This window comes from Rhizobium sp. AN73, from assembly GCF_030757975.1.
GTDB classification, from domain to species: Bacteria; Pseudomonadota; Alphaproteobacteria; order Rhizobiales; family Rhizobiaceae; genus Agrobacterium; species Agrobacterium arsenijevicii.
In genome coordinates this window covers 2,270,801-2,496,656 of sequence record NZ_JARWME010000002.1, presented here as the reverse complement: position 1 = coordinate 2,496,656, position 225,856 = coordinate 2,270,801, and the positions used below count along the sequence as shown (strand labels likewise).

The window sequence follows — 225,856 nt, the reverse complement described above, 5'->3', positions numbered from 1 at the left end:
ATTGGATGAGGTGACGGTCAGCTTGCCACGACGGCGCTCTTCTTCGGTCTTCAGGCGGGCTGCGGGCTTGGCCGGAACCGGAGCCACGACCTTGCCGCGAGCCGGAAGGCTGCTGCCACGACGGACTGCTCCGCGATCTTCCTCGTCGTCGCCACCGGTGCGGCGTCCGCGCGGAGCGGCAGCATCGGGGGTGGCGGGAGCGGACCGGGGAGCGGCAGTGGCAGACTGGGGACGTGCGTCAGCGCGAGGCGCCGGTGCAGCGGCCGCAGCCGGCTTTTCACCGGACAGATCGTACTTCGCTTCCACGGCAGGCTGGCTCGCAGCGACCTTGGCCGCCGCGGCTTCTTCGGCTGCGCGGTTTGCGGCTTCTACCTTTTCAGCGGCGATGCGGTGTTCTTCTTCGATCTTGCGGCGCGCTTCGTCTTCGGCGCGCTGCTTGGCCTCGACAACATCGCGAGCCTGCGCTTCCATCAACGCACGGCGACGGGCTTCCATCTCGCCTGCGGACAGGTCGTGCAGAACGTTGCCGCGCGGACGATCAGGCTGGCGCTGCTGCGGTGCGGACGAGCCGGGACGCTGCTGCGAATGGGAAGAACCCGGACGCTGCTGCTGGCCACTCGGCTGTTGAATGCGCTGCTGGGGAGCCTGCGGACGCGGTGCCACCGGAGCAGGGGCTGCCGGCTTCGGCGCAGGTGCTGCTGCCACGACAGGCTGAACCGGCTTCTCGTCTTCGGGACGCAGGGGGCGGCGCTTGCGTGTTTCCACGACAACCGCGTTGGTGCGACCTCGACCCATGTCCTGCCGCACGGTGCCCTGATTCATCCCGCCCGGTTTCAGGGTAAGAGTCTTCTTGGCCGGCGCATTGAGTGTCTTGTCGTCGTTGTTGTCGGTCATTCCGTTCCCGTTCCTACGGACGAGAACCGGATGACGTCCATCAGGTCTCGTCGTTCAATTGCTGCATCGGAACGCGGCGGCCGTTCATGTTTGGCAACCGCGTCATTGTACTGTCCGGGCAGCGTCGCGTTCCGCCTCAGGCTGACCGCCAAGGCGGTACTGCTTAAGCATCGTTGCGCGCTTCACTACACCCTCACCCGCCTGCCCCGCAAGCGCGCAAGCATGGATAAAAGCATTCTGGCCCATCAACTCGTCCATTTCGGCTTCACTAAAAAGCCGGAAGGACGGAATTTCATTACCGGCATCGCTGCCGAGCGCCCAGGCCTTGCGGGCCTGGTCCAGTTTTCGCACGCCGTCGGCTGCGGCATCGGTTGCGTGGAACACGGCAATCGCATTCCCCGAACGGACGGCGGCATCGACCTTCGTCGCGCCGCTGATGAACTGGCCCGCCTTGCGCGCCATGTTCATCATTCCGGTAAGCTGCTGCGACATCAGCCGGTCGAGAAGAGCGAGAAGCTCGGGTCCGGCCTTGACGTCGCGTTTGAGTGCCCGTGCGAAGATCTTCTTCGCGATGGCTTTCTCGATCAGGGCGCGCTCGGGTTTCACCCAGCAGCCGCGCCCTGGCAATTGGCGTTTCAGATCCGGAACGACACTGCCGTCCGGTCCTGCGACAAAGCGGATCAGATCGTCCGGCGATCCGCTTTCCCGTGTCACAATGCACATACGTCCATTGACGTTGCCTTCTTGCCGCCCGTCCTCATCGGTTTCGGGCAGCTCGTCCGGCTCATGCGCCTGCGATGTCATTCCTGTTCGGCGGTATCCGCCTCCTCGGTAGCTTCCGCTTCGACTTCCTCTTCGGAAGCCAGATCCTCGGCGGTGATCCAGCCTGCCAGAAGGCGGGCCTGCACAACCATGTTCTCAGCCTCGACGCGCGATACGTCGAGCTTGGAGAAGATGCCTTCGAACTTCTTCGTCTCGCCGTCCTTGCGTTCGCTCCAGCCGACCAGATCGTCCGCGGCGCAACCGGCAAAGTCCTCGATGGTCTTGATGCCGTCTTCACCAAGGGCGACCATCATCTGCGAGGTCAGGCCTTCGATCTGGCGCAACTCGTCGGTGACGCCGAGTTCCTTGCGCTTGGCGTCCATTTCGGCTTCCAGGCGTTCCAGATATTCGCGGGCGCGGGTCTGGATTTCATCGGCGGTGTCGTCGTCGAAGCCGTCGATCGAGGAAATTTCGCCGAGGTCGACATAAGCGAGTTCTTCAACCTGCGCGAAGCCTTCGGAGGCCAGAACCTGACCGACCATCTCGTCAACGTCGAGGGCGTCCATGAAGAGTGCCGTGCGCTCGTTGAATTCCTTCTGGCGACGCTCGGATTCTTCCTGCTCGGTCATGATGTCGATATCCCAGCCGGTCAGCTGCGATGCCAGACGTACGTTCTGACCACGACGACCGATGGCGAGCGAAAGCTGCTCGTCGGGAACCACCACTTCGATGCGCTCGGATTCTTCATCCAGAACGACCTTGGCCACTTCAGCGGGCTGCAGGGCGTTGACGATGAAGGATGCCGGCTCCTGGCTCCACGGAATGATGTCGATCTTTTCGCCCTGTAATTCGCCGACGACGGCCTGAACGCGCGAACCGCGCATACCGACGCAGGCGCCGACCGGATCGATCGAGCTGTCGTTCGAGATAACAGCGATCTTGGCGCGCGAACCGGGATCACGGGCAACCGACTTGATCTGGATGATGCCGTCGTAGATTTCAGGAACTTCCATGGTGAAGAGCTTCACCATGAACTGCGGATGGGTACGCGACAGGAAAATCTGCGGGCCACGCTGTTCGCGGCGAACGTCGTAGACGTAAGCGCGCACGCGGTCGCCGTAGCGCATGTTTTCACGCGGAATCATCTCGTCGCGACGGATGATGCCTTCGCCACGGCCGAGATCGACAATGACGTTGCCATATTCGACGCGCTTGACGGTGCCGTTGACGATTTCGCCGATGCGATCCTTGAATTCGTCATACTGGCGGTCGCGCTCTGCTTCACGCACCTTCTGAACGATCACCTGCTTGGCGGACTGCGCGGCAATACGACCGAAATCCATCGGCGGCAACGGATCGGCGATGAAATCGCCAAGCTTGGCGTCCGGGTTACGGTCGCGGGCAAGTTCGAGCGGGATCTGGGTCGAATAGTCCTCGGCCGTCTCGACTACTTCCAGAAGACGCTGCAGGCGAATTTCGCCGGTCTTGGAGTTGATGTCGGCGCGAATGTTGGTTTCCGAACCATAGCGCGAGCGGGCGGCTTTCTGGATAGCGTCGGCCATTGCGGCAAGCACGATTTCGCGGTCGATGACCTTTTCGCGCGCCACAGCATCGGCGATCTGCAGAAGCTCAAGCCGGTTAGCACTCACTGCCATTTTTTTGTCTCCGTAAGTCGCATAATTGCGGGGATCGCCCGTTTTCCGGGCTTTTACGTTGGAATTAGTCTTCGTCTGCTTCGTTTTCGTCGTTCTGGTTTGCGGCGGCGGCCTTTGCCGCCTTGTCTGCCCGCAGCGCATCACGAATAAGGTCATCCGTCAGAATGAGCTTCGCATCGGAAAGCGCGCTGAACGGAATGGTAACTGTCGGTTCCTCGCCATAGGCGATCTGATCGCGTTCGAGCTTGAAGCCGTCCGCATCGACCTCAACGATCTTGCCGCGAAACCGCTTGCGGTTTTCGACCAGAATGGAGGTTTCGACCTTCACCAGATGACCCTGCCAGCGGGTGAAATCGGATTTGCGAACCATCGGCCGGTCGATGCCGGGCGAGGAAACTTCGAGATGATACGCCTTATCGACCGGATCTTCCACATCAAGAACCGGTGAAATCGCCATGGAGATGACTTCACAGTCCTGGACGGTCATGGTGCCGTCTTCCCGCTCCGCCATGACCTGCAGGGTCATGCCGTTCTGGTTGGAGAGCCGCACGCGCACCAGAAGATATCCGAGACCCGCCAAGACAGGCTCGATGATTTCGGCGATACGCTGGTCGACGCCCGTTTCGGTTATCAGTCGCGGTTCATGTACGGTGTCTGCCATCTGGCCTTCCGGTCTTTAGATTTCTACCGGGCACTCAGCCCGTGGTTTCCGGTTCGCCTAACGAAAAAGAGCGGAGCCTTGCGGCCCCACTCTTCATCAAGCGATCAAGAATTTCAGAGGTCATATAGACCCATCAGGGCAGGATTGCAAGGTTTTCGCGGGCGGGGCGCTTCAGTCACGGCCTCGGCCACATTTTCACCCTTACCATGTCGGAAAGGGTGGCATGATTTCCGGCACTGTCTATAGTTGCCGTTTGACAAATCGCAGCTGCATCAAGTGGACTGATCGTGCCTGACCGTAAATCGCCACTCGCGCCTTTAAGGCATTTGACTTACAGACGAATCTGGATCGCGAGCCTTGCCTCGAATTTCGGCGGGCTGATCCAGGCGGTTGGTGCCGCATGGATGATGACCTCGCTGTCGAGTTCCGAAAACATGATCGCGCTGGTGCAGGCCTCCACCTCGCTGCCGATCATGATGTTTTCGCTGATTTCAGGCGCGCTGGCCGATAGTTTCGACCGTCGCCGCATCATGATTTCCGCCCAGCTGCTGATGTTGACGGCCTCCGTGCTGCTGACGGTTTTTGCCTGGTCGGGCTGGCTTACGCCCTGGCTGCTGCTCTTCTTCACCTTCATGATCGGCTGCGGCACCGCGCTCAACAATCCGTCCTGGCAAGCGTCCGTCGGTGAAATGGTGCCGCGCGAGGATTTGCCCGCCGCCGTGACGCTGAACAGTGTCGGTTTCAACATCACCCGCAGCGTCGGCCCCGCCATCGGCGGCATCATCGTTGCCGCTGCCGGTGCCGCGGCTGCGTTTTTTGTCAACGCGCTCAGCTATTTCGCCCTGATCTACGCCCTGGTGCGCTGGCAACCACCCAAATATGCCTCGACATTACCGCGTGAGCAGCTTCTCGCCGCCATATCGGCCGGGATGCGTTATGTGGCCATGTCGCCCAATATCGGCAAGGTCCTGGTGCGCGGCTTCCTCTTCGGCCTTTCCGCCAGCGCCATTCTTGCGCTGATGCCGATCGTGGCGCGTGATCTGGTCGAGGGCGGCCCGTTGACCTACGGTGTGATGCTGGGTGCCTTCGGTGTCGGCGCCATCGGCGGTGCACTCGTCAGTGCGAGACTGCGCGAGGTCTTGTCCAGCGAATGGATCGTGCGCGTCGCCTTTTTAGGCTTTGCCTTCAGCTCCGGCGTGACGGCGATCAGCACGAACGCGATCCTCACCTCGCTTGTCCTGACCATTGCCGGCGCCTGCTGGGTTCTGGCGCTTTCCCTGTTCAACACCATTGTCCAGCTTTCCGCCCCGCGCTGGGTGGTGGGCCGGGCGCTGTCGCTTTACCAGACATTGACCTTCGGCGGCATCGCCGTTGGCAGCTGGTTGTGGGGCGAGTTGGCGGAAGATTACGGCATTTCCTATTCGCTTCTCTGTTCTTGTGTGCTGATGCTGCTCGGCGTTGTCGTCGGCCTCAAGCTCACCATGCCGGCCTTCGCCTCGCTCAATCTCGATCCGCTCAACCGTTTTGTGGAGCCGCCGCTGAGACTCGATATCAAGCCGCGCAGCGGGCCGATCGCCATTCTCATCGATTATGAAATCCATGACGAGGATCTTGGTGAATTCCTGCCGTTGATGGCCGAACGTCGCCGCATCCGCCTGCGTGACGGTGCGCGCAACTGGAACCTGATGCGCGATCTGGAAAATCCGGATATCTGGACGGAAAGCTACCATGTGCTGACATGGGTGGAATATGTCCGCCACAACCACCGCCGCACCCAGGCGGATGCGGAAGCCTGGGACCGGCTGCTGGCGCTTCATCGCGGCAAGACGCGGCCCCGCGTGCACCGGATGATCGAGCGGCAGACCATTCCGCCGACCGACGATATCTTCCACAAGCCCCATACTGACCAGCACTAAGAGGAGTTCGATATCAGCCTACTGGCTATTCCTGTCATCCCGCCGTTGTAGGATGTGTATATTGCCTCGAACGATAGGGGGACGATATGGAAGACCAGAAGGTTACTTCAAGGCGTGCGACATCTACGGATGCCGACGATGTTGCCGCAATTTTCCGTACGTCACGCAGGCATTTTCTTCCCTATTTACCAGACTTGCACAGTTTCGAGGAAGACAAGGACTATTTCAGTAATATCGTCTTCAGGGAAAATGAGGTCTGGGTTGCGGAGGAAGACGGCGTTCTCGTCGGCTTTTGCGCTTTTCGGAAAGAATGGCTGGATCATCTTTATTGTCTGCCCGCCCGCGTAGGCAAAAGTCTGGGCGCGACCCTGCTGGACAGGGCGAAGCAAGAGCAACAACTCCTTCAATTGTGGGTGTTCCAGCAAAATACACGCGCCACTAGCTTTTACGAGCGTCACGGGTTCCGCAAGGTGCAGGAAACGGATGGGTCCGCCTGCGAGGAAAAGTTGCCGGACGCGCTCTACGAATGGCGCAGGCAAACCGCCTGACTGGGGCAGGGAAGTCAGCGCAGGCGGCTCTTCAGCGTCGCGTCGGGAAAGCAGGTTGGGGAAAGCCCGTTTTTCGCCTGCCAGTCGCCAAGCGAGCGGCGCGTCTTGAAGCCGGCCAGCCCGTCTGCCTTGCCGACATCATAGCCCTTGGCAACCAGCGCCTTCTGCATGGCGAGAACGTCGGAGCGCAACATCGATCCGACATTGCCCCATTCCGCCTTGAACGGTCCCGCGCCGCTGGCGATGCGATCGGCGAGATTGCCGATGAACAGCGCGTAGAGATCGGAGTTATTGTATTCCTTGATGACGTAGAAATTAGGCGTCACCACGAATTCCGGCCCGTGCCGCCCGGCCGGAACCAGCATCATGCCGTCGGCGGTCAGGTCATTGGTCGGAAAGGCCTTTCCGGAAATGCGGGTGATGCCCATTTTCGCCCAGTCGGCCACTGGCCGGGCAAGGTCTGGGCCTTCCTGTGCGCAGGAGACGTTGGCCGGTATAGACACCTCGAAGCCCCAGTCACGGTTTCTCTGCCAGCCGCGCTGGGAAAGATAGTTCGCTATGGATGCGAGCGCGTCCGGCACGGAGTTCCAGATATCCCGATGGCCATCGCCATCGAAATCCACGGCATATTTCAGATAGCTCGACGGCATGAATTGCGGCTGGCCAAGTGCGCCGGCCCAGGACCCCATCATGCGCGACGCTGAGATATCGCCGCTTTCGACGATCTTCAGCGCATCGATCAGCTCAGTGCGGAACATCTCCTTGCGGGTCGACATATAGGCTTTGGTGGCCAGCACATCGACCACCGAATGTGGCAGTTTTGCTCGGCCGAAACCGGATTCGCGACCCCAAATCGCCAGGATGACACTGCCGGGCACGCCATATTTGGCTTCGATACGGCGAAGGGTAGCGGCGTGCGTTGCCGCCAGAGACCGGCCGGTGGCGGCAAGCCCCTGCAACCGCTTTTCGGAGAAATAAGCACCCGGCGAGGAGAATTCCGCCTGGCTCTGGCTCTGTTCTTTTGGCGGCTTTTGGCCGGGAATGACGAGGTCAGGCAGGCTCCAGTTGATTGAAAGACCACTGAGCGCTGTCTCAAGCGTTTTTTGCGAAATGCCCGTCTTGCGCGCTTCCGGCCAGATTTCCTTTTTCAGCCATGTATTGAAATCGGCGTCGTAGCGGGCGGCGACCGCCCCCGTCGGTGCGGATTGCGCCAAGGCCGCCGTTGCTGAAAAAACGGAAAGAAAGGCGGCCAGTGCCATTGGGGCAAATCGGTTTTGCATTCGGTCTCCTATTCGAGTGACGGACAGGGGAGGGGAGGCGTCAGATTGACGTGCGTGCGCGGAGCGCCGCCGTCAATGTGCCCTCGTCGAGATAATCCAGCTCGCCGCCCACCGGCACGCCATGCGCGAGCCGGGTGATCTTGATGCCGAGATCGGCCAGCCGGTCGGTGATGTAATGGGCGGTTGCCTGCCCCTCCACCGTCGCATTGACGGCGATGATAAGTTCGCGGATGCCGCCGGCGCTGACGCGGTCGATCAATCCCTTGATGTTCAGATCTTCCGGCCCGACGCCGTCCAGCGGTGACAATGTGCCGCCCAGCACATGATAGGCGGTGTTCATGGTGGTTGCCCGCTCCAGCGCCCACAGATCAGAAACGTCTTCCACCACGATGATGATCGACTGGTCACGCCTGTCATCGGCGCAGACCGTACAGGGGTCGATGGTATCGACATTGCCGCAGCACGAGCAAATCTTCACCTTGTCATAGGCTTCACCCATGGCATGGCCGAGTGGCCCAAGAAGCTGTTCCTTCTTCTTGATGAGATGCAGCGCTGCCCGCCGTGCAGAGCGAGGCCCAAGCCCCGGCACTTTTGCAAGCAGCTGGATCAGTTTTTCGATTTCGGGACCGGTGACTCGTTTTGCCATGAGCGCTTTCTACTGCATAAATCGGGAAACGGGAATCATGAAGCGTGAAGGGCAGTCCATGAAAATACGGGCAGTGTGCCGGGGCGAGGCGAAGACCCTGCCGGGGAAGACGGCAAAGACAGGTATTTTCAAACATGCCGTGCAAGGCGCGGTGATGGTGGATGCGCAAGGCATCGTCAGCGATGCCGTGTGCAATCGCAAACATCACGGTGGGCCGGATCAGGCGATCTACGCCATGGGTTCCGTCGACCTCGAATTCTGGTCCCGGACCCTGGGTATTGTGGTTGAGCCCGGATTTTTCGGGGAAAATCTGGTTCTGGAAGGCGTCGACAGCGCAAAACTGCATGTGGGCGACAGGTTCTCCGCCGCCGAAGTCGTGCTGGAAGTGACCGCAGCCCGCATTCCCTGCGCGACCCTCTCAGCCCGGCTCGGCGATCCCGGCTTCGCGCCGCGTTTTCGGCAGGCGGGACAGCCGGGGTTTTATTGCCGGGTCCTGAAAGGTGGAATGCTTGCTGCTGGTGAGGATGTTGTGTTCGAACCCTATCAGGGAACGAAACTGCCGATACCGGTTATCTTGCAGCGATTCCGCCCCATGCAGCTAACCGAGGAAGAACGCGCTACCTATCTCGGAACACCGCTTGCGAGCCGGTTCCGCGCCATGCTGGAAGTCTGAATTCGAGAGAATATCAGAAGGGCAGCTTCATGCCGGGTGGGATCGGCAGGCCGGCGGTGATTTCCTTGGTCTTTTCGGCGGTTATGGCCTCGGCGCGTTCCTTGGCATCATTGTGGGCGGCGACGATCAGGTCTTCGAGAATTTCGACGTCGTCTTCCTTGAACAGCGACGGATCGATCTTCAGGCCCAGCATGCTGCCCTTGCCGTTCAGCTTTATGGTGACGAGACCGCCGCCGGACTTGCCTTCGACTTCAAGCGCGGCGATATCCGCCTGCATCTTTTCCATCTTGGCCTGCATTTCCTTGACCTTGCCCATCATGCCCATGATGTCGCGCATGTGCCAAACTCCTGTTTTTGTTATGTATTAAAATTCGATGTCGTCGCCGGGAAGGATGTCGCCTTCGCTCGATTCGGCAACCGAAGGGGATGGAGCGATCTCGTCCGCCTCGTCCTGCTCAACAACGCGAATGCGCACGTCGGTGATTTTCGCACCTGGAAACTGTTGAAGAATGGCCGCCACATCCGGGTCCTGCCTCGCATCGACCAGACGGGCGTTACGGGCGTTGGTTTCCGCCTCGGCAAGAGTAGGCTGGCCCTCCTCCCGGCTGAGGCTGACGATCCAGTGAATGCCCGTCCATTCCTTCAGCTTGACGCCAATCTCGCCCGGCAGGGTGCCGGGAGCGCCTTCCGTCATCCGAATATCCAGCCTACCCGGTTCCAGCCGCACCAGCCGCACGAAACCGCGTATCCGCGCCTTGAGAATAGGGTCGCGCTGTTTCGCGCAAAGATCGACGATATCCTGCAGGGAGTTGATTGGAACTTTAGGCTCGGGCCGCTCCTCGGTTTTCGGTGCGGCGACCTGCATCTCCTGCGGGCGGCTGTCGGGAACGGCGCGCAGCATCGTGGTCGGTTGCGGCGTTGCCTGCCGTTGTGCGGGAACATCGACGGGTCTTGCCGCGGCAACGGTCTGCGCGGACGAATAGGCCCGCGCGCCGCCGCCATTGCCGCCACCCGAAGGCGCACCATTCGAATAGCCGCCATCGCTGGTGGAAAGTTCAAGCAGGCGCCGCGCCGCGTCTTCCGGTGCCGGAAGATTGGCGGCATGCGAAAGGCGGATCAGCACCATTTCGGCCGCACCCGCCGGGCGTGAGGCATTTTCCGTTTCCGGAATGCCCTTGAGCAACATCTGCCAGATGCGCGACAACGCCGTAACCGCAATCGTCTCGGCGAATTCCGCACCGCGCACGCGCTCGATCTCGGAAAGCGAGGGGTCTTCCGCCGCGTCAGGCACATATTTCATGCGGGTGACAAGGTGAGTGAAATCGGCAAGGTCGTTGAGCACCACGACGGGGTTCGCACCCGCTTCATATTGCCCGTTGAATTCCGAAAGCGCTGAAGCGACATCGCCTTTGATGACGTGCTGGAAAAGATCGACGATGCGTGCCCGGTCGGCAAGGCCCAGCATGCCGCGCACGGCTTCTGCTTCCACGCGGCCGCCGCCGTGGGCGATAGCCTGATCGAGCAGGGAGAGGCCGTCACGGGCGGAACCCTCAGCGGCGCGGGCGATCATCGAAAGCGCCTGAGGTTCGGCCTCGAAACCTTCCTTGCCGGCAATGGCGGTGAACAGGCCAACGAGGTCGGCGGCGCTGATGCGGCGCAGGTCGAAGCGCTGGCAACGCGACAGTACGGTAATCGGAACCTTGCGGATTTCAGTGGTCGCGAAGATGAATTTCACATGCTCCGGCGGCTCTTCCAACGTCTTCAGAAGACCGTTGAAGGCCTGCGTCGAAAGCATGTGCACTTCGTCGATGATATAGACTTTATAGCGCGCCGAAACCGGGCGGTAACGCACCTGCTCGATGATCTCGCGAATGTCGTCGATACCGGTATGGGAGGCGGCGTCCATCTCGATCACGTCGACATGACGGCCTTCCATGATCGCCTGGCAATGTTCGCCGGGGATACGCAGGTCGATGGTCGGTTTGTCGATGGTGTCGGTCTTGTAATTTAGCGCACGCGCGAGAATGCGCGCCGTGGTCGTTTTGCCCACGCCACGAACGCCGGTCAGCATATAGGCTTGCGCGATGCGGCCGGTCTCGAACGCGTTGGTCAGCGTGCGGACCATCGGCTCCTGGCCGACCATCAGATCGGAAAAATCCTTCGGACGATATTTGCGTGCCAGTACCCGGTAGCCGGTCCCGCCCTGGGAATCGCTTGATGTGGTGGGTAAGGTGTCGCTCATCGCCTCGCCAGTTTATTTTGCCAGTTTGTCCTAGAGCACCGTGCGTCCCATTGGACGCATCAGGCAGGCTCTATTCCTCTAAAATCTGCACATCATGCCGATACGCAGGGGCCGCTTTCAGGCTGAACCGGCCCGGCGAAAGCTGAGCGGAATTTAAAAAGGGTGGGAGGCTGGCACGGCGACCCGTGCCTGGCTCGTTAGGGCTGCTTCCTTCCGGACCTGACCCGGTTGGCGAGTGGCTCGTCCACCACCAACCTCCCGGGGCCACATATCGGCAATATCGACAGCAAATGCAAGCCAAGCCTTCAAAAAACTGCTATCACGATGAAAACAAACATGGAGGACGCCTTGGAGACATTCCGGCTGGACGACAGGCTGGCGCGCGACAGCGCGCTTGTAATGCGTTTGGGACTATGTGAGCTGCGTTTGCAGAACGACAGCCGCTGGCCCTGGCTGGTGCTGGTGCCACAGAGAGGCGGCGCCAGTGAATTGTTTGATCTTACCCCGCTCGATCAGGCCGTGTTGACGTTCGAGACCAATCTCGTCGCCTCCGCGCTGAAAGAAGTTACCGGGGCCACCAAGATCAACGTTGGCGCGCTCGGCAATATCGTCCGGCAACTTCACGTCCATATTATCGCCCGCAACGAAGGCGACACCTGCTGGCCCGGTCCTATCTGGGGTCACGGAACGCCGGTGCCCTATGGTGCGGGCGAAAAGGAAACCCTGATGAAAAAAATCTCCGGCGCGCTCTGATGATATCAATGACTATTTTTGAAACCACCGCTCCCCATCCCGAAGCAAGCCTGCTGACAGCCTTTTCCAAAAATGCCCTCGACCGTTTCGCCGAAAAGCGGACGGAAGATTGCGTTGCCGATGCGCTGAAAGTCGACGGCACTCATATTTTTGCCTTCTCCGGCAACAGGCTTGTCCTGAAACACGACGAACAGGTTATCGATCCGCTGTTTTCCGCCTATGAACTGGCCGAATTGCAGCCGGATTTCGACAATGCCGTTCTGCTTGGATACCGCGAAACCGGCGAACCAAGAATTGCGGTGCCGGTGGCCGTCACGGAAGACACGCTGGCGAGCCACTACAAGCTGGCCGACGCCCGCACTCTTTATCGCGACCATCTTCTCGATGAGGAATTGCTGAGCGAGGTTGCCCAGGCTGTCAGTCTCACGCACTGGAACGCCGATAATCGTTTCTGTGGACGGTGCGGCGGCACAATGGAATTGCGCATCGGCGGCTACAAGCGCATCTGCGCCGCCTGCAATCACACCATTTTTCCCCGTACCGATCCCGTCGTCATCATGATGACGATCGATATCGAGCGCGATCTTTGCCTGCTTGGCCGTGGTGCACATTTTGCACCGGGCATGTATTCCTGCCTTGCCGGTTTTGTTGAGCCGGGTGAAACGATCGAGCAGGCGGTCCGTCGCGAGACGCACGAGGAATCCGGCGTCGAAGTTGGTCGCGTGCGCTATCACGCCTCTCAGCCCTGGCCGATGCCGCACACGCTGATGATCGGCTGCTACGCCGAGGCGCAATCCTTCGATATTTCCCGCGACGAGATCGAGCTGGAGGATTGCCGCTGGTTCACGCGGGCAGAAGTGGCGACGATGCTGGAGACGGCGGCGGGTGAGGGCTTTTCCGCCCCTCCGGGCGGCGCCATCGCGCATCGGCTGATGCGCGACTGGGTGGAATGGACGAAATGATGCCCTGGAGCATTTCCAGTAAAAGTGCGTAGCGGTTTTACGTCCGGAAAATGCGCACAAACAGAGATATAGGGCATCGGACCGAAAAGTGTAGCGCGGTTTTCGGACGATCCGATGCTTAAACAAAAAACTGGAGCGGCGGTCCCGCCGCTTCAGGCTCAGCTCTGGTTGAGTTTGCCGCGCATCGCATGGCCCTTGTAGACGCCGAGAATATGGACCTTTTCGGAAAAGAAGCGCAGCTCGTCCAGCGCGTGCCGAACCGGCTCGTCATCCGGATGGCCTTCGATATCGGCATAGAACTGCGTCGCCACGAATTTTCCGCCGAGCTGATAGCTTTCCAGCTTCGTCATGTTGATGCCATTCGTCGCAAAGCCTCCCATGGCCTTGTAAAGCGCAGCCGGAATGTTGCGGACGTTGAACACGAAAGTCGTGACGATGATTTCGTCAGGCGATTCGTCGCGGGACGAGCGCTTGGCCCAGTTCTCATCGCGCGACAGGATCACGAAACGGGTGACGTTGTTTTCCGAATCCTCGACATTTTCAGCCAGAATATCGAGGCCGTAGAGGCTTGCGGCAAGACGCGGCGCAAGAGCCGCCATGCTGCGGTCGCCCTTTTCGGAAACCAGCTTCGCAGCACCAGCCGTATCGCCGGCCACGATGGGCTTCCAGCCGTTAGAGCGGATGATCTTCCGGCACTGGCCAAGCGCGTGGATATGGCTGTGGACCGTGCGGATCTCGTCTTTCTTCACGCCCGGCATCACCATCAGCTGAAAGCGGATCGGCATGAAATATTCGCCGATGATGTGAAGACGCGATTCAGGCAGCAGATGGTGGATATCGGCCACGCGACCGGCCAGCGTGTTCTCGATCGGGATCATGCCGAGATCGGCTTCGCCATTTTCGACGGCGTTGAAAGCATCCTCGAATGTCGGGCACGGCAAAGGTTCCATATCCGGGAACATGTCGCGGCATGCCATGTCGGAATTCGCGCCAAATTCGCCCTGAAAGGCAATGCGATTTGTATTCAAGGTCATGGAATTGTCCATCAGAGGGTTCTGCTTGCGAGGATATTGCGGGCTTTTTCGAGATCGTGCGGCGTATCGACACCGAGCGGCACGGAGCGGACGATTTCGGCGTCGATGCGCATGCCGGCTTCCAGCGCGCGCAATTGTTCCAGCCGTTCGCGCTTCTCCAGCGGCGAAGGCTGAAGGCCGACGAATGTTTCAAGCGCTGCCCGGCGATAGGTGTAAAGCCCGATGTGATGATAGAGCGGTCCGTCGCCGTAGGGCGCGGTTGCGCGGGTAAAATAAAGCGCGCGCAATCGTGTTTCCGAAAGCGGGCTGCCAACCACTTTCACCACGTTCGGATTGGTTTTTTCTTCCTCGTCGGTGATCTCGACCGTCAGCGTGGCGATGTCGACGGCGGCATTTTCCAGAGGACGCAACGAGGCGCGGATCGTTTCTGCTTCGATGGTCGGAAGATCGCCCTGAACATTGATGACATATTCGGCGTTGCCATAGGGATCGGCTTTCTGCAGGGCCTCGAAAATGCGGTCCGAACCGGACTGGTGGTCGTCCCGCGTCATCATCACGTCGAAACCGGCATTTTTCACGGCCGAAAAGACCTGTTCGTCATCAACCGCAACAACGATACGCTCGGCACCGGCCTCGCGTGCTCTCAGCGCAACCTGCACGATCATCGGTTTGCCGCAAATATCTGCGAGAGGCTTGCCCGGAAGCCGTGTGGATGCCATCCGCGCCGGTATAAGGACGACAGCTTTCTCGAAATCCCGATTCTTCATCCGACACCCTTCAAATCCCGTCCGAAAAGTGTCAAAACGTCACGGAGTGGGGAACATTATTCAAGTTGCGCAGGCTGTGCAAAAGCCATAGCTTTCGAACAATTTCAAGATGCCCGGTTATATGGAGCGGATGCGAGGGAGCGCATATAGATGAATTCTTATGTAAATATGGGCGTTGGGGCGTTGCTGGGCACGGTTTTCGTCCTGATGTCGGTGTCGATTGCGTCTGAGGGCATTTTCCATGCGCCTGCGCCCGAAAAGGAAGGTTACGCCATTGCTGCGGCAGAGAGCGGCGGCGAAGCAAGTGGCGGAGAAGCCGCTGCCGCGGCGACGCCGATCGCGCAATTGCTTGCGAGCGCCGATGCCGCCAAGGGCGAGACGGTCTTCAAGAAGTGTACGAGCTGTCATACCGGAGAGAGTGGTGGTGCAAACAAGGTCGGCCCCAATCTCTTCGATGTAGTCAACCGGCCGATCGCCAGCCACGAAGGTTTCAGCTACTCCGCAGGGATGAAGGATTTCTCCAAGGGCGGCTCCGTGCATTGGGATTACGATCATCTCAGCTACTTCCTCGAAGCTCCCAAGAAACACGTTCCCGGCACGGCCATGGGCTTTGCGGGTGTGAAGAAGGAGACGGAACGCGCCGATCTCATCGCTTATCTGCGCACGCTGTCGGCAAACCCGGCACCGCTGCCGGATCCGGCTGCGGCTCCCGCACCGACGAACTGACGAACATGGTAGTTTCATAAGAAAAGCCCGGCATCGCTGCCGGGCTTTTTTGATTCTGCATGTCTGGAAAGATCAGAAGCCCTTGCCGCCACGCAATTCGGAGATGACCGTTCCGATCATGATCTTGATATCCAGCCAGACCGAAAAATTGTCGACGTAATAAAGATCGGAAACGATACGGGCGCGCGCTTTGTCGCTGCGGTCCGTCGGGCCGCGCAAACCCCGCATCTGGGCAAGGCCGGTAATGCCCGGTCGTACCCGGTGCCGCAGGTGGTAATGGGGAACAAGTTCCTCATAAAGACGGCCGGCTGCCAGCATGCCCACGGCATGGCAGCGCGGCCCAACCAGCGACATGTCGCCTTTCAAGACGTTGATGAGCTGTGGCAACTCGTCGATATTTGTACGGCGAAGAACGGCGCCGATCCGGGTTATCCTCGGATCGTTTTTCACCGTTTGCGCGACGCCGGTGGCATCGCCCAGTTCGGTCCGCATCGAGCGGAACTTATAGACGCGGATTTTTCGTCCATTCATGCCCCAGCGGACCTGCGAGAACAGGACCGGCCCCTTGCTGTCGAATTTGACCAGCGCTGCAACGGTCAGCAAGACGGGGGCGAGTGCGACAAGGGCGATGGACGCCCCTGCAATGTCGATCGTTCTTTTGAGCGCAAACTGGCTGCGCAGGAACGCCGACGTGTTTTTTTCCGAAACGGAAGGTTGCGTTTCCGGCGCGTCAAAACTGACAGCCGCGGGATAAGGGGCGCCGTAAAAAACGGCATGCGATGAGCTTTTAGTACCCAGCATAATATGGAGCCCTGAAAAGTTATTTTGAAACAAGAAAATTAATTTATATGATCGATTAATAATTCATTCACCGTAAAAAGTCATGCGAAATGTAAGCAACTTTGCGCAAATAGCAATCTACGGTTAACGTGGGTGCACGTATATGTTGCAAACGCGAGCGCCGTCGCCGCTCGTGGCTGCGATGGCTGCCAATGCGGTGTAACCAAGTCTCTGGGAAATGGGGGATTTGGGGGGAAGACGACAAAGGCGCCGTCGCCTTGCTGCCCGCCGACAGTCGGCCGGCCGGTTACTCAAAAGGGTGTCAATTTCCCATCAGAATATCAAGCAGCGTTGTCTGCTTCGGCCCGGATGTTGCTGGTGTGCGACCACCGATATCGGCTGGCGGTACAGGTCCGTTGGCAGACGAATAGCCGGGATCGACATTGCGGGAAGGAATATTCCCCGGTGGCATGAGCACACCCGGCTGACCGGGGTTCGGGGAAGCGGGTGCCTCGGGATAAGCGCGGGTATTTGTCGTTCCGCCGCCGCCAAGCGCATTTGAAATGATGTCGCCGATGGAGGAGGGTGCGTTCTCGGGCGCCGGCTGCTGCTGCACATCGCTGAGCGGCGGTACGCCGCCTGCGCCAAGACCAAAGAGCGGCGAGGGCGAGAGCCCGGAATGGGCGGCGGTCATGAAGTCTTTCCAGGCCTTCGCCGGCAGCCCGCCGCCGGTGACCTTTTTCATCGACGTGCCGTCGTCATTGCCGAACCAGACGCCCGTGGTCAGGTTGCTTGTGTAGCCGACGAAAAGCGCGTCGCGGAAAGACTGCGTCGTGCCGGATTTTCCGGCTGCCTGCCAGCCTTGCAGGCGCGCGGCCTTGCCCGTTCCTTCGGTGATGACGCGCGACAGCATGCCGTTCATCGTCGCGGCGATCTCCTCGCTCAGCACACGCGGCGGGTTATCGTATTTGTTTTCGTAAAGCACCTTGCCGTCGGCATCGGAAATGCGTTTGACGATATGCGGCGTTGCCTTGTAGCCGCCATTCATGAAGGGGGCGTAGGAAGCGGTCAGCTCCATCAGCGACACTTCCGAGGTGCCGAGCGCGATCGAGGCGTTGTTCTGCAGCTCCGATTCGATGCCCATGCGATGCGCCACCTGCGTCACCCGCTCAGGACCGACTTCCATCACCAGCTGCGCGGCGATCGTATTGAGCGAATTGGCGAGCGCGGTGGCAAGCGTCACTTCGCCGCGATATTTCTTCTCGTAATTTTCCGGCGTCCAGTCTCCGATGCGGACCGGCCCGTCATTACGAATGGTGTTGGGGGTAAGACCCGATTCGAGCGCGGCGACGTAAACGAAGGGTTTGAATGCCGAGCCGGGTTGCCGTTTCGCCTTGACGGCGCGGTTGAACTGGCTTTCGGCATAATCCGCCCCGCCGACCACAGCCCGGATCGCGCCCGTGCCATCGATGGAAACGAGGGCTGCCTGCGAGGCGCCCTGCTTTTTGCCATCGCCCTGCAGAACATGGGTCAGTGCTTTTTCGGCATCGCGTTCAAGACTGGGGTCGATGGTCGCGTCGACGACGATGTCCTGCTTGACGTCGCCAATCAGGCCACGGACTTCCTCCATCACCATATCGGCGGCGTAATGTTCGGCGCCCGACCAGAAACGTTTCGCCTTGGTCGGTGGCTGCGACATCGCGGTCTTGATCTCGTCATCGGTGATGAAACCGACATCGCGCATGGATTTCAGCACCACCTGCGCCCGCTCTTCCGCCGCCTGCGGGTCGCGCGCCGGTGAGAGGCGCGAGGGGGCCTTGAGAAGTCCGGCAAGCGTCGCCGCTTCGCCAAGATTGACGTCACGCGCGGATTTGTTGAAGTAGCGCCGGGATGCGGCTTCGACGCCGAAGGCGTTGGACCCGAAATAAACGCGATTGAGATACATCGCGAGGATCTGGTCCTTGGTATATTTATGCTCCAGCCAGAAGGACAGGAGCACTTCCTGCACCTTGCGCTCCAGCGTCCGGTCCTGCGAGAGGAACAGGTTTTTTGCCAGCTGCTGCGTCAGCGTCGAGCCGCCCTGCACGGTTCGGCCCGTCATCACATTGGTCACGATGGCACGCGCCAGGCCGAGGGGGTCTACCCCGAAATGCGAATAAAACCGCCGGTCCTCGATCGCCATCACCGCTTGCGGAAGGTAAGGCGACATATCTTCAAGCGCGAGAGCCTCGCCGCCCGTGGTGCCGCGATTGGCAAGCACGCTGCCGTTCACCGAAACGATCTTCACATTCGGCGGGCGTTCGGGAATGGTCCAGCTGCTGGCGCTCGGCATGCGCGCGCCGTAATAAAGGACAAGGCCGGCAACGCCGATACCGCCCCAGATGCCGAGCACGATACACCAGTAAAGAAGAGACCGGATAAAGCCCGTCGCGCCACCGCCGGAACTGCGGGTGCGCTTTTCCTTTTTTTGCGGTTTGGCGCGGCCGGATGTGGACTTCGGTTTTCTGGCGGGCTGTTTTGTCGTTCCGCCAATACGCTCGTTGGCATCAAGGCGCAGATCATCGCCGGACTCGTGGAAATCCCCGAAGGAAGGTTCTACCCGATCGCGTGATTTACCCTTGCCTGCCATCCAGCCGAAGTCGCTCCTTATATTCGCGAAACCATGCGCACCCGTGTGGGCTTCAGGCTTCTATGCCTGCGCGATCCTTAATCCAGGATGAAGAGTTTAAATGCGGCAATTTAAGGCGGGGTTAAATCCTCGCCGGATCAAATCGGCGTCATTGGCAGACGTCGACCCATTCCGCGCCCGTCAGCTGCGCCATCATATCAGGCGAAATCCTCACAGCCGCATTTGTCGCGCCCGCGGCCGGAACCACCTCGGGATAGTTTTTCAGGGAAATGTCGCAAAACACCGGAAGCGGTGAGGGCAACCCGAAAGGGCACACGCCGCCGACGGGGTGGCTGGTCACCGCAACAACCTCTTCCGGCCCCAGCATGCGCGGCTTAGCCCCGAAGTGATCGCGGAATTTACGGTTGTCGAGCCGTTTCGTACCGGCGGCGACAACGAGGAGGATGGTTTCGCCCGCCTTCAGGCAAATCGTTTTGGCGATCTGGTCGGGGTCGACGCCGTGCGCTTCGGCAGCCAGCGCGACCGTCGCCGAACTCGTTTCCGTTTCGATAACGGTCACTTCGGGCGAATTCTCGGTAAAAAAGGCTCTGACAGATTCGATCGACATGCGTATTTATTAGGCGGTATGCGGAGAGGCCGCAAGGTGTCGAGAAATAGCTATGCATTTTGCGCAATGCTGCGCTGCGATGAAGCGTCTGTTTTTTGAGCTGATATCCTGTATGTTCAAACCATCGAAGCGACGCACTCCTCCTCCCAGCGTCGCCCGATTGGACTGACAATACTCCTCCTCCCAATTGTCAGTCAGTTTCAAGAACCCGGCGCACCTCCTCCCGCGCCGGGTTTTTGCTATTTAAGGCCTTGTTTCCCGCGACTTTTATTTGCCGACCGTTCACAAAATCGCCGGGCTTTTTCAAAGAAACTTGACTTTCGGCCCCTTCCAACCTAGGTGTTCGCGCATCGATATTTGTTTGACGACCAGAGCTTCGGCGCCTTTTTTTAGGTGCACACGACGATCTTTCCTTCAAATTCGACCCAAGACCGCACTGCGCGCAGTGCAAATACAATTTGCCAACGGAAGGAAATCGTTATGGCGACTGGTACAGTAAAGTGGTTCAACGCAACCAAGGGCTACGGCTTCATTCAGCCTGACGACGGTTCGCAGGACGTATTCGTTCACATCTCTGCTGTTGAGCGCGCTGGCATGACCTCCCTCAACGACGGTCAGAAGCTCTCCTACGAGCTGACGCAGGACCGCCGCTCGGGCAAGATGTCCGCAGGCGACCTCGTCGCTTCCTGATAAGCGGCCTGGCCTGAACGGGTCACTCGCATGAATATGAAAGGCCGGATTTTTCCGGCCTTTTTCTTTTGGAAGATACTCCAGAACCGGCCGGTCTTGAAAAAGCGGCGGTGCATACCAATATAGGGTTCAATAGTGCTCCGCACGGGAATTGTCAGGCTGGTACTTTTGAAAGTGCCGCTGTTGTTGTGTTAACCAAAGATTAACCAAAGCAGCCGATCCTGATCGTGAAAGCAGCGTCGATGATGTTGGCGCGCTCTGGAGCATCAGACCGTTTGAACGCTTTGACCACGGATGTACTGGCACTGACGGAAAACGGATGGAAAGGTCGGGCTTGCCCGGCCTTTTTGTTTTTGGCGGTTAAAACAGAAAAGAAGAGGAGGCGCCTGGTGACTGGCGCCTCCTCTTTTTTGATTACTTCGTCGCCAGTGCGTCGAGAATGCGCACCCAGGAGCGGATGCCCTTGTGGAAGGATTGCAGGTCATATTTTTCATTCGGCGAATGAATGCGGTCGTCGGTAAGACCGAAGCCGACGAGCAGCGAATCCATGCCCAGCATCTTCTGGAAATCACCGACGATCGGGATCGAACCTCCCATGCCGATCACGACGGCGGGCTTCGGCCACTCATCCGAAAGAGCGTTTTTGGCCTTTGTCAGCACCGGTGAATCATAGGAAAGCTGGATGGCCGGCGATCCGCCATGCTCGTGAAATTCCACGGAGCAATCGGCGGGGATTTTCGAGCGGACATAGTTCCGGAAGCTCTCACGAACGGCTTTGGGATCCTGCTCTCCAACGAGGCGGAAGGACACTTTGGCAGACGCCTTGGCGGCGATCACGGTCTTGAAACCGTCGCCGGTATAACCGCCGATGATGCCGTTGACTTCTGCCGTCGGCCGCGCCCAGGTCTGCTCCAGCACGGAGCGGCCCTTTTCGCCTGAGGGAACCGAGAGGCCGACTTCACCGAGGAAGGCTTCGGCGGTGCGGCCAAGCGTCTCCCAGGAGGCCTTGATGTTGGCCGGGGTTTCCTCGACGCCGTCGTAAAAGCCGGCAAGCGTCACGCGGCCGGTCTCGTCATGCAGACCGGCGAGAATATCGGTCAGGATGTGAATGGGGTTGGCGGCCGCACCGCCGAACAGCCCCGAATGCAGATCGCGATCGGCAGCGGTGATGACGATCTCCTCGCCGACCAGGCCGCGAAGGGCGGCGGCGATAGCGGGCGTATCCTGATCCCACATGCCGGTGTCGCATACCAGCGCATAATCGGCCTTCAGCTCATCGGCATTGGCTTCCAGGAACGGCTTCAGCGAGGGCGAACCGGATTCCTCCTCGCCTTCGAAAAGAATGGTAATGCGCACCGGCAGGCTGCCATTGACCGCCTTGTAGGCCCGGCAGGCTTCCACGAAGGTCATCAGCTGACCCTTATCGTCCGCCGTTCCGCGCCCGGTGATTACCTGCCGGCCGCCGCCGATATCTTTCACGGCCGGTTCGAACGGATCGTTTTCCCAAAGATTGAGCGGATCGACCGGCTGCACATCGTAGTGGCCGTAGAAAAGCACGTGCGGAGCGTCTTTTGTAGCCGCATCGTGATGCGCCACCACCATCGGATGGCCGGCCGTATCGCGAACAGAGGCCTCAAAGCCCAGAGAGGTAAGCGTTCTGACCAGCCATTCCGCCGCCTTGCGGCACTCCGCTTTGTAGGCAGGGTCCGTGGAAATCGATGGGATGCGCACAAGTTCGAACAGTCGCTCGAGGCTGGAGGTAAGGTTGTCGTCGGCCGTGGAAAGAATGGGGGAAACGTCTGTCATCGCTGATCCTGTCATGTCTGTCGTAACCCGGCGATGGACGAAAGATCCGGGCATCGGGCATCGCGTGGGAACAAGGGGCTGACGTGTCGTTGAATCGGCAAACGCGCAGCCGCCGGAACGATAAAGCAGTTCAGGAAAAGTGCGAAGTGGTTTTACGTTCGAAACTGCGTGGAAACAAAACCTTGGAACCTTTTGGCGATGAAAGGTTCAAGAGCAAGGAAAGAGCAGTTTCCGAGTTGTAAAAGCTATTTCGCTTTTTTGGCGCGGTCGATCGCCCGGCGCATATATTCCAGCAGAAGCTGCTTTTCGAAACGCCGGAAATCCGCCAGCAGCGCGTCTTCCGTGGCTTCTGAGGCGGCAATGGCGTTCGCTTCCAGATCCCTGCCGCGCTGGGTGAGTTCGATGATCTGCGCGCGACGGTCGCTTGGATGGGATTTGCGAACGATCAGCCCGTCGCGCTCCATGCGGGAAAGTGTGTTGGCAAGCGTCGCCTGTTCGACGTCGATTCTATCCAGCAGTTGCCGTTGTGTCAGCCCCTCCTCATGCCACAGTTCGATGAGGATGGGGAACTGTCCGGGGGAAAACCCCAGCGCCGCGGCTCTCTTCTGGAGCGCCATGGTGAATTCCCTCGCCATTTTTGCGGCGAGATAGATTGCCGATTCGTCGCGGGAAAAACCCATTCGTCCATCCGTCAGGCATCGTGGCCAGCGCAATCCGCGCAATTTCGATAGTGGGATATATATCGCATGATATGTTTATGCCAGTCAGAAACCCGGCGCAAAATAAAACCGCCATGGCCGGGAGGGGACGGCCATGGCGGTCATATAGGAGGACAAAGGCCCGGAGAGGGGGGAAAGGCCTTTGTCCGGTCTGATGCGGCGGGGGACGAGCCTACAATCAGACTACGGCGTGATCAGGCGCCGTCCTCTAAGAAATGTGTCTGCAAATGCGGCTTTTCAAGGGAAAATCTATTACAAATTCGTAAGGTTGGGGTGAATTTTTCAGGCCCCTCCAGCCGCTTAGCCTCATGCGCTTTGCAGTGCGTAGTTTGAACTTTCTGTGGACGTCAAAACGGCCTCGCGCTATCCATATCGCCATGAAAAAAGGCGATCATCTCTTCCTCGTTGACGGTTCCGGTTTCATCTTCCGGGCGTTCCATGCCATTCCGCCGCTGAACCGCAAGTCGGACGGGCTGCCGGTCAACGCCGTTTCCGGCTTCTGCAACATGTTGTGGAAGCTCTTGAAGGATGCGCGCAATACCGATGTCGGTGTCACGCCCACGCATTTTGCCGTGATTTTCGACTATTCGTCGAAAACCTTCCGCAACGAGCTTTACGATCTCTACAAGGCCAACCGCACCGCGCCGCCGGAAGATCTGGTACCGCAATTCGGCCTGATCCGCGAGGCGACCCGGGCCTTCAACCTTCCCTGCATCGAAACGGAAGGCTTTGAGGCGGACGATATCATCGCCACCTACGCCCGTCAGGCGGAGGCGATCGGCGCCGACGTCACCATCATCTCTTCCGACAAGGATCTGATGCAGCTCGTCACGGCCAATGTGCATATGTACGACGCCATGAAGGACAAGCAGATCGGCGTTCCTGACGTTGTCGAAAAATGGGGCGTGGCCCCGGAAAAGATGATCGACCTTCAGGCAATGACCGGCGATTCCACCGACAATGTTCCTGGTATTCCCGGCATCGGGCCGAAGACGGCTGCACAATTGCTCGAAGAATACGGCGATCTCGATACGTTGCTGGCGCGGGCGGGTGAAATCAAGCAGCAAAAGCGCCGCGAAAACATCATCGCCAATGCGGAGCTTGCCCGTCTTTCCAGACAGCTCGTGGCGCTCAGAACCGATGTGCCGCTGCAGCAGTCCTTGGAAGAGCTGGTGCTCGAACCGCAGAACGGCCCGAAACTCATTGCCTTCCTGAAGGCCATGGAATTCACGACGCTGACGCGCCGGGTTGCCGAAGCCACGGATAGCGACGCCTCGGCGATCGAGCCTGCCAATGTACCGGTGCAATGGGGTGCTGACGCCCATGGTCCCGACCTTGATGCATCGCCTGTGGCCGTCACGGCTGACGAAACGGTCGGCGCATCGGCTTCGCCTGCCGCTCCGGCAAAGAAGGCGGCGGCGGAAGGCAGCACGCCTGCCGATCTGACCACGGCGCGGCAGACGGTATTCGCCGCCGCCAAGATCGACACGACTGCCTATACGACGATCAGGGACCTGGCGGAACTGGACCGCTGGGTTGCAGCAGCTCGCGAAACGGGCGTCGTCGCCTTCGACACGGAAACGACCTCGCTCGACCCGATGCAGGCCGAACTCGTCGGCTTTTCGCTGGCCATCGCCGATAATGGCAAGGATGCATCGGGCACCGATATCCGGGCCGCCTATGTTCCCTTGACGCACAAGACCGGCTCCGGCGGCGATCTTTTCAGTGATGGCATCAAGCTGGCCGAAGGACAGATATCTTTTGCCGAAGCGATGGAGCGTTTGAGGAGCCTCCTGGAGGATGCGTCCGTTCTGAAAATCGCGCAGAACCTTAAATATGATTATCTGCTGATGAAGCGCCACGGCGTCGTCATGCAGAGTTTCGACGACACGATGCTGATTTCCTACGTTCTGGAGGCCGGCAAGACCACGCATGGCATGGATACGTTGTCCGAACGCTGGCTGGGCCACACACCGATCGCCTACAAGGATGTGGCGGGATCGGGCAAGTCGAGCATCACCTTCGATTTCGTCGATATCGACAAGGCGACCGCTTACGCTGCGGAAGACGCTGACGTCACCCTGCGGCTGTGGATGGTGCTGAAGCCGCGGCTTGCGGCCGAGCGGCTGACCAAGGTGTATGAGCGGCTGGAGCGGCCTCTGGTGCCGGTTCTGGCGCATATGGAAGAGCGCGGCATCACCGTGGACCGGCAAATCCTGTCGCGTCTTTCCGGTGAGCTCGCCCAGAAGGCAGCCGCCTTCGAAGAGGAAGTCTACCAGCTGGCGGGCGAGCGTTTCAATATCGGGTCGCCAAAGCAGTTGGGCGACATTCTGTTCGGCCGGATGGGTTTGCCGGGCGGCTCGAAAACCAAGACGGGCCAATGGTCGACATCGGCGCAGGTTCTCGAAGATCTGGCGGCGGAAGGTGCCGAATTGCCGCGCAAGATCGTCGACTGGCGGCAGCTGACCAAGCTGAAATCGACCTATACGGATGCACTGCCCGGCTACGTTCATCCGGAAACGAAGCGGGTGCATACGTCCTACGCGCTGGCCTCCACCACCACGGGGCGTCTGTCGTCTTCGGAGCCGAACCTTCAGAACATTCCGGTGCGTACAGCGGAAGGCCGCAAGATCCGCACGGCTTTCATTTCCACACCCGGCCACAAGCTTCTTTCCGCCGATTACAGCCAGATTGAGCTGCGCGTGCTTGCCCATGTTGCGGATATTCCGCAGCTTCGCAGCGCATTCGAAAACGGCATCGACATTCATGCGATGACAGCATCGGAAATGTTCGGGGTGCCGGTGGAGGGCATGCCGTCGGAAGTGCGTCGCCGCGCCAAGGCCATCAACTTTGGCATTATCTACGGTATTTCCGCTTTCGGCCTCGCCAACCAGCTCAGCATCGCCCGCTCCGAAGCGGGTGAATATATCAAGAAATATTTCGAGCGTTTTCCCGGCATTCGCGACTATATGGAAGCGACCAAGGCTTTCGCCCGCGAGAACGGTTATGTCGAAACCATTTTCGGCCGTCGCGCCCATTATCCGGAAATCCGCTCCTCCAATCCCTCGATGAAAGCCTTCAACGAGCGTGCGGCCATCAATGCGCCGATCCAGGGGTCTGCGGCCGATATCATCCGCCGCGCGATGGTCCGTATCGAGCCGGCGTTGGAGGCGGAGAAGCTTTCGGCTCGCATGCTGCTGCAGGTGCACGACGAACTCATCTTTGAAGTCGAGGAAGCGGAAATCGAAAAGACCCTGCCCATCGTCGTCTCGGTGATGGAAAATGCGGCCATGCCGGCGATTTCCATGAGGGTGCCGCTCAAGGTGGATGCGCGTGCGGCCGACAATTGGGACGAGGCGCATTGACCGGCCGGCCAGCCTGCTAATTGATCGGCCGATGTCATTGGTTTGTTGCGTGCGCAGATTAGGGGAAACGTCTCAAAAGGAGTTTCCCCATGCACGCCCCGCTCGTTTCAAAAGATCTGGAATCTTTTTCCGCCGCCAGCCACGATCAGCCGCCGCGCCATCTCGGTAGCCGCTATAACACGGATGGTGAATTCCTGCCCGAGCCGGGCAATACCGTGGTCTGCCATCTCGTTGAAGGGTCGAAAACCGAAAGCGCGATCATTAATACCCGCCAACGCTTTCTGGATATGCCCGAGGCATCGCAACTCGCCTTCACGCCGGTCTCCAGCCTGCATATGACGGTATTTCAGGGCATTATCGAGTTCCGGCGCATGGCTCCCTACTGGCCGGAAGACATGCCGCTCGATACGTCGATCGATACGATGACGCAGTATTATTGTGATCGTCTGGCGGCCTTTCCAGCTCTTCCGGCTTTCAATATGCAGGTGACTGGCCTCAGGCCGACGGGTTTGGTGCTGAAGGGTGCCACTGCCGAAGATGACCGGATTATTGCTCTGTGGCGGGATACATTTGCCGAAGCTTTCGGTTATCAGCATCCCGATCATGACAGCTATCAGTTTCATATTACGCTGGCTTATGTCACGCGCTGGTTCGATCCGGAGAGCCTGCCGCGCTGGCAGGCGATGCTGGATGAGGAGCTGGAAAAACTGCGCGCGGCAGCACCGATAATCGAGATGCGGGCGCCAGCTTTCTGTGAATTTCGCGACATGAACCACTTTAGGGAACTCGTCGTTTTTGATAGGAAGTGAGGCATGATTTGCAAAGGCTTGCCGATGGCTATGCGTTCCGATTCCGCTGAATCGGAAAAAATGCGCGTCAGGGCTGGTCAAAGCCCGTTTGGGCATGTATAAGCGCGCCAAATTTCCGATATCGAGACACCCGACATTCGGCCTTTGGTTCTGGCCGGTTACGTTGTTTCGCCGCTAAAGTGGAGTAACAAAAATGGCTGTACCAAAAAGAAAAACAAGCCCGTCCAAGCGTGGCATGCGCCGCTCGGCTGACGGTCTCAAGGCTTCGACCTACGTTGAAGACAAGAACTCCGGCGAACTGCGCCGTCCGCACCATATCGATCTGAAGACCGGTATGTATCGCGGCCGTCAGGTTCTGACGCCGAAGGAAAGCGCATAAGCTTTCTGAAATAATCTTTACGGAAAACCGGTCCTCGTGGCCGGTTTTTTGTTTTTTGGACCGTTTGGCCGCTTGTTTCGGTCACTTGGAAAATCCGATCACTCCTCCTACACTCTGTCCGGGAGAGCAGGTCCGGTGCCTGCAACGGGGAGGGGAGCTTCGGTGAAATATCGCTGGATTTTGTTGACGCTGCTCAGCCTCGGCCTCGGTTACGGCGCCGTGACCAGGGGCAGTGGCATCATTGCGGAAAGCTATTTCGGCGAAGTCTCCGATCAGGGCCGTACCACCCTCAGGCTGGCCGTTTCGGCTCTCGGCGGGCTTTTGAGCCGTTTTGAACCGCTGCCCGCGCTGATCGCCGATCACGATGATATCGAGGAGCTTGTCGCGCATCCGCAGGATGAGGCGATGCGCCAGCGCGCCAATATCTATCTCAAATCCATCAACACTCTGCTGGAATCCTCCGATATCTACATCATCACGCTGGACGGAGTGACCATCGCTGCCAGCAACTATGATGGACCCACGAGCTTCGTTGGTGAGAATTTCAGCTACCGCCCCTATTTTCAGGATGCCGCCAAGGGCTTCCCATCGCGTTTCTTCGCGCTTGGCACCACTTCCCACAAGCGTGGCTATTATTTTTCCGCCCCTATCCTCTTCAACGAGGAGATCAAGGGCGTCATCGTCTTCAAGGTCGATATTGAAGGCATAGAGGCGTCGTTCGGCGATGGCGAGAACCGTATTCTCGTATCGGACCCCGAAGGCATCATCTTCATGACCGGAACGCCGCAATGGCTTTATTCCGGCCTGATGCCGCTGACGCCCGAAAGGCTTGCGCGCACGGCGGCGTCCCGGCGTTATGCCAATGCCGATCTGAAGGAACTGCCGCTGAAAAACGGCAATTTCGGCTCTCATCAGCTGATGACGATCACCCAGAACGACGGTGACAGGGAATATCTCGTGCTGTCGCAGCCGATGCCTGACGCGGGCTGGACAGTCAGCGTGCTGATGGATACCGGTTCGCTCAGAACCCAGGTCAAGACGGCAATGATCGCGATCATCCTCTGCCTGTGTCTGGCTGCGGCCGTGGTCGCCGCCATGCTGCAAAGACGGCGGCGTGTGCGTGAACGTCTCACCCATCAGGCGGAGGCGCAGGCCGAGCTGGAGCGCCGCGTGGAGGAGCGCACAGCCGATCTGGCGCGCGTGAACCGGGAGATCGAACACGAAGTCGCCGAGCGTCGCCAGACCGAAAAACAACTGCGCAAGATGCAGAACGATCTTGTACAGGCGGGCAAGCTTGCGGCACTCGGGCAGATGTCGGCGGCACTGTCGCACGAGTTCAACCAGCCGCTTGCCGCCGCCAAGAACTACGCGGAAAATGCCTCGCTTCTGGTGGAGCGGGGGCGTCTGGAGGAGGTGACGGAAAACCTCAGGCGCATCTCGGGCCTCATCGATCGCATGGCGTCGATCAGCAGGCATCTGAGAAATTTTGCCCGAAAACCCAATGAGAAAATGGCTGCGGTCGCGCTGGATGCTGTCCTTCGCGATACGCTCGAAATTGTTGGTGCACGGCTGAAGGCCGCCAATGCGGTGCTGGATGTCGATCTTGGTCCGGTGCCGCTTGCGGTGAAGGCCGGGCCGGTGCGGCTGCAGCAGGTTCTGGTCAATATCATCTCCAACGCCGCCGATGCGGTGGAAGGGCGCGAGGATCGTCGCATCGCTTTAAAGGCTGTGCTGCACGGTCAGACGGTGTCGATTTTCATTCGTGACCGTGGTCCCGGCGTTCCTCCGGCGATTTCGGAGCGCATCTTTGATCCCTTCTTTACCACCAAGGGCGTGGGGCGTGGCCTCGGTCTCGGCCTTTCCATCACCTACAACATCATCAAGGATTTTGGCGGCCAGCTGCGTGTCAGAAACCATGAGGACGGCGGGGCGGAATTCGAGATCGAATTGCCGGCAGCAGCCTATCGTATGGAGGCGGCGGCCGAATGACCATGTCGCGGGTTCTGTTGATCGATGACGAGGAGGAACTGCGCTTTTCCACCGCGCAGGCGCTGGAGCTTTCCGGTTTTGCGGTCACCATGCTGGCGAGTGCCGAACATGCGCTCGAACTCATCGGTTACAGCTTCGATGGCGTTGTCGTCAGCGATATCAGGATGCCCGGCATGGATGGCATGACGCTGCTGCAGAAGGTGAGGGAGCTTGACCCGGAAATACCGGTTATCCTGATGACGGGCCATGGCGATGTGCAGCTTGCGGTCAACGCCATGCGCAACGGCGCCTACGACTTCATCGAAAAACCGTTCACCCCGCAATATCTCGCCGGCATCATCAAAAGGGCCAGTGACCGGCGGGCACTGGTGCTGGAGAACCGCCGTCTGAAGGCGGTGGCGGGCAAACATGACGATCTCGAAACGCGCCTGCCCGGCAGAACCCAGGTGATGGTCGATCTGCGTTACCGCATCCGCGCCATCGGTGCGACGGATGCCGATACGCTCATCGTCGGCGATACCGGTGCGGGCAAGGAAGTGGTGGCGCGGGCGCTTCACGATATCAGCGCCAGAGCCAACCGGCCCTTTGTTGCGATCAATTGCGCCGCTCTGCCGCAAACGCTGATCGAAAGCGAATTGTTCGGCCACGAGGCTGGCGCTTTTCCCGGCGCGCTGCGCCCGCGCTACGGCAAGTTTGAGCATGCCCGTGGCGGCACCATTCTGCTGGACGAGATCGGCTCCATGCCTTTCGAATTGCAGGGCCGGTTCCTGCGCGTGTTGCAGGAGAGGGTGATCACCCGTCTCGGCTCCAATGAAACGGTCGAACTCGATGTCCGTTTCATAGCCACCAGCAAGGTGGATCTGGAACAGGAAGTCGCGGCAGGCCGGTTCCGTGCCGACTTGCTCTATCGGCTAAACGTGGCGACACTTCTCGTGCCGTCGCTGTCGCAGCGCAGCGCCGACATTCCGCTGCTTTTCCTGCATCTGGTGCGGGAGGCTGCTGCTCGTTATGGGCGGGAAGATATGGAGGTGCCACAGCATCTGCTTTCAGCCATTTCCCTGCGCGAGTGGCCAGGCAACGTGCGGGAATTGCGCAATGCGGCGGACCGATTCATTCTCGGCCTGCAAAGCGATGTTTCCGAAACGTCGCTGCCGTTTGAGGACGACGGCAAGGCGGCGCTGGCGGCAAAGGTCGCGGCCTATGAAAAAAGCCTGATCGCGCGTGCGATCGCTGTCCACGGCGGGAATCTGAAATCCGTCTATGAGGCGCTCGGCATCTCACGCAAAACGCTTTACGAAAAAATGCAGAAATACGAGCTGCACCGGCATATGACCGAGGTATAATGGGTGGATTTCCACCCACGGATGAGCCCTTGTGGGTAGAAATCCACCCATTGCCGCGCATGACAGCCATAAAAGCGCAGCTCGCAGCAAAACCGCCGTTGCTGAACGGCAATCCCGGATCGGAAATGGCTCACCCCGGTCGCCATGGAGGAGCATGCGCGGCTGAAGTGGCGAACATTTTCATCCGGGAGGAATCGATGAAAATACTGAAGACAGTTACCGGCCTTGCTGCCGCCGCTGCCGTTTCCCTTTTTGCGCTTTCCGCATCCGCTCAGAACTATCCCGAGCGCAACATCACCATGGTCGTACCCTTTGCCGCCGGTGGCCCGACGGATACGGTCGCGCGTCTTGTCGCTGAATCCATGTCGAAGGATCTCGGCCAGCAGATCATCGTTGAAAATGTCGGTGGCGCTGGCGGTACGCTGGGTGCTGGCCGCGTGGCGGCGTCGGACCCGGACGGTTACACCGTCCTCCTGCACCATATCGGCATGGCAACGAGCGCCACGCTCTATCGCAAGCTCGCTTATGATACCCTGAACGCGTTCGAATATGTCGGTCTGGTCACGGAAGTGCCGATGACCATTCTGTCGCGCAAGACGCTCGAGACCAAGGATCTCAAGGATCTGATCGACTACGCTAAGGCGAACAAGGACAAGGTCACCGTTGCCAACGCCGGCATCGGTGCTGCCTCGCATCTGTGCGGCATGTTGTTCATGAGCGCGATCGAGACGCCGCTCGTCACCGTTCCCTATAAGGGCACGGGTCCGGCCATGACCGATCTACTCGGCGGACAGGTCGATATCATGTGTGACCAGACCACCAACACCACCAAGCAGATCCAGGGCGGAACCGTCAAAGCCTATGCCGTGACCTCTGCAAAGCGGCTCGATGTGCTGCCGGACGTACCGACAGTCGCTGAAGCGGGCCTGCCGAAGCTTGAGGTGGGTATCTGGCACGGTATCTACACGCCGAAGGGTACACCGGCCGAGATCAACGAAAAGCTCTCCAAGTCGCTGCAGGTCGCGCTGAAGGACAAGAATGTCGCGGCCCGTTTTGCGGAACTCGGCACGACGCCTTCCCCGGAAGGCGATGCAACGCCCGCAGCGCTCAAGGCCAAGCTTGAAAGCGAAATCGCCCGCTGGAAGCCTGTAATCGAGGGCGCCGGCCAATATGCCGACTGATGGTTGAAGCAATTGCCGGCGGCACCCTGTCGCCGGTTTCTTGCCATCAATTTAACGCGCGGAACGGTGTGTGGCCGGCCGCAGTGGAGGGGCATCTTTCATGAAGTCGTTTTTCATTGACCCTGCCGAGGCAGCCTGCGGGGCAATTTTCATCGGTTTTGGCGCCTTTTTTGCCTTGCAGTCTTTCGGGCTGGATATCGGAACCGCCTTCCGCATGGGACCGGGCTACTTTCCGCTTGTTCTGGCAATCGTGCTGATCCTGCTTGGCGGGGTAATATTCCTTCGCGCCACCCGTGTGCAGGGCGACGCCCTTGGCGCCATCGCCTGGCGGGGGATTTTTTTCATCCTGCCCGCGCCGATCTTTTTCGGTTTCACGGTCCGGGGGCTTGGTTTCGTACCGGCGCTTTTTTTCAGCGCCCTTATCGCGGCTTTCGCCTCGCACAAGATGAGCCCGCTCATGGCCGTCATCATTTCCGCCGCCATCACGGTCTTTTCCGTTGCCGTGTTCAATTATGGTCTCGGCCTGCCATTCCAGCGCTTCGGCCCCTGGCTTAAATTTTGAGGTGCTGCAATGGAATTGCTTGATAATCTCGCTCTTGGTTTCGTCACGGCCACGTCGCTGGCAAACCTATTTTTCTGCCTGATAGGCGTGCTGCTCGGCACCCTGATCGGCGTTTTGCCGGGCATCGGCGCAACCGCGACCATTGCCATGCTGTTGCCGATCACCTTTCAGCTTGAGCCGGTCTCGTCGCTCATCATGCTCGCAGGTATTTATTACGGCGCGCAATATGGCGGCTCCACCACGGCGATCCTCATCAACATGCCGGGGGAATCCTCCTCTGCCGTTACCGCCATTGACGGCTACCAGATGGCGCGCAAGGGCAAGGCGGGTGCCGCACTCGCCATTGCCGCCATCGGCTCATTTTTCGCCGGCACGGTGTCCACCTTTCTCGTAGCGGTCTTCGCGCCACCCTTGACGGCGATTGCGCTGGAATTCGGCGCAGCGGAATATTTCTCGTTGATGGTGGTAGGCCTCGTCTCGTCGATCGCACTTGCCCATGGCTCCATCGTCAAGGCTTTGGCCATGGTCGTGCTCGGCCTGCTGCTCGGCCTGGTCGGTACGGATATCTACAGCGGCGCGCCGCGTTTCACCCTCGGCATCCGCGAATATGCGGATGGCCTGAATTTCGTGGCTGTGGCCGTGGGTGTATTCGGTATCGCGGAAATCCTGCGCAATCTCGAAAACGAGCGCACCCGTTCGGTGCTGATTGCCAAGGTCAGCAGCCTGATGCCGTCGAAGGAGGATTTCAAGGCAATGATCGGTCCGGTGCTGCGCGGCACGGCCATCGGGTCGGCACTGGGCATCCTGCCCGGAGGCGGTGCGATTCTCGCTGCCTTCGCATCCTATACGGTGGAAAAACGCGTCTCCAAGCATCCTGAGGAGTTTGGGCACGGTGCGGTTGCCGGTGTTGCCGGTCCGGAATCGGCTAACAATGCCGGTGCCCAGACCTCCTTCATCCCGCTTCTGACGCTCGGTATTCCGGCCAACCCGGTGATGGCGCTGATGATCGGGGCGATGATCATTCAGGGCATCGTGCCCGGTCCGAACGTTGCGACCGAGCAGCCGGCGCTGTTCTGGGGCATCATCGCGTCCATGTGGATCGGCAATCTGATGCTCGTCATCCTCAACCTGCCTCTGATCGGGCTGTGGGTGAAGCTGCTGACGGTGCCCTATTACGTGCTTTTCCCCATCATCATGGCCTTCTGCGCCATCGGGGTCTACAGCGTCAATTCCAACGTCTTCGATCTCTATGCCGTCGCCTTCTTCGGTTTCATCGGTTACGTGCTGGTGAAGCTGCGCTGCGAGCCGGCGCCGCTGTTGCTGGGCTTCGTGCTTGGCCCGTTGCTGGAGGAAAACCTGCGGCGCGCCATGATCCTGTCCCGCGGCGATCCGAGCACCTTTGTCACCCGGCCGATCAGCGCCACCCTGCTTTTCATCGCTCTGGCCGTGCTGATCGTCGTCTTCCTGCCAAGCGTGAAGGCGAAACGCGAGCAGGTCTTCGTAGAAGAAGACTGAGCGAAGTCGAAAAATTTCAAACGCCGGTGATGGAAACGTCGCCGGCGTTTCTGCGTTGACAGGATCGTTCAGACGAATCCGGTTCACGAAAGCCGGCTATGGTTGACTCGAAGCCTTTTAGGGCCAAGGAAGGGCGGGAAAGAGAGGTCGATATGACGTCGGAAACCGAAAAACGGATCATTGCGCTTGAGGAAACGATCGCGCATCAGGCTAAGACCATAGAAGAACTGTCCGACCAGCTGACGGAACAGTGGAAGGTGGTGGAACAGACCCGCGCCAAACTCGACCGGTTGACGGAGAGGTTCCTGAGCCTCGAGGAGCAATCGCTGGACGCGCCTGCAATCACCCGGCCGCCGCATTATTGACGAGGAAGACCCGATGAAAACCGACACAGCCGCGCTTGCCGCCGAAATCGTGGATTTCTGGAAGAAGGCGGGACCGGACAAGTGGTTCGACAAGGACGCCACTTTCGACAACCACTTTCACGACCGTTTTCGCGACGCCCATTTCGCCGCTGCAAGGCGCGAACTGGATGACTGGCTGGACAGCGTAGAAAGCAGCCTCGCGCTCATGCTTCTGCTGGATCAGTTTCCGCGCAACTGCTTTCGTGGCACTGCTCACATGTATACGACCGATCCACTGGCGCGCCTGTTCGCCGACGAGGCTATTCGCCGTGGCCACAATCAGGCGGTGGGCGAGGATTTGCGCGTCTTCTTTTATCTGCCCTTCTCCCATGCGGAGGACATCGAGGATCAGGAGCGTGCCTGCACTCTCAACCGGCCGTTAGGTGGGCTTTATCTCCACCATGCCGAAGAGCATCGCGATATCGTCGCGCGTTTCGGCCGGTTTCCACATCGCAACAACATATTGCTGCGGGAAACGACGCCGGAAGAACGGCAATATCTGGATGAGGGCGGCTTTACCGGCTGATCTGAACGAAAAACGCCGCCAGTCCGAAGGACGGCGGCGTTTTCATGATGTGTAATGCTCGCAGATCAGCCGTCGAAGAATTCCTTCATCCGGGCGAAGAAGCCAGTCGATTCCGGATTATTCTCCTGGGAAGACAGCTGCTCGAATTCCTGCAACAGCTCGCGCTGCCGCTTGCTGAGCTTCTGCGGCGTCTCGATCTGAATCTGAATGTAGAGATCACCCGTCTGCGCCGAACGCAGTACCGGCATGCCCTTGCTCTTCAGACGGAACTGCTTGCCCGGCTGGGTGCCTTCCGGAACCGTGACGCGCGACTTCGTGCCGTCGAGCGTCGTGACATCGAAGGTGCCGCCAAGTGCAGCCGTCGTCATGGAGATCGGTACGGTGCAATAGAGATCGGCACCATCGCGCTGGAAGAACTCATGCGGACGCACGGACAGGAAGATGTATAGATCGCCTGCCGGGCCGCCACGCATGCCGGCTTCACCTTCGCCCTGCAGGCGAATGCGGGTGCCGTCTTCGATACCCGAGGGAATGTTGACCGAAAGCGAACGCTCTTCCGTCACGCGGCCCTGGCCGTGGCACTTGCCGCAGGGATCGGAAATCGTCTGTCCGCGCCCGTGGCAGGTGGGGCAGGTGCGCTCCACCGAGAAGAAGCCCTGTGCTGCCCGCACGCGGCCGGAACCCTGACAGGTGCCGCAGGTCTTGGGTTGCGTGCCGGGTTTCGCGCCCGAACCGGAACAGACGTCGCAGGTGATCGAGGTCGGAACCCTGATCTGCGCCGTCTTGCCGGCAAAGGCTTCTTCCAGCGTGATTTCCATGTTGTAGCGAAGGTCGGCCCCGCGCTCACGCCCGCCGGAGGAGCGGCGTGCACGTCCGCCGCCCATCATCTCGCCGAAGATGTCTTCGAAGATGTCGGAGAAGCCGCCATTGGCGAAACCGCCGCCGCCCATGCCACCGCCGCCCATGCCGCCATTTTCAAACGCGGCGTGGCCGAAACGGTCATAGGCCGCGCGTTTTTGCGGGTCCTTCAGCGTTTCGTAGGCTTCGTTGATTTCTTTGAACTTCCGTTCGGAATCGGCATCATCAGGATTTTTGTCCGGATGGAATTTCATCGCGAGTTTGCGGAAGGCGCCCTTCAGCTCTTTTTCGTCCGCGGTCTTGCTGACGCCAAGTGTTTCGTAAAAGTCTGCTTTCGCCATTAAGATAACAAGCCTCGCAAATGGATTTCCGGCTGCACTCTGGCAGCCGGATGTCTTGCATGTATCGACAGGAGACGGGAAGTCACGCGATTATGCGGACTTCTTGTCGTCCTTGATTTCCTCATAGTCGGCGTCGACGACGTCGTCCTTGCCGCCTTCTCCGTGAGCGCCGGCTTCGGCCTGCTGCGCTTCGTAGATGGCCTGACCGAGCTTCATGGAAACTTCCATGAGGGTCTGGGTCTTGGCCTGAATGTCGTCGGCATCCGGTTCGGAAGCTTCAACGGCGGTCTTCAGGCTGGCAATGGCGTCTTCGATGGCCTTACGATCAGTTTCGGAAACCTTGTCGCCATATTCCTTCACCGATTTCTCGGTGGAGTGAACGAGGCTTTCGGCCTGGTTCTTGGCTTCAACGCCCGCACGACGCTTCTTGTCGGCTTCGGCATTGGCTTCGGCGTCCTTGACCATCTTTTCGATGTCGGCGTCGGAAAGACCGCCGGAAGCCTGGATACGGATCTGCTGTTCCTTGCCCGTACCCTTGTCCTTGGCCGAAACCTGCACGATGCCGTTGGCGTCGATATCGAAGGTCACTTCGATCTGCGGAACGCCGCGCGGTGCCGGCGGCAGGCCAACGAGGTCGAACTGGCCAAGCAGCTTGTTGTCCTGTGCCATTTCGCGCTCGCCCTGCGAGACACGGATCGTCACAGCCGACTGGCTGTCTTCGGCGGTCGAGAAGGTCTGGCTCTTCTTCGTCGGGATCGTCGTGTTACGATCGATCAGACGGGTAAAGACGCCACCCAGCGTTTCGATGCCGAGCGACAGCGGGGTCACGTCGAGCAGCAGAACGTCCTTGACGTCACCCTGCAGAACGCCGGCCTGAATGGCGGCGCCCATGGCAACCACTTCATCAGGGTTCACGCCCTTGTGCGGCTCTTTGCCGAACAGCTGCTTGACGACTTCCTGTACCTTCGGCATGCGGCTCATGCCACCGACGAGAACGACTTCATCGATCTCGGCAGCAGTAACGCCGGCATCCTTGAGGGCTGCCTTGCACGGTGCGACGGTGCGCTGCACCAGATCGTCCACCAGGCTTTCGAACTTTGCACGGGTCAGCTTCAGCGTCAGGTGCTTCGGACCGGAAGCGTCAGCCGTGATGAACGGCAGGTTGATTTCGGTCTGCTGCGAGGACGAAAGTTCGATCTTTGCCTTTTCGGCAGCTTCCTTGAGGCGCTGCAGGGCAAGCTTGTCGTTCTTCAGGTCGATGCCCTGATCCTTCTTGAACTCACCGGCCAGATATTCGACCAGACGCATGTCGAAGTCTTCACCACCGAGGAAGGTATCGCCATTGGTGGACTTCACTTCGAAAACGCCGTCGCCGATTTCCAGAACGGAAATATCGAAGGTGCCACCGCCAAGGTCGTAAACGGCAATGGTCTTGCCTTCCTTCTTGTCGAGGCCGTAGGCGAGTGCAGCAGCCGTCGGCTCGTTGATGATGCGCAGGACATCCAGACCGGCGATGCGGCCGGCATCCTTGGTTGCCTGACGCTGCGCGTCGTTGAAGTAGGCCGGAACGGTGATGACGGCCTTCTCGACCTTTTCGCCGAGATAGGATTCAGCCGTTTCCTTCATCTTCTGAAGGATCATCGCGGAAATCTGCGAAGGGGAATAGTTCTTGTCCTGTGCCTTCACCCATGCATCGCCATTGTCGCCGTTGACGATTTCAAACGGAACGAGGGCCTTGTCCTTTTCGACGGTCGGGTCTTCGTAACGACGGCCGATGAGGCGCTTCACCGCAAACAGGGTGTTGGTCGGGTTGGTGACCGCCTGGCGCTTTGCCGGCTGGCCGACAAGGCGTTCGCCATCGTCGGAAAATGCCACCATGGATGGCGTCGTGCGCGCGCCTTCCGCGTTTTCAATAACTTTCGTGTCCTTGCCGTCCATCACTGCGACGCAGGAATTGGTCGTGCCAAGGTCGATACCGATTACTTTTGCCATGCTCTTCTCTCCTTGAAGCGAGTTGTCGGAACCCCGTGAGGCATTCCATTGACAACTCCTTGACTTGGATTTGCAGTATTCGCTGCAGTTCTGCGGCGTATATAAGGAGCGATTTTTCCTGCTGCAAGGCGCAAGAGAGGGTGAAGCGCTGCAAAAAAGCGGATGAAACCCTTGTCTGTGCAGAAGCATAGCCATCAACGCTTGCGAAAGCCGAAAAACGCGACTTTGACGGTACGTTGTCGGACAGGACCGGTGATGGCAAAGCCCGGCTCCAACGATATGGGAGATGAGGTGAAACGGCGGGCCGAGAGCGACGAAACAGAGAGCGACATTTACGCTTTGGCCCCTCTTGATGATCGGTCGCGAAGCCATTTTTGCATTCTCGGCGCTGTTTCAATAGGCTCCCGCTGCTTTATCGGGAGAGGCGGATACAGCATAAATACGAACCCAGCCCGTCGTCATCGGCAAAGGAAATCGTTTTGCCCGGACACCTCAGCATTCTCGAATTCGTAGGCGATACGCCATTGGTCGAACTTCGGAAGGTTGTTCCTTCTGGTTCTGCCCGTGTCCTGGTCAAACTGGAAGGTGCAAATCCGACCGGCAACATGAAGGACCGAATGGCAAAAGCCGCCATCGAAGCGGCGGAGGCCGACGGCAGGCTCAAGACTGGAGGCACTGTCGTTGAATACACCGGAGGTTCGACCGGAGCTTCGCTGGCGTTTGTGTGCGCCACGAAGGGCTATCACATCAAGATCGTCACGTCAGACGCGTTCAGTGAAGAAAAAAGGCTGACGACGCAAGCATTTGGCGCTGAAATCATCTCGATCAAAAGCGAGAACCGCAAGATCACCTCTACCCTGATCAGGAGCATGATCGACACGGCTCGTCAGCTCAGCCAAAGGGCCGGTCACTGGTGGTTCGATCAGCTTAACAACCCGGACGCAGCCGCCGGTTATCACCCGATGGCAGAGGAAATCTGGATGCAATCCGGCGGCAAGGTCGACGCCTTTGTCCAGGCGGTTGGCTCCGCCCACTCGCTCAATGGCGTAAGTGAGGTATTGCGCAAATATAATCCCGATCTCCATGTCGCCGCCGCCGAACCGGCGGAATCGGCCGTCCTCTCCGGTGGAGCCATGGGATCCCATCAGATCGAGGGTATCGGGATTGGCTTCGTGCCACCACAATGGCGACCGGGCGAGGTCAATGAGATATTGTCGGCGACAACCGCCGAGGCTGCGCAAATGTGCCGTCGACTTGCCCGTGAGGAAGGTATCTTTGCCGGTACCTCGTCAGGTCTCAACGTGATAGCGGCGCTCAGGATCGCACAACGCCTCGGGCCTGACGCAACGGTTGTCACGATCATCATCGATTCCGGCCTGCGTTATCTCAGCACTGATTTGTATAGGGAGGCGCCACCGCATTCAATTTGAACGGCCTTGACGTTCATAGGCTGTCGGTTGCGTCTGACTTTATGGAACTATGGAAGTGGCCACCGGCATCTATATCGCACCAGAAAGGGCGTTTTGCGGTGAAATGGCGGACAGGGTGGGATTCGAACCCACGGTACGCTTTCACGCACACACGCGTTCCAGGCGTGCGCCTTAAACCACTCGGCCACCTGTCCTTTTTTCAAATCTGCATGTTTTGAGAAATGCAAATCACTGGAACGGCGCGATATATACCGATGAATTCGCTGGGATCAACACGAATCTGACAGTTTTTTGAATTGTCGGCAATTTCCTGCGTTCCGATGCGATTGCAAACCGGTTTTCCCGCCTTTATCGATGCAATATATGTTTCAAAATGTGGCTGTCGACATGACGGGCCGTAACCGAGGTGTCCTGATGAAAGCTTTTTTCCGTTTTTTGAGCTTTCTTCTCCTCATTGCGGCGGTTTTCCTCGGTGTGCTCGATCTCGATCCGCTCGGTTTCCACATCCTCGGTCAACATCACCGGCATCCTGTCCGTCTGGAACTATCTTCTTCCTGCCTCGCGCACCATGGTGGAAGCCGCCTTGGCGCACTATATTCACCCTGAAGCGTGGCGCTTCATTGAAAATGCCCTGTCGGGACTGCCCGCATTTGCTTTTTTCCTCGCGCTATCCCTGCTTTGCTGGATGGCCGGTTACAGGAAGCGCAAAGTGATGAGGCGCTCATCGGTCTTATCAGACTGACAGGGGCAGGGGCGCCGCGCAGATGTGAACCCTGACAAGCGGCGGAGCTGGCCGCACGGAGGACCGAATGTTCCTGTTCGATACGCTTTCAAAAAAGACGACGATGCCGACCGAAGAGACGGCTTTGCCCGGCCGTGAAGAGGCGCTTGCCGTGCCGGAAACCCATTTCGTCAACGGCCGGCCTTTGAAGGGGCCTTATCCGGATGGTTTTGAAGTCATTTATCTGGGCATGGGCTGCTTCTGGGGTGCGGAGCGGCTGTTCTGGAAAACGCCGGGCGTGTGGGTGACGGCGGTGGGTTATGCCGGCGGCTTTACCCCCAACCCCACCTACCAGGAGACGACGACCGGCCAGACGGGCCACGCCGAAGTGGTCAAGGTCGTCTACGATCCGGCGGTAATCTCGCTGTCTGGCCTGCTCAAGATATTCTTCGAGGAGCATGATCCCACGCAAGGGATGCGGCAGGGCAACGACGTCGGCACGACCTATCGTTCCGCCATCTATGCCAATACGGAAGGCCAGCTGCAGCAGGCGCAGAAGGCGCATGACGCATTTCAGCAGGCTTTGGACAAGGCGGGTCATGGCCGCGCCATCACCACCGAAATCGGACCGCTTGAAACGTTTTATTACGCGGAAGACTATCACCAGCAATATCTTGCCAAGAACCCGGGTGGCTACTGCGGCCTGCGGGGAACGGGCGTAAGTTGCAATATCGACTAGATTTTTTGCAGATTGCCCGGGTGGAAAGACCAAAAAAACGCCAGAATAAAGTTTTTCCACCGGGTCAAAAAAACCGGATGAATTTTTCATTGAGCCATGCAAGGATATGAGCCAAGCACAGCCGGGAAAACGGCTGGCGGTTCCGCAGACATTCCCGGTAAACGGGTTTGCGGGAGGACCCTAAAATATCAATTGCAACAACAGGGCTGCACAATGAAAAAATCCCTTCTGACGCTTTTTGCGCTCGCCGCCATGTCGGCTTCCGCGCTTGCTGCCGATATCAAGCCGGCGCTGGTCTATGGTACGGGCGGCAAGTTCGACAAGTCGTTCAACGAAGCCGCTGCGGCTGGCGCTGAAAAGTTCAAGGCAGAAACGGGCATCGAGTTCCGCGATTTCGAACCGACGAGCGACACGCAGGGCGAACAGGCCATCCGCAACTTCGCCAGCAAGGGCTTCAACCCGGTTGTTGCCGTGTCCTTCGCCTGGACGTCGGCCATGGAAAAGGTCGCAGCTGAGTTCCCGGACACCAAGTTCGTCATCGTCGATTCCGTTGTTGAACTGCCGAACGTTCGCTCGGTCGTCTACAAGGAGCATGAAGGTTCCTACCTCGTCGGTCTTCTGGCAGGCATGGCCTCCAAGACCGGTAAGGTCGGCTTCATCGGCGGCATGGATATCCCGCTGATCCGTAAATTCGCCTGCGGTTATGCGCAGGGCGCCAAGGCCGCCAACGACAAGATCGAAGTCTTCCAGAACATGACCGGCACCACGGGTGCTGCCTGGAACGATCCGGTGCGCGGTGGTGAACTCACCAAGAACCAGATCGACCAGGGCGCTGACGTGATCTACGCGGCAGCCGGTGCGACCGGTATTGGCGTGTTGCAGACCGCCGCCGACAACAAGAAGTACTCGATCGGCGTCGATTCCAACCAGAACCATCTGCATCCCGGCTCTGTTCTGACCTCGATGGTCAAGCGCGTCGATCTGGCTGTCTACAACGCTTATAAGGATGCCAAGGACGACAAGTTCACCCCCGGCATCGTTGCGCTGGGCGTCAAGGAAGACGGCGTTGCCTATGCGCTTGACGACAACAACAAGGCGCTGATCACGCCTGAGATGATTGCCGCAGTGGACAAGGCCAAGGCCGACATCATTGCCGGCACCGTCAAGGTTCATGACTATATGGCGGATAACTCCTGCCCGAAATGATATGATATGTGTCGGGGGCGCATGGTGATTTTTCACCTTGCGCCCTTTTCATATCCAGCCTTCGGAGAGGTTTCGGTTTGAGTATGGACCCTGCAATCGAACTCGTGGGCATCGACAAGAAATTCGGTGCCGTTCACGCCAATAAAAATATCAATCTGACCGTTGCCAAGGGTACGATCCACGGCATCATCGGGGAAAATGGTGCCGGAAAATCGACCTTGATGTCGATCCTCTACGGCTTTTACCAGGCCGATGCCGGTGAAATCCGGGTGAATGGCACCTCAGTCTCGATCCGCGACAGCCAGGCTGCGATCAGTTCAGGCATCGGCATGGTGCATCAGCATTTCATGCTGGTGGAAAATTTCACCGTGCTGGAAAACGTCATGCTGGGCGCGGAAGGCGGCGCATCGCTTGCCAAGGGCCGGACAGCGGCGCGCAAGGAACTGAAGCGCCTTGAGGACGATTACGGGCTAGAAGTTGATCCCGATGCGGTGATCGAGGAATTGCCGGTCGGGCTGCAACAGCGCGTCGAAATCCTCAAAGCCATGTATCGTGGCGCCGAAATCCTGATCCTCGACGAGCCGACCGGCGTTCTGACGCCAGCGGAGGCCGATCACCTTTTCAAGATCCTCGGTGTCCTGCGCGATCAGGGCAAGACCGTCATCCTCATCACCCACAAGCTGCGCGAGATCATGGCGATCACGGATTCCGTCTCGGTCATGCGCCGCGGCGAAATGGTGGCGACCCGCAAAACCTCCGAAACCAGCGTCGAGGAACTGGCCGAACTGATGGTCGGCCGTCGTGTGCTGCTCAGGGTGGAAAAGGGCGAGATGACGCCGGGTGAGGTGCTCCTCTCCATCCGCAATCTGACGGTCAAGGACAGCCGCGGCGTCACGATGGTGGACGATGTCTCGCTGGATGTCCGCGCCGGTGAAATCGTCGGCATCGCCGGTGTGGCGGGTAATGGCCAGTCCGAACTGCTCGAAGCGATCGCGGGTATCCGCAAGCCACATTCGGGCGAGATATGGGTGGCCGGACAGAAGGTTGACCGACCCGATCCGGCGATCTTGCGCAAGCTCGGCCTAGCGCACATCCCGGAAGACCGTCACCATATGGGGCTGGTGCTGAAATTTGAGGAATATGAAAATTCTATCCTCGGCTATCACCATGACGAGCGTTACGGCAAAGGGCCTTTTCTCAACCCCGAGGCCATCCGCAAGGATGCGGTCGAAAAGATCGAGAAATACGATATCCGCCCGCCGAACCCGCAGCTGAAGACCGCCAATTTTTCCGGCGGCAACCAGCAGAAGATCGTCGTTGCCCGCGAAATCGAGCGTGATCCCAAGATGCTGATCATCGGCCAGCCCACCCGCGGCGTGGATATCGGCGCCATCGAATTCATCCATCGCCGCATCATCGAAATGCGCGATGCCGGAAAGGCTATTTTGCTGGTTTCCGTCGAGCTCGATGAAATCCGTTCCCTTTCGGACCGGATCATGGTCATGTTCGCCGGGCGTGTCGTTGGAGAAAAAACGGCGGAAGCCGAAGAACAGACGCTGGGCCTGATGATGGCCGGCATCGCCGCATGAGGCATGAATGAGTACCGCTTCCGTACCCCTACCAAACTGGATCAGCTACGGCCTCTTGCCGCTGCTGAACGTCGTCACCGCATTTCTGATTTCCGGCCTCGTTGTCTGGTCGATCGGTGAAAACCCGCTGGCGGCTCTTCGCCTGCTGATCGAAGGTGCGCTTGGCCGTGGCGACGCCATCGGCTTTACGCTGTTTTACACGACGAGCTTCATCTTCACGGGTCTCTCCGTCGCCGTGGCTTTCCATGCCGGCCTGTTCAACATCGGCTCAGAAGGCCAGGCCTATGTTGGCGGTCTGGGTGCGGCGCTGGTGGCGCTCGCGCTCGACCGTTACGTGCCCTGGTATGTGACGATGCCCTTTGCCGTTATCGGTGCTGCGGTTTTTGGCGCAGCCTGGGCGTTTATTCCGGCATGGCTGCAGGCAAAACGCGGCAGCCACGTTGTCATCACCACCATCATGTTCAACTTCATCGCCGCGGCGCTGATGGTCTATCTGCTGGTGAACGTGCTGATTGTGCCGGGCAAAATGGCGCCGGAAACGCGCACATTTTTGCCGGGTGGCCAATTGCCGAAGCTCGACTGGCTGATGGCTATGTTCGGCCTGAAGCTCGGGCCGGCGCCGTTTAACGTGTCCTTCCTCATCGCGCTGGTCATGTGTTTCCTCGTCTGGGTGCTGATCTGGCGCACCAAGCTCGGTTATGAGATGCGCACGCTTGGCATCAGCCCTTCCGCCGCCGTTTATGCGGGCATTCCCTATGCCCGCACCGTCATCATCGCCATGCTCATTTCCGGTGGTCTGGCGGGCATGATGGCGCTGAACCCGGTCATGGGCGCTTCCGCCCGCCTGCAGGTGGAATTCGTCGGTGGTGCGGGTTTCGTCGGCATCGCCGTATCGCTGATGGGGCGAAGTCACCCGCTCGGCATCATCTTCTCGGCATTGCTGTTCGGCATCCTCTATCAGGGCGGTGCGGACCTCTCTTTCGAAATGCCCAATATTACCCGGGAGATGATCGTGGTGATCCAGGGTCTGGTGATCCTGTTCGCCGGCGCGCTCGAATATATGTACCGGCCGGCGATCGTGAATATCTACCAGCGTTTGGCAAAGGGGTGAGCTGATATGGATTTTTTCGATATGATGGTCAGCATTCTTGGCTCGACCGTCCGCCTCACCATCCCGCTTCTGTTCACGGCACTTGCCGGGCTGTTTTCCGAACGCGCTGGTGTGTTCGATATCGGTCTTGAGGGCAAGATGCTGGCGGCAGCGTTTGCTTCCGCCTGTGTCGCCTATTTAACCGCAAACCCCTGGGCCGGTCTGCTGGCCGGCATTGCCGTATCCATCCTGTTCTCGCTGATCCATGGTTTTGCCGTCATTACCAATCGCGGCAACCAGATCGTCTCTGGTGTGGCGCTCAACTTCATCGCCGCCGGTCTGACGGTGGTTCTGGGGCAGGCCTGGTTCGGGCAGGGTGGCCGCACGCCGCAATTGCCGGGCGAGGGCCGTTTTGCACCGATCATCCTGCCGGGCGCAGATGCGATGCGCGAAGTGCCTTTCATCGGCCCGCTCTACGCCAATGTTATCTCGGGCAACAATATCCTCACCTATCTCGCCTTTCTGGCGGTGCCGCTGTCCTGGTGGGTGCTTTACCGTACCCGGTTTGGCCTGCGCCTGCGCGCCGTCGGTGAAAATCCGGGCGCGGTCGATACGGCGGGCATTTCGGTGACATGGATGCGCTTCCGCGCCGTCATCGTCGCCGGTTTCCTCTGCGGTTTCTCCGGCGCCTATCTCGCCGTTGCGCAATCGGCGGCCTTCATCGCCAACATGTCGGCGGGCAAGGGCTATATCGCGCTGGCGGCGCTGATCTTCGCGAAATGGAAGCCAGTGCCGGTCATGTTCGCCTGCCTGCTGTTCGGTTTTCTGGACGCTTTTGCCAACTTCATGCAGGGCAAATCCGTGCCTGGAATCGGCGAAGTGCCGGTGCAGATTTTCCAGGCCATGCCCTATATTCTGACCTGCATCCTGCTTGCCGGTTTCATCGGCGTCGCCAAGCCCCCCAAGGCCGGTGGCGTTGCCTATGCGAAGGAGCGTTAAATCCATGTCTCGTGACCCCCAGTCCCCCAACCCGATGTCCCATCAGTTGTTCGAGGCAGCGGTGGAGGCCATGGCATTTGCCCATGCGCCCTATTCGAAATTTCCGGTAGGTGCGGCGATCCGCGCTGAAGACGGAAAGATCTACAAAGGCGCCAATATCGAGAACCTCTCCTTCCCTCAAGGCTGGTGTGCCGAACCTTCCGCAATCAGCGCCATGATCATGGGTGGGGCAAAAAAGATAAGCGAAATCGCCGTCATCGCGGAAAAGCTGGCTCTCTGCCCGCCCTGTGGCGGCTGCCGACAGAAGATCGCCGAATTCGCGACGCCGGATACGAAAGTCTATCTCTGCGACGAAACCGGCGTTCAGAAGGTCATGACCATGGATGAGCTTTTGCCCTTCAGCTTCAAGACAGAGCTACCCTGATGCCGGATCCGGATACGTTGATCGATATTCTGGTGGAACGCCTGAACGGCCTGATGCCGCGCATCGCCATCGTTCTGGGCTCAGGCCTAGGGTCGCTGGTGGAAGAGGTTAGCGATGCGATCCGCGTGCCCTATGCCGAACTTCCCGGTTTTCCCGCAAGCGGGGTTTCCGGCCATGCGGGCGAGTTGGTGGCGGGTTATCTCGGTGGCGAGCCTGTCATGATGCTTTCCGGCCGGGTGCATTATTACGAAAAGGGCGATCCGGCTGCCATGCGCGCGGTCATCAAGGCGCTTGCCGGTCTCGGCGTGCAATCGCTCATCCTCACCAATTCGGCAGGCTCGGTCAGGCAGGACATACCGCCCGGCTCGGTCATGCAGATCACCGATCACATCAACTATTCCGGCATGAACCCGCTGATCGGCGAGGAGAGCGACAGCCGCTTCGTCGGCATGACCACGGCTTACGATCCGGACCTCATGCTTGCGATGCGCAATGCCGCCATCCGCGCGACTGTGCCTTTGTTCGGTGGCGTCTACATGTGGTTTTCCGGCCCGAGCTTCGAAACGCCGGCGGAAATCCGCATGGCGCGGGTCCTCGGCGCGGACGCCGTTGGCATGTCCACCGTGCCGGAAGTCATCCTCGCCCGCTTTTTCGGGATGCGTGTTGCCGCCGCATCGGTTATTACCAACTACGGCGCCGGCATGACCGGCGCGGAGCTGAGTCATGAAGAAACCAAGGACATGGCTCCGGTGGGTGGCAAGAGGCTTGCCGCCATCTTGAAAGAAATGATTGCAGGAGGAGCGTGACCATGGAACTCCAGCGTCCGCGCGAAGCGGCTGCCCTGACACTGTCCTTGCTTGACCTGACCAATCTCAACGAAGACTGCACACCTGAGCAGATTGCTGCCCTCTGCCAGCGAGCGCATACCGAATACGGGAATACGGCCGCAATCTGCATCTGGCCGCGTTTCGTGGCGCAGGCGCGGGCAGCTTTCGGAAAAGACCATGCGATCCGTATCGCCACGGTCGTGAACTTTCCGTCGGGCGATCTGGACATTGCGACCGTCGTTGCGGAAACCGAAGCGGCGATCCGCGACGGTGCCGACGAAATCGATCTGGTCATTCCCTATCGCAAATTCATAGCTGGTGATGAAAAGTCGGTTTCCGACATGGTAGCCGCCGTGCGCAAGGTCGGCATCGCGCCCGTGCTTCTCAAGGTCATTCTTGAAACCGGTGAACTGAAGGACAAGGCGCTTATTCGTCGCGCCTCCGAACTCGCCATTGCCGAAGGGGCCGATTTCATCAAGACCTCGACCGGCAAGGTCGCCGTCAACTCAACGCTGGAGGCCGCCGACATCATGCTGCAGGCGATCCGCGACAGCAGGCAAAAGGTCGGCTTCAAGCCCGCCGGCGGTATCGGCACGGTGGAAGATGCTACGCTTTATCTGCGGCTGGCGGAAACCATCATGGCGCCCAACTGGGCCATGCCGTCCACCTTCCGTTTCGGCGCTTCGGGTGTTCTCGATGATGTACTGAACGTGCTGGCTGGCGGTGAGCCAGCCAAAACCGCCAGCGGGTATTGAGCTTGATCCCGCAGGAAATCATCCGCCGCAAACGCGATGGCCTGTCTCTCACGCCGCAGGAGATTGCCGCTTTCATAGAGGCACTTTCGAAAGACGGCATATCGGAAGGGCAAGCCGCCGCTTTTGCCATGGCGGTGTTTTTCCGCGGCATGAACCGGGACGAGATGGTGGCGCTGACGCTTGCCATGCGTGACAGCGGCGATGTTCTGTCCTGGAGCGATATCGGCAGGCCGGTGGCCGACAAGCACTCGACCGGCGGTGTCGGCGATAATGTCTCCCTGATGCTCGCCCCGATCGTTGCCGCCTGCGGTCTCGCCGTGCCGATGATTTCCGGCAGGGGCCTTGGCCACACAGGGGGTACACTCGACAAGCTGGAAGCGATCCCCGGTTATAATGTGATGCCGGACGAAACCCTGTTTCGCCGGACGGTGAAGACGGTCGGCTGCGCCATCATCGGCCAGACGGGCGATCTCGCCCCCGCCGACAAACGCCTCTATGCTATTCGTGATGTGACCGCGACGGTGGATTCCATACCGCTGATCACCGCCTCCATCCTGTCGAAGAAGCTTGCAGCCGGGCTGCAGACGCTGGTTCTGGATGTGAAGGTCGGCAACGGCGCTTTCATGCAGAGCGTGGAGGATGCCCGCAATCTGGCCCGCGCGCTGGTCGATGTGGCGAATGGTGCGGGCCTGCCGACGACGGCCCTGATAACCGACATGAACCAGCCGCTTGGCGATGCCGCGGGCAATGCGGTCGAAATCGTCAATTGCCTGGATTTTCTGGCCGGTCGCAAGGCGGGAACCCGTCTCGAACGGGTCGTACTCGCCTTCGCTGCGGAAATGCTGGTGCAGGCCGGAAGCGCGACTACGCTGGATGAAGGCGAGGCGCAGGCGATGGCCGCTCTTTCCTCCGGCCGGGCCATGGAAGTCTTTGCGCGGATGGCTTCAGCACTCGGCGGGCCTTCGGATTTCGTTGAGCGCCCGTCCCATTACCTGCCGTCCGCTCCGGTCATTCTCCCTGTTCCGGCTCCGCACAGCGGCTGGCTCTCATCCTGCGCGACGCGCGATCTCGGTATGGTGGTTGTGGAGCTTGGCGGCGGCAGAAGAAAGCCGTCGGATACCGTTGACCCCGCGGTCGGTATCTCCGACATCCTGCCGCTCGGCACAAAAGTGGAAAAGGGCGAACCTGTTGCCATCGTTCATGCGGCTTCGAAGGAAGAAGCGGAGCGTGCCGTCAAACGGATTGCGGCCTGCTACGGGATTACTGACTCCGTTCCAGAGATCAGTGCGCCCATTCTTGAGCGGATCACCTGACCAGCCGCATTTCGCCGCTCGATACCTTGAATGACGACAGTTGTTTCAGGAAGCTCATGCCGATCAGCATGTTGCTCAACGCATTGTCTTTGAGCACCATGGCGTCGACATTCTGAACGCGGATCGTGCCGATTTCCACGCGGTCGAGCTTCACATAGGCCGCCATGGCCTGGCCGTTGGCGGTCGAGATCGGATATTTGAAATCGAGACTGTTGACGCCGAAACCGAGCCGTCGGGCGATCGTCTCGTTGATGGCGACCATGGAGGCGCCGGTATCGACAAGCCCGTCGAAAGATTTGCCGTTGACGCGGAAGGCGGCGTTGAAGTGGCCGCGTGCGTCTGCTTTCAAATTGACGCTGCCCAGCGAAACGGGTTCCGGTCTGGTGGCTTCAGGTTTGGCTCCGGATTTTTCGACCGTGCCTTCCGGGCGCGGCTGAAACTTTTCCACCAACGCCGGAATTTGCGTGGCGCTGACCGAAAGGCCGATTAGCAGAAAAATCATGCGCGTCAGCAAGTCATCGCTCCCGAAAATGCAGAGTTATCCGCGCAGGATAGACGCAAAACATGCTGAAATCTTAAAAGAAAAAGCCATTCGCCGCGTTGGGTGCGGCGAATGGCTCAAACGGTTAAGCAATGATGAACGGTCTTATTTGGTACCGTACATACGGTCGCCCGCATCGCCGAGGCCGGGAACGATGTAACCCTTTTCGTTCAGCTGCTTGTCGATTGCTGCGGTGTAGATCGGCACATCGGGATGCGCTTCACGGAAATTCTTGATGCCCTCGGGTGCGGCCAGCAGACAAAGGAAGCGGATGTTCTTCGCACCACGTTCCTTCAGCTTTTCCACGGCGGCAATCGAGGAATTGCCGGTCGCCAGCATTGGATCGACAACGATGATAAGGCGCGCATCGAGACTTTCAGGAGCCTTGAAGTAATATTCGACGGCCTCCAGCGTATCGTGATCGCGATACACACCGATATGGGCAACACGCGCCGAAGGCACGAGTTCCAGCATGCCTTCCAGCAAGCCGTTGCCGGCGCGCAGGATGGAGGCGAAAACCAGCTTCTTGCCCTCAAGCACCGGAGCCTCGATGGTTTCGAGCGGCGTATCGATGGTTTCCATCGTCATTTCAAGGTCGCGCGTCACTTCATAGCAGAGCAGCGTCGAGATTTCCCTGAGCAGGCGGCGGAAGCCGGCCGTCGAGGTTTCCTTCTTGCGCATGATGGTAAGTTTGTGCCGCACCAGCGGATGTTCGATGACTGTGACGCCGTCCATGAAACTGGCCTTCCTTTTTATCTTGTGCCCCTGTAATTCACCGAAAGTACGCTTTTCGCAAGCCTTCTTCGCGGTTTTACCCCGCGAACCGCGACGTCACGCACAATCGAGTTTTGCAAGCAGCCGGTTGCGCGTTTCCTCGTCCACGAAGGCGCATTCCAGCGCGGTTCGGGTCATGCGGTTGATCTCGGTATCGCTGAAGCCGAACTCGTCCGCGGCCAGCGCATATTCCCGTGCAAGCGAGGTGAAGAAGAATGGCGGATCGTCGGAACTGATGCAGACGCGCACCCCGGCGTCGCGCAACGCCTTGAGCGGATGGCTGGCGAAATCGGGATAAACGTCGAGTGCGATATTCGATCCGGGGCAGACCTCCAGAACCGTTCCCGCCTCGACCAGCCGGGCGATGAGATCGGCATCTTCGATGGCCCGCACGCCATGCCCGATACGGGCCGGTTTGACGAGATCGAGCGCATCGGCAACGCTTTCAGGGCCGCAAACCTCGCCCGCATGGATGGTCAGCCCAAGACCCGTATCGCGGGCGATATCGAAGGCGCGCGCATAATCGGCGACGCGGCCCATACGCTCCTCGCCTGCCATATTGAAGCCGGTCACCAGCGGGTGCCGCGCACGCGCCGCATATTCCGCCGCTGCGATTACCCGTTCAGGACCGAAATGCCGCTCACCGGTGACGATGATGCGGGTTTCGATGCCGGTCTTTTCTTTGGCGATCCGGATGCCCTCGGCGATACCGGCGAGATAGGCGTCAGCACCAAGCCCGATGCGGTCGCCGTGGTCGGGCGAGATGATCAGTTCGCTGTAGATCGTATTGGCCTGCGCAAGTTCGGCCAGATAGGTTTCCGTCAGAACCGCATAGTCCTCGTCCGTCTTGAACACCTGCGCCACCGCATCGTAGCACTGGATGAATTGCGCAAAATCCGACCAGACATATTGGCCGTCGCGCAGAAAGCCGCTGGTGTCTATGCCGTATTTCTCCGCCTGTCTTGCGACAAGCGCGGGCGGTGCCGCCCCTTCAAGGTGGCAGTGAATTTCCGCTTTCAGCAAATGGGATGTCAAATGAAGCTCCTGCCGTGTGAACCGGCCTCGATGCCTAGATGGTGGGCGATGCTTTCGCCGATATCGGCGTAGCTTGAACGAATGCCGACATCGCGGGAACGGATGCCCGGCCCGAATGCCATGATCGGAACCCTTTCCCGCGTATGGTCCGTGCCCCGCCATGTGGGGTCGCAACCGTGATCGGCGGTAAGAATGGCGATGTCGCCCGGCGCCATCTTGCGATGGATTTCGGGGATGCGGGCATCGAAGGCCTCAAGGGCCGCCGCATAACCGGCAACGTCGCGACGGTGGCCAAAAAGCATGTCGAAATCAACGAAATTGGTGAAGACGAGATCGCCGTTTTCGGCCTCATCGATGGCTTGCAGCGTTGCATCCATCAAGGCGCTGTTGCCGTTTGCCTTGATGACGCGAGAAACACCCTGATGGGCATAGATATCGCCGATCTTGCCGATCGCATGCACTTTCCGGCCAGCTTCGACAAGGCGGTCGAGCAACGTCGGTTCGGGCGGCGGCACGGAAAAGTCGCGACGATTGCCGGTGCGCTCAAAACTAGCGACCGTCTCGCCGATGAAGGGGCGGGCGATGACGCGTCCGATATTGAGCGGATCGAGCAGCGTGCGCACCGTCTCGCAGAGCGCAATGAGCCGCGCGAGGCCGAAATGTTGTTCATGCGCGGCGATCTGGAACACGGAATCAGAAGAGGTGTAACAGATCGGCTTGCCGCTCCTGATATGCTCTTCGCCGAACTGCGTGATGATTTCGGTGCCGGAAGCATGGCTATTACCGAGGATACCCGGAATACTGGCTTCCTTGCAGATGGCCTCCACCAGTTCCGGCGAAAAGGCGTCGCCCTCCGTCGGGAAATATCCCCAGTCGAAGGTCACCGGCGTGCCGGCGATCTCCCAATGACCGGAGGGCGTGTCCTTGCCCTTGGAGATTTCGCTGGCGGAGCCGTGCAGGCCAAAAATACGTTCGGGCCGTTCCATGCCAGCGGGAATGTCGCCGCTTGATTGTCGTGCGATTTCCAGGAGACCGAGCGAAGACATGTTCGGTAGCTTTAGTGGACCCGCCCGGAGGCCCGGCCTGTCGGCAGCACCAGCTGCGCAGAATTCGGCGATATGGCCGAGCGTATTCGCACCAAGGTCGCCATAATGCTCCGCGTCAGGTGCACCACCGACGCCGAAAGAATCCAGAACGAGAAGAAATGCTCTTGCCATAACTCACCGAAACAAAATGCGCCGACGGGCAATGTCAGGCCGAACTGTCGTTATAGATCAGCAAAACGTGAAGAAGGAAGTGATTTTATGAACCATCCGGTAAAACCGCTGTTCACTCCGCGTCCCGTTTCGATTTCGGGGCGTTGAGATTGCGCAGGACATACCAGCCTGCCGCAACCACCATGGCCGCCAGAATATACCATGTAATGGCATAGGACAGGTGGTTGTTGGGGAAGGTGAGCATGGTCTTGCCGCCGACCGGCAGCCCGCCCGGATTGGGCGTCGCATCGGTATCGACGTAAAACGGCGCCACGTTGGAAAGGCCGGATGCCTGCGATATCTGGGGGATGTTGCGGGAATACCAGCGGCCATTTGCCGGATCGTTGGTTCGAAGGAACAGTCCGCCAGTTTCCGGCGCGCGCATCAACCCGACGATCTCGACGGGTCCCGCCAGATCGCCTTCCTGGCGCGACGATGGATCGCGCTTGTCGGAAGGCACGAAGCCGCGATTGACGATGATGCTTGAACCGTCGTCGCGTCTCAGTGGGGTCATCACCCAATAGCCGGGGCCGAGATCGCTGACCGTATAGACCTGGACCTCCTTATCGTTGAGGAAGGTGCCGGACAGTTTCACGCGGCGATATTCATAGTCTGCGGAATCGGTAAGAGCCGGCCATTCACTGGCAGCCGGTGCATCGACAGGTGCGGCATGGGCGCGGGCCTCCACGCGCTCGATTAGATCGAGCTTCCAGGAAAGACGTTGGACCTGCCACGTTCCGAGCGCCAGCAGGAAGCCCGTCAGGACAATGGTCAGAAGCAGGACGACGATTGCGGCGGGGTGAATACGCCGGTTATGCGGGGCGGTTTTCGGCAGATCGGTCATGGTTCACAGTCCTTGCAAGGCCATGCGGCATACTGCGGCAGCGCTATCTGCCGTCGGTCTCCGGGTCTTCCAGCAAATAACCCCATAAATCGCGCCACGATTCATGGGGTTATGTGTTGGCGCAGAGGGCGGCCCGCCGGAGACCCGGCAGGCCGTTGATCATTGCTGCTCAGGGCAGGTTTTTCACATCCTCGATGTGCAGCGGCATCATGTTCTTGTTCATGTTGTACATGACCCACAGCGAACCGGAGAGCGTGATCAGGAGCACCACGACGGTGAAGATCAGCGCCATGAAGGTCCAGCCGCCTTCCGACTTGGTGTCCATATGCAGGAAGTAGATCATGTGCACGAAGATCTGGATGACGCCGAGACCCATGATCGCGATGACCAGCAAAGTCTTGTTTTCAAGAACGTCGCCCATGACCAGCCAGAAGGGGATCGCCGTCAGGATAACCGACAGGACGAAGCCGATCATGTAGCTTTTGAACGTGCCGTGGCTGGCGCCATCATGGTGATGATGGTCGTCGCCATGCGCGTCATGGTGTGCGTGTGCTTCGGAACTCATCAAAGAACTCCCATGAGATAGACGAAGGAGAAGACGCCGATCCAGATGACGTCAAGGAAGTGCCAGAACATCGACAGGCACATCAGGCGACGCTTGTTCGCGGCAATCAGGCCATGTTTTCCGACCTGGAACATCAGCGTGACGAGCCAGATGGTGCCGAAGGTGACGTGCAGACCGTGCGTGCCGACCAGCGCGAAGAAAGCCGAAAGGAACGCCGAGCGCTGCGGGCCGGCGCCTTCTTCGATCAGGTGATGGAACTCGTAAAGTTCCACGGCAAGGAAGGCGAGGCCGAAGAGGCCGGTAATTCCGAGCCACACCAGCGTGGACTTCACCTTCTGCTTTTCCATTTCCAGCATGGCGAAGCCATAGGTGATGGAGGAGAAAAGCAGGAAGGCGGTGTTGATCGCCACGAGCTTGAGATCGAAAAGGTCTGCGCCCGAAGGGCCGGCCGCATAGTTGCGGCCGACAACGGCATAGGTGGCAAACAGCGTCGCGAAGATGAGGCAGTCGCTCATCAGATAGAGCCAGAAGCCCAGCGAGGTGCCGTTCTCCGGGTGGTGATCTTCCTTCAGGTAGAAGACCGGTGTTTCCGCGCCGGCGGCGCTTTGTGCAGGTGTATGAGCCATATTCTTTACGCCTGTTCCGCAAGCAGCTTCGTACGTTCCGTCTCCACTGTCGAAACATCGGAGGCCGGAATGTAGTAATCGCGGTTGTAGTTGAAGGTATGGGCGATTGAGACCGCGATGACGGCGAGCATGGACAGGGCCGCAAGCCACCAGATGTGCCACACCAACGCAAAGCCGAGAACCACGCTGATGGCGCTGATGATGACGCCGGCGCCGGTGTTCTTCGGCATATGGATCGGGATGAAGCCTTCTTCGGGACGGCTGTAACCGCGCTTCTTCATATCCGCCCAGGCATCGACGTCATGCACAACCGGCGTGAAGGCGAAGTTGTAGGCCGGCGGCGGGGAAGAGGTCGACCATTCCAGCGTACGACCGTGATAGGGGTCGCCCGTCGTGTCACGAAGCTGATCGCGCTTCAAGAAGCTGACGATGAGCTGGATGACGAAGGAAGCGATGCCGAGCGCGATCAAGAAGGCGCCGAAGGCTGCGATCAGGAACCAGATTTGCAGCGAGTTGTCCTCGAACTGGCTGATACGGCGGGTCACGCCCATCAGGCCGAGAATGTAGAGCGGCATGAAGGCGAAGTAGAAGCCGATGAACCAGAACCAGAAGGACAGCTTGCCCCAGAACGGATCGAGACGGTAACCGAAGGCCTTCGGGAACCAGTAGACGATGCCTGCAAGCACACCGAACACCACGCCACCGATGATGGTGTTGTGGAAGTGGGCGATCAGGAACAGCGAATTGTGGAGCACGAAGTCCGCAGGCGGAACGGCGAGAAGAACGCCGGTCATGCCACCGATGACGAAGGTGATCATGAAGCCGATCGTCCACAGCATCGGAACGTCGAACTTGATGCGGCCCTTATACATGGTGAAGAGCCAGTTGAAGATCTTCGCACCCGTCGGGATCGAGATGATCATCGTGGTGATGCCGAAGAAAGCGTTGACGCTTGCGCCGGAACCCATGGTGAAGAAGTGGTGCAGCCACACGATATAGGCGAGGATGGTGATGACGCCCGTTGCGTAGACCATCGAGGCATAACCGAAAAGGCGCTTGTTGGAGAAGGTCGAGACGATTTCCGAGAAGACGCCGAACGCCGGCAGCACCAGAATGTAAACTTCGGGATGGCCCCAGATCCAGATGAGGTTGACATACATCATCGGATTGCCGCCGAGATCGTTGGTGAAGAAATTGGTGCCAACGTAACGGTCAAGGGTCAGAAGGGCGAGCGTGCCGGTCAGGATCGGGAAGGATGCCACGATCAGGATGTTCGAACACAGCGATGTCCAGACGAAGATCGGCAGGCGCATCATGGTCATGCCAGGCGCGCGCATCTTGATGATGGTCACGATCAGGTTGATGCCCGAGAGCGTCGTTCCCACACCGGCGATCTGAAGACCCCAGATGTAATAATCCACACCCACGCCCGGACTGCCGTCAATGCCCGAAAGCGGCGGGTAGGCCAGCCAGCCGGTCTGCGCATATTCACCGATGAACAGCGAGATCATGGTGATGATGGCGCCGGCCGTGGTCATCCAGAACGAGAAGTTGTTGAGGAAGGGGAACGAAACGTCGCGGGCGCCGATCTGCAGCGGCACGACGAAGTTCATGAGACCGGTGATCATCGGCATGGCCATGAAGAAGATCATGATGACGCCGTGGGCCGTGAAAATCTGGTCGTAATGGTGCGGCGGAAGATAACCTTCCGATCCGCCGGAGGCGATCGCCTGCTGGACGCGCATCATGACGGCGTCGGCGAAACCGCGCAGCAGCATGATGAGTGCCAGAATGATGTACATGATACCGATCTTCTTGTGATCGATGCTCGTGAACCATTCCTTCCAGAGATAGCCCCACAGCCGGAAATAGGTGAGGGCGCCGACGACGGCGATGCCGCCCAGAGCCACAGCCGCAAAGGTCGCGACAAGAATGGGCTCGTGAAGCGGGATGGACTCCCATGTCAGCTTCCCGAACAGGAACGACGTTTGATCGGAATTGACGATCATTTTAGCCTCTTGCGATTCAAGAACGTAAGGTCGGCGCAGCCAGGCCGCGCCGCAGAATGCCGGGACGTATCGTCAGCCAGCGACTTGTTTCGTTTCCGGCAGCGCCGCAGGTTCGAAAGTCTGCCCTTCGATCGCAGCCGGAGTAGATTGGGGTCCGCTGGCGACACCATAAGGTGAAAGCGGCGTACAGACGACGGAGTTCAGCGCCTTGGCGATGTCGATGCCTTCCTTGCCGCCGCCGCCCTTGGCGTCGATATGCATCATATCGCGCATGCAGAGCTTGTTGGGCTCGACACAACGGTTGAGGATAGCGTCGTAAAGCTGCGGATCGACGGAGGCGAAATACTGAACCGGCTCACGCTCCGAAGGTTTGGCGAAGTCGAGATATTCCTGGCGGCCGAAGCCCTTGCCGCCATCCTTAATCTTCGCAACCCACTGATCGAAGCCCTGTTGGCTAAGGCCGTGGAACTTGAAGCGCATATGCGAGAAGCCGGGGCCGGAGAAGTTGGCCGAGAAGCCGTCATAAACGCCTTCCTTGTTGATGACGGCGTGCAGCTTGGTCTGCATGCCGCCCATGGCATAAATCTGGCCGGCGAGCGCGGGAACGAAGAAGGAGTTCATCGCGGTCGTGCCGGTGATCTTGAAGTTGATCGGAACATCAACAGGAGCGGCGAATTCATTGACGCTGCCGATGCCGAGTTCGGGATAGAAGAACAGCCACTTCCAGTCCATCGCCACCACTTCGACCGTGAGCGGCTTGGTCTCGGCGGTAACCTGACGGTTCTCGTCGATACGCTCCAGCGGGCGATAGGGGTCGAGACGGTGGGTGGAAATCCAGGTCACCGTGCCGAGCATCAGGATGATGGCGACCGGGGCGGACCAGATCACCATTTCAAGGCGCGTCGAGTGATGCCATTCGGGATCGTAATCCTCGGCTTTCCCAGATCTGCGATACTTCCATGCGAAGAACAGCGTCAGGGCGATGACCGGGACGATGATGAGCAGCATCAGAACCGTGGACGTGATGATGAGGTCGCGCTGCTGGATGGCAACGTCACCCGAGGGATTCATGACAACGAGGTCGCAACCACTGAGCAGCAGCAGCGACGAGATTGCCAGAAGGGCGGATGGGATTTTTTTGATCGTGCGCACGTTCTTTGAACTCGTACAGTTTGGATTATGCCGCGATTAATTGCCGAACATCATTTTTGAAATGAGGTATATTGTCGCGGTGCAGCGAAACCTTCGCGATGCACCATGGCTGGCAGAGATGCGTTTTAAGGCGAAGCGGCTGCATTATCGCATAGCGAGCTTCCGGGGCAAGCCTTTCTTATCAAACTTCAATTGACGTTACGTAGGGTGCGTGTGACAATCCGTCGCATCGTAACGCAAAGGAAGAGGAGCCGGCGCGTTACAGGGAATGGTTCGTCCATGACGCAGGAGGGATATTATGAGTTATACTGATGCTGCTCCATCTTTTGGGCAGGCGCCGGAAGCGAACGGACATGGAACAGATCCGGTCAAGGTCGATCCGGATCGCATTACGATTGCAGTCATTCTTGCGAGAATGACGGAGTTTTTCGACTTTTTCATCTACGCCATCGCCTCCGCGCTCGTTTTTCCGCATGTCTTCTTCTCCTTCGCCGACCCGCTGACGGCCACGCTTTACTCCTTTGCGGTATTTTCGCTGGCCTTCATCGCAAGGCCTATCGGTTCGCTGATCTTCCTCCAGATCGACCGAAAGTTCGGCCGCGTCGTCAAGCTGATGGCAGCCCTGTTCACGCTCTGCGGTTCCACGATGGCGATCAGCTTTCTTCCGTCCTATGCGGAAGTGGGCATGCTCGCTCCCTGTCTTCTGGCGGTGTTCCGCATCGGTCAGGGTCTCGGCCTTGGCGGCGCATGGGATGGCCTCGTTTCGCTGCTCGCCATGAATGCACCGCCGAAACAGCGCGGCTGGTACGCCATGATGCCGCAAATCGGTGCGGCCATGGGCTTCGGTCTCGCCAGCGCCTTCTTCATCGTTTTCGTGACGCAGCTTTCCAGTGCGGAATTCCTGGCCTGGGGCTGGCGTTTCCCCTTCTTCGTTGCGCTTGCGCTTAACGTTCTCGCGCTGTTTGCCCGCCTGCGCATGATTGTCACGCCGGAATTCCAGTCCATGCTGGCACAGCATGAGCTGGAGCCGCGCCCCATGTTCAAGATGCTGCGTTCGCAGTTTCCGGTCGTGGTAACGGGCGCTTTCGTGCCGCTGGCAAGCTTTGCGCTCTTCCATCTCGTCACGGTTTTCCCGCTAAGCTGGGTCTCCCTCAATACCACCCAGCGGGTTTCGGACTTTCTGTTCGTCCAATTCGTCAGCGCCATCATCGCCGGCGGCATGATCGTGGTATCAGGCATTCTTGCCGACAGGATTGGCCGGCGGAAGCTTCTGGCCATCGCGGCGGTTCTCATCGGTCTTTTCAGCCTCGCGGCACCGGCTCTTCTGAGTTCGGGTGATATCGGCCGCTATTTCTTCGTGTTGATCGGGTTTGCGCTGCTTGGCCTGTCCTTCGGTCAGGCTGGCGGCGCGCTCGCTTCCCGCTTCAGCCGCGAATACCGCTATACCGGCGCGTCGCTGACCTCGGATATTTCGTGGCTGATCGGCGCCGGTTTCGCGCCGCTCGTAGCGCTCGGATTTTCGTCCAAATTCGGACTGTTTGCGGTTGGAATTTACCTGATGTCCGGTGCAGTCTGTACGCTGGTCGCCCTCTGGTTCAGCCGCACACTGGATATGCCGTCGGAGTGATCTGGGCAATTTAACAATCCTCGCAGCCATTGCGCCGCGGAATCCTGTCGGATTTCGCGGCGTTTTTGTTTTTTTATTGCGTGAGGCCGATTTTAATCTTGACTCGGTCGATCATGAAATATTATGTAAGCAATACTGACGTAATTCAGTGTGTCTCACTGCCGGGAATGCCGGCCATCAGGGAACGCGATGCGAACGACGACGATCATTATTTGCGAGAAAGCGGCCATTGCCGCCACGCCGTTTGACGGCCGCAAAACGACCGTTCGCGCCATTAAACGCCGATAAGCAGAAAAAAGAGGAGCAGCCAGGTCGCCTGCGGCTCCGCCCGCAGAGTGCCGGCTGACGCGCCGGGTTTCGGGAAAGAGGGCGATGCCGCGCGGAATGCGCAACGAGAGGAGAGTGCCTTGAGCGTGACGGAGCAAAAATTCGGCCTTTACGATGCGGCTTTTGAAAAAAGCAGCTGTGGCGTCGGTTTTATCACCCGCAAGGACGGGGTGCAGACCCATGATGTGCTCAAGCGCGGTCACGAGGCACTCTGTGCCGTGCCGCATCGCGGCGGCATGTCGGCCGAAGGTGTGGGCGACGGTGCCGGCGTATCACTCGACCTGTCGCTCTCCTTTTTAAGGCGCTGACAGGACACGATGCCTTGCAGGCCGGCCGGTTCGGCGTTGGCAATTTTTTCCTGCCGCAGAACCCGGCTTTCCATGATCAGGCGGTTGGCATCATCGGCGGCGCTCTGGAAGAGCAGGGTTTTTCGGTCTTGCTGATCCGCGATATTCCGGTGAATGACGAGGCGATCCGCCCCGCTGCCATTTCCTATCAATTGCCGATCCGGCAATGGGTCTTTTCGGCTCCAGTGGAATGCGCAACTCTTGCTGAGTTCGACTGGCGTATTCACAAGGCGCTGCTCGCCATTGAGGCGCTCGCTTATACCGCGCCGGAACTTGCCGGTTTTTATCCACTGTCGCTCAGCGCACGCACGCAGGTACTGAAAGGGCGTCTGAACTCCCATGAGGTCATGCCCTATTTCTGCGACCTGACCGACCCGCGTCATGAAGTGCATACGATGTATTTCCACACGCGGTTTTCCACCAATACCGATCCGCATCCGTCTATGGCGCAGCCCTTCCGGCTGATGGCGCATAATGGCGAACTTAACACTGACAAGAAGAACCGCCTGTCCGAAGCGGCGGTGGCGCTGGCGAAGAATGCCAGCATCGTCAGGCCGAAGGGCCAGTCGGATAGCTGCCGTCTGGACCAGACATTGCAGGCGCGGGTGATGGAAGACGGCCTCGACCTCGTTACCGCCGTGGTCTCGATGATGCCGCCGGCTTGGGAAAACGACGATACCCTGTCGCCCGGCGTCAAGGCGATGCTGGAATATTTCTCGCTCTACGAAGAAAAGAATGACGGCCCGGCTGCGCTGATTTTCGGCGACGGCACCATCATCGGAGCCCGGCTCGATCGCCTCGGCCTGCGCCCGTTGCGCACCGTCGAGACGGAGGATTATCTCTGCGTCATGTCCGAGGCGGGGCAGATCGCATTTCCGGCCGAAAGCGTCATCTGCCGCGGCCGCATCGAGGCGGGCGGCATGCTTTATTACGACCACGCCGAACGGCGCGCCTTTTCCACCGTCGAATCACTGGAGCTTCTGGCCTCGCGCCGGGACTACCCATCGCTATTGTCTGAAGCACGCGTGATGCTTGCGGATTTGCCGGAAGTGCCCGCGGAAAAGCAGGGCTCGCCGCTGCGTTACAATGGCGATCTGGAACGGCATCAGCGTTATGTCGCCTATTCGCACAATCAGGAAAGCTTCAAGTTCCTGATGGACCCGATGCTGGCATCCGGCGCGGAAAAAATCTCGGCCATGGGTTATGGCAATGCCATCAACGCGCTCTCCGATCAGGAAGGCGGGGTGGCGAAATATTTCTCGCAACGCTTCGCGCAGGTTACCAATCCGCCGCTCGACAGCATTCGCGAGGCCGATGGCATGACGCTGCGTGTGGCGTTGGGCGCAAAGCCGAACAGCGGCGCGAAGAAGGCTCGCCAGATTGTCGTGCGCTCGCCGATCCTAACCCACCTCGATATGCTGCGTATTCGTGAACAACCCGAGACGCCCGTTCGCCGTTTCGAAATGCTCTATACGCCGGTCCTCGATGTCGCAGATGCCAACGAAGCGGCCTTGCGGCAGGCGATCGACGGTCTCTGCGACGAGGTCGTGGCTTTCGCGGCTGAGGAAGGCGGCATTGCCGTCATCACCGACCGGCACGTTTCGGCAAGCCGCGCGGCCTTGCCGATGATCATGGTCGTCTCCGCCATCAACCAGCGGCTGATCGAAGAAGGTCTGCGGCTGCGCGTGTCCCTGATCGTTGAAAGCGGGCAATTTTCCTCCTCGCATCACATCGCGGCTGGCCTCGGCTTCGGGGCTTCGGCGGTCTATCCGCTCGGCGTGCAGTTCCGCGCCGAGGAGAAATTCGCCGCCGATGCCGACAAGGCGTTCAAGCGTTTCGCCAAGGCGGCTGAAAAGTCGCTGATGAAGACCATGGGCAAGGTCGGGCTGTGCACGGCGGAAAGCTATATCGGCGGCGAGTTCTTCGAGCCGAACTTCCTCGATACCAAAGATCCGGTACTGAAGCGCTATTTCCCGAATGTGAAGACCCCGGTCGGCGGCGTCACTTTCGCCGTTATCGCGCAGGCAGTAGTGGACTGGCATCGCAAGGCGCTGTCGGTGAAGGGTGAGAACGACATTCCGCTGCTCGGTCTCTTCAAGGAGCGCGCCGAAGGTGCCGGCCACTCCTATGGCACGACGGCGGTTCGCGGTTTCGTGGATATGACGGAGGAAAAGATCGGTTTCGACAAGGGAACCGAAAACGAGGAGATGCTGCGTCTTTTGCCGCTCAACCGGTTGGAGGATGCTTTTGGTCTCAACGATGCGGCCTATTATCACAACAGCTTCGACCGGCTGACGCCTGAGGCGATCGACGCATTCGAGGTAACGCCCGGTTACCGCGCTTTCGCACGCATGATGGCGGAAGAAAGGTCGCGCCGCCCTGCCGCCCTGCGCGACGTTGTGGAATTGCCGGCCGATGTGACCTTTGCCGGTTCGGCCGAAGAATTTTGCCGGGAAATGGGTCGTTTTTCCAGGCAGGGCAATAACAGCTTCATGGTGCGTGGATTGCTTTGCGAGAGTGTGGGCGACGGCGCATTCCGGCTGCAATTGACCGGATCGCAGGGGCATGAGCTTGCCCGCCTTGCCGCACTCGGCCAGTCGCTGCTCGACCGTTTCGGTGAGGATATCGCCGGACATTGGCTGGAAGGCGGCGCGTTGCTGGTTCAGGCAAAGGGCGAGGCATTCACCTATCTGTCGCTCATCCGCACGGCACCGGAAAGCATCCCGCTCGATGCCGTGCAAAAGGCGAGCGAGATCACCAAGACCCTGGCATCGGGCGCGATGAGCCACGGTGCGCTGGTTGCCGCCGCCCATGAGGCGGTTGCCCATGGCACCAACATGGTCGGCGGCATGTCGAATTCGGGAGAGGGTGGTGAGCATATTTCCCGTTACGGCACCATCCGTGCCTCGCGCATCAAGCAGTTTGCCTCCGGTCGTTTCGGCGTCTGGGCCGGTTATCTGGCCGACCCGATGCTGGAGGAAATCGAGATCAAGATCGGCCAGGGCGCGAAGCCCGGCGAGGGCGGGCAGTTGCCGTCTCCGAAGGTGACGGTGGAAATCGCCGCTGCACGCGGCGGCACGCCGGGCGTTGAACTAGTTTCGCCGCCGCCGCATCATGATACCTATTCGATCGAGGATCTGGCCCAGCTCATCCACGATGCCAAGGCGGCGCGCGTGCGCGTCATCGTCAAGCTGGTCTCGTCGGAAGGCATCGGCACGATTGCAGTCGGCGTCGCCAAGGCGGGTGCCGATGTCATCAACGTCGCCGGTAATACCGGCGGCACGGGGGCGGCGGCCGTCACCAGCCTCAAATATACCGGCCGCGCGGCGGAAATCGGCATCGCCGAGGTGCATCAGGCACTCTGCGCCACGGGCCTTCGCGCCAAGGTGCTGCTGCGTTGCTCCGGCGCGCACCAGACGGCGAGCGATGTGGTGAAATCAGCACTTCTCGGCGGTGACAGTTTCGAGTTCGGCACCACGGCGCTGATGATGCTGAAATGCGTCATGGCCAAGAACTGCAACATCAAGTGCCCGGCCGGTCTCACCACCAATCAGGAAGCCTTCAACGGTGATCCCCGTGCGCTGGCGCAGTACCTCATGAACATCGCCCATGAGACCCGCGAGATCCTGGCCGCACTCGGGCTGCGTTCGCTGCGGGAAGCACGCGGCCGTTCCGATCTTCTTCACCTCCTCGATCATCCGGCGAGTGTCGGCCAGCTTGACCTCCGGGCAATGCTTGCCGTGGTCGAAGAGGTGAAGATCGACAACCCCGTTTATATGGAAAAGGACTTCGCGCTGGATGATGCCTTCATCGAACTCGTGCGCTCGGCTCTGGTCGACAGCAGGCGGGAGAACATCGAGCTTGGCGGCAATCGTTTCCTCAACAATTGCAACAAGAGCGTTGGCGGCCAGCTCGCCGTCGATATCGAACGCATGCTGAACCATGAACTCTCCGACGAGCAGCTGGATGCCCTCCCTGCCGTTAAGCGGGATGGTCGTGGCCGCCGTTTTCTGGAGGCGGGTTCGGTGCGCATCGACACTTCCGGTTCCGCCGGACAGTCCTTTGGAGCTTTCTGCAATGACGGCATGGTCATGGTCCATACCGGCACCTGCAATGACGGCGTCGGCAAAAGCGCCTGCGGCGGCACCATCGTCGTTCGTTCCCCGGGCGGCGGTTCGGAGGAGGCGGGCGGCAATGTGCTGGTCGGTAATTTCGCGCTGTTCGGCGCCACCGGCGGCCGTACTTTCGTGGAGGGGCAGGCGGGCGACCGGTTCGCGGTGCGTAACTCCGGTGCGACCGCCGTGGTCGAAGGTGTCGGCGATTTTGCCTGTGAATATATGACCAACGGTGCCGTTCTCAACCTCGGCAGTTTCGGCAAGGGTTTCGGCAACGGCATGAGCGGCGGTTTCGTCTATCAGTATGATCCCTATGGCGATCTGCCGAAGAAGGTCAGCCACGATTCCATCCTGCTCGGCTCGATCACCGGTGAGGACGAACAGGCCGCAATCCACAGTCAGGCCGTTCACCAGCTTTTGACCTGGCACGTTGCGGAAACCGGCTCGGCCAAGGCAGAATGGCTGCTGGAGAACTGGGAGAGCGAACAGCACAATTTCATCTATGGCATGCCGCGCGCCCTGCTGCTTTATCAGGACAGCGACGAGATTCTGAAGGCCAAGCCCCGCAAGGAGCTGCTGGAGGAAGTGGCATCTGCGCTTGCCGCCCATCAGGTGCGCAAGTTCAAGCTCGCTTATCGCGACCGCAAGGCCGTTTTGAACGGAACGGTGCCGGGTTATGGCGAGACGGACACGGAAGAAATGTATGCGCTCATCAACAACTACACGGTGTTGAGCATGGCGCAGGCCATCGCCCTGCAACGACTACCGCTGGCATCCGGCCCCTCCGATCCCGCCGTCGAAAAAGCCGTCCGCAATCTCATCCTCACGGAAGATTATGCGCTGATGCAGCGACTGCTGAAATATGCGCGCGAGGCGCTTTCCGACCATAACGACGAACAGCTTGCGGTGATGATCGCCGCCAAGCGCCTCGACGATTACAAGCAGGCGCTGGCGCGCCGCAACATCTGGTCGGTGGACAGCCCCGGCACCTATGGCTGGATCATTCAGCAGAACCGGAAAAACATCGAGAAGATCGGCCGTCTGCCGGGCTTCGAAGAGCTTTTCGCGGCACGCGCCATTCCCGACCTTGCCACCGCATCCAGCCACAACAGGGCAGCATGATGAAGATACCTTATATTCCGCAGGACGCGCCGTTTAACGGCGACCAGCGCGCCTGGCTTTCCGGTTTTCTGGCCGGTCTCCACTCCCGCACCGCCATTGGCTTGGAGGCATCGGTTGCTGCGGCTTCTCCCAAGGTGGCAGCCAGTGTGCTGAACATCCTCGTTGGCACCCAGACCGGCAATGCCGAGGCGTTGGCGATGGATATCGCCGACGCCGCCCGTACGCAGGGTATGCAGCCCGTGGTGACGGCGCTGGATGACGTCTCCATGGATAATCTCGGTTCCATGAAGCGCGTCATCGTCGTCACCTCCACCTATGGCGAAGGCGAAATGCCTGATAATGCCCAGCTTTTCTGGGAAGCACTCGCTGCTGAAAGCGCGCCGCGTCTGGACGAGATGAATTTCGCCGTGCTTGCCCTGGGCGATACCGGCTATGACGGTTTCTGCCAGGCCGGCAAGCTCATCGATACGCGGTTCGAGCAACTTGGCGGCAAACGCATGAAGACGCGTATCGATTGCGATATCGATTTCGAGGATGCGGCCGCCGCGTGGATCGGTGAGACCTTGCCACTCGCGCTCGCCATCGATGGTGGCAATGCAGCCACGGCCACGCCGGCAATTGCTGAGCCGCCCGCGCGGGCAAAACAGGGCTGGAACCGCAAGAACCCCTATGCGGCGAGCGTGAGTGTCAATCGTCTTCTTTCCGGCTCTGCCTCGTCCAAGGAAATTCGCCACTACGAATTCGATCTCGGCGAAAGCGGACTTGAATATGAGGCGGGTGACGCTCTCGGCGTCGTTCCCCTTAACGACCCGAAGCTGGTCGGCGCGCTGCTTGAACGCTTCGGAGTGGGCGCTGATGACGACGTCATTGGGATTGACCGTCCAGTCGGCGATGCGCTTCTGAACATGTTCGAGATATCGATGCCCTCGCGTGAGTTGGTCGCCGAAATCGGCAAGCGCTCGGGGCACGACGAACTCAGCCACATCCTTACAAACGGAGACAGGGAACAACTGGCTGCCTTTCTCTGGAGCAAGGATATTCTCGACCTGCTCAATCTCGGCGGAAAGCCCCTGTTCGATCTTGCCGAATTCGTGACATTCCTGAAGCCATTGCAGCATCGCGCTTATTCCATCTCCTCCAGCCCTCTGGTTGCTGAAAACAGCGTGCATCTGACAATCGCCAGCGTGCGTTATCGCGCCGAGGGCCGTGAGCGTGGTGGTGTGTGCTCCACCTATCTCGCGGACCGGGTGGAGGCGGGGCAGAATGCCGGGATTTTCGTCTCGCCGAACAAGGCGTTTCGTGTGCCGCAGGACAATGACGCGCCAATGATCATGGTGGGACCGGGCACGGGCATCGCGCCATTCCGGGCATTTTTGCAGGAACGGCAGGCAAGGGGCGCAAAGGGCAAAAACTGGCTGTTTTTCGGCGATCAGCACCGGCAGTCGGATTTCATCTACGAAAACGAGCTCGGTGAGATGAGCCGCGATGGTGTGTTGACCCGTCTCGATCTCGCCTTTTCGCGGGACCAGGTGGAAAAGATCTATGTCCAGACCCGCATGCGGCAGAACGGCAAGGCGCTCTATCAATGGCTTGAAGAGGGCGGCTATTTCTACGTTTGCGGCGATGCGACCCGCATGGCGAAGGATGTGGATGATGCCCTGCATGGCATCGTGAGCGACGAGGCTGGCATCTCTGCAGAAGCGGCGAGCGACTATGTGAACCGGCTGAAGCGCGAAAAGCGTTATCTGCGCGATGTTTATTAGAGCAACGCTGAAGGTGGATCAGCAGTTGGAGCAGGTAATCTCCGCGTCGCGCTGCTTGAAGAAATAATCGCGCCCGATCGTGATCGACTTTACGCCCGACGAGGCGATATCGGGCATGAACATCAGCAATTCATGCGGGACGGAAAGCTCGACATGGATGAGGAAGGTGTCCGCTACAAGCAAACGGCTCGGAACCGTAACCGCCGATCCCACCGCATAGGGCCTCGCGTTTTTCTCGTCCCAGGACCAGGCGATTGTCGCCTGCTTCTGCTTGTCGATCTTTATGCCGCTGATCTTCAGCTTCAGACCCTTGGTGCTGTAAGGCGCAAAGACGGCAGCCGTGACGTCCTGCATACTTGTCAGATAAGCCTTGTCGACGGAATTTGTTTTGGAGATCAGGTCGTTGATCGTCGCGGAGGCGCCGCTTGCCCGCTTGTAGGTATTGTAGCCGATCGTGAGTTCGAAGGACGTCAGATAAAGCGCGAGCAATATCGGGAAGACGATCGCGAATTCCACCGCGCCCACGCCTTGGAGATCCTTTGCGAAGCGTGCAACGAGCGCGATGAAACGAAGTCGGCCGTTCGTGACGGCGGACACCAACCCTGCCATCATGAGCCCCCGCTTGTGGTGTATTTCTCGGTCATGTAGGCATCAGTCGCGACGATGAGGAAATGCGAGGGCATCGACCCGTCGGCCGGACGTATTTTTGTGAGATACGGCCGGATGATATCGGCGACCACGCGCCAGCGATAATAGACGCGCAGCATGTTGATCGTGTCCGGTCCGCCCGGCTTGAAGCCGAATTGCGCCGTGTCGAGATCGTAATATTCGCCGTAAGCCTTCAGGGGTATCGTGGTTGGAATATCCTTGAAGGCGGAGAAGGAGCGAAGGTCGATATAAAGCTTTTGTGCGGTTTTGCTCTCGTCAGAGCAAGTGATCATCACCGAGACTTCGTTGCAGAAACTCTTGCGAAAATCCTCTTTCGAAATCGAGCTGCTGATCTGTCCGGTGCGCAGACGTCGCGCCATGGTGTCGGTGGCATTGACGACCACCTGTTCCGCCATCAAGGCGATGAAGGTTTCGATAATCGCAAAGACGACGAGAAAATAGGGAAGCGCGAGGATCGCGAATTCGATCGCCGCTGTCCCGTCACGGGAGAGCCCAAATTTTTCCAGCAATGGCTTCAGTTTGGCCAGTCGCATATGTCGGTGTCGATCTCTAGAATATGCGGCAAGCGCAACTGTTGAATTTGTTGCGGACCATAACCAGCCGGTGTTTAAATTCAGTTACTCCGACGGCTTGTACTTTAGCAGTTCTCAAGAATGACACAGACTATAAATGCAAAAAGCCCGGCATATCGCCGGGCTTTTTTATTCTACGGAAAACAGTAGCTTATTCCGCATCCGCTTTTGAGAGAACCTCAAGGGTGGGCGTGGAGGTGATGTTGAAGCCGCAATCCACGTAGTGGCATTCGCCGGTGACGCCGCGCGACATGTTGGACAGCAGGTAAAGTGCTGATCCGCCGATATCGTCGATATCCGCCGTCCGCCGCAGCGGTGCGTTTTTCTGGTTCCACGCATAAATTGCACGCGCATCGGAAATGCCGGCGCCCGCCAATGTGCGGACCGGGCCGGCCGAGATGGCGTTGACGCGAATATCCCGCGGGCCGTAATCGGCGGCGAGATATCGCACCGACGCTTCGAGAGCGGCCTTGGCAACGCCCATGACGTTGTAGTTCGGGATGACCCGCTGCGAGCCGTTATAGGTCAGCGTCAGCATGGAGCCGCCATTCGTCATCAATTCAGCGGCGCGCTTGGCAATTTCCGTGAACGAGAAACAGGAGATGACCATGGTGCGGCTGAAGTTCTCACGGGTCGTATCCGCGTAAAAACCCTTCAGCTCGTTCTTGTCGGAAAAGCCGATGGCGTGCACGACGAAATCCAGCGAGCCCCATTTTTCGCGGATGGCCGCAAAAAGCGCGTCGACCGAAGCGATATCCTCGACATCGCAAGGCACGATGAAGTCGGACCCGAGTTCGGCGGCGAGCGGTTTCACACGCTTGCCGAGCGCATCACCCTGATAGGTGAAGGCGAGTTCCGCGCCCTGCGCTGCAAGCGCCTTGGAGATACCCCAGGCGATAGAGTGATTGTTTGCGACGCCCATGATGAGGCCGCGTTTACCCTGCATGATGCCGTTCATGGGCAATTATCCGTTATGACGCTGGAAGACCAGCGTGGCGTTGGTGCCGCCGAAGCCGAAGGAATTGGAAAGGATGGTGTCGATCTTGGCATTGTCGATGCGGCTGCGAACGATCGGGACGCCCGCAAATTCCGGATCGAGTTCGGAAATATGCGCGCTTTCGCCGATGAAGCGTTCCTGCATCATCAACAGGCCGTAGATCGATTCCTGAACGCCCGCAGCGCCCAGCGAGTGACCGGTGAGGGACTTGGTCGACTGGATATGCGGGATCCTGTCACCGAAGACTTCGCGGATCGCGCCGATTTCCTTGCTGTCGCCAACCGGCGTCGAGGTGCCGTGGGTGTTGATGTAGTCGATGTCGCCCTTCACGGTGGAAAGGGCCTGACGCATGCAGCGGATCGCGCCTTCGCCGGACGGAGCCACCATGTCGTAACCGTCTGAGGTTGCGCCATAACCGACGATCTCGGCGTAGATCTTGGCGCCGCGCGCCTTTGCGTGTTCCAGCTCTTCGAGAACCAGCACGCCAGCACCGCCTGCGATCACGAAACCATCGCGGTTGACGTCATAGGCGCGGGAGGCGAGGTTTGGCGTGTCGTTATATTTGGACGACATGGCGCCCATGGCGTCGAAGAGGTTGGACATCGACCAGTCGAGGTCTTCATGGCCGCCCGCGAACATCACGTCCTGCTTGCCCCACTGGATCATCTCGGCGGCGTTGCCGATGCAATGCGCCGATGTGGAGCAGGCCGACGAGATGGAATAGTTGACGCCGTGGATCTTGAACCAGGTCGCGAGCGTGGCCGAAGCGGTCGAGGACATGGCCTTCGGCACGGCAAAGGGGCCGATGCGCTTCGGGCTGTTGTTCTTCAGCGTGATGTCGGCGGCTTCAACGATCGTGCGGGTGGAAGGGCCGCCCGAACCCATGATGATACCGGTGCGCTCGTTGCCGCTGATGTCGCTTTCCTCGAGGCCGGAATCGGCGATCGCCTGCTTCATCGCAACGTGGTTCCACGCGCCGCCCTGCGACAGGAAGCGCATGGCGCGGCGGTCGACCAGTTCCGTCGGGTCGAGAGACGGCTTGCCCCAGACCTGGCATTTGAAACCGTGTTCGGCAAAATCCGGCGAAAATGAAATGCCGGATTTGGCGTCGCGCAGAGATGCGGTGACTTCGGCGGCATCACCACCGATGGAAGAAACAATGCCGAGGCCGGTGACAACAACTCGTCTCATGAAATGGACCTTTTCTTAAGATTTCGGCTGGACGACTGAAGCCGCCCGGCGTTTGCCAGGACTATTCCGTCTGCTTCAGGCGGTCTTTTCCTTCGACAGCCCTACACGAAGGTCCGTCGCTTGATAAATGGTTTCTCCGTCCGCCTTCAGCCATCCGTCGGCGGTTCCCAGAACGAGACGTCCGCGCATGACGCGCTTGAAGTCTATGCCGTACTGGAGGAGCTTCGTATTCGGGCGAACCATGCCCTTGAATTTGACTTCGCCGGTGGAGAGCGCCATGCCGCGGCCTTCTTCGCCCAGCCAGCCAAGGAAGAAGCCGGTCAGCTGCCACATGCCGTCAAGGCCGAGGCAGCCCGGCATGATCGGGTTGCCCTGGAAATGGCAGGGGAAATACCAGTCATCGGGGCTCACATCATATTCAGCGCGGATGAAACCCTTGTCGAACGCGCCGCCGGTTTCGGAAATTTCGGTGATGCGGTGAACCATGAGCATGGGGGGCAATGGGAGCTGCGCATTTCCCGGGCCGAACAATTCGCCGCGACCGCAGGAAAGGATCTCCTCGTAATTGTAACTTGATTGCCTCGTTGCCATACCGCTTTCACTTCCCCAGTCACTGGTGTTGATCGACTTCACTAGAGCAAGTTAGGTTCAAAATGAAGCGCTGCAAGGGCAGAGGCCGCTCTGCCCCCATTCTTTGTCTTCGAACCTTCTTTACAGAAGTCATTACCTCAATATGCCGTCCGCATACAGGAACCATCCGGCAGGAACCAGAGGAAATTTGCAAGAATGGCCGGTTTGCAGCCATTTGCGACACTCGGCGGCGCTGAAACTATTGAAAGCATTCGCGGCAAAAGATATATGCTAGTGCAATTGATGGGTTTTTCCCCTGTGCTTGGAATGGGATTGCATGGCATTTGACGCCACATTGGATATTGGAACGAGGCTGCGGCGCTCGGGGCTGCGCCCCACGCGCCAGCGTGTGGCTTTGGGCGATCTTCTCTTCGCAAAGGGCGACCGTCACCTGACGGTGGAGGAACTGCATGACGAGGCGGTTACCGCCGGCGTGCCCGTTTCTCTCGCCACGGTCTACAATACCCTGCATCAATTCACCGAAGCGGGTCTGATCCGCGTTCTGGCTGTCGAGGGTGCCCGCACCTATTTCGACACCAACGTGTCCGATCATCATCACTTCTTCGTGGAGGGAGAGAACGAGGTTCTCGACATTCCCATCAACAATCTCCAGATCGACAATTTGCCGGAAGCGCCCGAAGGCATGGAAATCGCCCATGTGGACGTGGTCATCCGCCTGCGCCGCAAGCGTAGCTGAAGCTTTGGCCAGGTAACGTAAACAGAAATGGCGCCTGCGGGCGCCATTTCTGTTTCGGGCCGTCTTTGCTGCCTTACTTCAATATATCTTCCGGCCGTCTGCCGGGCTTGGCCTTGTAGGGCGGGAACGTCCATCCGAAGATCAGCGCTCCGGACCGGACGCCGAAAGCCGTCAGGGCGCCAACGCCCGACGCGACATATAGCGGCGCACCGAGGAAATAGGTGCCAACAAAGATGGATGAGCCCAGAAGCGCGCAGGTGATGTAGATTTCCGGGCGCAGGAGCACGGAGGGTTCCCCGGCGAGAACATCGCGCAGCACGCCGCCAAACGTCGCCGTCAGAACGCCGGTGACGATGGCCACGGTTGCGGAGCCGCTGGCGGCCAGACCCTTGGCCGCGCCCATGACGCAATAGGCGGAGAGGCCGACGGCATCGAGCCAGATCAGCACCCGATACCGGGATTCGAAAAGATGCGCGGTGAAGAAGAGCAGAACCGCAACCGATACACAGACGAGAATATAGGTCGGGTTCACCACCCAGAACACCGGCGCCCTGCCCAGCACGAGATCGCGCACCGTGCCGCCGCCTATCCCGGTCGCGGCTGCAAAAAACAGGAAGCCGATCAGGTCGAGCTGCTTGCGCGAGGCGGCCAATGCACCGGTTGCGGCAAACACGGCAACGCCGGCATAATCGAGAAAACCCAGAAGTGTCATGAAAAAGGTCCCCCCGGAAATTTGGATGAGCGCGCGTCAGTGTCGCGCAAGCGCGGAACTCTAGGCTGGCCGCCCGGATGATCGCAACATCCATAAACGAAACGGATGCAAAGGAAAATGCCGTGCGAATCGCTATCGTTGCCGCTCTTCAGGCGCTGGTCCTCTTGATGTTTCCGGTCGCTCTGGCGGCGCAGCAGCAGCTGGTGAGCGATCCCGAGATTTATGAAAAGGACCATTTCCGCAAGGAGTGCAAAACGGCTGCCTTCGGCGACGATTTTATTACCAGGCTTGATATCAACAATGATGGCTTGATGGATGCCGTCGTCAATCACGGCGTTCTGGACTGCGATGGCGAAAAAGGCCGCAGCTGCGATGAGGAAGGCTGCCCTTACAATTTTTACGTCCAGGTAAAAGAGGGTGGATATCTGATGATCGCGACGGCCCGGATTTACGGTTACGATTTCATCAAGCGTTTCGGCAACATGGTCTTCGTGCTGAAGATGCACCCGCGTTATTGCGAACGCACCGACAAGGAAACCTGCCTGATGACGGTGCGGGTTCGCGGCACGAAATTCGTCACCATATCGCGCAAGTAACGGTGAGGTTTGTGACGGCGCGCTCCGTCAGGGCGCGATGCGCCTGATCCTGACCCTTTGATTATAGCGGTGGCGAAGCGAACGCGGAATGACGAGCGTGGCGATGGCGACGGCAAAAACCGTTGCCGCAACCACCCATAGGGCATCGGATTGCAGCGTGGCGCCCAACACGGCACCGCAGATTGCACCGCTGATCATGCCGAGCCAGGGCACGATCTGGATACCCCAGTCGAGGCTCCGGTCTCCCAGAAGGAAGCGGCCGATGCCGCGGCCGAAACGGGAAAGCGCGCCAGTCACGTAGGTGAGGCCGATCGGCAGGCCCTCAATATGCTCGACCGCGGCGTTGACCATACCCATCGCGAAAACAACGAGATAAAACTGCGCAAGAGCAGAGGCTCCGTCGCGCAGCACCGCGGCAATCGCCACCAGCGATCCCACGGCCACAAGAACGGCAAAGATGCTCCGGTCGAATTTATGTGCGACCACGATCCCCCCGGCATTGCCCAGCACAAAGGCAACGATTGCGAAAAGCAGTTTTACGGCATGGGAGTAGATGCCCGCCTGCATCGAGACGGCGGCGCGCGTGGTGTTGCCGGTCATGAAGGAGACGAAATCTCCGGAAACATAAAGACCCACCGCATCGGTCATGCCGGCGATGAATGAAATGGCGGCGACGAGCGCAATTCCCGTGCCGGTGCGCCTTGCCCTGATGATGTTGCGACGTCTTTGTCTGGTCATGGAAAAGCTCGATATGGAAAACAGCGGGCTGATACGCCGGGCCGTGCTATTCTATGTCTAGAATGCCGGGCGGCCCGTTTGCAATCTTTCGGGAAGCGTTTGAGCGCCTCTATTTTGTCTAGACAAATATAAAATCCCTGCCTAGCATGCCTCAAATAAAGCGAAAAAAATATCGCACAAAAATAAATCAAAAGGGGTTCCGATCATGAAAAAAACGTGGGTTATCGCGGCAATCGCGACGCTTGTTTCATCCGCTCCCGCTTATGCCGAAACGTCGGTGACCATCGGCATGTCCGGCTGGACCGGCTTTGCGCCACTGACGCTTGCCAAGCAGGCGGGTATTTTCGAAAAGAATGGCCTGAAGGTCGATATCAAGAAAATACCACAGGCCAGTCGTCATCTGGCGCTCGCCTCCGGTGACATCCAGTGTGCTGCCACCACGGTCGAGACATGGATCGCGTGGAATGCCAACGGCGTGAAATCCACCCAGATTTTCCAGATGGACAAGTCGCATGGTGCCGATGGCATTGCGGTGCGTAGTGACGTTGCAAAGATCGCGGACCTCAAGGGCAAGACGGTTGCCGCTTCCACACCGGGCACATCTCCCTACTTCTTTCTGGCGTGGATACTCAAGGAAAACGGCCTGACCCTGAAGGACGTGAAGGTCGTCAACCTTGAACCGGGACCGGCAGCACAGGCATTCGTCGCTGGCCAGAATGATGCGGCCATGACCTATGAACCCTATCTGTCCACCGTGCGGGCCGCACCTGATAAGGGCAAAATCCTCGCCACGACGCTGGATTATCCCGCCGTCATGGATACGTTTGGCTGCACACCGGATTTCCTGAAAAATAATCCGCAAGCGGCGAAAGCCTTGGCGGACAGCTATTTCGAGGCCCTTGACCTCATCAAGGCCGAACCCGAAAAGTCCTATGCGACGATGGGAGCGGATGTGAAGCAGGCCGGTGAGGCCTTCGCAGCCTCGGCAAAATTCCTGGAATGGCAGGACAAGGCCGCCAACCAGAAATTCTTCGAGGGTGAATTCAAGACATTCTCCGAAAAATCGGCAGATCTTCTTCTGGAAATCGGCGTGATAAAGTCGAAACCCGATCTTTCGACACTCGCGGACACCTCCTTCATCAAGTGACAGAAGCAAGCGGCTGCCTTCTCTACAGGGAATATTGCAGCCAGTGAGAAGCCTTACAGCGGCTGTGCGTCATGGAAGACGCACGGCGCTTTGATGGTGCGGCAATAGAGTGCCGCGCCCGTTTTCCGGACAGGCGACAGAATGCAACCTCTTCAACCCATAAAGAACAGCACGAGGATTTTTCTCGGCATCCTGTTCTTCGTGCTTTTTTTCTCCGCCTGGGGTTTTGCCACGCTGGGCGGCTTCGTATCGCCGACCTTTCTGGCCGACCCAATCACCATGCTGAAGGACGGCATCTATCTGCTGACCGATCAGGGATTTGCCGGCGATATCGGCATGACGATCTGGCGCGTGGTAGGCGGTTTTGTGCTGGCATCGCTCGTCGCCGTCCCTGTTGGTATCGCCATGGGGGCTTATAAGCCGGTCGAAGCGCTGCTTGAGCCCTTCGTCTCCTTTGCGCGTTACCTTCCGGCTTCCGCCTTTGTGCCGTTGCTCATTCTCTGGGCCGGCATTGGCGAGATGCAGAAGTTGCTGGTGATCTTCATCGGTGCCGTCTTCCAGATCATCCTCATGGTGGCGGTGGCGGTTGCCGGCACAAGACGCGATCTGGTGGAGGCCGCCTATACGTTGGGTGCGAAAGACCGGGGCGTGGTTCGCCGTGTTCTCATCCCTGCCAATGCGCCCGATATTGCGGAAATCCTCCGTCTCGTTCTCGGCTGGGCCTGGACCTATGTCATCGTTGCGGAACTGATCGGCGCCTCCTCGGGCATCGGCTATATGATTATTAACAGCCAGGCCCTGATGGCGACTGGGCAGATCATCTTCGGCATCATCGTCATCGGTGTCATCGGACTTATTTCGGACTTTGCGTTCAAATCGCTGAACCGGAAGCTTTTCGCCTGGAGGCTTGCCTGATGAGCGAACTCGTTATCAAGGGCGTCAGCCGTACTTTTCCGGGTGTGCAAGGTGGGCAGCCGACGCTCGCCTTGCAGCCGACTAATCTGGAAATCCCCCGCAACGATTTCGTCACCATTCTCGGTCCGTCGGGATGCGGAAAATCGACCTTGCTGCGCATCATCGCCGGCCTCGACCGCCCGACGACGGGCGAGGTTCTGCTGTCCGGCCGGGCGGTGAAAGGAGCGGGCGCGGATCGCGGCATGGTGTTTCAGTCCTACACGCTGTTTCCCTGGCTGACGATCCGGGAAAACGTCGCCTTCGGCCTGCGCGAACGCGGTGTGGCCGAGAAGGAAAAATGGGAGATCGTTGATAGCTATATCGACAAGGTCGGCCTGCGCGGCTTCGAGAACCATTGGCCGAAACAGCTTTCCGGCGGCATGCAGCAGAGAACGGCCATTGCCCGTGCTTTGGCGAACGGCCCGAAAATTCTGCTGCTTGACGAGCCTTTCGGCGCTCTCGACAACCAGACGCGCGGGCTGATGCAGGAATTGCTGCTCGGCATATGGGAGCGCGAGCAGAAGACCGTCATTTTTGTCACGCATGACATCGAGGAGGCCGTGTTCATGGCGTCGCGTGTCGTGACGATGTCCGCTAGGCCCGGCCGTATCAAGTCGATCACACCGGTCGATCTGCCGCATCCGCGTCACTACACCGTCAAGGCAAGCCCGGAGTTCTCCGAGTTACGCGCCAGACTGACGGAGGAGATTCGCAGCGAGGCGATTGCCGCTGCTGCCCATGGATAGTTGATCCATAAAACCGGGAGGATGAAAGCATCGGTATGAGGAGCACAGGCGCCGATCTTCAGGAAAAATCATTGCACGAGCGCATCCGCAACGATGTCGAGCGCCACATCATGTCGGGTGAGTGGCCGCCGGGGCATCGTATCCCCTTCGAACACGAGATGACCAGGCAATATGCCTGTTCGCGTATGACGGTGAACAAGGCTCTCAGCGAATTGGTGCAGCGTGGCCTGATTGAAAGACGCCGGCGTCTCGGCACCTTCGTTCGCCAGCCGCATGCGCAATCGGCAGTGCTGGAAATCCACGATATCGAGCGGGAGGTGCAGGCGCTCGGTCTCGTTTACGGCTACCGTCTCGACAAGCGACGCCTGCGCCCTGCGGGTGAAAAAGACGGTGCCGCCATGGCGCTTGCCGCCAGCGCCCCGGTTCTGGAACTTACCTGCACGCATTTTGCCGGCGGCGTTGCCTTTTGCCTTGAAGAACGCATCATCAATGTCACCGCCGTTCCGGAGGCGGAATTGGCGGATTTTTCACAGGTCGGGCCGGGCACATGGCTGCTGAAAATGGTTCCCTGGAGTGCCGCCGAGCATCGCATCAGCGCCGTTGCCGCCGACCGCAAAAACGCAGCGGCGCTGGGCATAACCTCCGGTGCGGCATGTCTGGTCATCCATCGCCGCACATGGCACGGGGCGGATTATATCACCAGTGTCCGGGTTACCTATCCCGGCGACCGGCACGCCCTCGTGGCGCAGTTTTCGCCTTCGCAAAACGGCTGAAGACAATAGATCGATCAATTTTTTGTAAAGAAGAGTTTACGAGTCGTCTTTTGACAATATAATAGTTGTCAAAAGAACTCATGTTTATTATCGGAACGTCAAGCTTTCACGACGGCGTCCGTTCATGACCCCGGTTTTCAGGGACCGGCCAATCTGCGGATGAGTTCATCGACGGAAATCCGGGATAAAAATTATGTCAGCTGAGACCTCAACTTCTTCCGCATTCTTCAACAGGGCAAACAAGACACGGCATATCTCACTTGCCATGACGGTCACTTTGCTGACCGGCTTGAGTGCCGGTGCGGTTTTTGCTCAGTCGGCACCCGAACCCCAGATCCAATCCGCGCCCGCAACGGAAACGGTTCAGCCCGCACAGCCGCTGGCGGAGACGCCCGTGACGCCGACCACTCCCGCTGCCGCACCGCAACAGCCGGTCGCGCCCGTGCAGCCAGCAGCGGCCCAGCCTGCGCCCGAAGGTGTATCACCGCAGTCGGCGCAGACGGAGCCGCAGCCCGTACAGATGAATGAGACAGCAGCGCCGAATGAGGTCTCCACACCGGTCGAGCCCGCAAGCGCCGGACATCGTGCCGACATACCGCACAACCTGTCCCCATGGGGCATGTTCATGGCGGCGGACTGGGTCGTGAAGGGTGTGATGATCGGTCTCGCCTTCGCATCGCTCATCACATGGACAGTATGGGTGGCAAAAACATTCGAGCTCGCCGGCGCACGCGTGCGGGCTGGCGCGACGCTCAAGGTCATTCGCAAGGCAAAGACCCTGACCGAGGCGACCGAGGCCGTCGAAAAGAAGGGCGGACCGGCAGCTCTCATGTTGCGCATGGCAACCCATGAAATGCAGCTTTCCGATGCGGTGGTCGAACACACCGACGGCGGCGGCATCAAGGAGCGAGTATCCTCGGCACTGTCGCGCATTGAAACTCACGCTGGTCGCCGCATGTCGCGCGGAACGGGTGCTCTGGCGACCATCGGTTCCACCGCTCCCTTCGTCGGCCTGTTCGGCACTGTCTGGGGGATCATGAACTCCTTCATCAGCATTTCGGAATCGCAGACCACCAATCTCGCCGTCGTCGCGCCAGGCATTGCCGAGGCGCTGCTTGCCACGGCCATCGGCCTCGTCGCCGCTATTCCAGCGGTGGTGATCTATAACGTCTTCGCCCGCTCGATCACGGGATACCGGCATTTGCTTGCGGATGCGGCGGCCGGCGTAGAACGCCTTGTCAGCCGTGACCTCGATTTCCGGCGCATTCCGCCGGGCAGCAGCAAGCCCGCAGTATCGCTGGTTGGACGGTGATCGGTCATGGCTGGCGGCATTCGCGAAAATAGCGGAGACGAACTCTCCGAAAACCACGAGATCAACGTCACGCCCTTCATCGACGTGATGCTGGTTCTGCTCATCATTTTCATGGTCGCCGCACCGCTGGCGACCGTGGATGTGAATGTCGATCTGCCCGCATCCACCGCCAAGCCGGCGGAGCGTCCGGAAGAGCCGCTTTATCTGACGGTCAAGGACGATCTGTCGCTCAATCTCGGCAATGATGCGGTCGCTCGCGAAGCATTGGCGGCGGCGATCGATCGGCAGACCGGTGGCAAGAAGGATACGCGTATTTTCCTGCGCGCCGACAAGGCCGTGGACTATGGCCACTTCATGGAAATCATGAACCTGCTCCGGGATGCCGGATATCTGAAGATCGCCCTGGTGGGGCTGGAAAATGCGGCTGCGACAACGCAGCCTGCTGGCTCCAGTAATCCCCCCGGCCAACCTACAGTTCCGGCGGCGCAGGGAACGGCGCCATGAGCGAAAACGGCTACCCGCAGGCCCGACATTCCCGCCTTGGGGAAGTGGCGTTGTGGTCCACCGCAGCGCTGCTCATGCTGGGCGTTCATGCCGGTTTTGCCTATTATCTGATGCAGGAGCCGGAAGAACTGGATGCCGGGGGGCCGCCGCCCGCCGCGATCATGATCGAGATGGCCGCGATACCGGAAGCCGTCAACACCGAGGAAACGACGCAGGCACAGGACGTCGAAGACGCCGAAGAGGTAAAAAGCGACAACAGCCAGCCGGTGGAAGAAGCCGCTCCGGAGGAGCCGCCGCCACCTGAGCCGGTTGCAGAAGCGCCGCCGCCGGAACCTGTGCAGCCGCCGGAGCCTCAGGTTGAAGAGGTCGTCGAACCGCAGGAAGTTCCCGAACCGGTCGAGCAGATCGACCCCGTGCAGGAGCAGATGATGGCGGAACTCGAAAATGTCGAAGTTCCCTTGCCTGTCATGCGGCCACCTCCGCCACCGGTCGAAAAGAAGGTGGAAAAGAAAGAACCTGAAGACAAAAAGAAGGTCGAACGCCAGCGCCCCAAACCGGAACAGGCTTCGCAACTGCGCGAAACGGCAAAGGCCGAAGCCCAGCAGTCGGACCGGACGGCGGCGTCGCGCAGCAATGCCGGTTTCTTCTCTTCGTCTTCCGTGTCGAAAGCGGATTGGGGTGCGAAAGTGCGTTCCGCCATGCAGCGGCGATTGGCCCGCTCGGCCGGAAAATCTGGAATGACCATTACGGTTTCGTTCAAGATAGATAGTGGCGGATCCGTGGGTGGAGCGAGAATCCTTTCATCCACCGGTGACGCTGCAATGGACCAGAAGCTTCTGGCGGTTATACAAAAGGCGTCCGTTTCGCCGCCACCACCGGGCGCAGACACGAGTTTCACCTTGCCTGTTCTGTTCAAGTAGAGGTGGATTTGCGGCCTTGCAGAGTGCAGGGCCCGCTCAACTCGAAACAGGGAATTGGGGGCCTCCCCATTTTTCGTGTTGATTTGCAACTGTCGGATACCGCAGACTAGGATTGTCCGCCCTACCGCTTGCAAGCCAACAGGAATCAAGAAAAATCATGAAATTCTCAATCGCAGAGGCGGAGGATCTCGTATCCTCTATCTTTGAGCGCAATGGCGTTCTGCCGCAAAACGCCCGTTCGGTGGCGAAGGCGCTCGTCGCATCCGAAGCCGCAGGCCAGGGCGGTCACGGTTTTCGCCGTATCCCCGTTTATGTCCGCCAGGCGCGGGTTGGAAAGGTTGATGGCAAGGCCCGGCCGGTGGCGAGTCGCATCAAGCCGGGCGTGCTTTCGATCGATGCCAGTCACGGTTACGCCTATCCGGCGATCGACTGCGCCGTGGAGGAGTTGCCGGATATGGTCCGGCAGCAGGGCATCGCGCTTGCGGCGATCCATCGTTCCCACCATGCGGGTGTCATGGCACTCACTGTAGAACGTTTTGCGGAAATGGGCCTCGTCGCGCTCATGTTCGCCAATGCACCGGCATCCATGGCGCCCTGGGGCGGCACCAAACCGCTTTATGGTACCAATCCGATTGCATTCGCCACACCTGTTGGCAAGGCCGATCCGCTGGTGATCGATCTGGCACTGTCCAAGGTCGCACGCGGAAAGATCATGGCGGCGCGCCAGAAGGGCGAAACCATTCCCGGTGACTGGGCGCTGGACAGAAATGGCCGGCCCACCACCGATCCCGAAGAAGCCATAGCCGGGACGATGGTGCCCGCGGGTGAAGCCAAGGGTGCCGCTCTGGCGCTGATGGTGGAGATTATGGCCGCTGCGCTGACCGGCGGAAACTTCGGGTTCGAAGCTTCTTCCCTTCTGGACGACAAGGGTGCACCACCCTCTCTCGGCCACACGATCATCGCGATAGATCCCGTATCGTCGGGCGGTGCGGCCTTTACCGAGCGACTGGCGCTTATCGCCGGAGAGATAGAAAAACAGGAGAATGTGCGTTTGCCCGGCCGGCGCAGCCAGGGCATTCGAAGGCAGGCGCTGGAAAACGGTATCGTCGTCGAAAGCGATATTCTTGCCGAAATCCAGTCGCTTTAAAGAACTGAAAATGAAAACCCGGCGGATCGGGTGATCCGCCGGGTAAACCGTGTAGGGCCGTTTAGCATTTGCGTCGATAGGTCGGAAATCATTTCCGATCCGCCTTTTGGTCCGCCGTCCCTCCATCGAAATGGTGGGTTTTTGACGCAGAAAACGGCACATCCGGTTTTGGCTTACGGGAAGGGGACGATTTCGCGTAAGCTTTCGGAGCGAGAAGTAAGCTCTAAATATCCTGTTCGATCAGTCCGCGCAGCAGGGCAATGCTGACGGCATTCAGCAGATTGGCCGCGCCCAGTCTTTGGCGCACCCGTTCCAGAGTATCCTTCACGTCGGTTTCGTCCGCGCCGGTTATCAAGGCGATATGAGAAGGATGTCGGCCCCGCGCCACCAGCCCCAGATATTGCCGCTCACGATCCGAAAGGACGATTTCACGCGCCTGGCGACGTTCATGTTGCGTTTTTGACGACATATTCTTTCAGCCTCAAAAGAGATTGACCTTCCCGGAGCGCGATCTGGCCTCAGGAATTATGCAAATAGGCGGCTGCTCTCGCAGCCAGCCGGTCCCGGCATGGGCATCATCCTCGGCAATGAAAGAACTGCTGCACCATTGTTCCCAAGAACCGGAATCGGTTCTGGTCCAGAACAATGTAAAAATTCAAAGCTTTGGAATGTTTCCGCCATACCCGAAGGCAAATGGCGGCGCTCTATTAGGCGATATCCCGGATCAGGAGAATAACATCTCGCGCCAAGTTTTGCGTCTTTATTGTTATGTTTCGAGACAAAATCCGATAAATGCCGACATATTCTCCAATTTTATTTTGGATTCTGGAAATATTGATGCTGGAAATATGCCCTATCCGGCGGAATGATGCGCATGTTTCTTGCGAATATCCGTGGGCGTTGCCCCGAACCAGCGGGAAACGGAGCGCGAAAACGCACCCGGCGTCGAATAGCCGAGCCTGTAACTGATGTCCGAGACCGGCAGATCGCTTTCCACGAGAAGCTTGAAGCCGGCATTTTTGCGAATGGCGTCTTTTATCTCGTTGAGATTGGTTCCAAGCTCGGCAAGCCGCCGTTGAAAACTGCGTTCCGAAAGGTTGAAATAAGGAGCGATCTCGCCCAGCGAAAGCTCCGCATCCGACAGCCGCATCTGCATGTACCGCTTCACCTGATCGATGAAATGCGTGGCGTCCGCCGATGTTTCCGGCCGCAGCATCCGGCACTGCAAATTCATCAACTCGAACAGCCGCTCATCCGCATTTGGATTGACCGCATCTAGAAGCGATGCCGGAAGGCGCATGGTGTGGATAGGTTGGGAAAAGCTGACGCGCTTGGTCATTCTTTCTTTAAATAGCTGAATATTATTGGGTTTCTGTCGCTCCAGACCGATTTCGATCAGGTTCACCCGCTCGCCCAGAATATCGCGAAGGCGCTGGACCAGAACTGCCAGCGATAAATCCACATATTGATCGCGTTTGACGATGACAGGCGCAAACGACCATGACAGGGTTACGTGTGTGTCATCCGTGACCATGGTGAAATTGCTGTTGTTGGTCGCGTAATAAACGTGGTCCTGCAGAAAACGCAGGAAAGCCCGCACTGTCGGCGCGCTGATCAGGCCATATCCGAATGCGCCGGATGCGCCGGCGGGAAAAGTGGAAGCGCATTGCAGGCCAAAGGCATCGTCGCCGGACATCAAAGCACAGGTCTCGAGCAGACGGCACAATCTGTCGAGGCTGATGCGCTCCGTAAGGCTGTCGAATGTGGCTGGATCTATATCGAGAGCCTTGCAGATAGGGGCGATATCGATGCCCCGCGACCGTGCATAATTAGCGACGCCGGCGGCCAGACCAGCCACCACTGTTATCTCGTCGCTGACCCTCTTTTCAGGCATCCCTCGCCTTGGCGTACCATGTATGGAAATTGTCGCCTGATGGTAAGCGTTGTAAAACCGTTTGTCGAGCAGTTCAGGTTGTGGAGTTTAAATGCGGCCAAGGCAGGCACTTTGCTCCAGCACCTGCATGATGGTTTTGCCCGCATCTTCCATGGCGCCGCTATTGTCCACGGTCGTCACGTCGAAATCTCCGACGACGGTGAGTGAGCTGCGTTCCAGCCGTCGGAGAATATCCTCCCGGCTTTCTCGCCCGCGTTGCTCCAGCCGCTTGGCCAGTACATCCGGCCGTGCAACGATGTTCACGACCTTGAGGCGGGCAAAGGCGGTGCCGAATTGTGGCAGGGCTGAGCGGGAGCCGTTGGCGATAACCACGTCCCCCGCATTGAGATGGCGATAGACGGCGGCAGGAATGCCGTATTTCAACCCATGCGCCTGCCAGGAGACGGCAAAAGCGCCTTCGTCTTCCAGCCGTTCGAACTCGTGCATGGAAACCGCGTCGTGATTTTCGCCGCCCGCATCACCGCTGCGGGTAATGACCCGGCGGGTGAAGTGGAAGCCGGGCCGCCCGGACAATTGCGTCGCCGCATAATCCATCAGCGTGTCCTTGCCGGCCCCGCTCGGGCCGACAATCACGATCATGGTTCCGGGTGATACGCCGTCACGCCGATTATCCTGTCCTTCGCCGGTCATGCGACACGTTTGCCCTGACGCCAGACGGCACGGGCAACCGGCACGCCATCTTCGCGGTGAACCCTGACGAGGTCGGCCCGCAATCCTGCCGCTATGCGACCGCGATCAACAAGGCCCACCGTTCGTGCCGGCGTGGCGCTGACCATGCGGAGCGCTTCCGGCAGGGTAATGGCTTCCACCTGGTCGGCCAGCAGGAACGGCGCGTAAAGCAGGCTGAACGGCACATAGTCGGACGAGAGAACATCCAGCACACCAAGCTCGGCAAGGTCACGGGCGGCAATGTTGCCGGAATGGGACTTGCCGCGAACGATGTTCGGCGCACCCATCAGAACGCTCATGCCGGCGCTGTGCGAGGCTTTTGCGGCCTCGACGCTGGTGGGGAACTCCGCCAGTTTTACGCCATGGCCGATTGCTTCGCCCACATGCGCTTCGGTGGCGTCATCATGGCTTGCAACGGTTATGCCGCGCTCGGCGCAGCGGGCGGCAAGGTAATCCCGGTGTTTTGCGGAAAATTCCGCCGATGCCGTCTGCCGACGTCTGACGAACTCGGCGAAAGCCTCGTCGCTCAGTCCGCGCTTCTTCTGATAATAGAAGATATATTGATCCATCGACTGGAACTGACGCTGCCCCGGGGAGTGATCCATCAGGGAAATCAGCCGCACGCGGGGATCGGTCTCAAAATCTTCGAAATGTTCCAGAACATCTGATGAGGCAACTTCACAGCGCAGGTGCAGCATGTGGTCTGCGCGCAGGCGGTTCTGATCGGCTGCAGCCTCGATGGCATCCGCCATTTCCCGCATTTCGCCCTTCTTGAAACCACCGTCTTCGTCAGAGCCGAGCCGCAGGCAGTCGAACACCGTGGTGATGCCGGACGATGCAACCTGTGCGTCGTGGGCTTGAATGGCCGCGATCTTGTCCCAGAGCACGCCGGGGCGTGGCGAATAATGCTGTTCCAGATGGTCGGTGTGCAGCTCCACCAGACCGGGAATGAGGAAATCGCCTTCGAGATCTTCTCCGGTTTTGGAGGCGCCTTCGCTGATATCGGCGATCTTGCCGTCACGGATCAGAACGGAGCCCAGAATAATATCGTCTTCCAGAACGATACGGGCATTGGAAAGGGCGTGCTCGGTCATGGGTCAGCATCTTTCTTTGGCTGCTGGCCAAGCGGGTGCCAGCGATGAACGGTGAAGGGTTCGCCGCGCGTTTCTTCAATGAACAAAGCGAGGCCGGAAATGGTGAGAGGCCGGTCGACAAATTCGGAAAAGCGGGCGGAAAGCACATTTTGGATTGCAGGCGCGTCGTTTTCGTCAATGCGGCCGGTCAGCGTCATATGAAAGCGGAAGTCATCCATGACGTGCGGATAACCCCAGAGCGACAGATTTTGCCGCTGGCTTTCCGTCAGGTTCTGCGGCCGACGCCGGGCAATGTCGGTTTCGGACAGGGGCGCGCGAAACCGGTCGAAATGATCGACGATCTCGGCGGCGAAATCCTGCAGCGGTTGGTAGGTCCGGTCCGGAACAAGTGCGAAAAACGGCCCGAGCGCGCCGACGACGACACGCGGAATATCAAAGGCGGACTGGCTGGCCGCAAACTGTTCGACGGCGGCGACAAGCTCGGCTTCGCTGTATTTTTCGGCAAGCTCGAAGGGCGCCTTCAGCGTCGCATGAAAACCGTAACGGCGGGGCTCTTCCGTCATTTCCGCATAGGCGTCATGGTCATCGTGTTGGGCGCCGGAAAACGCGTTGCGTCCGAGCCAGCGCGATGCCGCTTCGGTCAACGGATGATCTTTAGCCGGAGAAAAATAGATGGCGTAGCGCACGGCAAGCACTCTTCGGTGTCATGGAAAACCTGGATGAAAAGCTATTTGGCGTGACTCGCCTGCTTCCCGCAAGGTCAGGAGTGCGAGGTAATGGCTTTCCGTGACAGAATGATGATGCTGGAGGAAAAAAGCGCTCGAAACGCCGCGCGACTCTCGAATGTGCTGAAGGCGCAGATTGCACATTGAGTGGACGGATGGGGCTTTGCAAAAAAAAGCTCCGGTTTTGCGCCGGTGCCAGGGAGCGGGATGGCGAAAACCATGGTGGTTTTCGCATGAAACCCCGCTCCGGTTTTATGACCTAGTGCTGTGTTTTCCCGATCAGGCGCGAGCGCAGGGAGTTCGAGATATGATCGAACAGGAAAACCACGAACAGGATGAGCAGAACCATATAAGCAACCTTGTCCCAGTCGGCATTGGTGCCCATCGCTTCCAGCAGTTTCAGGCCGATGCCGCCGGCGCCGACCGCACCGATGATCGTGGCGGAACGGGTGTTGCTTTCCCAGAAATAGAGCGACTGGGAAATGAACACCGGCAGGACCTGTGGAAGCACGCCGAAGCGATTGACGGCAATCGGAGAAGCGCCAACCGATTTGACGCCCTCTCGCTGCTTGTCGTCCACATTCTCCAGCGCCTCTGCATAGACCTTGCCGAGCGCGCCGGTATCGGTGAAGAAGATTGCGGCGATGCCGGGGATCGGTCCGGGGCCGAAGCTGCGGGTGAAGAACAGCGCCCAGATCAGCATGTCGATCGACCGAAGGAAGTCGAACAGGCGCTTCATGCCCCAGTTGGCAGCCCTGTTGGCGGTGATATTGCGTGCGGCGAGAAAGGCGAGCGGCAGGGCGACGAGTGTACCGAACAGCGTGCCGACAAAGGCCATCACCAGCGTCTGCATCAGCTTGGAAAGAATATCGGCGTGCTGCCAGACGCTATTGTCGAGGAAATCATCGACCATGTGGCTGATATTGGAGCGCTGGGGATCGAGCCTTTCCCCCCACAGCGCCAGTGCGGCCAGATCGCCATAACCCTTGCCCCAGAATTCCGACTTGGTGTCGAACAGGAAATTCGCCCATCCGAGGAACCGCCGCTGTACATAGACCTGGCTGGTGCGGATTTCCGCCTGACCGGCAAAACCGTAATGCACGAGAACCTTGTTGCCGTCCTGCCTGATTTCTTCCGGCAGGACCTCAGGCGCCAGTGCCGTGTCGCCGTTGATGATGACGGGATAGTTCTTGCCGTCGACGTAGACGTCCACGCGGGTCGTCGTCACGTCGAGGCGGTTTTCGGTGCCCGCATAAACCACGCTGTAACCGCCATCCGGCAAAGGCTGCAGCCAGTCGATCGGCGCATCGACAGGATATTGTCTGCGGCTCGACCATTGCGGCGCGACCTTGCCGTCTTCGAAACGCAGGCGCGGCTGGGCGCGCCAGGAATACCAGTCCTGAATATAGCTTGAAGCGCGATCCCATCGGCCCTGCATGAAAGCGGGGCCGACATTGAAGAAGAAAAAGCAGGCGGTGAGATAGACGAGGACGGCGACAATACCGGTCAGGAAACCGTATCGTTGCATGAAGCCGCGATTGAAAATTGCGGGATGTGCAGCAGTCAGTCTCTCACGATCGGCGGTGTTAAGAATGAAAGTGGACGACATCAGGCCGCTCCCCGTCCGAATTCGAAGGATTGATGACCGATCAACCTGCGGCGCAGCCAGCTGGAAAACTGGTCGACGGCGATGATGGTGATCAGCAGCAGGATGATGATGGCATAGGTCTTGGAGGCGTGGTCGTTACCGATCGAGAGGCGGAAGACCTCCCCGATACCGCCGCCGCCGACGGCGCCGATGATGGTCGAGGCGCGCACGTTAATTTCGGCACGCAGCAATGCGTAGGAAACGAAATTGGGCAGAACCTGTGGCACAATGGCGAAGCGCACCCGCTCCAGCCAGTTGGCACCGGCGGCGCGCAGGCCTTCATCCGCCTTCATGTCGGCATTTTCCACGACTTCGAAGAACAGCTTGCCCAAAGCCCCGATCGTGTGGACGGAAATCGCGATGATTGCCGCAATCGGCCCGATCGATAAGATGGCGGTCAGCAATCCGGCGACGACGATTTCCGGAAAGGCGCGCAGGATTTCCATTATCCGGCGTACCACCCAGCGCACGAGACCGGCGCCAATGAGATTGGTGGAGGCGAAGAAGCAGAGCACAAAGGCGAAAGTCGTGCCGATGATCGTCGAGACCAGCGCGATGTTGAGCGTGATGATCAGCTGATAGATGAAATGCGGTATATAGAAGCCATTGGTGATGTAGACGCGATCCGCGACATAATTGTATTTCAGCGAACCGTTGGCATAGGGCGACGGCAGGTCGAACATCGCCCGGAAGACCTCGAGCGGACTATCCGGCACGAAGGTTTTCATGAAGTCGAAAAAATACGGCAGGCGCTCGAAGAACTTGCCGGAATTGGCCTCATTGGCGAAATTCAATGAAGCGGCAAGGACGATGAGGAAGATCACGAGCGAAATAACGGTATAAATCCGCCGTGTCTTAAGCTGCTGTTGATAATGACGCATGACCGTTCGGGACGATGCGCTCAATCCCTCGGGCGTGAGGGTACCATGGTGCAGGGGGGTCGCCATGCCGCTTTCCTTTATTGGCAAAAAGCGGCGGTGCCGCTAGGCACCGCCGCTTCCGGATATGATCTGAGGATCAGCCGCCGATAACGGACTTACGGGCGTCGACGATCGTCTGGTAGAAGGACGGATCGACCTTGATGTAAGCGGTGTTCTTGCCCTGGGTGAAGCCCTGGAAGCAAGCGAGGTCCTTCTTCGGCAGTTCCATGAAGAAGTCTTCAACCTTCTTCTTCATGCTGTCGCCGATCTTGTTGGCAACGAGAAGCGGACCGTTCGGGATCAGCGGGGACTTCCAGACCTGAACGATATCGTCCATGTCGAGGTTACCCTTCTTGACCATCTGGTAGAGGTTGCCGGCAGAGTAGCCTTCTTCCCACTTGCCGACGCCAGAACCGAACGTCGTGCCGACGTCGAACTTCTTGTCGAGAACGGCGAGAACGAGGTTCTCATGGCCGCCGCCGAAGCCGGTTTCAGAGAAGTATTCCTTGACCGGAACGCCGGTTTCCTTCGGGATCGCCACGTTCGGGATGAGGAAGCCTGAGGTGGAGTCAGGATCGGCAAAGCCGATCTTCTTGCCCTTGGCGTCTGCGAGCGTCTTGATGCCGCTGTCCTTGCGGGCAACCATGATCGTGTAGTAGCCGGTCGAACCGTCAGCGCCGACGGTGGTCAGGACCGGGTCTACGGCCTTGGGATCGGCAAGAGCGATCTTGGCGTAGGAGGAAGCGCCCATGGAGGCGATGTCGATGGTGCCGCCGAGCAGACCCTGGATGACGCCGTTATAGTCCGGCGACGGGAAAACCTGAACTTCGGAAACGCCGGTCGCGGCCTTCAGGCCATCGGCAACGCACTTCGTGTTGCGGATCTGGTCGGCTTCGTTTTCGGAACCGTCGAGACCGATACGCAGGACCTTGACGTCCTGAGCCATGGCGGAACCGGCCAGAACGCCAAGGGCGACTGCCGAAAGAAGGATTTTCTTCAACATGGACTTTCTCCTGTTTCCCGGCGAGCCGGAGTTTGTTGTGAAGTATCGGCCCTTGACGCGGGCGCAAACGATGCTGAGCGGTTCCTCAGAGCCCGGCCAGAGCGAGCGGTTCGGGACCGGCAGATTGCTGTACCGGACGCGCGGAAAGCTGCGCTCCGGGAATGTTTATGCTGGTCGAGGTCATGGTCTCGTCGATGCCGGCACCGTGCGAATCCGTGCCGTAAATCTCCGTCACGGCTGCGGCCGTCAGTTCGGCGGGCGTTCCGTCGAAAACGACGCGGCCATGCGACATGCCGATGATGCGCTCGCAATAATTGCGCGCCGTATCCAGCGTGTGTAGATTGGTGATGACGGTGATGCCTTCACGCTCGTTGATGTCGCGCAGGGCGTCCATCACGATCTTGGCGTTCAGCGGGTCGAGGGAGGCGATAGGCTCGTCGGCCAGAACCATCTTCGGAGACTGCATCAACGCCCGGGCGATGGCGACGCGCTGCTGCTGGCCGCCGGAAAGCGTGCCCGCCGCCTGCATGGCCACATGCTCGATGCCGAGCCGCTCGAGGGCGGCAATCGCCATCAGGCGCTCGTCATTGGTAAAGATGTTGAAGAGGCTGAGCGCCGTCGAACGGTGGTTCAGGCGGCCGAGCATGACATTGGTGAGCACGTCGAGGCGCGGCACCAGATTGAACTGCTGGAAGATCATGGCGCAGTCGCGCTGCCAGTTGCGCAGGGCGGCACCCTTCAGCGACGAGACTTCCGTGTCGTTGAAATGGATGGAGCCCGAGGAAGGATCGACGAGGCGATTGATCATACGCAGCAGCGTCGATTTTCCCGCGCCAGAACGTCCGATCACGCCAACCATCTGGCCTTGCGGAATTTCCACATTCACGGAATCGACCGCAGTGTGGTTGCCAAAACGGCGCGTGACTTGCTTCAGGTGAAAGCTCATTTCCCCGTCCAATCTTCTTCTGATGGGGTTCGACCTAGCAGTGGTCCGTGAAGTACCGATGTCAGTTTGATGAAGAAAATATTACAGAACTCACAGACGTAGGATCCCTGTGTTCGCCGACAAACCTTCTGGCAATCAAGCCAATGGGTTGAAACTCGCCCGGTGCCTCACAAACACAGTTATGCGGACCCCGGAGCATGGCCCCGGGATCTGCAATTTCTTCGGTGCGGGGTCGATTTTACCCGGCGTATTTCGCCACGAAATCCTCGGCGGCAAGGGTCCGGAAATCATCCAGCGCAACGCGCAACGTTGCATGGTCCCAGTCCCACCATTTGAGATCGTCCATGCGCTGGCCGAGTTCCGCCGGAAAACGTTCCCGGATCAGCCGAGCAGGAACGCCGCCGACGATGGTATAGGGCGCGACGTCTTTCGAGACGACCGCGCCGGCCCCGATCACAGCGCCGTTTCCAACCGTCACGCCGGGCAGGATGGTTGCGCCATGGCCGATCCACACATCGTGGCCGATCACCACACGCTTGGCGCGGCGGGCGGCGAAGAAGTCCGTTTCATCCTCGGCATCGTCCCAGTAGCTGCGGGCGCGATAGGTGAAATGGTGCAAGGTGGCGCGCGACATCGGATGATTGGTCGCATTGATGCGGACAGAGGCTGCGATGTTGACAAATTTGCCGATGCTGGCGCACCAGATCGCACCGTCCTGCATGACGTATGAATAATCGCCCATCTCGACTTCCTCGATGCGGCAGCGCTCCGAAATTTCGGTATAGCGGCCGATTGAGGAATTGGTGACGCGGGCGGTTTCGTGGATGACGGGTTCGAGACCGACCTTGACACTCATGCCGCTGCCTTCCGGGGTGAAAATTTCGAAACGTCCAGAATGCGGTCGGCCACGGCTTCCCGCACTTCCTCGTCATGGAAAATGCCGAGCAGTGCGGTGCCCTTCGCTTTTTTCTCGACGATCATGTCGACGACCACACGCCGGTTGACGGCGTCCAGCGAAGCGGTTGGTTCGTCGAGAAGCAGGATTGCATGGTCGGTGATGAAGCCGCGGGCAATGTTCACGCGCTGCTGTTCGCCACCGGAAAAGGTGGCGGGTGGAAGCGACCACAATTCCCGCGGCAGGTTGAGTTTCGAAAGCAGAACGGCTGCCTGCTCGCGAGCCTCTTCCACCGCAACCTTGCGCGCGAAAAGCGGTTCGGCAACGACGTCGATGGCCGGAACACGCGGCACGGTGCGAAGAAACTGGCTGACATAACCAATGGTGCGGTGGCGAATATCGAGAATGGTGCGTGGCGAAGCGCTGCCCATATCGATGACCTGATCCTCGTGGCGGATAAGGATCTGTCCGCTGTCGATGGCATAATTGCCATAGAGCATTTTCAGGATCGAGCTTTTGCCGATGCCGGACGGGCCGCCGAGTACGACACATTCGCCGCCGGAAACGGAAAAACTGACATCGCGGACAACCGGCAGTTCAATGCCGTCGCGAAGATGCATGGTGAAGCTTTTGAAGACTTCCGAAACGATAAGAGGCGTCGGCATGGCGTCAAACCTGCAAAATGGAGGAAACAAGCAATTGCGTGTATGGCTCGCGCGGGTCGTCCAGCACCCGGTCGGTCAGGCCGTGCTCGATGACGTCGCCGCCCTTCATCACCATCATGCGGTGAGAAAGCAGTCGCGCTACCGCGAGATCATGGGTGACGACGATGACGGCGAGACCGAGATCGTTGACGAGACCGCGCACCAGATCGAGCAGACGCGCCTGTACTGAGACATCGAGACCGCCGGTTGGTTCGTCCATGAAGACGAGACGCGGCGAGGTCACCAGGTTGCGGGCGATCTGCAGACGCTGGCGCATGCCGCCGGAAAAGGCGCGCGGCTGGTCGTCAATGCGGTCGGTGCCGATTTCCACCCGTTCCAGCCATTCGCTGGCCGATTGCCGGATGTTGCCGTAATGCCGGTTACCAACAGCCATCAGCCGCTCGCCGACATTGGCGCCGGCAGAAACCGCCATGCGCAGCCCGTCCGCCGGGTTCTGGTGCACAAAACCCCAGTCGGTCCGCATCAGGAAACGCCGTTCGGCCTCGCCCATGTGGTATAGGTCACGCACCGAGCCGTCGCGCATGCGATATTCCACGCTGCCCGCCGTTGGCATCAGCCGGGTGGAAATGCAGTTCAGAAGCGTGGTTTTGCCGGAGCCTGATTCACCGACGATCGCCAGAACCTCACCCGGATAAAGCTCGAAGGAGACGTTGCGGCAACCGGCCCGGTCGCCGTAATATTTGGAAACGTCCCTGACTTTCAGAAGTGGTGTGTCGCTCATTCTGCGGCCTCCTTCACATCCGCCAGCAGATGGCCCTTGTGGCCATGGGCGCGGCGGTCCTCGCAATGGTCGGTATCGGAGCAGACGAACATCCGCCCGCCTTTGTCATCTAGCACAACCTCATCCAGATAGACGTTCTCCCCTCCGCACAGCGCGCAGGGCTTGTCGAAGCTCTGGATTTCAAAGGGATGGTCCTCGAAATCGAGGCTCACGACGTCCGTATAGGGCGGCACGGCGTAGATGCGCTTTTCGCGACCGGCCCCGAACAGCTGCAGGGCATCCGACAGATGCATTTTCGGATTGTCGAATTTCGGTGTCGGCGAAGGGTCCATCACATAACGTCCGGCAACCTTCACCGGATAGGCATAGGTGGTGGAGATGCGGCCATTGCGGGCGATGTCCTCATAAAGCTTGACGTGCATCAGGCCGTATTCCTCAAGCGCGTGCATGACACGCGTCTCGGTCTCGCGCGGCTCGAGGAAACGTAACGGTTCGGGAATGGGAACCTGATAGACGAGGACCTGTCCCGAATGCAGCTCTTCTTCGGGAATGCGGTGCCGCGTCTGGATGATGGTAGCATCCTTGGTGCGGGTGGTAACGGCGACATCAGCCACCTTCTGGAAAAAGGCGCGGATGGACACGGCGTTGGTGGTGTCGTCGGCGCCCTGATCGATCACCTTCAGCACGTCGTCTGGACCGAGAATGGAGGCCGTCACCTGCACGCCGCCGGTACCCCAGCCATAGGGCATGGGCATTTCGCGGGAAGCGAAGGGAACCTGGTAACCGGGAATGGCAATCGCCTTCAGAATAGCCCGGCGGATCATCCGCTTGGTCTGTTCGTCCAGATAGGCGAAGTTGTAGGCAGCCAGCCCGTCGTCGAATGAAACTTCTTTAAGCATTGCGCGTTAACCTTGCGAAAAAAGGAGTACAAGCTCATGGAGATTGGAATTCTTGCAGCCGTGTTCTTTGCCGCATTTGCAGCATTGACCGTCTTTTGCGCCTATTGGTTCGGCGAGCAGCACAGTCGCTGAACTATTCGGCGGCATCGTTCATCCATTCCCCGGGATTGGTATTGGCAGCATCGAAATCGGCGCGCATCTTGCGGACCAAGCCTAGTTCGGCCTGAAAATCCACGTAATGCGGCAATTTCAGATGCTCGACGAAACCGGTCGCCTGCACGTTGTCGGCGTGTGAGATGACAAATTCCTCGTCCTGCGCGGGGGCAACCACATCCTCACCGAATTCACCGGCACGGAGCGCGCGGTCGACGAGCGACATGGCCATCGCCTTGCGCTCGCTCTGGCCGAACACCAGACCGTAACCGCGGGTGAATTGCGGCGGCGCCTTGGCCGAACCCTTGAACTGGTTGACCATCTGGCACTCGGTGACCTTGATATCGCCAAGCGAAACGGAAAAGCCGAGTTCCGGCACCTCCAGTTCGACCTCTACTTCGCCGATGCGGATTTCACCGACGAAGGGATGCGTGCGGCCGTAACCGCGCTGTGTGGAATAGGCGAGCGCCAGAAGAAAGCCTTCGTCGCCGCGTGCCAACGATTGCAAGCGCAGGTCGCGCGCCATCGGAAACTCTATCGGCTCCCGCGTCAGATCGCCGGCAATATGGTCGTCCGGCATGTCGCCATCGTTTTCGATCAGGCCCTCTTCGGCCAGAATGTCGGATACGCGCATGACATATTCCGGCTCCCCTTCCCGCAGGGAGGGGATCTCGACAGCCCCGTCCTCGAGAAGCGAGGGGTCTAGCAGACGGTGGGTATAGTCAAATGTCGGCCCCAGCAATTGCCCGCCGGGTAAGTCCTTGTAGGTGGCGGAAACGCGGCGCTGCACGGTCATGTCAGCCGTATCCACGGGAACCGAATAACCGAAGCGCGGCAGGGTCGTGCGGTAAGCACGCAGCAGGAATATGGCTTCGATCATGTCGCCGCGGGACTGCTTGACGGCAAGAGCGGCAAGCGACTGGTCGTAAAGCGAAGCCTCGGCCATGACGCGGTCGACGGCGAGCGAAAGCTGCGAAACGATCTGCGCGACCGTCATCGCGGGCAGGTCGCGGTCTCCGCGCCGCTTGTCGGCCAGAAGCCGGTGTGCGTTGGCGATGGCGGTTTCCCCGCCTTTGACAGCAACATACATCTTATGCCTCCACGGGTTGAATGCGCGTCGTGCGCGGCAGGCAGACGAATTTGTCGCCAGCCGTCAGGATGATGTCGACGCCGCGCGGGAAGATGGCGTTGTTCTCTGCCCACAGCCTCGGGAATATGTCCGGCAGGCCGGAAGGGCTGATGATGTTGATGTGGCGGATGCCGGGGCCGGACAGCAGTAATTCCTGTCCGCCGTCGAGATCGGGCAATTCGATGATGACCGTCGTCGAACGGTCAGGATATTCCTGGGTGCCCTGAGCAAAGAGACCGAACGAGGCAATTGCGCTTCCAGCCTCGATGACGGCGAAATGCGCCGCGCCTTTTTCCTCGGTCGCAACAGCCCCGGTGTGAAATCCGATCCATCCCGGCACTGCGGTTTTGCGCAGCGCAACGCTCAGCCATACCGGCGTATCATGGTCGCAGAGTGCGAGAAGAACGGCGCCGGTTGCCGCGCCGAGCGGCAGCGGCGGGGCTCCTGCGGTTTCGATCGTCTGCGGCGTGCCCGGTCGGGCCATGCCATCCATGAGCTTTTTGAAAATCCGTTGGGAATCGAAGACGGCGCTGGAAAAACCGCCCGTCAATGCTTCGGCCTTGACGCTCATCAATCCTCTCCTCGAACCATGGTGAAGAAATCGACCCGGGTTGCGGCGGTTTCTTTTGTTTTTTGCTCTTTTTCTTCGGTCAGCCTTTTTTCGACCGGTGAAAGAAGTTCAGCCTCGATGAAGTCACGGGTCGGGCTTTCCTGCCAGAGCGCATCGAAAACCGCAGCGTACCAGGCCTTCTTGCGGCCGGTGCCGAGAACATGCGCGTGGCCGACCGTGCCGGAGGCAAGCTTGACGGTTGCCCGGGTGACGGTCGTTTCGCCCAGATTGAAAGGCGCACCGCCGCCGCCGATGCGGCCCTTGACCATGACGAGGCCCGTTTCCGGCCCCCGCACGTTTTCCGTCTGCGGGCTGGCATCCTGCCGGTTCCAGACCGTTTCAAGTTCCTGAACGGTGGCGCGGGCAAGAAGCGCCGCCACCCGTTTCCTTTCCGCATGTGAATTCGCAGTTTCGTGAATCATCGCTTGACCTCTAATGTCTATTGATATAGACAACTATACAATATAAGTTACAATTAACGACGATGAATGACAAGCGTGTGACATGGGCCCTTCGGCAGCGATGAAAAGAAAGAACGGCGTGGCGCTCTGGCGGCAGATCGCCGACAGGATCAGGGGCGAGATTGCGGCGGGCGATCACGACGAAACCGGCATGTTGCCGCCGGAAGTGGCGTTGGCCGAAAAGTTCGGCGTCAACCGTCACACCGTCAGAAGCGCCATTGCCGCACTTGCCAGCGAAGGCATCCTCGAGCCGATGCAGGGTCGCGGCACGATGATCGCGCGCAAGGAGCGCCTGAGTTTTCCGATTTCACGGCGCACGCGGTTCACGGCGGGTATCGGCGATCAGGTGAAGGAAATGGAGGCGCTGCTTCTTTCCCATACCACCGAGCCGGCAAGCGCCGATCTGGCGGCGCGGCTCAAGGTGCAGCCTGGCGCGTCGCTCGTGCGTCTGGAAACACTGCGCAAGGCTGACAACCGGCCGGTTTCCCGCTCCACCACTTGGTTTCCCGCGGACCGTTTTGCAGGAATAGGGGAGGCTTATCTGAAAAGCGGGTCGATCACCGCGGCCTTTGAAATGCTGGGCGTGGCGGATTATGTGCGCATCTCGACCGCGATTTCCGCGAGACACGCGGATACGGAGGATCTGGCCGATCTCGAATTGTCACCCGGAGCCATCCTGCTCGTCACCCAGGCACTGAACGCCGATATGGACGGCGTGCCGGTACAATACGCCATCAGCCGGTTCTCGGCCGATACGGTTGAGTTCACGGTGGAGAATTAACCGGTAAACGCAGCCGGAGCGTTATTCCGCCTGCGAAAGGCCGAGTACATCCAGCATCGAATAGAAGCCCGGCTTCTTGTCGAAGGCCCAGACGGCTGCCGCGATCGCGCCGCGCGCGAAGATGGAACGGTCGCCGGCGTAGTGGGAAAGCTCGACGCGTTCTCCCTCTCCGGCGAAGATCACCGAATGTTCGCCGATCACCGAACCGCCGCGCAGCGTGGCGAAACCGATGGTGCCCACCTCACGCGCACCGGTATGCCCGTCACGCACGCGAACGGAGGAGGTGGCCAAATCGATTTTGCGACCCGCTGCCGCCGCCTCGCCGAGCAGAAGTGCGGTCCCCGAAGGCGCATCCACCTTGTGTTTGTGGTGCATTTCAAGGATTTCGATATCCCAGTTCTGCGCATCCAGCGCCTGGGCGGCCTGCTGGGTCAGAACGCTAAGCAGATTGACGCCAAGGCTCATATTGCCCGACTTGACGATGCGCGCATGGCGCGAAGCCGCCTTGAATTTTTCCTCGTCTTCGGGTGTGCAGCCCGTGGTGCCGATGACATGCACGATGCGGGCTTGCGCGGCCAACCCGGCGAAAGTGATGCTGGTCGCCGGTGAGGTGAAGTCGATCACCCCTTCGGCATGCAGAAAGGCTTGCAGCGGATCGCTGGTAATCTCGACGCCGATCGGCCCAAGGCCTGCAAGCTCGCCGGCATCACGGCCGACAAAGGCGGAGCCTTCACGTGCGACGGCGGCATGCAGCGTTACACCCGGCGTCTGGTGAATGAGCCGGATCAGCGCCTGCCCCATCCGGCCCGCCGCACCAACCACGACCAGTTTCATCTCGCTGCCGCTCATGCCTTCACTCACTTTTTCATGTCGGGCGGATCAAGACCGCCGGTATCGGACGATTTATGTTTGCGGCGGCAACGTTAAAGACCGCCCGCCCGCTTCGCAAGCCTATCCAGGATCCGATGAGAACCGATCAGGCTCTCCAGCGACGTCCGTCCAGCGAAAGACCGAAGTCCGAAGGTGTGCGGGCGTAGGTGGCGAGGCCGGAAAGGGCTGCCTGCGGGTGGGTGACAACGAAGGTGGGGATGCTGCGCATCAGGGCGCTGTGCGGTGCCTTATCCTCGAAGGCGGCCCGGAATTCCGGGCTTTTCAGCGCCGGAATGATTTTCTGCGAAATGCCACCAGCCAGATAGACGCCGCCCTTGGCCATGAAGATCAGGGCAAGATCGCCGGCCACACGGCCGAGATAGGTGCTGAAAAGCGAAAGCGTTTCTTTCGCCTGCGGGTTCTCGCCCGAAAGCCCATGCGAGGTAATGTCGGCCGGATCGGAAAAGATCGGCTGGATGCCATCGGCGGCGCAGATGGCGCGGTAAAGATTGACCAGCCCACGCCCACACAGAATCTGTTCGCCAGCAACGCGGCCCTCGATGGTTTCGATATGCGGAAAAACCGCATAATCGCGTGCGCTTCTGGGGCCAATATCGACATGGCCGCCTTCGCCCGGTACCGGGAACCACATATGGCGGGCGTAGACCAGTCCGGCCACGCCAAGGCCGGTGCCCGGTCCGAGAACGACGCGCGAGGCCAGCATGTCTTTTTTACCGGAGCCGATAGTCTCCCGGTTGTCGTCGTCAAGCGCGGCGATTGCCAAGGCCTGCGCTTCGAAATCGTTGATGACGATAACGTCCTTAAGGCCGAGTCTGGCCAGCATATCCTTCGGCTTGACGACCCAGTGGCAGTTGGTCAGCGGAATCTCGTCGCCCTCGATCGGGCCGGCGATGGCAAGGATGGTGGAAACCGGCTGAAGCGATGTCTTGTCCAGAACCGCCTGCTGGATGGCGTCGTCAATCGTTTCGTATTCCGCCGTTTTAACACTCGTCAGATGCACGGGTTCGGCGAAGGAATCGATCAGAATGGAAAAGCGGGCATTGGTGCCGCCGATGTCGCCAAGAAGGATCGGAAAGGACAGATATTCGGTATCAGACGTCTTCGGCATTGCCTGTTCCATGTTGGTGGGTGCTGGAGCGGGATGGCAAAAAGTGTATGCGGTTTTCGCCTGAAATCCCGCGTTTATATTTATAAACTATCCGGCGACGTTGAAGTCGACCAGTTTTTCTGCGGTGGCGCGGTTGAGCGCCATGGGAATGTCGTAAACCGTGGCAAGCCGGGTCAGCGCCTTCACATCCACATCGTGCGGCATCGCGGTTAGCGGGTCAGTGAAGAAGATCAGCATATCCACCTCGCCGGTGGCGATCATCGCGCCGATCTGCTGGTCGCCGCCAAGCGGGCCGCTTTTGAGGCGAATGACGTTCAGTTCGGGGCAGGCTTCCTGAACCCGTCCGCCGGTCGTGCCGGTGGCGACGATCTTGAAGTTCGAAAGCACCTTTTGATGATGACGCGCAAAATCCGCCATATCGTCTTTTTTCTCGTCGTGAGCGATGAGCGCGATACAGCGTTGTCCTGCCATGTCCCCAGCCTGTCCCGTAAAGAATTAAATCGATTTGATGCCTTCTATAACAGCTTGCCGCCATTTGAAAAGGGAAGCTGTTTAATGCCCCATTTCTGTTTCAGTTCAATGTCGGGCGCTGGGTGGGGAGCGGAATATCCGAAGGCGGCTGAATGGCCGGAGCGCTTTGAATGACCTGTTCCACAGCTTGCTGACGCACTGCCTGAGCCGGGGAATACGCCTGGGCCGCAAAACCTTCCGGATTGGCGGAAGGGGCGACAGCCACGGCGGCGCAGGCTGCGGGCAGATCGGAGACCATGACCTGACGGGGTTTTACCGGCTTGGCATTGGGGTCCTTCTTCGGTGGCGCCCATGGTTCCTTGGTGAACCACCAGGCAAGCGACTTGTCGCAACCGTCACCTTTGCCGACTTCCGCCTGCGGTTTGCAGTTTGGAGCATCGGGCGGGCATTCCAGCCGGATGTGGAAATGTTCGTCGTGGCCGTAGATCGGCCTGATCTTGCCCATGAAGGTGCGGTCGCCGGTCCATGTCTGGCAGAGTTTCTGCTTGATTGCCGGGTTGACGAAGACCCGTTCCACCTGCGGATAGCTCGCCGCCATCATCACCAGCCGGGCATTGAGCGGTGACCATTTGCGGTCATCCACCGTCAGGAACTTGGCCTTGTCCAGCATGGAGACGAAAGGCAGCGTCTCGCGCTGCTGCACGCTCAGCCTGGGGTTCGGCATGGGCCGCCACCAGATGTCGACATCGAGGCCGATCTGGTGTGAGGCGTGGCCGGTCAGCATCGGTCCGCCGCGTGGCTGGGAAATATCGCCGAGCAACAGCCCCGGCCAGCCGATTTTCTGGGCATCCTGTGAAAACCGCTCGAGGAAGGAAATCAGCTGCGGTTGGCCCCAGTTGCGATTGCGGGAAAGACGCATGGCTTGCCACGTCGGGCCGTCCGGCGGCATGGCGATGGCGCCGGACTGGCAGCCCTTGGCATAGGAGCCGATGGGTTGGGAGCCGCTGGCGGATGGCAGGTCGATATGGCCGAATACTTCTTTCGCGGGCCTATCTTCGGCAAATGCGGTTTGCATCTGCATTTGCAGCGCGGAAACGACCGAAATCGTCAGCATGGCCGCCTTGAAAACTCTGGATGATCCCGCCGTCATATATCGTGCCCGTTCCGACCAAATGATTCTCTTGCCCCTCAGGATAAACTGGAACGGGATTTTGTTGAAACCATGTTTCACCCGCCTCACGCCAAAGCGTGCAAATAAAGGCGTCGATAAAGAGCTTGTGAGCCGGGGCATCTGTTTTTTGCCAATCTTTGTCTTATGCTCTGCGCAACAAACACGGAAAACAGGGAACGTCCCGAATGATCTTGTTACCATCCCGGCTCGTCATCGCTCTTGCGGCATCTGCCATGCTGATACCGGCGGTGGCATCCGCCCAGTCGGCGGATGTATGGCGAAAGGGGATTTCGACGGTCGGGGAACTGAAGCACCCAGATGGCTTTGATCATTTCGACTATGTGAACACCAAGGCGCCGAAAGGCGGCACGCTGCGCATGTCGACGTCGGGCACCTTCGACACGCTCAATCCGCTGCTCGCCAAGGGCGAGCTGGCGACGGGTCTTTCGCTGGTTTTCGACACCTTGATGAAATCAACAGAAGAGGAATTGTCGGCCTCCTATGGTCTTCTGGCCGAGGGCGTGAGTTATCCCGACGATATTTCCAAAGCCACCTTCCGGCTGCGCGCGGAGGCCAAATGGGCAGACGGCAAGCCGGTGACGCCGGAGGATGTCGTCTTCAGCTTCGAAAAGGCCAAGGATCTCAGCCCGCAACTTGCGACCTATTATACGCATGTCACCAAAGCTGAGGTGAGCGGCGAAAGGGACATCACCTTCACCTTCGATGAAAAGAACAATCGCGAATTGCCGCAGATCGTCGGGCAATTGCTGATCGTTCCGAAACACTGGTGGGAAGCCGCCGGTCCTGATGGCAAGCCGCGTGACATATCACGCGGCACGCTGGAGCCGGTGATGGGTTCCGGTCCCTACAAGATCGCCGCGGTGTCTCCCGGCTCGACGATGACCTATGAGCGCCGCGACGACTATTGGGGCAAGGACGTCGGGGTGAATGTCGGTCTGCACAATTTCAAAACCATCGCCTACACCTTCTTTGCCGATCAGGACGTGGAATTCCAGGCCTTCAAATCCGGCACGGTCGATTTCCGGCAGGAGGCTTCTTCCAGCCGCTGGGTCACCGGTTATGATTTTCCGGCCGTCAAGGATGGCCGGGTCAAGAAAGAGGAATTGCCGAACATCTATCGCTCCGTCGGCATCATGCAGGCTTTCGTGCCGAACATGCGGCGGGAGAAGTTCCAGAACCCGAAACTGCGCAAGGCACTCAACTACGCTTTCGATTTCGAGGAGCTGAACCGGACATTGGCTTACGGCCAGTTCCAGCGCATCAACAGCTTTTTCATGGGCAGCGAGCTGGCCTCTTCCGGCCTGCCGACCGGCCGCGAACTGGAAATTCTTCAGGAGCTGAAGAATCAGGTTCCGCCGGAGGTCTTTACCACCGAATATCGCAACCCGGTCGCAGGTGATCCCGCCAAACAGCGCGACAATCTGCGCGAGGCCGTCAAGCTGATGAAGGAGGCCGGTTACGAGCTGCGCGGCAACCGCATGGTCAATGCGGCGACCGGGCAGCAGCTGGATATGGAGTTTCTGATCGATTCCGCCGGCATGGAAAGAACGATCCTGCCCTACGTCCAGAATCTGAAGAAGATCGGCGTCAACGCGACGATCCGCACGGTCGACGCCTCGCAATATACCAACCGCACCCGCAGCTTCGATTTCGACGTAACGATCAAGCTCTGGGCGACATCGGCAAACCCTGGAAACGAACAGGCGGACTTCTGGGGTTCGGCGGCGGCTGACCGGCAGGGTTCCAACAACCTCGCCGGCATCAAGAACCCCGCCGTCGATGCTCTGGTGAGAAAGGTCATATTTGCGCCCAACCGGGATGAACAGGTGGTCGCCGCGCGGGCGCTCGACCGGGTGCTTCTGGCAAACAGCTACGTCATACCGCAATTCTACCGCGGCGAGATGTTCATCGCTTACTGGAACACGCTCATCCGCCCGGAAAACCTGCCGCAATATGGCATCGGTTTTCCGGAAGCATGGTGGTCGAGCCAGGCCGGAAACTGACGCCGGCCTTGCTTTCGCGTCGAAGGCTTGATTCACATAGGGCGAGACGGATCGCTTAAAGCGTAAGGCTGCGCTTTCAGGAAAGGACCGGGTTTGACAGAAACGAAAACCGCTGACGTATCGGCCGGGAGCAAAGGCTGATGGGCGCCTATATCCTCAGGCGTCTGGCGCTGATGATCCCGACCATCATCGGCATTATGGGCATTTCGTTTCTTGTCATCCAGTTCGCGCCGGGCGGGCCGGTGGAACAGGTCATCTCGCAATTGACGGGGCAGGGCGACAGTGCCTCCGACCGTCTCTCGGGCGGCGGCGATCTTATGGGCCAGTCCGGTGGTTTCGATGAAAGCGGCTCGAAATATCGCGGTGCTCAGGGTCTCGATCCGGAGCTGATCGCCAAGCTTGAGAAACAGTTCGGTTTCGACAAGCCGCCGCTTACCCGTTTTCTCGAAATGATGTGGAATTACATCCGCTTCGATTTCGGCGACAGCTTCTTTCGCAATTCCTCTGTCATCGATCTCATCATCGACAAGCTGCCGGTATCGATGTCGCTCGGCTTCTGGATATTGATCATCTCCTACATGATCTCCATTCCGCTCGGCATCAAGAAAGCCGTTTCCGACGGCTCGACCTTCGATATCTGGACATCAGGCATCATCATCATCGGTTATGCCGTGCCGAGCTTCCTGTTCGGCATTCTTCTCATCGTGCTCTTCGCCGGCGGATCGTTCTTCGACTGGTTCCCGCTGCGTGGTCTGGTGTCGGATAATTTCGCGCAGCTGAACTGGTGGCAGAAGATCATCGACTATTTCTGGCACCTGACCCTGCCGCTGATCGCGTTGTCGCTTTCGGCTTTCGCGACGACGACGCTTCTGACGAAGAATTCCTTCATCGACGAGATCAAGAAGCAATATGTCGTCACCGCCCGCGCCAAGGGTCTCACCGAACGCAAGGTTCTTTATGGCCATGTCTTCCGCAACGCGATGCTGATCGTGATCGCCGGTTTTCCGGGTGCATTCATCTCGGCCTTCTTCACCGGTTCGCTGCTGATCGAGAATATCTTCTCGCTGGATGGCCTTGGCCGCCTTGGTTATCTGTCGGTCGTCAACCGTGACTATCCGATCGTGTTCGGAACGCTGTTCATCTTCTCGCTGATGGGCCTCGTGGTCAGCCTCCTTTCCGACCTCATCTACACATGGATCGATCCGCGCATCGATTTCGAGCGGAGGGACGTGTGATGACGCTTGCCCATACCGCCGCAACGGAAACAATGGTAAAGCCGAAGCGTCCGTGGTTTTCGCCGACCACCAAGCGCCGCTGGCAGAATTTTACTGCCAACCGCCGCGGTTACTGGTCCTTCTGGCTGTTCCTGATCCTGTTTTTCCTGAGCCTGATCGCGGAGTTCATCGCCAATGACAAACCCATTTTCGCTTCCTATAAGGGCGAGTTTCTGGTGCCGGTCATGGTCGATTATCCGGAAGAAAAATTCGGCGGCTTCCTTGCTCAGACCGATTACAAATCCTCCTTCATTCAGGATGAGATAAACGCCAATGGCTGGATGATCTGGCCGCCGATCCGCTATTCCTATCAGACGGTCAATTCCAATATTCCGCATTCTGCCCCCACCGCTCCCTTCTGGCTGATGGATGAAAAGGACCGTTGCTCCGCCTACCCGCAGGGCAATGCCGATCCCGGCTGCACGCTCGGCAACCTCAATTGGCTCGGAACCGACAATCAGGCGCGCGACGTCACGGCGCGGATGATCTACGGATTTCGTATTTCTGTGCTTTTCGGCCTGACGCTGACGATCGCGTCAGCCCTCGTCGGCGTCACCGCCGGCGCCATCCAGGGCTATTTCGGTGGCTGGACAGACCTTCTGTTGCAGCGTTTCATCGAAATCTGGTCGTCCATGCCGGTGCTTTACATCCTGCTCATCATCGCGGCCATTCTGCCGCCGGGCTTCTTTGTGCTGCTCGGCATCATGCTGCTGTTCTCATGGGTCGGGTTCGTCGGCATCGTGCGCGCGGAATTCCTGCGGGCCAGAAACTTCGAATATGTCCGCGCTGCCCGCGCCCTTGGCGTCGGCAACTGGACGATCATGTTCCGGCATCTTCTGCCCAACGCCATGGTGGCAACGCTGACTTTCCTGCCGTTCATCCTTTCCGGTTCGATTACCACACTGACCTCGCTCGATTTCCTCGGCTTTGGCATGCCGCCGGGATCGCCGTCGCTGGGTGAGATGATCGCGCAGGGTAAAAACAACCTTCAGGCGCCCTGGCTTGGTCTTACTGCCTTCTTCACCATGTCCATCATGCTGTCGCTCCTGATCTTCGTCGGCGAGGCGGTGCGAGACGCCTTCGACCCACGCAAGACGTTCCGGTGATCGCCATGATGGAAACAAAGACCCAGCCGCTTCTCTCCGTCCGTGATCTCTCCGTTGCCTTTCATCAGGGTGGAGCGACCAGCATCGCCGTAGATCATGTCTCCTTCGACCTGATGCCGGGCGAAGTTGTCGCCCTCGTCGGGGAATCCGGCTCCGGCAAATCGGTGACGGCGAACTCGATCCTCAAATTGCTGCCCTATCCGGCGGCGAGCCATCCTTCGGGCAAAATCCTGTTCGACGGCAAGGATATGCTGACCCTGCCGGAACGGTCCCTCCGCGCGGTCCGCGGCAACGACATCACCATGATTTTCCAGGAGCCGATGACGTCGCTCAATCCGCTCCACAGCATAGAGCGGCAGATCGGCGAAATCCTTGAGCTGCATCAGGCAATCACCGGCGCTGAAGCGCGGGCACGCACGCTGGAACTGTTGCTGCAGGTGGGTATCCGCGAACCGGAAAAGCGCCTGAAGGCATATCCGCACGAATTGTCCGGCGGCCAGCGGCAACGCGTGATGATTGCCATGGCGCTTGCCAACCGGCCAAAACTGCTGATCGCCGACGAACCGACGACGGCGCTGGATGTGACCGTTCAGGCGCAAATCCTCGAATTGCTGAGCGATCTCAAGAACCGGCACGGCATGTCCATGCTGTTCATCACCCACGATCTCGGCATTGTCCGCAAGTTTGCCGACCGTGTCTGCGTCATGACCAAGGGCAAGATCGTCGAAACCGGCACAGTGGAGCAGGTGTTTACCGATCCGCAACACGCCTATACGCGCCACCTTTTGGCAGCCGAACCCAAGGGCGAGCCGCCGCTTTCCGACACCAGCAAACCCATCGTCATGCAGGGTGACGACATAAAAGTCTGGTTCCCGATCAAGGCGGGGCTGATGCGCAAGGTGGTCGACCATGTGAAGGCGGTCGACGGTATCGATATTACCCTGCGCGCCGGACAGACGGTTGGCGTTGTGGGTGAATCCGGTTCCGGCAAGACGACGCTCGGTCTGGCGCTCTCGCGGTTGATCGCCTCCCAAGGACGTATCAGCTTCATCGGCCAGTCGATCGACAGCTATTCCTATGAGATGATGAAGCCGCTGAGAAACCGGCTGCAGGTGGTGTTTCAGGACCCTTACGGTTCGCTCAGCCCGCGCATGTCGGTGGGTGAAATCGTCGCCGAGGGCCTGAAGGTGCATGAGCGGTCGCTTTCCGCCGATGAGCGCGACACCCGTGTCGCTCAAGCGCTGGACGAAGTCGGTCTCGATCCGGCAACGCGCTGGCGGTATCCGCATGAATTTTCCGGCGGTCAGCGCCAGCGTATCGCCATTGCCCGCGCCATGGTGCTGAAACCCCGCTTCGTCATGCTGGACGAGCCGACATCGGCGCTCGACATGAGCGTGCAGGCGCAGGTGGTTGATCTCTTGCGCGATCTTCAGGCCAGGCACGAACTCGCCTACCTCTTCATCAGTCACGACCTGAAAGTGGTGAAGGCGCTTGCCAACGACGTGATCGTCATGCGCAACGGCAAGGTGGTGGAGAGTGGCCCGGCGGCGGAGATATTCGCCGATCCACAGCAGGAATACACCAAGGCCCTGCTGGCTGCCGCCTTCAATATCGAGGCGGTCGAAACCAAAGCGGTGAGCCAGTAACAGGCGTATCGCTGTTTCTATTAAGACGATGATTTTTCTGTTGCTTTGCGGAAAATGCCGACCCATGTTGCGGGAACGTGATGCGGAAACGGATTGAATGCAATGGCAGCGGATGTGATCGTTTTGGGGGCGGGGATCATCGGGGTCTCCGTCGCTTTGCAACTGGCCCGCAGGGGCAAATCGGTCGTACTGGTGGACCGGCGGGGACCGGGTGAAGAAACCTCCTTCGGCAATGCCGGGCTGATCCAGAGAGAGGGTGTCGTCCCTTACGCCTTTCCGCAGGAGGTCAGCCGGCTGCTGCGATACTCTCTGAACAACAGCATCGATGCCCGTTATCATCTCTCGGCCCTGCCGAAGATCGCACCCTTCCTTGGGCGATACTGGTATAATTCCGCAGCCACACGCCACGCGGCGATTGCGCGCGCTTACGCGCCGCTGATCGAACATTCGGTTTCCGAGCACAGCATCCTGATCGATGAAGCAAAGGCGGGCGATCTGATCGTCAAGAATGGCTGGATGGAGGCCTACAGGACCGCTGAAAGGCGGGATGCCGACTATGCCTTTGCTGAAATGCTGGCGCGGGACCACGGTATTTCCCATACCAGGCTCGACGCGCAGGAGCTTGCCACAGCCGAACCGCATCTCAGCCGTGATTTCGTTGGCGGTCTGAAATGGGACGACCCATGGTCGGTACGCGATCCGTATGCGCTGACGATTGCCTATCTCCGGCTGTTCGAAAGCCTCGGCGGAACCTTTGTGCGGGGCGATGCATCAACCCTCAGCCAGACGGTGAGCGGCTGGACGGTGCGCACCGAAACCGGCGCGGTGGAAGCGGAACATGCTGTCGTGGCGCTTGGCCCATGGGCGGATACCGTGACAGAACGGCTGGGTTATCGTTTCCCGCTCGGTGTGAAGCGTGGCTACCACATGCACTATGCGCCGCAGGATGGCACCAAGCTCAACAACTGGCTTATCGACGCGGAGCGCGGTTATTTTCTGGCGCCAATGCGCAAGGGTATTCGCATGACGACCGGTGCGGAATTTGCCGAACGCGATGCACCGAAATCCCCCGTGCAGATCGAGCGGGCGGAACGGGTCGCTCGCAAGACCTTCCCTCTGGGCGGCAGGCTGGATGCGGAACCCTGGATGGGCGCTCGCCCCTGCACGCCGGATATGATGCCGATCATCGGCAAGGCGCCGCGCCATAAGACGTTGTGGTTCTCGTTCGGACATGCCCATCACGGGCTGACACTCGGGCCTATCACCGGGCGTGTGCTGGCGGAAATCATGCTGGGAGAAACGCCTGTTATCACCATCGATGCCTACCGCCCGGAAAGGTTCAATCCCTGATGGCCAGGGCATCGGACCGAAAAGTGTAGCGCGGTTTTCGGAAAATCCGATGCTCAAACAAAAACTTAGAGCGGCGGAACGATTCCGTTTTTATCTCCGCCGCTCTAAATCCGCTGGCCTTCCTGCGGCGGGCCACGTAACATGGGCTTATCCAAAGGGAAAAGGGGCGAGCGTCATCATGACGGCGAGGTTTCTCATCTATCAGCAGCAGGACGATTTTCGTTAGCGAAGCGCTTCTGCGCGCGAAACAGAAGAGAAACGGTCTGCTGGTGCATGATGGATGATATTGAAAAAGCAAAGAAATTTTTCGCTGATAACCCCGATATCGAAATTCTCGAAGCCTTCGTCATAGATGCGAACGGCGTTCCGCGCGGCAAATGGATACCGCGCGAAAGGGCGATCGACGTTCTTGAAAAGGGAATGGCGATCCCGCGCTCCGTCTACGCGCTGGATATCTGGGGCCGGGACGTACATGCCGCGGGCCTCGCCGAAGGCACGGGCGATCCGGACGGATTCTGCTTTCCCGTTCCCGGCACGCTGTCACGGGTGACATGGCTCGGCCGGCCGACCGCGCAAGTTCTGCTCGCGATGAAAAATCCGGATGGAACAGGGTTTTACGGCGATCCGCGCCATGTTCTGGCGCGGGTTCTGGAAGCCTATAAAAAGGCTGGCCTCACCCCGGTCGTGGCCACTGAACTCGAATTTTACCTGATCGACCCGGTTCGTTCCGCGCTCGATCCCGTCCGTCCGCCACACAGCCGCGAAGGCCGTTGGCACACGGGCCAGACGCAGGTTCTGTCGATTTCCGAATTACAGGACTTCGAGGATGTCTTCCATGATATCGCGACCGCCTGCCGGGCGCAGGGCGTTCCTGCCGATACGACGCTGCGGGAAAACGGCCCCGGGCAATATGAAATCAACCTCAATCACGTGCCGGATGCATTGCAGGCTGCCGATTTCGCAGTATTCCTGAAGCGCATCGTCAAGGGTGTGGCGCGGCGGCACGAACTCGACGCCACCTTCATGGCCAAGCCTTACGGGCTGCAGGCTGGCAACGGCATGCATGTGCATTTTTCCGTCCTAGATAGTGACGGCAGGAACATCTACGCCGGGGAAAATGGCCCGTCGGACGCGCTGATGCATTCCGTCGGCGGCCTCCTGGAAAACATGGGGGAAAGCATGGCGATCTTCGCGCCCCATGCCAATTCCTACCGCCGCCTGACACCCAGCGAACATGCGCCCACCTACGCCTCCTGGGGCATCGACAACCGCTCGGCAGCGGTGCGCGTCATCACCGCCAGCAAGGCCGCAACGCGTATCGAACATCGCGTGGCCGGTGCCGATACCAACCCCTATCTCGTCGTGGCGATGATCCTGAGTGCGGCACTTGCCGGCATGAAGGAAAAACGCCAGCCCGGCGGCGCGATTTCCGGCGACAGCCACGCCATTAATCATGAGCCTTTGCCGACCAACTGGGACTATGCCTTGCAGCGCTTCACGCGTTCAAGCTTCGCTTATGCGACGCTCGGCCAGCGTTATCGCACGCTGTTTTCCGCCTGCAAACAGCAGGAACTTTCCGAATTTTCCTTGCGCGTAACCGACGTCGAATATGACGCCTATATCAGGACGGTGTGAGATGGCTGAGGTGACGAACATTCCCAATCCCGGCCACACCTCCTCCTGGTATGCGGCCTCCGCCAATGTCAAATCCGTGCGGCCCACACTTGAAGGCGCGATGGAAGCGGATGTCTGCGTCATCGGCGGCGGTTTCACCGGCATTTCCGCCGCGCTTGAACTTTCCGAACGCGGTTATTCCGTCATCGTTCTGGAGGGTGTGCGAGTTGGCTTCGGCGCTTCGGGGCGCAATGGCGGCCAGATCGTCAATGGTTACAGCCGCGACCTTGAAACAATCGCCAGTCGTTACGGCCACGACAAGGCGGTGAAACTCGGCGAAATGTCGCTGGAAGGCGGCGCGATCATCCGCGGCCGCATCGCAAAATATGCCATCGATTGCGATTTGGTCGATGGCGGCTTCTTCGCCGCCTTCACGCCGAAACAGATCCGGGAGATGGAGGCCCACAAGGCCCATTGGGAAAAACACGGCCATGGCGGGCTTGAGATGGTCGCCAAGGCCGATGTCGGAAAATATGTGCAGACCGACCGTTATGCCGGCGGCATGATCGACCGGTTCGGTGGTCACATCCATCCGCTCAATCTGGTGCAGGGGGAAGCGGCGGCGGCCGAAAGTCTTGGCGCCCGTATTTTCGAGAATTCGCGGGTCATTTCGCTGGAGCAGGGGGTAAACCCCGTGGTGCGCACGGCGACGGGCAGCGTGAAGGCAAAATATGTTCTCGTCTGCGGCAATGCCTATCTCGGCAAATTGCTGCCGGAAATCGGTGACCGGATGATGCCGGTCTCAAGTCAGGTCATGGCGACGGAGCCGCTCGATGCGGACCTGATCGAGCAACTCCTGCCCGCCAATTATTGCGTCGAGGATGCGAATTACATTCTCGATTATTATCGCCGCACCTCCGACAATCGTCTGCTTTATGGCGGTGGCATCGGCTATGGCGGCAGCGACCCGGCGGATCTGACCGGCGTTATCCGCCCGAATATGCTGAAGACCTTCCCGCAGCTGGAAAAGACCAAGATCGACTTCGCCTGGAGCGGCAATTTCGCGCTGACACTCACGCGCATCCCGCATATGGGCAAGCTGTCGGACAATGTCTATTTCTCGCATGGCGATAGCGGCCACGGCGTCACCACCACGCATCTGCTTGGCAAGATATTGGGCGAAGCCGTTGCGGGCCACGCCGAGCGTTTCGATGTCTGGAGTTCCCTGCCGAACTATCCGTTCCCCGGCGGCAAGACGTTCCGTGTGCCGCTGACCGTGCTTGGCGCATGGTGGTACGGCATGCGGGACAAGCTCGGATTTTAGAACGTCACCGTTTTCAAACCGGAAAGCGCGTTTGCAGTGATTTCCTCCGGTGTGGCGTCGATGCTGACGGTCACGACACCGGGTTCGCCGGTCGGTACTTCCAGCGTCGCAAGCTGGGTCTGGAGCAGCGAGAGCGGCATGAAATGGCCCTTGCGTTCGCCCATGCGCCGGCTGAGAAGCTCCAGGCTGCCGTCCAGATAGACGAAGGCGAGCGAGCCACCGGCGGCCTTGCGCAGTCGGTCACGATAGATTTTCTTCAGCGCCGAGCAGGAAACGACGACACCGTCATTTTCTCGGCCCTTGTGTAGTTCCGCACCAATCAGATCGAGCCACGGCCAGCGGTCCTCGTCGGTCAGGGGAATGCCCTCGGACATTTTGTCGACATTGGATTTAGGGTGAAGCTTGTCGCCTTCTATGAAGGCAATGCCCAGTTTTTCCGCCAGTTCCTCTGCGACCGTGGACTTGCCAGAGCCGCTCACTCCCATCACGACGATTGCCTGTGTCACCCGAACCTCGAATGTTTCTGTTTCGACGGTCAGCCCCTAACATGTGCGGCGGGTGTCGGGAACATAAAAATGAGGAGCTTGCGTTTGTCAGTGCCCGGTTTTACGAGCCGCCGCCTTTTCCAGAGCGGAAAAGGCAGTGTGGATCAGGATCGCCAGTGCCGCAACGATCAATCCGCCCTGAAGGATGAAGGCGAGATTGTTGGATTGCAGACCGGCAATGATGACTTCCCCCAGCGTTCGTGCGGCAACTGTCGAGCCGATGGTCGCGGTTGAAAGGCTGATGACGGCCGATAGCCGGATGCCCGCGAGGATCGCCGGAAGGGCAAGCGGCAGCTCCACTTTGACAAGCCGCTGCCAGCCGGTCATGCCGCTGCCTCTGGCGGCATCCATCACGGTGGCGGGCAGCGTCGTCAGCCCGGTCAGCGTGTTTTCGAAAACCGGCAACAACGCATAGAGAAACAGCGCGATGAGCGTGGGTTTCTCGCCGAAACCGATCATCGGCACCGCGAGCGCCAGAACCGCCACCGGCGGAAAGGTCTGGCCAATATTGACGATGCTGCGTGACAGCGGCAGAAAATCCGCGCCGAAGGGGCGGGTGACGAGAACCGCAAGTGCGCCCGCCACCAGCGTCGCCAGCCCCGTGGCAATCGCGACGATGGTCAGATGCGAGAGCGTCAGGGAAAACAGATTGGCCTGCACGTAGATTGCCGGCGCATTGGCCTGCACGAGAGGGCGGAACACTGGCGCGAAGGCTTGCGGCGCCGCAAGGAAGGCGATCAGCGCCAGCACCAGAAGCCCGGCAGCGAAGAACGAAGCGGCTTTTTTCATAGGGCTCCGGCGGCACGCTGGAGGAGAACATCGCGCCGCACCCGGCCCGCCGGCTGGCCATCGTCTTTCAGCACCGGCAATGCATCGCGGCCCGCCCATAACATCGCCGACAGGGCGTCACGCTGGCTGGTGTGCTCGTTCAGCGGTTCGCCGTCAGCACTTCCCGGCTCCACGACGTCTGCAACGGACAGAACGGACAGCAGTTTCAGGGCGCGCTCATTTTCGCCGATCATGGTGCGGACGAAATCTGTCGCTGGTTTCAACACTAGTTCGGCCGGCGGGCAGTCCTGAACGATACGGCCCTTGTCCATGACGGCAATGCGGTCTGCCAGATGAAAGGCCTCGTCCATATCATGCGTGACGAGGACGATCGTGACGCCGAGCTTCTTCTGGATATCGAGAAGATCGTTCTGCGCCTTGGCGCGGATCACCGGGTCAAGCGCTCCGAAAGGTTCGTCCATCAGGAGAATGTTCGGCTCTGCCGCAAGCGCGCGCGCCACGCCCACACGCTGTTGCTGCCCGCCGGAAAGCTCATGCGGAAAACGGTCGGCATAAAGCGCCGGGTCGAGCTGGAAGAGCTGCATCAGCGCATCGATCTTAGCCGCGATACGCTTGCGATCCCAGCCGATCAGTTGTGGCACGGTGGCGATATTCTCCGCCACGGTGCGATGTGGAAACAGGCCGTGGCCCTGAATGGCATAGCCGATCTGGCGGCGCAGCTTGTAGCCCGGTATTGCGCTGACATCGTCTCCGTCGATACGGATGGTACCGGAGGTCGGCTCTACCAGCCGGTTTATCATGCGTAGAAGGGTGGTTTTCCCCGACCCGGAAGTGCCGACGATGACGGTGACGGTGCGCGGCGCCACGGTCAGGGAGACCTGGTCGACCACGGCCGTATCGCCATATCGTTTCGTGATGGTATCGATCTCGATCATGCCTTTTGCCTTCCGCCTGCGCTGAAGAGATTGCTGTCGATAAGGGCGTCGAGCGTAATCGCCGCGGCGAAGCCCAGCAGAACGGTCGGCACGGTGCCGAGCAGCACGAGGTCCATCGCGGTCTGCCCGATGCCCTGAAACACGAAAACGCCAAAGCCACCGCCGCCGATCAGCGCTGCGATGGTCGCAAGACCGATATTCTGCACCAGCACGATGCGGATACCGGTGAGGATGACCGGCATGGCCAGCGGAAATTCAACCCGTAACAACCTTTGCAGCGGCGTCATTCCAAGCCCGCGTGCGGCTTCCCGCACGGCTTGCGAGACGCCGGAAAGGCCGACCACCGTGTTGGAAACGACGGGCAGCAGCGAATAGAGAAACAGCGCCACGAAGGCGGGCGCCATGCCGATGCCGGCGATACCGATTTTGGCAGCGCCTGGCACGGTAGCGGCGATCCATCCGAGCGGCGCGATCAGAAGGCCGAAAAGGGCGATGGACGGAATTGTCTGGACGATGTTGAGAGCGTTCAGCACACCGGAGCGCAATCGCTCGACTTTATGACAGAGAATACCGAGCGGGATGCCCACAACGGTTGCCGCGACCAGCGAGCCGATGGCAAGCTCCACATGCCGCAGGGCTTCGGTCCAAAAGGTGTCGGCCCGACCGGTATATTCCTTGATGATGGAGAGGTTGTCCCAGAGCCCGCTTGTCAGAGCCGCTGCAAGGGTCGCGCTTGCCACCAGTAACAGCAAAATCCGTAAAGTGGGTTTCGGCTGGAGACGCGCAATGCAATCGGTGGCGAGCAATGCAAGCCCGGCAAACATCAACCAGAAACCGCTGGCGGGCGAAACGCGGGCAAAACTGTTACCTTCAGGCGTCAGCGCGGACGCCGCCTGTCCGACGAAGATAGCCAGCACTGCCAGGCCAACCAGTGCGGCTGCGAGTTTCAGGCGTGCCGGGAACCGGAAAAAGGCGATGAAGGCGGCGACAAGAATGATGGCGACGAGGAGGGTTGCTGAGGGAACCGGAAGCGCTTCGAAGATCGTTCGTGTTTCGCCCTGAACGATCCGGTTGGCGCGAAATGTCATGAAAGGCGATGCAAAAAGCGCATAAAGAAGCAGACACGAAATCAGCACGCCCACCTTGTCAGGCCATTTCGTCAAATTCAGCTCCCCGGATCATAGGTTCGGAGGGGATGGTGAAAACCGCGCATGGGTTTCCGCTATCCCGCTCCAGCACTTAACAGGCAATTATTTGAGGAAACCGTTCTTCGTCAGGAAGTCCGCGGCCACGGTCTTGGCCTGTTCGCCCCCCACCTGCACGCGGGCGTTCAGGTCCTGCAGGGTCGCCAGATCCAGCTTTTCAAAAACGGGTTTCAGCAACTCTTCGATATTGGGGTTCTTTTTCAGAACCTCTTCGCGAATGATCGGCGCTGGCTGGTAGACGGGCTGCACATGTTTATCGTCCTCAAGCACCACAAGACCGGAGGGGGCGATACCGCCATCGGTGCCATAGACCATGGCCGCATTGGCGTTGTTCGTCTGGTTGGCTGCGGCGGCAATTGTGGCAGCGGTATCACCGCCGGAAAGTGTGATCAGCTGGTCGGGTTTCATGGTGAAGCCGTAAGTGGTCTGAAACGCCGGCAGGGCGGCGGCGGAATTGACGAATTCCGAGGAGGCGGCAAGAACCACCTGGCCGCCACCGGCGACATATTTGCCGAAATCCGAAAGCGTCTTCAGATTGTTTTTGTCGGCGACATCCTTACGCAACGCAATTGCCCAGGTGTTGTTTGCGGGGGATGGCGTGAGCCAGACGATCTTGTTGGCGTCATAATCAAGCGTCTTGGCTTCCTCATAACCCTTGGCGGCGTCCTTCCAGAGCGGATCGTCCGCCTTGGAGAAGAAGAAGGCGGCATTGCCAGTATATTCCGGATAGATGTCGATCTCACCCGCAGTGATCGCCTTTCTGACAACCGGCGTTGCGCCGAGCTGGATGCGATCCGTTGTCTCGATATTGTTCTTCTTCAATACGGCGAGGATGATGTTGCCGAGAACGCCGCCTTCCGTGTCGATCTTCGACGACACGACCACCTGCGCCTGAGCGATGGAACCATAAAGTGCAAGCGCGAGTCCGGCGCCTGTCAAAGTCATCAAGCGTTTCATGAAAATTCCTCCGGTGGGTCAGCCTGTCAAACGCGCGAAAAATCGCCGCCGCAATTGCGGAGAAACAAGAACGACCGGGAGAAAAAATGGTTGCAACGCCATTCAAATTTTTGCGCCGCGTGGCTTGGGCCTAGGTCTTGCCGTCCCGCTTGCGCGCATCCTTGCCCATGACAAGCGGCATGAGAACGGACAGGAACAGGAGCCGCAGGACGTGATGCGAGCCGACATAAGCGGTATCGGCATGCATCATCACGGCCATGGCAGCCATGGTTTCAAGGCCGCCCGGCGAATAGGCAATCATGACGGCATTCAGCGGAACACCGGTAATGCTGGAAATCATCCAGGCGATGCTGCCGGCAATCAGCATCACGGCGATGGTAACGACGAAACCCGCGAGAAAGCCTTTCCGCACATCCATCAGCGACACGTTCGAAAAGCGCGTGCCGATGAGACAGCCGATCAGCACATAGACCGGCAGGCTGAGCCAGGTCGGAACGCCACCCTCGGTCAGGCCGGTAATGTGGGTGCCGATGGAAACGGCAACGCCGCCGAGGAGCAGGGCCGCCGGAAATTTCCATCGCAGGAAGAGCCATCCCATCGCAAGCGATGCGGCGATGGTCAGCACCAGCGTGAAAAGGCCCATTGGCGGGTTTGTGACAAGCGGCTCCAAGCTGACCAGGTCGAAATATTCGACGATCAGCGGTACGGAAAGGGTTAGCGCCAGCACCCGCACGCTTTGCACGATGCTGACGGTCGCAAGGTCGCTTTTCGTCTCGGCGCCAAGGCTGATGATGTAGCTGAGATGCCCGGGGGAAGCACCCAGCATCGCCGTGGTCCGGTCGTATCCGAAGCCGTAATGCAGGATCCAGTAGGCGACGTAGAGCATGATGACGACGGCGGCGAGCACGACGACGAAGCTCAGGGGCCACGTCCTTGCGGCATCGATCACTGACGGCGTCACGCTCGTTCCCATCGAAATGCCGACGACAACGAAACAGGCATTGCGGATGAAGGCGGGAATTCCAAGCTTTAAGCCGGCCAACCCTGTGATCGTCACCGCAAGCGCCGGCCCGGAAAGAAAGGGTGCGGGAACATCGAGCAGGCTGGCAAGCAGCGCACCCATGCTGCCGACGAGGGCGGTAAGTGCAAATGTATGGAATTCAGGCTTGATAATCATTGCGACGCTGGCTGCTTGCTTGAAAAAGCTCGCGACCAAATGCGCCGCTTCGTCCCGCAACGTCAACACGCGGGATCAAAAATATTGCATTTCGGGAGATTCCATAAAAGAAAAGCCCGTGACCTGCGGACACGGGCTATGGCAAATGCCGCTTGGGCAATGGGATGATCAGGCGGCCGGAAGGGCGGCGATCTTGGGCATTTCCGTGTCGATGCCGAGCAGGAAGTTGATCTGCGGCCGCGCCTTGACGAGGTCATCGATCGAATAATCCGCCAGCACATCAAAGAAGGCGTTAAGCGCCTTGCGAAGCGCCGTGTTCAGGCCGCAGCTATCCACCAGCGGACATTCAACAGCGCCATCCTCGAAACATTCGGCCATGGCAAAGCTGTCTTCGGTCACCTTCACCACGTCGAACAGGCTGATCTTCTCGGCAGGCTTGCCAAGGCGCACGCCGCCATTGCGGCCGCGCACGGTTTCCACCAGGCCGGCCTTGTTGAGCGGCTGCAGGATTTTGAAAAGGAACAGCTCAGACACGCCATAGGCTCTGGCGATCTCCGGGATGCGGCTCAACTTGCCGTCATTTGCGGCGCAATACATCAACATGCGAACGGCATAGTTGGTCTGTTTGGTCAAACGCATGCTGGTCTCCTAACTCTCAATGTGGAGTTATATAGTCTCTTTTTCAGTTTAGAACAATTCCAGAAACTGAAAAAACTGGCACCCATTCGATATTTCTCAAACAGCCTTGTTGACCGGTTTGATGATTCATGAACAAACAAGTCAAGAATCTGAATGTAATGGAGGCATTCTTAATGGCAAGCTTGAAATCGCGTTTTTCCGCTGCCGTTTTTTCGGGCCTGACGATCGTCTCGGCCGCACCAGCCGCTTTTGCGGATGGCGAGGTGAACGTCTATTCCTATCGGCAGCCTGAGCTGATCCAGCCGCTGCTCGATGCCTTCACGAAAGAAACGGGCATAGAGGCAAACGTTCTCTTCCTCGACAAGGGACTGGTGGAACGCATTCAGGCCGAGGGCGTCAATTCGCCGGCCGATATACTGTTGACGGTCGATATTGCCCGGCTTGTTGAGGCGAAAGAAGGCGGCGTCACGCAGCCGGTGCTGAACGATCCCGTCATTGAAAAAGATATTCCGGCCAACCTTCGTGACCCTCAGGGAGAGTGGTTCGGCCTGACGACGCGCGGTCGGGTGGTTTATGCCTCGAAGGAACGGGTGACCCAGAAGGACATCACCTATGAAGAGCTTGCCGATCCGAAATGGAAGGGCAAGATCTGCATTCGTGACGGCCAGCACTCCTATAATATCGCGCTGATTGCCTCGATGATTGCCCATCACGGCGTCGATTATACCCGGACATGGCTCACCGGCCTGAAGAACAATCTGGCCCGCAAACCCGATGGTACCGACCGCAGCCAGGCAAAATCGATCTTTTCCGGCGAATGCGACATTGCGCTCGGCAATACCTATTATGTCGGCCTGATGCTGACCAACGATCGCGAGCCGGAAGAAAAGGAATGGGCGGGATCCGTGCGGGTGATCTTCCCCAATGCGGGCGATCGCGGCACACATGTGAATATTTCCGGCATGGCGCTTACGAAATACGCACCGAACAAGGACAACGCGCTGAAGCTGATGGAATTCCTGGCATCGCGCGAGGCGCAGGAAATCTACGCCAAGCAGGTCTTTGAATACCCGGTGCTGCCCGGCGCTGAGCCTTCCGATGTCGTCAAGGGCTTCGGCCCCATCCATCCGGACAAGTTGCCGCTGACGGATATTGCCGCCCAGCGCAAGCAGGCATCCGAACTGGTGGATGAAGTGGGCTTCAACGACGGCCCGACCAACTGACGCTGTTCTACCGGCGGGTCAATTTCCCGCCGGCTTGATGTCGAGAGAGGCATTGTAGTCGAGGATCGCCTTGCGCCTTTCCGGCGTTCCGGGATGGGAGGACAAGATGCTGGTGCCGCCCTTGTCGCCCAGTTTTTCCTCGATAAGTGCAAAGAAACGCTCGATCGCGGTGGGATCCAGCCCGGCCTGGCGCATCAGTTCGACGGAGCGCTCGTCGGCCTGCCGCTCGGCGTCGCGTGAATGCGACAAGGCCAGGAGACCGCCGCCCTGGGTCAGAATATCCTCCATGGCCGAACCGACATCGCCGGCAATCAGCATGACAAGACCGGCGACACCGGCGGCGCGGTAGAGTTGCCGCAGGCTGTGTTCATATTCGACATGGCCGATTTCATGCGCGAGAACGCCTATGATCATTTGCCTGTCGTCGCCGGCCAGCTCCACCAGTTCGTCCGTTAAAACGATAGTGCCATCCGGAAGCGCGAAAGCATTGGGGCCGACGTAACCGCCATTGCGAAAATTCAGCTTGTAGTCTTCGGGCGAGCCTTCCGCATGGGCGACTATTCTGGCGAAGTCCGAACGGATTGCGTCCTGTTCCGCCTGTGGCAGGGCGCTCGGAGAAAAGACCGTTTTGTCGAAGGCCTGCAGCGTGCTGGCCGACATGACCTGCGGCACGATCGGCGGGGTGACGGCAACCGCCACTTCCACCAGTGCCGGAAGTGCCAGCTTGTAGGTGCCATAGGCCAAAAGGACGGCGGCGGCCGTGATGCCGACCAGCCGCGGGCGAAACTGTTCCAGCCAATGCACAAAGCCCGCACGTTTCGTGATGTGTCCGCCAAGCAGGCGGTCCACGCCGTCATTGTCACGCGTTTCGAACAGCGACCCGTCAGGAAAATGCAACTCGCGGGGAATGGCCCCGACCCGGTGGCTGATCTCGATCGTTTTTATCTCGGCCTGCGTTCTGACATGGTTGTCCTTCGCGTCGAGCACGAAAAGGATCGTGCCGCCAAGCTTTAACCTGGCGGCGCTCGAAAGGTTTGAGCGAGCGGCATGCCACTCGCCCGAAACGGTTTCTCCGGTATCAGAAACCAAATTCGAAACCTTCCATATCCATATATTCGGCACTGACGGCAGCACCCGTTGCTTCCATCGAGGAGAGTACCTCACCCACCTCGCCATTGAAGCGGATTGCCGTGCGCTCGACGGTGTAGCGCGCTTCACGTACCGCCGCCCATGGCCGCATCAGGCCCAGGGTGAAAACCGTGACGATCAGGTTGGAGATCACGATCCACAGATAGCTGCCCCGGTGAAGGTCACTGCGCAATTGGTGCTTTCCATCAAGCAGCATGGACGAGATGACCACATTGCGAACACCGGTGCGATAGATGACGCCTGCAAGGCCATAGACCAGAAATGCGCCGAAAACGCCGACATAGAGAGAGGCCAGCACCGTGACCATGGCAGCCGTCTCATCTTCGAGCATCGCGCTGTTGGCGGCAAAGGCGGCAATGCCGAAAAAGCCGACCACGATGCTGCCGATCACGACCATGATGGCGGGAATGATCCAGACCCGGTAAAGCGCACCGATCTTCGGATCGGCGGTGAACGGACGATCGCCATAACGCAGGTTGCTGAAAATGTAGCGGTTCGCCCAGCGGCTGGCCAGAGGCGCCAGAATACCGAAGGAAAAGAGCGCAACGAGGCTGCCGAGCAGAATGGAGACGAAAGCACCGCCAGCGGTGCCGACGAAATCAAAACGCACATTGCGATAGCTCGTCACCCGCGCATTGAAACGAATGCTGCGTGTGATCAGCCAGGGAAAGAAGACCAGAATGAGGATCGCCGGCACGAATATCAGAAACGGATGAATGAGGCCGACAAGCTGCGAAACGACGATGAAGGCAAAGGCGATAAGCCGACCCTTGAAGATTTGTCCACCGGTGGCGTGATAACCGAAAGCACGACCGGCGAGCACGGTATTGCCGTTGAAATAACGCTTGCGCCGCACTTTTGCCCAGGCGGAATAGATGCCGAGCGTTACGATCGTCAGAAGAATATTGACGATCCAGATGCCGAAATACTCCTTGGCATTTCCAGTGAACGAGCCGCGTTCGAGCGCGCGCTGATCCACGCTGACAGAGATGTCACTCATAAAAGTCCCTCATGGCATGCCCCTCTCCGGGCAGATTGAGTTTGCAAGCTTCCCCGTTATTCGTCGGTTTGGCAGCGTCCCCACGCCGCAGCGGGACTCTTACGCGATAACAGCTTTAAGTGGAATTATTTTGACAGAAGAAAACTTGATTTTTCTGGTTGCCTTTTAATCAAAAAAGCCCCGCCGTGAAAACAGCGGGGCCTTTTGTAATATCGCGGGTTATTCCGGTTTACTTCATCGTCGGCATGACGAATTCGGCACCCGACTTGATGCCGGACGGCCAGCGTGAGGTGATCGTCTTGGTCTTCGTCCAGAACTTGATCGAATCCGTGCCGTGCTGGTTGAGATCGCCGAAGCTGGAAGCCTTCCAACCGCCGAAGGAATGGTAGGCGAGCGGAACCGGGATCGGAACGTTGATGCCGATCATGCCGATATTGATGCGGCTTGCGAAGTCGCGGGCGGCGTCGCCGTCACGGGTGTAGATCGCAACGCCGTTGCCATATTCATGCTTCATCGGCAGTTCGAGCGCGTCTTCGTAGTTCTTGGCGCGAACGACGGACAGAACCGGTCCGAAGATTTCCGTCTTGTAGATGTCCATATCAGGGGTGACGTGGTCAAACAGGCAGCCGCCGACGAAATAACCGTCCTCATAGCCCTGCAGCTTGAAGTCGCGACCGTCGACCAGCAGCTTCGCACCCTGTTCGACGCCGCTGTCGATCAGGCCCCTGACGCGCGTCTGTGCTTCCTTGGTAACGAGCGGGCCCATATCGGCCTTGTCGTCGGTATAGGGGCCGATTCTCAGGCTTTCGATCTGGGGGATCAGCTTTTCAACGAGACGGTTGGCCGTCTCTTCGCCAACTGGAACCGCAACGGAAACAGCCATGCAGCGTTCGCCGGCCGAGCCGTAACCCGCGCCCATCAGTGCGTTTACTGCCTGATCGAGATCGGCATCCGGCATGATGATCATGTGGTTCTTCGCGCCGCCGAAGCACTGCGCACGCTTACCGTTCATGGCGGCGGTACCATAGACATAGCGGGCGATCGGGGTCGAACCGACGAAGGAGACCGCGCCGATATCGGGATCGGTCAGAATGGCGTCGACAGCGCCCTTGTCACCGTTGACGACGTTGAGGATGCCAGCCGGAAGACCGGCCTCGATCATCAGTTCGGCAAGGCGGAGCGGCAGGGACGGATCGCGCTCGGAAGGCTTGAGGATGAAGGCGTTGCCGCAGGCGATTGCCGGTGCAAACATCCACATCGGGATCATGCCGGGGAAGTTGAACGGCGTGATGCCCGCGCCGATGCCGACCGGCTGGCGGATCGAATACATGTCGATGGCCGGGCCTGCGCCCTCGGTGAACTCACCCTTCTGCAGATGCGGAATGCCGCAGACGAATTCGCAGACTTCGAGGCCGCGGATGATATCACCCTTGGAATCTTCGACGGTCTTGCCGTGTTCGCTGGAAAGCAGCACCGCCAATTCGTTGATGTCGCGGTTCAGAAGTTCGACGAACTTGAAGAACACGCGGGCGCGGCGCTGCGGATTGGTGGCGGCCCACTTCGGCTGCGCAGCTTTTGCGCTTTCCACGGCGGCGCGCAGCTCGGCGTCGCTCGCAAGTGCGACAGTCGCCTGCACTTCGCCGGTGGCCGGGTTGTAGACATTCGATGTGCGGCCGCTGGTGCCGGGCACATGCTTGCCGTTAATGAAATGACCGATTTCCTTCATGGGTGTTCCTCCAGAATGTTATGGCACAGCATTACCTTTCGATTTGCACAAATCAATCGCCTGAAATAAGCATCCATTGTGCAAAAATGCACATAAGGAGAGCGCCGTGAACTGGGATGATGTGCGTTTGTTTTTAAGCGTGGCACGCAGCGGCCAGTTTCTGTCGGCGGCCAGAAAGCTCGGCGTCAACCACGCAACCCTCAGCCGGCGGATTTCGGCACTCGAAGCTGCCATCGGCACCCAGCTGTTTTTGCGAAGCACCAATGGCTGCGAGCTGACGGAGGAAGGCCAAAGTCTTCTTGCCGGGGCCGAGCGCATGGAAACCGAAATGCTGAACGCCCAGGCAAATCTCGGGCGCGTCGATACAGCGGTTGCCGGAACGGTGCGCATCGGTGCACCGGATGGCCTCGGCGTTTCCTTTCTTGCGCCACGGCTTGGCCGGTTGACCGCGCGTTATCCCGACCTGAAGATCCAGCTCGTTCCGGTGCCGCGCTCCTTTTCCCTTTCACAGCGCGAGGCCGATATCGCCATCACCATTGAGCGGCCGGAGCAGGGCAGGCTGATGTTTTCGAAGCTCACCGATTATTCGCTGGGGCTTTATGCATCGAGGGCCTATCTCGCTGAATACGGAACGCCGGCGGATGTCGATGCGCTGAAACGCCATCGCCGGATCGGTTACGTGGAGGACCTGATCTTCTCGCCCTCCCTGAACTACACCGGCGAGATCATGCGCGACTGGGATGCCGCCTTTGAAATTTCCAGCGCCACCGGCCAGACCGAGGCGGTTCGCTCCGGTGCTGGCATTGGCATCCTGCATAATTACATTGCCGGGCAATATCCTGAATTTCTGCGGATCCTGCCGCATATGAGCATAAAGCGGGCCTATTGGACGGCCTATCACGAGTCCGCTCGCCAATTGGTGCGCGTCCGCACGGTGGTCGATTTTCTTCAGGAACTGGTTGCCGAAGAAAGGCGAATGTTCGCGTGACATCCGCGCTGTCGCTGTATTAGTACTATTAATACGCAAGTCCGGCTGCTTCGGGCTTGACAAGGGATGGCTGGCTGAACGACCAATGCAGCCATTGGGAGAGATCGGGATCTGACATGTCGAATATGATAAGAAAGCTTTCGCCGACTGGCCTCGGCGTGGCCGTTATGCTGCTTGGAATGCTGCTTTTCGCGTTGAACGACGCCATGGGGAAATGGCTGGTATCGACCTATAGCCAGGGGCAGGTGATCCTCGTTCGAAGCATAGCTGCCCTTGTCATTCTTGTCCCGATCGTGTGGAAAGGTGGTCTTTCCGGCCTCGTGAAAATCGAGCGGCCGTCTCTTCAGGTGGCGCGTGTGTTTTTCTCCACCGCCGAGCTTTTCTGTTTCTATTTTGCGGTCGCGGCCCTGCCGTTGGCCGACGTCATGACCTATTGGCTTGCGGCTCCGATTTATGTGGCTGCGCTCTCGCCGTTCCTGCTTGGAGAAAAGGTCGGCTGGCGTCGCTGGACGGCCATCGCCATCGGTTTTGTCGGCGTTCTCATTGCGCTCAAACCAAGCTCGGCAAGCCTCACCTCCGCCGCACTGTTCTCCATTCTCGGCAGTGCCGCATTCGCCTTCATGATGTTGTCCGGACGCCAGCTTCGCAATACGCCCGATACGGTGCTCGCCTTCTGGCAGATCATCGGCGCGGGGCTTGCGGGCATTGTTGCGGTGTTCGTCACGCCATCCGGCTGGTTGCCGGTCCAGTCCGGTTTCGATCTGGCGTTCCTCGGCCTGCTCGGCGTGGTCGCCATGGCGGCGCATGTGCTGGTCAACCGTGCCCTGAAGCTTGCTGATGCCGCCACCGTCGCGCCGCTGCAATATACATTGCTGCTCTGGGCGGTAGTTTTCGGCTGGCTGTTCTTCGGCGACGTGCCGCAAACCAGTATCGTCGTTGGCGCAGGCCTGATCGTTCTTTCCGGGCTTTATATTTTCTTCCGCGAAAATACCCTAAAACGCGGTCGCAAAACGGTGGATGTACTGGCCGCGGACTAAACCTTGTCCTCTGTTTACCCGTGATGTTGCCGCCGAAACCATCACGGGACTTGACGAAGAGGTGATCTTCAGGGAGTAAGAGAAGGTCCTGCGATCACAAGTCTCGCAAGGACAGAGGAAACAAAGGTGCCGGGCCCCTCTGGCGAGAGTTTTACGGCGCTCTCGTGATGTCGGTACCGCCTGCAAAAATTGGCCGGCGGATTAAAAACTATGAAAAACCTGAATGTGCTTCGCGCGCGTGCTTTCTGCGTGCGGCTCGACGCCCTGCGTCGTTCCGCAATCACTCTCGTGACCGGAGGTGATCGGACATGAGCACCGCCCAGAAAACCACGCTTTCCTACTTCAAGTGGGCTTTTATCGTCACCATCGTCGGTCTTATCCTTGGCGGCTATCTCGGCTGGGAAATGACCGGAACGGTCAGTGGCACAGCCACGATCTTCTTCATTTGCGCGGTGCTTGCCGTGCTGGAAATTTCGCTTTCCTTCGACAACGCCATCGTCAATGCCAACAAGCTGAAAGAGATGACACCGGTCTGGCAGCATCGCTTCCTGACCTGGGGTATTCTGATTGCCGTTTTCGGCATGCGTATCGTCTTCCCGTTGCTGATCGTGGTCGTTGCCGCGAATGTCGGCCCCTGGACGGCGCTCGTCATGGCGGCCACTGAGCCGGAACGTTATGCGGAAATCATGCGTGACGCCCATCTGCCTATCGCTGCTTTCGGCGGCACCTTCCTGATGATGGTCGGCCTCAACTTCTTCTTCGATCATGAAAAGGATGTGCATTGGGTGCGCTGGATCGAGGAAAAGGCTGCAACCTATTCCTCCGTCAAGGGCATCGAGATCGCCTTCGTGCTGGTCGTCATGCTGGTCTTCTCCCGCATCATCGGCGCCAGTGACAATCCGGAGCTTGGTCCGGTTGCGGCCACTACCTTCTTCCATTCGGCGATCTGGGGTCTTTTGACCTTCCTTCTGGTGGAGGTTGTCGGCGGTATTCTCGATCGTAGCCAGGAAGTGCTGGAAGGCGCTGCAAAAGGCGGCTTCGGTGCGTTTCTCTATCTCGAAGTGCTCGACGCAAGCTTCTCCTTCGATGGTGTGATCGGTGCATTTGCGCTGACGCAGAACCTGTTCATCATCGCCATCGGTCTCGGCATCGGCGCCATGTATGTGCGTTCGATGACGATCATGCTGGTCGAAAAGGGAACGCTTGCCGAATACCGCTATCTGGAACACGGCGCTTTCTACGCGATCCTCATCCTGTCGGTCATCATGTACGTGCAGACCATGTTCCACATTCCGGAGGTCATCACCGGCCTTGGCGGTGCGACCTTGATCGGCATTTCGCTCTGGTCGTCGATCCGTCATAACCGGCGGCAAAGCGCCGATGCGGTTGACGCCGCACGCGGTGCGGAAATCTGATATGCGTTGATCCTTGCCTTCCGCTGTCATGGCGGAAGGCAGTTTTTAAGCATTGAATTGCTGATTGCTTATTTTTAATGCTATTTCTGCCTTGCAGAAAATTTGACCATAAGGCAGGAATAATACCCCAAATGTCTGTTTTTGCTCATATTTGTGCGCCGCAATAAAACTGGCATACTTCCTGCATCTTATGTTGCAAGTCCAGAGGGGACGTTGAAAGCCCGAAAACGGGTCGACAAACACCGCCGCGCCGCGCGATCTTTCAGGGTCTGCGATAGCGCGGCGGTTTTGTTTGTGCGCTATGGTTCTTGAGTTTTCTGCTCGGTTGAATGAAAACGGTGGGGTAACGACTGGAAGGTTTACCGGTTTGCCTGCAGAACTTTCGCCTACGGAGGCCTTGGGGCTTTGGCATCGCGTTTCCACGGCGCAGGTCATTGCCGATGCGCCGGATTTGACCCTGCGGCAGACTGCAATCCTGCTGCAGATTTATCTCGTGCCGCCGCCGCACACCGTCCGGGGTCTCGCTGCAATGTTGGGCGTGACCAAACCGGTCATCACCCGCGCGCTGGACAGTCTCGGGGCGCTCGGGCTGGTCGACAGGGTGCGGGACGAGCGGGACAAACGCAATGTTGTGATAAAACGCACGGTCGCAGGTGCGCTCTATCTGGAAAAATTCGGCGATCTGATTATTGATCAGGCGCGTAAGATCTAACCTCTGGACATAAAACCCATGATGCTCGACCGCCGCCTGAATGTCTTCCGCTCCGATCTGGCCGATGAGAAGTTGCAAGGCGTGGTTCAGGCCGAACGTTTCGTCCGCGGCTCGCCCGCGCAAATCGCGATACCGGTTATTGGCCTGCGGCCGACGCCCGACTTCGCCGCTGGCATCGACACGGAGCTTCTGTTTGGCGAAACCGTGCGAGTTTTCGACCGAGCGAACGGCTGGGCATGGGTGCAGGCGGATGCGGATGGTTATGCCGGTTATGTGCCGGAAACGGCAATCGCCGATGTCGTTGCCGCCACCCATCAAGTGGTTGCGCCGCGCACCTTTCTTTATCCCATCGCTGAACTGCGCAAACCGCCGGTCGCGGCACTTTCCATGGGCAGTCTGGTCCGCATTGTCGGCGAGGCGGAGACGCGCGGTACACGCTATCTGCTGACCGAAAAGGGTGAAGGCATCATCGCCGCCCATTGCCGGACGGTGGATGCCGCGCTTGAAGAGGACTATGTCGCGGTAGCCTTGCGGTTCATCGAAACGCCTTACCTCTGGGGCGGTCGCTCCGGCTTCGGTATCGATTGTTCCGGCCTCGTGCAATTGTCCATGGCGATGACAGGCAAACGAGTACTGCGCGATACCGACATGCAGGTGAAATCGCTTGGCGTGGAAATAGAGCGCGACGAATTGCGGCGCGGCGATCTGGTTTTCTGGAAGGGTCATGTCGGCCTTATGGAAAATGAAGAAACGCTGCTGCATGCCAATGGCCATACGATGAATGTCGCGCGCGAAAATCTCAGTGAGGCCATCGAGCGTATCGGCTGGCTTTACGAAAGGCCGACGGCTTACCGGCGTCTGGAAGGCTGAGAAGGCGGCTTTCACGAAATTGTGCCTGCCTCGCCCTTTGTGTGATCGCTGCCGAGCGCCTACATCGGATGAATGACGGCATGGGACCGGCATCGATGAAGACGAAAACAGCGACACTATTGGCAGCTATTCTGGCGGCGGTTCTCTTGAGCGCTTCAGCCGAGGCGCAGACCGTTTTCCAGAATGGTTTTGCCCCGGCGCCCGACGCCTATGCGAACCTGCCCGGCGTCAAGGACCCGCGAACGCTGCAACCCAAGGTCCGTTACAACTGCCATAGCGAACTTGGCGTTACGGGATATGCCAGGGGTCCCCACCGGGATGTTTTCGGCAGCCGTGGACTTCCCGTTCAGGGGTATCGTTGCACGGACGAAAACGGCATTTCCAGCTTCGGCGGCAGAAATCCTGTCTCCAAGGACTGGTATCCGGGCATCAATCCCGTCGACCCGACCTTCTGAAGCGATGGAATTTAAAGCGGCATTTGCGTCGCTCGCGCTCTGGACTTGTTGTCGCTTTTTCAGATAAATCTTTGGCATGACAGGTTGATACCTGCCGAGGTGCGGGGTGACATCGGCCCTGCCAATGTCACGGCCGATGTTAGGGAATGCGAGCATGACGAAGACCGATATAGCAACCCGTGTCCACAATCATACCTGGAAGCTCGATCCGATCGTCCGCAGCCTGATCGATACGGATTTCTACAAGCTGCTGATGTTGCAGATGATCTGGAAACTCTATCCGGAAGTTGACGCGACATTTTCCCTGATCAACCGCACCAAGACGGTGCGGCTGGCGGAAGAGATCGACGAGATGGAACTGCGCGAGCAGCTCGATCACGCCCGCACCCTGCGTCTCTCCAAGAAGGAAAACATCTGGCTTGCGGGTAATACCTTCTATGGCCGTTCGCAGATATTCGAGCCGGAATTTCTCTCCTGGCTTTCGAGCTATCAATTGCCGGAATATGAGCTTTTCAAGCGTGACGGGCAATATGAGCTGAATTTCCACGGCCGCTGGATGGACACCACGCTCTGGGAAATTCCAGCGCTTGCGATCATCAACGAGCTGCGTTCGCGCAGCGCCATGCGGTCGCTCGGTTATTTCACGCTGGATGTTCTCTATGCCCGCGCAAAGGCCAAGATGTGGGAAAAGGTCGAGCGGTTGCGGGAGCTGCCGGGCCTGCGCATTTCTGATTTCGGCACCCGTCGCCGTCACAGCTTCCTGTGGCAGCGCTGGTGCGTCGAGGCGCTGAAGGAAGGCATCGGGCCTGCCTTTACCGGCACGAGCAATGTCCTTCTCGCCATGGATTCCGACCTTGAAGCTGTCGGCACCAATGCGCATGAATTGCCGATGGTGGTTGCGGCACTCGCCCAGACGAACGAAGAACTGGCCGCCGCGCCCTATCAGGTCCTGAAGGACTGGAACCGGCTTTACGGCGGCAACCTGCTGATCGTGCTGCCCGATGCTTTCGGTACGGCGGCTTTTCTGCGCAACGCGCCGGAATGGGTGGCGGACTGGACGGGCTTCCGTCCCGACAGCGCACCGCCGATTGAGGGCGGGGAAAAGATTATCGACTGGTGGCAGAAGATGGGTCGCGACCCCCGCAAGAAGATGCTGATCTTTTCCGACGGTCTCGATGTCAACGCCATTATCGACACCTACAAGCATTTCGAAGGGCGGGTGCGCATGAGTTTCGGCTGGGGCACCAATCTGACCAATGATTTTGCCGGCTGCGCGCCGAAGACCATCGCCAGCCTCAAACCGATCTCCATCGTCTGCAAGGTCAGCGATGCCAATGGCCGGCCGGCGGTGAAGCTTTCCGACAATCCGCAAAAGGCAACGGGTGAACCGGCCGAAGTGGAACGTTACCTTAAGTTCTTCGGTGAAGAAGACCACAAGGAACAGAAGGTTCTGGTTTGAAGGAGACGGGGCGTATCCCGTAAGGAGAAACGCCCCGTGACAGTTCCGGTAAAAGCGATTTTCGAAATCGCCCTATCGTTTTTTCACTTTACGAAGTGATGCGCGATGTAGTGGAAGAGCGCGCGGATGCCCTGTGCTTCGCCGCCGATCGACGAGTGATGTCGCTCGCTCAGTGACCAGCCGTAAATATCGAAATGCGCCCATTTTTTCGTATTGGTGACAAAACGCTTGAGGAACAGGGCGGCCGTGATCGATCCGGCCATGCCGCCCGACGGCGCGTTGGTGATATCGGCCGCGCGTGAGCGGATATCCTTGTCGTATCCCATGTAGAGCGGCATGCGCCACAGCGGATCGTCGGTATCGATGCTGGCTTCCGCGATATCATGGGCCAGATCGTCGTCGTCGGTGTAGAAGGGCGGCAGATCCGGGCCAAGAGCGACGCGGGCGGCACCCGTCAGCGTTGCCATGTCGATCATCAGGTCCGGCGCATCCTCGTCGGCATAGGCCAGCGCATCCGCCAGAACGAGACGACCTTCCGCATCGGTATTGTCGATCTGTACCGTCAGCCCCTTGCGGCTCTTGTAGATATCGCCGGGACGGAAGGCGTTGGAGGAGATGGAATTTTCGACGGCGGGCACAAGGACGCGAAGGTTGATCGGCAGCTTGGCGTCCATGATCATCAATGCCAGACCAAGAACATTGGCAGCACCTCCCATATCCTTCTTCATCAGGGCCATGGAGGCGGCGGGCTTGATATCTAGACCGCCGGTATCGAAGCAGACACCCTTGCCGATGAGGGTCAGGCGCGGATTGCCTTTCTTGCCCCAGTTCATCTCCAGAAGGCGCGGCGCGCTTTCGCTGGCGCGGCCGACGGCATGGATGAGCGGGAAATTCTCCTTCAGCAGGTCGTCGCCGGTAATGACGCCTACCTTCGCCTTGTAATGGGCGGCAAGGCTGCGGAAGGCGATTTCAAGCTCGTCCGGCCCCATATCGTTGGCCGGAACATTGATGAGATCGCGTGCGAGGAAGACGCCGGCCAGAACCCGCTTGATCTCGCCGTCTTCGGCATCTTGCGGAATGAGAAGTTTTGCCCCGCTGGTTTTCGTTGTCTTGTATTTGTCGAAGCGGTAGCTGCCGAGGCCGAAGCCGAGAGCCAGTCGATTGGCCGTCAATGGCGCAGTTTCAATGTGCCACTCGCCTTCGGGCAGCTCGCGGGCCAGTTTCCCGGTTATGAATGGGATTTCGGACGGATTGCCGCCGAGGCCGAGGAGAACGCCACCCAGCGAACCATCGGAGGAGGGAACGAGCAATATGGCGCCTGCCTCTGCCTTGAAACCCGCTTTTTTCGCCCAGTCCAGAGCGACAGGATCGATGGCGCCCTGTTCGATATGGGCTGGCGTGACGGCGAAAACCGGCAAGGTACTGCCGGCCTTGGAGCTGAAAGGGGTCGGGCGTTCGATGAACTGATAGGGCGCCATGGTCTGCTTTCGTAACTGTCGAGAATCGGTGCGATTAACGCTCTGTTAGGGTTAACAGATTATTGCTTAAGCGAAAGTTGCGTCATGTGAGTCTGTCGTATGTCGGGCGCAAGATCGATAATTCTTGGGCGGGGGCACTGCCATGACTGCTTTTTCTTTGAGCGAGACAGGCCGGACAGGGTTGCTGCGTGGCGCATGTCTCGCAGCGCTGGTTTTAGCCGTTTCCGGATGCGCCAGCACAAACAAGCCGGACCGCATGTCGACTGGCTCAATTCCTGCGGCCGCACGCTCCTATGACCACATGAATATGGACCAGCTCCGGCAGGCGGAAGAGACGGCTGGAAAAGCCTATGAACGTAGCCCCAAGGACAGGTCCGTCGGCATGAATTATGCCAACGTGCTGATGATGACCGGCAAGAATACGCAGGCGCTTGCGGTGATGCAGCAGATCGCCATCGCCAATCCTGCCGACCGTGACGTGCTTGCCGCCTATGGCAAGGCGCAGGCAGCATCAGGCCAGCTTGAACAGGCCCTCTCGACCATCCAGAGAGCGCAGACGCCCGACCGTCCCGACTGGCGGCTCTATTCCGCCGAAGGTGCCGTGCTCGACCAGCTTGGCCGGTCGAACGAGGCGCGCACCAAATACCGCCAGGCACTCGATCTCAAGCCGAATGATCCGAGCGTGCTTTCGAACCTCGGAATGTCCTACGTCCTGTCGAGCGATCCCCGCACCGCCGAGACATATCTGCAATCGGCCATCGCCCAGCCGGGCGCGGACAGCCGCGTTCGCCAGAACCTCGCACTCGTGGTGGGCCTTCAGGGGCGCTTTGCAGAAGCCGAGCGCATCGCGGTTCAGGAACTCTCGCCACAGCAGGCCCAGGCCAATCTCGGCTATTTGCGCGCGATGCTTTCGCAGCAGAATTCCTGGCAGCAACTGGCGAAAAAAGACAACAAGCCAGCAGGCGATCGTTTTTAGACGCCTCAATCAGTGCTGGTTTACCCTCAAACGAACACCATACGGATCGCCCGCTAGATATGCGGGCGCGCTTCCCGTGTCAGAACGTGTCGGCGACGCGAATACCGGCCGGTCCCAGAATGACCGCGATCAGCACCGGCAGGAAAAATATGATCATCGGCACGGTCAGTTTCGGCGGCAGTGCGGCGGCCTTCTTTTCAGCCTCATTCATCCGCTCGTCGCGACCTTCCTGCGCGAGAACGCGCAGCGCCTGAGCCAGCGGTGTGCCGTATCGTTCCGCCTGGATAAGCGCCTGCACTACGCTTTTGACACCATCCAGCTGCGTGCGCATGCCAAAATTCTCAAGTGCGATTCGCCGGTCCTGAAGGAAGGAAAGTTCCGCTGTCGTCAGTATCATTTCCTCCGCCAGTTCGGGTGACTGCTCGCCCATTTCTTCCGCAACACGACGCATCGCGGCCTCCATGGACACACCGGATTCGATGCAGATCAGCATCAGATCCAGCGCATCCGGCCAAGCGCGCCTGATCGAGGCCTGCCGCTTGTTCATGGCGTTCGAAACATAGATGTTGGGTGCATAGAAACCCAGATAACCGAAAATGAGCACTGCCATCAGCCGAATGACGAAAGCCTTGTCGGCGAGGTTTCCTAAAACGAAGACCCAGGTAAAGGCCAAGGCCAGAAAAATGAACGGCAGTACGAACCGGGCGGCAAGAAATGTGTTGAGCGCATTCTGTGAACGAAAACCCGCTGCGCGCAGCTTGTTCATCGTGTTCTTGTCGGCGAGCGCTTCCTGGAGGTTGAATTTCTCGACGATGCGGCGGGCGGATTTGTTGTTGTTGCCGCGCAAGGAAGCCTTGCCATCTCGGGTGGCGGTGGCAAGACGTTCGCGCTCCCGGCTGCGAATGAGATCGCGCTCGGATGACACGGCTTTCATGCGCTTGGTGAAGTCTTTTCGCTCGAAGAACGGCATGATGAGCGTATAGAGGGTCGCGAAAACCGCAAGCGTGACGAGAATGGCAATGATCGTTTTTGGGTCCGTCAGGCTGGAAAAGAAGCTTCCTGTCATGGTCGTGCCCTCATATGTCGAAATTGATCATTTGGCGCATGATGAAGATCCCGATCAGCATCCATAACCCCGACACGCCCAGAATGATGTGCCCGCGCATGTCGGTGAAGAGCACCGACAGATAGTCAGGCGAGGTGAAGTGCACCAGCAGCATGACGATGAAGGGTAGTGCACCAATAATAACTGCCGAGGCCTTCGCCTCCATCGACAGTGCGTTGACTTTTGCACGCATTTTCCTGCGTTCACGCAGAACTTTCGACAGGTTCGACAGCGCTTCCGAAAGGTTGCCACCGGCCTGCGCCTGAATGTTGATGACGGTGCTGAAGAAGCTCACTTCGAAAAGCGGCACCGTCAGCATCATGCGTTCGATCCCCTGCGGAATGCCGATCCCCACCTGTTGCGCATCGACGACGCGCTGGAACTCCGTTTTCACCGGTTCCTGGCCGTCTGATGCGATCAGTCGCACGGCGTCGTTCAGCGGCAATCCGGATTTGATCGACCGGCACATGACATCCAGCGCGTTGGGAAATTCTTCGAGGAATTTTTTCTGCCGGCGCTTGAGTATAAATGCCAATACCCATCGCGGCAGTCCCAATGCCACGACGGCTCCAATGAGCAGAGCGATAAGCATCGAAAGGTCATAAAGAAGTGCAAAGACAACGGCGAAAGCAGCCGCGCCTGCGCTTAGCAGGTGAAACTGCCGAACGGAAATCTGCAGCCCTGCCTGAACCAGTTTGTCGCGTAAGCTGACATTCTTTGCTTTCTTCGCCTTTTCACTTTGTTTTTTTTCCATGTCCCGCAGGCTGTCCTGCATGGACTTGCGGCGCTTGCTGAGTTCCTGGACCCGGTCCCGCGCGGCTTTGATGTTTGCGTGATCGGTTTCGGCGGCCTTGACCCGCTTGAAGCGGCTTGTGGTCTTTTTCTCGACCTCTATCTGCTGAAAAAGGAAGGCATAAGCGAGTGCCCCTGCCGAAATAGCGACAAGTGCGGCCAGTAGCAGGATTGTGGGGTCCATGGCAGTCGCCTTCCCTTAGGATGTCTTTTCCATTTCATCGAGCGCGGTCGCCAGGCGTTTTTCTTCGCCGTAATAGCGTGCGCGATCCCAGAAATGGGGTTTGCTGATGCCCGTGGACACGTGTTTGCCAATCAGCTTGCCGTGCGCGTCTTCGCCGTCGATTTCATATCGCATCAGATCCTGGGTCACGATGACGTCGCCTTCCATGCCGATCACTTCGGTGATCTGCGTTATCCGGCGCGATCCGTCGCGCAGGCGCGCAGCCTGAATGACGATGTCGATCGAGCCTGAAATGATTTCGCGCACCGTCTTGGCTGGCAGGGTAAAGCCGCCCATGGCAATCATCGATTCGATACGGCTGAGGCATTCCCGCGGCGTATTGGCGTGGAGTGTCCCCATCGAGCCGTCGTGGCCGGTGTTCATCGCCTGAAGAAGGTCGAAAACCTCCGGTCCGCGCACTTCGCCGACGATGATGCGTTCGGGCCGCATACGAAGGCAGTTCTTGATCAGATCACGCATGGTGATCTCGCCTTCGCCTTCAATATTCGGCGGGCGGGTTTCCAGCCTCACCACATGTGGCTGCTGAAGTTGCAGTTCGGCGGTGTCCTCGCAGGTGATGACACGTTCATCCTTGTCAATGAAGCTCGTCAGGCAATTGAGAAGCGTGGTCTTGCCGGAGCCGGTGCCGCCCGAGATGACGACGTTGCAGCGGACGCGGCCGATGATCTTGAGCAGGGTCGCGCCTTCGGGTGTGATCGCACCGAAACGCACCAGCTGGTCAAGCGTGAGCTTGTCCTTCTTGAATTTTCGGATCGTCAGCGCCGGCCCGTCGATGGCGAGCGGCGGTGCGATGACGTTTACGCGCGATCCATCCGGCAGGCGGGCGTCGCATATCGGGCTCGATTCGTCCACGCGTCGGCCGACCTGGCTGACGATGCGCTGGCAGATGGAAAGCAATTGACTATTGTCGCGAAAGCGGATGTCGGATTCGATGGTCTTGCCGCCGACTTCGATGAAGGTCTGGCCGGAACCGTTGACCATGATATCGGCAATATCGTCGCGTGCGAGAAGCGGCTCCAGCGGCCCGTAACCAAGAACATCGTTGCAGATGTCCTCGAGCAGCTCTTCCTGCTCGGCGATGGACATGGCGAAATTCTTGATCGTGATGATGTCATTGACGATATCGCGAATTTCCTCGCGCGCGCTCTCGGCATCGAGCTTGGCGAGCTGCGAAAGGTCGATCGTATCGATGAGCGCGGAGAACACCTGGCTCTTGGTATTGTAATAATCTTCCGTGCGAGCACGTTTTTTCTGCGGCGACTGCGCGGGTGCTTGCGCCTGTCGCGTCGCGGGCGATTGGCCGGGCTCCAAAGTATCGATTGCCAGAGTCCGCGGCTCAGGCGTTGCCGTCGCCTGCTGTATGGCAGGCGCAACAAAATCCGGCTTTATGGTTCTGGCTGGGCCTTCTGGCCCGCGTTTTCCGAACATCGGCGTTTCCGTCTAAAGGCCCAAAAATGGAGCCTATTTGCGCTTGAGAATATTCTTGAGTTTATCCAGACCGCCACGCTTGTTTTTGCGCAGAACGGTACGGCCTGTAATGGTATGGGCAATCTGCGAGAAGGTTTCCGCGATCTGGGATTTTTCGTCCATTTCGCTGATCATGCGTCCGCTGTTGGCGGCATTTCCGAACAGCTGGGCGTCGAATGGAATGATGGCGACCGGCTCGATTTCCAGCGGGTCGAGAAAATCCGCCGGGGCTATTTCCGGGCGTTTCGGCATGCCGACCTGATTGAGAACGAGATGCGGCAACTTGTCGTTGGGCCGCAGTTTTATCAGCGCGTCGAACAGGTTCTTCGTATTGCGCAGATTTGCGAGATCCGGAACTGCCGTGATGACCACTTCGTCAGCTTCCGCAAGCACCGCCCGCGTCCAGTCGCACCATTGATGGGGAAGGTCGAGGACCGCGACGGGCGCGCTGCGTTGCAAAACCTCCAGGATCGGCAAAAAAGCCTGACGATCGAGATCATAGGTCCTGTCGAGGAGAGAAGGTGCGGCCAGCAGCGACAGATGGTCGGAACATTTCGTCAGCAGACGGTCAAGGAACACCTCGTCCAGTCGTTCCGGCGAGAATACCGCTTCCGCCATGCCTTGCGCGGGATCCTGATCGAAGTCGATGTTGGCCGTGCCATAGGCAAGATCCATATCCGCCAGAATGGTTTCGGTGGCAAACAGGGTGGAGATGCCGAAGGCGCAATTATGCGCGATCGTCGACGAACCCACCCCGCCTTTGGCGCCGATGAAGGCGATGTTGCGACCGAGCGGTTCCGCCTCCGGATCAACGAAGATCGTCGCGATCGAGGCCAATAGATCGGCCATGTTGATCGGAGCGACGAGATATTCGGAAATGCCGTTGCGGATGAGATCGCGATAAAGCGTTATGTCGTTGTGCCGACCAACGATGATGACACGGGTAGTGGGGTCGCAAACCTCTGCCAGGGGCGCGAGATCATCCAGCAGCGAAGCGGGTGAGCTTGCCGTTTCGAGAACGATGAGATTGGGGGTGGGGGAGGCGGAAAACATCGTCGCCGCCGCGTTGATATCACCCTTGGTTACCCGCAGCGTGACCTTGCTCATCCGTCTGTCACCGGACAAGGCATCCATCACGCGCTGCATGTTTTCACTGACGCAGAAGGCATGCACGGAGATGCGGGGCAGGGGCCGCAGGCGATCCATATCCGAGGCGCGCGCAGGCTGTTCGGCTTCTGCGCCGCCGCTTGATTTGATATCGTATTCTACAGCGCTCATCGTGTTTCCTGCCGTGACAATTGTTGGAACCGCATCAATTTGGCGTCGCTGTGGTTTTGCCGTTGCGATACGCGTCGATCACCACGGCTCGGCGCTCCGCGTCGATCGGGCTCATGCCACGCGGGCCAACCAGATCCATGGGGTTGGCAATCTGTGCCGCGAGATTGCTCTGGGAAGCGCATCCGAAATTGTACCAGTTCTTGTTGGCAAAGGTGTTGTCGGAAAGGTCTTCGGGCCACTGGCCACATTGCCCGGTCATGGCAGTGACGGCCACATAGCTCAGGCGGATGGGGGCGGCGTCGCCATTCGGGGATGCGGCGTAACGTGTTTCCATGATCTTGCCCGAGGGCACACCAGCGCCGGAAAGCGCGGAGCGGATTTGTTTCGCCATTCTTGAAGCCGCTGCCGAATTGGCCGATCCCGACGGCATCTGGATATTGATGATACCCGTCGACATCGAGGCATAATTCTGGGCAAAACCGCGAACATTATCCGCCATTGCAGTCGTCAGCCGGCTGTCGCCGGCCGAAACTGGAATATCCAGAGAATGTTCCGCTTCCGACAGGGTGATCGGATGGCGTGTACGGTAGTCGTCTGGAATGGCGTTGGTCGTCATCGGGTCGCGTGCGCAGCCCTGCAACAGGCTGACGGCAAGCGCCACCATGGCGACGAGACCCGCCCTGCAGACGGGAAGGTGGGAAAAAGAGGAAGAGGTTTCCTGCATGACGTTTCCTGCCCGGACCGGGCTTGCTCTGAGGACGAGATTTCGTGCGTGTGTCGTCATTTGTAGATGAACCCCACTGATCCCTGATAGGGAGCCGCCTGAACCTGATCCTTGCGGCCATAGACCTTGTTGACGCGGTTCATGAAATACATGGCGGCATCGTTTTCCGGGTTGAAGTTGTCATCCGGCCGGGCGATCTGGTTGCGCGCAACGGGTCTTACCAGATAGGGCGTTGCAATGATGACGAGTTCCGTCTCGTTGCGGATGAAATCCTTGCTGCGGAAAAGCGTGCCGAAGATTGGTATCTTGGAAATGCCAGGCAGACCCGACATGGCCTGGCGGACATTATCCTGAACCAGACCCGCGATCACGATCGAGCCACCCGACGGAAGTTCAACGGTTGTCGATGTCTCGCGCTTGCGGATAGACATATAGGTCGAACCTGGAATGGTGCGGCCCGCATTTCCGGTTACAACGTTGCCTTCATATGTCGGCTCGGAAACATTGGTCTCGATTTTAAGGCTGATCCGCCCTGGTGAAAGCACCACTGGCCTGAAGTTCAGCGTGATGCCGTAGTCGACCGTGTTGGTGGTACGCGTTATAGTTGGCTGGCCCGTTTCCTTGTCGATCGTAACTTCCTGCTCTGCAGGCAGGCGGAAATCGCCCCCCACATAGAACTTGGCCTGTTCGCCGGAGATGGCGGTGAGACTCGGTTCGGCCAGAGTGCGCACGACACCCGCCTGTTCCATGGCGTTCAGATAGGAAGCAAAGTTGAGCGAGCCGGAGCCAATCGCGCCACTGGCTATCCGCGAGGCGCCGCCAATTGCATTTCCAAGATTGGACGGATTTGCGAATTCGAAACCGTTATTGCTTGTCGAGCTGCTGATGGAGCCATTGAAGCCGAGCTGTTTCAGCACCTGCCGGCTCACTTCGGCGACGGTGACTTTCAGCGTCACCTGATCTTCACCTTCGATCGTCAGCATATTGACGATCTGCGATGTCTGGCGGTTTTCGGCAAAAATCGCAGCGTCGCCGCCATTGTTGCCGCCCGTCAGCGATATATTACGGGTAGTGGCTTCGCCACCTTTCAGGAATGCTTCGGCAAGCTGTACGGCGCGTGCCGAATCCTGCGGTGTGCGCACCGATCCCGTGAGAACGATGTTGTCCGAAACGATCTCCACCTTGATGTCTGATTCGGGAATGAACCGACGGATATTGACCTCGAGCCCGGAGATGTCGCGCTCGACCTCGAGATCGAGGCTGACGATTTCACGACCGCCTTCACCGAAAATGAAAATATTGGTCTGACCCACCGTTTTCCCGAACAGATAAATCCGTTTGGAGGTACGGGTTACGGCATCGGCAAGGCTGGGATCGGCGACGAGAATATCGTGTGCATCCTCGGGCAGGTCGATGACCAGCGCCTTGTTGAGACCGAGCTTCAGGCGCTTGCGAATGCCTGTGCCGCTTTCGGTGATCCGCACGATGCTCGCGCTCTGCGCCGCAGCTTCGCTGATACGCAAAAATGCGGGTGAGTGTTGACCCGGAATGCCTGAAAAAGCCAGGCAAAATGCAAGACTGCCCGCAATCGAGGAACGCAGGTGTTGTTTGATAGGCTTTGCCATGGAACCCCCGGTCATTGCGATGCTCCCTGTCCGGCCTTGACGATCGAACCGGATTTGATCACCTGAATCTCCGGCTGCCCGGAGCCGCCGTTGAGAAGATAACCGGCCGAAAGCGTGTCGTTTTCCTGCGCATCGGCAACAGAGCGCAAAGCGAGGGTGAGGCGATCCGCCATCTGTTGCGCCACGGTGATGATCTTGGCTTGTTCGGGTGTGAGTTCCAGCGTCGCGGTTGCACCCACGACGGCGGAGGTGCCGTCCTCGCCTTCCTTGATCTGCTGATCGATCGCCAGCACACGGACGTTGTTCAAAACATTTTCAGTCAAAAAGTGACCGGCATCGCCCTTGCGGACCATGATGACATCGACCCGATCATTCGGCAGCACGAAACCGCCGGCACCTGTCGAGACGGAAATTTCTGTGGCGACGGCGCGTTTGCCGGCCGGCAGAAGCGAGGACATGATGCGGGTGCTGGAATCGACTACTTTTTCCGGCCGCACCGGCTCACCCTCGAACAAAGGCAGCCGCACGACGGCACCGGCAAGTTCGGTGATGGCGTTCGGGCTTTTTGCTTCCGTTATGAAACTGTCGATGACATTGCCCTTCGGCCAGGGCGTCCAGTGTACCGAACTATCGTTCAGGCGGCTGCCGACGGGCAGGTTGACCGAGGAAACGAGAACGTTGACCGTCGGTTCCTTCTCGATGATCGTTTCCGCTTTTTCGATGACCTGCTTTGCACCGGAAATCTGCATGGCGACAAGACCGGCGAGACCGGCGGCGACCAAGGCAACGGATAGAATGACGATACGCGACGGTTTCATGCTCGATCCTTGAGGGAATCAGGTTGTTCTCCCGTCAGGATGGCCCGTCATTGGTATAATTATGGTTAATATTATGCTTGGATTTCTGGTTAACAGGCCTTTAACCTGCAGTGAACGCAGATTTCTCAGGAAAGACTTGCGATGGCGGCTTTTACAAGCGGTGTTTCGCCATAGGTCAAAAGCCCGGCAATGGCGATGCCTATGCCATAGGGGATTTTCTTCGCAACCAGCAGGGAATCCGGAATGGGAATGCCGGCCGCCATGATTTCCTGCGAGCGCGATCGCAGAAGCAGGATTCCAAGCGTCAACACGCCGCCGATGAAGGTGACCGAAAGTAGAAATTCGATAAGGGAGATGTTGAAGCCGTACCAGACCGCTGCGGCAGTCAATAACTTTGCGTCTCCTCCACCCATGACATTGGTAGCGAATAGCGCAAAGCAAGCAAACAATACAACAATACCGGCAACAAGACTCATTACATAAGTCTGCCAGTCCATGCCGGAAAAGGGGGCAACCACCACAAAGGATAGCAGCAGTAAAAGCGGTATCCTGTTGGGAATAGTCATGCTGAAAAGATCATTCAGGGCGGCAAAGGCGAGACAAAGAGGTACGATCAGGAAAATTGCAGCTATTACCACGGTCGCCTCCCTGGATGTTTCAGTCCGAGATCAAGTGCTCTGAAAAAAGATACGCCGCCTTACTGGCGGCGTATCGACGTATAAAATACTACGCCTAGGCTTAGTTCGTCGCGGAAGGCGTATTGTTGCCGATTCTGGTGCCGAGGTTGGTAAACACGGTGTTGAGCTTCGTGCCCACCGTCGAAGCACCACCGATGATGGCAACAGAAATAAGCGCAGCGATCAGGCCGTATTCGATTGCCGTGGCGCCGGACTCATCTTTGAGGAAACGAGTGAAAATCTTGGTCATGGGTCTCTCCTAATTCTTGTATTTGGTTCAGCACGCCGACAACTGTTTTCCGTTGTTCGGTTGCGTTCAAATTACAGGCGAGCGATTTCCAAGCGCTTAAAGAATAGGATTAATCTAAAGTAAACGGTAGGATGAGTTTCTTTTGGTAAACAAAAACAAAAAGTATTTCCTCCATTTTTATAGTTGCTAAGAAACAAATATATTCCGGGGTTGGCCGTTTCTCATTTCCGGTAAAGTGTCTTTTCAACGAGACACAGATGTTCAGTTTTGAGGCGGGACATCAGGCACCAGGAAATGTCGTTACATCGCGAATGGTTACCGTCCGCACTATGGATTTCCGCCATTTAACGCTTCATTCACTAAAACCGCGCATTCTATCGTGTAGTAAAGTGCGGATAGAGAATAAGGGCCAAACGCGTGTCATTCGGAAAACTGGCGAAAATCGTGCTCGGCCTGTCCGTCATTCTGTCGGGTTCATTGCAACCCGTTTTTGCTCAGGAAGACATATTGCGCGTTTCGATGAATCACGCCCGTGTCCTTCGCCTCGACCGCCCCGTGAGCAAGGTTATTGTCGGTAACTCGAAAGTTGCCGACGCCACGGTTGCCGATGCAACCACCATCGTACTGACCGGCCGCAGTTTCGGTACGACAAACCTTGTTCTTCTCGATGCCGAAGGAAATCCGATCGTCGATGAGCGCATTCTCGTCTCCATCGACGAGGGCAATACGGTGCGCGTTTTCCGCCAGACGGAACGGACCGTACTTTCCTGTACGCCCAATTGCGAACAGCATTCGCAAAACAGTGGCGACAAAGACGCTCAGCCGTAACCACACCGGGCCGTATGAGGCTTGAGTTACTCCGCATCGGGAGCGATCGGCATTTGTCAAAGAGACGAAGGCCTCGTGATCGCGCGGGGTAGCTTTAATTTGTGGGAAAACGGGTGCTGATCATCAGCAGATCGAAAAAAAGCAACATGCTCTCCGGCATTTTGCTGGAGGCATATATGTTGCTTTTTTTCGTCTAAGTGTTTGATCTGGCTAAGATCAAAAATGGAATGGTGCCCAGAAGAGGACTCGAACCTCCACACCCTTGCGAGTACCAGCACCTGAAGCTGGCGCGTCTACCAATTCCGCCATCTGGGCGACGGAGAGCGATGTACGAGGGCAGCCGCCCGGTGTCAACAGACTTTTTGAACTTTTATGACGATCATTGATTTTAAAGGGAAAAAACTTGGTTGGAGGCTGTTGAAACATTTCGCCGCATCAATTGTCGAGCCCTTCATGCTTCGCCCGGTCGACATGGCCGAGGTCGCGTTCCGGGTCGATGATATCGCGGATTCGTTGTTTCAGCTCTTTTGGACCGGGAAAACCGCCATCGCGTTTGCGCTCCCATATGGTTTCGCCATCGACGGTGATCTCGAACAGGCCGCCCGTTGAGGGAATAAGGCTGACCTCGCCGATGTCCGAGGCGAAGGTTTGCAATATTTCCTGCGCCATCCAGCCTGCGCGAAGCAGCCAGTTGCATTGCGTGCAGTAGCGGATGGCTATGCGGGGCTTGGTCTCGGTCATAGTCAGGTCTCCTTCGACGCCGAGTGACAATAATGCTCACGATAATGTCAACTATAATGCTCAAGTTTTTACCCGGCACCTGCTTGTTCTTATCATGTGGCTTTGCGAACAGATAAGCCATCGAAGGCTGAAACGTGGAGATCCTATGGCCCAGTTCGACAATAATCGTCAGCGTCTTTTCGTTCCGGCGGTCGCCCCGCTTTATAACGCGACGCATGATCTGGCGGAGACCGTTCTGCGTGTCGTGGCCGGGCTTCTTCTCGTTACCCATGGCTTCGGCAAGATACCCAACCCTTTCGGGGCAGCCGGCATGGTGGAAAGCCTTGGCTTTTATCCCGGTGTATTCTGGTCACCGCTCCTGGCCGCCACCGAATTTTTCGGCGGAATTCTGGTGGCCATCGGGCTGTTCACGCGGCCGGCGTCCTTTGCTGCCATGATCGTCCTTCTGGTAACGGTCTATTTTCACGGCATCGTAAAGGCGGAAGGTCTGGGTGGCGCGGAAAAATCCATTCTCTGGGCCGCCATTTTCCTCTTCTTCGCCGTTCGGGGCGGCAACCGGCATTCCGTCGACGCAAAGCTGTCACGGGAATTCTAAGGCGCGTAGGCCAGCTTGTCCGCTTATTGCGTTGCTGACGATATTACGCCTCTTGAAAATCCGATTTTCTCGTGATGAAGCTGGATTCGGTCGGCGATGTCAGCCGATCGAATTCCGCGTTGTCGACAAGGGGCCTCATGCGCGTTGCAATTATCGAAAATATGGCGGGCACGCCGCATGGACAGCTCGGCGTTGCCCTTGAAGAGGCAGGGGCGGAAGTACACGTCATCCGCGCCTATGCGGGGGAGCCTCTTCCCGCAGGCGCGGGTAATCATGATGCGCTCGTCGTTCTGGGCGGCGAGCAGAATGCCCTTGATGATGTGTTTTATCCCTATTTTCCCGACCTTGCGCTTTTGATGAAAGCCTTTGGTGATTCGAACAAGGCCGTGATGGGCGTTTGCCTTGGCAGCCAGTTGCTGGCGCGGGCCTATGGCGGTGAGAATATTCTGGCCGGCCCGCCCGAATTCGGCTGGGAAGACGTGTCCCTGACGGAAGAGGGTGTGTCTGATCCGCTCTTGGCAGGGCTGGAGAAGGTGTTTCCCATTTTTCAGTGGCATTGCGATACATTTACGCTTCCGCCCGAGGCGACGCGGCTTGCGACCAATGGCGCAACGCGAAATCAGGCGTTTCGTGTCGGCCGGGCTGCCTATGGCACGCAATTTCATTTCGAAGCCTCCACCGCCGTGGTCAGCGGGTGGTGTGAAGCATTCCCGGCTTCCGTCGAAAAAATGGCACCCGGCTGGATGAGCAATTACCGCGATCACCATAGTGAGCGTGCAGATGTGGCCGATGCGGCCGGTCTGGAAATTGCCCGCGCCTGGGTACGGCTTGTCTGAGCTGGCAATTATCGGTTGCGAATATCACCGAGGCCGCTCAGAATTGGGTCTGGTTCATCGCCGTTTGCCAAGGAGGCGCTAAGATCATGTATAAATTCGAGATCTATCAGGACAGAGCCGGGGAATATCGCTTCCGCTTCAAGGCATCCAACGGGGAAACGATGTTTTCGTCCGAAGGATACAAGGCGAAGGCGTCGGCCATCCATGCCATCGAGATCGATCAAGAGAAATTCCCCCGGCGCGGATACTGTCGATCTGAGCACAATGACCGCCTGAAGCCCCCGTTTCGCAAAACCTCGAAGCATTTCTCCTGCCAGAATTGACGGGCGCATTGGCGGGTGCCGGCGTAAAGATAAGATTCAGTCTTTTTTGATAATCTTCCGTTAGCAATTGTATTTCGAGGTTCCCGGGCGGCGTCAGAATGCCTCCCCATTGTTTTGCGTACGGGTTTTCATGCGTTCATCGGCTGTACCAGCACTTCTCTTCGGTTGCCTTCTGCTAGGTGGCTGCACGTCCAGTTCCGGGCCGGAAAGCCTGATGGCGGGCTTACCTTCGAAGGAAACGACGAGTTCGGTCACGCCATCCGCACCGGTGCCGCAGGCAAGCGTGGGCAGCCAACCCATCACCGCCCAGCCGCGACAGCAGGTTCTGGCCTGGGGTGGGCCGGTGCCCGAAGAACCCAAGGCCTTTTCCGCCATTACGCCCAGAGCATCCTTGCCGCAGGACGCACCTGAAATCCGTTTGCCCGTCCCGTCACAGGCTGGAATGGTGCGGCCGGCGGAGCGCCCCATGGAACGCCAGATGGAGCGTCCGGTGCAATTGGCCATGGCTGTCGCTCCGGCGGCGAGTGCCGGTGCACAGATACGCTCGCGTATTTTCCGCTCCAGCTTCAGCGATGCCAAGCCCATCAATTTCGGCAGGGTCCAGCCACGCCATTTTCAGGTCCACGGGGTGGATGTGTCGCGCTGGCAAGCAAATATAGACTGGCCGCAGCTGCGCACACGCGGCGCCAACTTCGCCTTCATCAAAGCGACGGATGGCGGCGACCATCTTGATCCGATGTTCCGCACCAACTGGCAGCGTGCAAAGGAAGCGGGCCTGCGCCGTGGCGCTTACCACTTCTTTTATTGGTGCCGCTCGGCCGGCGAGCAGGCCGACTGGTTCATTCGCAACGTCCCGCGCGATCCGGATGCGTTGCCGCCGGTGATCGACGTGGAATATAACGGCGAGATCGAGCTGCAAGATGCGCCATTCCCGCGAGCGCATTCTGGAAAAGATGCGCGTGTTCATGGACAAGCTCGAGCGCCATTACGGACAGCGCCCGATCATTTACACGGCGCCCGATTTTTATAAGGACAATCTCACCGGCGAGTTCCAGGATTATCCTTTCTGGCTGCGCGCCGTCGCCCAGCACCCATCCGTGGTCTATCCCGGCCGCAAGTGGCTGTTCTGGCAATATTCCGGCTCGGGCCTGTCGCATGGCGTCGATGGCCGCATCGATCTCAATGTCTTCAACGGCAACGAGGAAGCATGGCATCGCTGGGTGGGGCGCCGCTCCAGCTGACAATGGCGGGCGTCAGCGCGAAAATTTTCGCGCACCCGCAACACAAAGCACCACCACAAGCGTGATGCCAATCATCGCCGGGCTGACCTCCTCGTGGAGCAGCGTTGCAGCAAGCACCAGCCCGAAGAACGGCTGCAGCAATTGCAACTGACCGACTGCGGCGATGCCGCCGAGCGCCAGCCCGCGATACCAGAAGATGAAACCGATCAGCATGCTGAACAGGGATACGTAAGCAAGGCCGCCCCAGGCCTGCGGATTGATGCCGGCAAGTGTTTGCGGCCCTGTTAAAAACGCAAGCGGCAGCATCACCGGCAGCGACAGAACCAGCGCCCATGAGATGACCTGCCAGCCACCCAGTTTGCGGGAAAGAGCGGCACCCTCCGCATAGCCAAGTCCACAGACGATAATCGCACCCAACATCAAGAGATCGCCGGCAAGCGAGGCTCCGAGCCCGGAGGCCAGCGAATTCGACAATGAAAAGCCGGCTACCAGAACGCTGCCCAGACAGGAAAAGAGCCAGAAGGCGGGGCGCGGGCGTTCTCCACCCCGCAGCACGGCAAAAATCGCGGTTGCCAGCGGCAAAAGCCCGACAAAGATAATGGAATGCGCCGAGGTGATGTGTCGCAAGGCGAGAGCCGTCAACAGCGGGAAGCCCACCACTACGCCGAAGGACACGATGAAAAGCGATGTCAGATCATCGCGCGCCGGGCGCTTTTGCCTGAACAAAAAAAGCAAAGCGAGCGCCAGAATTCCGGCAATGCTGGCGCGGGCGAGGGTCAGGAACACTGGATCGAAACCCGTTACCGCAATGCGCGTGGCGGGCAGCGAGCCGCTGAATATCACCACGCCTGTAAGGCCACTTAGCCAGCCACTTGTCGTCTTGTCCATTATCGTCTCCTGCGTATCGCCTTTCTTGATCCGGAACGGCTGGTGAAAACAGCCGCAATCCTATACAATTTCAACAAACTGTTATGGTTGTTCAGGCGGTACGGTTGGAGAGAAATGTGGACGGACACGTCGCTACGGGAACGCGCATAGAAAAGGTGATGGCAAGTGTGCGGCAACGCATTGCCTCGCGCAGCCTCGTTCCGGGGGCCAGATTGCCGTCCGTCAGGGCGCTGGCGAAGGCCATGCAGGTCTCCATCTCCACCGTTGTTGAGGCCTATGATCGACTGGTTGCCGATGGCACCATAAGCTCGCGTCCCGGTTCGGGATTTTTTGTGGCCGGCCCGCTTGCGCCCCTGTCGCTGGCTGATATCGAGCCTCGGCTGGACAGGGCGGTGGATCCGCTCTGGGTGTCGCGGCAAGCGCTGGATGAAGGGGCGACCGTTGCCAAGCCCGGCTGCGGCTGGCTTCCCGCATCATGGATGCCGGAACAGGCGCTAAGGCGGGCGATGAGGGGGCTTGCCCGTGCCGATGCCTCCTTGCTGACGGATTATGGAAGCCCGATGGGGCTTTTGCCGCTACGCCAGCTTCTGTCGCGCAGGCTTGCCGAACATGGCGTGCAGGCGGGTGCCAACCAGATCATGCTCACCGATTCCGGCACACAGGCTATCGATCTTCTGTGCCGTTTCCTGCTGCAGCCGGGGGATACGGTGATTGTCGATGATCCCTGTTACTTCAACTTCCACGCCCTCTTGCGGGCGCATCGGGTGAAAATCGTCGGTGTGCCTTATACGCCGGTGGGACCGGACCTGCCGCTGTTCGAGCAGGCGCTGAAAGAGCACCAGCCCCGTCTTTATATCACCAATTCCGCGATCCATAATCCGACGGGCGCAAGACTTTCTGCCGTTTGCGCCCATCGCCTGCTGATGCTGGCCGAACAGGCAGGCCTTACCATCATCGAGGACGATATTTTTGCCGATTTCGAAACGCAGGCGGCACCACGGCTGGCTGCTTTCGATGGTCTGAACCGCGTCGTCCAGATCGGCAGTTTTTCAAAAACCCTGTCCGCGTCCGTGCGGTGCGGTTTCATCGCGGCTCCTCTGGCATGGGTGGAGGCCCTGACCGACCTCAAGATCGCCACCGCTTTTGGCGGGGCGCATTTTTCGGCGGCGCTGGTTCTGTCGCTTCTGACGGATGGCAGTTACCGCAAGCATGTCGAGGCTCTTCGGCAGCGTCTTGCGGCGACGGTGCCTGAGGTGGCGGCGCGGTTGATAGAGATTGGATGTGTGCCTTGGATCGAGCCGCAGGCGGGCATGTTCCTGTGGTGCCGCCTGCCGGAAGGGCTTGATGCCGGCGATGTGGCGCGCCGGGCGCTGTCGCAGCAGGTGGTGCTGGCACCCGGTAATGTCTTCAGTTCCTCTCAGAATGCATCTGGTTTCATGCGTTTCAATGTCTCGCAAATGGCCGGTCCGCAGGTCATGACGGTGCTGGAAAATGCCCTCCGGCAGGGGCTGGATCGTCGCCCATCCTGACGGCGCGGAGGATAATCGGAACAAAATCCCGTGAATGCCGTTTTCTCCCGAGAATGAAGAGGAGGAAATACCATGACATTCGACCCAAACAACCCGCGCCCGGACCGTGACCTTCGTCCGGAACTGAATATCAGCAATGAACCGCTTGCCCGCAAGTCTCCGTCCTGGATGCCATGGCTGGCTATTCTCGTCGTCGCATTGGTGGGCGTTTTCGCCTGGTCGCAGATGAGCGGCCCGACCACCGATCCGGCTACGACATCGTCAACCATGCCGCCTGCGGCAACGGAACAGGCACCGGCGCCCGTGACTCCGACCGTCCCGGCAACGCCGCCTGCCAACAATGCTGCACCGGCAAGCCCGACAACTGGCGGCACGCAGACACAGCCGTAACGGGTTTAATTACCTGATAAAATCGCCTGCCTTCGGGCAGGCGATTTTTCTGTTGCGATAAAGGTGAAATACATTCCCCGCCTCAGAGTTGCTCCATGGCGGAGGGGTGGTTGGACAATTTTGACCAGCGGGTAATCGATTCTTCCGCCAGCGCCGAAAGTGTAATGCTTCCGAAGCGGGACAGGAGAATGGTTTCCGCCTCATTCATGGCGTCGAAAAGGGCGGCATTGACGGCCTGCTCGATGACGCAGTTCGGATTGTCGCCCGCCAGCCCTATCGAGAACAGTTCCGGTGTGCCAAGCGCCCGGTAGATATCGAGCAGCGTGATTTCGCTGAGCGGCCGCGCCAGAACCCAGCCGCCGCCGTGACCTTTTTCCGAAGACACATAACCGTGTTCACGCAAACCTGCCATGGTTCTGCGCACCACCACCGGGTTGGTCTGAAGCATCGCCGCGATGCTTTCAGACGTCGCGGCACCCTCGTGTTTTTCCATATGGATCAGAATATGCAGCACCCGTGAAAGGCGCGTGTCGTGTCTCATCGCTGAAATCCGTCTGTTTTTTGCGACGCTACCAGTTTCCATATGACGTAACAATATAAGTTGCGTGACTATTGACTCCAAAAATCACGTAACAATATAAGTGTCGTGAAAATGAACGGGCGCTTCCAGCTCGACTTTAGAACGATAGGTGCATCATGAAATACGACGTCATCATCATTGGCGGCAGCTATGCGGGCCTGTCCGCCGCCTTGCAGCTTGGCCGCGCCAGAAAGAACATTCTGGTGGTGGATGCGGGTGAGCGGAGAAACCGCTTCGCCAGCCATTCCCACGGCTTTCTCGGACAGGACGGCAAGGCACCGGGCGATATCGTCGCCGAGGCGCGCCGCCAGATCGAGCGCTATCCGACAATACACTGGGCAAAGGGCAGGGTGACGAACGTCGAAGGGTCATTCAATGACTTCGTCGTCGAGATCGACGGCAACCGCATCGAGAAAGCCGCCCGGCTTATCCTCGCCATGGGTGTTACCGATGAACTGCCCGATATAGCCGGGCTGAAAGAGCGCTGGGGTACTACCATCTTCCATTGCCCCTATTGCCATGGATACGAACTGAATCAGGGCAAGATCGGCGTTATCGCAGCCTCGCCGCTGGCCATCCATCATGCGTTGATGCTTCCGGACTGGGGTGAGACGACCTTTTTCACCAATGGCATAGTCGTGCCGGATGCTGACCAGAATGCACTTCTGGCGTCCCGGGGTGTCAGGGTGGAAAAAGATCGCATCAGGGAAATCACGGGACATGCGGATGTCGTTCTTGCGGACGGACGCAGCATGCCAATGGCCGGTCTTTTTACCCAGCCGAAATTGAGGATCACCTCGAACTGGGTCGAAAAACTCGGTTGCACTATCGAGGAAGGGCCGATGGGATCAAGCATTGTGGCGGATGCCATGAAACAGACCACAGCCCGCGGCATCTTCGCCTGCGGTGACGTGGCAAGACCCGCCGGCTCGGTCGCCCTTTCGGTTGGCGACGGCGCCATGGCTGGGGCTGCAACTCACCGGTCGATCCTGTTTCCGGAATGACGAGAGCATTTCCAGTAAAAGTGCCTAGCGGTTTTGCGTCCGAATATTGCGATGAAACAAAGAAATAGAGCACGTCCCACGATTCCGTTTAGACCGGACGTGCTCTAGTGCGAAACGAGATTCAGCCAGCGTCCCGGAGGCATGCCGAAGGCATTCTTGAAGTGGCGGGTAAAATGAGCCTGATCGGCAAAGCCGCAGGCAAACGCCGTTTCCGCAAGGCCCGCACCTGCACGCATCATGTCTTTGCATTTTTGCAGTCGCCGCATGATGAGATAACGGTGCGGGCTCGTGCCGAACAGACAGCGGAAGTGCCGAAAGAGTGAAAAGCGATCAAGCCCGCTGACTTGCTCCAGCTCCTCTGAACTGACCGTGAGAGTGCTGTTCTCCAGCAAATAATCGCGGCAACGGAGAACGGCGATCCGGTCAAGCCGCCTGATGCTTCTCTCGCTTCCGTTCGAATGTTTCCAGAGTAGATCCGCCAGTCTCGATTGCCAGTCGGTCAACAGCAGATTGTCCGGCTCGCGTTCGAGATTGCTGAGAACCTCTACCAGGCATTGCCGGAACTCATCGTCTTCGAAGACCGGATTTTTTGCAAAGGGCAACGAATGATATTCGGTCGCCGCCGCCATTTTTTCCGGAGGAAGGTAGAGCATGCGGTAGTGCAGGCCTTCCTCCGTGCCCGCGCCGCCATCGTGGAGTTCGTCCGGATGCAGCACGATCACCTTTCCGGGCGTGCTGAAATGCGTTGTACCGCGATAGGAAAAGGTCTGGACGCCGGAAAGGGTGACGCCCAGCGCATAGGTGTCGTGGCGATGAGGCGCGTAGGCGTTGCCGTGGAACCGCGCGTCTATACGTTCTATGCCCTCGCTGGAGGGGGCCTGCACGATCCCCTCGAATTTGCACGAACGTTCAAGATCGATGGTGCGCCGGGGGTCTAGGATAACCTCTCCTTCGTAACCACAGCCAGATTGAGTTCGCATGTTTGATACCAAGATTGCCGTCATCCTTCGTGATGACCTTGCCGTGTGGCAAAAACTGAACGTCACCGCATTTCTCATGTCGGGGATCGTCGCCCAGACGAAAGAGATCATTGGCGAACCATACCGCGACGGGGCGGGCAACGTCTACAATCCCCTTTCCGTTCAGCCGATTGTCGTGATGGCCACGGATCAGGAGGCGCTGCGCAAAATCCATCAGCGGTCGCTGGAACGCGACGTCACCACATCGCTCTACATTGAGGAAATGTTTGCGACCGGCCACGACGTTGCCAATCGACAGGTCTTTTCGGAATTTTCTCCTGACAATGCAAAGGTCGTCGGCATGGCGCTGAGGGCCGAGAAGAAAATCGTCGACAAGATCACCAAGGGTGCGAAGCTGCACGCTTGAAGATCGCGTCCAGATACGAAAAAGGGAGGCTGCAAGCCTCCCTTGTAAACCCACCGCGATAAGAATGCAGCTTATTCGTCGTTCATCTTCAGAGCGGCGATAAACGCTTCCTGCGGAATTTCCACCTTGCCAAACTGGCGCATGCGCTTTTTGCCTTCCTTCTGCTTGTCCAGAAGTTTGCGTTTGCGCGTCGCGTCGCCGCCGTAGCACTTCGCCGTCACGTCCTTGCGCAGCGCGCGCACGGTTTCGCGGGCAATGACCTTGCCGCCGATGGCCGCCTGGATCGGGATCTGGAACATGTGCGGCGGAATGAGTTCCTTCAGCTTTTCGCACATGCCGCGTCCGCGCCGGTCTGCCGCCGAGCGGTGAACCAGCATGGACAGCGCATCCACCGGGTCGCCGTTGACGAGGATCGACATCTTGACGAGATCGCCTTCGCGATAGTCGATGATGTTGTAATCGAACGAGGCATAACCCTTGGAGATGGATTTCAGCCGGTCGTAGAAATCGAACACCACTTCGTTGAGCGGCAATTCATAGGTAATCATCGCGCGGTTGCCGACATAGGTCAGCTCGGTCTGCAGGCCGCGTCGGTCCTGACAGAGTTTCAGGATGCCGCCGAGATATTCATCGGGCGTCAGGATCGTCGCCTTGATCCACGGCTCGCGGATTTCCTTGATCTTCACAACGTCAGGCATGTCGGCCGGGTTGTGCAGTTCCTTCTCCGTGCCATCAGTCAGCGTCATTTCATAGACAACCGAAGGTGCGGTGGCGACGAGATCGAGATTGAACTCGCGCTCGAGGCGTTCCTGAATGATTTCAAGATGCAGCAGGCCGAGGAAGCCGCAACGGAAACCGAAACCGAGAGCGGCAGACGATTCCATTTCGAAGGAGAAGGAGGCGTCGTTGAGGCGAAGTTTGCCCACCGCTGCGCGCAGGTCTTCGAAGTCCGCTGCGTCAACCGGGAAGAGACCACAGAAAACCACGGGCTGCGCGGGCTTGAAGCCGGGCAGGGCCTGCGCCGTCGGGCGCTTGTCGTCGGTAATCGTGTCGCCAACACGCGTATCGGCGACTTCCTTGATCGAGGCGGTGATGAAGCCGATCTCGCCGGGGCCGAGGCTGTCGACATTGACCATCTTCGGGGTCAGCACGCCGACGCGCTCGATGCCGTATTTCGCGCCCGAACCCATCATGCGGATCTGCTGGCCCTTGGTCAGCACGCCGTCGATGACGCGCACCAGAACCATGACGCCGAGATAGGTGTCGTACCAGCTGTCGACCAGCAGCGCCTTCAGCGGCCCGTTTTCGCCAACATCGCTCTTCGGCGGCGGCAGGCGGTTAACGATGGCTTCCAGAACATCGGGAATACCAAGCCCGGTTTTGGCCGAAATCATCACAGCTTCGGAAGCATCGATGCCGATCACTTCCTCGATCTGTTCCTTGATGCGGTCGGGTTCGGCGGCCGGCAGATCGATCTTGTTCAAGACCGTGACCAGCTCGTGATTGTTGTCGATCGCCTGATAGACGTTGGCAAGGGTCTGAGCTTCCACACCCTGCGATGCGTCCACGACCAGCAGCGAACCTTCGCAGGCCGAAAGCGAGCGGGACACTTCATAGGCAAAGTCGACGTGACCGGGCGTGTCGATGAGGTTCAGCACATAAGTTTCACCGTTGTTCGCCTTGTAGTGCAGGCGCACGGTCTGGGCCTTGATGGTGATGCCGCGCTCGCGCTCGATATCCATCGAATCGAGAACCTGTTCCGACATATCGCGTTCGGCAAGGCCGCCTGTCGACTGGATCAACCGGTCGGCCAGCGTCGATTTGCCGTGATCGATGTGGGCAACGATCGAGAAGTTGCGGATATGGTCCAGGGGCGTGCGGGTCGAATTTGTGCTCATGCCCCGCGCTATAGCAGGGGCTTGTCACACCGCAAAGCGGGAATTTGGTTAAAAGCCCTTTAAAATGGGCTTTTTAGATCGCAAATTGCTCAGGCCAGTCGCGGCGGGTGGCCACCTGCCCCTCGGTTCTGAGCCTCGCCACGGCAGCAAGGTCGATATCGGCGATCAGCAGAGTACTTTCCGTCACCGCATCGCTTTCGCTTTCGGCAATGATGCCGGATGCCGGCATGCCGTAGTCGGAGGGCACGTAAAGTGCCGCGCGGCCACGATTTTCATCGACGGCAGGAGACCATGGGGCCTCGCCCGCCGTGGGGGAGGAGAGAACGGCATATTGATTTTCCAGCGCCCGGGCCTGCGCGCCGATGCGCACCCGGTAAGCACCCGCCAGCGTATCGGTGCAGCTGGGAGCGAGAACCAGTTCCACGCCGAGCTCCGCCAGCTTCCGGCCAAGCATCGGGAACTCGTTGTCGTAGCAGATGAGGATGCCGAGCCTGCCGATCGGCGTCTCGAAGGCTTTCAGTCCCTCGACGCCGGCATGGATGTTCCATTGTTCCCGCTCGAAACGGGTCATGATCTGCTTGTCTTGATAACCGATCAGCCCGTTTGGGCCGAACAGCCATGCACGGTTGCGGAACTTGCCGTCGGGGTCCTTCACCGGCGCGCTGCCCGGCTGGAACAGGATTTGATGTTGACGCGCCAGCTCTTCGCAAAGCTCGATCCAGGAGGGGATGAGCGGCTGTATCTCTTCGATGGAGCTGTGCAGATCCGAGCGCACGTCGGGCGACAATTGCCCGGTCAGCGCCATGGCCGAATATTCCGGCAAGAGTAGCAGCTCGGCGCCTTTTGCCTTCGCCTCGCGCACAATGGCGGAAAGATGCGCGGCATAGCCTTCCCATGTCTCGATCAGTTCGATGGCATATTGGCTGGCGGCGAGGCGCGTCATCTGTTTCCGTCTCCGGCGGCGATGTTCTTCATCCAGAAGGACAGGGGTTTCGGGCTTTTTGTGCTCTCGTCGAGGTCCTGCCAGGTGAAGCTGGTGTACAGTTCGGGGTGATGGCGATAGCCGCGTTTTTCCCAGAAGGCATTCAACGGTACATAGTCCGCTGGCCTGCGCGGGTGGTCGGCGGGCCGCTCGACCGCACAGAAGGTGCACCAATCAAAGCCGAGCCTTTTTGCATGGGCCTCTCGTTCTTGGAAGAACCGCACGCCGAGGCCATGGCCGCGATAGTCAGCCAGAAGAACGCTTTCACCGAAGTAAAATATCCGGTCGGGATCGTGGCCGCCTTCAATGAAGGGCACCTTCACCTCGTCGGTTTCCGCCGCCATCGGCATGCCGGTGGACATGCCCACCACTTGGCTGCCATCCAGCGCCAGCACGAAAACCGCGCCTTTTGTGTTGGCATAGGTCGCGAGATATTTACGCTCGTGGTCCAGCGAACCGTCATAGAGATAGGGGAAGGCGCGGAAGACTGTGATCCGCAGGCGCGCAAGGTCATCGAAAAACGGGGCGGCATCAATGCCGGAAAGAGACTTGATTTCGACGGTCATGGGTATTTCACTTTCGGTTGTACTGGTTATACCGTCATGGAAAGCCCGCGCAAGCATTGAACGGAGAAGACGATGACCGCTGCCGAGACCATCCGCGCCTATTACGATGCCTTTAACCGTCAGGACATGGATGCCTTTCTGGCGCTTCTCCATGACGAGGTGGTGCATGATATCAATCAGGGCGAACGTCAGACCGGCAAGGTGGCTTTTGCGTCCTTCATGGACCACATGAACCGCTGCTATAAGGAAAATCTCACCGAGATGGTCATCATGGCGAGCGAGGATGGCAAGCGCGCCTCGGCGGAATTCATCGTGAACGGCGAATATCTCGCAACCGATGAGGGCTTGCCGGAAGCCGATGGTCAGACATACGTTCTGCCCGCAGGCGCATTCTTCGACCTGAAGGATGGGAAAGTTAGCCGAGTAACCAACTACTACAATCTGAACGACTGGATTGCCCAGGTCGGCGCCTGAGTCATCTTTTGCCGCACGGAATCGACGGCAAAAGGTGATCACTGTTTCTATTATAATGGATATTGACTCCATCATGTGAGAATGCAATTCTCGCATGATGGAAAACGAAGATCTTATTCTTGAACGTTCGATCGGTGACCGGATCAAGACGTTGCGCGCTGAAAACTGCCTGACGCTGGACCGACTCGCCGCCGAATCTGGCGTCAGCCGCGCGATGATTTCCCGCATCGAACGCGGCGAAGCGAGCCCCACGGCCTCGCTGCTTGCCCGCATCTGCGCAGCACTTGGCCTGTCGCTCTCCGGCTTTTTCGCCGAAGACGAAGAGGCTGTGTCTCCGCTGATCAGAAAGCGCGATCAGCAGCTCTGGAAAGACCCGGAGACCGGTTATCTGCGCCGGGCCATCTCCCCTCCGCGCGTGGGTTCCGATGTCGATATCGTCGAGGTCGAGTTTCCGGCAGGTGCGCGCGTCGGTTTCCCTCCGCATGCGGCAAGCCGCGGAATGACGCAATATGTCTGGCTTTTCGAAGGTGTGCTGGAAATGACGAGCGGTGGAGACGTTCACCGGCTGGAGCCCGGCGATTGCCTTTTCATGCCGGTGGGTGAGGGACATGTTTTCCACAATCCCACCGAAAAACCCGCCCGTTATGCCGTCGTGCTGGATCAAAGACAGCGCTGATTTTCCCCGACAGGAGTTTACATGTCCATCATCCGCGTACTGAACCGGACAGAGACGATCAATGCCTTGCCAGAACTTTGTGGCGTTCTCGCCGCTTGCGTGAACGGCGGCGCATCCGTGGGTTTCATGTTGCCCTTTTCCCCGCAAGATGCCGAACCCTTCTGGCAGTCAGTGGCGGAAACGGTGGGTGAGGGCGACACCATTCATGTGGTGGCGGAAGTGGACGGCAAGGTGGTGGGCACCGTGCAGGTGGGCCTTGCCTCCAAGCCCAACCAGCCCCATCGCGGTGACCTGATGAAGCTTCTCGTGCATCCCTCCGCGCGTGGGCTGGGGCTTGCCCGTAAGCTCATGCAAAAAGTCGAAGTGGAAGCGGCAAAACGTGGCCGTACCCTGCTTGTGCTGGATACGGCCACGGGCAGCGATGCGGAGGCGATCTATCCCCGTCTCGGCTGGGAACGGGTCGGCGTCATCCCCGATTACGCTCTGTTTCCCGACGGTCGTTATTGCGGCACGACCCTGTTCTACAAGCGGATCGGTTAGACATTTCAGCCTATTGGCCCGGTTTCAGCGTGCGGTTGAAGGCGGTGACGATCATCGACTCCAGCTGCGTATGAAGGTCCGCGCGGTCACGCGATCCGGCAGGTTGGCAGATCGGATCCCGCTCGCCGACGGATTTGAGAAATGCGTCGGCACCCGGCTTGCAAAGGGGCAGGAAGCTGAAATGATCGGCCTCGTCGACCTGTTGATAGGTTGCGGCTGGCACTTGGGCCGCGAGCTTGTCCGCGAGCACGGCTGGCGGTATTTTGCCCTTGCTGCCGAGATTGATAAAGGTCAGCGGAATATCGATCTCTTTCAAGCTGTCCGGCTGGAAGGCCAGCGCCAGACCGGGGTCAACCAGCACGGCTGAACGAATGCGGGGATCGCGGTTCTGCTGCTCGAAACGGGCCTTGTCGACGCTGCGCAGATCAAGCTTTGGGACGCTGACCGGCTCGTTATTGACATAACCCTGGCCTCCGGCAAACCACTGGCAGTCCATCATCGTGGCATGCTCGTCACAATAGCGCGCATAAGCGTCGAGATCGGCGCGCGCACCCGATATCTCCATCGCAGCACTTCCGCCCAGCGAAAAGCCGAGAACGCCAATCCTGTCCGCGTCGATCGCATCGGACCACTTGCCTTGGGTCGTCAAGGCCGTGGTGATTGTCGAAAGATCGTTCGTCCGCTCCCAGATTTTCGGTGTGTCTTCGGGTGTGGAGTAGCCGCTGGTCGTGCCGGGATGGTTGGTTCCAGCGACGATGAAACCTTCGCTGGCGAGTTTCGCGGCGATCCATGCCATGCCAGCCATGCTTGATCCCGAACCATGCGAAAGAAGCACGAGCGGCAGACGTCCGGGTTGAATGGCCGCGTCCTTCAAGGCGGTGGTACCTTCAAAAATACGATCATCACTTGAGAGCGCCATGACACCGCTTCCCTTGGCCGGATACCAGATCGTGACATTGAGATTGGTATTTCTCGCGGAAGAGAATACCGGGATCGTGGTAGACCCGACATTCTCCGCAGCAAATGCCTGTGGGGAAAAAGCCGCGCACATCAGAAGTGTGGCAAGGGTGCTTTTCAGTGTCATGTGAGCCTCTCCGTTTGACAAGGTGGATGCTCCCGTTTTCTCTTCTGGACGGATAAATGCGTCCTTGATCGCGTTAAAGGTCGTACCGAAACGCGATCTGGTCCATGAAAGTGCAATAAATCGTCGTTCCGGGATTTCTGTTCGTGCTTTTCATTCCCCTGCCTTTTGTCGTGGCACTCCTGCTGGTCGTCATGTTCATCGTCTTCTTTCGAGGTGGAGACGATGTGCAGACCAATAGGGCTTTTCTGACCCTGATCGCGCTTTGCGCCGTGCAGTCCGTTCTTGTCGGCCTGCGCTGGGGTTATGGCGTGAGCGAAACGCGTTATGTTTTGCCGGTCCTGGCTGGCAGCCTGCCGCCCCTTGTCTACATCGCCTTTCGCGGGCTGATGGGGGTGGGGGAGGAGAGCAGAAGAGCGATGCTTGCCAGCCTTCTCCTGTCACCTCTTTTTATCGTCTTTCTGGAATTGGTCTTTCCGGTTGCTATCGATCTCGCGCTGATCGTCATTTTTGTCGGCCACGCCGTTGCTCTTCTTCTTTTGGCAAGAAAAGGCCCGGATGGGCTGGATGAGGCGCAATTTGCCAGCGTCGCATCGGCCCATAGGGCACTCATCATCGCCGCCGTCGCTCTTTGTGTTTCCGCGCTGTTCGATCTTCTGGTTTTTTTGGATTTTGAGTGGGCGCATGGGGAAAATGTTGCCGCACTTGTCAGCAACGCCAATCTGTTCGGGCTTCTGTTGATCGGCCTCATGGCCGCTCTCGCCGGCAAAAGCAAAGCGCCGCATATGGCTGCGGAACCGGCGACTGAACTGCCAGTGCCGGTAGAGCCTTCGGAACAGGACCGGGAGGTCATCGAAAGGCTCGATCGCCTGATGGAAGCACAGGCGCTTTACCGCGATGAGAACCTCAACCTGTCACGGCTTGCGAGACGTCTCGGTCTGCCGAGCCGGCAGATTTCCGGTGCCATCAATCGTTCGCTGGGCGTGAATGTCTCGCAATATGTCAACCAGCTCCGCATCCGCGAGGCCTGCCGCCTGCTGGAGGAGACGGAGCAGTCGGTGACCACGATCATGCTGTCTTCCGGTTTTCAGACGAAGTCCAACTTCAACCGGGAATTTCGCCGCGTTACCGGCATGAGCCCGGTCGACTGGCGCGAACGGGAAGTGTGGAAGCTGGTCTCGCCAAACAAAACGGCCACCCAGCCTGCGCCGGATGACCGTCTGAAGATGGTCGGAAAATGATGAACGGGATCAGAGCGTGCCGTTGCGCTGCTGGATCATCATATAGGTGTCATAGGTGTACTCGGCGATCTGGGCCCAGAGATAGGCGTCTTTCTTGAACGCCTGCTGGCTTTCGTAGATCTTCTTGAAGCTTTCGTTCTTGGCCGAAATCTCGGCATAGGTTTCCAGCGCCGCCTTGTGGCAGACGTCGAGGATTTCCTGGCTGAACGGCCGCAGGATCGCGCCCTGCGCCACGAGTTCCTTCAAAGCCTTCGGATTGCGCGCGTCGTAACGCTCCAGCATGCTGGCGCTGCCGGCAGCGCAGGCGTCTTTCAGGATGCGCTTGTAGTTTTCAGGCAGCTCGTTGAACTTCTGCAGGTTCACGAAAGCATGCACGGCCGGGCCGCCTTCCCACCATGCCGGGTAGTAATAATATTTCGCGACCTTGTAGAAGCCGAGCTTCTGGTCGTCATAGGGGCCGACAAATTCGGTGGCGTCGATCGTGCCCTTTTCCAGAGCGGCATAAACATCGCCGCCGGCGATCTGCTGCGGTGTCACGCCAACCTTCTGCATCACCTGGCCGGTCAGGCCGGCAATACGCATCTTCAGGCCCTTCAGGTCATCGATGGTGTTGATTTCCTTGCGGAACCAGCCGCCCATCTGGGCGCCGGTATTGCCGAGCAGGATCGAGTAGATATTGTGCTGGGCGAGGAATTCGTTGAGCAGTTCGTTGCCGCCGGCCTGGTTGAACCAGGCATTCGTTTGGCGTGCATTGAGACCGAAGGGAACCGAAGTTCCGAGCGCGAAGGTCGGGTCCTTGCCGACATAATAATAGGAGCAGGTATGCGCCATTTCGACGGTTCCGGCCGTCACCGCATCCGCTGCCTGCAGCGCCGGCACGATTTCGCCACCGGCGAAGTGCTGGATGACGAAATTGCCGCCGGAGGCTTCCTTGACGTGATCGGCGACCATCTGGCCCGCACCGAAAAGAATGTCGAGACCCTTGGTAAAGGACGACGTCATGCGCCAGGTGATTTTGGGGTTTTCCTGCGCAATGGCCGGAGCGGCCAGTACCGTTGCGGTAACGCCGGCGCCAACAGCGCCCGCCTTGCGGATAAATGATCTGCGATCCATGTCGATAAGCCCTGATATGTCTGCATATTACAGGCGAACCGCGCGGTACGCCTCCCGCTGGCTACTAAACACTTATCCTTGCGGCCATCAAGAGGGAATGTTGGCCCTTGCTGGATCTGCGACCATCGTCCGAACGAGGGCTATGGATGTGGGCGTTTTAGCGCCGGATCGTCCATCGCAGGATTGTAAAACAGCGAAAGCGTCAGGCTTTTCGCGATACGTTCCGCAGTTTCCATGAACCAGCTATGGGCTTGTCTGCTCGGCGCGATATCGTCAAGCGTGGCAGAAAAAAGCGCCAGCCATTGCGGAAACAGTTCCGCCGACAGACCTTTCACGCCGAGATGCGCCTGCACCGGCTTGCCGCCGTAGCTGCCATTCTTGAAAGCGATGGCCGTCCAGAACTGTTTCATCCGGGCCATATGCTCCGGCCAGCGCCCGGCAAGCCGTGCATCAAAGACGGGGCCGAGCGTTGGGTGTTTGAGAACGCGGCCGTAAAATGTCTCGACCAGCAGGTCGATGAAACCGGCGTCGACGCCGATTGCCGCCATGGCCTTTTCCGCCCTGTCCTGAATGTCCGCGTTGTGGGCGGCCCTTGCCGCGATCTGGTCCTGCATCCATGTTTCCTTTCCTGCAAACCTACGCGGCCCGGAGGCACTCCGCAATGCGACCATTTAGCGTATTAGAATAATTCTAAAAGGCTTGATCATGACGCGATCCGGATGTATTTAGAATTATTCTAAAAAGGTCTATCCCATGTTCCGCAGTCTTTTCTCACTTTCCAAACGCCCGTTCTCCTCCCTGAGTGAGCAGGAAATTCTCGCACTCGCCATCTCTTCAGAAGAAGACGATTCCCGCATCTACCGCTCCTATGCCGATCATCTGCGCGCGCAATATCCGCAATCCGCAAAAGTCTTCGATGATATGGCCGAGGTCGAGCAGCAGCATCGAAACGTGTTGATCGACATGCATCGCAGCCGCTTCGGGGAAACGATCCCCCTGATCCGCCGCGAGCATGTGCGTGGTTTTTACGAACGTACGCCGGACTGGCTCGTGAAGAACCTGTCGCTCGAGAAAATTCGCGCGCAGGCCGAATTGATGGAAGCCCAGGCGATCCGTTTTTACGATGAGGCCGTGAAGCGCACGAGCGATGCCTCGACGCGCAAGCTGCTGGGCGATCTGGCCGAGGCGGAGCGTGGTCACGAAGACATCGCGCAAATGCTGGAAGAAAAACATCTCGATGAAGACGGCAAGACCGAAGAGGCGGAAACCGCAAAGCGGCAATTTCTTCTGACCTATGTGCAGCCGGGCCTCGCGGGACTGATGGATGGCTCCGTCTCCACGCTGGCGCCGATCTTCGCGGCCGCCTTTGCCACGCAGGATACCTGGCAAACCTTCCTGATCGGCCTTTCGGCCTCAGTCGGCGCGGGTATTTCCATGGGCTTCACCGAGGCAGCTCATGACGATGGCAAGCTTTCTGGCCGTGGCTCTCCAGTAAAGCGTGGCCTTGCCTCCGGTATCATGACGGCCGTCGGTGGCCTTGGCCACGCGCTGCCCTATCTCATTCCGCACTTCTGGACGGCCACGGCCATCGCCGCCATCGTCGTCTTCGTGGAACTCTGGGCCATCGCATTTATCCAGAACCGCTTCATGGAAACGCCGTTCCTGCGGGCGGTGTTTCAGGTGGTGCTCGGTGGGTCGCTGGTGCTGGCCGCCGGCATCATCATCGGCAACGCCTAATGAATAAAAAAGCCCGCAGCGTTTGCTGCGGGCTTTCTGCATTGTGCCTATAATCTCTGTCGATCAGCGCAATGCGCCGACCAGAACGTCGCGTCCATCCTCGATGGAGACCCAGCGACCCGTATTGAAGGACGCCTGTCGCTTCAGATAGGTGTAGTTGGTGTCGGTCCAGAGCTTCACGTCGTCGGTGAGGTTGTCGAGAATGTAATCGCCGTCGGTGGTGCGGAGCGTCAGCACGGCATGGCCTTCGCCATCAGGCTTGCGCACGACGGTGATCAGCAGGTCGGCCACGGAAAACCCGCGCTCGATCAGCTTCTTGCGCTTCAGCAGCACGAAATCCTCACAATCGCCGGCGGTCTTGGGATATTCCCAGACCTCTTCCTTGCCGTAGATTTCCATGTCGGTCATGGCGACGATCGTGGTGTTGACGGAGGTGTTGATCTCGTGAACCACACCCCAGCCGTACTCGGTGACGCGCGGCGGCGGCGTCATCTTGCTGCGAATGTCGCACTCGCTCGCATATTTCTGACAGAACTCATAATGGCCAATCGGCTGGGATGTGATCCCGCCCGTCACCATGGAAGGGCTTCCTTTGGTTTCCGCCACGGCGGAAGCAGCAGTCATTAGCCCGGCGGCAACTGCAAACAGCAGCGCACGCGCCAGCGGTGCGTTCATCATGAAACCCGTCCCTTAATTCTTAACGAAAAGTTAAGAGGGTTAGGGGTCAGGAGTCAATCACTAGCCATCGGTGGTGCGCAAGACTCGTTAAATATGGTTAAGAGCGTTGCGCAAATGCCTATGTAGCAAGGGCTTTGACCGCAGCCAGCATCCTGTCGATATCTTGTGGCCGGGAAAGCCGATGGTCGCCGTCGCGGATCAGCGTTAGGACGACGTCATCGGCGGGAAGATGTTCGAGGAGCTTCAGCGCATGTTGATAGGGAACATCGGGATCGCGCATGCCCTGCAGGATGTGAACCGGGCAGCCCGTGGTGATGATGCCGGTGAGGACGCGGTTCTGCTGTCCGTCTTCCATCAGCGCGCGGGTGAAGATGTTTGGCTCGGAGCTGTATTCCGAATGTTCCTCGAAATAACCCTTCTCCTCAAGCGACTGCTTTTCCGCCTCCGTCAGGCTGGGCTCTATCAGCTCCGCGGTGAAATCGGGTGCGGGCGCAATGAGGACCAGACCGGTGACCGATGGCGCCCCGCCGGCCTTACGCAATTCCTCGACCATGCGCAGCGCGATCCACCCGCCCATCGACGAGCCGACAAGGACGACGCGCGATTGCGCCTTCTCGCGCACGACGGCAAGCGCCTCCTCCAGCCATCGTGAAATCGTGCCTTTTTTGAAGTCGCCGCCGGAAGCCCCGTGGCCGGAATAATCGAGCCGCAGGCAGGCAAGGCCGTTTTCTGCCACGAAACGGTCGAGTTCCACCGCCTTGGTTCCCGTCATGTCGGAACGATAACCGCCGAGCCAGACTAGTGTGGGCGCGTCTTCTCGCGACGTCGCGCGGCGATGGAGGAAAGCGATGTCGCGGGCGTCGTCGCCTGCGCCTATGCGCAGGAATTCAGCGGCTTGTTCGGTCATGTATATGCAATTCTCCTGAATTTCGCGCGACAAAGGCGGCGTATTTGCAAAAACCGTGGCAAGAGGTGATCTTTTCGGGCAGATATGCTATTGACTTCGCCACGGCAATAACGACATTTCCGCCGCTTGTACCAAACAAGCTGTTTTTTGCCGACGTGATCCAGAAACAGATCAGGAGAATACGACCATTCGCAGACCTTTCAAAGCCGATGCCCCCGTCAAGGAGGGCCCGCGCTCCAACCGGGAAATTCGGGTTCCCAGAGTTCAGCTTATTGATGAAGAGGGCCAGAACCTCGGTAGCATGCCGACGGACCAGGCTTTGAAAATGGCGGAGGACGCCGGTCTCGATCTCGTTGAGATTTCGCCGAACGCTGAGCCGCCGGTATGCAAGATCCTCGATCTCGGCAAGCTTAAATACTCGACCCAGAAAAAAGCCGCTGAAGCGCGCAAGAAACAGAAGATCGTCGAGGTCAAGGAAATCAAGATGCGCCCCAACATCGACACGCATGACTATGACGTGAAGATGAAGGCGATGAACCGCTTCTTTGACGAAGGTGACAAGGTGAAGGTAACGCTGAAGTTCCGTGGCCGCGAAATGGCCCACCAGGAACTCGGCATGAAGCTTCTCCTCCAGGTGAAGGAAGATACCCAGGCGATTGCCAAGGTTGAAGCCGAGCCGAAGCTGGAAGGCCGTCAGATGATGATGGTTCTCGCGCCGAAATAACTCTTTCGCGCAGGCCGCCCAGGCGGCATAAAGCACCACCGCAAGGGGAAGTTCGTATTCCCCGTTGCGCTTTTAGCCGACTGCGGTTATAAGCGCGCGTCCGAACGGTCCGGCAGGGCATGCCGAGGCCGTTCCTGAATAGCTTGAAATAGGCCTCGTCTGCCTGTTTCGATACAAAAAAACGGAGTAGCAAAATGCCCAAGATGAAGACGAAGTCCGCTGCAAAAAAGCGGTTCAAGATCACCGCTACCGGTAAGGTTGTTGCAGCCGCCGCCGGTAAGCGCCACGGCATGATCAAGCGTACCAACAAGTTCATTCGCGACGCGCGTGGAACCATGGTTCTCGCCGAAGCTGACGGCAAAAAAGTCGTCAAGAACTACCTGCCGAACGGTCTCTGAGACTTTTCCGCACTTTTGGACACTTTAAGGAGATCATGACATGGCACGCGTAAAACGTGGCGTAACTTCCCGCGCCAAGCACACCAAGACACTCAAGGCAGCCAAGGGCTTCTACGGCCGCCGCAAGAACACCATCCGCGCAGCTAAGGCTGCTGTGGATCGTTCCAAGCAGTACGCTTACCGCGACCGCAAGGTAAACAAGCGCAACTTCCGCGCTCTGTGGATCCAGCGTATCAACGCTGCTGTTCGCGAATTCGGCCTGACCTACGGCCGCTTCATCGACGGCCTGAACAAGGCTGGCATCGAAGTTGACCGCAAGGTTCTGTCCGACATGGCTATCCATGAGCCGGCAGCATTCGGCGTGCTCATCGAGACGGCGAAGAAGTCTCTTGAGTACCTCAAGGATGCTGGTACGACCAACGAGTTTGAAACCGCTGTAAAGTAATTACGGCGCGGACAATCTGTTGTTCATTTGAAACCCGCGCCGGTCCTCCGGCGCGGGTTTTCTTTTTGAAATTCACGGCAGTCGAACAAAAACGCGCATTGTTTTGTGTCCGGGCTGGCGAAAGCAAAAGGGTAGGGCATCTGGCCGGGTCTCGGCCAGGCAGGCTTCAGGGGGGCGAAAAATGCTGGTTGCCGCAAGCGAGGCGGAAAAAGCGAAGGGTTTCCACGTTCATCTCGAAGATGGCGATATCGCAGCTCTGATGCGGGTATTGCTGAAGAGTGATCGCCGCGTGCAGAAACTCGAGCTTTCCACAACGACGGTCTGGATCAAGCGTCAGGGCACGGAAACGCCGTCCTGGTGGTTGAAACTGCAGACCCCTCTCGCCAGGCTGCTCCCCTATACCTTCATGCGGCCTTCGCCACGGCTTGATGGCGCCGGTCTGATGCGCCGCGAACTCGAAACGCTTGAGGTCTTCAAGGTCCGGGGTTTTCCCGTTCCGCCCGTCATCTATTCCTCCCTCACGGCGGTCGTTTTGGGAGACGTCGGCCCCACCGTGATGGAACGTATGGACGCGATGAAGGCCGCGACGCCTGTGGAGCACGATGCCCTGCTGGTGAAATCCGCCGAAGCGCTTGGCGAGTTGCATGCGGCGGGTCTTTGCCACGGGCGACCGCATGTGCGTGATTTTTTCCTCCAGAACGGACGTATCGGCTTCATGGACTTCGAGGAGCGCCCGCAGGAGGTCATGCCGCTTGAAACGGCGCAGGCGCGGGATATCTGGCTGCTGTTTCTGCAGGTCGCGACCCGCGCCTGCGATGCGCCGAAAACCTGCGACGCCGCCTTTGCCCGCTGGCGCGAAAACGCCCCGCCCCGGGCGCTTGAAGAATTGTGCCGCCTGATCGGCATTCTGGGGCGATTTTTACCGCTTGCCCGGTTGATCGGGCGCGTGCGGATGGGTAGTGATCTGCGACGCTTTATCATGGCGACCGACTATCTGATGAATGCTGTGAACCCCGAAGCCGTTGTTAGAACAACCGGCAAGGCAGGAAAAGATGACTGAACTTGATACCTTGAAATCGCAATTGATGTCGGAGATCGCCGCCGCTGCCGATGAGCCGGCCATCGAAGCCGTGCGTGTCTCCGCGCTTGGCAAGAAGGGCTCGGTTTCGGAGCTTCTGAAGACGCTTGGAACAATGACGCCGGAAGAGCGTCAGACCCGTGGCGCTGCCATCAACCAGCTGAAGACCGAAATCACCGACCTGATCGGTGAACGCAAGAGCGGCCTGAAGGATGCTGCAATTGCCGCCCGTCTGAAGGCGGAAACGCTGGATGTCAGCCTGCCGGTCCGCCAGTCTCCGGCCGAGCGTGGCCGCATTCATCCCATCAGCCAGATCGTCGACGAAATTACCGCGATCTTCGCGGATATGGGTTTCTCGATCGCCGAAGGTCCTGATATCGAGACCGACTATTACAACTTCACGGCGCTGAATTTCCCAGAAGGCCATCCGGCCCGCGAAATGCACGACACCTTCTTCTTCCAGCCGGATGAAAACGGCGAGCGTAAGGTGCTGCGCACCCACACCTCGCCGGTGCAGATCCGCACCATGGAAAGCCAGAAGCCGCCGATCCGCATCGTCATTCCCGGCAAGACCTACCGTCAGGATTCCGACGCCACCCACTCGCCGATGTTCCATCAGGTCGAAGGCCTTGTCATCGACAAGAAGGCGCATGTCGGCAATCTGCGCTGGATTCTGGAAGAGTTCTGCAAGACCTTCTTCGAGGTGGACAGCGTCGTCATGCGCTTCCGCCCGTCGTTCTTCCCCTTCACGGAGCCGAGCTTCGAGGTGGATATCCAGTGCGACCGTTCCGGCCCCATCGTCAAGTTCGGTGAAGGCAAGGACTGGATGGAAATCCTTGGCTGCGGCATGGTGCACCCGAATGTGCTGCGCGCCGGCGGGCTGGACCCGGATGAATATCAGGGCTTTGCCTGGGGCATGGGCCTCGACCGCATCGCCATGCTGAAATACGGCATGCCGGACCTGCGCGATTTCTTCAACGCCGATGTCCGCTGGATGAACCACTACGGCTTCCGCCCGCTCGACATGCCGACGCTGTTCGGCGGTTTGAGCGTTTAATCCGGCTAGCCAAGGAGCAAAGACATGAAATTCACTCTTTCCTGGCTGAAAGAGCATCTCGAAACGGATGCGACGCTGGACGAGATTTGCGAGCGGCTGACGGCGATCGGTCTCGAGGTCGAGGACGTGGACGACAAGGCGGCCTACAAGCCTTTCGTCATCGCCAAGGTCGTTTCCGCTGAAAAACATCCGGAGGCCGACCGCCTCAAGGTGCTGATGGTGGATGCGGGTGACGGCAAGCCGGTGCAGATCGTCTGCGGCGCACCGAATGCGCGGGCGGGTCTCGTCGGTGCGCTGGCGCGTCCGGGCGTGTATGTTCCGGGCATCGATGTCACGCTTGCGGTTGGAAAAATACGCGGTGTCGAAAGCCACGGCATGATGTGCTCCGAAAAGGAGCTGAACATTTCCGACAGCCATGACGGCATCATCGATCTGCCGGAAGACGCGCCGGTTGGTACCTCTTTCGCCACCTATGCTGGGCTCGACGATCCGGTCATCGAGATCAATCTCACGCCCAACCGCCCGGACTGCACCTCGATCTATGGCATTGCCCGCGATCTCGCCGCTTCCGGTCTCGGCAAGCTGAAAACAAAGCCTGCGCCGTCCTTCAAGATCGAAGGCGCAACGCCGGTCACTGTGAAGCTGGAGCTGGACGACGCGGCCCTCTGCCCCGGCTTTTCGCTGCGCATCGTGCGCGGTGTAAAGAACGGCCCAAGCCCGAAGTGGATGCAGCAGCGCCTGATGGCGATCGGCCTGCGTCCCATCAATGCGCTTGTTGATATCACCAACTATATGACCTTCGATCAGGGCCGACCGATGCACGTCTTCGATGCTGCCAAGGTCAAGGGCGATCTGACGGTTCGCCGTGCGAAAGAGGGTGAGACGATCCTCGCGCTCGACCAGCGCGAATACAAGCTTGGCCCGAACAATGTCGTCATCGCCGACGAAAAGGGCCTGGAGTCGATCGGCGGCGTCATGGGCGGCGAACATTCCGGCTGCGACGAAAACACCGTCGACGTGCTGATCGAGTCTGCCCTTTGGGATCCGATCAATATCGCCAAGACCGGCCGTTCGCTCGGCATCATAACCGATGCGCGTTATCGCTTCGAGCGCGGCGTCGATCCGGAATATATGGTTCCGGGTCTGGAACGCACCACCGAACTGGTTCTGGAATTGTGCGGCGGTGTTGCCGGCGAAGCCAAGGTTGTCGGTTACAAGGGCCATCAGCCGAAGGTCGTTGATTTTCCGCTGGCGGAAGTGAAGCGTCTGACGGGTCTGGAAGTCTCGGCGGAAGAGAGCCTCACCATTCTTAAAGGCCTCGGTTTCGGTGTCGAAGGAACGGGTGCACGCGTGTCCGTCACCGTACCGTCCTGGCGTCCGGATGTCGACGGCAAGGCCGATCTGGTCGAAGAGGTCATGCGTATTCATGGCGTCGACAACATCAAGCCGGAACCGCTGGAAAGCTTCGGCGCCGTCAATGGCCGCATCCTGACGACGCTGCAGATCCGCACCCGAACCGCACGGCGCGCGCTTGCGAGCCGTGGCATGCTGGAAGCCGTTACGTGGTCCTTCATCCCGGAAGCGCAGGCGAAGCTTTTTGGCGGCGGTTCGCCCGCGCTGAAGCTTGCCAATCCCATCGCGGCCGATATGTCGGACATGCGGCCTTCGCTGCTGCCGGGTCTTCTGACCGCCGCACAGCGCAATGCCGACAAGGGCCATGGCGACGTGGCGATCTTCGAGGTTTCCGGCACCTATGAGGGTGACACGCCGGAAGCCCAGCGCCGTGTTGCCGGTGGTGTGCGTCGTGGCACGGCCTCGCTGGCTGGCAGCGGTCGCATGTGGTCCAATGCGGTGAAGGGCGGCGGCAAGCCGGTGGATGTCTATGACGCCAAGGCCGATGCGCTGGCGGTGCTCGAAGCCTGCGGCCTGCCCATGGCCAATGTGCAGATCGAGGCCGGCGGCCCCGGCTGGTATCATCCCGGCCGTTCCGGGACCATCAAGATGGGTCCGAAGGTCGTGCTCGGTTATTTCGGCGAATTCCACCCGAAGACACTGTCTGAACTGGATGTTTCCGGTACCTATTGCGGTTTCGAGATCTATCTCGACGCGATGCAGGAACCGAAGAAGAAGGCGACCCGCACCAAGCCAGCACTTGAGCTGTCGCCCTTCCAGGCGGTCAAGCGCGACTTTGCCTTCGTGGTCGACAAGTCGGTAGAGGCAGGAGCCATCATCAAGGCCGCGACGAGCGCCGATCGCAAGCTGATCACCGGCGTTAATGTCTTCGATATTTTCGAGGGCGCATCGCTTGGGGAAGACCGCAAGTCCGTCGCCATCGAGGTTCAGATCCAGCCGGTCGACAAGACGCTGACCGATGAGGATTTTGAAACCTTGACGGCCAAGATCGTCGGCAATGTCGAGAAATCGACGGGCGGCGTTCTGCGAGCCTGAAAGCAGCTAACGGAATAAAAAAAGCCGCGGCGGTTGCCGCGGCTTTTTGTTTTTTAGCGATTGGCCAATCGCGTCATTCGTTCCGGATAACGTTCCCCCGCAACCTTTGTCGGAGAGAGCAATGCGCCCAAGCTGGCGACTTCGTCGGCCGTCAGCGATATGTCCGCTGCCGCCACGTTTTTCTCCAGATTGGCGATTTTGGTGGTGCCGGGGATCGGTACGATGAAATCGCCCTGCGCCAGAACCCAGGCCAGCGCCAGTTGCCCGGCGGTAATGCCCTTCTCTGCCGCCATGTCTTCCAGAAGCTTGATGAGTGCCAGATTGGCATCGAAGTTCCCGCTTTGGAAGCGCGGCAGGCTGCGGCGGAAGTCATCGGACGCGAGTCCGTCGAGCGTCTTGAGCGCACCCGTGAGAGCACCCCGGCCGAGCGGGCTGAAGGGCACGAAACCGATGCCGAGTTCACGGCAGGTTTCCAGCACGCCATTTTCTTCGGGGTCACGGGTCCAGAGGGAATATTCGCTCTGAATGGCCGCAATCGGGTGAACGGCGTGCGCCTTGCGGATGGTCGCGGCGCTGGCTTCCGAAAGCCCGAGCGCCTTCACCTTGCCCTCCCGCACCAGATCGGCCATCGCGCCCACCGTCTCCTCCACCGGTACGTCGGGGTCGACGCGATGCTGGTAATAGAGATCGATGACATCGACACCAAGCCGTTTCAGCGATGCTTCTGCAACAGCGCGGACATTTGCAGGCGAACCATCAACCCCCTGGATCATATCCGCTGCCGAAGGCTTGCTGCCATCGATGCGGAAACCGAACTTGGTGGCGATGACCACCTTGTCGCGATAGGGCTTCAAGGCCTTGCCGACAAGGATTTCGTTTTTGAAGGGGCCGTAAATTTCCGCCGTATCGAAAAAGGTAACGCCAAGTTCAACGGCGCGATGCAGCGTGGCGATTGCGCCGCTTTCGTCGGTTGAGGGGCCATAGGCATGGCTCATGCCCATGCAGCCAAGCCCGAGAGTGGAAACGGAGAGGTCTTTTCCGAGAATTCTGTGTTTCATCTACCTGTCCTTTTACTGGAGCATGTCTCCCGAAAGTGTTCAGCGGTTTTGGGACAAAGACATGCGTCAAAGAAGCTTAAATGCCCCGAGGCGGGCATGGGCAAAACATAGCGCCACAAGGCGGCGAAAATAATCGCTGCAAAGCCGTGTGGGTTGTTCTATCATTTAGAACAATGAACCGTGTGCAACTCTCCCAACTGGCTGTCCTCGCCGCCGTCGCCGAAGGCCGCAGCTTTCGCAAGGCCGCCGCCGAGCTCGCCATTGCGCCCTCTGCCGTCAGCCATGCGGTGTCGTCGCTGGAGGCAAGCCTTGGCCTGCGCCTGCTTCATCGCACCACCCGCAGTGTTTCGCCGACGGAGGAGGGCAAGCGGCTGCTCGAAACGCTGGGGCCGGCTCTTGCCGATATCGATACGGTTATCCAGATGCTTGCCGAGCATGGCGGAAGGCCGGCGGGTCCGTTGCGCATCACCTTGCCCCGGCTTGCGGCCGAGGATCTTATAGTGGCCCGGCTTGGCGATTTCCTCCGGCTTTATCCCGATATCTCGCTGGAGATTTCGACCGATGATCGTTTCGAGGATATCGTCGCGAAAGGTTTCGATGCGGGTTTGCGACTCGGCGAGCATCTCGAAGCGGATATGATTGCGGTGAAAGCGAGTGGCCCATGGCGCGGCGCGATTGTCGGTTCGCCGTCTTATTTCGCAGAAAATCCGCCGCCCCGCGAACCGAGAGATTTGATGCGGCACCGCTGCATCCTCCGTCGCTTCTCCAGCGGTCTTCTCTACCGCTGGGAACTGGAGAAGAACGGCAAGCCGCTGGTGGTCGATGTGCAGGGACCGCTCATCCTGTCGGACCAGAGCCTCATCCGCCGGGCAGCGCTCGACGGGGCAGGCCTTGCCTTCGTTTTCGAGCAGCGCATCGAGGACGATATCAGTGAAGGCAGATTGGTCCGTGTGCTGGAGGACTGGTGCGCGCCCTTTGACGGTTTTTACATTTATTATCCCTCGCGCCGGCAGATGAGACCGGCGCTGAGGGCTTTCGTGGATTTCTTCCGTTTCAGGGGTTGATCAGAACTTGATGCGATAGCGGATATGGCCGTCGCTCTTCACGTAGCTGTCGTAGAGTTTCTGGGCGCGGTGGTTGTGCTCGTCCGTGTTCCAGTAGAGCCGCGACCAGCCTTTGTCGGCGCAGATGGCGATGAGGTCGTCCATCAAAGCGCGGCCGGTCCCCTTGCCGCGGATCGCGCCATCCACGTACAGGTCCTCAAGATAGCAGTCGGGCGTCTTCACCCAGGTGGAATCATGGAAGTGATGGATGGCGAAACCAGCCATCTTGTCGCCGAGAAGAGCCACACGCATGGAAACGCGTGACGCCGGATCGAGGATACGCGCCCATGTATGGGCCGTCACGTCGTCGGCAAGCTGAACATCGTAGAAGGCGAGATAGTCGTTCCACAGGCGCAGCCATTCCGCATGGTCACCCGGTTGCGCATCGCGAATTGTCAGTTCCATGTCACGCACCCGCCCTGTCGAGAAGGGCCATCATCTCGTCCGTCAGCTTCAGATTGACGGCGCGCTTGAAGCTTTCGAGCTGCGACAGGCTGGTGGCGCTGGCGATCGGCGCTGTCACGGCGTTCTTCCGCAGCAGCCACGCCAGTGCGATATCGGCAAGTTTGGCTCCGGTTTCCGCCGCAACCGCATCCATGGCACCCAAAACGGCAAGGCCGCGTGTGTTGAGATAGTCGCCTACCCGGTAGCTGCGGGCAACACCTTCCGTATCCGCCTTGGCGCGATATTTCCCGGTGAGGAAACCGGCCGCGAGGCTGTAATAATTGATCACTCCGATGTCTTTCTTCGTGCAGAGATCGGCAAGCGGACCTTCGAAATCCGCGCGGTTGTAAAGATTATATTCCGGCTGCAGCACGTCGTAGCGTGGAAGATTGTTTTTCGCGGCCGTGTCCAGCGCGTCCTGAAGCTGGTTTGCGGAATAGTTGGAGCAGCCTATGGCGCGGATTTTTCCCTGTTCCTTCAGCTTGGCGAAGGCGGCAAGCGATTCCTCCAGCGGCACGCCCGCGTCGGGCTTATGGGCGAGGTAAAGGTCGATATAGTCTGTTTGCAGCCGCTTCAGCGAAGCTTCGACAGCTTCTGCGATCCATTTGGCGCTGAGGCCCGTCTTCTGACCGCGATTGTCGAAACCGACCTTGGTGACGATCACCGCATCTTCGCGCTTCACGCTCGATTGTTTCAGCCATTTGCCGATGATCGTCTCGGACTCGCCGCCCTCATGCCCGTCCACCCATGCGGAATAAACGTCCGCCGTATCGATGGCGTTGAACCCATAGTCGAAAAATGCATCGAGCAGGGCAAAGGAAGTCTTCTCGTCCGCCGTCCAGCCGAACACGTTGCCGCCGAAGACGATCGGGGCGATGGAGAGGCCGGTGCGGCCAAGGCTTCGTTTTTCCACGGGGAATGCTCCTGTTGCTGACTTGGCGGCAAGGTTAGCAACTGCTTGCCGGCATAACCATTCAATTCCTTTGATGGCATTCATCACGCAAGGGGCAAAGCCAGCGATGATCAGGCCTGAAAGCCGCGATAATGGCTGGGCGGGAGGCGATTGTGCTGCTGCCACACGCGTCGCAAATGCCGGGCGGAGGCGAAGCCCGCCCGCTCAGCGATAGCTTCCATATCCAGGCGGCTGTTTGCAAGAATGTCGCGGGCGAGATTGACCCGCATCAGGTTCACGTAATCGATGACGCTGATGCCGGTGTGCTCGCGAAACAGGCGGGACAGATGCCGTTCGCTAAGTGCGGCGATATCCGCCAGCCGTTCCAGCGACCAATCCCGTGCTGGTTCAGCCATCACCCGGTCCTGAACCCGGTGAATGGCGGGATGGATGTGGTTGCGGCCGGTAAGCCAGGGGGAGATTTGCGGATCGTTGCCGCTGCGCCTGAGATAAACGACCATGGTTTTGGCAATGCGCGCCGCAACTGCCGGAGATGTCAGCCGGGAAACGACATGCAGCATGAGGTCGATGCCGGTCGAAATACCGGCACTTGAAAAGCGGTTGCCATCCTCGACGAAAAGGCGGTTTTCGGCCACCTGCGACAGCGGCGCGATGCGGCGCAGCGCTTCGATGCAATCGGCATGCGTCGTGCAGTGCCGCCCGTCGAAAAGCCCGGCCTCACCTGCCAGCAGTGCGCCGGAGCAAATGGAAACGACCGTGGTGTCCGCACGCACCGCACGGTGTAACCATGCCGCCAGTACCCGTCGTTCCCGCTGCGTCTCCTGCTCGTTGTCGAAGCGCGTCGTGCTGCCGGAAATCAGCAGGAAAGCATTTTCCGGCAGGGTTGCGGGCAAGGCCTCCAGCCCGCAAAGCCCAAGGCCAATGGAGGATTGCTGTTGGTCATGCGCGGCGATGTAGCGGCAATCGAAATGGATGTCCCGCTGTTCCCCGTTGGCATAGCGGATTACCTCCAGCGGTCCGGCAATGTCGAGCAACAGCGCGTGCGGCGGCACAAGCGTATAAAAAGGAATGATGCGCGTGCCGCCTTTGTCCATCATGCGACCTTTCTGACGGTTTCGAGAACATCGCCAACCGTGGTGATACGCGCGAAGCGACCGGCCAGCACCAATTCGGTCCGTGTACGAATATCGTCCGGGCTGAACACGGTGCCGGAGGCATGTGTCATCGGAAAGGTAAGCGTTGCTTCGGTGACGTAATCGACACTGTAACCGAGGTCCGAGGCGTGTCGGGTCGTCGTTTCGCAGCATTGTTCGGTGCGGATGCCGGAAACGATCAGCCGGTTGATGCCGTTTTGCGTCAGCCAGATATCAAGACCTGTGCCGGCGAAAGCCGAGTGGCGATTCTTGTGGAAGGTGACATCAGGGGTGATCCGCAGACCTTCCAGCGGACGGATATAGCCGCTGTCTTTTGCAAATGCCCGGTCACCATCGACATGGAAGATTTGCACAACGGGAATTCCGGCAGCCTTGGCGCCATCGATCAGCGCCTGCTGCTTCTCCAGATAGTCGGCAAGTCCGCTTTCCTCGAAATAGGGAGCATGCCGGAAGGATTCCTGAACGTCGATGACAAGGAGGGCTGTGTGGGAAGAGGACATTTCATGTTTCTCCGTTGGGTTCATGCATAGCATAATCCACCTTCGAAAGGACGGAGAAAAGCAGGTAAACCGACAAAGGAAGGACGAATCCAGCCATCGTGTTTGCTGTCGTCTCTCGCGTGGCTTGCCAGGCGTCGCGACAATGGTAAGTTCCCGGGAAATGCAGAGTGGGAGAATGAAATGCTGCGCTTCGGAATAATTTCAACGGCGAAAATCGCTCAGGATCACGTCATTCCGGCGATACAGGACGCGAAAAACTGTGTGGTCAGCGCCATCGCCAGTCGGGATCATACCAAAGCCCGCATGGTTGCAGACCGTTTTTCCGTCCCCCATGCCTTCGGTTCCTACGAGGAGATGCTGGCATCGGATGTGATCGACGCCGTCTATATTCCGCTTCCCACCTCGCAACATGTGGAATGGACCATAAAAGCCGCCAATGCCGGCAAACATGTTCTCTGCGAAAAGCCAATTGCGCTCAAGGCTGAGGAGATCGACGCCATCATCGCGGCGCGTGACAGCAACGGTGTTGTCGTGTCGGAAGCCTTCATGGTCACCTATTCTCCGGTCTGGGCCAAGGTGAAGGAGTTGCTGGCATCAGGCGCCATTGGCACGCTGAAGCACGTGCAGGGCGCTTTCAGCTATTTCAACCGTGATCCTGGCAATATGCGCAATATTCCCGAGCTGGGGGGCGGGGCCTTGCCGGATATCGGCGTATATCCGACGATTGTCACCCGTTTCGCTACCGGTGCCGAGCCGAAACGCGTACAGGCGAGTGTGGAGCGCGACAAGGAATTCGGCACCGATATCTATTCCAGCGTGAGAGCCGATTTCGGCGATTTCGAACTGAGCTTTTATCTATCGACGCAACTTGCCGCTCGCCAGCTGATGGTTTTCCACGGCACGGACGGTTACATTGAGGTCAAATCTCCCTTCAACGCCAATCGCTGGGGTGCGGAAGAGATCGAGTTGACCAATCAGGCCCACAACCAGTCGCAGATATTCCGGTTTCAGGACAGCCGCCAATACAAGCTGGAGGCGGAAGCTTTTGCCCGCGCAGCGAAGGGTGAGGGCGAAGGCGAAGTCGTCACTCTGGAAAGCTCGAGGAAGAACCAGCTATTCATCGACGCCATCTACCGGGCGGCCGAAAAATACGGCTGGGAGACGGTTTAATCCCGGTCCGTCTGCTGTTTTTGCAGTCGCCTGTAACCGTAAAGCGCCAGCACCAGTGCTGCGAGCGCCGAAAAGGCAAGCGGAACAAGCGGCTGCACCAGTGGATTGCGCCATTGCAGCAGGACAAACAGCCCGACGCTGACGATGCGGGAGATAAGCGTGACGGCGTTCATCAGAAAGCCGCTCACCTTACCGGATGCATCGCACTTCGATCGGTTCATCTGCCAGCTTGCCGCGAGCCCTGCCAAAGCTCCCGGCAGACGGGCCGCCAGGGGGTCGATGCCGATATAAAAAATCAGCAAACAGGCGACGGCAAGGTCAACGGTCAGTCCGTAAATCTCGGTCAGGGCAAAGTGGGGAAGCCGCAAGGCCGCGAGCTTTAAAGCGTCGGCTGCGTGGAGCGCGGGCGTTGCAGCACGAGAAGGCTGATGACGACACCCACGACGCCGAAATTGTAACCGGCAAGTGCCAGCAGAAGTGACATTAGGGGCACGGCCGTGGAAGAAAGCGCCATTGCGACACCATAGGCGCCGATAATCATCATGCAGATGAAAACGATGCTGAAAACCGAACGCAACGCGACTGCGGTTACGCCCAATACTGTGGCGGTAAGAAAAATCATGATGCCGCCTCCTCTTTGGTTGCCGGGCTTAGGACAAGACGTAACGCCTCGTTCCCTAACGAACCCTTGTTTTCTCCTCCGTTCCCTATTTTCCTAACTCGTTAGTTGAGGATATGGTTTCATCGCCGTTAAAATAGGGCGAGGCGGTCCCGGCATTTCCGAATCGACGGGTTTTGGTTACAAACAGCCATGAGCGATATCTTCTCCAATGCCGCATTGACCAATCTTGCCGAGTTCTCGGTGTCCGAACTGTCGGGTTCCATCAAACGAACGGTGGAGACGGCTTTCGATCAGGTGCGGGTGCGTGGCGAGATTTCCGGCTATCGCGGCCCGCATTCTTCGGGCCACGCCTATTTTTCGCTGAAGGACGATCGCGCCCGCATCGATGCGGTGATCTGGAAGGGCACTTTCTCGCGGCTGAAGTTCCGTCCTGAAGAGGGCATGGAAGTCATTGCCACCGGCAAGGTCACCACATTCCCCGGCTCGTCCAAATATCAGATCGTCATCGAAAGTCTCGAGCCGGCCGGTGCCGGGGCGCTGATGGCGTTGCTCGAGGATCGTCGCAGGCGTCTGGCAGCTGAAGGGTTGTTCGACCCGGCCCGCAAGCGCCGCCTGCCGTTCATGCCGCGTGTCATCGGCGTCGTCACCTCGCCCACGGGCGCAGTTATCCGCGATATTCTTCACCGCATTTCGGATCGTTTTCCGGTCCATGTCGTCGTCTGGCCGGTCAAGGTGCAGGGTGAGGGCTCGGGCGAGGAGGTGGCGAACGCCATTCGTGGCTTCAACGCGCTTCAGCCCGGTGGTGAAATTGCGCGCCCCGACGTGCTGATCGTCGCCCGTGGCGGCGGCAGTCTTGAAGATTTGTGGAGCTTCAACGACGAAATCGTCGTGCGTGCCGCAGCCGAGAGCGAAATCCCGCTGATTTCCGCCGTTGGGCATGAAACCGATACCACATTGATCGATTATGCCGCCGATGTGCGTGCGCCAACGCCGACGGGGGCCGCCGAAATGGCCGTGCCGGTGCGTGCCGAGCTGGAAGCGCAGCTTTCCGGCCTTGCTGCCCGTCTTTCCGGTTCGGTCTCACGACAGATGGACAATCGCCGTCAGGGTGTGCGGGCGCTCGTGCGCGCTCTGCCGTCGCTTGACCAGCTTCTTGCTCTACCACGTCGCCGTTTCGATGAGGCCGCAAGCGGTCTGGGCCGTGGGCTTGAAATGACCACACTGAACAAGCGCCGCGCCTTCGAACGCTCCGCTTCGGGCCTGAGGCCTGAAACCTTGCTGAATGGTCTCAAGCACCACAGGCAGCGGATCACCGAGCGTATGCACCGCGCCGAGACTTTGGTGGAGCGCCGCCTGTTGCAGGGTAAAGGCCGCGTCGATGCCTTCGATTCCTCGCTGCGTTCGCTTCCCGCCCGCCTGCTCGGCCAGCTGGAGCGGCAGAAGGAACGGGTCGTCACCGCAGCACGCCGGGCCGATACCGCAGTATTGCACCGCATGGCGCAGAACCGCTCGGGCGTTGCTGCCCATGATCGCATCCTGCAATCGCTCTCCTACAAGAATGTGCTCAATCGCGGCTATGCCGTGATCCGCGACGAGGAAAACCGGCCGTTGACCCGCGCCGCCGCCATTGCTTCCGGCGCTGTCGTGTCGATGGAGTTTGCCGATGGCCGCGTTTCCGCCATCACGACGGGAGAGGGGACGCCGTCCCCGGATGCCGCCACCGCGCCAAAAAAGAAGCCGGCAAAACCGGCTTCTTCTGGCCCGACTGATCAGGGCAACCTGTTTTGATCAGATCGACGCCGCGTCCGAAAAACGGCGGCTAACGGTGAAGGTCTTTTCGATATCGGGGTGCAGCTCCATGCCAAGGCCGGCACCCGGCGGTACGGTGATCATGCCATTTTTCACTTCCGGCAATGCCGTGACGAGATCGCGGTACCAGGTCTTGTAGAAGGCGCGCACGCTTTCCTGCACCAGCGCATTTGGTGCGTTGAGCGACAGATGGGTGGAGGCGCAGAGCACCACCGGGCCGGTGCAATCGTGCGGCGCGACGGGCAGGTGCCAGGCTTCCGCCATGGAGGCGATCTTGCGCGCCTCGGAAAGTCCGCCGCACCAGCTGATGTCAAGCATCACCACGCCGGCGGCACCCGTTTCCAGAAGATCGCGGAAGGCCCAGCGGGAGCCGAGCGTCTCCGATGCGGAAATCGGCGCTGGCGAAACGGCGGCATAACGCGTCAGGCTGGAAAGGCTGTCCATCTTGATCGGGTCTTCGTGCCAGAAGGTCTGGTAGGGTGTGAGCGCCTTTGCGATCTGCATGGCGGGCAGAAGCTGCCACATGGAGTGAAACTCCACCATGATATCCATCTTGTCGCCCACGGCCTTGCGGATTTTTTCGAAAGGCTCGAGCGCGCTTTTCAGGTCCGGCATCGAGATATATTGTCCGCGCGTCTTTTCCGCCGCCGCATCGAAAGGCCAGATCTTCATGGCCGTGATGCCGTCTTCCAGAAGCGAATGGGCAAGCTCGTCGGCGCGATGCAGGAAGCCGTTCAGATCGTCATAATCTTGGCCGTCGGACAGGCCATAATTGGTCGTCTGCTGGCCCGTCGCCTTCTTGATGTATTCCGTGCCAGCGCAGGTATTGTAAGTGCGGATTTCCTTGCGACTGAAACCGCCGAGCAATTGGGCGATAGGCTGGTTGGTGGCCTTGCCGAAAATGTCCCATAGAGCGATATCGAAGGCCGAATTGCCGCGCACTTCCGCACCCGATGAACGGAAGCCGAGATAACCGACGAGGTCCTGCGCCAGAAGGTCGATCTGCAGAGGATCGCGGCCGATCACGCGGGGTGCGATATATTCGTGCACATAGGTTTCCACCGTCTCCGCACCGAAAAATGTTTCGCCAAGCCCGGTAATGCCCTCATCGGTGTGAACCAGAACCCAGAGCAGGTTTGCCCGTTCCGCCACGCGGACGGTCTCGAGTTTCGTAATTTTCATGAAGTGTCTCCTCCAGAGGCAGGCAGTTTTCCGTCTGGAACTGCGTTTGAAAAATCAGGCGATGCCGGCGGCCAGAAGCGCATGCACGCTTTCATCGAAGTGCCGCGCCATCAGCGTTGAGGCCGTTTGCGGATCGCCTGCGGCAATGGCCTGTCCGATGGCGATATGAAGTTCAGTTGCGGCATGGCGCTGCGCGTCGGATGTGCGGCTCTTCCAGCCGATCGGCCATGTCTGGCGCGTTACGTTCTGAAAGGCGCCGAGAATGAGTTCGAAAACCGGATTCTTGGAGGCTCTGGCAACGGCGAGGTGAAAGGCAAGGTCGTGTTCCATGACCTTGTCATTATCGCCGAAGTCCCGTTCCATATTGTTGGCATGGTCGAGAATGGCGAGCGCCTCAGCATCTGTTCGCCGCAGTGCCGCCAGCGTCACGGTTCTGACTTCGATGGTGCGGCGCACGTCGTAAATCTGCTGGATGTTGATCTGCTCGGTGTGAATGCCATGTTCGAACATCAGCGACATCGCGCCATAATCCAGCGTCGCCACCGTGGCGCGCTTGCCGGCGCTGACATCGATCAGGCGCATGGCCGACAAGGACCGGAAGGCCTCGCGAACGACGGTGCGGGAAACGCCGAGCTGCTGCGAGAGCGAAAGTTCGCTGGGCAGCTTTGCGCCGGGGGCAAGTTCGTTTTCCCGGATGTGGCGGGTGATCGCGCCGATCGTGCTGCTGACGAGACCGGTTTCATGCGAGATGGGGCTATACATTTTTTCCTCCAACCTGTACGACAGGTTTATGGAAAATTGCTTACAGGATTTTTCTCACGGAAACAAGCGTCATTGCAGGCGCGATCGCGGGTTCCTGTCCGCGCCGCAAAGCCTATTCTTCAAAGTCCCGCAAAAATCGCTTCAGAAGCCGGTTCAGGGTTGTTCGTTCTTCTTCGCTGAGAGGGGCGACCAGTCGCTGTTGGTTCTCGACATGGGCGCTGACGGCATCCTCGACAATGGCAAATCCCCGCTCCGTCAATGATATCAGTACGCTACGACGGTCCTGCGGATTGTGGATACGCTCCACCAGTCCGGCTTTTTCCAGTTGGTCGATCCGGTTGGTCATGGTGCCGGAACTGACCATTGTCATGGCCAGCAGGTCGCCGGGCGAAAGCCGGTAGGGCGAGCCCGCGCGCCGCAATGTCGCCAGCACATCGAAAGCGGAGGAGGAAAGGCCGTGTTTCAACAGTACTGCCTCCACCTCGCGGGCAAGGTGCGTGGTGAGCCGGTTCAAGCGCCCGAGCAGCCCCATGGGTCCGACATCGAGATCGGGCCGCTCCCTGCGCCATTGCGCCAGAATTTGATCGACGTGGTCCAGTGGTTCTTTGCTCATCATCAAGGCATAACAATTGATATCTTGACGTCAAGATAAAATTGGCTAGACTGCATTTATCTTGATGTAGAGATTCTTGAAATGAAGAAAAATACCACCTATGCCGCCGACGTGCTGGTGACGGCACTTGCCCCCGCCATCTGGGGAACGACCTATTTCGTCACGACCGAATTCTTGCCGCAGGGATATCCGTTCCATGTCGCCATGCTGCGCGCATTGCCGGCCGGCGTGTTGCTGCTGCTTCTCGTCAGGAAACTACCGGAAGGCATCTGGTGGCCGCGCAGCTTTATTCTCGGTGCACTGAACTTCTCGTTTTTCTGGGCGATGCTTTTCGTTTCGGCCTACCGGCTTCCGGGCGGAGTCGCGGCCACGGTGGGTGCCATCCAGCCCTTGATCGTGATCGGCCTCTCACGGCTGTTTCTCACTGCACCGGTCCGGCCGCTGGCCATCGCCGCGGGTCTTCTGGGCATTGTCGGCGTCGCACTTCTGGTTCTGGCGCCGGGTGCTGCCGCGCTGGATGCTGTCGGCGTGGCTGCCGGTCTTGCCGGTGCCGTATCCATGGCCTTTGGAACCGTGCTCACCCGCAAATGGCGGCCGCCGGTATCGAACCTCACCTTCACCGCCTGGCAATTGACGGCCGGTGGCATTCTGCTCCTGCCGGTCGCATATTTCCTCGAACCGGCGCTGCCGTCGCCGACCACGGCCAATATACTCGGCATGGCCTATCTGGGGATTATCGGTGCCGCCTTGACCTATTTTCTGTGGTTCCGGGGTCTCGCCCGCATCGAACCCTCTGCTGCCGCGTCGCTCGGTTTTCTAAGTCCGGTCGTTGCGACCCTGCTCGGCTGGCTGGCGCTCGGCCAAAGCCTCACGCCAGCGCAGATCGTCGGGTTCGTTGCGGTACTCTTCAGCATCTGGCTCAGTCAGCGAAGCCAGTTACCGCGATAGGCCTTGTCAGGCCCATTCGCCCTTGCGCATCACCGGAACCGTGGAGCCATCCGGCTTCACGCCGTCAATATCCACCTTGTCGGAACCGATCATCCAGTCGATGTGGATCAGGCTGGAGTTGCCGCCCTGCGCCTTGATCTGCTCCTGCGACAGCGAAGCGCCGTCGAGGAAGCATTTCGAATAGCATTGGCCGAGCGCAATGTGGCAGGAGGCGTTTTCGTCGAAAAGCGTGTTGTAGAACAGGATGCCGCTTGCCGAAATCGGTGAGGAATGCGGCACCAGCGCCACTTCGCCAAGACGCCGCGCGCCCTCGTCGGTATCGAGCACCTTGTTCAGAACCGCTTCGCCCTTCGAAGCCTTGGCTTCGACGATGCGGCCTGCCTCGAACTTCACCTGGATATCGTCGATCAGCGTTCCCTGATGGGAAAGCGGCTTCGTGCTGGACACGTAACCATCAACGCGCAGCGCATGCGGCGTGGTGAACACTTCTTCCGTCGGGATGTTGGGGTTGCAGGTAACGCCATTCTTGGCGGTGGAGGCGCCGCCATGCCATTCGTGGCCATCCGCCAGACCGATCTTCACATCGGTGCCGGGACCGGTGAAATGCAGGGACGAGAAACGTTCACCGTTCAGCCATGCCGAGCGCTTGGCGAGATTGGCGTTATGCTCTGCCCATGCCGCAACCGGATCGGCCAGATCCACCCGCGAGGCGGCGAAGATGGCATCCGCGAGCTTACGGACGGCTTCGTCTTCCGACACACCGGGAAAGACCTGCCTGGCCCAGGACGGGTTGGGGTAGGAGATGATGTTCCAGTTGATGTCGAAATTGGAGATCTTCTCCAGCGCCGGCTTGTAGGCGGTGGAATTGGCCTTGTTGGCGCGCGCCACCTTGGCGGGGTCCTGTTCGGCCAGCAGCATGGGGTTGTCGCCGGCAATCGCTAACCGCGCCGCACCATTGGCATAGGCCTTCGCCATGCCTTCATAAAGCCAGCCGGAAGCCCGGTCGAAATTGGCGTCGCTGGCGTGGCGGTAGCGGGAAAGCGTGGTTTCCTCATCGGAATAGAAGGTGGTGACGAGTCCGCCGCCCGCCAGATAGGCGTGTTTGGTCAAGAGCCGAACCAGCGGCAGGGCGGCCAGCGGCGCGGTAATCACCAGATCCTGATCCTTCTGCAATTGCAGGCCGACCTTGACGGCGACTTCGGCAAGTTTCTCGAGTTTGACGGGATCTATGGGGGAAACGGTCATGATCTACCTTCGCATATTTCAATTGGAGGCGCCGACCATAGCCCATTCGCTTCGAAAGCCAAATGCTTTCAAGGCGGCGTTCAAGCGTCAATCGGCAACCAAAGGCGCGACGATCGCCTTCAGCGCCGCCTGCGCATCACCGGGGGCAAGTTTCACCTGCAAACCGCGCTGGCCGCCATTCATGAAGACATAAGGATGGGTCATGGCCCCAGCCTCGATGGCGGTCGGCACCTGTTTTTTCTGCCCGAAAGGGCTGATGCCACCGACGTGATAACCGGTCGCGCGCTCGGCATCGGCAGGTTTCATCATGCTGGCGGACTTTCCCCCGAAGGCGGCGGCGAGCTTCTTCATGCTCACCTCGCGGTCGGAGGGCACGACGACACATACCGGTTTGCGATCGAGTTCCGCCATCAGCGTTTTCAACACCAGATGCGGCGGTTCGCCGATCGCTTCTGCCGCCTGCAGGCCAATCCGGTCGGCATTCGGGTCATAGTCATAGGTGACGGTGGTGAAGGCCACGCCGGCCTTGGTCAGCATTTGTGTGGCACGGGTTGTTCTGGACATGGCAGGCTGCGCTCACGCAAACAGGGTCTGGTAGGCTTCCGGTTTGAAGCCGACGGTTATCTTACCCTTGGTCTCCAGCACGGGGCGCTTGATCATGGAGGGCTGCTCCAGCATCAGGCCAATGGCCTTCTCGCGGTTCAGGTCGGCCTTCTGGCTGTCATCCAGTTTTTTGAAGGTGGTGCCGGCCCGGTTGAGAACCGTTTCCCAGCCCGCGGCATCGCACCATGTTTCGAGGTGGGCCCGGTCGATGCCGACCGCCTTGTAGTCATGGAAAGAATAGTCGACGCCGTTGGCTTCGAGCCAGCTTCTGGCCTTTTTCATCGTGTCGCAGTTCTTGATGCCGTAAATGGTGACCGTCATGGTGTCCGCCTCTTTGTCTTGGTCCAACGGCATAACAAAATATCCGTCTTATTCAACCCGCTGCCGGAGGCGCCATGCGCCCTTTTTGACGTGCAAAGCATGAGCCATGCAAAGGCGTAATATCTGACATCCAAACGAGCGCGAGCTAAGCTGCATGGCTTCCCTGCTACATCATGAGTTGTAGAGAAGGCCCAAAAGACCCATTATCTGGCCATCAAATATGGAGAGAAAAATGCGTCAGGTTGCAAAGACATCGCGTGACTTCTTCGGTGAAACCTTCGCCGTTCTCGGTGCAGCACTTTCGGTTTCGGCCGCTGTTCGTGCGCATCGCAAGCCCGCCCGCGCTGACCTCGAAGCCCTCGGCATCGATGGCAAGGCTTTCGACAAGGTTCAGCTCTAATAGGGTGAGAGCAATTTCGAACCGGACTGCGGTGCGGTTGTGGTTTGGATTTGCATGAATAGCTGAAGCATTCCGGTTGCACGGACGTGCTTCATGCCCTCAGATATGAAGCGAGGCGGCATTGCCTCGCCAATGTTTATGCCGCTTCAGGTGCATATAAATCCAGTTGCGCCGCAGTTTGTGGGTAATCGTCCGCATCCGGCAGCAGCGCCCATCGCCCGAAAGATTCGTGGCGTGTTTCGCCGTAATGGCTGAAAATCAGTTCGAAATCACCCGCTAGCCAGCAATACGGGTTCCTGATCGGCATCAGATCGATCTTCCCGCATCCGTAGACTGTCGTGACATGTGGTGTCAGCGATTGCTGTGGGGCGCAGGGCAGGTTCCGTCGCCTCAACGTGCGCCGTATCATCGCAGCCAGACTGGAGATCGCTGGCAAACCTCCAACATTGTGTAGCGCAAGGCTGTTTCGATTGCCGAAAAGCGCGCTTCTGTCCAGCGTGACGGAGATTGGCCGGGCCTTCACATCCTCCATTGCTGTCTGCAGCCTGTTTATCAGGCCGTGCGGAATCGCCTGAAAACCGCCAATAGCCACAAGCGTTATATGCAACAGTTCGGCGGGATAGGCCTTACGTCGTGTTCGTCCGGTTGCATGATCGGCCGCATCGGTAAAAATCCTCTCGGCTATGGCCCATGGCGGCTTCATTGCAAAGAAAAGTTTGCTGCGAGAGCCGGTAGCAGCGCGCCGCGTTTTCGAGGGTTCAAATCCCTCAAGGATGAACTGTTCGGGTGCCTGTTCCGCCGTCAACTCATGACCCATGACGATGCTCCGTGGCTTTTGCCAAGGGCAAGACACTATCATTACACGGGAAAAAACCAAAGAACAAAAAGAGAACAAATGAGTGGAGTGTTGCTGGATGCCGGTATCACCAGATCCCGGGCAGCAGCCGATAGCGCCTTTCGCGTGCATAGTCGGCGTAACCGGGCAGCTCGGCCTGAAGCAGACGATCCTCCATGCTGGTGCGCAGGACCAGCACGGCGATTGCCAGAGCAGCCGGCAACAGCGCCACCCATGAAGCGAGCGCGAGCGGTATTCCGATGAACATGGCGATGGCGGCGGTATAACCGGGGTGGCGCACGAAACCATAAGGGCCTGATGTAATCACCCGTTGCCCGCGCTCGCTCTGGATACGGACACCCGGCTCGAAAAACGGATTGACGGTCTGAGCCCAAGCCGTAACGGCGATACCGCCGACAAGCAGGACATAACCGATCTGGACGACCCAGAGCGGCACGGCGGACCATCCCATCCGACCGGCATCAAGCGTCGCAAGCGGGATTTCAGCGGCAAAAGCCAAAAGGATGACGGTAACGAGTATCAGATCCCATCGCTTGGTGCCCGGCTGAAACCGGCTGCGGGCGCGGAAGATGACCGGGTTCACAAGCGCCAATACCAGCGCGGAAAGAGCGAACGCGGCGATGATGACCGCAACGAAGATCCAGCCCGGAAGCCAGTCGATCCGGCCCGCGGGCAGGAAGACCAGCGCAATGAGGCCGAGTAGCAGACTGATGGGGTACAGGATCACGGCAGTGCGTGACATTGGCTTTGGGTCAACATTGGAGGTCATCGACGGGCTCCTCTCAATGTCTTCGGCAGGCTGAATGCAATCTCACCTGTCGGATTCCCGACACCGATCCGAAGTGAAACCGGGTGGAGGCTCTGCGGAAGACCGCCGAAATACTGATGAAAAAGGGCAAAAAGTCAATCATGCGCGGAGCGCAGGGTCGTGGCGACCACGAGACCCTTGTCCATTGACTAGGCAAAATCGCCGTGAATTGACATTCTACCTACTAGTTGGTAGATAGATGTTATGAAAAATCCACAAACCACAGCTGACGACATTCTTCGCTGCGCGCGTTCCCTGATTATCAAGGGTGGCTATAACAGTTTCAGCTATGCCGATATTTCCAGTGTGGTCGGCATTCGCAATGCGAGCATTCACCACCATTTTCCGAGCAAATTAGATCTGGTCCGTAAACTGGTTGAGCAGTACCGGAAGGAGGCGGAAGCCGGGTTCGCCGAGCTGGAACGAAACATCTCCGATCCGCTTGAACAACTTCGCGCTTATGTCGGCTATTGGGAGGGGTGTATCGCTGACGCAACGCATCCCTTCTGCGTCTGCGCCCTGCTCGCCAGTGAGATTCCGGTTCTTCCCGAACCGGTCGTTCTTGAAGTGCGAACGCATTTTCGAACGCTTTCGGACTGGCTCACCGCCGTTCTGGAGCGTGGCGTCGCGCAAGGCCGCCTCGCGCTGACAGGGACCGCCAGGGCCAACGCTGAAATGTTCATGGCCACCGTACATGGCGCAATGCTTTCAGCGCGCGCCCACGGCGACGCTGCGACTTTCGGCGCAATAGCCCATCCGTTGCTGGAGCGCATTACCGCTTAAAAACCGGAACTTCGTCCCCTTGAACCACCCATCCCTTTGGATGAGAAAGGTAGTCTCGCATGTTCGGAATTTCTCCGCTTGGCTGGATCCATACACTTGGCAGCCTGCCAGCCATACCCGTGGCCTTTTACATGTTCGTCCGACATGGTCGAATCGTTCCCCGCTCCACGCCGGGCATCATCTATTTCGTTTCCATGCTTATCGGCGCGGCCACGGTCTTCCTCGTGGCCCATCAGCCGGTCAGCTACATCGTCGGTGCCCTGACCATCCTTCTCCTGCTCGCGGGTTACGGAGTAGAGCGCATTCTGGGTTCAACGCGCATCGCCAGATATATTGAAACCATCTGTCTCAGCCTGAGTGCATTTCTGTTGATGGTGCCGACCGTCAGCGAAATATTGCGCCGTGTCCCGGACGGTCACCCCTTGGTTACTGACTTGAAATCGCCGCTGCTTCTTGGCGCTCAGGCAGGACTGTTGGCTATTCTCGTCGTCGGCCTGACGGTCCAGATCATCTACCTGGCAAGGCAGGGCAGGACTGCCGCAAACTAGTCGAAATACCAAATCGCCCACGGCAGCTGTTTGTCAGCTACCGTGGGCGAAGGTTTAAAGCGGGTGCCACTGTGAGCGAGGCATTCGCGTGGTATCGGGTCGAAACTAGCGTGAAAGGTCCATCGTTCGACCGCAGAAACGTCGCCGAAGCCACGTTGCTGCCGCCGATTGTTCCCTCACTCCCACTCGATCGTGCCGGGCGGCTTGCTCGTCACGTCGTAGACGACACGGTTGATGCCGCGGACTTCGTTGATGATGCGGGTTGCCGCACGGCCGAGGAAATTCATGTCGTAGGGATAGAAATCCGCCGTCATGCCATCCACCGAGGTCACGGCGCGCAGCGCGCAGACGAAGTCATAGGTGCGATAGTCACCCATCACGCCCACGGTCTGTACGGGCAGCAGCACGGCAAACGCCTGCCAGATGGTATCGTAAAGACCGACCTTGCGGATTTCGTCGAGATAGATCGCATCCGCCTTGCGCAGAATGTCGAGCTTCTCGCGGGTGATCGCGCCGGGGCAACGGATCGCCAGACCCGGACCGGGGAAGGGGTGGCGGCCGATGAAGCTTTCCGGCAGACCGAGTTCGCGGCCAAGCGCACGCACCTCGTCCTTGAACAGCTCGCGCAGTGGCTCCACCAGCTTCATGTTCATGCGCTCGGGAAGACCGCCGACATTGTGGTGGCTCTTGATGGTGACGGAGGGGCCGCCGGAGAACGAAACGCTTTCGATGACGTCAGGGTAAAGCGTGCCCTGCGCCAGGAAATTCGGTGCGCCCTTGCCGTCTGCGGCGATCTTGGCAGCTTCTGCCTCGAAGACTTCGATGAACAGGCGGCCGATGGTCTTGCGCTTCGCTTCCGGATCGGAAACGCCCGACAGTTCTCCGAGGAACATGTCTGCGGCATCCACATGCACCAGCGGAATATTGTAATGGTCGCGGAACATGCCGACGACCTGCTCGCTTTCACCCATCCGCATCAGGCCGTGGTCCACGTAAACGCAGGTCAGCTGATCGCCGATCGCCTCATGGATGAGGATGGCCGCAACGGAGGAATCGACGCCGCCCGACAACGCGCAGAGCACGCGACCGGTACCGACCTGATCGCGGATCTTGCGGATCATCTCGGCGCGATAGGCCGCCATCGTCCAGTCGGATTTCAGGCCGACGATCTTGTGCACGAAGTTGGAAAGCAGTTTGCCGCCGTCAGGCGTGTGCACCACTTCCGGGTGGAACATGGTGGTGTAGTAGTGGCGCGTCTCGTCGGCAGCGATGGCGAAGGGCGCGTTCTCGGAGGTCGCGATGACCTCGAAACCTTCCGGCAGTTTCGTTACGCGGTCGCCATGGCTCATCCACACGGGATAGCTCTTGCCCTGTTCCCAGAAACCTTCGAAAAGCGGGCTTGCCTTCTTGATGTCGATGTCGGCACGGCCGAATTCCGCTGCATGGCCACCTTCGACAACGCCGCCGAGCTGGGTGCAGAGCGTCTGCTGGCCGTAGCAGATGCCAAGGATCGGAACCTTGCTGTCGAACACCGCCTGCGGCGCGCGTGGGCTTCCTTCCGCCGTCACGGATGCGGGGCCGCCGGAGAAGATCACGCCCTTCGGCTGAAGCTTCTCAAACGCCTCTGCGGCATTCTGAAACGGATGGATTTCGCAATAGACCCCGGCTTCGCGGATGCGGCGCGCAATCAGCTGCGTCACCTGGCTGCCGAAATCGATGATGAGAATGCTGTCGGGATGGGCTATCTGGGTCATGGCGAGCCTTTAAAGAAAATGGCGGCTTTAGGCAACCCGGAAGCGGGCTTGAAACAGCAGAAAATCGCGAAAATCGCGAGGTTTCAAAGGGCGATCACGCCTTCCTCGATGGCGCGGCACAGCCTGTCAACGGCATCTGCGAGCTTTTCGTCGATGATGTGCAGGTATTCCGTCCAGTCGTCTACGTGGTTCACATCGGCCTTGCCGTCGGAAATGCCACGCAGGCCGACGAGTGGCACACCGAAGCGCTGGCACGCCCTGAGCACGGCATAGGTTTCCATTTCCACCATATCGGCATCGATAGACCCATAGGCATCGCCGGAGACGACGTTGGCGCCGGTGGAAAGCCGTGCCTCGGCAATATCGGGTATGCGCAGGGGCAAGGCCACTTCAGCGGGCAGATCGAGAAACGGCGTGCGGCCCTTTTCGAAACCGAAGGCCGAGGCATCCATGTCGCGATAGGAAACCGAAATCGCCTGATATATGCCCATCTGATCCAATGTTCGCGACCCGGCGGAGCCGAGCGAAACGACAAGGTCGGGCAGATGGTCCGCCGCATCGAGACCGGCAAGCACGGCCGTAACCGAAATCGCTGCCTCGACCGGGCCGACACCGGTCATCAACGGTGCGATGCGCGCCTGCAGGTGAGGGCCGTATTCGGCGGAAGCCGCCATGACGAAAAGAACGGATTTATCCGCAACATGCAAAAGCTGGTAGCTCATCCGGTAATATCCTCGCGACCCTTCACCACCATCATCGTGCCCGTCATAGAGGCGATGAGTTTCGCCGGCCCATCGGAAAGGGCGTAGGCACGGCCATCGGCCACGATCAGGTTGTTACCGGGCTTGATGATCTCGCCGCGAAACAGGAACCGCTCGCCGCGTCCGGGCGACATGAGGTTGACCTTGAACTCGATGGTCAGCAACGAGGCTTCCGGTTCGATGATCGTGTAGGCGGCGTAGGTGCAGGCGGTGTCCAGACCGGCCGCGATGACGCCCGCATGCAATATGCCGTGCTGCTGTGTCAGCTTTTCGTGAAAGGGCAGTTCGATTTCCACCAGTCGGTGCTCGATACGGCTTATCTGCGCATCGATTGCCTGCACGACACCCTGCCGCGCAAAGCTTCTTTCTATCCGCTGACGAAAATCGCCGGGATCCGTGATCTCCATGGCTTACCTGCCTGCTTTATGTCCCCATCGTAAACTGACATGGCGTGTGATGGCGGGCAAGGCAAGGATTGCTCGGGCAAAATTTAGTTCAGCAAGACGATACTCACGTTCAACAGAGTGGCAAAGGCAACCCAAAGGGCATAGGGCACGAAAAGCCACATCGATATCCTGTCACGGCTATAGGTGAGCGTGACGAAAGCGATGATGCAGATCAGCATGGGAACGATGATGACGAGCGCGCCTGTCGGACTTTGCATGCCGAAAAAGATTGGCGACCACAGGAAATTCAGCACCATCTGCGTGAACCAGAGACGCATGCGCGTCCCCATCGGTTTGCGGATCCATGTCCGCGCCCCGGCGATGCCGATCAGCACGTAAAGCGTTGTCCAGACCGGGCCGAAGATCCAGTTGGGTGGATTGAAGAATGGCTTTTGCAGCGACTGATACCATTCGCCGGGCACATTGTTGACGCCGATCAGCGCCCCAATGGCAACAACTGCAACCACGAAAACAATATACACGGCAAGGTTTTTCATGACGCATCCAATGCGCTGACCGTGCTTTTGTTCCCGTGCCTTTTCCGTATTTTAGCTGGAGAGGCGCACGATATGCTGGTCCCACGCCACATCGCTGCGCACGGCCTCGAAAAATCCGTCATAGGACGAAACCGCAATGCCGCTTGCGGCAGGGGCGACGCCAGCGGCCTCCCGCACCGTCGTCTCGGATACAACGCGCCCGGTTTTCGCATCCAGCGTCACGGCGGCGTTGCCGTTGGGCGAGGTCAGACCGACCAGACCGTCGCGTCGGTTGACGGCGATGGCTCCGACATAATTGGCAAGACGTACCGTCGTTTCCTCCGGCAGGTCGACAAAGGCCAGATCCTCGCCCTTCGCGAAATGGCCGACAAGCGGCGGAAGATCGTTGCGCGGTCCCTCATATTGGCAGGCGAACCAGACGCGTCCGTCATAGCCAAGATCGACATGGCGGGTGGAGAGCTGCCGCAGTTGCTCCGGCATCACATGTTTCTGGATCAGCTGGCCGCTTGCGGCGTCCAGAAGCACGAGGGACGGCTGCATGTTGTCGATATTGAGTTTGGTGCGGCCGAAATCCGGGTGGGTCTCGATGCCGCCATTGGCGATCACGATCAGCCGGCCGTCATCGCTCACCGTCATGTCATGGGTGCCGACGCCGTGGGCATCATATTCGCCGATGCGGGCAAAACCGTTTCGGGCGTCATAGAGGCCGATAACGCCGCGATTGCTATCGAAGTCGTTTTCGCTGGCATAGAGGATCGCCCCATCCGGGGAGAATTGCCCGTGACCGTAGAAGTGGCGGTTTTCCGGCGTGTACATCACAACAGGTTCGCCGCGCCGCGCGGGGTTGAAGGCCATAAAGAAGGTGCCGGGCCGCCGCGCGAAGGCTACCGTCATGCCGGTCGCATGGCTGGCCGCCATTCCATGCGCGCGGGCGGGAAGCGTAACGCGGTCGATGATCTCGCCGCGCTCACTTACCGTGGCGATGCCGTAGGAACCGTCACGGGAGCGAAAGGCGGAAGCGAAGACGGCATCGGCGCGTTCGAGCGCATAGAGCGAACCCGGTGCCAGCGTGGCGAGAAAAGGAATGCCCGCCGCCTTGATGAAACTGCGCCGGTCTATCAGCAGCGGCTTTTTGCCCGATATCATCGCCTCAGTCTCCGTCGGCGAAGGAAAAGCCGGAACTGAGACCGATCGCGCCGCCATACTGGTCGTTGAGGCGATAAATCAGGTCTTTGCCGTTGAGCAGCAGATAATCGACCTTGGCGCGCTGCTGATCGTCGTCCAGTGCTTTTTCCACATCCGTATCGATCGTTCCGGCAATGCGGATCATCGATTTGGCGATGAAGTCGATGGAGTTGACGATGGAGCGTTGATCGGGCGGCACGAGTTCGACCATATCGGCGGTGTGCATGAGGGTCTGAACGGCCTTGATGTTTGCGGCAATGCTTTTCCAGGTCAAACCGGAGCGCCAATAGATCGCCGTGCGGGGAAACTTCGCCTTGTCCGGCCCCTTGTAGAAGGTCTCGATGCGCTGGTCGCGGATCGCCTCGGCGCCGTGCACGAGAATACCGAGCAGTGCAACCAGCGCTTCGCGCTCATCGCGAAAGACGGGATTGTTCGGCCCCGGCTGCGCCCAGTTTTTCAGCGCGCCATCGGGGGCGTTCCAGCTGCCCGAAAGCTCCGCCGCCACATTGGCGACGTTGCCGGCAATGGCTGCGCCGTAGCGGCAGCGAAAATCGCCCTTCTTGTCGAGAAGTTCATCGGCACCGGTGCCGTAAAGCACGTATTCCAGCGCGCCAAGGCCCTGCGCAGCCACACTCTTGCCTTTCAGGCCGTCGGCGCTGGTGACGCTTTCATCCTTTTCCGCAAGGTAACGTTGCACCTGTTTCAGGCCGAGGCTCTTCTTGTCGGGATAATAGAGCACGCGTTCGAAACGGTTATGTTCGATCACCGGGCCGACACGGACGATCTCGATGGTGGACCAACCGGAGACTGTATCAGTAAAGGCCGCCTTGGCTGCCTCATCCGTCGTCTTTGAAGGGGCCGCACAGAAAGCCTTCATGCTGCCTTCAAGCTTCTCTGCCGACTGCCGAAAGTGGTCGTAACCGGGGCGAATGAAGCCGTTAACGGCTTTTTCCATCACGCCCCGTACCTGCACGGGGTCTAGCGGTGGCGGCGGCATCAGCTCTACGTCCTGCGCCATTGCCGGCTGCGTGGTTAAAAGCAGCAGCACGGAAAACAAGCCGGAGATTTTTTGCGTGGCATTTTTCATCAAAGGGACTCCAGAAAAGCCAGCAAAGCCTGCCGGTCGGATTTTTGCAAGGCGGCAAAGGCGTCGCGCGCTTTTTGCGCTTCGCCGCCATGCCACAATATCGCTTCTGTCAGGCTGCGTGCTCGCCCGTCATGCAGGTAAAAACCATTACCATTTACCTGTTGCGTCAGGCCGATACCCCAGAGTGGCTGGGTACGCCACTCCCGCCCGCTTGCTTCACCCACCTGTTGGCCATCGGCAAGCTCGTCTCCCATGTCATGCAACAGGAAATCCGAATAGGGCCAGATCAGCTGGAAAGAATGCATGGGGTCGGCGGCATCGCGGCGGGTGACGAATTTCGGTGTGTGGCAGGCCGTGCAGCCGGATGCGTAGAAAAGCTGCTTTCCCTGCAACACGGCAGGGTCACCCACATCGCGACGCTGCGGCACGGCGAGGTTCTCGGTGTAGAAGGTCACGAGATCGAGAATGGGATCGGGGGCTTCCACAGGTCCGAGCCGCGGCTGCACGCCTGTCGGCATCGCGAGACAGTCCTTCTGGTCGGCGGTGCAATCGCCATAGGCGTTCGGTGCATCCGGTGTGGAGATGCCGATATCGTGAGAAAAGGCGCTGGCGCTTTGGTCGCGCACGCAGGCATTCTGGGCTTTCCAGCCGAACCGCCCGAGTTTCACCTCGCCGGTTCGGTGATCTCGCACAAAGGCCGCGCGGCCGGAAATGCCGTCGCCGTTTTTGTCTTCTGGATCAGCGCCAGCGAGAATATCGGCCTCGGCAATCGCTTCGATCAAGCCAAGTCCGAGGGTGGGCATGGCAATGCGCGCCGAGAGTGTCGTATTGGCGCCAAGCGGGCCATATTGCAGGTTCGCCACGGCATAGGCGGGTTTGCGCAGCATCACCACCTCGCCGTCCGCAAGCCGCACTGGCCTTTCGGCATAGGTGATGACCGGTTTGCCTTCGGCGCTAAGGCCGGGAATGGCAAGGTTCTGAAGCTGCCTACCATAGGTCTCATCGGGAAAATTCAGCACCTCATGGCGCGCAATCGCCGCCCGTTCCGCCTCGTTGCGGGCCGGTCGCGCCAGCCGCAGGAACATGGAAACGGCGTCTTCCCCGGCAAGTGGCGGGCGGCCTCTGCCATCTTTCACATGGCAAGTCTGGCAGGAGCGGGCATTATAGAGCGGCCCCAGCCCGTCCGAGGCCTGTGTGGACGAAGGAGACGAAACCCAAAGCTTCTGAAACAGCGCATTACCGAGCTTGAAATCCTGTTTCCGCTCAAGCGACATGGTGGCGGAAGGGTGCGAAAACGCACCGCTATCGGCTTTGTTGGTACTGGTCGTTGCCCCCGCGGACATGGCCTCGAATGGCTCCGGCCTAGTGAAATCCGTCGTTGGCGCAGTCACGGCCTGAACACGGCTGCGGTCTTTTTCCGTCAGATCGTCACGAAGCGGCGCGGCAAGCGTCATCGATGCCACAAGGCAGGCTGCCCCGGCGAAGAAGAACGGCTTGCGGATCGGTGACAGCGGCAATTTCATGAAAAGCGGGAGCGCATGGGAAAGCGGGCCGCAATGGATTGCGGCCCGCCTTGTGCTTACTTGAAGACGGTGTTCGGACTATCGAGGCTGGCGGAACCTTCAAGCTCGATCTTGCCAAGATCGAGTGCCGCAATCACGCGTTCAACGGTTTTCGTCTGGTCGAGAAGGCCGTCGATGGCCGTCTGAACCACGGCGTTGCCTTCCTTGTTGCCTTCGCCAATCATCTGGTCATAGGCTTCGACGGTCTGGGCGCGCTTTTCCATCGCGTGCATGGCATCGAGCGTCTTGTTCAGCTTCGCGGTCATCTCGTCGTTCAGCGCCTTATCCTTGGCGCCGACCAGTTCCGACAGCGAGGCGCCGGTCATCTTCGTGCCGTCCACACGGGTATAATCGCCGGTATAGGCCGATGCGATGCCGATGGCGTCGTTGAGATGCGAGTTATAGGTGTTGTCGGAGAAGCAATCATGCTCCTCTTCCGGATCGTGCAGCAGAAGGCCAAGCTTCATGCGCTCGCCCGCCAGCTCGCCATAGGAAAGAGAGCCCATGCCGGTGAGAATGGCGGTCAGACCGGCTTTCGGGTCGGCTTCCACCGTCTTGGTGGCCTCGCCTTCCGGCGCCCAGGCGTCCACCATTTCCTGGAGATCCTTGATCAGCAGGGTGGAAGCGGATTTCAGATAGTCGGCGCGGCGGTCGCAATTGCCGTTCGTGCAGCTTTTCTTGTCATAGTCGGTATAGGGGCGGTTGCCCGCGCCCGGTCCGGTGCCGTTCAGGTCCTGGCCCCAGAGCAGGAACTCGATGGCGTGGTAACCGGTCGTTACATTGGCTTCGACGTCACCCGCCTCGTGCAAGCTTTCGATCAGTTCCGGCGTGATCTTCGAGGTATCAACCTCTTCGCCGCTGATCTTGATCTTCGGATTGGCGATGATGTTTGCGACGTAAAGCTCGTTCTCGTCGCTTTCAGTGCCGTAGGAGCCGTCGACATAGTCGATCAGGCCTTCATCCAGCGGCCAGGCGTTGACCTTGCCTTCCCATGCGTCGACCACAGGGTTGCCGAAACGGTAGACTTCCGATTGCTGGTAGGGAACGCGCGCCTTGATCCATGCCTCGCGGGCAGCCTTCAGCGTTTCTGCGCTCGGCGTTGCGATCAGCGCGTCGATTGCCTTGTCCAGCACCTTCGCCGTGGTCAGCGATCCTCATATTTCGCATGCGCGACATCGGCATAATGCTTGACGACAGCGGCGGCGTCAGTCGCGGCACGGGCGGGAAGCGCGGTGAAGGCCACCGATGCGGCCAGAAGCGCGGCAGACGCGCTGAAAATTGTTTTGCGGATCATGATCCCTCTCCTTGGGCAGGCATGAAATGACTTCACGCTGCGGCAAGCGAGTTCTGACCCAATCACAAACTTGTGTCAAATATTCTAGTTTAGAATGCTTTGAAACAAGCTACCCGGCATTTTCCGAGTAAAATCAGCGCGTGCAAAACCTGTTTCAGGCTTTGCGTTTCATCACGCAGAAGAAGAAACCATCCGTATCTGTGGTTGCAGGCGTCAGCGTCACGGTCTTTCCATCGGAGGAATGCGGTTTGTTCGCATTGCCGCCAAAAGTCGTCTGCCAGCGTTCCAGTGCTGAACCGATATAGAATTGCGGATTTTCTTCGCAGAAGCGCCGGACCTGCTGCTCGTTTTCCTCGGGTAGAACGGAACAGGTGACATAAAGCAGCTCACCGCCCGGCCGTACAAAACCCTTGGCCTGCGACAGTGCCTCGCCCTGCTGCTGCACGCGCTCTTCCAGATTGCGTGCCGTCAGCCGCCATTTGGTGTCAGGGCGCCGGCGCCATGTTCCGGTACCGGTGCAGGGGGCGTCCACCAGAACGCGGTCGAATTTTTCATGGAATGGGACAAGCCCGGCTGCGCGGTCATGCACCTGCACATTGCGCGTGCCGGCCCGCTTCAGCCGCTCGATGATTGGCGCGAGCCGTTTGCGGTCGGCATCAAAGGCGTGGACCTGGCCCTTGTTGTTCATGCTGGCGGCCACGGCCAGTGTCTTACCGCCGCCACCGGCGCAATAATCGAGGATCTGTTCGCCCTCATGGGCGCCGGCAAGATCGGCGACGATTTGCGATCCCTCGTCCTGCACTTCGAACCAGCCCTTCTGGAAGGACAGTTCGGCCGTGACGTTGGGCAGGCGGGAAGGGCCTTCGCCGGCGGGGATGCGTACACCCTGACGGGCGATATGCGTGGCTTCGGCACCACTCTCTTCCAGCGCCTTCAGCACCTTGTCGCGGTTTGCCTTCAGCGTGTTTGCGCGCAGATCAAGCGTCGGGCGCAGATTGAGCGCCTGCGCCTCGGTAAGCCAGTTGGCTCCGAACGCCGTCTCGAAGGATGCTTGAACCCATTCGGGAATGTCGCCCTGAATATGGGCTGGTGCGTCGGTGAGAGAACGGGAGAGAAAGGCTTTCTGCTTTTCTTCATCAGGCGCGGCAGGGGCGAATTTGTCGCCGTCGAATTCCGCCGCCAGTTCCGAAAAGCTCTTGCCCCATTGCCGCAGCAAAACGGCATAACCAAGCGAGGCGGCACTGTCGTCATCCATCAGCCAGGCGTGCGACAATTTCATGCGCAGCGCATCGTAGACGATGTTGCCGATGGCGGCCCTGTCACCGGAGCCGGCGAAACGATGGGCAAGTCCCCAGTCCTTCAAGGCATCGGCGACGGGACGCCTGCGTCCCTCGATATCCACCAATACTTCGATTGCTCCGGCCAAACGCCCGCCCAAACGCATTGTCTACCTCATTTTTGCTGATAAGCCCGGTAGGTAGACGCGAATGGCGGCAAGGGCAAGGCTCAATCGGCACTGACGATCTCGTAGCAGACCTTGGCGGTGCCGGAGTTGATCATGCCGATGTTTTTGGCGGCGGCCTTGGAAAGATCCAGAACGCGACCCTTAATGAATGGGCCGCGGTCGTTGATGCGCACCACGACGGCCTTGCCGTTGCGGGCATTGGTAACCTTGACCTTGGTGCCGAACCGCAGCGAGCGGTGGGCGGCGGTCAGGTTGGCGGCGTTCATACGCTCGCCCGAAGCAGTCTTGGAGCTCAACGCATACCACGATGCCCCTCCACAACCATTTGCCGCATTCGCCTGAAGAGGCGCAATGATGGAACAGGCGGCAATAGTTGCGGCGGTGAAAGTTATACGACGGATATTCAACAAACTGTGCTTCCCTGAAAATCGGCCCCGCGCCGATTGATTGTGCCCTTGCTAAACGGCCATTGTCTGGCCTGAACGCGTTTGAATGCGAGATTGTAGGGCGAGGGAAAAATGGCGAAAAAAAGCTAAGCTCAAATCACGAAGTGTTACAGACTGTAACATTCGTGATCGTTAGCCGGAAAGGTGTCGCCGAAGTATCTTTGCCTGAAAGTGGAAAAAATAACACAGAATCAACGCTTAATGGAAATGTCATTGCAACTCACGCCTTCGTGAATCTCCTTCACGAAATGTGAGTGAAATATTTTTCTAATGGCTATGATTTTAGCGATTTTTGTTTGGTTAATAAAAGCCTAATTGACTGAAAAGCCACGAAAACCATCCGCAAAAACGGGTTTGGAAGGATTTTTCATCGCTTTTGATGGGGCGTTTTTCAGCCCCGCCAGAGGCCGTTTTCCCACAATTGTGTCAGGGAGGTTCTGTAGTCCGGAAAGCCGAAATCAAAGCCGAGGCGTCTCATCTTGGCGTTGGAAACGCGCTTGTTCTCGCCATAGAAGGAGCGAGCCATCGGCGTCAGATCGGCGGTCTCGAATGCCTGTTCAGGCGGCGGCTCGACACCCATCAACGTGGCGGCGAAGCTCACCACATCCTGCGGCGGGGTGGGTTCGTCATCCGTCACATTGAAGACGCCGCGTTCGTTCTTGCGTGTCAGGAAGGCTAAGGCCGCACCAATATCCTCGACCCGGATGCGGTTGAACACCTGGTCTTTCTTCACCAGCCTGCGCGCCGTTCCCTTCTCGAAATTCATGAAGGCGTTGCGTCCGGGGCCATAAATTCCGGAAAGGCGCAAGATGGCAAGCGGCACATCGGCCTTTTGGGCTGCGGCAGTCCACGCGGTTTCCGCAACTACCCGTTCCACGGATCGGGCGGAAACCGGGTGGCATGGCGTTTCCTCGTCCACCCACGCGCCGTCATGGTCGCCATAAACGCCGACGGTGGAAAGATAGGCCAGCCATTTGAGGTTGGGCAGGCGCTTTTTCAGATCGCTGCCGAGAAGGGCAAGCAGCGGATCGCCGTCCTTGCCCGGCGCGATGGATTGGACGAGATGCGTAACATTGCCCATGGCAGTGACGAGATCGTCATTGAGATGGGCACCGTCGAACAGGAAGGGCGTCATGCCCGCCGCAGCGAGGTTTGCAAATTTGTCCTCACTGCGCGTGGTGCCGGAAATCGTAACAGCCTCGGTTTTCAGCGCGTTTGAGATGGCCTTGCCCGAATATCCCGCGCCGAAAATCATCACATGCATGGTTCACGCCTCTGCCAGTTGCCATTCCATTTCCGCTTCCGGATCAGGCTCCGGTGCGCGTCCGGCAGAGTATGTACGGAATTCCTCCCTGTCCATAAGCTGCGACAAGGCCCATACAGCCATACCACGCACCTCTGGCGAGGCGTCGGTTTCAGCCAGGGACTTGCATTGCTCCACGAATTGCCGGTCACGGGAGTTTCCCGCCGCGATCAGCACATTGCGAACAAAGCGGTTGCGCCCGATGCGCTTGACGGGCGAGCCGCTGAAGAAACCGCGAAAGGTGGCGTCGTCCAGCGTCAATAGGAAGGCGATCGAGGGCTCCTTCAAATCCTCGCGCGCCTGCAATTTCATTTCGGAAGCGCTGGCCGCGAACTTGTTCCAGGGACAGGCGGCAAGGCAATCGTCGCAGCCATAGATGCGATTACCGATCATCGGCCGGAACTCGTGCGGGATCGTGCCCTTATGCTCGATGGTGAGGTAGGAAATGCAGCGGCGCGCATCCAGCTGATAGGGGGCGGGGAAGGCCGCTGTCGGACAGGCATCGAGACAGGCACGGCAGGAGCCGCAATGATCCCTCTCGGCCTCATCCAGACAGAGTTCGGCGGTGGTGAACATGCTGCCGAGAAACAGCCAGGAGCCATGGGTGCGGCTGACCAGATTGGTATGCTTGCCCTGCCAGCCGAGACCTGCGGCGGCGGCAAGCGGCTTTTCCATCACCGGGGCGGTATCGACGAAGACCTTCACGTCTTCGCCGGCGCGTGCGGCAAAACGGGTGGCGATCTCCTTCAGCCGTCCTTTGATGACGTCGTGATAATCGCGGTTGCGGGCATAGACCGAAATGGCCGCCTTGTCGGGTTTGGAAAGAATGCCGCGCGGGTCTTCCTCTGGCCCGTAGTTCAGCCCGAACATGACGATGGAGCGCACGTCGCCCCACAGCGTTTTCGGCTCGGCGCGACGGGCTTCCGTTTCTTCCATCCACGCCATGGTGCCGTGGTAGCCTTTGTCGAGAAACAGCCGTAGCCGTTCCGGCGCAAGCGGAATGCTGTCAGGTGCTGTGATGCGGCAGAGATCGAAGCCAAGCGAAAGCGCTTCCTGACGAACGAAATCCGTCAGTTTGCGTGCGCGTATCCGCTGCTTGTCGCTGGCAACGTCGATGGTCGTTTCTCCTGCGGGTTACTCTGCGACATATATATGCGTAGCGACACGCCGCAGCAAATAACCGGGAGGCCGGAACTTAGAAATCCAGATCGGCGTAGTGGGAGGAGGGGGCAAGGCGCGGAATGCGCTCGCTGAGGAACGGCCGGAAGGACGGGCGCGATTTCAGCCGCTGGTACCATTCCTTGGCGATGGGCGCTTCGAGCCAGTTGATCTCACCGAGATAATCCAGCACCGAAACGGAGGCGGCGGCAGCCAGATCGGCATAACTCAACCGGTCGCCGGCAAGCCAAGTGCGCGAGCCCGCCAGCCATTCCAGATATTTGATATGCTGGCGAACATTGTTACGGGCGGTGCGCAGAAGCTTGGAATCCGGGGGGCCGCCACCCTGTGCGGCCGTCATCTGCAATTTATAGACCCGTTCGCGTACCAGCGGCCGGGTCACGTCGTTTTCCATCTTCTGCAGGAACCATTCCGTCAGGCGGCGGATTTCCGCCCGCTGAAACGGATCTTCCGCCAGCAATCGCCTGTCGCGCTTCAAGACCCCGTGCGTTTCGTCGAGAAACTCGGCGAGCACGTAAGGCCCGCTAAGCGAACGCATATTGTCATCGAGATAGACCGGCAGGGTGCCCGCCGGGTTCAGCGCCAGAAACTCCCGCCTTCTTTCCCACGGCTGTTCCTCAACGAGATCGGTCTGGAACCCGTATTCCGAAAGGATCAGACGAACGAACCGGGATGCGGTCGACATCGGAGAATGATAGAGAGTTGGCATTGGTACTCAATTTTTACGATTGGTTGTCATGATCGGCACTGGCCGGAAAACTTTTTCAGTTTCGCTTCATCAAGACGCTATAAGAGCTTGGCTACTTTAAAACAAGTTTAACGCAATTGCTTTCCATTCCCGCTTCCCCCTGAAAAAAAGGATACCTCATGGGTGACCAATCGATCATCAGCGCGCTTTTGCTGGGTATTATCGAGGGTCTGACGGAGTTCATTCCCGTTTCCTCAACGGCGCATGTGCTGCTGGCCGGGCATTTTCTTGGCTTCAAATCACCGGGCAACACCTTTGCGGTGCTCATCCAGCTCGGTGCGATCATCGCTATCCTTCTTGTTTATTTTCAAAAGCTTGTATCGATCGCCATGGCGATGCCGACAAGTGCCAAGGCGCGCCGCTTCGTGCTCGCCGTTTTTGTCGCCTTCCTGCCGGCGGCAGTCATCGGTGCTATCGCGCATGATTTCATTAAGACGGTGCTGTTCGAAACGCCGATGCTCATCTGTGTCGTGCTGGTTATCGGCGGCTTCATTTTGCTCGCCGTCGATCGGATGCCGCTGACGCCGAAATATACCGACATCATGGATTATCCGCCGTCGCTTGCCTTCAAGATCGGTCTGTTCCAGTGCCTTGCGATGGTTCCGGGCACCTCGCGGTCCGGCGCTACCATAGTCGGCGCACTGTTGATGGGCACGGACAAGCGCTCCGCCGCCGAATTCTCGTTTTTCCTGGCGATGCCGACCATGCTCGGCGCGTTCGTGCTCGATCTCTACAAGAACCGTGATGCGCTGAGCTTCGATGACAGCGCACTGATTGCCGTGGGTTTCGTCGCCGCTTTCGTCTCCGGCCTGTTCGTCGTACGCTCGTTGCTGGACTTCGTCTCGCGGCGCGGCTTCGCACCCTTCGCCTGGTGGCGCATCGTCATCGGCTCGCTGGGTCTGGTAGCGCTTCTGGTCTACCGTTGAGCCGGACTTTGAAATAGCCGTCCGTTTTTAAGTGGTCGGACGGACAAAATAAAAAGCGCCCCGGAGAATCCGGAGGCGCTTTTTTTATTTGAAACTTGTGAAAGCCGATCAGTTCGCGCTGATCGAAGCCGTCGCGCAGGGGTCTACACCATAGGCGGGAGCGCAACCGCTCTTACCCGCTGCAACCGTTCCCGGAGCCATGAAAGAACCCGCCAGAACCACCAAAGCCGCACACGCAAAAAAGAGTGCGATAGATCTGCCCATTTTATTATTGCCTTTCAGACGTTCGTTCGCGCGGTTCACGCGCCGTGGTGAAGTGATGGTCCGGGATATGTTTGGAATGTGGCCATTATCAATAAAGCGGCTTGCTGAATACCGGGTTAATGCGAAGTCTTTTCCACAGTTGCGCTTGTGCCACGCTTGCCTGTGGAGGCCCGACGGCCGTTAACTTTTACCCGGCTTTCCAAAGTCGCCGCATACTAATGGTGCACCTCCCCTGCAGTTGAGAGAAGAATGCGCTAATAGCGGTTTGGTTGCAAATAAATTTGCATGAAACGAAAAGCGGGATCGTTACCCGCTTCCGTCTAAACCTGCAGGGCCTAAACGCTTGGTTTCAGGCTGCTTTTCCGGCGTTGGAGAACTGGCCGTGCGGGCGATAATGCACCATGTAGGACGGCAGAACGGAAGCAACGCGAACGGGGGTGATGCCGATGCCTTCCAGCGTCAGCCCACTCTTTTCCGCGTCAGCGGAAACGACATTGTCCTTTTTCAGCATCGTCACCTGATCGGTCGTCAGCGGCGGCGCAACCAGCGGCACCAGCGAAGAGATCTTCGCGATCATCGAGGCAACGCCGAAAGGCAGATTGACGAAAGAACGCTGGCGGTAGGTTGCGGCAAGAACCGCCTCGAGACAGTCGCGGAACGTCATCACGTCCTGACCACCGAGTTCATAGATCGCGCCGGGCTTCAGCTTGCCATCGACGCTGCGGGCAACGGCTTCTGCGACGTCCTCGACATAGACCGGCTGGAACTTTGTTTTTCCACCGCCGATCAGCGGCAGGAACGGCAGGCCACGGGCCATTTTGGCGAATTTGTTGAAGAAATCGTCTTCAGGTCCAAAAATGATCGATGGACGCAGGATCACCGCGCCGGGCAGGACGGAATGGATCGCGGCTTCGGCGCGGCCCTTGGTGCGGCCGTAACCGGTCGGCGAATTGGCTTCCGCACCGATGGCAGAGATATGTGTCAGCGTGGCGCCGGCTGCGCGGGCCGCCTCGGCAATGGCTTTCGCGCCGAATTCCTGCACGGCGTCAAAGGTGTTGCGGCCGCTTTCGGTCAGGATACCGACGCAATTGACCACGTGGTCGGCGTCTTCAACGGCTTTGTTGATGGAGTCGCGATAACGCAGGTTCGCCTGGGCAAACGAGATCTGGCCGACATTGCCGAGCGGCTGCAGGAAACCGGCAAGATCGGGACGACGCACAGCCACGCGGATGCGATAACCGCGCTTGGCGAGCATCCGCACGACATGCCGCCCGACAAAACCCGAACCGCCGAAAACGGTGACGAGGGGTGGAAGGTTGGCCAAGGTCATGGGAGGCTCCTCAGAAGCTGTCGATAAAGCGTTTTTCAGTCTCTTAGCCCAAAGCTGTGCGCGCGTGAAGAGACGTTGTCGCAAGGCCCGAGACTAGTTTTGGACACGGTTTTGGAAATGTGGGTAACGGTCGTCAAATTCCTTCGACGATCATCATCTCCGCATCCGCAACTTCCTGACGAATTTTGGCCGCCGCCTGGTATTCGGGCGAGTTGTAACAATCGATGGCGTGCTGCACCGAGGGGAACTCGATGATGACGTTGCGTGCGCGTGCCTTGCCCTCAAGCTCGGTCAACGCACCGCCGCGGGCGAGAAAATTGGCGCCGAACCGTTCGAAGGCGGGCTTCGCTGTCGAGACGTAGTCCTTGTAGCGCTCATTGTCGCGTACATCGACGCGGGCGATCCAGTATCCCTTTGCCATTTCATCTCCTCCGATGGTCTTTATTGATTTGCCGGAAAGCTGGCGCGCAGCATGTCGTCAAGAATGGCGCGAGCCGCTGCCTTCGGGTCCTCTGCCCTGACAATCGGGCGAGCAACGACCAGATGGCTCGAACCGGCCTTGATGGCGTCGAAAGGCGTCATTACGCGCTTCTGGTCTCCCGCCTCGGAACCGGCCGGGCGAATGCCGGGGGTGACGACGGCAAGATCGGGACCGAGGATTTCACGCACCGCAGTCGATTCTTCTGCCGAACAGACGATGCCGCCCATGCCCGCTTCGCGCGCCTGTTCCGCACGGCGCAGCACCAGCGAACGGGCATCCGATGCGTAACCGGCCTCGGCAAGATCGGCGTCGTCCATCGAGGTCAGAACGGTGACGCCAAGCAGGCAGAGACCGGAACCCTCGGCGGCCTTGACCGCGGCGCGCATGGCTTTGGGGTAGGCGTGCAGGGTCAGCATCGACATGCCCATGCGGGCGATGTTTTCAACGCCGGAGGCAACGGTGTTGTCGATGTCGAGCAGCTTCATGTCGAGAAAGACTTTTTTGCCGCTCTGGACGAGGTCGCGGGCGAATTCGAGACCGCCGGCGAATACCAGCTGATAACCGATCTTGTAGAACAGAACCTCATCACCGATTTTCGTCACGATGTCTTCGGCCTGCTGCACAGTCGGAACATCGAGCCCGACGATCAGTTTTTCGCGCGCGGTCATTGTCTTATCCCTGCCATGTTTCCATTGCCGTCCAGTCGCATGTGGGACGCTGGGCTGCAAGTGAAAAGTCGGCGATGGAAAAGCGGAAAAGATTGCCGCCGCCGGGCGGCTGGTCCTTGCTGCGGCTGATGCCGAGACCTTCGATATGGCATTTCAAAAGCGTGCCGACGCCGCCATGGCCGACAAATGCGATCGGTTGTTGTGCATCATGCCGGTCGAGAACGGCTTTGACCGCCTCCACGATCCGCGCCTGTGCATCGACTGCCCGTTCCCAGCCGTGAAAGCTTTCCTTCGGATGGGCAAAGAACCAGTCTGCCGCCTTTTCGAATTCCGGTGGCGTCAGGAAGCCCGTGGCCGATCGGTCGTTTTCATGCATCGACTCGATGATCTCAATATCTGCGCCGGATGTTTCGGCCAGAATGCGGGCGGTTTCGATTGCCTTGGTTTCCGCGCTCGAAACGATCCGGCGCAATGCCCGAGCCCAGGGCAGGTGGCTCGCCTCGCGCGCCCGCTGCGCGCCCACGTCCGAAAGTCCCCATTCCGGAACCGGAACCGCCGGATCGATCCGGACCTGAGGATGGGTGATGTAAAGCGCATGCATGGAAATCGGTCCTCAATGGCGATGGAAAGGGTAAATCAAGACCCTAACCATCTGTCACGACCGGTAAATGACGGCCTCGTCCACTCTTCCGTGCGGTCAGGCCCGCGTATAGGTCCACAATTGCGCCGGCGGAATATTGCGCACGATGAAATCGAAATGGCGGATGTGGTAGAGATGCGGCTGGGCAACGATGGGTGAAATCGGACCGTAGGATATCTGTATGACGGGGCGGCCGTGCGGCACACGTTTCAGCAATTCGTCGAGAAGCTTGATGCGGGCAGCCATCGGGAAATTCAGCATCGGCACGGCGGAAATGACGCTGTCAAACATCTGATCCTTGTGCTCGCCGAGTGTCGCATTCAGGTCGAAAGCGTCACCATTGATGAAGTTGACGCCGGGATAGCCCTTGAGAAGCTGATTGTAGAAGTCGGTCGAATATTCGATGGCGGTCAGGCTCTCCGGCTTGATGCCGCGCGCCAGAATGGCCTTGGTGATAACACCAGTGCCGGGACCGAGTTCGAGAACGGGCAGGCCGGAATGGGGGTCGATGACACTCGCCATTTTTCTTGCCGTGATTGACGATGTCGGGACGATGGCTCCGACTTTTTTCGGCTGGCTGACCATGCCTTTGAAAAAGCGGATTTCTTCCTCAAATTTTCTTTCAAAGCGTTGCTTCAGGTTGAGCGCCATAATTCCCCTCGGATGTATTTTGGTCATTGTCAAAAAATTGTTACGTACTGTTGATCTCATTTGGCGCTAAAACAAGGCAAAATGTCGTAATTGGAAAAATTCACTTAGCGCTCGATTGCCTTATGAGCCGAATCAAAAAAACGCCGGTGGAGCGATCCACCGGCGTTTTGATTGAATTGAAGAAAAAACGTCCACTTTAAACGCGCATCGGCATCAGAACATAAAGTGCGTCGTCGCCAGCGGTGTCGCGAACGAGCGTCGGCGAGCCCGCATCTGCCAGGAGGAAAATCGCGTCTTCACCGGAAAGCTGCGAGGTGATGTCGAGGAGATATTTGGCATTGAAGCCGATTTCCATCAGAATCATTGTCGTAACCGACAGCCACTTCTTCCGTAGCACTGCCCGAATCCGGATTGTTGACGGTTAGCGTCAGCTGACCGTTGGTCAGCGCCAGCTTCACGGCACGCCCGCGCTCGGAAGAGATGGTCGACACACGGTCGACGGCCCGTGCGAAGGTCTGGCAATCGACGCGCATTTCCTTGTCGTTGCCGGTGGGGATCACGCGCTGGTAATCCGGGAAGGTGCCGTCGATCAGCTTCGAGGTCAAAACAACCGAGCCGATGGTCAGGCGGATTTTCGCGTCCGAGACCTCGACGGTGACTTCCAGTTCCGGGTTGTCCATCAGCTTCTGCAATTCGCCGACGGTCTTGCGCGGAATGATGATGCCCGGCATGCCTTCGGAACCGGAGGGCGCATCCACATCGGCGCGCGCCAGACGGTGACCGTCCGTCGCAACCGCACGCAGCTTCAGGTCGCCATTGCTTTCGATGGTGTGGAAGAAGATGCCGTTCAGGTAATAGCGCGTCTCTTCGGTCGAAATCGCAAATTGCGTCCGGTCGATCAGCATCTTTAGATCGGTCGCCTTCAGTTTGAAGGTGTGGCTGAAGGTGCCGGCAGTCAGATCCGGGAAGTCGGTTTCCGGCAGGCATTGCAGCGAGAACTTCGAACGGCCGGAGGCAACCGTCATCGTAGAGCCATCCGGGTTGGTGGCCAGAAGCACTTCGGAACCATCCGGCAGCTTGCGCACGATTTCATAAAGCAGGTGTGCCGGCACGGTGGTCGCGCCCGCCTGCTCCACCATGGCCGGTGTCGCTTCGGTGATTTCGAGGTCGAGGTCGGTCGCCTTCATGTCCAGATTGGCGCCGGATGCGCGAAGCAGAACGTTGGACAGGATCGGGATCGTGTTGCGACGCTCGACGACCCGATGGACGTGGTTCAGCGATTTAAGAAGGTTCGACCGCTCAAGAGTAATACGCATGGACGCTACCGCTTTCAACCGTTGCGAACCGGCCACCGCCGGATCGGTAAGAAGAGTCTAGACCGGCCGGAATGCCGGATAATGTGGACGGGCAAAATGGCAGAGTTATTGCGGAAAATGCAAGAGCCGAGTGCATCTGTCGCCGGTCATTTTGCTGCTATACAGCATGATCCACAGGCTATGGCCGCCCGTGGACCTTGTTCGCCGCTTTTCTATTGCCCATAAAGGGACGAAAATGGAGCGATTGGCCGGGAATGATCGGCCAGAATGATTGGAAGCCGTGTGACGGAAGAAACATCGAACAGCGACGCCGGACAGGCAACAAAGGGCTTCAGGATCGGCACCGCCTCTATTCCGGCGCGGCCGCTGGAGCCGGCGCTTTATCTTGTGGCCACCCCCATCGGTAATCTGGGCGACATCACCATCCGCGCGCTGGAAACGCTGGCGTCGGCCGATGTTCTCGCCTGCGAGGATACCCGCGTCACCCGCATCCTGCTCGAACGCTATGGCATCCGCACGCGCCCGCTCGCTTATCACGAACATAATGCACAGGAAGCAGGCCCGAAACTCATCGCTGCGCTGGATGCGGGAAAATCCGTGGCGCTGGTTTCAGATGCCGGAACGCCGCTCGTCTCCGATCCCGGTTATCGTCTCGGTCAGCTTGCGCTTGAAGCCGGTCATCGTGTCGTGCCGGTACCGGGGGCATCGGCACCGCTTGCAGCCCTTGTCGGTGCGGGCTTGCCCAGTGATGCCTTTCTGTTTGCGGGCTTCCTGCCGGTGAAGGATCGTGGCAAGCGCGACCGTTTTGCCGAACTTGCGAAAATCCCCGCCACACTGATCTTTTTGAATCACCGCGCCGCATCGGCACCTCCCTCAAGGTGGCGTCGGAGGTACTTGGCCGCGATCGCCGTGCCGTGGTTTGTCGCGAGTTGACCAAGACTTTCGAGGAGTTCCGGCGTGGCACGCTGGGTGAGCTTGCGGATTATTACGATGAGGACCGTGTGGTGAAGGGCGAGATCGTGCTCCTGATAGAGCCGCCCTCCTATGACGAAATACCCGACATTGAGGATGTCGAAAGGCTTTTGAAGGATCTCGTCACAACCATGCCGGCCGCCAGGGCCGCAGCCGAGGCGGCGAAGCTGACCGGCCTCCCGCGCAAGGAGCTTTATCAACGGTTGCTGGATATGAAGGACGCGGATGGCCGCTGACGGGCGAACGGATAAAAGACGAAAGGCCGAGCGACGCGGCCACAATGCGGAGTATTGGGCCGCACTCTATCTGCTGTTTCGGGGATACCGCATCCTCGCCATTCGTTATCGCACCCGGCTCGGGGAAATCGATCTCGTCGCCCGCAAGAGGGACGTCGTCGCCATCGTCGAGGTCAAGGCCCGCTCTTCCGGTGCCGGTGCTGTCGACGCGGTCGGCTTCCATTCTCAGCAGCGCATCCGGGCGGCGGCCGATATCTGGCTGTCCCGCCGCAAGGATGCGGCGCGGTTTTCGCTGCGTTTCGATATCGTCGCCGTTCTGCCGCGACGCCTGCCGCAGCATTTCATCGACGCTTTTTGAGGGAAGGGAAGGCAATGTCCACCGAGCGGGAAAAAATGGCTGCGGGCGAATGGTACTGCTGCATGGATGCCGAACTGGACGTGCTGCGCGCCCGCGCCCGTCGGGCCGTTCACCAGCACAATACCGCGCCGCCGGATGAGCGTGGAGCCATGGCGCCATTGCTGCGAGCGCTCTTTGCCTCCGTGGCGGAAGGGGCATTTATCGAAGCGTCGTTTCATTGCGCTTACGGTTTCAACATCATTCTGGGTGCGAACGTCTATCTGAATACCGGTTGCGTCATTCTCGACTCTGCGCCAGTACGGATAGGCGACGGCGCCATGCTCGGCCCGGCCGTGCAGATCTATTGCGCCGAACACCATCTGGACCCGGCTCCGCGTTCGCAAGGTATTGAAATCGCAAGGCCGGTCACGATCGGTCGCGATGTCTGGATCGGTGGCGGGGCGATACTTCTGGCAGGCGTCACGATTGGCGATGGCGCGATCGTCGGGGCCGGTTCGGTGGTGACGCGAGACGTCTTGCCCGGCACGACGGTGGTCGGAAATCCGGCCCGCCCGATAAAGCGGAAGGGTGCCTGAGGCATCCGTTTTTGAAGGAATGAAGTCCGTATCGCAGGGACTGTAATAAATCTGACATAAAACCGTTAAAGAGGCGTCACGGAACGTGTCTATTCGCATCCTCACCCCAATAAATGGTGGAGAGGATTTAGTAATGTTGAAGAAGATTTCCATGGCCGCAGTGGCCGTCAGCATTTCGGCAACGTCTTCTATGGCGGCGACCAACATCACTTGGTGGCATGGCATGGGCGGCCGTAACGGCGAAGTCATCAACGAAGTTTCGCAGAAGTTCAATGAAGCCCAGAAGGAATGCGCTCTGACGCCGGTTTCCAAGGGCTCCTACGAAGAAGCGCTGGCAAGCGGCATCGCTGCCTTCCGTTCGGGCGAACAGCCTAACATTCTCCAGGTTTTCGATGCTGGCGCCGCCACCATCATCAACGCCAAGGGCGCTGTCATTCCTGCAGAAGACCTTATCAACAAGGCCGGTTACAAGTTCGACCGCGAAGCCTTCATCAACGGCGTACGTTATTTCTACGCTGCCGCTGACGGCAAGTTCGTCGGCATGCCTTTCAACACCTCCGCGCCGATCATGTACGTCAACGACGAAGCCCTGAAGAAGGCTGGCGTCGAAGCTCCGAAGACCTGGGAAGATTTCGAAAAGGTTGCGCCGAAGCTGAAGGAAGCCGGTTACATCCCGCTCGTTCAGTCGCAGCTCACCTGGCAGTTCACGGAGAACTTCTTCTCCCGTAACAACATCCAGTTCGCTACCAACAACAATGGTTACGACAGCGTCACCGACACCAAGCTCAAGGTCACCGACCCGAACCTCGTCATGATGTTCGACAAGCTGAAGGACTGGAAAGACAAGGGTCTGTTCGCTTATTACGGCGCCGGCTGGAACGACAACCAGAAGCCTTTCGAAGAAGGCAAGGTTGCATTCTGGATCGGTTCGTCGGGTTCGTTCGGCGGTCTGCAGAAGACGGCGACCATGCCGTTCTCGGCAACCTTCCTTCCCTACTGGGGCTCCATCAAGGGCGCTGGCACCAACTCCTTCATCGGCGGCGCTGCCCTCTTTGCAATGTCGGGCAAGTCTGAAGCCGAAAACAAGTGCGTGGCTGACTTCTTCCAGTTCCTGACCTCGCCGGAAATCCAGGTCTTCTACCACAAGGCAACCGGTTACGTCGCCATCACCAAGGCCGCTTATGAAAAGGCCAAGGCTGAAGGCTTCTACAAGGAAAAACCTGCCGCCGAAGTCGGCATCCAGCAGCTGTCGCTGCCGTCTGGCGAATGGTCCAAGGGTTACCGTCTCGGTTTCTACCCGCAGATCCGCGCCGTGATGGAACGCGAATACAACCGCATCTTCTCTGGTGAAGTTACGCCGAAGGACGCCTTCGACATCATCGAGAAGGAAGGTAACGACCTCCTCGCCCGTTTCGCCAAGACGGCCGGCTGATCGCCCGTTTCGAAACCAAAAAACGTCATTGAGCCTCCTTTCCAACGGAAGGGAGGCTCATTCTCGGATAAGGAGGCGCAAGCGTGGCCTATACATCGTCTCAACCGCGTCTGACCCGGTTTTTGTCCGGTCGGTCCGCAAAGGCAGGAAACCCGCAAGCACCGCTGAAGCCAGCATGAAGCGCGTGCAGTTCTCCTCGTCCTACGTGCCCTATCTGTTTCTGGCGCCGCAGCTGGCGGTGATTTTCATCTTTTTCTACTGGCCGTCCATTCAGGCTGTGCAGTCGTCGTTTTATATTGAGGACCCGTTCGGCTTCGGCGCTTCCTTCGTGGGCTTTGCCAATTATTCGGACGCGCTGTTCAATCCGGAATATCTCAGCATCGCGAAATTCACGGTCGTTTTCACCGTTCTGGTGACGTTCTTTTCGCTGGCGCTCGGCCTTCTTCTTGCGGTCAAGGCCGATGCGGTCATTCGCGGCAGTTCCGCCTACAAGACGTTGCTGATCTCCGTCTACGCCATCGCGCCGCCGGTTGCGGGCCTCATCGGCATGATGTTTTTCGACCAGCATATCGGACCCTTCGTCAAGATGGCTGCGTTTTTCGGCTGGGATATGAAGGTTGGCCTCAACTACTTCGATACAGCCTTTGCCATGATCGCCGTCGCGGTCTGGAAGCAGATCCCTTATAATTTCATCTTCTTCCTCTCCGGCTTGCAGGGCGTGTCCGTTGCCGTGCGCGAGGCCGCCGCCATCGACTGCCGCTCGGGCTTTCGCCGGTTCTGGACGGTCATCATGCCGCTTCTGGCGCCCACGGCCTTCTTCCTGCTCATCATCAACATCACCTACGCCCTGTTCGACACGTTCGGCATTATCGATGTGATGGTGAAGGACAAGGCCGCGAACAACCCGATTACGCTGGTCTACAAGGTGTTTCTCGATGGTTTCCGCGGCAATGACATCGGCGGTTCTTCTGCCCAGTCCGTCATCCTGATGCTGGTCGTCTTCGTTCTGACCATCATCCAGTTCCGCTTCATCGAAAAACGCATCCATTACAATTGAGGGAAAAGACGATGTACAAAACAAAACCCCTCGATCACCTGGTGCTGATCATCGGCGCTTTGTTTCTGATATTGCCCGTCGTCGTGGCATTCATGACGTCCACTCATACGGCCGCGGAAATCCACCGCAGCGGTTTGACACTCATTCCGGGCGACAATTTCGTCGGGACCTATGAAAAGGTTCTGACGCAAAAGGGCGGCTTCACCGGGCAGATCACCGGTCTCAACATGGTGCTCAACTCGCTGATCCTCGGCATCGGTTTTGCTGTCGGCAAGATCGTCCTGTCGATGATGGCGGCTTACGCGATCGTTTATTTCCGGTTCCGGTTTGCGACGCTTGCCTTCTGGATCATCTTCACCACGCTGCTTCTGCCACTCGAAGTGCGCATCATGCCGTCCTACGAAGTGATGAGCAAACTCGGCCTGCTGAACTCCTATACCGGCTTGATCGTGCCGCTTCTGGCGTCTGCGACGGGCACCTTCTATTTCCGGCAGTTCTTCAAATCCGTTCCGGAGGAATTGCTGGAAGCCGCCCGCATCGACGGGGCAGGGCCGTTCAAGTTCTTCGTCGACATACTCATCCCGCTCTCGCGCACCATGATGGCGGCAATCTTCATCATCATGTTCGTCTATGGCTGGAACCAGTACCTCTGGCCCATGCTGATGACGACGGACGAGAAATTCTTCACCCTGATGCGCGGTATCAAGTCGATCCTGCAGGTCTGGGTCGGTTCGCAAATCCCCGATTACAACGAAGCTTTTGCGCTCGCCGTTCTGGCCATGCTGCCGCCTGTGTTGATCGTCGTGATCTTCCAGCGCTGGTTCATCAAGGGCCTCACCGAGAGCGATAAATAAGGAGACCGAAATGGCCGCGATAGAAATCAGTCAGGTCTGCAAGGATTATCATGGCGGCGTACGCGCCGTGCATCACGTCGATATCGACATCAAGGACGGCGAGTTCATCGTTCTCGTCGGCCCCTCCGGCTGCGGCAAGTCCACGCTTCTGCGCATGGTCGCCGGCCTTGAGGATATTTCCGAAGGCACGGTGAAGATCGGCGATCGGGTGGTCAACGAGGCCGATCCGGCCGACCGGGATATCGCCATGGTGTTCCAGAACTATGCGCTTTATCCCCATATGTCGGTGCGGCAGAACCTGGAATACGGGCTGAAAAACCGCAAGACACCGAAGGCGGAAATCGATGCGCGCGTAGCCGAGGCTGCCCGCATGCTGCAACTCGAACCCTATCTGGACCGCAGGCCGCGCGCCCTTTCCGGCGGTCAGCGCCAGCGTGTTGCCATGGGTCGCGCCATCGTGCGCAAACCGGCGGCCTTCCTGTTCGACGAGCCTTTGTCCAACCTTGATGCCAAGCTGCGTGTTTCCATGCGCGGCGAGATCAAGCGTCTGCAAAAGCGCCTCGGTACCACCTCGATCTACGTCACTCACGATCAGTTGGAAGCGATGACGCTGGCCGACCGTCTGGTGGTACTGAACGGCGGCCGCATCGAACAGATCGGTGCGCCGCTTGAGGTCTATCACACCCCGGCCTCGACCTTTGTCGCGAGCTTCATCGGTTCTCCCGCGATGAACCTGCTGAACGGCGAGTTGCACGGGGATGCTCTCGCCATCGGGCCGTCGCTGATCGCGCTCAACGGTTTTGCCCCCACATCCGGTCCGGTTACGGTCGGCATGCGGGCGGAAGATTTCCGTCTGGCGGCCGCAGGTGAGCAGAGCTTTGCGCTGCGCGTCGACTATGTCGAGGAACTCGGTTCGCAGCGTCTCATCCACGGTATGATCGGCGACCAGAACCTGACCGTGGCGTTTTCGCCGGAGATCGAGATTCCGGCTACCCTGTTGGTCGCCATATCCCCGGACAAGCTGCACTTCTTCTCCAGCGAAACCGGCAAGCGCATTGCCGGGAAAGCGGAGCAGACCATGGTGCAATCCGCGCAGCTGGCAACGGCCTGAGTGAACGATAAGAAATCGGCGCGATGACTAAAATTGCGCCGATTGTCAAAACCGCTTCGTTACGATCCCGATGATAGAAGACCTCCAATAATTCACGGGGGTTTTCTAATATGCCTTTCAAGATGATGTTCGCGGCGGCTGCGACCATGGCGATCCGCACGGTGCCGATATTGCCGGCCTCTTTGCGCCGGGCAAAAAATGAGGGCGTCGTCAGCGCCTCCTGCACGGATTTGCGGCTTCAGCCGGCCCCCATCAACCCGGACTGGATCCTTTCCGGTGATCCTCAGGCGCGCGCGGCGGATCATTCCAGAAGCGGCGACCGCGCCTCCAGCACCGCCATGTGGGATTGCACGGCGGGCGAGTTCCGCTGGTTCTTCGGCTGGGATGAAACCGTCTATATCCTCGAGGGTGAGGTACATGTGACGGCGGAAGACGGTTCGGTCAGCATTCTGCGGGTCGGCGATGTAGCTTATTTTCGCGCGGGAACATGGGCCACCTGGCGCGTGGACGATTATGTCCGCAAGGTCGCTTTCATGCGCCGCCCATTCCCCACGGCGCTGGCTCTGGCCTACCGGGTCAAGAACAAGCTGTTTGCCGGTCGTTCCTACAAGCTGGCGGCCTGAGCCGGTAAAACTTTCCAGCAGACGGAGCCTGCCCGGCTCCGTCGGTGGAATTGTGAAGGTTCAATAAAACTCACAAAAAGCACCCCTCGCAGCAGTTGCGTTTGAATTGTCGCTGCCCTACACCTTCAGGGTTTTCTGAAGCATTTCCGGGGTCTCTTCCGGTCCTGCCGGGAATCGCGAAAAGACGAGGCAATGGGCATGGCGGACCAGCGAAGCGTCCACATGCTGCAAGAGGAACATGCGCATGGCGAAGATCAAGAACGTCGCGATCCAGATGGATCATGTCTCCGGCATCAACATCGCCGGTGACTCCACTTTCGCCATGAGCCTTGAGGCGCAGGCGCGCGGATACCGGCTGTTCCATTATACGCCCGAACGCCTCTCCATGCGCGATGGCAAGATCTACGCCACCGTCGAACAGATGGAACTGCGCGACATCAAGGGCGACCATTTCTCGCTGTCGGAACCGGAGCGTGTTGATCTTTCGACCATGGATGTCATCCATCTGCGTCAGGACCCGCCGTTCGACATGGCCTACATCACCTCGACCCACCTGCTGGAGCGCATTCATCCCAAGACGCTGGTGGTCAACGATCCCGCCTGGGTTCGCAACTCGCCGGAAAAGATTTTCGTCACCGAATTCGCCGATCTGATGCCGAAGACGCTGATCACCAAGGACGTGGCTGAGATCACTCGGTTCCGCAATGAAATGGGCGATATCATCCTCAAGCCGCTTTATGGCAATGGCGGTGCTGGCGTTTTCCATTCGACGCGTGACGACCGCAATTTCTCCTCGCTGCTGGAAATGTTCGGCCAGATGTTCCGCGAGCCTTACATCGCCCAGGAATATCTGCCGGATGTCCGCAAGGGCGACAAACGTATCCTGCTGGTGGATGGCGAGCCCGTGGGCGCGATCAACCGCGTGCCAGCGGAAAACGATGCCCGCTCCAACATGCATGCCGGCGGCCGGCCGGAACCGACGGAACTGACGGCGCGCGAGAAGGAAATCTGCCGCCGCATCGGTCCCGCCCTGCGCGAGCGCGGTTTCCTGTTCGTCGGTATCGATGTGATCGGCGATTACCTTACGGAAATCAACGTCACCTCGCCGACCGGCATTCGCGAAGTGCAGAAGTTCGGTGGTGCCGATGTCGCTAGCCTGTTGTGGGACGCGATCGAGAAAAAACGCGAAGCACAGGATTTCTGAGGCAATTTCCTCGCTGTCTCCGTTTGTTCCGCGTGCACAACTCTATACAACTAAAATACACCATGTGCGCGAAATTGTTCGCCAAATGTTCTTGTTTTATTCTTTGTACTGTGGCAGGTTACTTGCGGGTGGCCGCTATTAGAGCGTGATGCTTTGATCGTAAGGCCGGTTTGCGGGGGCAGGCCATGGTGGCACGGGTCAATACGGTTGCATTTCAGGGAATAGAGGGTGTGCCGGTCGAGGTACAGGTCATGGTCGCGCCCGGAAAGATCGGCATCCAGATCGTCGGCCTACCGGACAAGGCTGTGGCCGAAAGCCGGGAGCGGGTGCAGGCCGCCCTGCACGCCTCGGGTCTGGCGTTGCCACCAAAAAAAGTCACCGTCAATCTGGCGCCCGCCGATTTGCCGAAGGAAGGATCGCATTTCGATCTTCCGATTGCCCTTGGCCTCATGGCTGCCTTGGGAGCCATACCGGCGGAGGCGCTGGGGCAATATGTGGTTCTCGGCGAACTCAATCTCGATGGTACCATCGGTACGGTTTCGGGCGCCTTGCCTGCAGCCATCGGCGCCAATGCGCTCGGCAAGGGTTTGATCTGCCCGGCCGATAGCGGGCCGGAGGCGGCGTGGGCAGGCGCCGGCATCGATATTCTCGCCCCGCGCAGCCTCATTGCGCTCGCCAATCATTTCCGCGGCACCCAGCTTCTCTCCCGCCCCACGCCTGCCATCCGGGCCAATCCGGTGAATTTACCGGATCTGGCCGATATCAAGGGGCAAGAGACGGCCCGGCGCGCGCTGGAAGTGGCAGCGGCCGGCGGCCATAATCTGCTGATGGTGGGTCCACCCGGCTCGGGCAAATCCATGCTTGCGGCACGCCTGCCGTCAATCCTGCCACCGCTCGAGGCGGCGGAATTGCTGGAAGTCTCCATGGTCCATTCCATCGCCGGTCAATTGTCCGGTGGCAAACTGTCGGACCGCAGACCGTTCCGCACGCCGCACCATTCCGCCACCATGGCCGCATTGATCGGCGGAGGATTGCGCGCCAAGCCGGGCGAGGCCTCGCTTGCCCATCATGGCGTTCTTTTTCTGGATGAGTTCCCGGAATTTGCACCGCAGGTGCTGGATGCGCTGCGCCAGCCGCTGGAAACGGGCGAATGTATCATCGCCCGTGCCAATCACCGGGTCACCTATCCTGCGCAAATCCAGCTTGTGGCCGCAATGAACCCTTGCCGATGTGGCAGGGCAGGGGAGCCGGGTTTCACCTGCGCCAGAGGCTCGCGTTGCATGGCTGACTATCAGGCCCGCATTTCCGGCCCGCTGATGGACCGCATCGATATCCGCATCGACGTTCCCGCCGTCTCCGCTGCTGATCTCATCCGCCCCATGACGGCCGAACCGAGCGCAACGGTTGCTGCCCGTGTCGCCCGTGCCCGCCTTGCCCAGCAGGAGCGCTACGCGGCGGCGGGTTTTTCCGGCATCCGTACCAATGCCCGGTGCACAACGACGTTGATCGAAAAATATGCCGAGCCGGATGCGTCCGGGCTGCAATTGCTGCGCGACGCGGCCGAACGGCTGAAATTTTCCGCTCGCGGTTACCATCGCATCCTCAAGGTTGCCCGTACACTCGCGGATCTGGATGGTAAACAGACTGTCGGGCGTATCCATATGGCGGAAGCCATTTCTTACCGTATCGCCGGCGAAAGGCTGACGGCGGCGGCGTAAGAGGCTTTTCTCCGCCCCTTGCCGGTTAAAGCAGTTGTGCCGCCGGCGGGTGGCGGGCGGCACAACAGGATGTTCGGCGGTTAGGGGCGCGGTAGCACCGCGCTCGAATAGCTTGGTTTAAAGCCCAAGCCCTTCGAAAAGCGCTGTCGAAAGATAACGTTCCGCGAAGGAAGGAATGATGACGACGATATTCTTGCCGGCATTTTCTTCCCGCGCGCCGACCTTGATCGCCGCTGCCAGTGCAGCACCTGAGGAGATGCCGACGGGCACACCTTCAAGCTTCGCCACCAGACGGGCGATTTCGAAAGCATCGTCATTGGTGACGGTGACGATCTCGTCATAGATTCCGGTATCGAGGATCGCGGGCGCAAAACCGGCGCCGATGCCCTGGATCTTGTGCGGGCCGGGGTTGCCGCCGGAAAGCACGGGGCTGTCGGCGGGTTCGACCGCAATAACCTTCACTTCCGGCTTGCGGGATTTCAGCACCTGGCCCGTGCCGGTGATCGTGCCGCCGGTGCCGATGCCCGAGACGAAAATATCAACCGTGCCATCGGTATCGTTCCAGATTTCTTCCGCTGTCGTCTTGCGGTGAATGTCCGGGTTTGCGGGGTTTTCGAATTGCTGGGGAATAACGGCGTCGGGCAGGGTTTCGGCCAGTTCCTGCGCCTTGGCGATTGCGCCCTTCATACCCTTCGGGCCTTCGGTCAGCACCAGTTCCGCGCCCAGCAGCGCTAGCATTTTCCGGCGTTCGACCGACATGGTTTCCGGCATGGTCAGGATCAGCTTGTAGCCCTTGGCGGCAGCGGCAAAGGCGAGTGCGATGCCGGTGTTGCCGGAGGTCGGCTCAACCAGCGTCGTTTTGCCGGGAGTGATCTTGCCCTGCGCTTCCAGCGCTTCGATCATGGCGACGCCGATACGGTCCTTCACGGAGGCGATGGGGTTGAAAAACTCCAGCTTGGCGAGAAGGTTGGCCTTCACGCCCTTTTCCCTCGCCAGCTTGTCCAGCCGCACGATCGGCGTATCGCCGATTGTTTCGGTGATGGAGGAATAGACGCGTCCGCGTCCGGGCTTTCTGGCTTCGGGCATGATGTTCTCCTGTATGAAGGCCACAGAATATGGGCCGCAAGATTTCAGCGGCAGAATAGGAGCAATAGTCTTGTCAGACCAGCGAACGTTCGTCCTAATATCCCCCGATTACCGGAAAAAATTCACGATAAATCAGGTGAATGCACGAAATCGTTTCAGGTGCTGCGGATCGCGATCATGGTCGCTGTTCCGGCCAGAATTCCCGCCGCCGTGCGGTTGAGGATCGTCAGCGCGCTTGGCCGTTTCAGCAGGTTGCGCGCCTTGGCGGCAAGCAGAATGTAAGGCAGGAGAACGGCCATCAAAACGGCGAAGGTGATCGCCAGAAGTGTCGCATATTCCGACGGGCCGATCATGCGGATGTCGATCAGCGTTGGCACCAGCGCCACATAGAACAGCATGGTTTTCGGATTGCCGAGCGTGATCAGCAGGCCGGACAGGAAAGACATGGGCATGCTGGTGCTTTTTTTGGCCTTCAGGTCCTGCGGCAAAAGGCCGGCGGTCCACAGCTTCCAGGCAATATAGAGAAGATAGGCCGCGCCCGCGAATTTCAGGACCATGAAGGCCTCCTGAAAGGTCTGAGCCACGAAAGCGAGGCCCAGTATCACGCCGGTCAGGTAGATCATGTCGCCCAGCACCAGCCCGAGACCCATGACGAAGGTTTCCCGAAAGCCCGATCCCAGCGCCCGCGCCACGATCGCCGTCATGCCGGGGCCGGGAATGGCGGCGGCAATGAAGAGTGCGGTGGCATAAGCAAGAAGGGTCGTCAGCGTCACGGTCATTTCTCCCTGAAATTCGCCAGATCCATAGCGAAAATCAGGTGTAAAAACAATCGGCCATAAAGGTTGGGTTGGTCAGAGCCCCGTCGAACCGAAACCGCCCGTACCGCGCGCCGTCTCGGATGTTTCCGACACTTCGCTGACAACGACCTGCGTCACGGGCGCGATTACCATCTGCGCGATGCGCATACCGCGTTCAATGATGAAATCGTCCTGCCCCAGATTGGCGAGAATGACCTTCACTTCGCCACGATAATCGCTGTCCACTGTGCCGGGGGAGTTGAGGCAGGTGATGCCGTTCTTGATGGCGAGGCCGGAGCGGGGGCGGATCTGCGCCTCGTACCCTTGTGGAACCTCGAAAACGAAGCCGGTCGGTACCAGTGCGCGCTCGCCGGGTCGCAAGGTCAGCGGTTCACCGGCCGGCACTGCGGCGCGCAGGTCCATGCCGGCGGCGCCACGGGTTTCGTAGGATGGCAATTCGAGGTCAACGCCATTGGCGAGACGGACGAGCCGGAGAAGGGGTCTGTTGTCGTTTTGAACGGTCATGCGGCATTAGTTTGCCGAGATCGCGGCAAGGTCAATTGCAAATGCGGGCCTGAAACGCTAGATACCCCGCAATTCCACAGGATTTGTCAGATGGCCGAAACACTTGCCGAGGCGGTCTCCCGCCGCCGCACCTTTGCTATTATCGCGCACCCGGACGCGGGTAAGACTACGCTTACGGAAAAACTGCTGCTGTTCGGCGGAGCGATCCAGCTTGCCGGTGAGGTGAAGGCGAAGAAGGATCGCATCCAGACCCGTTCGGACTGGATGAAGATCGAGCGCGAGCGTGGCATTTCGGTCGTTACCTCGGTGATGACCTTCGAATATAACGATCGTGTCTTCAACATCCTCGATACGCCGGGCCACGAAGACTTTGCTGACGACACCTACCGCACCCTGACGGCGGTGGATGCGGCGATCATGGTCATCGATGCCGCCAAGGGTATCGAGCCGCGCACGCTGAAGCTCTTCGAAGTCTGCCGCATGCGCGATATTCCGATCATTACCTTCATCAACAAGATGGACCGTGAAAGCCGCGATCCCTTCGAGATTCTGGATGAGGTCGAGGAAAAACTGGCTCTCGATACCGCGCCGATCACCTGGCCGGTCGGTCGGGCGAAAAGCTTCTGTGGCGCTTACAACCTTGCTGAAAACACCTTTCGTGGCAACGACACGCAGGTGGACGGCTTGAAGGTCAACGGCCCCCAGGCGGTTGCCGATCGTTTGCCGGAAAACGAACGCAAGGTCTTTGTCGAGGAAACCGAACTAGCGCTCGAAGCCTGCCGTCCCTTCGACCGTCAGGCGTTCCTGGAAGGTCACATGACGCCGGTGTTCTTCGGTTCGGCGCTGCGCAATTTCGGTGTGCGCGACCTCATCAATGCGCTCGGCGATTTTGCCCCACCGCCGCGTGATCAGGTGGCGGATACCCGCACCGTGCATGCGGACGAAGACAAGATGACGGCCTTCGTCTTCAAGATTCAGGCCAATATGGACCCCAACCACCGCGACCGCATCGCCTTTGCCCGCATCTGCTCCGGCAAGCTGGAGCGCGGTATGAAGGCACGACTGGCACGCACCGGCAAGCTGATGGGACTCACCGCGCCGCAATTCTTTTCGCCTCGCAGCGCCAGCTGGCCGATACGGCCTTTGCGGGCGATGTGGTCGGCATTCCCAACCACGGCACGTTGCGCATCGGCGATACGCTGACCGAAGGTGAAAACCTCGTATTCCAGGGCGTGCCGAACTTCTCGCCGGAAATTCTGCGTCGCGTGCGTCTGGAAGACGCCATGAAGGCGAAGAAGTTGAAGGAAGCTTTGCAGCAGATGGCGGAAGAGGGCGTCGTGCAGCTCTTTTCGCCGGAAGACGGCTCGCCCGCCATCGTCGGCGTCGTCGGCGCGCTGCAGCTCGATGTCTTGAAGGAGCGGCTGATGGGCGAATACGGCCTGCCGGTCTCCTTCGAAATGTCGCGCTTTTCCGTCTGCCGCTGGATTTCCTCCGATCAGCCGGCGGAAATGGACAAGTTCCTCAACGTCAAACGCGGCGATATCGCCCGCGATCTGGATGGCGATCCGGTGTTTCTGGCGCAGGACGCTTTCTCGCTGCGTTATGAATCCGAACGGTTTCCGGCGATCAAGATGGTCGCGATCAAGGAATATCACGTCGCCAAGGCGGCGTGATATCAGCCGGATTGCACTTTGAATGCCAAGGGCCTGGAGCAGTTCCAGGAAAAGTGCGTAGCGGTTTTCCGTCCGGAAGTGCGGAAAAACAAAGAGATAGAGCATTGAAGGTGATTACGTTTTTACCTGAAATGCTCTAGTTTCCCCCTGAAACGGGAAACTGGTCCGGCATCATGACGCTTTCAGGCAAACATATTCTCCTCATCATCTCCGGCGGCATCGCGGCCTATAAGAGCCTTGATCTCATCCGCCGCCTGAAAGAGCGCGGCGCGAAGGTGACGCCGGTCATGACGAAAGGCGCGCAGGAATTCGTCACTCCGCTTGCCGTCGGCGTGCTGTCCGCCACCCATGTTTTCACCGAGCTTTTTTCAAGGCAGGACGAGCAGGATGTCGGCCATATCCGGCTCGCGCGCGATTGTGACCTTGTGCTTGTTGCGCCTGCCACCGCCGATCTGATGGCGAAGATGGCGCATGGTCTGGCCGATGATCTCGCTTCCACGATCCTTCTGGCGACGGACCGCAAGGTGCTGGTCGCGCCTGCCATGAACCCGAAAATGTGGTCTGCCAAGCCGACGGTGCGAAATGTTGAAGCGCTGAAAAAAGATAGCGTGTTTTTTATCGGCCCCATGGCGGGCGAGATGGCGGAGAGGGGCGAGGCGGGTCTTGGCCGCATGGCGGAGACGTTACAGATCGTCGAGGCCGTGGAGGCACTGCTGGATGGCGGGCCGAAGCCCCTGAAGGGCAGAACGGCGATCGTCACCTCTGGCCCCACGCATGAGCCGATCGATCCGGTGCGTTATATCGCCAACCGCTCCTCCGGCAAGCAGGGTCACGCCATCGCGGCGGCGCTGGCAGAGCTGGGGGCAGAGGTCACTCTGGTCTCCGGTCCCGTCACCATTGCCGATCCGGCAGGTATCACGACAGTTCACGTAGAGCGTGCCGAAGAGATGCGCGATGCGGTGATCGCAAGGCTGCCGGCGGACATCGCCGTCATGGTCGCGGCCGTCGCCGACTGGCGAGTGACAGGTGCGTCGGAGCAGAAGATCAAGAAGCAGCCGGGCGATGCGCCGCCTGCGCTACAACTGACGGAAAATCCGGATATTCTCAAAACCGTCGGTCACCATGAAAAGCGTCCGAAGCTGGTGGTGGGTTTTGCCGCCGAAACGCAGGATGTGGAGAAAAACGGTCGGGCCAAGCTGGAACGCAAGGGTGCGGATTATATCGTCGCTAATGATGTTTCGGCTGAGACTGGCATCATGGGCGGAGACCGCAACAGCGTGAAGATCATTTCGGTAGAGGGTGTCGAGGCCTGGCCGGATCTGGACAAGGCGGAAGTCGCCAAACGTCTGGCGGCTCTCATCGCGGAGAAACTGGTATGAGCCTGTTCGATCGCAAGACCTTCGACAAGGTGCTCGGCGGATGGCCCGGCGTGCGTTTTGTCGATCAGTGGGATTCTCACGTCGCCAAGGTGGGTGACAAGGTCTTTTCTGTGCTTGGCGAGCGGGAGGATTGGCGGCTTGTGGTGAAATGTTCGGAGGAAAGCTTCGAAATCCTCACCTCGCTGGAAGGTATCGGTCAGGCACCTTATTTCGCCAAGCGCAAATGGATATCGATTTCCGATCACTCACCGCTGGAGCAGGAGGAGCTGGAGCATTACGTGCGCCGCTCCTATGAACTCGTTGCGGCTGGGCTAACAAAAAAGCTGCGGGCGGAACTGGGAATTCCGACCGCCTAACGGTCGCATCGCGCCTCAATTGTCTTTCGTGCTGCGCCCGATGATCTGGCGAACGCCTTCCTTGGTGAAGGGCTGGAAAAGCTGTGGCAGAAAGCCCTTTGCAATTTCCCCCTTGATACCGATGTTGACCGAAGAAGGGCGATTGGGATTGAAATAGCTGCCGAACAATTGGTCGAACACGACGAGGTTCTCACCATAATTGGTGTTTCCCTCGGGAAGCTCTTTCGAATGGTGCCATCGGTGCAGCCGCGGCGTGCTGAACACGTAGTCTAGCGGCCCGGTTTTCATGTCAACATTGCAATGGGTCAGAATGCCGATGAAGGCGGTGACGGCTGCCAGCCACCAGAAAACCGGCAAAGGCGCACCCATGAGGTAAAGCGGAATCTGGCTGAGCGCGATCTTGAACAGCGAGTCGGCCACATGAAAACGACCGGTATTGACTACCCACAGGCGAACAACGCTGTGATGAAGCGCATGGAAACGCCAGAAGAACACCGTTTCATGCGCGATGCGATGCGCCCAGTAGAGACCGAACTCAGCGATCGTCACGGCGAGCAAGACCTGAACAGCCATCGGCAAGTCCGAAGGCCACAGGTCGAATTTCATGGCCGCCAGAGGCTGCAACACGCTCGCGGTCAGCATCGGAAAGATAACCGAGGCCAGGGCGGCAAGCTGAACAAGGCCCTTGGTCAGGAGCGTATGGCCGAGACTGGTTACCGTTTCGCCATCAGGCTGAAGCCATTGCTCCTCATAGGGTATGTAACGTTCGAGAAGAAACAGGGCAAACACCGCGCTCGCATAGACCGCGAGGAACGCCCCCACTGGATGGTCGCTCGTAAAGGCAAAATAGGCCCCGGCGAGGCCTAAAAAAAACACCATGGGCCATGACGAGTAGGAAAGGGCCCGTTTTACTGCTTCATTCGTTGACATGAATCTCAATTCCCGTCCGGCAACTATCTAACTTTCAACCAGCGGCGCAACTCTTCGCAGGTTCGCGGTTGTCCGTCGCTTATGCGGCCATCCGTACAGGGATCGGCTTGAAGGGGACGCATTGGTCGATAATATTCCCATTCTCTCCGATTATGCCTGTCAGCGCGTCGCAAATCCCGTTTCAGCTCGCTACAGCTGCGTGGCTTTCCATCATTTACCCTGCCGTCTGTACAGGGATCGTAGCCCATGTGTTCCGCCATCGCTCCCGGCGCCAGGACCGGCTGAATACAAAAAAGGAGTGCACCAACCAGAAATGGGAGCAATCGCATGGGTCACCTGTTTTAACTAAAAGATCAGGTTATTATCCTTCAGTAAATTGCATGAGCATGACATGGATCTGTCCCCTTGGCTGGGCAGGCGGTATCGGCATGGTAATGTCCGACCGTGACATTGGTCACAGCCGGATAAAATATGGCTCAGCTTATCCTGATCGCGATATAGAGAAGCGTCAGCGCAATCACCCAGAGCGCCGCGCGTCCCCATTTGGTATGGCGCGCTTCCGCCTTGCCGATGGCTTCCGCCGTCTGCGCGTCGAAACGCAGGCCGTTCTCGCTCATATACCTCAGATCGGCATGCAGCTTTTCCGTCTTGGCGGCGATCTCGGGTGCTGCCTCGGCAAGCTTGAGGGCCGCCTTCACGCCGTCCTTCAGATCGGTGACGATGCGTTTCGGGCCGAGATTATCCCTTATCCAGCCGCTGACAACCGGATCGGCCGCCTTCCACATGTTGAAACGCGGATTGAGCATGCGCGACACGCCTTCCACCACCACCATGGTCTTTTGCAGCATCACCAGTTCCGGGCGCGTTTCCATGTCGAAGAGTTCGGTCACTTCGAACAGCAGCGTCAGCAGCTTGCCCATGGAGATCGTCTCGGCCGGCTGGCCGTGGATCGGCTCGCCAATGGCGCGGATCGCCTGGGCGAAGCTGGCCTTGTCGTGGTGGCCCGGCACGTAACCGGCCTCGAAATGCACTTCCGCCACCCGCATGTAGTCGCGGGTGATGAAGCCATAGAGGATTTCAGCGAGGAACCGTCGCTCCTTTTTGCCCAGCCGTCCGGCAATGCCCATATCCACGGCGACGATCATGCCCTGCGCATCGACGAAGAGATTGCCGGGATGCATGTCCGCGTGGAAGAAGCCGTCGCGCAGCGTGTGCCGCAGGAAGGACTGGATCAGGGTGTCGGCCAGCGTGTTCAGGTCGTGACCGGCAGCCTTCAGCCCCTCAATGTCAGACATCTTGACGCCGTCGATCCACTCCATGGTGACGACATCGCGGCCGGTGCGTTCCCAGTCGACCTCCGGAACGCGGAAGCCCGGATCGTCCTTGGTATTTTCTGCAAGTTCGGAAAGGGCGGCGGCCTCGAGCCGCAGATCCATCTCGATCTTGGTCGTCTGTTCCAGCGTGCGCGTGACTTCCACCGGACGCAGGCGGCGGGCGGAGCGAACGAAACGCTGTTGCAGGTCGGCGATCAGATACATCGCCTCCAGATCATTCTGGAAACGCTGGCGAACGCCGGGGCGGATGACCTTGACGGCCACCTTGCGCGTCCCTTTCGGCGTATCCACCAATGCCGGATGAACCTGCGCGATGGAGGCGGCGGCAATCGGATCGCCGAATTCCTTGTAGAGGTCCGAAACCGACCGTCCGAGCGAACCTTCGATATTGGCTTTCGCTGCCTGAGCCGGGAAAAACGCCATGCGGTCCTGAAGACTTGCGAGATCGTCGGCGAAGTCGGCGCCCACCACATCCGGGCGGGTGGCCAGGAACTGTCCCATCTTCACATAGGACGGCCCAAGCCGTTCCACGGCCGTGGCCAGCCGGTCGCTACGCTGCGCCCGCTTGGCCTTGCTGCGGGCGAAGGGCTTCAGCAGCGCCTTCAGCACTTGCGCGGAGGCAGGCAGGTCGTCGGATGGCAAGGCCAGCACGACGCCTTCGCGCACGAGAACCCAGCCAACTCTTGCGAGGCGGAAATATGCGCCCAAAGTGCTCATGCTTATGCTTGTCTCCTGCTTTTGCCGGCCATGGTCTTAAAGCTTCCAGCCGGAATGCAGGGCGGCGATACCGCCGGTGTAATTGGTGTAGGTAACGCGGGAAAAGCCGGCGGTACGGATCATCGTCGCGAAATCCTCCTGATTGGGG

217 protein-coding genes, 2 tRNA genes, 1 other RNA gene and 9 pseudogenes (2 of these 229 cut by a window edge) are annotated in these 225,856 nt (G+C 58.9%); 101 read left to right on the top strand and 128 right to left on the bottom strand.

The window, feature by feature from the left end; genetic code table 11:
• The 4 genes from infB to rimP all read right to left on the bottom strand — a co-directional run.
• Positions 1-894, bottom strand: the 5' end (the start) of a protein-coding gene (gene infB, locus RBH10_RS22240) for a translation initiation factor IF-2 (RefSeq protein ID WP_281037866.1). The gene continues 1,860 nt to the left of window position 1, outside the view; the window shows 894 of its 2,754 coding nt (coding positions 1-894); its start codon is at positions 892-894; the stop codon falls past the left edge of the window.
• 102 nt (positions 895-996) lie between these two features.
• Positions 997-1,698 carry an RNA-binding protein gene (locus RBH10_RS22235; protein WP_281037867.1) on the bottom strand — a complete coding sequence of 234 codons (702 nt, stop codon included), beginning with the start codon at positions 1,696-1,698 and terminating at the stop codon, positions 997-999.
• Positions 1,695-3,311: a transcription termination factor NusA gene (gene nusA / locus RBH10_RS22230; protein WP_281037868.1), complete on the bottom strand. Its 1,617-nt coding sequence runs from the start codon at positions 3,309-3,311 to the stop codon at positions 1,695-1,697. The genes RBH10_RS22235 and nusA overlap by 4 nt, the downstream gene beginning before the upstream one ends.
• 64 nt (positions 3,312-3,375) lie before the next feature.
• Complete coding sequence (rimP, locus tag RBH10_RS22225; RefSeq protein WP_045015451.1) at positions 3,376-3,972, bottom strand: ribosome maturation factor RimP; 597 nt, start codon at positions 3,970-3,972, stop codon at positions 3,376-3,378.
• 287 nt (positions 3,973-4,259) lie between these two features.
• Between rimP and RBH10_RS22220 the strand changes: the two genes are divergently transcribed.
• On the top strand, positions 4,260-5,888 hold the full coding sequence (locus RBH10_RS22220) for an MFS transporter (protein ID WP_281037869.1): 1,629 nt from the start codon (positions 4,260-4,262) through the stop codon (positions 5,886-5,888).
• Between the two features lie 86 nt (positions 5,889-5,974).
• A complete protein-coding gene (locus RBH10_RS22215) occupies positions 5,975-6,436 on the top strand; it encodes a GNAT family N-acetyltransferase (RefSeq protein WP_281037870.1) in 462 nt (153 codons plus the stop codon).
• Positions 6,437-6,450: 14 nt separating this feature from the next.
• On the opposite strand, the gene RBH10_RS22210 is transcribed toward RBH10_RS22215, so the two are convergent.
• Positions 6,451-7,716 (bottom strand): lytic murein transglycosylase, encoded by a 1,266-nt coding sequence (locus RBH10_RS22210; RefSeq protein ID WP_281037871.1) that lies wholly within the window; start codon positions 7,714-7,716, stop codon positions 6,451-6,453.
• A gap of 40 nt (positions 7,717-7,756) precedes the next feature.
• On the bottom strand, positions 7,757-8,362 hold the full coding sequence (recR, locus tag RBH10_RS22205; protein WP_281037872.1) for a recombination mediator RecR: 606 nt from the start codon (positions 8,360-8,362) through the stop codon (positions 7,757-7,759).
• A gap of 37 nt (positions 8,363-8,399) precedes the next feature.
• Between recR and RBH10_RS22200 the strand changes: the two genes are divergently transcribed.
• Positions 8,400-9,035 (top strand): MOSC domain-containing protein, encoded by a 636-nt coding sequence (locus RBH10_RS22200; RefSeq protein WP_281037873.1) that lies wholly within the window; start codon positions 8,400-8,402, stop codon positions 9,033-9,035.
• Positions 9,036-9,048: 13 nt separating this feature from the next.
• Here the strand turns inward: RBH10_RS22200 and RBH10_RS22195 are convergent, their stop codons facing one another.
• The 3 genes from RBH10_RS22195 to ffs all read right to left on the bottom strand — a co-directional run bounded on the left by RBH10_RS22195 (position 9,049) and on the right by ffs (position 11,536).
• Entirely contained in the window at positions 9,049-9,372 is a 324-nt protein-coding gene (locus RBH10_RS22195; RefSeq protein WP_045015446.1) for a YbaB/EbfC family nucleoid-associated protein, read from the bottom strand.
• A 27-nt stretch (positions 9,373-9,399) separates the two neighbouring features.
• Positions 9,400-11,277 carry a DNA polymerase III subunit gamma/tau gene (locus tag RBH10_RS22190; protein WP_281037874.1) on the bottom strand — a complete coding sequence of 626 codons (1,878 nt, stop codon included), beginning with the start codon at positions 11,275-11,277 and terminating at the stop codon, positions 9,400-9,402.
• 162 nt (positions 11,278-11,439) lie between these two features.
• An RNA gene (ffs, locus tag RBH10_RS22185) (signal recognition particle sRNA small type) lies at positions 11,440-11,536 on the bottom strand.
• Positions 11,537-11,601: 65 nt separating this feature from the next.
• Between ffs and RBH10_RS22180 the strand changes: the two genes are divergently transcribed.
• Both RBH10_RS22180 and nudC read left to right on the top strand, forming a co-directional pair.
• Positions 11,602-12,030 (top strand): HIT domain-containing protein, encoded by a 429-nt coding sequence (locus tag RBH10_RS22180; RefSeq protein ID WP_372339795.1) that lies wholly within the window; start codon positions 11,602-11,604, stop codon positions 12,028-12,030.
• The gene (gene nudC, locus RBH10_RS22175; protein WP_082065543.1) at positions 12,030-12,992 is read left to right on the top strand and encodes an NAD(+) diphosphatase; all 963 of its coding nucleotides are present in this window, start codon (positions 12,030-12,032) and stop codon (positions 12,990-12,992) included. The genes RBH10_RS22180 and nudC overlap by 1 nt, the downstream gene beginning before the upstream one ends.
• A 158-nt stretch (positions 12,993-13,150) precedes the next feature.
• Here nudC and RBH10_RS22170 read toward each other — a convergent pair whose 3' ends face one another.
• Together RBH10_RS22170 and RBH10_RS22165 are read right to left on the bottom strand one after the other, a co-directional pair.
• On the bottom strand, positions 13,151-14,026 hold the full coding sequence (locus tag RBH10_RS22170) for a prephenate dehydratase (RefSeq protein WP_281037876.1): 876 nt from the start codon (positions 14,024-14,026) through the stop codon (positions 13,151-13,153).
• 11 nt (positions 14,027-14,037) lie between these two features.
• Positions 14,038-14,793 (bottom strand): 3-deoxy-manno-octulosonate cytidylyltransferase, encoded by a 756-nt coding sequence (locus RBH10_RS22165; protein WP_281037877.1) that lies wholly within the window; start codon positions 14,791-14,793, stop codon positions 14,038-14,040.
• Between the two features lie 150 nt (positions 14,794-14,943).
• Here RBH10_RS22165 and RBH10_RS22160 point away from each other — a divergent pair, with 150 nt between their 5' ends.
• Positions 14,944-15,519 (top strand): cytochrome c family protein, encoded by a 576-nt coding sequence (locus RBH10_RS22160; RefSeq protein WP_281037878.1) that lies wholly within the window; start codon positions 14,944-14,946, stop codon positions 15,517-15,519.
• A 72-nt stretch (positions 15,520-15,591) separates the two neighbouring features.
• On the opposite strand, the gene RBH10_RS22155 is transcribed toward RBH10_RS22160, so the two are convergent.
• The 3 genes from RBH10_RS22155 to RBH10_RS22145 form a co-directional block, all read right to left on the bottom strand.
• On the bottom strand, positions 15,592-16,320 hold the full coding sequence (locus tag RBH10_RS22155; protein ID WP_281037879.1) for a sugar transferase: 729 nt from the start codon (positions 16,318-16,320) through the stop codon (positions 15,592-15,594).
• Positions 16,321-16,621: 301 nt separating this feature from the next.
• Positions 16,622-18,928 carry a transglycosylase domain-containing protein gene (locus RBH10_RS22150; protein ID WP_281037880.1) on the bottom strand — a complete coding sequence of 769 codons (2,307 nt, stop codon included), beginning with the start codon at positions 18,926-18,928 and terminating at the stop codon, positions 16,622-16,624.
• Between the two features lie 148 nt (positions 18,929-19,076).
• Complete coding sequence (locus RBH10_RS22145; protein ID WP_045015439.1) at positions 19,077-19,535, bottom strand: YbaK/EbsC family protein; 459 nt, start codon at positions 19,533-19,535, stop codon at positions 19,077-19,079.
• Between the two features lie 480 nt (positions 19,536-20,015).
• On the opposite strand from RBH10_RS22145, the gene RBH10_RS22140 reads away from it, so the two are divergent.
• A complete protein-coding gene (locus tag RBH10_RS22140) occupies positions 20,016-20,225 on the top strand; it encodes a cold-shock protein (RefSeq protein ID WP_045015438.1) in 210 nt (69 codons plus the stop codon).
• A 414-nt stretch (positions 20,226-20,639) separates the two neighbouring features.
• Here the strand turns inward: RBH10_RS22140 and RBH10_RS22135 are convergent, their stop codons facing one another.
• Positions 20,640-22,031: a dipeptidase gene (locus tag RBH10_RS22135; RefSeq protein WP_281037881.1), complete on the bottom strand. Its 1,392-nt coding sequence runs from the start codon at positions 22,029-22,031 to the stop codon at positions 20,640-20,642.
• A 245-nt stretch (positions 22,032-22,276) separates the two neighbouring features.
• Complete coding sequence (locus tag RBH10_RS22130; protein ID WP_025592037.1) at positions 22,277-22,711, bottom strand: MarR family winged helix-turn-helix transcriptional regulator; 435 nt, start codon at positions 22,709-22,711, stop codon at positions 22,277-22,279.
• 416 nt (positions 22,712-23,127) lie between these two features.
• On the opposite strand from RBH10_RS22130, the gene polA reads away from it, so the two are divergent.
• The 10 genes from polA to RBH10_RS22080 all read left to right on the top strand — a co-directional run bounded on the left by polA (position 23,128) and on the right by RBH10_RS22080 (position 34,823).
• Positions 23,128-26,115 carry a DNA polymerase I gene (gene polA, locus RBH10_RS22125; RefSeq protein WP_281037882.1) on the top strand — a complete coding sequence of 996 codons (2,988 nt, stop codon included), beginning with the start codon at positions 23,128-23,130 and terminating at the stop codon, positions 26,113-26,115.
• Between the two features lie 89 nt (positions 26,116-26,204).
• On the top strand, positions 26,205-26,924 hold the full coding sequence (locus RBH10_RS22120) for a DUF1868 domain-containing protein (protein ID WP_281037883.1): 720 nt from the start codon (positions 26,205-26,207) through the stop codon (positions 26,922-26,924).
• Between the two features lie 193 nt (positions 26,925-27,117).
• Positions 27,118-27,303: a 50S ribosomal protein L32 gene (gene rpmF / locus RBH10_RS22115; protein WP_003514347.1), complete on the top strand. Its 186-nt coding sequence runs from the start codon at positions 27,118-27,120 to the stop codon at positions 27,301-27,303.
• 162 nt (positions 27,304-27,465) lie between these two features.
• Positions 27,466-29,292 carry a sensor histidine kinase gene (locus RBH10_RS22110; RefSeq protein WP_281037884.1) on the top strand — a complete coding sequence of 609 codons (1,827 nt, stop codon included), beginning with the start codon at positions 27,466-27,468 and terminating at the stop codon, positions 29,290-29,292.
• Entirely contained in the window at positions 29,289-30,635 is a 1,347-nt protein-coding gene (locus tag RBH10_RS22105; protein WP_281037885.1) for a sigma-54 dependent transcriptional regulator, read from the top strand. The genes RBH10_RS22110 and RBH10_RS22105 overlap by 4 nt, the downstream gene beginning before the upstream one ends.
• A 197-nt stretch (positions 30,636-30,832) precedes the next feature.
• Positions 30,833-31,816, top strand: coding sequence for a tripartite tricarboxylate transporter substrate-binding protein (locus RBH10_RS22100; protein ID WP_281037886.1), 984 nt, complete (start codon positions 30,833-30,835; stop codon positions 31,814-31,816).
• 100 nt (positions 31,817-31,916) lie between these two features.
• The gene (locus RBH10_RS22095; RefSeq protein WP_045015431.1) at positions 31,917-32,378 is read left to right on the top strand and encodes a tripartite tricarboxylate transporter TctB family protein; all 462 of its coding nucleotides are present in this window, start codon (positions 31,917-31,919) and stop codon (positions 32,376-32,378) included.
• A 9-nt stretch (positions 32,379-32,387) separates the two neighbouring features.
• Positions 32,388-33,893, top strand: a complete 1,506-nt coding sequence (locus RBH10_RS22090; protein ID WP_045015430.1) for a tripartite tricarboxylate transporter permease — start codon at positions 32,388-32,390, stop codon at positions 33,891-33,893.
• Positions 33,894-34,045: 152 nt separating this feature from the next.
• A complete protein-coding gene (locus tag RBH10_RS22085) occupies positions 34,046-34,258 on the top strand; it encodes a SlyX family protein (protein ID WP_013635242.1) in 213 nt (70 codons plus the stop codon).
• 13 nt (positions 34,259-34,271) lie between these two features.
• Positions 34,272-34,823 (top strand): DUF924 family protein, encoded by a 552-nt coding sequence (locus RBH10_RS22080; protein WP_281037887.1) that lies wholly within the window; start codon positions 34,272-34,274, stop codon positions 34,821-34,823.
• Between the two features lie 65 nt (positions 34,824-34,888).
• Here RBH10_RS22080 and dnaJ read toward each other — a convergent pair whose 3' ends face one another.
• Together dnaJ and dnaK are read right to left on the bottom strand one after the other, a co-directional pair.
• Complete coding sequence (gene dnaJ / locus RBH10_RS22075) at positions 34,889-36,022, bottom strand: molecular chaperone DnaJ (RefSeq protein ID WP_281037888.1); 1,134 nt, start codon at positions 36,020-36,022, stop codon at positions 34,889-34,891.
• A 90-nt stretch (positions 36,023-36,112) separates the two neighbouring features.
• The gene (dnaK, locus tag RBH10_RS22070) at positions 36,113-38,014 is read right to left on the bottom strand and encodes a molecular chaperone DnaK (RefSeq protein ID WP_281037889.1); all 1,902 of its coding nucleotides are present in this window, start codon (positions 38,012-38,014) and stop codon (positions 36,113-36,115) included.
• Positions 38,015-38,493: 479 nt separating this feature from the next.
• On the opposite strand from dnaK, the gene RBH10_RS22065 reads away from it, so the two are divergent.
• Positions 38,494-39,444 carry a PLP-dependent cysteine synthase family protein gene (locus RBH10_RS22065; RefSeq protein WP_281037890.1) on the top strand — a complete coding sequence of 317 codons (951 nt, stop codon included), beginning with the start codon at positions 38,494-38,496 and terminating at the stop codon, positions 39,442-39,444.
• Positions 39,445-39,548: 104 nt separating this feature from the next.
• On the opposite strand, the gene RBH10_RS22060 is transcribed toward RBH10_RS22065, so the two are convergent.
• A tRNA-Ser gene (locus tag RBH10_RS22060) sits at positions 39,549-39,638 on the bottom strand.
• A 220-nt stretch (positions 39,639-39,858) separates the two neighbouring features.
• On the opposite strand from RBH10_RS22060, the pseudogene RBH10_RS22055 reads away from it, so the two are divergent.
• The 10 genes and pseudogenes from RBH10_RS22055 to deoA all read left to right on the top strand — a co-directional run bounded on the left by RBH10_RS22055 (position 39,859) and on the right by deoA (position 49,107).
• Positions 39,859-40,186: pseudogene (locus RBH10_RS22055) on the top strand (hypothetical protein).
• A gap of 67 nt (positions 40,187-40,253) precedes the next feature.
• A complete protein-coding gene (gene msrA / locus RBH10_RS22050) occupies positions 40,254-40,904 on the top strand; it encodes a peptide-methionine (S)-S-oxide reductase MsrA (protein ID WP_281037892.1) in 651 nt (216 codons plus the stop codon).
• 213 nt (positions 40,905-41,117) lie between these two features.
• Complete coding sequence (locus RBH10_RS22045; protein ID WP_045015424.1) at positions 41,118-42,110, top strand: BMP family protein; 993 nt, start codon at positions 41,118-41,120, stop codon at positions 42,108-42,110.
• An 83-nt stretch (positions 42,111-42,193) separates the two neighbouring features.
• The gene (locus RBH10_RS22040; RefSeq protein ID WP_281038139.1) at positions 42,194-43,699 is read left to right on the top strand and encodes an ABC transporter ATP-binding protein; all 1,506 of its coding nucleotides are present in this window, start codon (positions 42,194-42,196) and stop codon (positions 43,697-43,699) included.
• Between the two features lie 7 nt (positions 43,700-43,706).
• Positions 43,707-44,810 carry an ABC transporter permease gene (locus RBH10_RS22035; protein ID WP_045015422.1) on the top strand — a complete coding sequence of 368 codons (1,104 nt, stop codon included), beginning with the start codon at positions 43,707-43,709 and terminating at the stop codon, positions 44,808-44,810.
• A 6-nt stretch (positions 44,811-44,816) separates the two neighbouring features.
• Positions 44,817-45,788 carry an ABC transporter permease gene (locus tag RBH10_RS22030; RefSeq protein ID WP_281037893.1) on the top strand — a complete coding sequence of 324 codons (972 nt, stop codon included), beginning with the start codon at positions 44,817-44,819 and terminating at the stop codon, positions 45,786-45,788.
• 34 nt (positions 45,789-45,822) lie between these two features.
• The gene (locus RBH10_RS22025; RefSeq protein ID WP_281038140.1) at positions 45,823-46,212 is read left to right on the top strand and encodes a cytidine deaminase; all 390 of its coding nucleotides are present in this window, start codon (positions 45,823-45,825) and stop codon (positions 46,210-46,212) included.
• Positions 46,212-47,018 (top strand): purine-nucleoside phosphorylase, encoded by an 807-nt coding sequence (locus RBH10_RS22020; protein WP_045015420.1) that lies wholly within the window; start codon positions 46,212-46,214, stop codon positions 47,016-47,018. Before RBH10_RS22025 ends, RBH10_RS22020 begins: the two co-directional genes overlap by 1 nt.
• A gap of 2 nt (positions 47,019-47,020) precedes the next feature.
• Positions 47,021-47,794 carry a deoxyribose-phosphate aldolase gene (gene deoC / locus RBH10_RS22015; protein ID WP_281037894.1) on the top strand — a complete coding sequence of 258 codons (774 nt, stop codon included), beginning with the start codon at positions 47,021-47,023 and terminating at the stop codon, positions 47,792-47,794.
• On the top strand, positions 47,791-49,107 hold the full coding sequence (gene deoA / locus RBH10_RS22010; protein ID WP_281037895.1) for a thymidine phosphorylase: 1,317 nt from the start codon (positions 47,791-47,793) through the stop codon (positions 49,105-49,107). The genes deoC and deoA overlap by 4 nt, the downstream gene beginning before the upstream one ends.
• On the opposite strand, the gene RBH10_RS22005 is transcribed toward deoA, so the two are convergent.
• The 9 genes from RBH10_RS22005 to cyoA form a co-directional block, all read right to left on the bottom strand.
• Positions 49,100-49,621 (bottom strand): TIGR02281 family clan AA aspartic protease, encoded by a 522-nt coding sequence (locus RBH10_RS22005; protein WP_281037896.1) that lies wholly within the window; start codon positions 49,619-49,621, stop codon positions 49,100-49,102. The two genes, deoA and RBH10_RS22005, sit on opposite strands and share 8 nt — an antisense overlap.
• Positions 49,622-49,753: 132 nt before the next feature.
• Positions 49,754-50,383 carry a uracil phosphoribosyltransferase gene (gene upp / locus RBH10_RS22000; protein ID WP_003493096.1) on the bottom strand — a complete coding sequence of 210 codons (630 nt, stop codon included), beginning with the start codon at positions 50,381-50,383 and terminating at the stop codon, positions 49,754-49,756.
• Between the two features lie 96 nt (positions 50,384-50,479).
• Positions 50,480-51,457, bottom strand: coding sequence for an adenosine deaminase (locus tag RBH10_RS21995; RefSeq protein WP_281037897.1), 978 nt, complete (start codon positions 51,455-51,457; stop codon positions 50,480-50,482).
• The gene (locus RBH10_RS21990; protein ID WP_281037898.1) at positions 51,454-52,674 is read right to left on the bottom strand and encodes a phosphopentomutase; all 1,221 of its coding nucleotides are present in this window, start codon (positions 52,672-52,674) and stop codon (positions 51,454-51,456) included. Before RBH10_RS21990 ends, RBH10_RS21995 begins: the two co-directional genes overlap by 4 nt.
• A 112-nt stretch (positions 52,675-52,786) precedes the next feature.
• The gene (locus tag RBH10_RS21985; protein WP_281037899.1) at positions 52,787-53,557 is read right to left on the bottom strand and encodes an SURF1 family protein; all 771 of its coding nucleotides are present in this window, start codon (positions 53,555-53,557) and stop codon (positions 52,787-52,789) included.
• A 169-nt stretch (positions 53,558-53,726) separates the two neighbouring features.
• A complete protein-coding gene (cyoD, locus tag RBH10_RS21980; RefSeq protein ID WP_003514416.1) occupies positions 53,727-54,122 on the bottom strand; it encodes a cytochrome o ubiquinol oxidase subunit IV in 396 nt (131 codons plus the stop codon).
• Positions 54,122-54,748 carry a cytochrome o ubiquinol oxidase subunit III gene (gene cyoC / locus RBH10_RS21975; protein WP_045015413.1) on the bottom strand — a complete coding sequence of 209 codons (627 nt, stop codon included), beginning with the start codon at positions 54,746-54,748 and terminating at the stop codon, positions 54,122-54,124. The genes cyoD and cyoC overlap by 1 nt, the downstream gene beginning before the upstream one ends.
• A gap of 5 nt (positions 54,749-54,753) precedes the next feature.
• Positions 54,754-56,757, bottom strand: a complete 2,004-nt coding sequence (gene cyoB / locus RBH10_RS21970) for a cytochrome o ubiquinol oxidase subunit I (protein ID WP_281037900.1) — start codon at positions 56,755-56,757, stop codon at positions 54,754-54,756.
• Positions 56,758-56,829: 72 nt separating this feature from the next.
• On the bottom strand, positions 56,830-57,909 hold the full coding sequence (gene cyoA, locus RBH10_RS21965) for a ubiquinol oxidase subunit II (RefSeq protein WP_306180847.1): 1,080 nt from the start codon (positions 57,907-57,909) through the stop codon (positions 56,830-56,832).
• A gap of 298 nt (positions 57,910-58,207) precedes the next feature.
• Here cyoA and RBH10_RS21960 point away from each other — a divergent pair, with 298 nt between their 5' ends.
• The 3 genes and pseudogenes from RBH10_RS21960 (at position 58,208) to RBH10_RS21950 (ending at position 67,210) form a co-directional block, all read left to right on the top strand.
• Positions 58,208-59,536 carry an MFS transporter gene (locus RBH10_RS21960; protein ID WP_281037902.1) on the top strand — a complete coding sequence of 443 codons (1,329 nt, stop codon included), beginning with the start codon at positions 58,208-58,210 and terminating at the stop codon, positions 59,534-59,536.
• A 407-nt stretch (positions 59,537-59,943) separates the two neighbouring features.
• A pseudogene (locus RBH10_RS21955) lies at positions 59,944-65,447 on the top strand (glutamate synthase-related protein).
• Positions 65,444-67,210, top strand: a complete 1,767-nt coding sequence (locus tag RBH10_RS21950; protein ID WP_306180845.1) for a sulfite reductase flavoprotein subunit alpha — start codon at positions 65,444-65,446, stop codon at positions 67,208-67,210. The pseudogene RBH10_RS21955 and the gene RBH10_RS21950 overlap by 4 nt, the downstream one beginning before the upstream one ends.
• Positions 67,211-67,228: 18 nt before the next feature.
• On the opposite strand, the gene RBH10_RS21945 is transcribed toward RBH10_RS21950, so the two are convergent.
• The 5 genes from RBH10_RS21945 to fabA all read right to left on the bottom strand — a co-directional run bounded on the left by RBH10_RS21945 (position 67,229) and on the right by fabA (position 71,230).
• Positions 67,229-67,822, bottom strand: a complete 594-nt coding sequence (locus RBH10_RS21945) for a TadE/TadG family type IV pilus assembly protein (protein ID WP_281037905.1) — start codon at positions 67,820-67,822, stop codon at positions 67,229-67,231.
• Positions 67,819-68,412: a TadE/TadG family type IV pilus assembly protein gene (locus tag RBH10_RS21940; RefSeq protein ID WP_281037906.1), complete on the bottom strand. Its 594-nt coding sequence runs from the start codon at positions 68,410-68,412 to the stop codon at positions 67,819-67,821. The genes RBH10_RS21945 and RBH10_RS21940 overlap by 4 nt, the downstream gene beginning before the upstream one ends.
• 190 nt (positions 68,413-68,602) lie before the next feature.
• Entirely contained in the window at positions 68,603-69,409 is an 807-nt protein-coding gene (fabI, locus tag RBH10_RS21935) for an enoyl-ACP reductase FabI (protein WP_045015406.1), read from the bottom strand.
• Positions 69,410-69,415: 6 nt separating this feature from the next.
• On the bottom strand, positions 69,416-70,639 hold the full coding sequence (fabB, locus tag RBH10_RS21930) for a beta-ketoacyl-ACP synthase I (protein WP_281037907.1): 1,224 nt from the start codon (positions 70,637-70,639) through the stop codon (positions 69,416-69,418).
• Positions 70,640-70,714: 75 nt separating this feature from the next.
• Positions 70,715-71,230, bottom strand: a complete 516-nt coding sequence (fabA, locus tag RBH10_RS21925; RefSeq protein WP_035219583.1) for a 3-hydroxyacyl-[acyl-carrier-protein] dehydratase FabA — start codon at positions 71,228-71,230, stop codon at positions 70,715-70,717.
• Positions 71,231-71,425: 195 nt separating this feature from the next.
• On the opposite strand from fabA, the gene RBH10_RS21920 reads away from it, so the two are divergent.
• Both RBH10_RS21920 and irrA read left to right on the top strand, forming a co-directional pair.
• Complete coding sequence (locus tag RBH10_RS21920) at positions 71,426-71,557, top strand: hypothetical protein (RefSeq protein WP_281037908.1); 132 nt, start codon at positions 71,426-71,428, stop codon at positions 71,555-71,557.
• Entirely contained in the window at positions 71,547-71,966 is a 420-nt protein-coding gene (gene irrA / locus RBH10_RS21915; protein ID WP_045015404.1) for an iron response transcriptional regulator IrrA, read from the top strand. Before RBH10_RS21920 ends, irrA begins: the two co-directional genes overlap by 11 nt.
• A gap of 73 nt (positions 71,967-72,039) precedes the next feature.
• On the opposite strand, the gene RBH10_RS21910 is transcribed toward irrA, so the two are convergent.
• Positions 72,040-72,678, bottom strand: coding sequence for a trimeric intracellular cation channel family protein (locus RBH10_RS21910; RefSeq protein ID WP_281037909.1), 639 nt, complete (start codon positions 72,676-72,678; stop codon positions 72,040-72,042).
• Between the two features lie 77 nt (positions 72,679-72,755).
• On the opposite strand from RBH10_RS21910, the gene RBH10_RS21905 reads away from it, so the two are divergent.
• Positions 72,756-73,274, top strand: coding sequence for a hypothetical protein (locus RBH10_RS21905; protein WP_045015402.1), 519 nt, complete (start codon positions 72,756-72,758; stop codon positions 73,272-73,274).
• 27 nt (positions 73,275-73,301) lie between these two features.
• On the opposite strand, the gene RBH10_RS21900 is transcribed toward RBH10_RS21905, so the two are convergent.
• Entirely contained in the window at positions 73,302-74,012 is a 711-nt protein-coding gene (locus RBH10_RS21900; protein ID WP_281037910.1) for a YoaK family protein, read from the bottom strand.
• Between the two features lie 205 nt (positions 74,013-74,217).
• Between RBH10_RS21900 and RBH10_RS21895 the strand changes: the two genes are divergently transcribed.
• The 8 genes from RBH10_RS21895 to RBH10_RS21860 all read left to right on the top strand — a co-directional run bounded on the left by RBH10_RS21895 (position 74,218) and on the right by RBH10_RS21860 (position 81,515).
• On the top strand, positions 74,218-75,159 hold the full coding sequence (locus tag RBH10_RS21895; RefSeq protein ID WP_281037911.1) for an ABC transporter substrate-binding protein: 942 nt from the start codon (positions 74,218-74,220) through the stop codon (positions 75,157-75,159).
• A gap of 141 nt (positions 75,160-75,300) precedes the next feature.
• A complete protein-coding gene (locus RBH10_RS21890) occupies positions 75,301-76,074 on the top strand; it encodes an ABC transporter permease (protein ID WP_003493144.1) in 774 nt (257 codons plus the stop codon).
• Positions 76,074-76,859 carry an ABC transporter ATP-binding protein gene (locus RBH10_RS21885; RefSeq protein WP_281037912.1) on the top strand — a complete coding sequence of 262 codons (786 nt, stop codon included), beginning with the start codon at positions 76,074-76,076 and terminating at the stop codon, positions 76,857-76,859. The genes RBH10_RS21890 and RBH10_RS21885 overlap by 1 nt, the downstream gene beginning before the upstream one ends.
• A 35-nt stretch (positions 76,860-76,894) precedes the next feature.
• Positions 76,895-77,632, top strand: coding sequence for a histidine utilization repressor (gene hutC / locus RBH10_RS21880; protein WP_281037913.1), 738 nt, complete (start codon positions 76,895-76,897; stop codon positions 77,630-77,632).
• A 193-nt stretch (positions 77,633-77,825) separates the two neighbouring features.
• Positions 77,826-78,944: a tonB-system energizer ExbB gene (gene exbB, locus RBH10_RS21875; RefSeq protein ID WP_281037914.1), complete on the top strand. Its 1,119-nt coding sequence runs from the start codon at positions 77,826-77,828 to the stop codon at positions 78,942-78,944.
• 6 nt (positions 78,945-78,950) lie between these two features.
• Complete coding sequence (gene exbD / locus RBH10_RS21870; RefSeq protein WP_045015396.1) at positions 78,951-79,448, top strand: TonB system transport protein ExbD; 498 nt, start codon at positions 78,951-78,953, stop codon at positions 79,446-79,448.
• A complete protein-coding gene (locus RBH10_RS21865) occupies positions 79,445-80,368 on the top strand; it encodes an energy transducer TonB (protein WP_281037915.1) in 924 nt (307 codons plus the stop codon). The genes exbD and RBH10_RS21865 overlap by 4 nt, the downstream gene beginning before the upstream one ends.
• A 157-nt stretch (positions 80,369-80,525) precedes the next feature.
• A complete protein-coding gene (locus RBH10_RS21860; protein ID WP_281037916.1) occupies positions 80,526-81,515 on the top strand; it encodes an Ldh family oxidoreductase in 990 nt (329 codons plus the stop codon).
• Between the two features lie 223 nt (positions 81,516-81,738).
• Here RBH10_RS21860 and RBH10_RS21855 read toward each other — a convergent pair whose 3' ends face one another.
• Positions 81,739-81,984, bottom strand: a complete 246-nt coding sequence (locus RBH10_RS21855; protein ID WP_281037917.1) for a LuxR C-terminal-related transcriptional regulator — start codon at positions 81,982-81,984, stop codon at positions 81,739-81,741.
• Positions 81,985-82,006: 22 nt separating this feature from the next.
• Here RBH10_RS21855 and RBH10_RS21850 point away from each other — a divergent pair, with 22 nt between their 5' ends.
• Positions 82,007-82,384 (top strand): hypothetical protein, encoded by a 378-nt coding sequence (locus RBH10_RS21850; protein WP_281037918.1) that lies wholly within the window; start codon positions 82,007-82,009, stop codon positions 82,382-82,384.
• Here RBH10_RS21850 and RBH10_RS21845 read toward each other — a convergent pair.
• From RBH10_RS21845 to phnG, 15 genes are all read right to left on the bottom strand, one after another.
• The gene (locus RBH10_RS21845) at positions 82,369-83,409 is read right to left on the bottom strand and encodes an AraC family transcriptional regulator (RefSeq protein WP_281037919.1); all 1,041 of its coding nucleotides are present in this window, start codon (positions 83,407-83,409) and stop codon (positions 82,369-82,371) included. The two genes, RBH10_RS21850 and RBH10_RS21845, sit on opposite strands and share 16 nt — an antisense overlap.
• An 87-nt stretch (positions 83,410-83,496) precedes the next feature.
• Positions 83,497-84,099 carry a phosphonate metabolism protein/1,5-bisphosphokinase (PRPP-forming) PhnN gene (phnN, locus tag RBH10_RS21840; protein ID WP_281037920.1) on the bottom strand — a complete coding sequence of 201 codons (603 nt, stop codon included), beginning with the start codon at positions 84,097-84,099 and terminating at the stop codon, positions 83,497-83,499.
• On the bottom strand, positions 84,096-85,232 hold the full coding sequence (locus tag RBH10_RS21835; RefSeq protein WP_281037921.1) for an alpha-D-ribose 1-methylphosphonate 5-triphosphate diphosphatase: 1,137 nt from the start codon (positions 85,230-85,232) through the stop codon (positions 84,096-84,098). Before RBH10_RS21835 ends, phnN begins: the two co-directional genes overlap by 4 nt.
• The gene (locus RBH10_RS21830; RefSeq protein WP_281037922.1) at positions 85,229-85,927 is read right to left on the bottom strand and encodes a DUF1045 domain-containing protein; all 699 of its coding nucleotides are present in this window, start codon (positions 85,925-85,927) and stop codon (positions 85,229-85,231) included. The genes RBH10_RS21835 and RBH10_RS21830 overlap by 4 nt, the downstream gene beginning before the upstream one ends.
• 289 nt (positions 85,928-86,216) lie before the next feature.
• Positions 86,217-87,566 (bottom strand): phosphonate ABC transporter, permease protein PhnE, encoded by a 1,350-nt coding sequence (gene phnE, locus RBH10_RS21825; RefSeq protein WP_281037923.1) that lies wholly within the window; start codon positions 87,564-87,566, stop codon positions 86,217-86,219.
• Entirely contained in the window at positions 87,566-88,552 is a 987-nt protein-coding gene (phnE, locus tag RBH10_RS21820) for a phosphonate ABC transporter, permease protein PhnE (protein WP_281037924.1), read from the bottom strand. The genes phnE (RBH10_RS21825) and phnE (RBH10_RS21820) overlap by 1 nt, the downstream gene beginning before the upstream one ends.
• A gap of 70 nt (positions 88,553-88,622) precedes the next feature.
• Positions 88,623-89,528 (bottom strand): phosphonate ABC transporter substrate-binding protein, encoded by a 906-nt coding sequence (gene phnD, locus RBH10_RS21815; RefSeq protein WP_045015385.1) that lies wholly within the window; start codon positions 89,526-89,528, stop codon positions 88,623-88,625.
• A gap of 85 nt (positions 89,529-89,613) precedes the next feature.
• Entirely contained in the window at positions 89,614-90,474 is an 861-nt protein-coding gene (phnC, locus tag RBH10_RS21810; protein ID WP_281037925.1) for a phosphonate ABC transporter ATP-binding protein, read from the bottom strand.
• A gap of 238 nt (positions 90,475-90,712) precedes the next feature.
• Positions 90,713-91,330 carry a DapH/DapD/GlmU-related protein gene (locus RBH10_RS21805; RefSeq protein ID WP_281037926.1) on the bottom strand — a complete coding sequence of 206 codons (618 nt, stop codon included), beginning with the start codon at positions 91,328-91,330 and terminating at the stop codon, positions 90,713-90,715.
• Positions 91,327-92,034 (bottom strand): phosphonate C-P lyase system protein PhnL, encoded by a 708-nt coding sequence (gene phnL, locus RBH10_RS21800; protein WP_281037927.1) that lies wholly within the window; start codon positions 92,032-92,034, stop codon positions 91,327-91,329. The genes RBH10_RS21805 and phnL overlap by 4 nt, the downstream gene beginning before the upstream one ends.
• Before the next feature lie 4 nt (positions 92,035-92,038).
• Positions 92,039-92,815 (bottom strand): phosphonate C-P lyase system protein PhnK, encoded by a 777-nt coding sequence (gene phnK, locus RBH10_RS21795; protein WP_281037928.1) that lies wholly within the window; start codon positions 92,813-92,815, stop codon positions 92,039-92,041.
• Positions 92,812-93,714 (bottom strand): alpha-D-ribose 1-methylphosphonate 5-phosphate C-P-lyase PhnJ, encoded by a 903-nt coding sequence (locus tag RBH10_RS21790; protein ID WP_045015380.1) that lies wholly within the window; start codon positions 93,712-93,714, stop codon positions 92,812-92,814. Before RBH10_RS21790 ends, phnK begins: the two co-directional genes overlap by 4 nt.
• A 133-nt stretch (positions 93,715-93,847) precedes the next feature.
• Entirely contained in the window at positions 93,848-94,957 is a 1,110-nt protein-coding gene (locus RBH10_RS21785) for a carbon-phosphorus lyase complex subunit PhnI (RefSeq protein ID WP_281037929.1), read from the bottom strand.
• A gap of 1 nt (position 94,958) precedes the next feature.
• Positions 94,959-95,567: a phosphonate C-P lyase system protein PhnH gene (phnH, locus tag RBH10_RS21780; protein WP_281037930.1), complete on the bottom strand. Its 609-nt coding sequence runs from the start codon at positions 95,565-95,567 to the stop codon at positions 94,959-94,961.
• Complete coding sequence (gene phnG, locus RBH10_RS21775) at positions 95,567-96,028, bottom strand: phosphonate C-P lyase system protein PhnG (protein WP_281037931.1); 462 nt, start codon at positions 96,026-96,028, stop codon at positions 95,567-95,569. Before phnG ends, phnH begins: the two co-directional genes overlap by 1 nt.
• Positions 96,029-96,110: 82 nt before the next feature.
• On the opposite strand from phnG, the gene phnF reads away from it, so the two are divergent.
• A complete protein-coding gene (phnF, locus tag RBH10_RS21770) occupies positions 96,111-96,848 on the top strand; it encodes a phosphonate metabolism transcriptional regulator PhnF (RefSeq protein WP_281037932.1) in 738 nt (245 codons plus the stop codon).
• Positions 96,849-96,869: 21 nt separating this feature from the next.
• Here phnF and dapB read toward each other — a convergent pair whose 3' ends face one another.
• The 4 genes from dapB to mepA all read right to left on the bottom strand — a co-directional run bounded on the left by dapB (position 96,870) and on the right by mepA (position 100,468).
• On the bottom strand, positions 96,870-97,697 hold the full coding sequence (gene dapB / locus RBH10_RS21765) for a 4-hydroxy-tetrahydrodipicolinate reductase (protein WP_281037933.1): 828 nt from the start codon (positions 97,695-97,697) through the stop codon (positions 96,870-96,872).
• A 127-nt stretch (positions 97,698-97,824) separates the two neighbouring features.
• Entirely contained in the window at positions 97,825-98,847 is a 1,023-nt protein-coding gene (locus tag RBH10_RS21760; protein ID WP_281037934.1) for a glucokinase, read from the bottom strand.
• An 87-nt stretch (positions 98,848-98,934) separates the two neighbouring features.
• Complete coding sequence (locus RBH10_RS21755; protein WP_045015373.1) at positions 98,935-99,318, bottom strand: methylglyoxal synthase; 384 nt, start codon at positions 99,316-99,318, stop codon at positions 98,935-98,937.
• A 100-nt stretch (positions 99,319-99,418) separates the two neighbouring features.
• Positions 99,419-100,468 (bottom strand): penicillin-insensitive murein endopeptidase, encoded by a 1,050-nt coding sequence (mepA, locus tag RBH10_RS21750; protein ID WP_281037935.1) that lies wholly within the window; start codon positions 100,466-100,468, stop codon positions 99,419-99,421.
• Positions 100,469-100,674: 206 nt separating this feature from the next.
• Here mepA and RBH10_RS21745 point away from each other — a divergent pair, with 206 nt between their 5' ends.
• From RBH10_RS21745 to RBH10_RS21715, 7 genes are all read left to right on the top strand, one after another.
• Complete coding sequence (locus RBH10_RS21745) at positions 100,675-102,513, top strand: extracellular solute-binding protein (protein WP_281037936.1); 1,839 nt, start codon at positions 100,675-100,677, stop codon at positions 102,511-102,513.
• A gap of 140 nt (positions 102,514-102,653) precedes the next feature.
• The gene (locus RBH10_RS21740; RefSeq protein ID WP_045015370.1) at positions 102,654-103,748 is read left to right on the top strand and encodes a microcin C ABC transporter permease YejB; all 1,095 of its coding nucleotides are present in this window, start codon (positions 102,654-102,656) and stop codon (positions 103,746-103,748) included.
• Positions 103,749-103,780: 32 nt separating this feature from the next.
• Positions 103,781-104,893: an ABC transporter permease gene (locus RBH10_RS21735; protein WP_372339808.1), complete on the top strand. Its 1,113-nt coding sequence runs from the start codon at positions 103,781-103,783 to the stop codon at positions 104,891-104,893.
• An 8-nt stretch (positions 104,894-104,901) separates the two neighbouring features.
• Complete coding sequence (locus tag RBH10_RS21730) at positions 104,902-106,539, top strand: ABC transporter ATP-binding protein (protein WP_281038141.1); 1,638 nt, start codon at positions 104,902-104,904, stop codon at positions 106,537-106,539.
• A 102-nt stretch (positions 106,540-106,641) separates the two neighbouring features.
• Complete coding sequence (locus tag RBH10_RS21725) at positions 106,642-107,889, top strand: FAD-binding oxidoreductase (protein WP_281037938.1); 1,248 nt, start codon at positions 106,642-106,644, stop codon at positions 107,887-107,889.
• 273 nt (positions 107,890-108,162) lie between these two features.
• Complete coding sequence (locus tag RBH10_RS21720) at positions 108,163-109,524, top strand: glutamine synthetase family protein (protein ID WP_281037939.1); 1,362 nt, start codon at positions 108,163-108,165, stop codon at positions 109,522-109,524.
• A gap of 1 nt (position 109,525) precedes the next feature.
• Positions 109,526-110,827 (top strand): FAD-binding oxidoreductase, encoded by a 1,302-nt coding sequence (locus RBH10_RS21715; RefSeq protein WP_281037940.1) that lies wholly within the window; start codon positions 109,526-109,528, stop codon positions 110,825-110,827.
• Here RBH10_RS21715 and RBH10_RS21710 read toward each other — a convergent pair.
• From RBH10_RS21710 to rirA, 7 genes are all read right to left on the bottom strand, one after another.
• Positions 110,824-111,312 carry a gluconokinase gene (locus RBH10_RS21710; protein ID WP_281038142.1) on the bottom strand — a complete coding sequence of 163 codons (489 nt, stop codon included), beginning with the start codon at positions 111,310-111,312 and terminating at the stop codon, positions 110,824-110,826. The two genes, RBH10_RS21715 and RBH10_RS21710, sit on opposite strands and share 4 nt — an antisense overlap.
• Positions 111,313-111,420: 108 nt before the next feature.
• Positions 111,421-112,161, bottom strand: a complete 741-nt coding sequence (locus RBH10_RS21705; protein WP_281037941.1) for an ABC transporter permease — start codon at positions 112,159-112,161, stop codon at positions 111,421-111,423.
• Entirely contained in the window at positions 112,158-113,096 is a 939-nt protein-coding gene (locus RBH10_RS21700; protein WP_281037942.1) for an ABC transporter ATP-binding protein, read from the bottom strand. The genes RBH10_RS21705 and RBH10_RS21700 overlap by 4 nt, the downstream gene beginning before the upstream one ends.
• The gene (locus RBH10_RS21695; protein ID WP_281037943.1) at positions 113,093-114,259 is read right to left on the bottom strand and encodes an ABC transporter permease; all 1,167 of its coding nucleotides are present in this window, start codon (positions 114,257-114,259) and stop codon (positions 113,093-113,095) included. Before RBH10_RS21695 ends, RBH10_RS21700 begins: the two co-directional genes overlap by 4 nt.
• Positions 114,260-114,346: 87 nt before the next feature.
• Positions 114,347-115,258, bottom strand: coding sequence for an ABC transporter substrate-binding protein (locus RBH10_RS21690; protein WP_045015360.1), 912 nt, complete (start codon positions 115,256-115,258; stop codon positions 114,347-114,349).
• 130 nt (positions 115,259-115,388) lie between these two features.
• On the bottom strand, positions 115,389-116,435 hold the full coding sequence (locus RBH10_RS21685) for an AbrB family transcriptional regulator (RefSeq protein WP_281037944.1): 1,047 nt from the start codon (positions 116,433-116,435) through the stop codon (positions 115,389-115,391).
• 168 nt (positions 116,436-116,603) lie between these two features.
• Positions 116,604-117,074 (bottom strand): iron-responsive transcriptional regulator RirA, encoded by a 471-nt coding sequence (rirA, locus tag RBH10_RS21680; RefSeq protein WP_045015359.1) that lies wholly within the window; start codon positions 117,072-117,074, stop codon positions 116,604-116,606.
• A gap of 173 nt (positions 117,075-117,247) precedes the next feature.
• Here rirA and RBH10_RS21675 point away from each other — a divergent pair, with 173 nt between their 5' ends.
• A complete protein-coding gene (locus RBH10_RS21675) occupies positions 117,248-118,297 on the top strand; it encodes a Fe(3+) ABC transporter substrate-binding protein (protein WP_281037945.1) in 1,050 nt (349 codons plus the stop codon).
• Positions 118,298-118,315: 18 nt separating this feature from the next.
• Here the strand turns inward: RBH10_RS21675 and RBH10_RS21670 are convergent, their stop codons facing one another.
• The 3 genes from RBH10_RS21670 to RBH10_RS21660 all read right to left on the bottom strand — a co-directional run bounded on the left by RBH10_RS21670 (position 118,316) and on the right by RBH10_RS21660 (position 122,172).
• Entirely contained in the window at positions 118,316-119,386 is a 1,071-nt protein-coding gene (locus tag RBH10_RS21670; RefSeq protein WP_281037946.1) for a M48 family metallopeptidase, read from the bottom strand.
• Positions 119,376-120,446: a YjgN family protein gene (locus RBH10_RS21665; protein ID WP_281037947.1), complete on the bottom strand. Its 1,071-nt coding sequence runs from the start codon at positions 120,444-120,446 to the stop codon at positions 119,376-119,378. Before RBH10_RS21665 ends, RBH10_RS21670 begins: the two co-directional genes overlap by 11 nt.
• Positions 120,447-120,675: 229 nt before the next feature.
• Positions 120,676-122,172, bottom strand: a complete 1,497-nt coding sequence (locus RBH10_RS21660; RefSeq protein ID WP_045015355.1) for a CoA-acylating methylmalonate-semialdehyde dehydrogenase — start codon at positions 122,170-122,172, stop codon at positions 120,676-120,678.
• Between the two features lie 106 nt (positions 122,173-122,278).
• On the opposite strand from RBH10_RS21660, the gene RBH10_RS21655 reads away from it, so the two are divergent.
• From RBH10_RS21655 to pncB, 7 genes are all read left to right on the top strand, one after another.
• Entirely contained in the window at positions 122,279-123,160 is an 882-nt protein-coding gene (locus RBH10_RS21655) for a LysR family transcriptional regulator (protein WP_281037948.1), read from the top strand.
• A 116-nt stretch (positions 123,161-123,276) separates the two neighbouring features.
• Entirely contained in the window at positions 123,277-124,197 is a 921-nt protein-coding gene (locus tag RBH10_RS21650) for a DMT family transporter (RefSeq protein ID WP_281037949.1), read from the top strand.
• A 308-nt stretch (positions 124,198-124,505) separates the two neighbouring features.
• Positions 124,506-125,612 carry a DUF475 domain-containing protein gene (locus RBH10_RS21645; RefSeq protein ID WP_045015353.1) on the top strand — a complete coding sequence of 369 codons (1,107 nt, stop codon included), beginning with the start codon at positions 124,506-124,508 and terminating at the stop codon, positions 125,610-125,612.
• A gap of 367 nt (positions 125,613-125,979) precedes the next feature.
• Positions 125,980-126,324, top strand: coding sequence for a MarR family winged helix-turn-helix transcriptional regulator (locus RBH10_RS21640; protein ID WP_045015352.1), 345 nt, complete (start codon positions 125,980-125,982; stop codon positions 126,322-126,324).
• Between the two features lie 18 nt (positions 126,325-126,342).
• Positions 126,343-127,194, top strand: coding sequence for a C40 family peptidase (locus RBH10_RS21635; RefSeq protein ID WP_281037950.1), 852 nt, complete (start codon positions 126,343-126,345; stop codon positions 127,192-127,194).
• 95 nt (positions 127,195-127,289) lie between these two features.
• Positions 127,290-127,649, top strand: a complete 360-nt coding sequence (locus RBH10_RS21630) for a hypothetical protein (protein WP_281037951.1) — start codon at positions 127,290-127,292, stop codon at positions 127,647-127,649.
• A gap of 154 nt (positions 127,650-127,803) precedes the next feature.
• On the top strand, positions 127,804-129,108 hold the full coding sequence (pncB, locus tag RBH10_RS21625) for a nicotinate phosphoribosyltransferase (RefSeq protein WP_045015350.1): 1,305 nt from the start codon (positions 127,804-127,806) through the stop codon (positions 129,106-129,108).
• Positions 129,109-129,191: 83 nt separating this feature from the next.
• On the opposite strand, the gene RBH10_RS21620 is transcribed toward pncB, so the two are convergent.
• Entirely contained in the window at positions 129,192-130,586 is a 1,395-nt protein-coding gene (locus RBH10_RS21620) for a M17 family metallopeptidase (RefSeq protein WP_045015349.1), read from the bottom strand.
• 142 nt (positions 130,587-130,728) lie between these two features.
• Between RBH10_RS21620 and RBH10_RS21615 the strand changes: the two genes are divergently transcribed.
• Positions 130,729-131,562 (top strand): tetratricopeptide repeat protein, encoded by an 834-nt coding sequence (locus RBH10_RS21615; protein ID WP_281037952.1) that lies wholly within the window; start codon positions 130,729-130,731, stop codon positions 131,560-131,562.
• A gap of 79 nt (positions 131,563-131,641) precedes the next feature.
• Here RBH10_RS21615 and RBH10_RS21610 read toward each other — a convergent pair whose 3' ends face one another.
• The 9 genes from RBH10_RS21610 to RBH10_RS21570 form a co-directional block, all read right to left on the bottom strand.
• Positions 131,642-132,628: a type II secretion system F family protein gene (locus RBH10_RS21610; protein WP_281037953.1), complete on the bottom strand. Its 987-nt coding sequence runs from the start codon at positions 132,626-132,628 to the stop codon at positions 131,642-131,644.
• Positions 132,629-132,638: 10 nt separating this feature from the next.
• Positions 132,639-133,643: a type II secretion system F family protein gene (locus RBH10_RS21605; RefSeq protein WP_281037954.1), complete on the bottom strand. Its 1,005-nt coding sequence runs from the start codon at positions 133,641-133,643 to the stop codon at positions 132,639-132,641.
• A 15-nt stretch (positions 133,644-133,658) separates the two neighbouring features.
• Positions 133,659-135,131 (bottom strand): CpaF family protein, encoded by a 1,473-nt coding sequence (locus tag RBH10_RS21600; RefSeq protein ID WP_281037955.1) that lies wholly within the window; start codon positions 135,129-135,131, stop codon positions 133,659-133,661.
• Positions 135,132-135,164: 33 nt separating this feature from the next.
• Positions 135,165-136,448 (bottom strand): CpaE family protein, encoded by a 1,284-nt coding sequence (locus RBH10_RS21595; protein WP_045015344.1) that lies wholly within the window; start codon positions 136,446-136,448, stop codon positions 135,165-135,167.
• 34 nt (positions 136,449-136,482) lie between these two features.
• The gene (locus RBH10_RS21590) at positions 136,483-137,172 is read right to left on the bottom strand and encodes a CpaD family pilus assembly protein (protein WP_281037956.1); all 690 of its coding nucleotides are present in this window, start codon (positions 137,170-137,172) and stop codon (positions 136,483-136,485) included.
• Positions 137,173-137,228: 56 nt separating this feature from the next.
• Positions 137,229-138,812: a type II and III secretion system protein family protein gene (locus tag RBH10_RS21585; protein ID WP_281037957.1), complete on the bottom strand. Its 1,584-nt coding sequence runs from the start codon at positions 138,810-138,812 to the stop codon at positions 137,229-137,231.
• On the bottom strand, positions 138,809-139,615 hold the full coding sequence (gene cpaB / locus RBH10_RS21580; protein ID WP_281037958.1) for a Flp pilus assembly protein CpaB: 807 nt from the start codon (positions 139,613-139,615) through the stop codon (positions 138,809-138,811). The genes RBH10_RS21585 and cpaB overlap by 4 nt, the downstream gene beginning before the upstream one ends.
• A 125-nt stretch (positions 139,616-139,740) precedes the next feature.
• On the bottom strand, positions 139,741-140,253 hold the full coding sequence (locus tag RBH10_RS21575; protein ID WP_045015340.1) for a prepilin peptidase: 513 nt from the start codon (positions 140,251-140,253) through the stop codon (positions 139,741-139,743).
• 100 nt (positions 140,254-140,353) lie between these two features.
• Positions 140,354-140,542, bottom strand: coding sequence for a Flp family type IVb pilin (locus tag RBH10_RS21570; protein WP_281037959.1), 189 nt, complete (start codon positions 140,540-140,542; stop codon positions 140,354-140,356).
• Between the two features lie 444 nt (positions 140,543-140,986).
• Between RBH10_RS21570 and RBH10_RS21565 the strand changes: the two genes are divergently transcribed.
• Positions 140,987-141,370, top strand: a complete 384-nt coding sequence (locus RBH10_RS21565) for a pilus assembly protein N-terminal domain-containing protein (RefSeq protein ID WP_045015503.1) — start codon at positions 140,987-140,989, stop codon at positions 141,368-141,370.
• Between the two features lie 228 nt (positions 141,371-141,598).
• On the opposite strand, the gene RBH10_RS21560 is transcribed toward RBH10_RS21565, so the two are convergent.
• Both RBH10_RS21560 and RBH10_RS21555 read right to left on the bottom strand, forming a co-directional pair.
• Positions 141,599-141,685 (bottom strand) — tRNA-Leu (locus RBH10_RS21560).
• Between the two features lie 120 nt (positions 141,686-141,805).
• A complete protein-coding gene (locus RBH10_RS21555; protein WP_281037960.1) occupies positions 141,806-142,111 on the bottom strand; it encodes a SelT/SelW/SelH family protein in 306 nt (101 codons plus the stop codon).
• A gap of 145 nt (positions 142,112-142,256) precedes the next feature.
• Here RBH10_RS21555 and RBH10_RS21550 point away from each other — a divergent pair, with 145 nt between their 5' ends.
• From RBH10_RS21550 to RBH10_RS21530, 4 genes and pseudogenes are all read left to right on the top strand, one after another.
• Complete coding sequence (locus tag RBH10_RS21550) at positions 142,257-142,706, top strand: DoxX family protein (RefSeq protein WP_281037961.1); 450 nt, start codon at positions 142,257-142,259, stop codon at positions 142,704-142,706.
• Between the two features lie 137 nt (positions 142,707-142,843).
• Positions 142,844-143,542: a type 1 glutamine amidotransferase gene (locus tag RBH10_RS21545; protein ID WP_281037962.1), complete on the top strand. Its 699-nt coding sequence runs from the start codon at positions 142,844-142,846 to the stop codon at positions 143,540-143,542.
• An 86-nt stretch (positions 143,543-143,628) separates the two neighbouring features.
• Positions 143,629-143,818 (top strand): annotated as a pseudogene (locus RBH10_RS21540) (YegP family protein).
• Between the two features lie 177 nt (positions 143,819-143,995).
• Positions 143,996-145,106: pseudogene (locus tag RBH10_RS21530) on the top strand (GH25 family lysozyme).
• 12 nt (positions 145,107-145,118) lie between these two features.
• On the opposite strand, the gene RBH10_RS21525 reads toward RBH10_RS21530, so the two are convergent.
• Positions 145,119-145,994 carry a DMT family transporter gene (locus RBH10_RS21525; RefSeq protein WP_281037964.1) on the bottom strand — a complete coding sequence of 292 codons (876 nt, stop codon included), beginning with the start codon at positions 145,992-145,994 and terminating at the stop codon, positions 145,119-145,121.
• Positions 145,995-146,110: 116 nt separating this feature from the next.
• Between RBH10_RS21525 and RBH10_RS21520 the strand changes: the two genes are divergently transcribed.
• Positions 146,111-147,523 carry a PLP-dependent aminotransferase family protein gene (locus RBH10_RS21520; RefSeq protein ID WP_281037965.1) on the top strand — a complete coding sequence of 471 codons (1,413 nt, stop codon included), beginning with the start codon at positions 146,111-146,113 and terminating at the stop codon, positions 147,521-147,523.
• A 72-nt stretch (positions 147,524-147,595) separates the two neighbouring features.
• A complete protein-coding gene (locus RBH10_RS21515) occupies positions 147,596-147,913 on the top strand; it encodes a hypothetical protein (RefSeq protein ID WP_045015333.1) in 318 nt (105 codons plus the stop codon).
• Positions 147,914-147,995: 82 nt separating this feature from the next.
• Here the strand turns inward: RBH10_RS21515 and RBH10_RS21510 are convergent, their stop codons facing one another.
• A complete protein-coding gene (locus tag RBH10_RS21510; protein ID WP_281037966.1) occupies positions 147,996-148,454 on the bottom strand; it encodes an Rrf2 family transcriptional regulator in 459 nt (152 codons plus the stop codon).
• Between the two features lie 155 nt (positions 148,455-148,609).
• Between RBH10_RS21510 and RBH10_RS21505 the strand changes: the two genes are divergently transcribed.
• Positions 148,610-149,497: an NAD(P)/FAD-dependent oxidoreductase gene (locus tag RBH10_RS21505; protein WP_281037967.1), complete on the top strand. Its 888-nt coding sequence runs from the start codon at positions 148,610-148,612 to the stop codon at positions 149,495-149,497.
• 104 nt (positions 149,498-149,601) lie between these two features.
• Here RBH10_RS21505 and RBH10_RS21500 read toward each other — a convergent pair whose 3' ends face one another.
• Positions 149,602-150,381 carry an AraC family transcriptional regulator gene (locus tag RBH10_RS21500; RefSeq protein ID WP_281038143.1) on the bottom strand — a complete coding sequence of 260 codons (780 nt, stop codon included), beginning with the start codon at positions 150,379-150,381 and terminating at the stop codon, positions 149,602-149,604.
• A gap of 94 nt (positions 150,382-150,475) precedes the next feature.
• Between RBH10_RS21500 and RBH10_RS21495 the strand changes: the two genes are divergently transcribed.
• Complete coding sequence (locus tag RBH10_RS21495; protein ID WP_281037968.1) at positions 150,476-150,883, top strand: DUF2000 family protein; 408 nt, start codon at positions 150,476-150,478, stop codon at positions 150,881-150,883.
• 71 nt (positions 150,884-150,954) lie between these two features.
• Here the strand turns inward: RBH10_RS21495 and lepA are convergent, their stop codons facing one another.
• The 3 genes from lepA to RBH10_RS21480 all read right to left on the bottom strand — a co-directional run bounded on the left by lepA (position 150,955) and on the right by RBH10_RS21480 (position 154,329).
• Positions 150,955-152,793, bottom strand: a complete 1,839-nt coding sequence (gene lepA / locus RBH10_RS21490) for a translation elongation factor 4 (RefSeq protein WP_045015329.1) — start codon at positions 152,791-152,793, stop codon at positions 150,955-150,957.
• Positions 152,794-152,854: 61 nt separating this feature from the next.
• Positions 152,855-153,724, bottom strand: coding sequence for a carbon-nitrogen hydrolase family protein (locus RBH10_RS21485; RefSeq protein WP_281037969.1), 870 nt, complete (start codon positions 153,722-153,724; stop codon positions 152,855-152,857).
• Positions 153,721-154,329, bottom strand: a complete 609-nt coding sequence (locus tag RBH10_RS21480) for a GNAT family N-acetyltransferase (protein ID WP_281037970.1) — start codon at positions 154,327-154,329, stop codon at positions 153,721-153,723. The genes RBH10_RS21485 and RBH10_RS21480 overlap by 4 nt, the downstream gene beginning before the upstream one ends.
• Before the next feature lie 72 nt (positions 154,330-154,401).
• Between RBH10_RS21480 and RBH10_RS21475 the strand changes: the two genes are divergently transcribed.
• From RBH10_RS21475 to RBH10_RS21465, 3 genes are all read left to right on the top strand, one after another.
• The gene (locus RBH10_RS21475; RefSeq protein WP_281037971.1) at positions 154,402-154,803 is read left to right on the top strand and encodes a ketosteroid isomerase-related protein; all 402 of its coding nucleotides are present in this window, start codon (positions 154,402-154,404) and stop codon (positions 154,801-154,803) included.
• 94 nt (positions 154,804-154,897) lie between these two features.
• Positions 154,898-155,479: a helix-turn-helix domain-containing protein gene (locus RBH10_RS21470; protein ID WP_372339794.1), complete on the top strand. Its 582-nt coding sequence runs from the start codon at positions 154,898-154,900 to the stop codon at positions 155,477-155,479.
• A gap of 21 nt (positions 155,480-155,500) precedes the next feature.
• Positions 155,501-156,019, top strand: a complete 519-nt coding sequence (locus tag RBH10_RS21465) for a GNAT family N-acetyltransferase (protein WP_281037972.1) — start codon at positions 155,501-155,503, stop codon at positions 156,017-156,019.
• Between the two features lie 10 nt (positions 156,020-156,029).
• On the opposite strand, the gene RBH10_RS21460 is transcribed toward RBH10_RS21465, so the two are convergent.
• A complete protein-coding gene (locus tag RBH10_RS21460) occupies positions 156,030-157,103 on the bottom strand; it encodes a dienelactone hydrolase (protein ID WP_281037973.1) in 1,074 nt (357 codons plus the stop codon).
• A gap of 143 nt (positions 157,104-157,246) precedes the next feature.
• Here RBH10_RS21460 and RBH10_RS21455 point away from each other — a divergent pair, with 143 nt between their 5' ends.
• Positions 157,247-158,341 carry a helix-turn-helix transcriptional regulator gene (locus RBH10_RS21455; protein WP_281037974.1) on the top strand — a complete coding sequence of 365 codons (1,095 nt, stop codon included), beginning with the start codon at positions 157,247-157,249 and terminating at the stop codon, positions 158,339-158,341.
• A gap of 9 nt (positions 158,342-158,350) precedes the next feature.
• Here the strand turns inward: RBH10_RS21455 and RBH10_RS21450 are convergent, their stop codons facing one another.
• The gene (locus tag RBH10_RS21450) at positions 158,351-159,454 is read right to left on the bottom strand and encodes a TRAP transporter substrate-binding protein (protein ID WP_045015322.1); all 1,104 of its coding nucleotides are present in this window, start codon (positions 159,452-159,454) and stop codon (positions 158,351-158,353) included.
• A gap of 140 nt (positions 159,455-159,594) precedes the next feature.
• Positions 159,595-160,068, bottom strand: coding sequence for a group III truncated hemoglobin (locus RBH10_RS21445; RefSeq protein ID WP_281037975.1), 474 nt, complete (start codon positions 160,066-160,068; stop codon positions 159,595-159,597).
• A gap of 139 nt (positions 160,069-160,207) precedes the next feature.
• Between RBH10_RS21445 and mbfA the strand changes: the two genes are divergently transcribed.
• Positions 160,208-161,191, top strand: coding sequence for an iron exporter MbfA (mbfA, locus tag RBH10_RS21440; RefSeq protein WP_045015320.1), 984 nt, complete (start codon positions 160,208-160,210; stop codon positions 161,189-161,191).
• Positions 161,192-161,254: 63 nt separating this feature from the next.
• On the opposite strand, the gene RBH10_RS21435 is transcribed toward mbfA, so the two are convergent.
• Together RBH10_RS21435 and RBH10_RS21430 are read right to left on the bottom strand one after the other, a co-directional pair.
• A complete protein-coding gene (locus tag RBH10_RS21435) occupies positions 161,255-161,869 on the bottom strand; it encodes a transglutaminase-like cysteine peptidase (RefSeq protein WP_045015319.1) in 615 nt (204 codons plus the stop codon).
• Positions 161,870-161,987: 118 nt separating this feature from the next.
• Positions 161,988-162,776 carry a carboxylesterase gene (locus RBH10_RS21430; protein WP_281037976.1) on the bottom strand — a complete coding sequence of 263 codons (789 nt, stop codon included), beginning with the start codon at positions 162,774-162,776 and terminating at the stop codon, positions 161,988-161,990.
• A 187-nt stretch (positions 162,777-162,963) separates the two neighbouring features.
• Between RBH10_RS21430 and infC the strand changes: the two genes are divergently transcribed.
• The 6 genes from infC (at position 162,964) to pheT (ending at position 168,926) form a co-directional block, all read left to right on the top strand.
• Positions 162,964-163,500, top strand: a complete 537-nt coding sequence (gene infC / locus RBH10_RS21425) for a translation initiation factor IF-3 (protein ID WP_060641871.1) — start codon at positions 162,964-162,966, stop codon at positions 163,498-163,500.
• A gap of 194 nt (positions 163,501-163,694) precedes the next feature.
• Positions 163,695-163,898 (top strand): 50S ribosomal protein L35, encoded by a 204-nt coding sequence (gene rpmI, locus RBH10_RS21420; protein WP_003493355.1) that lies wholly within the window; start codon positions 163,695-163,697, stop codon positions 163,896-163,898.
• A 40-nt stretch (positions 163,899-163,938) separates the two neighbouring features.
• Entirely contained in the window at positions 163,939-164,343 is a 405-nt protein-coding gene (rplT, locus tag RBH10_RS21415) for a 50S ribosomal protein L20 (RefSeq protein WP_045015317.1), read from the top strand.
• A 181-nt stretch (positions 164,344-164,524) separates the two neighbouring features.
• Positions 164,525-165,403, top strand: coding sequence for a lipopolysaccharide kinase InaA family protein (locus tag RBH10_RS21410; RefSeq protein WP_281037977.1), 879 nt, complete (start codon positions 164,525-164,527; stop codon positions 165,401-165,403).
• Positions 165,396-166,478, top strand: coding sequence for a phenylalanine--tRNA ligase subunit alpha (pheS, locus tag RBH10_RS21405; RefSeq protein ID WP_216330547.1), 1,083 nt, complete (start codon positions 165,396-165,398; stop codon positions 166,476-166,478). The genes RBH10_RS21410 and pheS overlap by 8 nt, the downstream gene beginning before the upstream one ends.
• Before the next feature lie 24 nt (positions 166,479-166,502).
• Positions 166,503-168,926 carry a phenylalanine--tRNA ligase subunit beta gene (pheT, locus tag RBH10_RS21400; RefSeq protein WP_281037978.1) on the top strand — a complete coding sequence of 808 codons (2,424 nt, stop codon included), beginning with the start codon at positions 166,503-166,505 and terminating at the stop codon, positions 168,924-168,926.
• Positions 168,927-168,979: 53 nt separating this feature from the next.
• On the opposite strand, the gene RBH10_RS21395 is transcribed toward pheT, so the two are convergent.
• Positions 168,980-169,984, bottom strand: coding sequence for an aldo/keto reductase (locus RBH10_RS21395; RefSeq protein WP_281037979.1), 1,005 nt, complete (start codon positions 169,982-169,984; stop codon positions 168,980-168,982).
• 173 nt (positions 169,985-170,157) lie between these two features.
• On the opposite strand from RBH10_RS21395, the gene RBH10_RS21390 reads away from it, so the two are divergent.
• Entirely contained in the window at positions 170,158-171,048 is an 891-nt protein-coding gene (locus RBH10_RS21390) for a LysR family transcriptional regulator (protein WP_281037980.1), read from the top strand.
• On the opposite strand, the gene RBH10_RS21385 is transcribed toward RBH10_RS21390, so the two are convergent.
• The 4 genes from RBH10_RS21385 to RBH10_RS21370 form a co-directional block, all read right to left on the bottom strand.
• Positions 171,049-171,492 carry a GNAT family N-acetyltransferase gene (locus tag RBH10_RS21385; RefSeq protein WP_281037981.1) on the bottom strand — a complete coding sequence of 148 codons (444 nt, stop codon included), beginning with the start codon at positions 171,490-171,492 and terminating at the stop codon, positions 171,049-171,051.
• A gap of 1 nt (position 171,493) precedes the next feature.
• Positions 171,494-172,444: an aldo/keto reductase gene (locus RBH10_RS21380; protein WP_281037982.1), complete on the bottom strand. Its 951-nt coding sequence runs from the start codon at positions 172,442-172,444 to the stop codon at positions 171,494-171,496.
• 110 nt (positions 172,445-172,554) lie between these two features.
• Positions 172,555-173,538, bottom strand: a complete 984-nt coding sequence (locus RBH10_RS21375) for a GlxA family transcriptional regulator (protein ID WP_281038145.1) — start codon at positions 173,536-173,538, stop codon at positions 172,555-172,557.
• Complete coding sequence (locus RBH10_RS21370) at positions 173,538-174,098, bottom strand: cysteine hydrolase family protein (protein ID WP_281037983.1); 561 nt, start codon at positions 174,096-174,098, stop codon at positions 173,538-173,540. Before RBH10_RS21370 ends, RBH10_RS21375 begins: the two co-directional genes overlap by 1 nt.
• Before the next feature lie 180 nt (positions 174,099-174,278).
• On the opposite strand from RBH10_RS21370, the gene RBH10_RS21365 reads away from it, so the two are divergent.
• On the top strand, positions 174,279-175,268 hold the full coding sequence (locus RBH10_RS21365; RefSeq protein ID WP_306180821.1) for a Gfo/Idh/MocA family protein: 990 nt from the start codon (positions 174,279-174,281) through the stop codon (positions 175,266-175,268).
• Here the strand turns inward: RBH10_RS21365 and RBH10_RS21360 are convergent.
• On the bottom strand, positions 175,265-175,636 hold the full coding sequence (locus RBH10_RS21360; RefSeq protein ID WP_281037984.1) for a hypothetical protein: 372 nt from the start codon (positions 175,634-175,636) through the stop codon (positions 175,265-175,267). The two genes, RBH10_RS21365 and RBH10_RS21360, sit on opposite strands and share 4 nt — an antisense overlap.
• Before the next feature lie 11 nt (positions 175,637-175,647).
• Positions 175,648-175,890 (bottom strand): hypothetical protein, encoded by a 243-nt coding sequence (locus RBH10_RS21355; RefSeq protein WP_060727088.1) that lies wholly within the window; start codon positions 175,888-175,890, stop codon positions 175,648-175,650.
• Positions 175,891-176,079: 189 nt separating this feature from the next.
• Between RBH10_RS21355 and xseA the strand changes: the two genes are divergently transcribed.
• Positions 176,080-177,678, top strand: a complete 1,599-nt coding sequence (xseA, locus tag RBH10_RS21350) for an exodeoxyribonuclease VII large subunit (RefSeq protein WP_281037985.1) — start codon at positions 176,080-176,082, stop codon at positions 177,676-177,678.
• Here xseA and RBH10_RS21345 read toward each other — a convergent pair whose 3' ends face one another.
• The 3 genes from RBH10_RS21345 to RBH10_RS21335 form a co-directional block, all read right to left on the bottom strand.
• Positions 177,679-178,881: a mandelate racemase/muconate lactonizing enzyme family protein gene (locus RBH10_RS21345; RefSeq protein ID WP_281037986.1), complete on the bottom strand. Its 1,203-nt coding sequence runs from the start codon at positions 178,879-178,881 to the stop codon at positions 177,679-177,681.
• A gap of 54 nt (positions 178,882-178,935) precedes the next feature.
• Positions 178,936-179,643, bottom strand: a complete 708-nt coding sequence (locus tag RBH10_RS21340) for a FadR/GntR family transcriptional regulator (RefSeq protein ID WP_045015302.1) — start codon at positions 179,641-179,643, stop codon at positions 178,936-178,938.
• Positions 179,644-179,755: 112 nt separating this feature from the next.
• On the bottom strand, positions 179,756-180,256 hold the full coding sequence (locus tag RBH10_RS21335) for a MarR family winged helix-turn-helix transcriptional regulator (RefSeq protein WP_281037987.1): 501 nt from the start codon (positions 180,254-180,256) through the stop codon (positions 179,756-179,758).
• An 81-nt stretch (positions 180,257-180,337) separates the two neighbouring features.
• Here RBH10_RS21335 and RBH10_RS21330 point away from each other — a divergent pair, with 81 nt between their 5' ends.
• Entirely contained in the window at positions 180,338-181,204 is an 867-nt protein-coding gene (locus tag RBH10_RS21330) for an EamA family transporter (protein ID WP_281037988.1), read from the top strand.
• Positions 181,205-181,210: 6 nt separating this feature from the next.
• Here RBH10_RS21330 and RBH10_RS21325 read toward each other — a convergent pair whose 3' ends face one another.
• The 3 genes from RBH10_RS21325 to RBH10_RS21315 form a co-directional block, all read right to left on the bottom strand.
• Positions 181,211-182,449: an aminopeptidase gene (locus RBH10_RS21325; protein ID WP_281037989.1), complete on the bottom strand. Its 1,239-nt coding sequence runs from the start codon at positions 182,447-182,449 to the stop codon at positions 181,211-181,213.
• An 87-nt stretch (positions 182,450-182,536) separates the two neighbouring features.
• Positions 182,537-183,013, bottom strand: coding sequence for a Cys-tRNA(Pro) deacylase (gene ybaK, locus RBH10_RS21320; protein WP_281037990.1), 477 nt, complete (start codon positions 183,011-183,013; stop codon positions 182,537-182,539).
• A gap of 12 nt (positions 183,014-183,025) precedes the next feature.
• Positions 183,026-183,373 carry an ArsC family reductase gene (locus RBH10_RS21315; RefSeq protein WP_281037991.1) on the bottom strand — a complete coding sequence of 116 codons (348 nt, stop codon included), beginning with the start codon at positions 183,371-183,373 and terminating at the stop codon, positions 183,026-183,028.
• A gap of 232 nt (positions 183,374-183,605) precedes the next feature.
• On the opposite strand from RBH10_RS21315, the gene RBH10_RS21310 reads away from it, so the two are divergent.
• Positions 183,606-183,773, top strand: a complete 168-nt coding sequence (locus RBH10_RS21310) for a hypothetical protein (RefSeq protein ID WP_281037992.1) — start codon at positions 183,606-183,608, stop codon at positions 183,771-183,773.
• A 136-nt stretch (positions 183,774-183,909) separates the two neighbouring features.
• On the opposite strand, the gene RBH10_RS21305 is transcribed toward RBH10_RS21310, so the two are convergent.
• Complete coding sequence (locus tag RBH10_RS21305; RefSeq protein WP_281037993.1) at positions 183,910-184,578, bottom strand: 2'-5' RNA ligase family protein; 669 nt, start codon at positions 184,576-184,578, stop codon at positions 183,910-183,912.
• Positions 184,579-184,696: 118 nt separating this feature from the next.
• Complete coding sequence (locus tag RBH10_RS21300; protein ID WP_281037994.1) at positions 184,697-185,398, bottom strand: isoprenylcysteine carboxylmethyltransferase family protein; 702 nt, start codon at positions 185,396-185,398, stop codon at positions 184,697-184,699.
• 243 nt (positions 185,399-185,641) lie between these two features.
• Here RBH10_RS21300 and RBH10_RS21295 point away from each other — a divergent pair, with 243 nt between their 5' ends.
• Positions 185,642-186,220, top strand: coding sequence for a TetR/AcrR family transcriptional regulator (locus RBH10_RS21295; RefSeq protein ID WP_281037995.1), 579 nt, complete (start codon positions 185,642-185,644; stop codon positions 186,218-186,220).
• 59 nt (positions 186,221-186,279) lie between these two features.
• Positions 186,280-186,768, top strand: coding sequence for a hypothetical protein (locus tag RBH10_RS21290; RefSeq protein WP_281037996.1), 489 nt, complete (start codon positions 186,280-186,282; stop codon positions 186,766-186,768).
• A 176-nt stretch (positions 186,769-186,944) separates the two neighbouring features.
• Here RBH10_RS21290 and guaA read toward each other — a convergent pair whose 3' ends face one another.
• The 13 genes and pseudogenes from guaA to RBH10_RS21225 form a co-directional block, all read right to left on the bottom strand.
• A complete protein-coding gene (guaA, locus tag RBH10_RS21285) occupies positions 186,945-188,522 on the bottom strand; it encodes a glutamine-hydrolyzing GMP synthase (RefSeq protein WP_306180817.1) in 1,578 nt (525 codons plus the stop codon).
• Positions 188,523-188,605: 83 nt separating this feature from the next.
• Positions 188,606-189,244 carry a 5'-methylthioadenosine/S-adenosylhomocysteine nucleosidase gene (locus RBH10_RS21280; RefSeq protein ID WP_281037997.1) on the bottom strand — a complete coding sequence of 213 codons (639 nt, stop codon included), beginning with the start codon at positions 189,242-189,244 and terminating at the stop codon, positions 188,606-188,608.
• Entirely contained in the window at positions 189,241-189,690 is a 450-nt protein-coding gene (locus tag RBH10_RS21275; protein ID WP_003493408.1) for a PaaI family thioesterase, read from the bottom strand. Before RBH10_RS21275 ends, RBH10_RS21280 begins: the two co-directional genes overlap by 4 nt.
• A gap of 83 nt (positions 189,691-189,773) precedes the next feature.
• Positions 189,774-190,226: a TspO/MBR family protein gene (locus RBH10_RS21270; protein ID WP_281037998.1), complete on the bottom strand. Its 453-nt coding sequence runs from the start codon at positions 190,224-190,226 to the stop codon at positions 189,774-189,776.
• A gap of 51 nt (positions 190,227-190,277) precedes the next feature.
• Complete coding sequence (locus RBH10_RS21265; RefSeq protein ID WP_281037999.1) at positions 190,278-191,372, bottom strand: DUF1513 domain-containing protein; 1,095 nt, start codon at positions 191,370-191,372, stop codon at positions 190,278-190,280.
• A 4-nt stretch (positions 191,373-191,376) separates the two neighbouring features.
• Positions 191,377-192,498, bottom strand: coding sequence for an imelysin family protein (locus RBH10_RS21260; RefSeq protein ID WP_281038000.1), 1,122 nt, complete (start codon positions 192,496-192,498; stop codon positions 191,377-191,379).
• Complete coding sequence (locus RBH10_RS21255) at positions 192,498-194,021, bottom strand: di-heme oxidoredictase family protein (RefSeq protein ID WP_281038001.1); 1,524 nt, start codon at positions 194,019-194,021, stop codon at positions 192,498-192,500. The genes RBH10_RS21260 and RBH10_RS21255 overlap by 1 nt, the downstream gene beginning before the upstream one ends.
• A 56-nt stretch (positions 194,022-194,077) precedes the next feature.
• Positions 194,078-195,354 (bottom strand): annotated as a pseudogene (locus tag RBH10_RS21250) (imelysin family protein).
• A 154-nt stretch (positions 195,355-195,508) separates the two neighbouring features.
• Complete coding sequence (locus RBH10_RS21245; RefSeq protein WP_281038003.1) at positions 195,509-196,798, bottom strand: RsmB/NOP family class I SAM-dependent RNA methyltransferase; 1,290 nt, start codon at positions 196,796-196,798, stop codon at positions 195,509-195,511.
• Between the two features lie 62 nt (positions 196,799-196,860).
• Entirely contained in the window at positions 196,861-197,229 is a 369-nt protein-coding gene (locus RBH10_RS21240; protein WP_045015285.1) for a septal ring lytic transglycosylase RlpA family protein, read from the bottom strand.
• A 427-nt stretch (positions 197,230-197,656) separates the two neighbouring features.
• A complete protein-coding gene (locus RBH10_RS21235; protein ID WP_281038004.1) occupies positions 197,657-198,529 on the bottom strand; it encodes an SDR family oxidoreductase in 873 nt (290 codons plus the stop codon).
• A 3-nt stretch (positions 198,530-198,532) separates the two neighbouring features.
• Positions 198,533-199,684: a tRNA epoxyqueuosine(34) reductase QueG gene (gene queG, locus RBH10_RS21230; RefSeq protein ID WP_281038146.1), complete on the bottom strand. Its 1,152-nt coding sequence runs from the start codon at positions 199,682-199,684 to the stop codon at positions 198,533-198,535.
• Positions 199,685-199,763: 79 nt separating this feature from the next.
• Positions 199,764-200,456 (bottom strand): glutathione S-transferase family protein, encoded by a 693-nt coding sequence (locus tag RBH10_RS21225; RefSeq protein ID WP_003514689.1) that lies wholly within the window; start codon positions 200,454-200,456, stop codon positions 199,764-199,766.
• A 158-nt stretch (positions 200,457-200,614) separates the two neighbouring features.
• On the opposite strand from RBH10_RS21225, the gene RBH10_RS21220 reads away from it, so the two are divergent.
• Positions 200,615-201,421 (top strand): undecaprenyl-diphosphate phosphatase, encoded by an 807-nt coding sequence (locus RBH10_RS21220; protein ID WP_281038005.1) that lies wholly within the window; start codon positions 200,615-200,617, stop codon positions 201,419-201,421.
• 613 nt (positions 201,422-202,034) lie between these two features.
• Here the strand turns inward: RBH10_RS21220 and RBH10_RS21215 are convergent.
• From RBH10_RS21215 to dnaN, 6 genes and pseudogenes are all read right to left on the bottom strand, one after another.
• Positions 202,035-203,015, bottom strand: coding sequence for a complex I NDUFA9 subunit family protein (locus tag RBH10_RS21215; protein WP_281038006.1), 981 nt, complete (start codon positions 203,013-203,015; stop codon positions 202,035-202,037).
• Between the two features lie 133 nt (positions 203,016-203,148).
• The gene (locus RBH10_RS21210) at positions 203,149-203,436 is read right to left on the bottom strand and encodes a DUF1330 domain-containing protein (protein WP_003514697.1); all 288 of its coding nucleotides are present in this window, start codon (positions 203,434-203,436) and stop codon (positions 203,149-203,151) included.
• Between the two features lie 20 nt (positions 203,437-203,456).
• Entirely contained in the window at positions 203,457-204,164 is a 708-nt protein-coding gene (gene pyrF / locus RBH10_RS21205) for an orotidine-5'-phosphate decarboxylase (RefSeq protein ID WP_281038007.1), read from the bottom strand.
• 4 nt (positions 204,165-204,168) lie between these two features.
• Positions 204,169-204,765, bottom strand: a complete 597-nt coding sequence (locus RBH10_RS21200; RefSeq protein WP_281038008.1) for a histidine phosphatase family protein — start codon at positions 204,763-204,765, stop codon at positions 204,169-204,171.
• A 96-nt stretch (positions 204,766-204,861) separates the two neighbouring features.
• Complete coding sequence (gene pmtA / locus RBH10_RS21195) at positions 204,862-205,455, bottom strand: phospholipid N-methyltransferase PmtA (RefSeq protein WP_281038009.1); 594 nt, start codon at positions 205,453-205,455, stop codon at positions 204,862-204,864.
• Between the two features lie 196 nt (positions 205,456-205,651).
• Positions 205,652-206,771: pseudogene (gene dnaN, locus RBH10_RS21190) on the bottom strand (DNA polymerase III subunit beta).
• Between the two features lie 267 nt (positions 206,772-207,038).
• Between dnaN and rsmI the strand changes: the two are divergent.
• The 10 genes and pseudogenes from rsmI (at position 207,039) to RBH10_RS21140 (ending at position 216,911) form a co-directional block, all read left to right on the top strand.
• Positions 207,039-207,979 (top strand): annotated as a pseudogene (gene rsmI / locus RBH10_RS21185) (16S rRNA (cytidine(1402)-2'-O)-methyltransferase).
• On the top strand, positions 207,969-208,337 hold the full coding sequence (locus RBH10_RS21180; RefSeq protein ID WP_281038011.1) for a YraN family protein: 369 nt from the start codon (positions 207,969-207,971) through the stop codon (positions 208,335-208,337). The pseudogene rsmI and the gene RBH10_RS21180 overlap by 11 nt, the downstream one beginning before the upstream one ends.
• 14 nt (positions 208,338-208,351) lie before the next feature.
• Positions 208,352-208,912: a sugar O-acetyltransferase gene (locus RBH10_RS21175; RefSeq protein ID WP_281038012.1), complete on the top strand. Its 561-nt coding sequence runs from the start codon at positions 208,352-208,354 to the stop codon at positions 208,910-208,912.
• Between the two features lie 133 nt (positions 208,913-209,045).
• Entirely contained in the window at positions 209,046-210,344 is a 1,299-nt protein-coding gene (locus RBH10_RS21170) for an extracellular solute-binding protein (protein ID WP_281038013.1), read from the top strand.
• A gap of 83 nt (positions 210,345-210,427) precedes the next feature.
• Positions 210,428-211,401, top strand: a pseudogene (locus RBH10_RS21165) (carbohydrate ABC transporter permease).
• An 11-nt stretch (positions 211,402-211,412) separates the two neighbouring features.
• Entirely contained in the window at positions 211,413-212,255 is an 843-nt protein-coding gene (ugpE, locus tag RBH10_RS21160; RefSeq protein ID WP_045015270.1) for a sn-glycerol-3-phosphate ABC transporter permease UgpE, read from the top strand.
• A 10-nt stretch (positions 212,256-212,265) separates the two neighbouring features.
• Entirely contained in the window at positions 212,266-213,366 is a 1,101-nt protein-coding gene (locus RBH10_RS21155) for a sn-glycerol-3-phosphate import ATP-binding protein UgpC (RefSeq protein ID WP_281038015.1), read from the top strand.
• Between the two features lie 110 nt (positions 213,367-213,476).
• Positions 213,477-213,989: a cupin domain-containing protein gene (locus tag RBH10_RS21150; RefSeq protein WP_281038016.1), complete on the top strand. Its 513-nt coding sequence runs from the start codon at positions 213,477-213,479 to the stop codon at positions 213,987-213,989.
• 244 nt (positions 213,990-214,233) lie between these two features.
• Entirely contained in the window at positions 214,234-215,193 is a 960-nt protein-coding gene (gshB, locus tag RBH10_RS21145; protein ID WP_281038017.1) for a glutathione synthase, read from the top strand.
• A 185-nt stretch (positions 215,194-215,378) separates the two neighbouring features.
• Positions 215,379-216,911: a YifB family Mg chelatase-like AAA ATPase gene (locus tag RBH10_RS21140; RefSeq protein WP_281038018.1), complete on the top strand. Its 1,533-nt coding sequence runs from the start codon at positions 215,379-215,381 to the stop codon at positions 216,909-216,911.
• Positions 216,912-217,028: 117 nt separating this feature from the next.
• Here the strand turns inward: RBH10_RS21140 and cysK are convergent, their stop codons facing one another.
• From cysK to dut, 3 genes are all read right to left on the bottom strand, one after another.
• Positions 217,029-217,997, bottom strand: coding sequence for a cysteine synthase A (gene cysK / locus RBH10_RS21135; RefSeq protein WP_281038019.1), 969 nt, complete (start codon positions 217,995-217,997; stop codon positions 217,029-217,031).
• 155 nt (positions 217,998-218,152) lie between these two features.
• On the bottom strand, positions 218,153-218,770 hold the full coding sequence (locus RBH10_RS21130) for a LysE family translocator (RefSeq protein ID WP_281038020.1): 618 nt from the start codon (positions 218,768-218,770) through the stop codon (positions 218,153-218,155).
• A gap of 78 nt (positions 218,771-218,848) precedes the next feature.
• Positions 218,849-219,319 (bottom strand): dUTP diphosphatase, encoded by a 471-nt coding sequence (gene dut / locus RBH10_RS21125; protein ID WP_281038021.1) that lies wholly within the window; start codon positions 219,317-219,319, stop codon positions 218,849-218,851.
• 90 nt (positions 219,320-219,409) lie between these two features.
• Between dut and RBH10_RS21120 the strand changes: the two are divergent.
• From RBH10_RS21120 to RBH10_RS21110, 3 genes and pseudogenes are all read left to right on the top strand, one after another.
• Positions 219,410-220,992: pseudogene (locus RBH10_RS21120) on the top strand (peptide chain release factor 3).
• A gap of 173 nt (positions 220,993-221,165) precedes the next feature.
• Positions 221,166-222,371, top strand: a complete 1,206-nt coding sequence (coaBC, locus tag RBH10_RS21115; protein ID WP_281038022.1) for a bifunctional phosphopantothenoylcysteine decarboxylase/phosphopantothenate--cysteine ligase CoaBC — start codon at positions 221,166-221,168, stop codon at positions 222,369-222,371.
• A complete protein-coding gene (locus tag RBH10_RS21110; RefSeq protein ID WP_281038023.1) occupies positions 222,368-222,727 on the top strand; it encodes an MmcQ/YjbR family DNA-binding protein in 360 nt (119 codons plus the stop codon). Before coaBC ends, RBH10_RS21110 begins: the two co-directional genes overlap by 4 nt.
• A 15-nt stretch (positions 222,728-222,742) precedes the next feature.
• Here RBH10_RS21110 and RBH10_RS21105 read toward each other — a convergent pair whose 3' ends face one another.
• From RBH10_RS21105 to ubiE, 3 genes are all read right to left on the bottom strand, one after another.
• Positions 222,743-223,657 carry a sterol desaturase family protein gene (locus RBH10_RS21105; RefSeq protein ID WP_045015261.1) on the bottom strand — a complete coding sequence of 305 codons (915 nt, stop codon included), beginning with the start codon at positions 223,655-223,657 and terminating at the stop codon, positions 222,743-222,745.
• Between the two features lie 476 nt (positions 223,658-224,133).
• Positions 224,134-225,708: a 2-polyprenylphenol 6-hydroxylase gene (gene ubiB / locus RBH10_RS21100; RefSeq protein ID WP_281038024.1), complete on the bottom strand. Its 1,575-nt coding sequence runs from the start codon at positions 225,706-225,708 to the stop codon at positions 224,134-224,136.
• Positions 225,709-225,744: 36 nt separating this feature from the next.
• Positions 225,745-225,856, bottom strand: partial view of a bifunctional demethylmenaquinone methyltransferase/2-methoxy-6-polyprenyl-1,4-benzoquinol methylase UbiE gene (ubiE, locus tag RBH10_RS21095; protein ID WP_045015259.1) — the end only. The gene runs 665 nt beyond the window's last position; the window shows 112 of its 777 coding nt (coding positions 666-777); its start codon lies off the right edge, out of view; the stop codon is at positions 225,745-225,747.

What these genes read in the sequence shown, in the direction of transcription:
- RBH10_RS21180 (WP_281038011.1), top strand. Translation starts at nt 207,969, where the DNA reads ATGGCCGCTGACGGGCGAACGGATAAAAGACGAAAGGCCGAGCGACGC.
- RBH10_RS21900 (WP_281037910.1), bottom strand. Translation starts at nt 74,012, where the DNA reads ATGACCAGACAAAGACGTCGCAACATCATCAGGGCAAGGCGCACCGGC.
- phnK (WP_281037928.1), bottom strand. Translation starts at nt 92,815, where the DNA reads ATGAGCGACACACCACTTCTGAAAGTCAGGGACGTTTCCAAATATTAC.
- RBH10_RS22130 (WP_025592037.1), bottom strand. Translation starts at nt 22,711, where the DNA reads ATGGGTTTTTCCCGCGACGAATCGGCAATCTATCTCGCCGCAAAAATG.
- RBH10_RS21325 (WP_281037989.1), bottom strand. Translation starts at nt 182,449, where the DNA reads ATGACCGTTTCCCCCATAGATCCCGTCAAACTCGAGAAACTTGCCGAA.
- RBH10_RS21615 (WP_281037952.1), top strand. Translation starts at nt 130,729, where the DNA reads ATGACTGCTTTTTCTTTGAGCGAGACAGGCCGGACAGGGTTGCTGCGT.
- exbD (WP_045015396.1), top strand. Translation starts at nt 78,951, where the DNA reads ATGGCTGGCGGCATTCGCGAAAATAGCGGAGACGAACTCTCCGAAAAC.
- RBH10_RS21985 (WP_281037899.1), bottom strand. Translation starts at nt 53,557, where the DNA reads ATGACCGATCTGCCGAAAACCGCCCCGCATAACCGGCGTATTCACCCC.
- RBH10_RS21610 (WP_281037953.1), bottom strand. Translation starts at nt 132,628, where the DNA reads ATGACAGGAAGCTTCTTTTCCAGCCTGACGGACCCAAAAACGATCATT.
- deoC (WP_281037894.1), top strand. Translation starts at nt 47,021, where the DNA reads ATGGAACTCCAGCGTCCGCGCGAAGCGGCTGCCCTGACACTGTCCTTG.
- RBH10_RS21505 (WP_281037967.1), top strand. Translation starts at nt 148,610, where the DNA reads ATGAAATACGACGTCATCATCATTGGCGGCAGCTATGCGGGCCTGTCC.
- RBH10_RS21345 (WP_281037986.1), bottom strand. Translation starts at nt 178,881, where the DNA reads ATGAAAATTACGAAACTCGAGACCGTCCGCGTGGCGGAACGGGCAAAC.
- RBH10_RS21705 (WP_281037941.1), bottom strand. Translation starts at nt 112,161, where the DNA reads ATGAAAAAAGCCGCTTCGTTCTTCGCTGCCGGGCTTCTGGTGCTGGCG.
- RBH10_RS21445 (WP_281037975.1), bottom strand. Translation starts at nt 160,068, where the DNA reads ATGCAGGACCAGATCGCGGCAAGGGCCGCCCACAACGCGGACATTCAG.
- RBH10_RS21200 (WP_281038008.1), bottom strand. Translation starts at nt 204,765, where the DNA reads ATGCATGCGCTTTACATCACCCATCCTCAGGTCCGGATCGATCCGGCG.
- RBH10_RS21155 (WP_281038015.1), top strand. Translation starts at nt 212,266, where the DNA reads ATGGCCGCGATAGAAATCAGTCAGGTCTGCAAGGATTATCATGGCGGC.
- exbB (WP_281037914.1), top strand. Translation starts at nt 77,826, where the DNA reads ATGTCAGCTGAGACCTCAACTTCTTCCGCATTCTTCAACAGGGCAAAC.
- RBH10_RS21715 (WP_281037940.1), top strand. Translation starts at nt 109,526, where the DNA reads ATGGCTGAGGTGACGAACATTCCCAATCCCGGCCACACCTCCTCCTGG.
- RBH10_RS21620 (WP_045015349.1), bottom strand. Translation starts at nt 130,586, where the DNA reads ATGGCGCCCTATCAGTTCATCGAACGCCCGACCCCTTTCAGCTCCAAG.
- RBH10_RS22160 (WP_281037878.1), top strand. Translation starts at nt 14,944, where the DNA reads ATGAATTCTTATGTAAATATGGGCGTTGGGGCGTTGCTGGGCACGGTT.
- RBH10_RS21865 (WP_281037915.1), top strand. Translation starts at nt 79,445, where the DNA reads ATGAGCGAAAACGGCTACCCGCAGGCCCGACATTCCCGCCTTGGGGAA.
- RBH10_RS21235 (WP_281038004.1), bottom strand. Translation starts at nt 198,529, where the DNA reads ATGCATGTGATGATTTTCGGCGCGGGATATTCGGGCAAGGCCATCTCA.
- RBH10_RS21585 (WP_281037957.1), bottom strand. Translation starts at nt 138,812, where the DNA reads ATGACCGGGGGTTCCATGGCAAAGCCTATCAAACAACACCTGCGTTCC.
- guaA (WP_306180817.1), bottom strand. Translation starts at nt 188,522, where the DNA reads ATGACCCAGATAGCCCATCCCGACAGCATTCTCATCATCGATTTCGGC.
- RBH10_RS22190 (WP_281037874.1), bottom strand. Translation starts at nt 11,277, where the DNA reads ATGAGCGACACCTTACCCACCACATCAAGCGATTCCCAGGGCGGGACC.
- RBH10_RS21110 (WP_281038023.1), top strand. Translation starts at nt 222,368, where the DNA reads ATGAGCCTGTTCGATCGCAAGACCTTCGACAAGGTGCTCGGCGGATGG.
- RBH10_RS21340 (WP_045015302.1), bottom strand. Translation starts at nt 179,643, where the DNA reads ATGTATAGCCCCATCTCGCATGAAACCGGTCTCGTCAGCAGCACGATC.
- fabB (WP_281037907.1), bottom strand. Translation starts at nt 70,639, where the DNA reads ATGAGACGAGTTGTTGTCACCGGCCTCGGCATTGTTTCTTCCATCGGT.
- RBH10_RS21755 (WP_045015373.1), bottom strand. Translation starts at nt 99,318, where the DNA reads ATGGCAGGACAACGCTGTATCGCGCTCATCGCTCACGACGAGAAAAAA.
- RBH10_RS21660 (WP_045015355.1), bottom strand. Translation starts at nt 122,172, where the DNA reads ATGAAGGAAATCGGTCATTTCATTAACGGCAAGCATGTGCCCGGCACC.
- phnC (WP_281037925.1), bottom strand. Translation starts at nt 90,474, where the DNA reads ATGAGCTTTCACCTGAAGCAAGTCACGCGCCGTTTTGGCAACCACACT.
- xseA (WP_281037985.1), top strand. Translation starts at nt 176,080, where the DNA reads ATGAGCGATATCTTCTCCAATGCCGCATTGACCAATCTTGCCGAGTTC.
- RBH10_RS21330 (WP_281037988.1), top strand. Translation starts at nt 180,338, where the DNA reads ATGAAGAAAAATACCACCTATGCCGCCGACGTGCTGGTGACGGCACTT.
- RBH10_RS21525 (WP_281037964.1), bottom strand. Translation starts at nt 145,994, where the DNA reads ATGGACAAGACGACAAGTGGCTGGCTAAGTGGCCTTACAGGCGTGGTG.
- phnL (WP_281037927.1), bottom strand. Translation starts at nt 92,034, where the DNA reads ATGCCGACGCCTCTTATCGTTTCGGAAGTCTTCAAAAGCTTCACCATG.
- RBH10_RS21960 (WP_281037902.1), top strand. Translation starts at nt 58,208, where the DNA reads ATGAGTTATACTGATGCTGCTCCATCTTTTGGGCAGGCGCCGGAAGCG.
- RBH10_RS21220 (WP_281038005.1), top strand. Translation starts at nt 200,615, where the DNA reads ATGGGTGACCAATCGATCATCAGCGCGCTTTTGCTGGGTATTATCGAG.
- RBH10_RS21245 (WP_281038003.1), bottom strand. Translation starts at nt 196,798, where the DNA reads ATGCGTTTGGGCGGGCGTTTGGCCGGAGCAATCGAAGTATTGGTGGAT.
- cyoB (WP_281037900.1), bottom strand. Translation starts at nt 56,757, where the DNA reads ATGATCGTCAATTCCGATCAAACGTCGTTCCTGTTCGGGAAGCTGACA.
- RBH10_RS21280 (WP_281037997.1), bottom strand. Translation starts at nt 189,244, where the DNA reads ATGAGCTACCAGCTTTTGCATGTTGCGGATAAATCCGTTCTTTTCGTC.
- cysK (WP_281038019.1), bottom strand. Translation starts at nt 217,997, where the DNA reads ATGCCCGAAGCCAGAAAGCCCGGACGCGGACGCGTCTATTCCTCCATC.
- RBH10_RS22150 (WP_281037880.1), bottom strand. Translation starts at nt 18,928, where the DNA reads ATGGCAGGCAAGGGTAAATCACGCGATCGGGTAGAACCTTCCTTCGGG.
- RBH10_RS21225 (WP_003514689.1), bottom strand. Translation starts at nt 200,456, where the DNA reads ATGCCAACTCTCTATCATTCTCCGATGTCGACCGCATCCCGGTTCGTT.
- RBH10_RS21645 (WP_045015353.1), top strand. Translation starts at nt 124,506, where the DNA reads ATGAGCACCGCCCAGAAAACCACGCTTTCCTACTTCAAGTGGGCTTTT.
- RBH10_RS21745 (WP_281037936.1), top strand. Translation starts at nt 100,675, where the DNA reads ATGATCTTGTTACCATCCCGGCTCGTCATCGCTCTTGCGGCATCTGCC.
- RBH10_RS21890 (WP_003493144.1), top strand. Translation starts at nt 75,301, where the DNA reads ATGCAACCTCTTCAACCCATAAAGAACAGCACGAGGATTTTTCTCGGC.
- RBH10_RS21630 (WP_281037951.1), top strand. Translation starts at nt 127,290, where the DNA reads ATGAAGACGAAAACAGCGACACTATTGGCAGCTATTCTGGCGGCGGTT.
- RBH10_RS21295 (WP_281037995.1), top strand. Translation starts at nt 185,642, where the DNA reads ATGAAAAATCCACAAACCACAGCTGACGACATTCTTCGCTGCGCGCGT.
- RBH10_RS22080 (WP_281037887.1), top strand. Translation starts at nt 34,272, where the DNA reads ATGAAAACCGACACAGCCGCGCTTGCCGCCGAAATCGTGGATTTCTGG.
- nudC (WP_082065543.1), top strand. Translation starts at nt 12,030, where the DNA reads ATGATATCAATGACTATTTTTGAAACCACCGCTCCCCATCCCGAAGCA.
- RBH10_RS21735 (WP_372339808.1), top strand. Translation starts at nt 103,781, where the DNA reads ATGGTAAAGCCGAAGCGTCCGTGGTTTTCGCCGACCACCAAGCGCCGC.
- cyoC (WP_045015413.1), bottom strand. Translation starts at nt 54,748, where the DNA reads ATGGCTCATACACCTGCACAAAGCGCCGCCGGCGCGGAAACACCGGTC.
- rimP (WP_045015451.1), bottom strand. Translation starts at nt 3,972, where the DNA reads ATGGCAGACACCGTACATGAACCGCGACTGATAACCGAAACGGGCGTC.
- RBH10_RS22215 (WP_281037870.1), top strand. Translation starts at nt 5,975, where the DNA reads ATGGAAGACCAGAAGGTTACTTCAAGGCGTGCGACATCTACGGATGCC.
- RBH10_RS21555 (WP_281037960.1), bottom strand. Translation starts at nt 142,111, where the DNA reads ATGACCGAGACCAAGCCCCGCATAGCCATCCGCTACTGCACGCAATGC.
- rpmF (WP_003514347.1), top strand. Translation starts at nt 27,118, where the DNA reads ATGGCTGTACCAAAAAGAAAAACAAGCCCGTCCAAGCGTGGCATGCGC.
- RBH10_RS21760 (WP_281037934.1), bottom strand. Translation starts at nt 98,847, where the DNA reads ATGCCGAAGACGTCTGATACCGAATATCTGTCCTTTCCGATCCTTCTT.
- RBH10_RS21335 (WP_281037987.1), bottom strand. Translation starts at nt 180,256, where the DNA reads ATGAGCAAAGAACCACTGGACCACGTCGATCAAATTCTGGCGCAATGG.
- phnD (WP_045015385.1), bottom strand. Translation starts at nt 89,528, where the DNA reads ATGTTGAAGAAAATCCTTCTTTCGGCAGTCGCCCTTGGCGTTCTGGCC.
- RBH10_RS21605 (WP_281037954.1), bottom strand. Translation starts at nt 133,643, where the DNA reads ATGGACCCCACAATCCTGCTACTGGCCGCACTTGTCGCTATTTCGGCA.
- RBH10_RS22155 (WP_281037879.1), bottom strand. Translation starts at nt 16,320, where the DNA reads ATGCTGGGTACTAAAAGCTCATCGCATGCCGTTTTTTACGGCGCCCCT.
- RBH10_RS21215 (WP_281038006.1), bottom strand. Translation starts at nt 203,015, where the DNA reads ATGACCTTGGCCAACCTTCCACCCCTCGTCACCGTTTTCGGCGGTTCG.
- mbfA (WP_045015320.1), top strand. Translation starts at nt 160,208, where the DNA reads ATGTTCCGCAGTCTTTTCTCACTTTCCAAACGCCCGTTCTCCTCCCTG.
- fabA (WP_035219583.1), bottom strand. Translation starts at nt 71,230, where the DNA reads ATGGCAACGAGGCAATCAAGTTACAATTACGAGGAGATCCTTTCCTGC.
- RBH10_RS21805 (WP_281037926.1), bottom strand. Translation starts at nt 91,330, where the DNA reads ATGAGTGTCAAGGTCGGTCTCGAACCCGTCATCCACGAAACCGCCCGC.
- cpaB (WP_281037958.1), bottom strand. Translation starts at nt 139,615, where the DNA reads ATGAAACCGTCGCGTATCGTCATTCTATCCGTTGCCTTGGTCGCCGCC.
- nusA (WP_281037868.1), bottom strand. Translation starts at nt 3,311, where the DNA reads ATGGCAGTGAGTGCTAACCGGCTTGAGCTTCTGCAGATCGCCGATGCT.
- RBH10_RS22040 (WP_281038139.1), top strand. Translation starts at nt 42,194, where the DNA reads ATGGACCCTGCAATCGAACTCGTGGGCATCGACAAGAAATTCGGTGCC.
- dnaK (WP_281037889.1), bottom strand. Translation starts at nt 38,014, where the DNA reads ATGGCAAAAGTAATCGGTATCGACCTTGGCACGACCAATTCCTGCGTC.
- RBH10_RS21390 (WP_281037980.1), top strand. Translation starts at nt 170,158, where the DNA reads ATGAACCGTGTGCAACTCTCCCAACTGGCTGTCCTCGCCGCCGTCGCC.
- RBH10_RS22020 (WP_045015420.1), top strand. Translation starts at nt 46,212, where the DNA reads ATGCCGGATCCGGATACGTTGATCGATATTCTGGTGGAACGCCTGAAC.
- RBH10_RS21855 (WP_281037917.1), bottom strand. Translation starts at nt 81,984, where the DNA reads ATGTCGTCAAAAACGCAACATGAACGTCGCCAGGCGCGTGAAATCGTC.
- upp (WP_003493096.1), bottom strand. Translation starts at nt 50,383, where the DNA reads ATGGACGGCGTCACAGTCATCGAACATCCGCTGGTGCGGCACAAACTT.
- dnaJ (WP_281037888.1), bottom strand. Translation starts at nt 36,022, where the DNA reads ATGGCGAAAGCAGACTTTTACGAAACACTTGGCGTCAGCAAGACCGCG.
- RBH10_RS21685 (WP_281037944.1), bottom strand. Translation starts at nt 116,435, where the DNA reads ATGATTATCAAGCCTGAATTCCATACATTTGCACTTACCGCCCTCGTC.
- RBH10_RS21545 (WP_281037962.1), top strand. Translation starts at nt 142,844, where the DNA reads ATGCGCGTTGCAATTATCGAAAATATGGCGGGCACGCCGCATGGACAG.
- rpmI (WP_003493355.1), top strand. Translation starts at nt 163,695, where the DNA reads ATGCCCAAGATGAAGACGAAGTCCGCTGCAAAAAAGCGGTTCAAGATC.
- RBH10_RS21365 (WP_306180821.1), top strand. Translation starts at nt 174,279, where the DNA reads ATGCTGCGCTTCGGAATAATTTCAACGGCGAAAATCGCTCAGGATCAC.
- RBH10_RS21255 (WP_281038001.1), bottom strand. Translation starts at nt 194,021, where the DNA reads ATGAAATTGCCGCTGTCACCGATCCGCAAGCCGTTCTTCTTCGCCGGG.
- RBH10_RS21910 (WP_281037909.1), bottom strand. Translation starts at nt 72,678, where the DNA reads ATGACACTTCTGGGTTTTCTCGATTATGCCGGCGTTGCCGTGTTTGCC.
- mepA (WP_281037935.1), bottom strand. Translation starts at nt 100,468, where the DNA reads ATGACGGCGGGATCATCCAGAGTTTTCAAGGCGGCCATGCTGACGATT.
- rirA (WP_045015359.1), bottom strand. Translation starts at nt 117,074, where the DNA reads ATGCGTTTGACCAAACAGACCAACTATGCCGTTCGCATGTTGATGTAT.
- ugpE (WP_045015270.1), top strand. Translation starts at nt 211,413, where the DNA reads ATGTACAAAACAAAACCCCTCGATCACCTGGTGCTGATCATCGGCGCT.
- RBH10_RS22090 (WP_045015430.1), top strand. Translation starts at nt 32,388, where the DNA reads ATGGAATTGCTTGATAATCTCGCTCTTGGTTTCGTCACGGCCACGTCG.
- RBH10_RS21725 (WP_281037938.1), top strand. Translation starts at nt 106,642, where the DNA reads ATGGCAGCGGATGTGATCGTTTTGGGGGCGGGGATCATCGGGGTCTCC.
- RBH10_RS21845 (WP_281037919.1), bottom strand. Translation starts at nt 83,409, where the DNA reads ATGCCTGAAAAGAGGGTCAGCGACGAGATAACAGTGGTGGCTGGTCTG.
- RBH10_RS21950 (WP_306180845.1), top strand. Translation starts at nt 65,444, where the DNA reads ATGATGAAGATACCTTATATTCCGCAGGACGCGCCGTTTAACGGCGAC.
- RBH10_RS21450 (WP_045015322.1), bottom strand. Translation starts at nt 159,454, where the DNA reads ATGGATCGCAGATCATTTATCCGCAAGGCGGGCGCTGTTGGCGCCGGC.
- RBH10_RS21590 (WP_281037956.1), bottom strand. Translation starts at nt 137,172, where the DNA reads ATGCAGGAAACCTCTTCCTCTTTTTCCCACCTTCCCGTCTGCAGGGCG.
- RBH10_RS21270 (WP_281037998.1), bottom strand. Translation starts at nt 190,226, where the DNA reads ATGAAAAACCTTGCCGTGTATATTGTTTTCGTGGTTGCAGTTGTTGCC.
- RBH10_RS21905 (WP_045015402.1), top strand. Translation starts at nt 72,756, where the DNA reads ATGATCGCAACATCCATAAACGAAACGGATGCAAAGGAAAATGCCGTG.
- RBH10_RS21650 (WP_281037949.1), top strand. Translation starts at nt 123,277, where the DNA reads ATGTCGAATATGATAAGAAAGCTTTCGCCGACTGGCCTCGGCGTGGCC.
- RBH10_RS22165 (WP_281037877.1), bottom strand. Translation starts at nt 14,793, where the DNA reads ATGAAGAATCGGGATTTCGAGAAAGCTGTCGTCCTTATACCGGCGCGG.
- RBH10_RS21410 (WP_281037977.1), top strand. Translation starts at nt 164,525, where the DNA reads ATGCTGGTTGCCGCAAGCGAGGCGGAAAAAGCGAAGGGTTTCCACGTT.
- RBH10_RS22180 (WP_372339795.1), top strand. Translation starts at nt 11,602, where the DNA reads ATGAAAACAAACATGGAGGACGCCTTGGAGACATTCCGGCTGGACGAC.
- RBH10_RS22200 (WP_281037873.1), top strand. Translation starts at nt 8,400, where the DNA reads ATGAAGCGTGAAGGGCAGTCCATGAAAATACGGGCAGTGTGCCGGGGC.
- RBH10_RS21740 (WP_045015370.1), top strand. Translation starts at nt 102,654, where the DNA reads ATGGGCGCCTATATCCTCAGGCGTCTGGCGCTGATGATCCCGACCATC.
- RBH10_RS22120 (WP_281037883.1), top strand. Translation starts at nt 26,205, where the DNA reads ATGCACGCCCCGCTCGTTTCAAAAGATCTGGAATCTTTTTCCGCCGCC.
- RBH10_RS21700 (WP_281037942.1), bottom strand. Translation starts at nt 113,096, where the DNA reads ATGATCGAGATCGATACCATCACGAAACGATATGGCGATACGGCCGTG.
- phnN (WP_281037920.1), bottom strand. Translation starts at nt 84,099, where the DNA reads ATGACCGGCGAAGGACAGGATAATCGGCGTGACGGCGTATCACCCGGA.
- RBH10_RS21175 (WP_281038012.1), top strand. Translation starts at nt 208,352, where the DNA reads ATGTCCACCGAGCGGGAAAAAATGGCTGCGGGCGAATGGTACTGCTGC.
- RBH10_RS21860 (WP_281037916.1), top strand. Translation starts at nt 80,526, where the DNA reads ATGAAATTCTCAATCGCAGAGGCGGAGGATCTCGTATCCTCTATCTTT.
- RBH10_RS21485 (WP_281037969.1), bottom strand. Translation starts at nt 153,724, where the DNA reads ATGACGCGCCTCGCCGCCAGCCAATATGCCATCGAACTGATCGAGACA.
- RBH10_RS21595 (WP_045015344.1), bottom strand. Translation starts at nt 136,448, where the DNA reads ATGAGCGCTGTAGAATACGATATCAAATCAAGCGGCGGCGCAGAAGCC.
- RBH10_RS21570 (WP_281037959.1), bottom strand. Translation starts at nt 140,542, where the DNA reads ATGACCAAGATTTTCACTCGTTTCCTCAAAGATGAGTCCGGCGCCACG.
- RBH10_RS21150 (WP_281038016.1), top strand. Translation starts at nt 213,477, where the DNA reads ATGCCTTTCAAGATGATGTTCGCGGCGGCTGCGACCATGGCGATCCGC.
- RBH10_RS21395 (WP_281037979.1), bottom strand. Translation starts at nt 169,984, where the DNA reads ATGAAACACAGAATTCTCGGAAAAGACCTCTCCGTTTCCACTCTCGGG.
- coaBC (WP_281038022.1), top strand. Translation starts at nt 221,166, where the DNA reads ATGACGCTTTCAGGCAAACATATTCTCCTCATCATCTCCGGCGGCATC.
- RBH10_RS21550 (WP_281037961.1), top strand. Translation starts at nt 142,257, where the DNA reads ATGGCCCAGTTCGACAATAATCGTCAGCGTCTTTTCGTTCCGGCGGTC.
- RBH10_RS22210 (WP_281037871.1), bottom strand. Translation starts at nt 7,716, where the DNA reads ATGCAAAACCGATTTGCCCCAATGGCACTGGCCGCCTTTCTTTCCGTT.
- RBH10_RS21475 (WP_281037971.1), top strand. Translation starts at nt 154,402, where the DNA reads ATGACCGCTGCCGAGACCATCCGCGCCTATTACGATGCCTTTAACCGT.
- RBH10_RS22195 (WP_045015446.1), bottom strand. Translation starts at nt 9,372, where the DNA reads ATGCGCGACATCATGGGCATGATGGGCAAGGTCAAGGAAATGCAGGCC.
- RBH10_RS22095 (WP_045015431.1), top strand. Translation starts at nt 31,917, where the DNA reads ATGAAGTCGTTTTTCATTGACCCTGCCGAGGCAGCCTGCGGGGCAATT.
- polA (WP_281037882.1), top strand. Translation starts at nt 23,128, where the DNA reads ATGAAAAAAGGCGATCATCTCTTCCTCGTTGACGGTTCCGGTTTCATC.
- RBH10_RS21355 (WP_060727088.1), bottom strand. Translation starts at nt 175,890, where the DNA reads ATGATTTTTCTTACCGCCACAGTATTGGGCGTAACCGCAGTCGCGTTG.
- RBH10_RS21370 (WP_281037983.1), bottom strand. Translation starts at nt 174,098, where the DNA reads ATGTCCTCTTCCCACACAGCCCTCCTTGTCATCGACGTTCAGGAATCC.
- phnE (WP_281037923.1), bottom strand. Translation starts at nt 87,566, where the DNA reads ATGTCGTCCACTTTCATTCTTAACACCGCCGATCGTGAGAGACTGACT.
- pmtA (WP_281038009.1), bottom strand. Translation starts at nt 205,455, where the DNA reads ATGGCGCTCAACCTGAAGCAACGCTTTGAAAGAAAATTTGAGGAAGAA.
- RBH10_RS21720 (WP_281037939.1), top strand. Translation starts at nt 108,163, where the DNA reads ATGATGGATGATATTGAAAAAGCAAAGAAATTTTTCGCTGATAACCCC.
- RBH10_RS21885 (WP_281037912.1), top strand. Translation starts at nt 76,074, where the DNA reads ATGAGCGAACTCGTTATCAAGGGCGTCAGCCGTACTTTTCCGGGTGTG.
- RBH10_RS21310 (WP_281037992.1), top strand. Translation starts at nt 183,606, where the DNA reads ATGCGTCAGGTTGCAAAGACATCGCGTGACTTCTTCGGTGAAACCTTC.
- RBH10_RS22135 (WP_281037881.1), bottom strand. Translation starts at nt 22,031, where the DNA reads ATGACAGACGTTTCCCCCATTCTTTCCACGGCCGACGACAACCTTACC.
- RBH10_RS22145 (WP_045015439.1), bottom strand. Translation starts at nt 19,535, where the DNA reads ATGTCGATCGAATCTGTCAGAGCCTTTTTTACCGAGAATTCGCCCGAA.
- gshB (WP_281038017.1), top strand. Translation starts at nt 214,234, where the DNA reads ATGGCGAAGATCAAGAACGTCGCGATCCAGATGGATCATGTCTCCGGC.
- phnG (WP_281037931.1), bottom strand. Translation starts at nt 96,028, where the DNA reads ATGATTCACGAAACTGCGAATTCACATGCGGAAAGGAAACGGGTGGCG.
- RBH10_RS22105 (WP_281037885.1), top strand. Translation starts at nt 29,289, where the DNA reads ATGACCATGTCGCGGGTTCTGTTGATCGATGACGAGGAGGAACTGCGC.
- RBH10_RS22085 (WP_013635242.1), top strand. Translation starts at nt 34,046, where the DNA reads ATGACGTCGGAAACCGAAAAACGGATCATTGCGCTTGAGGAAACGATC.
- RBH10_RS21515 (WP_045015333.1), top strand. Translation starts at nt 147,596, where the DNA reads ATGACATTCGACCCAAACAACCCGCGCCCGGACCGTGACCTTCGTCCG.
- msrA (WP_281037892.1), top strand. Translation starts at nt 40,254, where the DNA reads ATGTTCCTGTTCGATACGCTTTCAAAAAAGACGACGATGCCGACCGAA.
- RBH10_RS21435 (WP_045015319.1), bottom strand. Translation starts at nt 161,869, where the DNA reads ATGATGAACGCACCGCTGGCGCGTGCGCTGCTGTTTGCAGTTGCCGCC.
- RBH10_RS21105 (WP_045015261.1), bottom strand. Translation starts at nt 223,657, where the DNA reads ATGTCAACGAATGAAGCAGTAAAACGGGCCCTTTCCTACTCGTCATGG.
- RBH10_RS22100 (WP_281037886.1), top strand. Translation starts at nt 30,833, where the DNA reads ATGAAAATACTGAAGACAGTTACCGGCCTTGCTGCCGCCGCTGCCGTT.
- RBH10_RS22170 (WP_281037876.1), bottom strand. Translation starts at nt 14,026, where the DNA reads ATGACCTTGAATACAAATCGCATTGCCTTTCAGGGCGAATTTGGCGCG.
- RBH10_RS21470 (WP_372339794.1), top strand. Translation starts at nt 154,898, where the DNA reads ATGATGGAAAACGAAGATCTTATTCTTGAACGTTCGATCGGTGACCGG.
- recR (WP_281037872.1), bottom strand. Translation starts at nt 8,362, where the DNA reads ATGGCAAAACGAGTCACCGGTCCCGAAATCGAAAAACTGATCCAGCTG.
- pheT (WP_281037978.1), top strand. Translation starts at nt 166,503, where the DNA reads ATGAAATTCACTCTTTCCTGGCTGAAAGAGCATCTCGAAACGGATGCG.
- ubiB (WP_281038024.1), bottom strand. Translation starts at nt 225,708, where the DNA reads ATGAGCACTTTGGGCGCATATTTCCGCCTCGCAAGAGTTGGCTGGGTT.
- RBH10_RS21600 (WP_281037955.1), bottom strand. Translation starts at nt 135,131, where the DNA reads ATGTTCGGAAAACGCGGGCCAGAAGGCCCAGCCAGAACCATAAAGCCG.
- RBH10_RS22140 (WP_045015438.1), top strand. Translation starts at nt 20,016, where the DNA reads ATGGCGACTGGTACAGTAAAGTGGTTCAACGCAACCAAGGGCTACGGC.
- RBH10_RS21730 (WP_281038141.1), top strand. Translation starts at nt 104,902, where the DNA reads ATGGAAACAAAGACCCAGCCGCTTCTCTCCGTCCGTGATCTCTCCGTT.
- RBH10_RS21385 (WP_281037981.1), bottom strand. Translation starts at nt 171,492, where the DNA reads ATGGAACTGACAATTCGCGATGCGCAACCGGGTGACCATGCGGAATGG.
- dapB (WP_281037933.1), bottom strand. Translation starts at nt 97,697, where the DNA reads ATGAGCGGCAGCGAGATGAAACTGGTCGTGGTTGGTGCGGCGGGCCGG.
- RBH10_RS21260 (WP_281038000.1), bottom strand. Translation starts at nt 192,498, where the DNA reads ATGAAAAATGCCACGCAAAAAATCTCCGGCTTGTTTTCCGTGCTGCTG.
- RBH10_RS21675 (WP_281037945.1), top strand. Translation starts at nt 117,248, where the DNA reads ATGGCAAGCTTGAAATCGCGTTTTTCCGCTGCCGTTTTTTCGGGCCTG.
- RBH10_RS21990 (WP_281037898.1), bottom strand. Translation starts at nt 52,674, where the DNA reads ATGGCAAGAGCATTTCTTCTCGTTCTGGATTCTTTCGGCGTCGGTGGT.
- RBH10_RS21690 (WP_045015360.1), bottom strand. Translation starts at nt 115,258, where the DNA reads ATGAAACGCTTGATGACTTTGACAGGCGCCGGACTCGCGCTTGCACTT.
- RBH10_RS21785 (WP_281037929.1), bottom strand. Translation starts at nt 94,957, where the DNA reads ATGTATGTTGCTGTCAAAGGCGGGGAAACCGCCATCGCCAACGCACAC.
- phnF (WP_281037932.1), top strand. Translation starts at nt 96,111, where the DNA reads ATGGGCCCTTCGGCAGCGATGAAAAGAAAGAACGGCGTGGCGCTCTGG.
- phnE (WP_281037924.1), bottom strand. Translation starts at nt 88,552, where the DNA reads ATGGCGACCCCCCTGCACCATGGTACCCTCACGCCCGAGGGATTGAGC.
- RBH10_RS21940 (WP_281037906.1), bottom strand. Translation starts at nt 68,412, where the DNA reads ATGCGACTGGCCAAACTGAAGCCATTGCTGGAAAAATTTGGGCTCTCC.
- RBH10_RS21635 (WP_281037950.1), top strand. Translation starts at nt 126,343, where the DNA reads ATGATGCTCGACCGCCGCCTGAATGTCTTCCGCTCCGATCTGGCCGAT.
- RBH10_RS21375 (WP_281038145.1), bottom strand. Translation starts at nt 173,538, where the DNA reads ATGGACAAAGGCGGCACGCGCATCATTCCTTTTTATACGCTTGTGCCG.
- RBH10_RS21945 (WP_281037905.1), bottom strand. Translation starts at nt 67,822, where the DNA reads ATGATGGCAGGGTTGGTGTCCGCCGTCACGAACGGCCGACTTCGTTTC.
- RBH10_RS21300 (WP_281037994.1), bottom strand. Translation starts at nt 185,398, where the DNA reads ATGACCTCCAATGTTGACCCAAAGCCAATGTCACGCACTGCCGTGATC.
- RBH10_RS21140 (WP_281038018.1), top strand. Translation starts at nt 215,379, where the DNA reads ATGGTGGCACGGGTCAATACGGTTGCATTTCAGGGAATAGAGGGTGTG.
- dut (WP_281038021.1), bottom strand. Translation starts at nt 219,319, where the DNA reads ATGACCGTTCAAAACGACAACAGACCCCTTCTCCGGCTCGTCCGTCTC.
- pyrF (WP_281038007.1), bottom strand. Translation starts at nt 204,164, where the DNA reads ATGACCGCGCGCGAAAAACTGATCGTCGGGCTCGATGTTCCGACTGTG.
- RBH10_RS21510 (WP_281037966.1), bottom strand. Translation starts at nt 148,454, where the DNA reads ATGAGACACGACACGCGCCTTTCACGGGTGCTGCATATTCTGATCCAT.
- RBH10_RS21495 (WP_281037968.1), top strand. Translation starts at nt 150,476, where the DNA reads ATGTTTGATACCAAGATTGCCGTCATCCTTCGTGATGACCTTGCCGTG.
- RBH10_RS21480 (WP_281037970.1), bottom strand. Translation starts at nt 154,329, where the DNA reads ATGACCGTCGAAATCAAGTCTCTTTCCGGCATTGATGCCGCCCCGTTT.
- rplT (WP_045015317.1), top strand. Translation starts at nt 163,939, where the DNA reads ATGGCACGCGTAAAACGTGGCGTAACTTCCCGCGCCAAGCACACCAAG.
- RBH10_RS21710 (WP_281038142.1), bottom strand. Translation starts at nt 111,312, where the DNA reads ATGGGAGTGAGCGGCTCTGGCAAGTCCACGGTCGCAGAGGAACTGGCG.
- RBH10_RS22235 (WP_281037867.1), bottom strand. Translation starts at nt 1,698, where the DNA reads ATGACATCGCAGGCGCATGAGCCGGACGAGCTGCCCGAAACCGATGAG.
- RBH10_RS21465 (WP_281037972.1), top strand. Translation starts at nt 155,501, where the DNA reads ATGTCCATCATCCGCGTACTGAACCGGACAGAGACGATCAATGCCTTG.
- RBH10_RS21835 (WP_281037921.1), bottom strand. Translation starts at nt 85,232, where the DNA reads ATGACCGAGCACGCCCTTTCCAATGCCCGTATCGTTCTGGAAGACGAT.
- RBH10_RS22045 (WP_045015424.1), top strand. Translation starts at nt 41,118, where the DNA reads ATGAAAAAATCCCTTCTGACGCTTTTTGCGCTCGCCGCCATGTCGGCT.
- RBH10_RS21430 (WP_281037976.1), bottom strand. Translation starts at nt 162,776, where the DNA reads ATGACCGAACAAGCCGCTGAATTCCTGCGCATAGGCGCAGGCGACGAC.
- RBH10_RS21275 (WP_003493408.1), bottom strand. Translation starts at nt 189,690, where the DNA reads ATGGAGATCACGGATCCCGGCGATTTTCGTCAGCGGATAGAAAGAAGC.
- RBH10_RS21460 (WP_281037973.1), bottom strand. Translation starts at nt 157,103, where the DNA reads ATGACACTGAAAAGCACCCTTGCCACACTTCTGATGTGCGCGGCTTTT.
- RBH10_RS21665 (WP_281037947.1), bottom strand. Translation starts at nt 120,446, where the DNA reads ATGAGTGACATCTCTGTCAGCGTGGATCAGCGCGCGCTCGAACGCGGC.
- RBH10_RS21895 (WP_281037911.1), top strand. Translation starts at nt 74,218, where the DNA reads ATGAAAAAAACGTGGGTTATCGCGGCAATCGCGACGCTTGTTTCATCC.
- phnH (WP_281037930.1), bottom strand. Translation starts at nt 95,567, where the DNA reads ATGAGCGTCAAGGCCGAAGCATTGACGGGCGGTTTTTCCAGCGCCGTC.
- RBH10_RS22025 (WP_281038140.1), top strand. Translation starts at nt 45,823, where the DNA reads ATGTCCCATCAGTTGTTCGAGGCAGCGGTGGAGGCCATGGCATTTGCC.
- RBH10_RS21265 (WP_281037999.1), bottom strand. Translation starts at nt 191,372, where the DNA reads ATGATATCGGGCAAAAAGCCGCTGCTGATAGACCGGCGCAGTTTCATC.
- pheS (WP_216330547.1), top strand. Translation starts at nt 165,396, where the DNA reads ATGACTGAACTTGATACCTTGAAATCGCAATTGATGTCGGAGATCGCC.
- irrA (WP_045015404.1), top strand. Translation starts at nt 71,547, where the DNA reads ATGGCATTTGACGCCACATTGGATATTGGAACGAGGCTGCGGCGCTCG.
- RBH10_RS22035 (WP_045015422.1), top strand. Translation starts at nt 43,707, where the DNA reads ATGAGTACCGCTTCCGTACCCCTACCAAACTGGATCAGCTACGGCCTC.
- RBH10_RS21170 (WP_281038013.1), top strand. Translation starts at nt 209,046, where the DNA reads ATGTTGAAGAAGATTTCCATGGCCGCAGTGGCCGTCAGCATTTCGGCA.
- fabI (WP_045015406.1), bottom strand. Translation starts at nt 69,409, where the DNA reads ATGAACGGCATCATGCAGGGTAAACGCGGCCTCATCATGGGCGTCGCA.
- RBH10_RS21790 (WP_045015380.1), bottom strand. Translation starts at nt 93,714, where the DNA reads ATGCTTAAAGAAGTTTCATTCGACGACGGGCTGGCTGCCTACAACTTC.
- RBH10_RS21315 (WP_281037991.1), bottom strand. Translation starts at nt 183,373, where the DNA reads ATGACGGTCACCATTTACGGCATCAAGAACTGCGACACGATGAAAAAG.
- RBH10_RS21920 (WP_281037908.1), top strand. Translation starts at nt 71,426, where the DNA reads ATGGCCGGTTTGCAGCCATTTGCGACACTCGGCGGCGCTGAAACTATT.
- RBH10_RS21210 (WP_003514697.1), bottom strand. Translation starts at nt 203,436, where the DNA reads ATGGCAAAGGGATACTGGATCGCCCGCGTCGATGTACGCGACAATGAG.
- RBH10_RS21290 (WP_281037996.1), top strand. Translation starts at nt 186,280, where the DNA reads ATGTTCGGAATTTCTCCGCTTGGCTGGATCCATACACTTGGCAGCCTG.
- ybaK (WP_281037990.1), bottom strand. Translation starts at nt 183,013, where the DNA reads ATGTCCAGAACAACCCGTGCCACACAAATGCTGACCAAGGCCGGCGTG.
- pncB (WP_045015350.1), top strand. Translation starts at nt 127,804, where the DNA reads ATGACGAAGACCGATATAGCAACCCGTGTCCACAATCATACCTGGAAG.
- RBH10_RS22030 (WP_281037893.1), top strand. Translation starts at nt 44,817, where the DNA reads ATGGATTTTTTCGATATGATGGTCAGCATTCTTGGCTCGACCGTCCGC.
- hutC (WP_281037913.1), top strand. Translation starts at nt 76,895, where the DNA reads ATGAGGAGCACAGGCGCCGATCTTCAGGAAAAATCATTGCACGAGCGC.
- cyoD (WP_003514416.1), bottom strand. Translation starts at nt 54,122, where the DNA reads ATGAGTTCCGAAGCACACGCACACCATGACGCGCATGGCGACGACCAT.